The organism is Tautonia marina (assembly GCF_009177065.1).
GTDB classification, from domain to species: Bacteria; Planctomycetota; Planctomycetia; order Isosphaerales; family Isosphaeraceae; genus Tautonia; species Tautonia marina.
In genome coordinates this window covers 1-230,686 of sequence record NZ_WEZF01000009.1, presented here as the reverse complement: position 1 = coordinate 230,686, position 230,686 = coordinate 1, and the positions used below count along the sequence as shown (strand labels likewise).

Annotated in this window: 153 protein-coding genes, 1 tRNA gene and 1 pseudogene (1 of these 155 cut by a window edge); 74 read left to right on the top strand and 81 right to left on the bottom strand. The window is 63.4% G+C overall.

The genetic code is table 11. The annotated features are described in order from the left end of the window. The 10 genes from GA615_RS12950 to GA615_RS12905 all read left to right on the top strand — a co-directional run. Positions 1-748 carry the 3' portion of a stage II sporulation protein M gene (locus GA615_RS12950; protein ID WP_152051722.1) on the top strand. Its footprint begins 347 nt before the window's first position, so only the last 748 of its 1,095 coding nucleotides appear in the window; its start codon lies beyond the left edge, outside the window; it ends in the stop codon at positions 746-748. Then, positions 738-1,523 (top strand): hypothetical protein, encoded by a 786-nt coding sequence (locus GA615_RS12945; RefSeq protein WP_152051721.1) that lies wholly within the window; start codon positions 738-740, stop codon positions 1,521-1,523. The genes GA615_RS12950 and GA615_RS12945 overlap by 11 nt, the downstream gene beginning before the upstream one ends. Beyond that, entirely contained in the window at positions 1,517-2,290 is a 774-nt protein-coding gene (locus GA615_RS12940) for a DUF4129 domain-containing protein (protein WP_152051720.1), read from the top strand. The genes GA615_RS12945 and GA615_RS12940 overlap by 7 nt, the downstream gene beginning before the upstream one ends. Positions 2,291-2,331: 41 nt before the next feature. Beyond that, positions 2,332-3,456 carry a DUF4350 domain-containing protein gene (locus GA615_RS12935; protein WP_161602310.1) on the top strand — a complete coding sequence of 375 codons (1,125 nt, stop codon included), beginning with the start codon at positions 2,332-2,334 and terminating at the stop codon, positions 3,454-3,456. A 176-nt stretch (positions 3,457-3,632) separates the two neighbouring features. After that, entirely contained in the window at positions 3,633-5,096 is a 1,464-nt protein-coding gene (locus GA615_RS12930) for a bifunctional glycosyltransferase/class I SAM-dependent methyltransferase (protein WP_152051718.1), read from the top strand. Beyond that, positions 5,093-7,339: a glycosyltransferase family 39 protein gene (locus GA615_RS12925; RefSeq protein WP_152051717.1), complete on the top strand. Its 2,247-nt coding sequence runs from the start codon at positions 5,093-5,095 to the stop codon at positions 7,337-7,339. The genes GA615_RS12930 and GA615_RS12925 overlap by 4 nt, the downstream gene beginning before the upstream one ends. Positions 7,340-7,532: 193 nt before the next feature. Next, positions 7,533-9,452, top strand: coding sequence for a HEAT repeat domain-containing protein (locus tag GA615_RS12920; RefSeq protein WP_152051716.1), 1,920 nt, complete (start codon positions 7,533-7,535; stop codon positions 9,450-9,452). A 163-nt stretch (positions 9,453-9,615) separates the two neighbouring features. After that, complete coding sequence (locus GA615_RS12915; protein ID WP_152051753.1) at positions 9,616-10,416, top strand: inositol monophosphatase family protein; 801 nt, start codon at positions 9,616-9,618, stop codon at positions 10,414-10,416. A gap of 282 nt (positions 10,417-10,698) precedes the next feature. After that, on the top strand, positions 10,699-14,169 hold the full coding sequence (locus tag GA615_RS12910; protein ID WP_152051715.1) for a hypothetical protein: 3,471 nt from the start codon (positions 10,699-10,701) through the stop codon (positions 14,167-14,169). Between the two features lie 58 nt (positions 14,170-14,227). Further along, on the top strand, positions 14,228-21,136 hold the full coding sequence (locus tag GA615_RS12905) for a hypothetical protein (protein ID WP_152051714.1): 6,909 nt from the start codon (positions 14,228-14,230) through the stop codon (positions 21,134-21,136). Between the two features lie 79 nt (positions 21,137-21,215). Here the strand turns inward: GA615_RS12905 and GA615_RS12900 are convergent, their stop codons facing one another. From GA615_RS12900 to GA615_RS12875, 6 genes are all read right to left on the bottom strand, one after another. Further along, on the bottom strand, positions 21,216-22,496 hold the full coding sequence (locus tag GA615_RS12900; protein WP_152051713.1) for a DUF1501 domain-containing protein: 1,281 nt from the start codon (positions 22,494-22,496) through the stop codon (positions 21,216-21,218). A 49-nt stretch (positions 22,497-22,545) separates the two neighbouring features. Then, entirely contained in the window at positions 22,546-24,168 is a 1,623-nt protein-coding gene (locus tag GA615_RS12895) for a DUF1549 and DUF1553 domain-containing protein (protein ID WP_152051712.1), read from the bottom strand. Positions 24,169-24,465: 297 nt separating this feature from the next. Continuing rightward, positions 24,466-26,697 (bottom strand): ABC transporter ATP-binding protein, encoded by a 2,232-nt coding sequence (locus GA615_RS12890; RefSeq protein ID WP_152051711.1) that lies wholly within the window; start codon positions 26,695-26,697, stop codon positions 24,466-24,468. Between the two features lie 406 nt (positions 26,698-27,103). Continuing rightward, a complete protein-coding gene (locus GA615_RS12885) occupies positions 27,104-29,329 on the bottom strand; it encodes a site-2 protease family protein (RefSeq protein ID WP_152051710.1) in 2,226 nt (741 codons plus the stop codon). A 216-nt stretch (positions 29,330-29,545) separates the two neighbouring features. Then, on the bottom strand, positions 29,546-30,544 hold the full coding sequence (locus tag GA615_RS12880; protein ID WP_152051709.1) for an efflux RND transporter periplasmic adaptor subunit: 999 nt from the start codon (positions 30,542-30,544) through the stop codon (positions 29,546-29,548). Positions 30,545-30,617: 73 nt separating this feature from the next. After that, positions 30,618-32,735 (bottom strand): efflux RND transporter periplasmic adaptor subunit, encoded by a 2,118-nt coding sequence (locus GA615_RS12875; RefSeq protein WP_152051708.1) that lies wholly within the window; start codon positions 32,733-32,735, stop codon positions 30,618-30,620. A gap of 464 nt (positions 32,736-33,199) precedes the next feature. Here GA615_RS12875 and GA615_RS12870 point away from each other — a divergent pair, with 464 nt between their 5' ends. Both GA615_RS12870 and GA615_RS12865 read left to right on the top strand, forming a co-directional pair. Beyond that, the gene (locus GA615_RS12870; RefSeq protein WP_152051707.1) at positions 33,200-34,258 is read left to right on the top strand and encodes an NAD-dependent epimerase/dehydratase family protein; all 1,059 of its coding nucleotides are present in this window, start codon (positions 33,200-33,202) and stop codon (positions 34,256-34,258) included. A 202-nt stretch (positions 34,259-34,460) separates the two neighbouring features. Further along, positions 34,461-34,991 (top strand): hypothetical protein, encoded by a 531-nt coding sequence (locus tag GA615_RS12865; RefSeq protein WP_152051706.1) that lies wholly within the window; start codon positions 34,461-34,463, stop codon positions 34,989-34,991. Positions 34,992-35,054: 63 nt separating this feature from the next. Here GA615_RS12865 and GA615_RS12860 read toward each other — a convergent pair whose 3' ends face one another. From GA615_RS12860 to GA615_RS12830, 7 genes are all read right to left on the bottom strand, one after another. Then, entirely contained in the window at positions 35,055-36,338 is a 1,284-nt protein-coding gene (locus tag GA615_RS12860) for a hybrid sensor histidine kinase/response regulator (protein ID WP_235905389.1), read from the bottom strand. Positions 36,339-36,343: 5 nt separating this feature from the next. Next, complete coding sequence (locus tag GA615_RS12855) at positions 36,344-37,207, bottom strand: response regulator (protein ID WP_152051705.1); 864 nt, start codon at positions 37,205-37,207, stop codon at positions 36,344-36,346. A 494-nt stretch (positions 37,208-37,701) separates the two neighbouring features. Beyond that, complete coding sequence (locus GA615_RS12850; protein ID WP_152051704.1) at positions 37,702-41,073, bottom strand: hypothetical protein; 3,372 nt, start codon at positions 41,071-41,073, stop codon at positions 37,702-37,704. Positions 41,074-41,276: 203 nt separating this feature from the next. Continuing rightward, the gene (locus GA615_RS12845; protein WP_152051703.1) at positions 41,277-42,197 is read right to left on the bottom strand and encodes a M28 family peptidase; all 921 of its coding nucleotides are present in this window, start codon (positions 42,195-42,197) and stop codon (positions 41,277-41,279) included. Continuing rightward, on the bottom strand, positions 42,194-44,005 hold the full coding sequence (locus GA615_RS12840) for an arylsulfatase (protein WP_152051702.1): 1,812 nt from the start codon (positions 44,003-44,005) through the stop codon (positions 42,194-42,196). Before GA615_RS12840 ends, GA615_RS12845 begins: the two co-directional genes overlap by 4 nt. A gap of 15 nt (positions 44,006-44,020) precedes the next feature. Continuing rightward, positions 44,021-44,599 carry a Maf family protein gene (locus tag GA615_RS12835; RefSeq protein ID WP_152051701.1) on the bottom strand — a complete coding sequence of 193 codons (579 nt, stop codon included), beginning with the start codon at positions 44,597-44,599 and terminating at the stop codon, positions 44,021-44,023. A 47-nt stretch (positions 44,600-44,646) separates the two neighbouring features. Then, on the bottom strand, positions 44,647-45,939 hold the full coding sequence (locus GA615_RS12830; protein WP_152051700.1) for a Gfo/Idh/MocA family protein: 1,293 nt from the start codon (positions 45,937-45,939) through the stop codon (positions 44,647-44,649). 261 nt (positions 45,940-46,200) lie between these two features. Between GA615_RS12830 and GA615_RS12825 the strand changes: the two genes are divergently transcribed. Both GA615_RS12825 and GA615_RS12820 read left to right on the top strand, forming a co-directional pair. Continuing rightward, positions 46,201-47,304 carry an XdhC family protein gene (locus GA615_RS12825; RefSeq protein ID WP_152051699.1) on the top strand — a complete coding sequence of 368 codons (1,104 nt, stop codon included), beginning with the start codon at positions 46,201-46,203 and terminating at the stop codon, positions 47,302-47,304. Next, positions 47,301-47,915 (top strand): nucleotidyltransferase family protein, encoded by a 615-nt coding sequence (locus GA615_RS12820; protein WP_152051698.1) that lies wholly within the window; start codon positions 47,301-47,303, stop codon positions 47,913-47,915. The genes GA615_RS12825 and GA615_RS12820 overlap by 4 nt, the downstream gene beginning before the upstream one ends. 10 nt (positions 47,916-47,925) lie before the next feature. On the opposite strand, the gene GA615_RS12815 is transcribed toward GA615_RS12820, so the two are convergent. Beyond that, positions 47,926-48,471: a hypothetical protein gene (locus tag GA615_RS12815; RefSeq protein WP_152051697.1), complete on the bottom strand. Its 546-nt coding sequence runs from the start codon at positions 48,469-48,471 to the stop codon at positions 47,926-47,928. A 61-nt stretch (positions 48,472-48,532) separates the two neighbouring features. After that, positions 48,533-49,039 (bottom strand): hypothetical protein, encoded by a 507-nt coding sequence (locus tag GA615_RS12810; RefSeq protein WP_152051696.1) that lies wholly within the window; start codon positions 49,037-49,039, stop codon positions 48,533-48,535. A 316-nt stretch (positions 49,040-49,355) separates the two neighbouring features. On the opposite strand from GA615_RS12810, the gene GA615_RS12805 reads away from it, so the two are divergent. Genes GA615_RS12805 through GA615_RS12795 form a run of 3 tightly spaced genes read left to right on the top strand, consistent with a single transcriptional unit; the run spans position 49,356 to position 52,806 of the window. Then, entirely contained in the window at positions 49,356-50,141 is a 786-nt protein-coding gene (locus tag GA615_RS12805) for a hypothetical protein (RefSeq protein ID WP_152051695.1), read from the top strand. 56 nt (positions 50,142-50,197) lie between these two features. Beyond that, positions 50,198-50,995 (top strand): hypothetical protein, encoded by a 798-nt coding sequence (locus GA615_RS12800; protein ID WP_152051694.1) that lies wholly within the window; start codon positions 50,198-50,200, stop codon positions 50,993-50,995. Next, complete coding sequence (locus tag GA615_RS12795; RefSeq protein WP_152051693.1) at positions 50,992-52,806, top strand: ABC transporter permease subunit; 1,815 nt, start codon at positions 50,992-50,994, stop codon at positions 52,804-52,806. Before GA615_RS12800 ends, GA615_RS12795 begins: the two co-directional genes overlap by 4 nt. Positions 52,807-52,850: 44 nt before the next feature. Here GA615_RS12795 and GA615_RS12790 read toward each other — a convergent pair whose 3' ends face one another. The 4 genes from GA615_RS12790 to GA615_RS27840 all read right to left on the bottom strand — a co-directional run bounded on the left by GA615_RS12790 (position 52,851) and on the right by GA615_RS27840 (position 60,917). Then, a complete protein-coding gene (locus GA615_RS12790; RefSeq protein WP_152051692.1) occupies positions 52,851-53,579 on the bottom strand; it encodes a YdjY domain-containing protein in 729 nt (242 codons plus the stop codon). A 240-nt stretch (positions 53,580-53,819) separates the two neighbouring features. Continuing rightward, positions 53,820-57,770, bottom strand: a complete 3,951-nt coding sequence (locus tag GA615_RS12785; protein WP_235905387.1) for a type II and III secretion system protein — start codon at positions 57,768-57,770, stop codon at positions 53,820-53,822. 953 nt (positions 57,771-58,723) lie between these two features. Then, the gene (locus GA615_RS12780) at positions 58,724-58,978 is read right to left on the bottom strand and encodes a DUF1622 domain-containing protein (RefSeq protein WP_390622228.1); all 255 of its coding nucleotides are present in this window, start codon (positions 58,976-58,978) and stop codon (positions 58,724-58,726) included. A gap of 253 nt (positions 58,979-59,231) precedes the next feature. Beyond that, the gene (locus GA615_RS27840) at positions 59,232-60,917 is read right to left on the bottom strand and encodes an SUMF1/EgtB/PvdO family nonheme iron enzyme (protein WP_201750178.1); all 1,686 of its coding nucleotides are present in this window, start codon (positions 60,915-60,917) and stop codon (positions 59,232-59,234) included. Positions 60,918-61,204: 287 nt separating this feature from the next. On the opposite strand from GA615_RS27840, the gene GA615_RS12770 reads away from it, so the two are divergent. The 4 genes from GA615_RS12770 to GA615_RS12755 all read left to right on the top strand — a co-directional run bounded on the left by GA615_RS12770 (position 61,205) and on the right by GA615_RS12755 (position 65,504). Further along, positions 61,205-61,729 carry a GNAT family N-acetyltransferase gene (locus GA615_RS12770; RefSeq protein ID WP_235905386.1) on the top strand — a complete coding sequence of 175 codons (525 nt, stop codon included), beginning with the start codon at positions 61,205-61,207 and terminating at the stop codon, positions 61,727-61,729. Between the two features lie 187 nt (positions 61,730-61,916). Beyond that, complete coding sequence (locus GA615_RS12765) at positions 61,917-63,152, top strand: M16 family metallopeptidase (RefSeq protein ID WP_152051689.1); 1,236 nt, start codon at positions 61,917-61,919, stop codon at positions 63,150-63,152. 166 nt (positions 63,153-63,318) lie between these two features. Further along, positions 63,319-64,557, top strand: a complete 1,239-nt coding sequence (locus GA615_RS12760; protein WP_152051688.1) for a M16 family metallopeptidase — start codon at positions 63,319-63,321, stop codon at positions 64,555-64,557. 38 nt (positions 64,558-64,595) lie between these two features. Continuing rightward, positions 64,596-65,504, top strand: a complete 909-nt coding sequence (locus GA615_RS12755; RefSeq protein WP_152051687.1) for a cobalamin-binding protein — start codon at positions 64,596-64,598, stop codon at positions 65,502-65,504. A gap of 183 nt (positions 65,505-65,687) precedes the next feature. Here the strand turns inward: GA615_RS12755 and GA615_RS12750 are convergent, their stop codons facing one another. From GA615_RS12750 to GA615_RS12725, 6 genes are all read right to left on the bottom strand, one after another. Next, positions 65,688-67,709 carry a hypothetical protein gene (locus GA615_RS12750; RefSeq protein WP_152051686.1) on the bottom strand — a complete coding sequence of 674 codons (2,022 nt, stop codon included), beginning with the start codon at positions 67,707-67,709 and terminating at the stop codon, positions 65,688-65,690. 225 nt (positions 67,710-67,934) lie between these two features. Then, complete coding sequence (locus GA615_RS12745) at positions 67,935-69,800, bottom strand: hypothetical protein (RefSeq protein ID WP_152051685.1); 1,866 nt, start codon at positions 69,798-69,800, stop codon at positions 67,935-67,937. 152 nt (positions 69,801-69,952) lie between these two features. Beyond that, complete coding sequence (pilM, locus tag GA615_RS12740) at positions 69,953-72,424, bottom strand: type IV pilus assembly protein PilM (protein WP_152051684.1); 2,472 nt, start codon at positions 72,422-72,424, stop codon at positions 69,953-69,955. A 414-nt stretch (positions 72,425-72,838) separates the two neighbouring features. After that, the gene (locus GA615_RS12735) at positions 72,839-76,045 is read right to left on the bottom strand and encodes an amidohydrolase family protein (protein ID WP_152051683.1); all 3,207 of its coding nucleotides are present in this window, start codon (positions 76,043-76,045) and stop codon (positions 72,839-72,841) included. A 269-nt stretch (positions 76,046-76,314) separates the two neighbouring features. Beyond that, positions 76,315-76,530, bottom strand: coding sequence for a hypothetical protein (locus tag GA615_RS12730; protein ID WP_152051682.1), 216 nt, complete (start codon positions 76,528-76,530; stop codon positions 76,315-76,317). 461 nt (positions 76,531-76,991) lie between these two features. Beyond that, on the bottom strand, positions 76,992-78,083 hold the full coding sequence (locus GA615_RS12725) for a CPBP family intramembrane glutamic endopeptidase (RefSeq protein WP_161602309.1): 1,092 nt from the start codon (positions 78,081-78,083) through the stop codon (positions 76,992-76,994). 194 nt (positions 78,084-78,277) lie between these two features. On the opposite strand from GA615_RS12725, the gene tyrS reads away from it, so the two are divergent. From tyrS to GA615_RS12700, 5 genes are all read left to right on the top strand, one after another. Next, a complete protein-coding gene (gene tyrS / locus GA615_RS12720; RefSeq protein ID WP_152051680.1) occupies positions 78,278-79,495 on the top strand; it encodes a tyrosine--tRNA ligase in 1,218 nt (405 codons plus the stop codon). A 158-nt stretch (positions 79,496-79,653) separates the two neighbouring features. Then, positions 79,654-80,721 (top strand): Gfo/Idh/MocA family protein, encoded by a 1,068-nt coding sequence (locus tag GA615_RS12715; RefSeq protein WP_152051679.1) that lies wholly within the window; start codon positions 79,654-79,656, stop codon positions 80,719-80,721. 93 nt (positions 80,722-80,814) lie between these two features. Further along, a complete protein-coding gene (locus tag GA615_RS12710) occupies positions 80,815-81,033 on the top strand; it encodes a type II toxin-antitoxin system HicB family antitoxin (RefSeq protein WP_152051750.1) in 219 nt (72 codons plus the stop codon). 103 nt (positions 81,034-81,136) lie between these two features. Beyond that, on the top strand, positions 81,137-81,391 hold the full coding sequence (locus GA615_RS12705; RefSeq protein ID WP_152051678.1) for a hypothetical protein: 255 nt from the start codon (positions 81,137-81,139) through the stop codon (positions 81,389-81,391). A gap of 57 nt (positions 81,392-81,448) precedes the next feature. Then, complete coding sequence (locus GA615_RS12700; protein WP_152051677.1) at positions 81,449-82,396, top strand: lysophospholipid acyltransferase family protein; 948 nt, start codon at positions 81,449-81,451, stop codon at positions 82,394-82,396. Positions 82,397-82,438: 42 nt separating this feature from the next. Here the strand turns inward: GA615_RS12700 and GA615_RS12695 are convergent, their stop codons facing one another. The 4 genes from GA615_RS12695 to fae form a co-directional block, all read right to left on the bottom strand. Then, positions 82,439-83,542: a ComEC/Rec2 family competence protein gene (locus tag GA615_RS12695; RefSeq protein ID WP_235905383.1), complete on the bottom strand. Its 1,104-nt coding sequence runs from the start codon at positions 83,540-83,542 to the stop codon at positions 82,439-82,441. A 98-nt stretch (positions 83,543-83,640) separates the two neighbouring features. After that, positions 83,641-84,645, bottom strand: coding sequence for a DUF1464 family protein (locus tag GA615_RS12690; RefSeq protein WP_152051676.1), 1,005 nt, complete (start codon positions 84,643-84,645; stop codon positions 83,641-83,643). 44 nt (positions 84,646-84,689) lie between these two features. Continuing rightward, the gene (locus GA615_RS12685) at positions 84,690-85,553 is read right to left on the bottom strand and encodes an NAD(P)-dependent methylenetetrahydromethanopterin dehydrogenase (RefSeq protein ID WP_152051675.1); all 864 of its coding nucleotides are present in this window, start codon (positions 85,551-85,553) and stop codon (positions 84,690-84,692) included. A gap of 88 nt (positions 85,554-85,641) precedes the next feature. Further along, complete coding sequence (gene fae / locus GA615_RS12680) at positions 85,642-86,145, bottom strand: formaldehyde-activating enzyme (RefSeq protein WP_152051674.1); 504 nt, start codon at positions 86,143-86,145, stop codon at positions 85,642-85,644. A gap of 216 nt (positions 86,146-86,361) precedes the next feature. Here fae and GA615_RS12675 point away from each other — a divergent pair, with 216 nt between their 5' ends. Both GA615_RS12675 and GA615_RS12670 read left to right on the top strand, forming a co-directional pair. Beyond that, positions 86,362-87,543: an ATP-grasp domain-containing protein gene (locus GA615_RS12675; protein ID WP_235905399.1), complete on the top strand. Its 1,182-nt coding sequence runs from the start codon at positions 86,362-86,364 to the stop codon at positions 87,541-87,543. Positions 87,544-87,652: 109 nt separating this feature from the next. Further along, the gene (locus GA615_RS12670) at positions 87,653-88,345 is read left to right on the top strand and encodes a zinc metallopeptidase (RefSeq protein ID WP_152051672.1); all 693 of its coding nucleotides are present in this window, start codon (positions 87,653-87,655) and stop codon (positions 88,343-88,345) included. Positions 88,346-88,509: 164 nt separating this feature from the next. Here GA615_RS12670 and GA615_RS12665 read toward each other — a convergent pair whose 3' ends face one another. The 5 genes from GA615_RS12665 to GA615_RS12645 all read right to left on the bottom strand — a co-directional run bounded on the left by GA615_RS12665 (position 88,510) and on the right by GA615_RS12645 (position 92,891). After that, complete coding sequence (locus tag GA615_RS12665) at positions 88,510-89,043, bottom strand: hypothetical protein (RefSeq protein ID WP_152051671.1); 534 nt, start codon at positions 89,041-89,043, stop codon at positions 88,510-88,512. Positions 89,044-89,049: 6 nt separating this feature from the next. Then, positions 89,050-90,915, bottom strand: coding sequence for a c-type cytochrome (locus GA615_RS12660; protein ID WP_235905381.1), 1,866 nt, complete (start codon positions 90,913-90,915; stop codon positions 89,050-89,052). A 208-nt stretch (positions 90,916-91,123) separates the two neighbouring features. Next, positions 91,124-91,459 carry a hypothetical protein gene (locus GA615_RS12655; RefSeq protein WP_152051670.1) on the bottom strand — a complete coding sequence of 112 codons (336 nt, stop codon included), beginning with the start codon at positions 91,457-91,459 and terminating at the stop codon, positions 91,124-91,126. Between the two features lie 103 nt (positions 91,460-91,562). After that, positions 91,563-92,525, bottom strand: a complete 963-nt coding sequence (locus GA615_RS12650) for a GNAT family N-acetyltransferase (RefSeq protein WP_152051669.1) — start codon at positions 92,523-92,525, stop codon at positions 91,563-91,565. A gap of 57 nt (positions 92,526-92,582) precedes the next feature. Next, positions 92,583-92,891: a Rieske (2Fe-2S) protein gene (locus GA615_RS12645; protein ID WP_152051668.1), complete on the bottom strand. Its 309-nt coding sequence runs from the start codon at positions 92,889-92,891 to the stop codon at positions 92,583-92,585. 250 nt (positions 92,892-93,141) lie between these two features. On the opposite strand from GA615_RS12645, the gene GA615_RS12640 reads away from it, so the two are divergent. From GA615_RS12640 to GA615_RS27830, 10 genes are all read left to right on the top strand, one after another. Then, entirely contained in the window at positions 93,142-94,692 is a 1,551-nt protein-coding gene (locus GA615_RS12640; protein WP_152051667.1) for a phytoene desaturase family protein, read from the top strand. 84 nt (positions 94,693-94,776) lie between these two features. Then, positions 94,777-95,484, top strand: coding sequence for a bacillithiol biosynthesis deacetylase BshB1 (gene bshB1, locus GA615_RS12635; RefSeq protein WP_152051666.1), 708 nt, complete (start codon positions 94,777-94,779; stop codon positions 95,482-95,484). 33 nt (positions 95,485-95,517) lie between these two features. Continuing rightward, positions 95,518-97,602 (top strand): vWA domain-containing protein, encoded by a 2,085-nt coding sequence (locus GA615_RS12630; RefSeq protein WP_152051665.1) that lies wholly within the window; start codon positions 95,518-95,520, stop codon positions 97,600-97,602. Between the two features lie 258 nt (positions 97,603-97,860). After that, a complete protein-coding gene (locus GA615_RS12625; RefSeq protein ID WP_152051664.1) occupies positions 97,861-98,880 on the top strand; it encodes a sugar phosphate isomerase/epimerase family protein in 1,020 nt (339 codons plus the stop codon). Positions 98,881-99,148: 268 nt separating this feature from the next. Next, complete coding sequence (locus GA615_RS12620; protein ID WP_152051663.1) at positions 99,149-99,553, top strand: BlaI/MecI/CopY family transcriptional regulator; 405 nt, start codon at positions 99,149-99,151, stop codon at positions 99,551-99,553. Further along, the gene (locus tag GA615_RS12615; RefSeq protein ID WP_152051662.1) at positions 99,550-101,952 is read left to right on the top strand and encodes a M56 family metallopeptidase; all 2,403 of its coding nucleotides are present in this window, start codon (positions 99,550-99,552) and stop codon (positions 101,950-101,952) included. Before GA615_RS12620 ends, GA615_RS12615 begins: the two co-directional genes overlap by 4 nt. 257 nt (positions 101,953-102,209) lie before the next feature. Beyond that, on the top strand, positions 102,210-103,838 hold the full coding sequence (locus GA615_RS12610; RefSeq protein WP_152051661.1) for an ABC transporter substrate-binding protein/permease: 1,629 nt from the start codon (positions 102,210-102,212) through the stop codon (positions 103,836-103,838). Then, positions 103,835-104,581: an amino acid ABC transporter ATP-binding protein gene (locus tag GA615_RS12605; protein ID WP_152051660.1), complete on the top strand. Its 747-nt coding sequence runs from the start codon at positions 103,835-103,837 to the stop codon at positions 104,579-104,581. Before GA615_RS12610 ends, GA615_RS12605 begins: the two co-directional genes overlap by 4 nt. Before the next feature lie 33 nt (positions 104,582-104,614). After that, positions 104,615-104,932 (top strand): GxxExxY protein, encoded by a 318-nt coding sequence (locus GA615_RS28705; RefSeq protein ID WP_201750176.1) that lies wholly within the window; start codon positions 104,615-104,617, stop codon positions 104,930-104,932. Continuing rightward, entirely contained in the window at positions 104,874-105,032 is a 159-nt protein-coding gene (locus GA615_RS27830) for a GxxExxY protein (RefSeq protein ID WP_201750175.1), read from the top strand. The genes GA615_RS28705 and GA615_RS27830 overlap by 59 nt, the downstream gene beginning before the upstream one ends. A 175-nt stretch (positions 105,033-105,207) precedes the next feature. Here GA615_RS27830 and GA615_RS12595 read toward each other — a convergent pair whose 3' ends face one another. The 3 genes from GA615_RS12595 to GA615_RS12585 form a co-directional block, all read right to left on the bottom strand. Further along, on the bottom strand, positions 105,208-106,737 hold the full coding sequence (locus GA615_RS12595; protein ID WP_152051659.1) for a hypothetical protein: 1,530 nt from the start codon (positions 106,735-106,737) through the stop codon (positions 105,208-105,210). A 192-nt stretch (positions 106,738-106,929) separates the two neighbouring features. After that, positions 106,930-107,865 carry a DMT family transporter gene (locus GA615_RS12590; protein ID WP_152051658.1) on the bottom strand — a complete coding sequence of 312 codons (936 nt, stop codon included), beginning with the start codon at positions 107,863-107,865 and terminating at the stop codon, positions 106,930-106,932. Positions 107,866-108,063: 198 nt separating this feature from the next. Continuing rightward, positions 108,064-109,161, bottom strand: a complete 1,098-nt coding sequence (locus GA615_RS12585) for a hypothetical protein (protein WP_152051657.1) — start codon at positions 109,159-109,161, stop codon at positions 108,064-108,066. 320 nt (positions 109,162-109,481) lie between these two features. Here GA615_RS12585 and GA615_RS12580 point away from each other — a divergent pair, with 320 nt between their 5' ends. The 4 genes from GA615_RS12580 to cnbZ all read left to right on the top strand — a co-directional run bounded on the left by GA615_RS12580 (position 109,482) and on the right by cnbZ (position 113,867). Beyond that, positions 109,482-110,294, top strand: coding sequence for a PEP-CTERM sorting domain-containing protein (locus tag GA615_RS12580; protein ID WP_152051656.1), 813 nt, complete (start codon positions 109,482-109,484; stop codon positions 110,292-110,294). Positions 110,295-110,479: 185 nt separating this feature from the next. Then, on the top strand, positions 110,480-111,499 hold the full coding sequence (gene hemB, locus GA615_RS12575) for a porphobilinogen synthase (protein ID WP_152051655.1): 1,020 nt from the start codon (positions 110,480-110,482) through the stop codon (positions 111,497-111,499). Positions 111,500-111,550: 51 nt separating this feature from the next. After that, complete coding sequence (locus GA615_RS12570) at positions 111,551-112,966, top strand: DUF1501 domain-containing protein (RefSeq protein ID WP_152051654.1); 1,416 nt, start codon at positions 111,551-111,553, stop codon at positions 112,964-112,966. Between the two features lie 145 nt (positions 112,967-113,111). Next, positions 113,112-113,867, top strand: a complete 756-nt coding sequence (gene cnbZ / locus GA615_RS12565) for a 2-amino-5-chloromuconate deaminase CnbZ (RefSeq protein WP_152051653.1) — start codon at positions 113,112-113,114, stop codon at positions 113,865-113,867. 12 nt (positions 113,868-113,879) lie between these two features. On the opposite strand, the gene GA615_RS12560 is transcribed toward cnbZ, so the two are convergent. Further along, positions 113,880-114,350 carry a nucleoside deaminase gene (locus tag GA615_RS12560; RefSeq protein ID WP_152051652.1) on the bottom strand — a complete coding sequence of 157 codons (471 nt, stop codon included), beginning with the start codon at positions 114,348-114,350 and terminating at the stop codon, positions 113,880-113,882. A 295-nt stretch (positions 114,351-114,645) separates the two neighbouring features. Here GA615_RS12560 and GA615_RS12555 point away from each other — a divergent pair, with 295 nt between their 5' ends. Next, positions 114,646-115,857 (top strand): PcfJ domain-containing protein, encoded by a 1,212-nt coding sequence (locus GA615_RS12555; protein ID WP_152051651.1) that lies wholly within the window; start codon positions 114,646-114,648, stop codon positions 115,855-115,857. A gap of 34 nt (positions 115,858-115,891) precedes the next feature. Here the strand turns inward: GA615_RS12555 and GA615_RS12550 are convergent, their stop codons facing one another. The 6 genes from GA615_RS12550 to GA615_RS12525 all read right to left on the bottom strand — a co-directional run bounded on the left by GA615_RS12550 (position 115,892) and on the right by GA615_RS12525 (position 126,709). After that, the gene (locus tag GA615_RS12550; protein WP_152051650.1) at positions 115,892-116,821 is read right to left on the bottom strand and encodes an LssY C-terminal domain-containing protein; all 930 of its coding nucleotides are present in this window, start codon (positions 116,819-116,821) and stop codon (positions 115,892-115,894) included. A 60-nt stretch (positions 116,822-116,881) separates the two neighbouring features. Further along, the gene (locus GA615_RS12545) at positions 116,882-117,226 is read right to left on the bottom strand and encodes a cupin domain-containing protein (protein WP_152051649.1); all 345 of its coding nucleotides are present in this window, start codon (positions 117,224-117,226) and stop codon (positions 116,882-116,884) included. A 298-nt stretch (positions 117,227-117,524) separates the two neighbouring features. Then, positions 117,525-118,616, bottom strand: a complete 1,092-nt coding sequence (locus tag GA615_RS12540) for a calcium/sodium antiporter (RefSeq protein ID WP_152051648.1) — start codon at positions 118,614-118,616, stop codon at positions 117,525-117,527. A 267-nt stretch (positions 118,617-118,883) separates the two neighbouring features. Then, positions 118,884-120,869, bottom strand: a complete 1,986-nt coding sequence (locus GA615_RS27435) for a CehA/McbA family metallohydrolase (RefSeq protein WP_161602308.1) — start codon at positions 120,867-120,869, stop codon at positions 118,884-118,886. A gap of 190 nt (positions 120,870-121,059) precedes the next feature. Beyond that, positions 121,060-122,364, bottom strand: a complete 1,305-nt coding sequence (locus tag GA615_RS12530; RefSeq protein ID WP_152051647.1) for a DUF1552 domain-containing protein — start codon at positions 122,362-122,364, stop codon at positions 121,060-121,062. Between the two features lie 106 nt (positions 122,365-122,470). Beyond that, on the bottom strand, positions 122,471-126,709 hold the full coding sequence (locus tag GA615_RS12525; protein WP_152051646.1) for a DUF1592 domain-containing protein: 4,239 nt from the start codon (positions 126,707-126,709) through the stop codon (positions 122,471-122,473). Positions 126,710-127,025: 316 nt separating this feature from the next. Between GA615_RS12525 and GA615_RS12520 the strand changes: the two genes are divergently transcribed. Beyond that, complete coding sequence (locus GA615_RS12520) at positions 127,026-128,495, top strand: sulfatase family protein (RefSeq protein ID WP_152051645.1); 1,470 nt, start codon at positions 127,026-127,028, stop codon at positions 128,493-128,495. A 307-nt stretch (positions 128,496-128,802) separates the two neighbouring features. After that, entirely contained in the window at positions 128,803-129,486 is a 684-nt protein-coding gene (locus GA615_RS12515) for a DUF6629 family protein (RefSeq protein WP_152051644.1), read from the top strand. A gap of 91 nt (positions 129,487-129,577) precedes the next feature. Here GA615_RS12515 and GA615_RS12510 read toward each other — a convergent pair. Continuing rightward, positions 129,578-129,652, bottom strand: a tRNA-Pro gene (locus GA615_RS12510). 187 nt (positions 129,653-129,839) lie between these two features. On the opposite strand from GA615_RS12510, the gene pyrF reads away from it, so the two are divergent. Beyond that, positions 129,840-130,778, top strand: a complete 939-nt coding sequence (pyrF, locus tag GA615_RS12505; protein WP_235905378.1) for an orotidine-5'-phosphate decarboxylase — start codon at positions 129,840-129,842, stop codon at positions 130,776-130,778. 73 nt (positions 130,779-130,851) lie between these two features. Here pyrF and GA615_RS12500 read toward each other — a convergent pair whose 3' ends face one another. The 9 genes from GA615_RS12500 to GA615_RS12460 all read right to left on the bottom strand — a co-directional run bounded on the left by GA615_RS12500 (position 130,852) and on the right by GA615_RS12460 (position 140,672). Continuing rightward, positions 130,852-131,112 carry a hypothetical protein gene (locus tag GA615_RS12500; RefSeq protein WP_152051643.1) on the bottom strand — a complete coding sequence of 87 codons (261 nt, stop codon included), beginning with the start codon at positions 131,110-131,112 and terminating at the stop codon, positions 130,852-130,854. 18 nt (positions 131,113-131,130) lie between these two features. Further along, positions 131,131-132,210 (bottom strand): DUF420 domain-containing protein, encoded by a 1,080-nt coding sequence (locus tag GA615_RS12495; RefSeq protein WP_152051642.1) that lies wholly within the window; start codon positions 132,208-132,210, stop codon positions 131,131-131,133. Positions 132,211-132,379: 169 nt separating this feature from the next. Continuing rightward, entirely contained in the window at positions 132,380-132,760 is a 381-nt protein-coding gene (locus tag GA615_RS12490; protein WP_152051641.1) for a cytochrome C oxidase subunit IV family protein, read from the bottom strand. A 74-nt stretch (positions 132,761-132,834) separates the two neighbouring features. Next, positions 132,835-133,815 carry a cytochrome c oxidase subunit 3 gene (locus GA615_RS12485; RefSeq protein WP_152051640.1) on the bottom strand — a complete coding sequence of 327 codons (981 nt, stop codon included), beginning with the start codon at positions 133,813-133,815 and terminating at the stop codon, positions 132,835-132,837. Positions 133,816-133,901: 86 nt separating this feature from the next. After that, complete coding sequence (gene cyoE, locus GA615_RS12480; protein ID WP_152051639.1) at positions 133,902-134,864, bottom strand: heme o synthase; 963 nt, start codon at positions 134,862-134,864, stop codon at positions 133,902-133,904. Then, positions 134,861-136,009 (bottom strand): COX15/CtaA family protein, encoded by a 1,149-nt coding sequence (locus GA615_RS12475; protein ID WP_152051638.1) that lies wholly within the window; start codon positions 136,007-136,009, stop codon positions 134,861-134,863. Before GA615_RS12475 ends, cyoE begins: the two co-directional genes overlap by 4 nt. 121 nt (positions 136,010-136,130) lie before the next feature. Beyond that, a complete protein-coding gene (locus GA615_RS12470; RefSeq protein WP_152051637.1) occupies positions 136,131-138,035 on the bottom strand; it encodes a cytochrome c oxidase subunit I in 1,905 nt (634 codons plus the stop codon). Between the two features lie 7 nt (positions 138,036-138,042). Then, complete coding sequence (coxB, locus tag GA615_RS28160; RefSeq protein WP_235905376.1) at positions 138,043-139,248, bottom strand: cytochrome c oxidase subunit II; 1,206 nt, start codon at positions 139,246-139,248, stop codon at positions 138,043-138,045. 125 nt (positions 139,249-139,373) lie between these two features. Beyond that, positions 139,374-140,672: a c-type cytochrome gene (locus GA615_RS12460; protein WP_161602307.1), complete on the bottom strand. Its 1,299-nt coding sequence runs from the start codon at positions 140,670-140,672 to the stop codon at positions 139,374-139,376. Between the two features lie 358 nt (positions 140,673-141,030). Between GA615_RS12460 and GA615_RS12455 the strand changes: the two genes are divergently transcribed. Continuing rightward, positions 141,031-141,858, top strand: a complete 828-nt coding sequence (locus tag GA615_RS12455) for a CPBP family intramembrane glutamic endopeptidase (protein WP_152051635.1) — start codon at positions 141,031-141,033, stop codon at positions 141,856-141,858. A 72-nt stretch (positions 141,859-141,930) separates the two neighbouring features. After that, positions 141,931-142,833, top strand: coding sequence for a metallophosphoesterase family protein (locus GA615_RS12450; RefSeq protein ID WP_152051634.1), 903 nt, complete (start codon positions 141,931-141,933; stop codon positions 142,831-142,833). A 20-nt stretch (positions 142,834-142,853) separates the two neighbouring features. Here the strand turns inward: GA615_RS12450 and zwf are convergent, their stop codons facing one another. From zwf to tsaB, 3 genes are all read right to left on the bottom strand, one after another. Then, positions 142,854-144,413, bottom strand: a complete 1,560-nt coding sequence (zwf, locus tag GA615_RS12445; RefSeq protein ID WP_152051633.1) for a glucose-6-phosphate dehydrogenase — start codon at positions 144,411-144,413, stop codon at positions 142,854-142,856. Between the two features lie 109 nt (positions 144,414-144,522). After that, positions 144,523-145,362: a class I SAM-dependent methyltransferase gene (locus tag GA615_RS12440; protein ID WP_152051632.1), complete on the bottom strand. Its 840-nt coding sequence runs from the start codon at positions 145,360-145,362 to the stop codon at positions 144,523-144,525. Positions 145,363-145,395: 33 nt separating this feature from the next. Beyond that, entirely contained in the window at positions 145,396-146,082 is a 687-nt protein-coding gene (gene tsaB, locus GA615_RS12435) for a tRNA (adenosine(37)-N6)-threonylcarbamoyltransferase complex dimerization subunit type 1 TsaB (protein ID WP_161602306.1), read from the bottom strand. Positions 146,083-146,292: 210 nt separating this feature from the next. On the opposite strand from tsaB, the gene GA615_RS12430 reads away from it, so the two are divergent. The 8 genes from GA615_RS12430 (at position 146,293) to GA615_RS12395 (ending at position 157,486) form a co-directional block, all read left to right on the top strand. Continuing rightward, entirely contained in the window at positions 146,293-147,105 is an 813-nt protein-coding gene (locus tag GA615_RS12430; protein WP_152051630.1) for a metallophosphoesterase family protein, read from the top strand. Positions 147,106-147,494: 389 nt separating this feature from the next. Beyond that, positions 147,495-149,843, top strand: coding sequence for a YidC/Oxa1 family insertase periplasmic-domain containing protein (locus GA615_RS12425; protein ID WP_152051629.1), 2,349 nt, complete (start codon positions 147,495-147,497; stop codon positions 149,841-149,843). 101 nt (positions 149,844-149,944) lie between these two features. Continuing rightward, positions 149,945-151,282, top strand: a complete 1,338-nt coding sequence (locus tag GA615_RS12420) for a tRNA modification GTPase (protein ID WP_152051628.1) — start codon at positions 149,945-149,947, stop codon at positions 151,280-151,282. A gap of 7 nt (positions 151,283-151,289) precedes the next feature. Next, positions 151,290-152,219 carry a ribokinase gene (locus GA615_RS12415; RefSeq protein WP_152051627.1) on the top strand — a complete coding sequence of 310 codons (930 nt, stop codon included), beginning with the start codon at positions 151,290-151,292 and terminating at the stop codon, positions 152,217-152,219. A 34-nt stretch (positions 152,220-152,253) separates the two neighbouring features. Then, positions 152,254-153,105 carry a hypothetical protein gene (locus GA615_RS12410; protein WP_152051626.1) on the top strand — a complete coding sequence of 284 codons (852 nt, stop codon included), beginning with the start codon at positions 152,254-152,256 and terminating at the stop codon, positions 153,103-153,105. A 48-nt stretch (positions 153,106-153,153) separates the two neighbouring features. Next, complete coding sequence (locus GA615_RS12405; protein WP_152051625.1) at positions 153,154-154,047, top strand: hypothetical protein; 894 nt, start codon at positions 153,154-153,156, stop codon at positions 154,045-154,047. 62 nt (positions 154,048-154,109) lie between these two features. Then, on the top strand, positions 154,110-155,804 hold the full coding sequence (gene ggt, locus GA615_RS12400; protein WP_152051624.1) for a gamma-glutamyltransferase: 1,695 nt from the start codon (positions 154,110-154,112) through the stop codon (positions 155,802-155,804). A 32-nt stretch (positions 155,805-155,836) separates the two neighbouring features. Then, positions 155,837-157,486 (top strand): bifunctional aminoglycoside phosphotransferase/ATP-binding protein, encoded by a 1,650-nt coding sequence (locus tag GA615_RS12395; RefSeq protein ID WP_152051623.1) that lies wholly within the window; start codon positions 155,837-155,839, stop codon positions 157,484-157,486. On the opposite strand, the gene GA615_RS12390 is transcribed toward GA615_RS12395, so the two are convergent. From GA615_RS12390 to GA615_RS12375, 4 genes are all read right to left on the bottom strand, one after another. Then, positions 157,478-159,058, bottom strand: coding sequence for a serine/threonine-protein kinase (locus GA615_RS12390; protein ID WP_161602305.1), 1,581 nt, complete (start codon positions 159,056-159,058; stop codon positions 157,478-157,480). The genes GA615_RS12395 and GA615_RS12390 overlap by 9 nt on opposite strands. Positions 159,059-159,178: 120 nt before the next feature. Next, positions 159,179-159,904, bottom strand: coding sequence for a class I SAM-dependent methyltransferase (locus tag GA615_RS12385; RefSeq protein WP_152051621.1), 726 nt, complete (start codon positions 159,902-159,904; stop codon positions 159,179-159,181). After that, positions 159,901-160,902: a glycosyltransferase gene (locus GA615_RS12380; protein WP_152051620.1), complete on the bottom strand. Its 1,002-nt coding sequence runs from the start codon at positions 160,900-160,902 to the stop codon at positions 159,901-159,903. Before GA615_RS12380 ends, GA615_RS12385 begins: the two co-directional genes overlap by 4 nt. Positions 160,903-161,151: 249 nt before the next feature. Beyond that, on the bottom strand, positions 161,152-162,675 hold the full coding sequence (locus tag GA615_RS12375; RefSeq protein WP_152051619.1) for a carboxypeptidase M32: 1,524 nt from the start codon (positions 162,673-162,675) through the stop codon (positions 161,152-161,154). A 349-nt stretch (positions 162,676-163,024) separates the two neighbouring features. Between GA615_RS12375 and GA615_RS12370 the strand changes: the two genes are divergently transcribed. From GA615_RS12370 to GA615_RS12355, 4 genes are all read left to right on the top strand, one after another. Further along, the gene (locus GA615_RS12370) at positions 163,025-165,607 is read left to right on the top strand and encodes a prolyl oligopeptidase family serine peptidase (protein WP_235905373.1); all 2,583 of its coding nucleotides are present in this window, start codon (positions 163,025-163,027) and stop codon (positions 165,605-165,607) included. 212 nt (positions 165,608-165,819) lie between these two features. After that, positions 165,820-168,915: a PSD1 and planctomycete cytochrome C domain-containing protein gene (locus tag GA615_RS12365; RefSeq protein WP_152051618.1), complete on the top strand. Its 3,096-nt coding sequence runs from the start codon at positions 165,820-165,822 to the stop codon at positions 168,913-168,915. Positions 168,916-168,942: 27 nt separating this feature from the next. Then, on the top strand, positions 168,943-170,451 hold the full coding sequence (locus GA615_RS12360) for a DUF1501 domain-containing protein (RefSeq protein WP_152051617.1): 1,509 nt from the start codon (positions 168,943-168,945) through the stop codon (positions 170,449-170,451). A gap of 883 nt (positions 170,452-171,334) precedes the next feature. Further along, complete coding sequence (locus tag GA615_RS12355; RefSeq protein WP_152051616.1) at positions 171,335-178,330, top strand: right-handed parallel beta-helix repeat-containing protein; 6,996 nt, start codon at positions 171,335-171,337, stop codon at positions 178,328-178,330. Positions 178,331-178,433: 103 nt separating this feature from the next. Here the strand turns inward: GA615_RS12355 and GA615_RS12350 are convergent, their stop codons facing one another. Further along, positions 178,434-179,720: a hypothetical protein gene (locus GA615_RS12350; protein WP_161602304.1), complete on the bottom strand. Its 1,287-nt coding sequence runs from the start codon at positions 179,718-179,720 to the stop codon at positions 178,434-178,436. Between the two features lie 686 nt (positions 179,721-180,406). On the opposite strand from GA615_RS12350, the gene GA615_RS12345 reads away from it, so the two are divergent. After that, on the top strand, positions 180,407-183,895 hold the full coding sequence (locus tag GA615_RS12345) for a WD40 repeat domain-containing protein (protein WP_152051614.1): 3,489 nt from the start codon (positions 180,407-180,409) through the stop codon (positions 183,893-183,895). A 97-nt stretch (positions 183,896-183,992) separates the two neighbouring features. Here the strand turns inward: GA615_RS12345 and GA615_RS12340 are convergent, their stop codons facing one another. The 8 genes and pseudogenes from GA615_RS12340 to GA615_RS12305 form a co-directional block, all read right to left on the bottom strand. After that, entirely contained in the window at positions 183,993-188,336 is a 4,344-nt protein-coding gene (locus tag GA615_RS12340) for a WD40 repeat domain-containing protein (RefSeq protein WP_152051613.1), read from the bottom strand. A 59-nt stretch (positions 188,337-188,395) separates the two neighbouring features. Continuing rightward, positions 188,396-190,876 carry a bifunctional serine/threonine-protein kinase/formylglycine-generating enzyme family protein gene (locus GA615_RS12335; RefSeq protein WP_152051612.1) on the bottom strand — a complete coding sequence of 827 codons (2,481 nt, stop codon included), beginning with the start codon at positions 190,874-190,876 and terminating at the stop codon, positions 188,396-188,398. 115 nt (positions 190,877-190,991) lie between these two features. After that, positions 190,992-194,954: a hypothetical protein gene (locus GA615_RS12330; protein ID WP_152051611.1), complete on the bottom strand. Its 3,963-nt coding sequence runs from the start codon at positions 194,952-194,954 to the stop codon at positions 190,992-190,994. 350 nt (positions 194,955-195,304) lie between these two features. Beyond that, complete coding sequence (locus tag GA615_RS12325) at positions 195,305-195,988, bottom strand: hypothetical protein (protein WP_152051610.1); 684 nt, start codon at positions 195,986-195,988, stop codon at positions 195,305-195,307. A gap of 527 nt (positions 195,989-196,515) precedes the next feature. After that, positions 196,516-196,872, bottom strand: coding sequence for a hypothetical protein (locus GA615_RS12320; RefSeq protein WP_152051609.1), 357 nt, complete (start codon positions 196,870-196,872; stop codon positions 196,516-196,518). 79 nt (positions 196,873-196,951) lie between these two features. Further along, on the bottom strand, positions 196,952-197,914 hold the full coding sequence (locus GA615_RS12315) for a DUF4123 domain-containing protein (RefSeq protein WP_152051608.1): 963 nt from the start codon (positions 197,912-197,914) through the stop codon (positions 196,952-196,954). A 108-nt stretch (positions 197,915-198,022) separates the two neighbouring features. Continuing rightward, positions 198,023-198,316: pseudogene (locus GA615_RS12310) on the bottom strand (PAAR domain-containing protein); the annotation flags it as partial. 66 nt (positions 198,317-198,382) lie between these two features. Next, a complete protein-coding gene (locus GA615_RS12305) occupies positions 198,383-200,749 on the bottom strand; it encodes a type VI secretion system Vgr family protein (RefSeq protein WP_152051606.1) in 2,367 nt (788 codons plus the stop codon). A gap of 606 nt (positions 200,750-201,355) precedes the next feature. Here GA615_RS12305 and GA615_RS27825 point away from each other — a divergent pair. After that, the gene (locus GA615_RS27825; protein WP_201750173.1) at positions 201,356-202,747 is read left to right on the top strand and encodes an FHA domain-containing protein; all 1,392 of its coding nucleotides are present in this window, start codon (positions 201,356-201,358) and stop codon (positions 202,745-202,747) included. On the opposite strand, the gene GA615_RS12295 is transcribed toward GA615_RS27825, so the two are convergent. From GA615_RS12295 to tssB, 9 genes are all read right to left on the bottom strand, one after another. Continuing rightward, entirely contained in the window at positions 202,734-204,212 is a 1,479-nt protein-coding gene (locus GA615_RS12295; RefSeq protein ID WP_152051605.1) for a type VI secretion protein IcmF/TssM N-terminal domain-containing protein, read from the bottom strand. The two genes, GA615_RS27825 and GA615_RS12295, sit on opposite strands and share 14 nt — an antisense overlap. Before the next feature lie 42 nt (positions 204,213-204,254). Beyond that, a complete protein-coding gene (locus GA615_RS12290; RefSeq protein ID WP_152051604.1) occupies positions 204,255-204,908 on the bottom strand; it encodes a DotU family type IV/VI secretion system protein in 654 nt (217 codons plus the stop codon). A gap of 40 nt (positions 204,909-204,948) precedes the next feature. Continuing rightward, positions 204,949-206,361, bottom strand: a complete 1,413-nt coding sequence (gene tssK / locus GA615_RS12285) for a type VI secretion system baseplate subunit TssK (protein ID WP_161602303.1) — start codon at positions 206,359-206,361, stop codon at positions 204,949-204,951. A 153-nt stretch (positions 206,362-206,514) separates the two neighbouring features. Further along, entirely contained in the window at positions 206,515-207,627 is a 1,113-nt protein-coding gene (tssG, locus tag GA615_RS12280; RefSeq protein ID WP_152051602.1) for a type VI secretion system baseplate subunit TssG, read from the bottom strand. After that, positions 207,591-209,420 (bottom strand): type VI secretion system baseplate subunit TssF, encoded by a 1,830-nt coding sequence (tssF, locus tag GA615_RS12275; RefSeq protein ID WP_152051601.1) that lies wholly within the window; start codon positions 209,418-209,420, stop codon positions 207,591-207,593. The genes tssG and tssF overlap by 37 nt, the downstream gene beginning before the upstream one ends. Positions 209,421-209,651: 231 nt before the next feature. Then, the gene (gene tssE, locus GA615_RS12270; protein ID WP_152051600.1) at positions 209,652-210,149 is read right to left on the bottom strand and encodes a type VI secretion system baseplate subunit TssE; all 498 of its coding nucleotides are present in this window, start codon (positions 210,147-210,149) and stop codon (positions 209,652-209,654) included. A gap of 194 nt (positions 210,150-210,343) precedes the next feature. Continuing rightward, positions 210,344-210,829, bottom strand: a complete 486-nt coding sequence (locus GA615_RS12265) for an Hcp family type VI secretion system effector (protein WP_152051599.1) — start codon at positions 210,827-210,829, stop codon at positions 210,344-210,346. Between the two features lie 183 nt (positions 210,830-211,012). Next, positions 211,013-212,527 carry a type VI secretion system contractile sheath large subunit gene (gene tssC / locus GA615_RS12260; RefSeq protein WP_152051598.1) on the bottom strand — a complete coding sequence of 505 codons (1,515 nt, stop codon included), beginning with the start codon at positions 212,525-212,527 and terminating at the stop codon, positions 211,013-211,015. A 16-nt stretch (positions 212,528-212,543) separates the two neighbouring features. Continuing rightward, on the bottom strand, positions 212,544-213,083 hold the full coding sequence (gene tssB, locus GA615_RS12255; protein ID WP_152051597.1) for a type VI secretion system contractile sheath small subunit: 540 nt from the start codon (positions 213,081-213,083) through the stop codon (positions 212,544-212,546). 352 nt (positions 213,084-213,435) lie between these two features. On the opposite strand from tssB, the gene tssH reads away from it, so the two are divergent. After that, positions 213,436-216,129 (top strand): type VI secretion system ATPase TssH, encoded by a 2,694-nt coding sequence (gene tssH, locus GA615_RS12250; protein WP_152051596.1) that lies wholly within the window; start codon positions 213,436-213,438, stop codon positions 216,127-216,129. 116 nt (positions 216,130-216,245) lie between these two features. Further along, a complete protein-coding gene (gene tssA / locus GA615_RS12245) occupies positions 216,246-218,117 on the top strand; it encodes a type VI secretion system protein TssA (RefSeq protein ID WP_161602302.1) in 1,872 nt (623 codons plus the stop codon). A gap of 188 nt (positions 218,118-218,305) precedes the next feature. Here the strand turns inward: tssA and GA615_RS12240 are convergent, their stop codons facing one another. Next, entirely contained in the window at positions 218,306-219,085 is a 780-nt protein-coding gene (locus GA615_RS12240) for a hypothetical protein (protein ID WP_152051594.1), read from the bottom strand. Positions 219,086-219,580: 495 nt separating this feature from the next. On the opposite strand from GA615_RS12240, the gene GA615_RS12235 reads away from it, so the two are divergent. The 4 genes from GA615_RS12235 to GA615_RS12220 all read left to right on the top strand — a co-directional run bounded on the left by GA615_RS12235 (position 219,581) and on the right by GA615_RS12220 (position 227,200). Beyond that, positions 219,581-221,893 (top strand): DUF1592 domain-containing protein, encoded by a 2,313-nt coding sequence (locus tag GA615_RS12235; protein WP_152051593.1) that lies wholly within the window; start codon positions 219,581-219,583, stop codon positions 221,891-221,893. A gap of 111 nt (positions 221,894-222,004) precedes the next feature. Next, positions 222,005-223,330 carry a DUF1552 domain-containing protein gene (locus tag GA615_RS12230; protein ID WP_235905372.1) on the top strand — a complete coding sequence of 442 codons (1,326 nt, stop codon included), beginning with the start codon at positions 222,005-222,007 and terminating at the stop codon, positions 223,328-223,330. A gap of 73 nt (positions 223,331-223,403) precedes the next feature. Further along, entirely contained in the window at positions 223,404-225,572 is a 2,169-nt protein-coding gene (locus GA615_RS12225; protein WP_152051591.1) for a HEAT repeat domain-containing protein, read from the top strand. Positions 225,573-225,865: 293 nt separating this feature from the next. Next, positions 225,866-227,200 carry a dipeptidase gene (locus tag GA615_RS12220; protein ID WP_152051590.1) on the top strand — a complete coding sequence of 445 codons (1,335 nt, stop codon included), beginning with the start codon at positions 225,866-225,868 and terminating at the stop codon, positions 227,198-227,200. Between the two features lie 773 nt (positions 227,201-227,973). Here the strand turns inward: GA615_RS12220 and GA615_RS12215 are convergent. Next, on the bottom strand, positions 227,974-228,540 hold the full coding sequence (locus GA615_RS12215; RefSeq protein WP_152051589.1) for a hypothetical protein: 567 nt from the start codon (positions 228,538-228,540) through the stop codon (positions 227,974-227,976). A 35-nt stretch (positions 228,541-228,575) separates the two neighbouring features. Between GA615_RS12215 and GA615_RS12210 the strand changes: the two genes are divergently transcribed. The 6 genes from GA615_RS12210 (at position 228,576) to GA615_RS12185 (ending at position 230,643) form a co-directional block, all read left to right on the top strand. Next, a complete protein-coding gene (locus GA615_RS12210; RefSeq protein WP_152051588.1) occupies positions 228,576-228,803 on the top strand; it encodes a hypothetical protein in 228 nt (75 codons plus the stop codon). Between the two features lie 31 nt (positions 228,804-228,834). Beyond that, positions 228,835-229,020, top strand: coding sequence for a hypothetical protein (locus tag GA615_RS12205; protein WP_152051587.1), 186 nt, complete (start codon positions 228,835-228,837; stop codon positions 229,018-229,020). 37 nt (positions 229,021-229,057) lie between these two features. After that, on the top strand, positions 229,058-229,759 hold the full coding sequence (locus tag GA615_RS12200; protein ID WP_152051586.1) for a hypothetical protein: 702 nt from the start codon (positions 229,058-229,060) through the stop codon (positions 229,757-229,759). Further along, positions 229,749-229,970: a hypothetical protein gene (locus tag GA615_RS12195; RefSeq protein ID WP_152051585.1), complete on the top strand. Its 222-nt coding sequence runs from the start codon at positions 229,749-229,751 to the stop codon at positions 229,968-229,970. Before GA615_RS12200 ends, GA615_RS12195 begins: the two co-directional genes overlap by 11 nt. Continuing rightward, positions 229,960-230,214, top strand: coding sequence for a hypothetical protein (locus GA615_RS12190; protein ID WP_152051584.1), 255 nt, complete (start codon positions 229,960-229,962; stop codon positions 230,212-230,214). The genes GA615_RS12195 and GA615_RS12190 overlap by 11 nt, the downstream gene beginning before the upstream one ends. A gap of 99 nt (positions 230,215-230,313) precedes the next feature. Continuing rightward, positions 230,314-230,643, top strand: coding sequence for a BRO-N domain-containing protein (locus GA615_RS12185; protein ID WP_152051583.1), 330 nt, complete (start codon positions 230,314-230,316; stop codon positions 230,641-230,643). The last annotated feature ends 43 nt before the right edge of the window (positions 230,644-230,686 follow it).

The window sequence follows — 230,686 nt, the reverse complement described above, 5'->3', positions numbered from 1 at the left end:
GGCTTCGGAGCTGCTGGAGGTGGTCCCGCGTCGGTTGCGATCGGATCCGTTCCTGAAGCTGGCGTCGGTGGTTTTCTGGGGCCTGATGATCCTGGCCGGCTTGCTGGCCGCCGGCAGGCCCGGCTTCGCCGACAAGGTGGTCGGCCCGGAGCAAATTGCCAACCTGGAAGCGATGTACGCCCGCCCCTTGACGGAGATGCCCCGTGAAGATGCCTTCATGACCGGATTTTACATCAACCACAACGCAGCGATCGGCCTGAAATGCTATGCGTATGGCCTGACCTTCGGCATCATGACGCTCTACGAGCTGTGCTTTCAGGCAATTGTGCTGGGGACGATGTTCGGGCACATGGCGACGACTCCTTCGGCGGCGAACTTTTATGAGTTTGTGACGGCTCATGGTCCGTTCGAGCTGACGGCGATCGTCATGTCGGGAGCGGCCGGGCTCCGGCTGGGGTGGGGATTGATCGACACAAAAGGGCAGCGGCGGCTCGATTCGCTGGCTCGGGAGGCTCGGGCCTCGTTGCCGATTGTCGGAACGGCGGTCTGTCTGTTCGTGCTGGCGGCGTTCGTGGAAGGGTTTGTGTCGGCCTCGGCCTTGCCGTACTGGGGGAAGGCGGGCGTTGCGATTGGCAGTACGCTGCTTCTCGTGGTTTACCTTGTGGCGGGTGGTCGCGGCGGGGCTGGTGACGCGAGCGGTTCCGTGGAATTCGTCGGCCAGGCATCGGAGCGAGATCGTGGCCGTTGATCGAACTCTGGTTCAGATTCGAGAGCGATCATACCTGGACATCCTCGACCTGGCCCTGGTGGTGATCCGGCACCGGCCGATCACGCTAGGGCTCGCGGCGCTCCTGGGAATTGCCCCGTGGGCCTTGCTCAACGCCTGGATCCTGGCTGAGGTGGAGGACGGGCGAGCGGTCGTCCACTTGTGGGCGATCGTTCTCGAAGCACCCTTCGCCACGGCTCCGTTGACGATTGTGCTAGGGGGGATCATGTTCGGCAGCACGCCGAGGCCGCGCCAGGTGATCGGAACGCTGCTCCGACAGCTCGTGCCGATGCTCTTGTATCAGTTTCTCCTCCGAAGCCTTCTGCTGGGGTCGATGGTGCTGGCCTGGCTGATCCCGGTGCGCCAGGTGTTCATGAACGAGGTGCTCTTGCTGGAGCGTGGCAAGTGGCGTCGGGCCTGGTCGCGCTGTACCGACCTGAGCAGCGATCGCGGGGGAGAGCTGTTCGGCCAGTGGATGACGCAAATGACCTTCGGTGGCCTGTTCGTGCTGGCCTTCTGGTTTGCGACCGGTCAGGTCATGAGCGTCGTTCAGGGGGAACTGACCTGGGGCTATTCGGACGCCGATTTCGTGTTCAATGCCTGGGTGTTTGTCGGAGTCTGGATCGCGGTGGCCTTCTTCGCAATCGTCCGCTTTTTGACGTATATTGATCAACGCATCCGCCTCGAAGGCTGGGAGGTTGAGCTACGGCTCCGGGCGGTCGGACGGGCCATGAAGGAGGACTCCGACTCATGGTAAGCCGATCGTTGCTTCTGGCGATGGTGGTTGCAATGGGGGTTGCCGGACCATCTCCGCGAGGACTGGCTCAGCCGTCAGAGGCGGCCTCGGTCGATCCTGAGGCGGTCGAATCGGTGCGCCAGGCATTTGCCGGCCGCAGCTTTCCCTGGTACGACGCCCCGAACGACGGGTTCCGTCCGGTCATGCCTCCCCGGCCGCCAGCGGCGTCGAACCCTCGGCTGGGTGGCGGAGGATCGTGGTTCGATTGGCCCTCGATGAACCTGCAGGATCTGGGGCGGCTGATCATTTTTGTCCTGCTCGCAGCGGGCTTGATGGCCTTGATTCTTTATCTTGCTCGGACGTGGCAGCGCAGGATCGAGGCCGCAGGTCAGTTCCAAACGAGAGCAAAGGCGGCGCAGGTGACGGGTTCGGCCGCTCGGGTTGACTCGCTGCCGACGGGCCTGGCGATGGATGAATCGGACCCGTTGGAAGCCGCCCGCCGGTTCCGCGAGCAGGGAGAGCGAGGCCGCGCGGTCGTCTTGCTCTTTGCACATCAGTTGTTGCTGCTCGACCAGATGAGCCTGATTCGGCTTGCTCCCGGACGAACCGGTCGGCAACTGGTTCGGTCGGTTGAGGATGAGGTGGTGCAAGGGGCAGTCGGTCGGACGCTCCGGATGTTCGAAGCCGTCTACTACGGCCATCAGGAGCCCGACCCCGAGGCATTTGAAGCCCTGTGGGCGGAGGCCGAGTCGCTGGACGCGATTCTCGCCTCGGGGGTGGCGCGATGACCCGAGCACGTGGAACCGGATCGATGCCTCGCAGGTGCGGGATGTTGGTCCCCGTGCTGCTGGCCCTGGTTTCGGGATGTGCGGAAACGCAGATCGACACCACCTACGGGCGGATTGCCGGTCGAAGTGTGAACGGCACCGGAGTGTTTGCCTCGTTGCTCCGTGATGAAGGGCACGAGGTCCGCGCGGCTCGTCGGCTGAACGAGGAATTAGGTGACTGGGCCGAGACGATTGTCCGGTTCTTGCCCGAGCCGGGGATTGTGAGTCAGGAGGAAGCCGACTGGTACTTCGACTGGCAAATGGAAGGGGACGGCCGTCGGTTGATCCTGGTTTGCCGCGATGGAAGCGCCGAGGCCGAATACTGGCAAGGCGCCCTGGAGGCGCTTCCCGAGGATGCCCCGGAGCAACAACGGGATCGGATCGAGGAGAAGCTGACGAGGGCCTCGGACTGGGGATCGGAAGGCCCCCCGCCGGGGTTCCAGGCCGCCGATCCGGACTACTGGTTCCGGTTCGACGAGGAAACAGGCGGAGCCGATCCGTCGGTGAGTCTCGGTGGTCCCTGGTCTGAAGGAATTGATCCAAAGGCCGCGGCCCTTCCCTTGCATCGAGCCCTGGAGGTGAGTAGCCCCGCGGAAGCGGCCTTACTCACCGGAGACGACGACCGGGTGATCGTGATGGACTGGTCGTGGGATGATCCGATCGACGGCGGGGATCCTTCGGCCGTGCTGGTCGTGGCCAACGGCTCGTTCTTGCTCAATGCCGCAGTTGTTCCGCACGCTCGCCGACCATTGACGATGAAGGTGGCGGAGTGGGTCGGTTCGACGCCTCGAAAGGTGGCGTTCGTCGAAGGGTCGTTTTTGCTGGGGGCCGAATCGTCGATGCCGACACCCTGGCAGGTGATCCGTCAGGTGCCGGAACTGGGGATTGTGGCCGGACATTTCCTGATGCTGGCTCTGATCGCGGCTCTGGCGCATGCCGTGATTCTTGGCCGACCCCGAGCCGCCCCTTTCTCTGGAGCGGATCGACCCCGGATGCACGCCGAGGCGCTGGGAAATCTCCTCTCCCGGATTGGCAGTGATCGGGCCGCGCGATCACTGCTGACGACCTATCGGCGGTGGCGGCGTCCTCAGGCGCACGACGATCATCCCCGGATTGACGGTCCTTGACGTGCCGGCCGATCCGACCAGGCATCGAGCCGGGAACCCTCTGGACGCCGGCCCGGTGGGTCTGTCACCCTTTGGCGAGACTCCGGCCGCCCCCTTTCTCGTGAGGCGAGTTCCGGCAGGACCAACCGTACCGTATTGTCCCGACATCACGTCGCAGGCGAAGACGAAGCGAACGCATGCCCGAGCCTGAGCCCTTCAGCGATTCATCCCCCGACCCGCAGCCGATCTTGAGCCTGGTGATGCCCGTGTTCAACGAGCGGCGCACCTTGCGAACCATCGTTCGACGGGTTTTCGAGGCTCCGTTGCCGGTGCCGATCGAGTTGATCGCCGTGGATGACGGCTCGACGGACGGCTCGGCCGAGGTGCTTCGAACCCTGGCCGAGGCCGACCCGCGCCTCCGGGTCTTGCAACACCGGAGGAACCGAGGGAAAGGGGCTTCGATCCGCACCGCCCTGCCCCACATCAGGGGCGAGATCGTTGTGATCCAGGACGCTGATCTCGAATACGACCCGAACGACCTGCCCAGGCTGGTTCAGCCGATTCTCGACGGCCGGGCCGACGCCGTCTTCGGCAGCCGCTTTCTCAGCGGAGAGTATCGCCGGGTCCTGTATTACTGGCACAGCCTCGGTAATGGCCTGCTGACGTGGCTGTGTAACGTCCTGTGCGACCTGAACCTCACCGACATGGAGACCGGCTACAAGGCGATTCGCGCCGATCTGCTCCGGCAAACCCCGTTGAAAAGTCGGAAGTTCGGTTTCGAGCCCGAACTGACCGTCCGGCTGGCTCAGTGGGGGGTTCGGTTGTACGAGGTGGCAATCAGCTACGCGGGTCGAACGTATCTGGAAGGGAAGAAAGTTCGGTGGGTCGATGGGTTGCGGGCGATCGGGGTGATGATCCGCTGCCGAGTCTTCGACCGCCGCTTCACGACGCACGACGGCTACGCGATTCTGGTGGCCATGCGCAAGGCGAGGGGCCTGAATCGGTGGTTGCTCCGACAGATTGAGCCGTGGATCGGACCTCGAGTGCTGGAGGCCGGGTGCGGCATCGGGAACCTGACGGAATTGCTTCTCGACAGTGATCGTCTGGTGGCGACCGACAACGAAGCCTTCTATGTCGAGATGATCTCCCGGCGCTTCGGTCATCTGGAAAACGTCGAGACGGTCGAGATGGACCTGACCCGATCGGCCGATTACGACCGGATCGAGCCGGAGCGACTCGATACCATCGTCTGCCTGAACGTGCTGGAGCATATTGCCGCCGATGAGGAGGTGCTTCGCCAGTTCTTCCGGGTGCTTCAGCCAGGAGGTCACGCGATCATCCTCGTGCCGCAACACCCCTGGCTCTACACGCCGACCGACCGCGCCCTCGGTCACGAACGGCGCTACGAGGAGTCGGAATTGCGTCGGAAACTGGAAGCCGCGGGCTTCGAGGTTGTGCATCAGCAGGGGTTTAACCGATTTGGGACGGTCGGTTGGTACGTCAGTGGGAAGATTCTGGGACGCGACCGGCTTTCTCCGGGGCAAATGCGTCTGTTTGATCTGCTCTTGCCAGTGGCGAAGGTGATCGAGCGCATTCCCGGCTGGCCTGCCCTGTCGACGATTGCGGTGGGCCGGAAACCAGGAGAGGGACCCTCGGCATGACCGCGATCGGCGTCGGGCTGCTCTGGACGATCTTGCTGAATGCCCCGGTTTGGGCCGGAGCCTACTGGCTGGCCGGGCACTCCTTCGGGCAGGCGAAGGGCATGGTCCGATGGCTTGCCGCAGCCGTGATCGCCTGGACCTGGGTGACGCTGGGCATGGAGGTGTTCGGAGCACTCGGGTTTCTGGAGCGCGGGCCGCTGCTGGTCTGGTCGATGACCGCAGGGGTCCTTGGGTGGGCATCGCGGAAGCGAGGGCCGATCCCCGACTCGGAAAAGGGCGAGGCATTTCGGGCCGGCGACCCGACCTGGCATCCTGACGCGACGGTGGCCCTTGGATTGACGCTCTGGGCGTCGGTCTTGCTGGGCATAAGGTCACTGCTCTTGCCGGTGAAAGTGATCAGCGATGGGCCGATCTATCACCTTTGGTTCGCGGCCCGGTGGTGGGAATCGGGATCACTGGACCTGATCGCCGCGCCGTTCGGCGACAACGTCGTGACCTACTTTTCGGCGATTGGGGATCTCTGGTTCGCCTGGCTGATGATCGGCTGGGGAGGAGATTTGCTGGCGAAGGTCGGCCAGGCACCGTTTCATCTGATGACCGGAATGGCCGTCTTCGCAATGGCCCGGCAGGTCGGCGCGGGGCGATCGGCGGCGATGGTTGCCGCAGGCTGGATGCTGACTTGCTCGCCTTACATCGTGTTCGGTTTCGAGGCGAACGTCGATACGATCTTGCAGGCCGGGTATCTGGCGTCGGCCTTTTTCTTCCTTCGGTACGCGATGGGAGAAGGGGGACCCCGAACCCTCGCGCTGGGGGCATTGGCGGCCGGATGTTGCTGGGGATGCAAGCCGACGGGCCTGGTGCTGGTGCCGCCGTTGCTGGCGGCCGTGGGCATGGCGGTCCTCGTGCGACCCATCGGATGGCGATCGAAGCTCGGGCATCTGGCGATCCTCGGCTTCGCGCCGATGCTGACCGCCGGGTACTGGTACGCCCGAAACGCCTGGCTGACCGGGAATCCGCTCTATCCGGTGCAGGTCGAAGCCTTCGGCCGGACGTTGCTGACTGGCTGGTATGCGCCGGAGGTGATGAAAGGAAGTCGCTACTACATTGATCCCCGCGACTGGCGATCGGGGATCGACATGTTCTTACAGGTTTTCGACCCGAGGATGACACCGATCTGGCTGGCGGCGCTGGTCGGTTTCTGGGCGATCGGCAAGCGTCGGGAGAAAGATCGGGCCCGGTGGGTCTGGGCGGTCGCCGCCCTGGCGGTGATCAACGCGGTGATTTACTGGGGAATTATCCCGTACCGGACCCAGCAGCGGTTCCTGTTCCCGGCGGTGGGCATGGCGGCGGTGCCGGTGGCGATGCTCCTCGATCGGGCGAAGGTGTTGCGGGTGGCTGGGGTGGTGCTGCTCGCCTTGCACACGATGACGGGCCAGGCGTGGCCGTGGGCGGGATTCGGTGAGGAACAGAAGGTGCCCTGGGACTTCTCTCCGATGATTCCGAACACCACGCCCGGCCCCGTGGTGCTACCGACGCCGAGTGCCAACTGGTGGAACTCGCTCACGACAGCGGTGAATGCCGGCCAGTGGGCCGAGATGGTCCGGGTGTTCTTCCTGGTGGTCGGGCCGTGGGTGATCGGCTTGCTGGCCTTCCTGGCGGCAGCGGCGATCGGCCGAGCGGTCAACCGTCCGGGGTACCCCGGGCCGAAGCGGGTCGCCCTGGGAGCAGTGGCGGCCATGCTCCTGATCGGGGGAGTGGTCACGGCTCCCTGGGGGATGTCGGAGCCGTTACGGTTCTTTCCCGTCTTTGTCGACTATTACCGAGGCTGGCTGACGCTCGACCGCCTGGCTGGCGACGACGGGGCACGGATCGCCTATGCCGGAACGAACCTGCCGTATTTCCTGCTCGGGCCGGGCATGAAGAATCAGGTGCGTTATGTGAATATCAACGAGCACCGAGACTGGTTGATGCACGACTACCATCGTGAGGCGGTGGCCGCGGGCCGACCAAACTGGCCGGGCGACATGCCCGGCTGGGACCGCGAGGAAGAGGACTTCGACGCCTGGCTCGCCAACCTTCGAGCCGATCGGATCGAGCTGCTGGTCGTTGCCCGGCACAATGTGAGCGAGCCCTGGCCGATCGAACGCCAGTGGGCCGAGCAGCATCCCGATCAGTTTACGCCCCTCTACGGGCAAGAACCGCCTGATCCCCTGTTCCGGATTTTCCGGGTCGGACGCCGCTGATCAAGAGACGCGATTGCGGATCAAAGCGGAGGGATTGTTCCGGGCGGAACGGCCTCGGCTGGCGAATTTTTTGAAATTTTCGACGGATCGCCTTCGCTCGGGGCACAGATAGAAGGGTGAGGGGAGCGTTTCGGAGCCGGAGGCCACAGACCTCCGAGCGGCTCGCCTCATCCTCTTGACCCGAGCGATTCCGATGCGATTGACTCTCCGCACGCTGCTCGCCTGGCTCGACGATACTCTTCCGCCGGAAGAAGTTCGCGAGATTGGCACGCAGGTTTCGAGCACCCCGTTCGCCCAGACGCTCATCGAGCGCATTCGCAAGGTCACGCGCCGTCGTCGATTGACGATTCCGCCGACCAGCGGTCCCGAGGCGGTGGATCCGAACACCGTGGCCGCCTACCTTGATAACGAGCTGGAAGCCGAGAAGGTCGCCGAATACGAAAAACTCTGCCTGGAGTCTGACGTTCACCTGGCCGAGGCCGCCAGTTGTCACCAGATTCTCAGCCTGATCAAGAACAAGGCCAAGGTGCCTTCTGAGTCCCGATACCGCATGTATCGCCTCTTCAAGGGGCCGGAAGCGGTTCGCACCAACTATCGAGTGGCGGTTCCCCCCGCGGCCGGAATGGTTCCCGACGCCGTGTCTGGAGCCCCCGAGGCCCCCTGGGCGAAGACGGCTCCGGTCCCACGATCGTGGTTCGAACAGGTGGTTCCCTGGCTGGTGGCCGTGCTCCTGATCGTCGTGCTGGGAGCGGTCGGATATCTGAACCTTCGGTACGCCGGTGTTCAGATTCAGGAGGCGGATTCCCTGGCCGCTGCGCAATTCGATCCCGATGCGGCCAAAGAACCGGATGAGGAGGTCGCGGACGAGGAGGGGGACGCTCGGCCTGCTCCGCCGCCTCTCTCAGAGCCCGCTCGGGTCGAAGAAACGGATCAGCCCGAACCCGAACCTGAACCGACTCCGGAGCAACCCGCTGAGCCCGCCGAGCCCGAGGCTCCCCTGGCGGCAGGGGACGTGGCGGTCGTCGAGCAGACCGACGGCATCGTCTTGCGGGCCAATCCGACCTGGGAACGGCTCTCCGCCGACGATTCCCTTGCTCCGGGAGATCGCGTCGTCAATCTGGCCCCGTTCCGCACCACCTTGAGCATGGGCTCGGTTCGAATCACCTTGATCGCTCAGTCCGAGCTGCGCGTGGAACCGCCAGCACTGGCCGACACGCCACGGTTTGCTTTGATTGACGGGAGTGTCGTGCTCCGGTCTCCCAATGCTGAGGAGCCGATCGCCGTCGGGTTCGAAGGGCGAACCCTCTCGCTCCAGTTACCCCCGGGGCGGCCGGTCGGTCTGTCGTGGATGGGGTTGAAGGTGCCAGGACAGCCGGCGGGTCGTCCGTTGTTGACGATTCTCTGTCCCGCGGGCGCTCTGGGCGTCACGTTCGACGACGGCGATCCGCAGGAATTCGAAGGCCCGACCCTGGTGAGTGTCGATCCGGAGGACGGCATTCTCGGCGCAGAGCCGGCCGTGATGCCGCAATGGGTCGTCGATCCTGAGCCGCAACCTGCCGACATCCAGGCCGGCGAAGCCTTCGTGGAGCTGTTCGAGCAATCCACCGGGTCGATCACCTTTACGTTGCTCGAAGGCATCGAGGATCCGGACCCGACCGTCCGAAGTCTGTCGGTCGCCGCCCTGGGAGCCATGGCTGGGTCCGATCCCGAGGCACTAGAGCAGGTGATGCCGTTGCTCAATCGACCGGGCGACCCGGCCGTTCGAGGCACCGCGATCGGAATTGTCATGCGACGAATGGCGCGAGGCACCGAGCCCGCCGAGGACGTTCGGGGACTCCTGGAACGGTTCATCGCTCCTCCCGAGGCCACCGAAGCATTTGACCGCCTCTTGCTGGGTGTTCCCGAGGACCAGATCGAAGAAAAAGAGGTCTACGCAGAGCTTGTGGCCGACCTGTCATCGCCCAATGCGGGGGTCCGCCAGCTCGCGCTCGATACCTTGATGATGCTGACCGGGCGAGAGACGCTCGGCTACGATCCCGATTCCCCTGAGGGGCCTGGCCTGAAGGCCTGGCAAGACCTGCTGAAGGAAAACCGATTGACTCCGGCTCGCTGATCGGAATCGGCCCAGTTCCCCGTCGGATCGAACGCTGACGGGGATAGGCGCCGTTGCCCCGACTCTGGCAAGATCAAGCCCGTTCGAACGCCTTCCTCGGTTTTCCCTGAGGAAGGCGTTTGAGAGGTTGTGTCGTGATCGAGTCCGCAGAAAGGTCCGGTTCGTGGCCGAAGCGTATCAAGCGTATCGAGACGCCGCAGAGCAGATTGCTCGGCGCGCGGGCAGTGTGTTGCGAGAGCACTATGGCCGCGTCGAGGCCCGCGAGAAAGGGCCGAGCGATCTGGTGACCGAGGCGGATCTGGCAAGCCAGCGGACCATTGCCGCCTTGCTGGCCGAGCAGTTCCCCGATCATACCTTGCTTGCCGAGGAGGAAGGGGTTCAGCCCGATCCCGATTGCCCCTTTCGCTGGATCGTTGATCCGCTCGACGGCACGGTCAACTTCGCCCATCGCTTCCCCATCTGGACGGTGTCGATCGGCCTGGAACATCGGGGAACGTTGATCGCCGGCGTCGTGTACGCCCCCCTGACCGACACGATGTGGTCGGCCAGCCTGGGAGGCGGCACGACCGTGGACGGCCAGCCTGCCCGGGTCAGCTCGGCCGATCGCCTGGAACGCTCCTTGATCTCCGCGGCCTTTCCGACGCGATTCGGCGCCGATGCCCCCCGGCAACTCGCCTTGATGGAGCGCTTCTCGACCGGCACGCACTCGGTTCGGCGAAGCGGTTCGACCGCCTGGAACCTCGCCACGCTCGCCTCGGGAGGTGCCGACGTCTGCTTTGGGACGCACGTCCATCCCTGGGATGTCGCCGCCGGGGTTCTGCTGGTCCGTGAGGCCGGCGGCACTGTCTCGGCACTCGACGGTGGCCCTTATGAACTCTACAGTTCGGAGATCCTCGCCTCCAATGGCATCGTTCATGACGAGGCCTCCCTAGCCACCACGGAGGCGATTGGACGCCGGGCGTAGGACTTGGCCCGCACGTGACGGAGCAACGAGCGATCGAGTTGTGCGTATCCGACCAGGGGGTGTTCCTCATCCCCTCGACTCGACAAGGTGAGATGGGGACCGGAGCCGGAGTGTTCGATCCGTGACTCCGAGGTTCTCCAGGTGGTACAATTTGCCGGATGACTCGTCTTGCCGTGATCGAAAGCCCGGAACCGATCCCCTCCGGCTGGTTGATCCGGCTCACTTCGTGTCCTGTCTCGGCGAGGCCGGTCAATCTCCGCGACCTGAGCGAGGGTGCGCCGCGTGGCCCGATATTGTGACCTTCTCTGGATCGGCGTGGTCCTGACGCTGCTGATGGCTCCCGGGGCCTCGTTGGCACAGGATGACGCAGATCCGGCATCCGAGGATGGAGCTGAGCCGGCGGCTCGCTCCGAGTCGGTGAGCCCCGTGGTGATCGTTCGATCGGGGGAACAACTGGAGGACGTGGCTCGATCGGCCCTTTCAGGGGTGACCGCGGTCGAAGTGGTTGGCCATGTGCCGGAAGATGGTGGCCTGGCTCGTCTTTCCTTGACCATCACCCTTTACGCCCGCGGCCCTGGTCCGCACCGGGTGCCGATCGGTCTGGACGGGCTCTACCCCCGAGAGGCGGAGTCTGACGGAGTTCCGCTCGGCTGGGAGGCCGCACCACCGGATGGGTGGTTCGTGATCCTGCCAGGTCAAAGAGACGAGGAGCAGTTGCGGACGGTTCGGGTCGATGTGGTCGCTCCCGTCCGATCAATCGACGACCGCAAAGGGTTGACCCTGGCGATCCCCCGTGCGATCCGGACCCGACTGCAACTCGACCTCGAGGGGCCGATTGCTGAAGCCACGCTGGGAGACGGCGCTCCGCTTCCCGTCGAAATGATTGACAAGGGGCGCCGATCCCGGATCGAGGCGATGCTCGACGCTCGCAGCGAACTGGAGATCCGCTGGCTTCCTCGTCGCGATGAGGCCGCGCCGGTGCCTCCGCTTCTGACGGGGGGAGGACACATTTCGCTTGATCTCAGCGAAGGGGCCTTGACCGCTCAGTCGATCTGGGAGATTCAGGTCCGCCGGGGCGAGGTTTCCACCCTGGTCTTCTTGCCCGACCCGGACGAGGAGATTCTGGAGATTGAGACGGAAGGGCGATCCATTCCCCCGGCCTCGACCCTTGATGGACGGGGTCGGCTCCTTTCGCTCCCCCGGACGATTCGCAAAGGGGAGTCGATTCGGGTGGCGATCACGACCCGTCGGCCGGTCCCAACCTTCGACCCGGAAACCGATCTGGCCTCGGTGCGATTTGTCGGCCATCCGTTTGAAGGGGTGATCGAGCAAACCGGGACCCTCTCCATTGGCCGAACGGATGGCCTGCGCATTCTGGCCGATCCGGAGGACGGGCTGCGCCGCATTGATCCACGTGATCTCCGTGAGGAGATTGCTCGGGCAAGGCCCACGATTCTTTCGGCCTTTCGATTTGCCAATCAGCCGTTCGGGCTTCAGCTTCGTGTCGGGCCGATGCCGCCGATGGTGCGGGTGGCGCAACGATCGTTTGCACGGATCGAACCGGGTGGAGCCTCGGCGAAGGTGGAGTCGTGGCTCGACTATCGGTCGGTTCGTGGCCAATGTTTCAACCTTCGGGTCGAGGTGCCCGAGGGGTTGGAGATTGATCGTGTCGGACCTCCCGAGGCCATTTCGACTTGGGATCTTGTCCGGCCGGACGACTCCGAAGCGACCAGCGGCCCCGTCGTGCTGGAGATGACGCTGGCCTCTGCGCTTCGAGATGGGCAGCAGGCTCCGCTTCGGATTAAGCTGGAGGGAACAGTCCGATTCGACCCCGAACGGCCGGGGCAGCTATCCGTGTTTCGGCCGCTTGACGCGGGCTTTGACGGCGGTCGACTGGCGGTGGCGGTGCCTCCCGAGCTGGACGTGGCTCCGTCGAACGGCCTGGAGGCTCAGGCCTCTGCCGAGGTCATCCCGACCGATCCCTCTGCCATCCTGGAAGCCGGTCCGTGGGCAAGTACGTCCGAAGAGCTGCCGCGTCGGGTTCTCTGGCTCCGATTTGAGGCACCGGCCGCGGTGGTCCCGCTCACCCTGACCGCCCGGGCCTCGACGGTCTCCTCGACGATTGACCAACTCGTCCGGGTGGCTCGAGACGGGATCGACGTCCAGCAAGACCTGACGCTCTATGCACCCGACGGCGAGCTGAAGTGGGTTGATCTGGCGATTCCTGCCGGTCTGGAGCGTGGCTGGGAACTGGTCGATCGAGGGGTGATCGAACAGGAAGAACCGATCCCTCCTGGACCGGATGGGCTGCCGATTCGCCGCCTGACGCTGGCCCAGCCGGTCAGCGGAGCGCCCGTCAAGCTTCGGCTTCGCTACCGGCTGCAAGAGTTGGGGCGCCTGGTGCCGGGGGAGTCGGCGTTGATCGAGATCCCCCGGATCGAGGTCCTGGACCCTCGTCCGGCCTCACCTCCTCGGGTGGAAATCGCCGCCGACCCAGGCATTGAGCTTCGTCCCGAGGGAGAAGGCTGGCGGCGCCCAGCCGAGAACCAGTGGGTGACCAATCCCGACGGTGGCGCTCCGCTGCCGATCCGCCAGGTCTGGGTTCGTCCGCCGGGGGCGGCGTCGGTGGTCTGTCCTCGGTTCTCGGCCACGGCCTCCGCACCGGCGGAATTGCCGAAGTCGCTTGCCTCTCGGCTCTGGCTTCGGTCGGAACAAGGAGCGGATGGCGAGGTCAGGATTGCCGCCTGGTTTCGGTTCGATGATCATGGCCCATCGCTCGGCTTTCGGTTGCCGTACGGGGCCGAGCTTGACCGCGTCTACCTCGATGGGGAACCCGTCCCATCCGACGACCTCGACGCGCTGGAACGTCCGGGTATGTTCCTGCTTCATTTGCCGGCCGAGACGGCCCGAGGGGTCCTCGTCGGCATGAGTTACCGGCTTCCTCCGGAGGCGGCCGGGAGTCGCTGGCAGCCGCCGAGATTGCTCGACGGTGGTCGCGTGTTTGAAACGCTCTGGGAAGTTCGCGTGCCCTGGAATCAGGCGCTCGTGGGTGTTCCCCGAGGGTTTACGGATGAAAATCTCTGGTACTGGGCAGGATACGTCTGGAAGCGTCAACCGGGAATGTCGCCTTCGGAACTGGCCGTCTGGATTGGCGGGCCGGGCAGCTCGGCCGAGACGCTGGCTCCGCCCCTGACCGGAGGGCGAAATGGCGACCACGGCTATCTGTTCAGCCGGCCCGGAAATCCAGGGTCGTTGAACGCGATGATCGTCTCGCGGGCCACGTTGGTGGGTTGCTGTTCGGGGGTTGTTCTGCTGTTTGGCCTCCTGGTCTTGATTCGGCATCCGATCCGGGCTCGCGTGTTGCCAATCGTCGGCGCGGTGGCCCTGTTGGTCTTGATCCTGATGGGGCCGAGTACGTCGATCGTGGTCGTCCAATCCTCGGCGGTTGGCTGGCTCTTGATCGCGGTTGCCGTCTTGACCCGACGGGCCGTGGAACTGCGTCGTCCCGGCCCGCGATTCGGAGAGCAGAGCGCCCTGGGCTCCACTCCCGCGGCCAGCGATCAAGCCTCGGGGATGGGGGGTTCGGGAGGATCGACGCCGCTGGTCGGGTCCGACGACTCGACGGCCATCCGACCTCGGCCGCCACTCGTTGGACCGCCTTCCCTGTCGTCGCCTCGGCCCGATTCCAATCTTCGGGACGAGGTGATTGACCTGGCTCCTCCGACGCGCTCCGATCACTCTCCGGCATCATGATCGGCGTGTTGTCGTTCTTGCACGTTCTCAAGAGATTGACCGTCGGATGCGTGTCGACATGATCGCTTCGCCCCCCCGAATCTCCCTGCCGGTCGCGATTGCCTTGGCGATGCTCGCCGGGCTGATCGGGCCTCGGACACTTCAGGCGGTCAACGATGCTCCGCCCGAAGTCGTTCGGCTTCAGGTGGCCGAGGAGATGCTTGAGCAGTGGTTTCCCGGCCGGACGGGCCTGGTCTCGATGCCAGCCGATCAGTTCGAAACGCTCGTCGAGGAGGCTCGCCGCGTGTCCGCGTTGATCGAGGCGACCCGCCCGATCGAGCCGAAGCGGATCGAACATCGAATCCGTCTTGAAGGGGGAGAGCTGGTCGGACAAACCTTGCTCCAGTTCCCCGATCCGGGATCGTCGGTGCGCTGGGCAACCCTCTGGCCCTGGTCGCCCGCGGTCGAGGAGGTGTCACCGTCGTCTTGCACCCTGATTCACCGCGACGGAGACGGTCGCGCGTTTCTGCGGATTGGTCCGGAGGAAGGCCCGGGATCGACCCGGGCCGTCACGATCTCATGGCGTCTCCGGCCACGAGTTGAGGCCGAAGGGCGGATTTTCGACCTGGAGTTGATCGAGGGATCGGCCACGGCGTTGATCCTCGACCTTCCGGAGGGGATTACTCCATCCGGCCCCCCTGGCTATCGTGAAGGGCCGGTACCGACCGGTGAGCCGGGCCGACTCCGATGGCGGTTTGATGGGCCGGGGGGCTCGGTTGTCCTCCGGCTTCGATCGGCGCCCGACCCCGATCGGCCCTCCGGCCCCTGGATCGGAGGCGCGACTCTCGTCGAACTGGAGGGTGATGCCGCGGGAGTTGCCCGCTGGACCACCGCCTGGTCGATCGATCCGGGGCCGGAAGGGCATCGTCCCCTGGTCGTCTCCCTTCCTCCCGGCGTGACCTGGGAGGAGGTCATCGGTCCCGAGGGGGCGGTTTCCGGGGTCGAGCTACGCCCTGGTCCTGAGGGAACCTGGCTCACGGTCCGATGGCGAGACGGGTTAATTGGTCCGACTCGCCTGACCCTTTCCGGACTGGCACCAATCGACGACCCAAGCCGATGGCTCGTCCCCGTTCCCGAACCCCTGGATGCTCAGTGGACCGGTGGGCCCGTCATTGTCTGGCTGGATCAATCCTGGTCGCTCCTCGATTGCACGGAACGGGCCGGGCGACGGCTTGACCTTGACGAGATTTCCGTTGAGTCCTGGCAGCAACTGGAGCGAGCCCAGATCGAGGTCGGGCGTCGCCCTGAGCAAAGTGATCTCCCGGGCCTCGCATTGCAACCGGAACGAAACGGGTTACCGCTGGCCTTCTTTGCCGATCGGCCCGCACCGGTGGCTGAATTGCACCTGGCACCGGCCCGCACCATTACCTCGGTTTCCGTTCAGGGAACGGTGAGGCTCCGCGACGGGGCCGATACGCTTGAGGCTGAGATTGATGTCGAGCCGCCGCCGGAAGCGCCGACCTTGGTGAGCTTTCTCCTCTCGCCGGGATGGTTACCGGACGCGATTCGGATCTCTGACGGGCAGCTTGCCTCTCGATGGGAACAGGAGCAATTGCCCGACGGTCGCCGGATGATTCGAGTTGCTCTGCCCGGGGCACGATCCGGGGAGATCGCACTCAACGACGGACGACGCCCCGAACTGATTGTCTCGGCCTCCTTGGTCCAGGAAAACATCCGATTCCTGGAGCTTCCCCGACTTCGCCCTGTGGATCTTGCCATTGCCGAGGAGCGCTGGTCGATTGTTTCCGATCTGGGAGTCGTGTTGCGCCCGGTGGAGGCCGAGGGACTTGCCTGGCTCGATCCGGCGGCCGTTCCCTCGACCACGTCTCTGCAATCTCCCCGGCCCCTTCTTTCCTGGCGTTGGGTCGCCCCGGACGCTCTCGGACGCGTGGTCCGAGAGCCGATCCCTAAACGTCCACTCGCCATCGTGAATCAACGGGTGACGATCCTGGACGATCGCCTGACGGTCGAATGGGAGCTTCAGCTTGATGCTCAAGGGGAATCCCTCCGCACGTTGCCCTTTCGCGTTCGTCCCGTGCCACTTGACGTGAATGGGCCGAGCTGGTCGTTGGTGGCCGCCGAAGGTCAGCAATCAAGGCCCCTGCCCGTCACTCCCTCGGTGGGAGATGAATCCGAGCTTCGGCTGCCCTCGGACCTCACAGGTCCGTTGTCGATCCGAGGACGGCTGGAACTGCCCTGGGACGGCGAAGGCCCATTGCCCATGCTCGATCTGCCCCGCTGGTTCGAGACACGCGGAACCGTCTCGCTCCGCGTCGATCCGGCCCTTCGCTGCGAGACCCGCGGTGACCTCTCCTTTCGAGAGCTCGGCATCGGTGCGACGAGTTCCGAGGCCGATCGCTTCTCCAGTCCATCCATCCGACTGGCGGACCGGTTTCTTTATGAAGGTCAGCCCGGACTGCTCGGCGTGCGCACCACGAGGCTACCGGCCTCGCGCTTCGAGGGGGTGATTCTTCGAGCCAATCTGGCCTCGACCCCGTCCACCGACACTTTGACCCGACACCGACTGGCGCTGGATGTGGCAGCGGAGGAGGCCGCGACACTGGGAATCGAATTGCCGGAAGGAGCGATCCTCGCCGCGGTCTCCTCGAACGGGCGGCGTGTTGAGCCGTTCGAGCAGGAGGGGATGATCTGGATTCCCTTGACGCAGCTTCCCGAGGTCGAGCGGATGAGTTCGGGAAGACCACGCCGACTGGTGGTCGAGTTTGTTCAGACCGTCGGATCGGGAGCAGTCGAACCGGATCGTCCTCGGTTCTCGATGCCGTGCCTGTCATTCTCGTGGAATCTTGCCTGGCCGACGGCCCGGTCGCTGGCGGGGGTTGGTCAGGCCCTGATCTCCGCCGATCCTGGGCCGGATCGTCCAGGGTGGTTGCCAGGCGTCTCGTTGCGACGCCTGCCCCGGTTGACGGCGCTGGAACGCACGATGCTGGAACAACTCGACGAGTTGGCGGCGACCCAACCGGTGGGAGGGCTTCGGCTGGGCGATGCGCTGGCCTCGTGGGACGTGGGACGATGGCCGCTTGTGGTCGATCGATCCGCCCTTGAAGCGCTTGGCCTCGGCCCGAGCACGATTGTTCCGACCCCTTCCCCATCTGGTCAGGAGGAATCCGCCGGGTCTGCTCGACGCGCCTTGTCGTCGCTGGGCTTGCTCGCGGTGCCGATCGATACCGTCTTTCTGATCACCTCTCCGGCCGAAGCTCCGCGAATCTCACCGACCTCGCTGGCATCGGGACCGACCCGAGAAACCTGGGTCCGATCACTTCGGGAGGCTGTTGCCTGGGGGGCCGACCAGTCAGATCGCTTCCGGACGGTGGAGCGCTGGCGGGCAACCGCCGGGGGATTCTCGGATGAGGCAATCCTGCCCCTCAGCGGTTCGAAGACCGAATCCCGGATTCTTCGGCGCTTCGTGGCGAGCGGATGGCCTCGTCACGATGCCGGAGTCCGATCGGTCGATCGGTGGCCGTGGCTGATGCTCGGCCTTGGAGTGGGGGCCTTGCTGATTGTGGCAGCCTCGATTCGGTTCCAGGGTCGAGGTTGGAATGCGGTTCGGCTCTGCCTCTTGCTGCTCGTCGTCCTCGGGGCGGTCGTGGTGGGAGAACGGGGGGAGCCTCGGCGATCCGCCTTTGTGATCGGTCCGTTCTATGCAGGATTGATCGGCCTTGTCATTGCCTTGATCCAGAGTCGTCCTCGACCCGATCGGGATGAATCGGGGGCCTCAACCTTGATTCGACCACGCGGGTCGGCCGCTCGGATCAGTCTGGGGGCTTCTGGAGTCTTCCTCCTGATCGCCACGGTGGTCGGGGCGCAACCTGCTTCACAGGCCGATGCCCCTGGCGGTTCGCCCATCATCGCGTTTCTTATTGATCGGGGAACCGAAGTCGGTGATGAGTCAGAGGGGCCGGTGGTCTGGCTTCAGGAGACGGATGCTGAGCGTCTGAGGGCTGCCGCGTCGGCCCGTCCTGGTGATGAGGCGCGTCCCGATTGGCCGACCGTGGGAGTGATCCGGGCCGAGCATGAGCTCAGGCCAGACGCGGAGGAAGGCTGGCGTCTGGAATCCCGGCTCACCTTGCGATTTGAGCAGGAAGGGCCGGCCATGTGGTCCTTGCCGATCGGTCGACCGACCGAACTGGAGGCAATGGTTGATGGTCGTCCGCGTCCGGTGTTAATCGGAGAGTCGGCCGACCGTGCAACCGTTGCGCTCGACGGAGAGACGGGGTTGCATGAACTGGTCGTTCGTCAGCGGGTTCATCCTGATAACGACACCTCGGGCGTTCGTCTGGTTCTGCCGATCAATCCCGTGGCCTCGGCCTCGCTCCGGGTGGCCGATCCCCCGGGAGCCTCAGGGCTGACCCTCGCCCGATCCTTTGGCCCGATTACGATTGGAGCCGATGGTGAGCTTCGAGCCGCGATCGGTCCGAGTGATGGAATTGAGATCCGATGGGATCGGATCGATCAGGAAGGAAACAAGACCGAAGCCCCCGGACTTGAGGGCCTGCTCCTCTGGCAAGCCTTGCCGACGAGCGACCTGCTCGACGCTCGACTGACGATCCGAGGAGCCAGCCCGGTCCGAGAACTCTGGTTTGCCATCGATCCGGGGGTCGCGGTGCGATCGGTTCGCGCCGCCGGGGCAATTGTTGAGAGTTCTCGGATCGTCGCCGATGACGGCGACCGCTGGATTGCTCGCATTGACCCCCCGTTGTCTGAAGGGGCGGTCCTTCAGCTCGAACTTCGACGCGCGCTGCGTTCCGAGGCGTCGAACGCGGCAGGCGAACCAAACACGGATCCGATCCTTCGAAGTCCTCCCCGGCTGGAGCCGATCGGTCTGTCTCGCTTTGATGGTCAGATTGCCTTGATGCGTCCGAAGACCTGGGGTGGGCGACTCGAAGCCGCCTCGGGTAACCTACCGATGAGCGATCAGGAATTTGAACAGAATTGGGGACCATTTCCCCGAGGAGGCGCACTCGACGTGGCCGGGGCAACCCGGTTTTCGGGGCTTCCTCAGGTGTCCGTGCCCCTCGGACCGACCCATCCTCGACGCCTCGTCGAGCCGACGTTGCAACTGGATCTCGACGCCGGCCGGTGGGAATGGCGACTCGCCTCCCGCATCTCCGACCTTGATGGCCGGGCCGTCCGCAAGGTCACGCTCAACGTGCCGGAGGATCTGGAACTGATCGATCTTGAGGCCCCTGGCCTGACTTCCTGGGATCGGCCGTCTTCCGATCAACTTCGGCTGCGCTTTGATGGCCTTCCCAGTTCCGTGCGTCCCATCAGTCTGACCGGATGGCTTCCCGAACGCTCTCGGCCGATGGAGCCCGGGCCGCTGGTCACGGAGCGACCCCTTCCCTGGCCCGAATGGCCCGGTCTCACGGTTGAGCCGGGGACGTTGCTGTTGTCGACTCCGACGACGGCCCTGGTGGATTACCGCGGGGCCGATGGCCGTTCGCAGCCGATTGAGCGTCTGGCGACCTCGAATAACCGCCGTCGTTACCGGCCCATTCCGCTCGATCAACCTGGCTCATTGCGGGTTGAGTCCTTCCCTGCGGTCACGGTCGAACTCTGGAGTCAGCTCGTTCTGAGCAGCCAGTCGGCCCGCTGGGAGGCTCTGGTGCGCTACCGAGTTTCGGGAGGGCCTGCGGACCGGATCGAGCTGATTCTGCCGGAATCGTGGGCCGAAGGGGCCGAGTACGAGCTCGATGGCATGCCTCCGGTCGCGGTGCGCGACCTGGGTGACCGGATTGAGATCGACCCTGGCCGTCCTATCTGGGGATCGACGGACCTCCGAATCCGATCCGTGCTTCCGCTGGAGGATGACCAACCGCTGGTCTTCCCCGACCTGGTCGCCTGGGGGCTCGGCACGGCCACCGGCCATACCATCGGGCTCGTGGTCCCCTCGGATCGGCCGCCGACCCTTGATGTGTCTGGGCTTGCGCTGGCCGACGCGGTCACGGAGCAGCAGTTCGCGACCCTGTTCCCGTCGCCACTTCCCCCCGATGCCAGTCGAAAGGTTTACCGGGTGCAGCCGGGGGGCTGGTCGTTGGTGGTCCAGCCGCCGTCCACATCTCGGGGCGGTTCGAGCGACCTGGAAAAGACCCGTGTTGAGTTGGTTGACCTGACCTGTCTGATTGCTCCCGAAGGGACGGTACGGGGCCATGCCATCCTGGAACTCCAACCCCAGCCTGGGCCGTTTCTGACCCTGACGGCTCCTCCCGGCGCGGAGGCACCGGCCGCAGTGGTCGATGGCCGCCCGGTTCGACCTCGGATCGGACCTGACGGTCGCTGGATCATCCCGCTGGGTGACGGGCCGGCGCGTCGTGTCGAACTGGTCTGGATCGACCCGATGCCGCGTTCTGAATCACGCCGAGGACGCCGCCTGAGCATCCCTCAGCCCTTGCACGAGGGAGCAACCGTGCTGACCACGGTCCGATCTGCCGAGGAGGACGCGGTGAGTGCCTCCGGCGGTGCGACCTTGCCGATCCCCGCCGCCGGCCTGCTGGTCGAACGGCTGGAGCGGGCGGCCGATCGGCTCCGATCGCGGATCGACCGGCTGGGCTCCTCGAGCACCGGTACCGACCGCGACTCCCTCTCGGCCGAGCTCGCCCGCGTCCTCACGCTCCAACGCCAGGCCGAGCGTTCCGCCTACTGGGCCGCCTTGATGATGCCCGACACGAACGAAGTGGTCCGCCAGCGCGGCCCGCTCCGGCGGATCGTCACGACCCGAGAGGGCCTCGATCGCTCTCTGCTCGCCGCCGGACTTGCCGATCTGTCCGAGACGCGTTCCAGCTCCTCCGATCCCGGTCCCCCGACGGACTTCCTCTCACCGCTTCGCCCCGGATTGCCCCGTCACTTCCGCTCCGAAACCGAAGCGGGTCGGGCCATTTCGTTTGATTGGACCCCCGGAGACACACCCTGAGGATCGGAGTTGCTTCGTGGGGGATACAGGGCGCCGAGCGGGAAGCTCGGCGCTCCGCTGCTCGTGGATTGAGCGGAGCTCAGATCAGCTCCGTGATCGGCGTGCCCCCATCGACGACCCGCATGGGACGGCCGAGGGGGGTGGTGTACTCGGTATCGACATGGATGCCGAGGGCCGTGCACATGGTGGCGATGAGGTCCATGACGCCGACCTGACGATCCACGATGTCGATGCCGTCGGAGTCGGTCGCGCCGACGACCTGGCCCCCCTTGATCCCGCCGCCGCCGAGGGCGACCGACCAGCTGCGCGGCCAGTGGTCGCGGCCGCCGTTCTGGTTGATGCGAGGGGTGCGGCCGAACTCGCCCATCCAGACGATCAGGGTGTTTTGCAACAGACCAAGGCGGTTCAGGTCGGCGATGAGGGCGCCCATGCCCTTGTCGAGTTCGGGCAATCGCTGCTCGCGAAGGATGCGGAAGATGTCGTCATGATTATCCCAGCCCCCGAGGCCGACCTCGACAAAGGTCACACCGGCCTGGACCAGGCGGCGCGCCATGAGGCAGCCGGAACCGAAGCCGGATCGACCATATGCATCCCGGATGGTGTCCGGTTCGTCCGAGAGGTCGAAGGCTCGGGTATAAGCCGAGTTCATCATCTTCATCGTCTTGCCGTAGACATCCCGGTGTCCGACGGCGGCCGCGCCGCGGTTCTGGGCGATGAAGCGGTCTTCGACAAGTCCAAGCATCTGGACGCGGCGATTCAGTCGAGCCGGATCGACCTTTGGCTTCAGATTCTCGATCTGACCGTTCGGGTTGCCCACCACGAACGGCGCGTGAGACATGCCGAGGAACCCGGCCGACTCTCCCGGTCGGTTGATCGAGACGAAGTGAGGCAAGGGAAAGTCGTCTCCGAGCCGGGTGCCCAGTTCGAACGAGCAGATCGACCCGAAGCTCGGATGCACGACGGTCGGGTTCGGCTGCCAGCCGGTGTGCATCAGATAGGTGCCGCGATCGTGGTTCCCTTCGCTCGTGCTGAGGGAACGGATGAGGCTCAGATGCTGCATCTGCTGGGCGACGGTGGGCAGGTGCTCGCTGATCTGGATACCGGGGACGCTCGTGTCAATCGGCTTGAACTCGCCGCCGTTGCGAGGGCTTTCGGGCTTCAGGTCCCAGGTGTCGAGCTGGCTCGGACCACCCCCCATCCAAAGCAGGATGCAGTGCTTCTGGTTCCGGCGCACTTCCTGAGCATTGGCTCGAAGGGACCCGAGGAAACTGGCCGCCGGAAACGCCATCGAGGTGGCGGCCAGGTGCCCGAGGAAATGCCGCCGAGACATGCCTCGCGGTGTCAGCAGGCGATCGAACATCGGTCGGGTCCTCCCCTCGTCGGGTCGGTTCGGGGCCATCAGGAGATCATCAATGGTTGAGGATAAACTCGTTGGAATTGAGTAAGGCCCAGAAGATGTCTTCCATGACGGCGTTCGGGCTAGGTCCCTGGCGGAGCAAGACCTGTGCGGCCCCCGCTTCCTTCGAACTGGGAGGACGGCTCAGAGCAGCCAGATACAGCTTCTCGATCACGAAGTCTGCCGAGGCCCTGCGGCGCATGGCCTCGTCGAGCAGGTCTCGGAGGAAGCTCCCCGGTTTGCTGCTGGTGGCCTCGTCGATCAGGTCGCCGTTCATCATCATGAGCGCCTGGGGAATGGTCCCCTGAAAGCTCGTCCCCTCGTTCGTCTCGTCGTTGCCGAAAGCGAAGGTAAACTGCCGGAGCCATCGGTCGCGGCGAGCGTCGGAGTTTCCGCCGCCTCCCGCCTGGTGAGCCCGCGTCGCGGTGAGCAGTGATTCGAAGAGTTGTTCAGGCGTCAAGGGCTTGAGCGTCATGTGGCTGAAATAGGTTTCGTCGCGCTCGTTGGCTCGGGTCCGAACACTGGAGAGGTGGTAAGGCTCGGACGCAGTGATCCATCGGATCAACTGCTTGATGTCATAGCCGGACGCCTTGAAGTCGTCGGCCAGGCGTTCGAGCAATTCGGGATGGCTCGGCGGGTTGTGGTCGCCGAAGTCATCGATCGGGTGAACGATCCCCCGGCCGAGGAAGTGGCCCCACATCCGATTCACAAAAGCCTGGGCGAACTGGTCGTTGTCAGGCTCGGTGATGAAGGTGCCGAGTTCTTGACGACGATCGACGTCGGTTTCCTGGCTGATCTTGCGTCCATCGAGATAGGTCGGGAAGGCGATCCGGATGGTGCCGTCGCGGCGGTCGTAGCGGGCGAAAGCGTCGGTCGGGTCATCGTACAGTTCGTAGTAGGCGGTTTCCTCGGCACCGCCGGCGCTGGTCCGCGAGACTTCACGCGATCGGACGCCGCGGAAGAAGGCGTTGATGCCCCAGAAATCGGCCTGTTTCCAGTCATTCGACGGGTGATCGTGGCACTGTGTGCACTGGATCTGCTGGCCGAGGAACACGCGGGTCGTGATTGAGGTCAAGGGAACGGCGTCGAAATCGAGGTGAGCCAGGGCGAAGTTCGTCGCGCCGTTCTCGGGGGTGTTTGGTCCCGAGGCGGTCACCAGTTCCCGAGCAATCTCATTCCAGGGTTCGTTCGCGGCGAATCGGGTCCGGAGCCAGGCCCGCAAGGCATTCCGGTTGACCTGATTGCCGGTGTCTCCTCGTCCGATCAGGACCACTGACCAGAAGTTGCCGAAGTTCTGCGCATAGTCCGGATGATCGAGCAGATAGGAGATCAGTTTCTCCCGCTTATTGGCATCCTTGCTCTGGAGAAAGTCGGACGTTTCCTGGAGGCTTGGGATGCGTCCCAGGATGTCGAGGTAGGCCCGACGGAGGTATTCCCCGTCCGTGGCCCGAGGCGACGGTTTGACCCCGGCATCCTCCCAACCTGCGCGAATCCAGGAGTTGATGGCCTCGGTCGTGGAGCGATCGGCGCTGTCATCCGCCTGGGACGGACTCGCAAAGAGCACGAACGCCGCTGCCATTCCGGCCAGACAAAGGCCCGCGTGGACCCTCGATCGTTCCCTTCGGCTCGTCGTCATGCAAGGCACTCCTCTCGCGCTCTTAACCATCGGCATGGTCAGGAGGCGATCACGCAACATAGAGTCGGTGCAGAGAGTTCAGGGGAGAACGGCAGATGATGCGTTCAGCACGATCGGAGGCGTCGGCCTGAACTGGCCTCCTTTATCATGCGCGGGCGCAATCGAGACCTCAATTCAATTCTACGCAGCGGCCTCGCCCGCGTGACGAGATTCTTCCATCCCCTCTTGTGCGCAATCGTCAACGATGTCACCGGTTGGTGGTTCCTTTCGAGGGGGGGGAGGCCATCGAGCCGCTCGTCAGGCACTCTCTCGGTGATATTGGAGTTCGAGGAGGCGTCGGTAGAGCGAGGAGGTTCGTCGCAGTTCGTCCTCGGTCCCGACCGACTCGATCTGCCCTTCGTTCATCAGCACAATTCGATCGGCGAACTGGAGCGATCCGAGATTGTGGGTGATCAGGAAGGTCGTGCGCCCGCGGGAGAACTCCTCGATGGCCCGGCGGATGAGGGCTTCATCCTGGATATCGACGGCGCTGGTGGCCTCGTCGAGGATGAGGATTGCCGGGTCTCGGAGCATCGCCCGAGCCAGAGCGATTCGCTGCCGCTGGCCGCCGGAGAGACCGGCGCCACGCTCCCCGATAATCGTGTCGTACCCCTCGGGCATGGTGGAGATAAACTGGTGAGCGTATGCGCGGCGGGCTGCGGCTTCGATCTGTTCTCTTGTGGCGAAGGGACTGCCATAGCCGATGTTCGCGGCGATCGAGTCTTCGAACAGGATCGTTTCCTGGATGACCATGCCGATCTGTGACCGAAGGCTTTTGAGCGAGACCTCCCGCAGATCGTGGCCATCGATCCGGATCGCGCCGTCTTCCACGTCCCAGAATCTTGGTAAGAGGTTCATCAGGGTCGACTTGCCGCAACCGTTGGGGCCGACCAGGGCGATCGTCTCGCCGTGACGGACCTTCAGATTGAGCCCTCGGAGAACCTGCGTCCGGTCATCGTAGGAGAAATGGACGTTGTCGAACTCGATCTGCAACCGGTGGGGGGGGATCCGAAGCGCTCCCGGTCGTTCGATGACCGTCGGCTCACGGTCCATCAGCGCACAGATCCGATCCGAAGCCGCCGCGGCCCGTTGGATCTTGGAATGCACGTTCGAGAGCTTCCGTAGCGGGTCGGAGACGCCAGCGAGCATGACGTAAAGCGTGAGCAACTGCTCGATCGTCATCGGCTCTGAAGCCAGTTGAAGGCGAAAGAGACCCAGATCCAGGAAGCGCGATTCTCGCAAGACGAGGTAGGCCCCGGACATCAGGGCGATGGAAACGGTGGTCAATGCCAGCAGTTCCAGCACCGGGTCACTCATCGCCTCGATGGTCGCCACCCGAACGCGCTTCTTGTAAAGCGCCTTCGATTCCAGATAGAACCGCCGGCGCTCGCGGCGTTCCATCGTGTAGGCCTTGACGAGCTTGATCCCCTGGAAGGTCTCCTGCAGGATCTTGTAGATATTCGACATGCTTTCGAGCGATCGCCGGATCGCCCGCTTCATCAGCTTGCCGACCTTGACTGTGGTGATCGCCGAGACGGGCACCAGCACGAGCGCCAGAAGGGTTAATCGCCAGTTGAGCCAGAGAGCCCCTCCGAGGCAGGCGATGATGCGCAAAGGCTCTCGCACGACCTTGCTCAGGAGGACGACGAGCCCCTGGCTGACCGAGTCGAGGTCGCTTGTAAAGCGGGCCATCAGGTCGGCCGAACCCTGCTGATTGAAGCTTGCCAGATCGAGCGCCAGGGTGCGGCGGAAGAAACGCTTGCGAATGTCAAAGATCGAGAGCTGCATGATGTTCGCCACCAGGAATTCCTGGCCGAACATGAAGACCCCTTTGATTGCCACGCCGACCATCACCAGGGCGAGCAGGACGGTCAGGGTCCGGAAATTATCCTCGGGTAACCAGCGACTGACCCAGGGAGCAACTGCTTCGAACCGGGCTTGCCAGCCTTCGGCCTTGGCCATTTCTTTCTGCCAGGAGCGTTCGCGGCGATCGAGCGCCGACGGCCCCCCTTCCTCCATCAGCCGGGAGGCATGGCCGAGTTCGTCGTAACGGGCTTCGGCGATTCGATAGGCTTGGGTCAAGGCCGAGTAGCGTTCGAGTTGCTCGGCCGGCAACGACGGCTTGGGTCCGACAGAGGTTGCGTGGAACTCCTCGGGAACCTCATTGAAATAGAGATTCCAGGCGGATTGGTACCCTTGCTTGATTTGCTCGACATGATCGGCGTGCACGCCCTTCGGCCCAGCCTGGCGGACGATCTCCAACTCGTTGAGTCGAGCGCGCACTGTCTCTACGTCGGTTTCGTACCGTTCGATTTGATCGGCAACCCAGGTCTGGACATTCTCGCCGCCGAGCAGAATTTTCAGCAGCGGGAAGACCGCCCCCAGCTCTGTAAACCAGAGCAGGGCGACCATCATCGCGCAGCCGATCGACAGCACGAATCGGCCCCGGTAGGGCCAGGCAAACCGTACGAGACGGGCGAAATTCTTCATGAGTGCGCCAGACCGTCGACGTGAAACCCTCGGGCGTCCTTGCCGAACCCGACTGCTTGCGATGCGCAGTTGCCTACGCGCGGTCGGGGCTGGGGTCATGAGAGGTGTACCACTCCTCGCCGATTCTGACAAGCTGACTTCTCTCGGGAATGTCCGCACGCGACGGCCTGGGAACGGCCGTCGCTACCCTACCATGGATTGAGGAGAGTCGGCATTCCATCAAAGTCTTCTGTGTTTTTGAGCTTGAGAAAAAATCTGACAAAGGCTCGACTGGTTGATGACGGCGATCAGAAGCAGACGTGTTGAAATGTTCCGTGGCCAGAAACGCACAAGGCCGGCGGCCTCCACTGGGAAGCCGGCCAGCCTTGAGCAATCGAATGCGAAGAGCGTTCCTGCGGGAATCGTCTCAGAGGACGAACCGGAAAGTCTTGGTGATCGTCCGCCAGATCCACCAGCCGAGGGTAGCAGTGCCGCCGTCGATCTTGGCCATGCCGCGCTGGCCGGGGTGGAGGGAGAGGTTGGAGTTGTCGATCGGGATCACGACCTCATAGACGGTGGTCAGCGGCCGGGCTCCGCCGGTTTCCTCGTCTGGCTGAGTGGCGATTTCGCCGCCCGCGAGGTTCGAAAGCTCGGGAGGAATTTCCTCTTGGTTGCGGCGGGCAATCTCTTCGACGTGGCTGAGAATCGTCTCGTGGGATTTGCCGTAGATTTTGACCCAGGCCTTGGCTTTGGAGTTCTCGGAATCCTGCTTGATCAGATCGATATCCGATTGATCGATCAGCAGATGGGCCTCCAGTTGCTTCGGGTCGCCAACTTCACAGAAAAGGTCGCCGGGTCTCATGAACGAGCCGGTCACCTCTCGGTTCGGAATCCCCATGACCACACCGTCTCGGGCGGCGGTCAGGACGAGCTTCCCTTGCTGATCGATCGCCACATCGAGCTTTGGCTGGAGGTCCTGCTCGATCATGTCAACCGTTTCCAGGTGAAGTACGCGGTTCAGTGGATTGTTGCCGCTGGTCTGGTCGTAGACACGAGCCTTGACCTCGTTGACCTGGATTTCCTCGTTCAACTCGCTGACTTCGCGGAGCAGGTCGAGGTTGCTCAGGCGGGCGATGACGGTGCCGGGGCTGCCATCGTCACGGGGCCCTTCGACAGGCTGATTGTCTCGAACATCGATTGAGACCAGACGGCCGGGGACCTCGACGTAAATACGATCGGGCTTGGCGGGACGAAGCACGAGCGTCCCCTTGATCCGCAGCGGCGTCGGGATCAGCAGGATCAAGGCGATCACGGCCGCCGCCACGGCGAAGCAAGCCGCCGCTCGGACCTTCTTCACTTTGCGCATCCTCCCGGGTTGGCGGACGAACTTGACGATCTGCCACATCGGCATGAACAGGAGCGGCACCAGGGCTCCCATCGCCAGCATTGCGCTGATGACCCGGAGCTTCGGCGGCAAGAAATGGTACAGGAAGAAGATGATGCTGAAGGTGATGAACCACCGGTAGAGGTACGATGCGACGGCATACGTCACGAACAGGGCGCGACGCGATCGCGGCATGTAGCTCTGAACTGGGACCTCCAGGCCGAGCACCTTTTCCTGGAACGCGTAGGTGAAGAACTGGGTCGACTTGATCCGGAGGTTCGGAATCTCCAGGTAGTCGGAGGCGACGTAGTAACCATCGTATCGCAGCAGCGGATTTGCATTAAAGAGAATCGTGTTCACCGAGCAGATGAACATGGTTGAGAGCATCAGGCTGTTGAACAGGCCTGGCTGGGTGTTCCACCAGACGAAGGTGGCGAGGGCCGCGAGGAAGCACTCGACGTAGATGCCTGCCCCAGCAATCCAGATGCGTTTCCACTTGTTCGGCAAGAGCCAGCTGTCGGTCACGTCGCAATAGAGGGCCGGGGTGAGCACCAGGAACAGAATGCCCATCTCATGGACTTCCGAACCGTAATGCTTGGCCGTGAGGCCGTGGCCGAACTCGTGAATGATTTTCACGACGGCCAGACTTAGCCAGAGAGACGGGAGCGTTCGCCAGTTGAAGAAGCTTTCGAACGTCGGCAATTTGGTGGTGAATGTGTCCCACTGCGCGAAGACAAGAGTCAGCGCCGCCAGCATCATCCCGAGGCTAAAGATCACGAAGTATGACGTGAAAAGCCATCGGAAATAGGGATACATCCACGTCAGCAGCTTTTCCGGATCGATAATCGGGATCTTGATATAGAGAATGTTCGCGGCGGTCTGCTTGATCTTCTTCCAGCGGTTCTTCTTCTTCCGTTTGACCAGAGCCTTGGCTTGCTCAGGAGTGTCAACCAGGACGAGGCTTGCCTCGTGCAACTGGGCGACGAACCGGAGCAGGTCTTCGACGGTAATCGTCTGGGGCCGGAACTTGCGCTCAAAGGCTCGCTTGATATCCTGAAGTGTTTTCTTGCCGTCAAGTTCCTGGAGCAGGAAGTACTCCTCAGACTTGAACCGGAAGTACTTCAGGGCGATCGGGTCCTTGATGACGTAGTGGGTCACGCCCTCATAAGGGACCGGTTGCACGACGAGGTCGGGCCGCAAGCGGGCGGTGAGGTATTCGGCCGCCTGACCGGCAGGCACCGAAGCGGATTGGCTGGGGTCTCGGAGCATCGGTGAGCGGCCCTTTTCTCGGCAATCACGGTTCGAGCGGGGTCCGGTCCTATCTCCCCCCTCGCTCGATCGCAGAGGGGGGGGCCGGGTTCAGGGGGCCTGGCCATCGGTTGTGGGCCCCTCACCCGGCAATTGGCCTTCCTCGCCCCGCGGTTGCCTGAGGAGGAATTGCCATGAACATCTTCGTGGAAGACCTGATGAGCGGCTCCGAACTCGTTATTGAGCTGCGTTTGCTCCCAAATCCATCCGGCGACCAATCACCGGCGGGGTCGGCGTCGGATCGGGAATCACCGGCAGCATGTCTTCCGGAGGAGCAGGAATAAGGTTCGGGTCGTCGGTCAGGTAGACCGTCATGTTGGCCTTGTGGCCAACCCGCAATTCCTTGTCAATGTTGTTGATGATATCCGCCTTGATCTCGACCTCGGCTCGGGTCTTGGCGAAGGCCAGTTCGGGGCTGATGTAGACGATTCGGCCTCGGAACCGTTTCTGCGTGATCGGAATCTGTTCCCCTTCGATGACCGGCTGAACATCCACCACCATCCCCTTGCGGAGCTGATAGGCCATTTCCAGCGGAACGTATCCCTGGAACCGGACTCGGTCGGTCCGGGCAACGTGAACGACCGGCTCCATCGACTGCACGGCCTCGCCGGGGTACTTGATCTGCTGCAAGACCTCGCCGTCGAACGGTGCGAGAATCTGATGCTCGGCGACGGCCTCTTCGGCCATTTTTAGTTCCTGAGCGGCCTGCTCATATTTGGACTTCTCTTCCTTGAGCTTGGCGTCGGCCACCTTGAACTGGGCCTGGCGCAGTTCGTACTCTTCCTTCGAATTAATGTCGCGAAGACGGTAAGCCCGCGCGGCGTTGGTGGCGGCGACTTCCCGTTCGGCCTCAGCCATTTCAATGGCTGAGGTGTCCTTGGCGAACATCTCCGCCTTGGTTCGGGCCAGCTCGGCCATGGTGGAATCGAGATAAGCCACCAGGTCGCCTCGCTTGATCTCCTGGCCAATCGACTTTTCGATATGCCGCAAGATCCCTTCGCGCCGAGCGGCCAGGGCTGCTCGCTCGATCCATTCGATGTTGCCCGGCACGACCAGGGTTTGCACCTGGCCGTTCGACGAGATGGTCGGCTGCTGTGCCCGGACGGGAGCAATCATCGCAACAGAGAGGCTTGCGACGAGGGCAGCGGCCAGAGTGGTCTTCACGATCGTCTGCATGGCTCGTGTCTCCGCTGGAGGGGCCGAACGTTCAACGAGTGTTGAGGAGGAAACGATGCTGGGACGTTCCCGATCAATTCATGAACGGCCAGCGGAACAAGACCGTTTCGTGGAAGGCATTGATGACCTTTCGGAAGACGACGTAGGCCATCCGTTCATCGCCACATTCGATCCGGGCTCGAACCTCGGCACCGGATCGCAAACCGCGATCGGTGTTCTGACTCCGGGCGATGATCTGATCACGCACTTCGTCGCTGAACCCGACCGTAATCTTGACGACGTGTTCCCCTTCAACCGTCTGGGCCATCGATGCGATCCGGCGGACGTAACCCGGATATCGCTTCTCCGGGTCGGTTGCCAGAACGAAGTAGGCCTTGAGCGCTTCGTCGGGTGAGGCGTCTCCCCTGGCGATCTTATCCCTCAATCGCTGTTCGGCGGCAAGAATTGGAGCCATGTCGTCGTCCGTCACGTTCACTTCCAAGATCCAGTCACCGCTGGTCGAGGCGACCGAGACAAGTTCCTGGCCGATTTCCACCGGCCTGCCCAGCAAGTTCTTCCGCACCTCCCAGGTCACGATTGTGCCATCGTGGGGAGCCGTCACATTCAACTGCTCCAGTTGTTCTCGAATGATTTCCAGTTGCTCGGTCGCACTCTCGTAACGAATGCGAGCTTCTTCTTCCTGGCCTGCGAGGATGGGGCGCTCGTTGTAGTCGGTTGTCTGGTTGATCCGCCGTTCGAGCGTGGCGGCCTGGGCACCATAATAGGAACGGTCGGCCTGAACCTGTTCGAGCTGCTTGAGTAATTCCTCACTGTAGAGCGTCACCATCGGTTCCCCGGCCCGCACGAGGTCGCCGTGTTCAACGTGAACCTGGGCCACCCGAGCGGAAAGCGGGGCATAGGTGTTCCGACGTTCTTCCGGAAGGATGGATCCTTTGCCTTCGATTGTCAGTTTCCAGGGGACGAAGGCCATCACAAGCACGACGGCGGCGACGATACCCAGCACCGCGGCGATCTTCGCCAGAGTCCGTCCCCGGAACATCCGCCAGGGAGAACCGAGTGCCTTGAGTACGGGTCTCAGGAAAATGCGATGATGTTCCTGAGCGTTGTAAAGCGCCGTCGACGCATGCCGTGAGACGACCTCGCTCCGGGCGTGAACGTCGGTGACAATCAACTCGTCGCCGATCTGCTCGGCCACGATGCAGCCAAAGGGGACTTTGTCGGGAACCTTGCCGTCCTTGCTCGGCTCCTCAGGACGGTGCAGCAGGGTGATGATGACGGCCTTCGAGCCCGACTCATCAACATAGATTTCCAGGGCATCGCGGATGTCGGGCGGGAACCCTTCGGTGTCCCCCGTGTAGACGAGGTCTTCGCCCGACTTGATTACGAGCTTGCAAAGTTTCGTCAGCTCTCGGATGAGGTTCGACCGTTGTTCGACCACTTCCTGGCCGCTGACGGCTTCGACCATCGTTCGGCCGCCGATCTTCAGGGCAACGCTCAGGCGGTCGCAGCCGATCAGGCGTTTGCCGTCGTTGGCCACGGCGAAGGCGGTTTCCTGGAGGTCGAGCGAGGCGTGAATGGCGTGGGTGAAGCCTTCGAGCTGGTTCCAGAGCTTCTGCTGCGACATCATCTGCCGCATCTGGCGATTCTTCAGATACTGCGCTGCCAGGTCGCAGAGGTCGCCGACAAACCGGAGCGTGCTTTTTTGCGTGGCCGCGCGGCGGGTCGGGTCCATCAGGATCTCGACCAGGCCGACCACCTGCTTGTCGACGATCAAGGGGGAGAGGATCAGGGCAAAGGCCGTCGGGTTACCTGCGCCGGGCACCCCTTCGATGGTGGCTCCCGGCGGAATGATCTGGGCCTGTGCGGCCTGAAAGATCGTGCCGAGCAGAATATCGTGCGGTTGGGTGCGCACCCGGCCATCGAGCAAGCCGGTCAGTTGAAATTCAACATGATTCTGGAGCTTCAGCGTGCCCCGATTGTCGAGCATCCAGAGCGCACCGCCCGAGGCGGCCACCGCGGCGACGGCGCGGGTCAGGAACTCCTGAGAGAATTCCGGTGGCTGGATGTCGGAATCAGCCAGATCGGCGATCTCGGCGACGAGCGTCCGGATCTGGTTCTTGGTCTGCTCAAGCAGGCCGGGATCGATCGGCTGTTGCTGCGGCTCTTGCGTCTTGGTCGTGTCTTCGGCCATTTGGCAGCCCCGAGGAGTTAGGCGTTCGCTCTCGAAGTCCGGCCGACCCGCGCTCGTGGTCTCGGTCCCAGGCGTTTCCCGACAAGGGGGGCCGTCACGCCGGATCTGAACGCTCGCGTCGGCGAGACGTATAGACCCGGCTACTCCAACGGGACGTCTCCGCCTTCACCCTTCCCGGAACTTTTTCCAGGCCGTTCCGAATTTTCTGGACCCGACTCCAATGAACGGCCGAATCCCTCCACCCGTAGCATCGCAAGACCGCAGACACCGCGGCGCCGCCGCTTCTCCCTCCGCCTCGCTCTTGCTCCGTGACTTGTGTGAGGTCCTCGCCGATCCGCTTGCCGCCTGGAACGGTCCGGCGGTATCCTCCGATCGGCGTTTCCGGCGCACCGATGGCACGAAACGATGGCTCTGGATTCGTGTTGCGCCCCTCAACTCCTGGACCCTTGTGACCAATTGACTCGATGAACGATCCCAATGGTCCTCTCAGCCGCCCCTGCCTCGTCACCGGCGCCACGGGTTTGCTCGGCAGCCATCTCGCCGAACAGCTCGTCGCTCGCGGAGAGCCGGTTCGCGCTCTGGTCCGGGCGACCAGCGACACGAGCTTCCTCGAATCGATCGGGGTGGAACTCGTGATCGGTGATCTCACCGATCCGAACTCCTGTGCCGAGGCGCTCCGAGGAGCCCGAGTGGTGTATCACGCCGCGGCGAAGGTGGGCGACTGGGGAACCTGGGACGAGTTCCAATCCGCCTGCCTGGATGCGACCGAGTCACTCGCCCGAGCGGCGATCATTGCCGGGGTCGATCGCTTTCTGCACATCAGCTCGACCAGTGCCTATGGCCATCCGCCCAGGACGGGTCAGGCGATCACCGAGGACCACCCACTCGGCGTCGGCCTTTGGTGGCCCTGGGATTACTACACGATCAGCAAGGTCGAATCCGAACGCATCCTCTGGCGACTGGCGAAGGAGGAAGGGCTTCCCCTCACCGTCATCCGCCCAAGCTGGCTCTACGGAGAGCGTGATCGGACGACGGTGGCTCGCATGATCAATCGTATGCGAGGGGCCGGAATTCCCGTGATCGGCCCCGGAGATAACCCGTTGAGCGCGATCTATGCCGGAAATGTTGCGAATGCCTGTATCCTCGCGGCCGAGGACCCCTCTTCGGTGGGGGAGGCGTACAACATTACCGACCAGGGGCCGATGACCCAGCGCGAGTTCATTCATTACTTCGCCGAGGCCGCCGGGGCGGGACCCCCTCGGTGGTATCGTCGGCTGCCGCATTTCTATCCGCTGGTGTTCGGCGGTTCGCTGGTCATTGAAGCCTATGCCCGGCTCATGCGATGGCCGAAGGCTCCGATCATCACCCGGTATGCAACCTGGCTGATGGCTCGACGGATCTGGTACAGCACCGAGAAGGCTCGATCGCGACTGGGTTGGACTCCCACCCTCGGAAATGCGGAGAGCATTGCACAGACGGTCCGCTGGTTCCTTGATCAGGACACCGAGCGCCGCGATCCGTGAACGGTCGCCGCTCCCGACCAGGCCTGAGTCCGTCGATCAAGGTTTCCGGTGAAGCACGCTCGTTTTCCAGTCGATCTGTGAGCCTAGGAAAACGTGCCGTAGCGACGTGCTCCGTTCTCATCGTAGAATAGGATCATCCTACTGATTGTGGACGAGGCAGAGTCTCCAGGCGATGCCGATCGGAGACGGAAGGGGAACAGCGATGGGGCTCAATCCGGAGACGACCCCGGACCCGACCGATGGCATCGCCCGAGCAGACCTGGAGCGGGCCATCTCGATTTATCTGGAACGTGCCTACCCTGAGGGAACCGTTCCCGAGGCGGTGCGTCGACGCCTGGCCTGGCGAGAGGCCCCCGGCCCTGTTCCCTTGCACGACCGTCAGATTTTTGAGGCGTCGAGTTCCGGCCCTGAGGGATCGCCGATTTATGCGATCCGTCTTGGGAACGCAAGATATCCGCACATGAAGTTGCAGGTGCAGCCCTGGCCGTCGGATGCCGGGTTCTTGCTTTCGGTCAACTCGCACGATCAGGTTGCCCCGCCTGATCCGTCCTCGCCCGAGGCGGAGGCCTTTCGAGCCTTGCAGGCGGCCAATCAGAAGTACAAGGAGCAGATCGAGTCGGCGTGGGAGGCAGAGGGATTGCCTACGTTTCTCGGCTACCTCAAGCATTACATTCAGAATGAGGAAGCCAAGCTCGAGAACCCGAAACCCGCGATTCCTGAAGATCGTGCCTGACCCAGCGAGAGGGGTTTGGCATGCGACCTCAATCCCTCAGAGCAAGAGTTGATGCCGATAAGCTTACCCGGCCGTTCCCGAACGCCCCTTTTCTTGATCGGGAGGCTCCCGTTCAGGGCTCGGTTCTGATTCGTCTGGCAACGGGCGGGTAATGGGGTGTCGAGGGAGCTGGATCCGAAAGCGAGAACCCTGACCCGGCGTGCTTTCGAAGGATGCGAAGCCACCGTGCATCTCGGCGAAGGTGCGAACAAGGCTCAAGCCCAGTCCAATGCCGCGTTTGCCGAACTGGAAGTCTCCGGACGAGTGGTGCATGGTGTCGAACCCGGTGAAGAAGGGTTCGAAGACCAGGTCTTGTTCGTTCGGGTCGATGCCGACCCCCTCGTCGCAGACCTCGAAGGCCACGGCATCTTCCCCTTCCGGACCCGCCCAGACGCGGATTAGCCCCTGGTCCGGGGTAAACTTGATCGCGTTGATGACCAGATTGGAGAGGGCATCGGCCACCTTCCCCCGATCAACCTCCGCCACTCCAAGCTCGGGCTCCACCACCAGCTCGATCCGCTGCTGGCGGGCGTCGAGATACGGTTGAACATCGTCGATGACCTGGGAAACCAGCGAAGCAAGTTCGACCGGCTCGGCATCGAGCATGGGGGCCAGGCGATCGGCATGCAGGAGCTTGATCATCCGCTCGACCGTCGATGCCAGCCGACGGCCCGCGGCGAGAATGCGCTCGACCCAGCCGCTGGTCAGATCGTCCGGTTCCGCCGCGTTGCCCTGGGTCAATTTCCAGAGTTCGGCCATGCCAAGCACGATCGTGACCGGCGTGTTCAGCTCGTGGCTGGCCACTTCAATGAAGTTCGACTTCAGTCGGTTGGCCTCCTGCAATCGGAGGTTGGCCGCGCGGAGTTCTTCGATCAACCGTTGCTTCTCGACGATCAGATTGCGGTGCTCGACCGCCTGACGGATCACCGTGGCAAGTTCCTCCGGGTCCCACGGCTTGGCAATATATCGGAAGACATGCCCCTCGTTGATGGCGTCGATCACGGCTTTCAGGTCTGCGTAGCCGGTGATCAGCAGGCGGGTCGCCTCAGGACGAATCACTCGGGCCTGACTGAGAAACTCGACCCCCGTCATCTCCGGCATCCGCTGGTCGGACATGATGACGCTGACGGGTTCCCGACCAAGGATGTCCAGCGCCTCGGCTCCGCGGCTGGCGGTCAAGACCCGGTAATCGAGCCGGAACAGGTCGTAGAGCGATCGAAGCACTTCCGGCTCGTCATCGACGACCAGAAGCACGGGACGACTTCGTCCGGAGGCAGGAATCCGGCGCTGGGTGACGGCCTCGGCCACGGCTTTCACGCCTCCTGGCCGGCGCAGTGATCGGGAACCGCGTCGGGGGGGAATCGCTTGGTCAAGGTCACCTCGTTACCGGCCTCATTGTGCCGTAATTCATCGAGCATACCACGAGCAATGAGCAGGCCGAAGCCCCCCTCCCGCAATCCCATCCGCTGACGGACCTCCAGATGAGCCAGCGGATTGTCGCGGCAGGCGGCGTGCGGCAGCATGGCTTGATCGAAGCCCGAGCCCTGATCGCGGATGCAAATTTCGACCCGATCTTCAAAGACCCGATAACTGATTTCGACGGGCAGATCAACCTGCATGCGGTTACCCCACTCGATGGCGTTCTGCCCGATCTCCAGCACCGCTTGTTGCAGATGCTGAACCTGTTCGATCGTCAGGGGAGTCGCCCGGTAGAGCCCGACCAGAAAATCATTGACCTGCCGGAGAAACTTCGGAGCGCTATCAAGTTCGATCTGGATCTCTCCACGAATCCGTTCTCGGTCGGCCTTGCCTTGCCAGGAGAGGGCCTGATCGATGGCCTGATACAGGTCGCTCGGTCCGTAAGGCTTGGTCAAATACGAATTGGCACCCACCCGGAAGCCCAGGCGTCGGTGCGAGTCGCCATGCAGGGCCGTCACCATGATAATCGGCAAGCTCATGGTTTCGGGAGCCGATCGAATTTGTCGGCAGACCTCAAATCCATCGATGTCTGGCAGCATGAGGTCGAGCAACACGAAATCCGGCCGATGAATACGAACACAATCGACCCCAGATCGACCATCGAAGGCCATCCTCGGCTCGATCTGCCGAAGCCGCAGGAACGCCGCCGCCATCTCGGCCTGGTCCGGGTCATCCTCGACGATCAGGGCCGTCTCCATCGTCGATAAGACTCCGCAGGCACACCGGGTCGAGGGAACCTGCCCAGTGGACGGGTCCCCAAGGCTTGACACAGGGGCGGCTTGAGCCGAGCACCAGGGCTCCACGCCGTTTCGCCGCCGAACCGATCCGAAATCCATGGTGCATCGTTCACCGGATTTCGGCCGTAGAGGTCCGATCGGACTCGATACGATCGTAACACTTCTTGATCGATCTGCGGAACAGAACGAAGGTGCTCATCATTGCGATCTCTTGGAAATCGTATGCCGACCGGTCTGGCGAGTCTAGCCTTGAACGTTCCGCCGATGACGGTCGGCCCTTGAGGTTGCGCAGACGCCCAGGCAAGGCGATCTTCTCCTCATGTCCGGCGAGAGTCGACGGACGGTTCCGTTCCGGTCGCATCATTGAGATGCGGAACCCCTCCGTTGATGCGCAAGCTATCGGTCTTCCTCGCGTGGATCAAGAGGCCAGGCGAGCGTGTCGGACCGATCGCCGGTCAGTCTCGCCGAGAGGGACGAGGCCCACTGCTCACCGGGCCGGGAGGTTGACGATCCGGTTCGGCGGGAGGAGTGCCTTCGAAGGGATCGGGGGCTGTCTCGATCCGCTCGGTCGATTCGGGCAAGGCCCCTAGCGTCGGGCTGGTCGGTGAAACCGGGGCTCCAGGTTGCTCGGCTCGTTCAATCCGGAGATCGTCAAAGAAGACCTCGCCACTCGTCGCCGCCAGGCCGAGCGTCACAGTCAGTTCGCCATCCTCGGGGGCTCTCCGGTAGAGCACGACCCGACGCCACTCGGGCAGCGCCGAGTACTGCCGATACTGCATCAACTCTCCGCCGATCGAATCCCGGATGATCACCCCGCCACCACTGCCGGCGGCCTGGAACACAGGCATTTTCACCAGCACTGAGATCCGGAGGAACTCGTGCTGTCGAACCGCGATCGGTGGCGTCTGAATGGCCACCGTCGGTCGGTCCTGAACGGGTGAAAACGCCTCGATCGACTCCCCCTCGGCCGGCTGGACTCGCAAGTGAAGCAACCGCTCACTTCCACGAACATTGGTGGTCGGATCGGCCTCGATGTCAATCAAGCCTTCCAGGCCGGGAACTTCGTAGCCGACACTGGTCCATCCCTCTCGAACGTAGAGGGCGGGATCGGCCTCCTCGAATTCGCCGCTCGGCAAGAGATTCCGGCCGAACGGATAGGTCCGGATCGTGCTTGTCCAGAACAGTTCCAGCTGAGGCAAGGTATTAAAGCACATCAAGGGCGGGGCAGAGATGGGCGTAAGCTCGAGTTTCACCTCGGGATCATGGGCGAATACGGTGGACTCTTTCAGGTCTTTCAAGGCTCGGACATGGTGCTGCTTCATCAAGATCTGAAGCGGTCGGACCACGCGGCGAGCATTGGCGAAGGCGGTTCCGGCTTCCCCTCGCGACAGGCCCGCGCGGGCGGCCCGAAGCTGTTCCTCTGCAATCGCGAGCAGCGCCTCGCTCCCTTCCACGTCGAAACCGTCGAGCACCAGTTGCGAGTGTGTTTCGACAATGGCTTGCTGTTGCAGTTCGGCCTGTTCGATCGCAAGTTGTGCCGCGATGGGGGCCCACGAAGCGATCGTCTGTTCGAGCTGACGGACCAAATCGGTGTTGGGGGTGAGCAGGACCCAGGCCGTTGCACCGAAGTCGGTCAACCGCAGCTCGATTCCCCCCGGAACCCGCTTCCGGTCAAGGTTCCGGACACCCCCAAGCGTGATTTCCCAGGCGGAGACGTTCGTGTGCCCGGGGACCGTGAATCGCACTTCCTTCTGGGCGAGCTGACCGGGAACCCACTGAGCATCCCGATCCAGGTTGCTGACCAGAAGCAAGGTTCCTCGGCGATCGGGAGTGGTGAACCCAACCGCCTGAATGTGGCTGAGCGCCGCAACTTCATCTTTTTGCGGGGAATCGCGTCGGTTGTAGTTTTCTTCAATCGGCCTGCCTGTCTCGATGCCCAACGGGGGGTAGACGTTGTAGGAATGGATGGTTCCCACGTTCCGCGCGAGAATTTCCTGAAACAGATCGATCTCGGCGTTGAGCAGTTGAAGCTCGATCAATCGGGCTCGGCCCGAGGTTCGCGTCAGCTCGGCGTCTCCGCGGAAGCCGATTCCCCTGTATCCGGCCGAAAGCGCGGCTGCCGTGGCAATCCGGATTTGCTCGGGCAGGATCTGCGGACGCCCCCACGACGGCGGCGGGTCGGACCCGTAAATGGCCCGCTGGAACTCGGGGGGAGCCGACGCGGGAATCCAGGTCCAGAAGAGCGCCTCAACATTCGTCAAGCCGGTCAGGTCGCGCCGCTGGGTCAGGTAGTTGAAGTAATGAATCGGGTGGGTCATGGTCCCCCAGGGAGTCCCGTGAGCCCCGACCAGGTCCATGCGTCCGGGGCGGCTCGTATACAGGGCAAGCTCCCCGGCCACGTCACCGGTCGTCAGGTTCGAAACTCCCACTGCAGCGTTGGGGGCCTGCACGGAATCGACGGCCTCCCGAACCCGCTTCAAGGTCTCCTGGCGGCTGCTCCAAAGGTTCTGGCCACCCAGATTCTCACCCAGGTGCCAGAAGGCGACCGCCTCTCGTCTGGGGTAGGAGTCAATGGCTGAAGCGAGCGTTGCCGCATCGGCCGCGCCAAGCAGCGAATCGCCGAGCATCGGCATCAGGAGCATTCCGGAGTCAACGGCACGATTCACGATCTCGACTGAGGTTCCCGGTCGTACGGCGAAGACGTCGAACCCAAACCGTCGGAGTTCCTCGGGAGAGGCTCCCGGAGCGTCGATGATCGTTGGCAGCCAGGGGAAATAGGCCCGCAACGGTTCGTCGAGTAACTCCAGGCGATTTCGGTTGAACCGGATTCGGCCGTCGGCAAGGGCCGGATTGTCGCTGGGAGATGAGAGGTCGGGACCAAGCTCCTCCGCACCGTCCGGACTGTCCGAGGCAAATCCGATCGGAGGATCGATCCGATCCGCCAACAGTTCGGGATCCACCGGGGCGATGCGAAGGGCATCAACCATCACCTCCGACTCTCCCGCACCGCCGTAGAGATTGAGGACGATCCGATCGAGGTAGGCTCCCTCCATCTCGACCTTTTGATTGGTCTTGAGCCGGAGAATCCGGGCCTGACGTTCGACGTTCGAGGGCAGTTCGCGGAGTTCGAGGCGTCGCCAACGCCCCGATTCCTCATAGAGCGTGCCGCCGACGTTGACGTAGAACGGCTGACCGGTTTCCGGGTCGAGGTCGTTCGGCAGGACCACTCGCCCAATGATCTGGACGCCGGGCCGGTTCGACCTCACATAGATCGAGGCCCGTAGGTCCTCGGTGATCGGGAGCTTCGGCAGGGGATAACTCGCATAAACACCACTGCCAGGACCTGCCACGAATTGAAATCGCTCGCTCGATCCCTCGAACGCCCCTTCGCTCGTCCGGTCGTGGACCCGAATCTGTAACGGGGCGTCGGCCGCTTCCTGTCGGAAGGCAACCCCATCCTCCTCGAAGTCCTCGGCCAGGGCGCTGATGGTCTGGCTGGGCGACTCCTCCATCGGTTCGGGAGGATCGACGCGAGAGGATTCCGGGGCGACCGGAGCGCGACGCTGGGTTGGCACCGGGGCCTCGGCGGGGCGATCGCGTGCTTCCCCTTCGATCGTTGGAGCGGGGACCGGCAGATCGGGCAATTCCAGGCTGGGAGGCTCGGGCACTTCGAACGTCTGAGCAACCGAAACGGAGGCTCCCGTCATCACCAGAGTCATCAGGAACGCCAGGCGGACCCCACTTCGCACGGTCCACTCAACGTTCCTTGGCCGATTGCCAACGACCGGGAGTGCCTGCCGCGAATCGCTCCCGAGGGAATCGCTCATGACTCCGGGCCTCCCTGCCAGGAAATCGTCCATCTTCGGCCTGCTCCCCGATCCTCCGGAGGCGGCATGACGACCCAGGAACGCCCTCGTCGAGGCCATGAACGCTGCCGATCCGTCCATCACCGAGGAGAGACTTTGCGCCGCGAGCGTTCGAACATTCCCCGCGGGTTCCTGGATCGTCACACAATGTCGCGAGACGCAAGTTACTCTCGGTTCTCGTTGTCGAGAAGGCCAGTTTTTCCCGGTTGCTGGTCGTGCGAGATTCTCCGACGGAGCCACTCCAGAACAACCCGGCCGACATCCTCAAGCGCTCGGGCATCGCATGCGTCGGGGAGGTCGTCGAGCGTGTGCCACTGGGGATAATCGAGATCAACCAGGGCGATTGCGGGAACCCCGACACTGAGCAACGGCAGGTGGTCGTCCTCAACGTAATGGCCCCAATCGTCGGAGAAGTGCGGTGTTCCGCGATTTCGGGCAATCTCCCAGAGGTCTTCCGTTAACCAGGTTGCGTAATCCCTTCCAAATCCTTCCCGACACAAACGCATCGCCCGACCCGCGATCATGTCGAGGATCACGGCCGCCGCGTAGCTAGGACCCCCTGCCCGCTCCTGATGCCTGGCTCGGAGGGCGAATTCTCGGGAGCCGAGGCAGTAGTCGCCCACTTCGTCGAAAACAAGCTCTTCCGCATCGAACATCACCAGATCGACTCCCGCCGATCCGGGCAGTTCGGTCAGATGCCTCGCCAGTTCCATCAACGCCGCCACGCCCGAGGCACCGTCGTTCGCCCCCAGGAATGGGCCAAGTCGCCGGGCAGGATCACGTTCCCGGTCTGCCCTGGGTCGGGTATCGCCGTGCGCGCCGATGAGGACGCGCTCCTGCCGTTCCGGCCTCCAGGAACCGACCAGATTCGCCAGTCGGACCGTCTCCCTTGAGAGCGGGTGAACCCCTTGAAACTCCTGAATGCCCACCTCGGCTCCACATGCTCGAAACGCGTTGCCCACGATCTGCCGCTGCTGCTCCATGGCGTCCGATCCTGCCGGCCGTGGACCAAGGTCGCAAAGCCGGATCAGATCGGTCATGGCTCGATCACCATCGAAGCGGTCGGCATAAGTCGAAGGATTCATGGTTCAACGAATTCCAGCTCGACCCCTTTGAGATCCATCACTCCGCCCCCCGGAACCTCGACCGCGCGGAGTGAGAGAAGTTGCCGACCGGCCTTGAGCGGGAGCAAACCCATCGGTAGATCGTTCCAGACCTTCTCATAGGCTTCTCCTCGCCAGTGCCCTTGCTCGTTGAGCGAGCCGCGCGGGACGCGGTCGGGGCTGGGAATGGGATCGGGATCGTGTTCGCTGGCGAGAACCCCCTCGACCGACTGACCATTGGCCTCGGCCACGATGCGCGCTCCCAGGTTGGCCGACGGAGCCGTGTAGTGCAGGGTGACCTGGTATTTGCCTGGCTGGAGTACATCGAGATCAAACCGGATGCTCTGATCCGTACGGGTCCAGTCGGTGAGCCAGTCGTTGGCGTAGCCGTGCGTGGCCCACCAGCGGATTCCCCCCTCGAAGGTGGCGTCGGGGCCGAGTAAGGTCGTCCTGGGGCGGTCGGGATGGCCAACCGGCACCGGAAAGACACCGTTCCAGTCCTGGGTCACCTCGGCGAACCAGGAATCATAAGCGTTGGCCAGTGTCCGCGTTTGTTCCGGATGTTCGGCGGCGATGTTGTGCTGCTGACCGGGATCGGCCACCAGGTCGTAGAGCTGCTCGGAATCGCGCTCGCGGACGTAGCGGAATCGCTGGGTCCGGACTGAACCGGGCAATGGTGAGCCATCCTCGGGAATCGGACGGCACTGGTTGGTAAAGAGCATCCGATCGGGCCAATCGGGCTCGAATCCGTCGAGTAACGGAATGAGGCTTACTCCATCGAAGTCCACTCCCTCGGGCGGTTCGACCCCGCAGAGGTCCAGAATGGTCGGCATCACGTCGATGTGGGCGGCAATCTGCGAGACGGTTGTTCCAGGGGTCAATGTTCCTGGCCAGCGGAGAAACATCGGAACGCGCGTTCCTCCCTCGTGGATGCTTCCCTTGCGTCCTCGCATCCCGCCGTTATAGCGATCGGTGTTCGGGCCGTTGTCGGAGAGGAACACCACGATCGTCTCATCAGCCAGTTCCAGCGCGTCGAGCGTGGCCAGAAGTCTCGCGATGTTCGCGTCAACCTGCTCGGTCATGGCATAGACGGAGGCAAGTTTGGGGTCGAGCCCTTGATTGGCATACTTCTGAAAGAACGCGTCGGGAACCTGATCGGGGCTATGCGGGACGTTGTACGGGATGTAGCAGAAGAAGGGCTGATCGTGGTGTTGCCTGAGGAAATCGATCGCGGCATCGGTGAGGATGTCGCTGATATAACCCTCGGGCTGGATCGGTCGGCCATTGCGTTCCAGCAATGGATTGAAATAGTTGTTCAGGTGCCCACCGCAGAATCCGAGGAACTCGTCGAACCCCTGGCCGTTTGGGTGCATGGGGTAGTGAGCACCGTTGTGCCACTTCCCGAAACATCCGGTGGCATAACCGGCAGCTCGCAGAGCTTCGGCGAGCGTGATCTCCTCACTTCGCATGGACTCCAGGCGATGCGTGACCCAGACGGTTCCGGTGCGGAGATGATCCCGTCCTGTCAGCAGGCTTGCTCGTGTGGGAGCGCAGACGGGGCTGACGAAGAACCGATCGAAACGCACCCCTTGACCGGCCAAAGCGTCGAGTGTCGGCGTGTCGATTGCAGGGTTACCGTGGCAGCGAACGTCGCCCCAACCCTGGTCGTCGGTGAGAATCATCAGCACGTTCGGCCGTCTCGGTGAGTCGTCGGCCGCGCCTGGTCCCGCCGTCAGTGCCACGAGTGCGGTGATCATCGGCAAGGCACTGCATCGGAGGTGGTCGCGCATTGGTCGGCTCCGGGATCAGCGATCGGTCATGATCGACGGGTACTCACGAATCAACTGGTCCAGTCGCTCCAGAGGAAGGCCGACCACATTCGACCAGCTTCCTGAGGTCACGGAGACAATCGGGTCGTCATCCTGCACGCCGTAGGCACCGGCCTTGCCGACCCATCGGTCGGAGTCGAGATGGGCCAGGCGTTCGTCGTCGGTCATCTCGCGGACGTGGACGAGACTGGTCTCGACGGCTCCGACCCATTCCCGGCGATCCGCTCGATAAAGACAGAGGCCGGTCAAGATGGCCACCTCACGTCCTTCCTGAGCGCGGATCATCCGCTCGGCGTCCTGGCGATCGAGCGGCTTGTTGAGCAAGCGACCGTCGAGGGCACACGTCGTGTCGGCGGCGAGAATCAGGCCCGAACCGCGACGAGAGGCGACGGCATGAGCCTTCCGCCAGGCCAGCTCGGCGACGTAGGCTGCCGCGTCGACCGGCCCTTCGGGCTCCAGTTCCTCGACCCCGGAGGGATCGACCTCGATCGAGTATCCGGCCTCGGTCAGCAGTTGCCGGCGTCGGGGGGATGCACTGGCGAGGATCAATCGCATGGTTCGAGGTTTACTCCGGGGGTTCGAGGAGCGTGGAGAGAGACGAATCAAACCTGTTCCGGAATCCCGAACGGTTCGCGATACGATCGACGAGTTAGACTCTGAGCCTCGGAATCGTTGAGAATTTCCTCGGTCTGCGGGTCGAGTGTGAGAAACCCTCGGCCGGTTCGAGCCGTGATGTTGATCAGGTGGGCCAGCGCCGCGGAGTGGTGCCCTTCCTCAATATCGGCATGGGGACGGCGGCCGGAGGCGATCGCGTCGAGGAAGTCCTCGAAGTGGTGGCGATCGGAAAACGGTTCGGACTCAACCGGCACCTGGTCGTTCCCTTCAAACAATCGCCAACCGGATCGGCCAATCTCGATGCGTCCCTTCGTGCCGTAGAAGATCACGCCATTTTCGAATCCGCTCTGAACGTAGGGGGACCAGTCGCGCTGCTCGTAGACGAGAATGGCCGAGGTGTCCGGGAAGGTGAACGTGGCGAAGGCGGTATCGGGGGTCTCCCAGTGCGAGTTGACCGCCTTGAAGGCGGTACAGGAGACGGTGCTGGGCATTCCAACCCTGAGCCCCCAGCGGGCGATATCCAGGTCGTGAACGCCGTCGTTGCCCACATCGCCCGTCCCATAATCCCACTGCCAGTGCCAACTGTAGTGGAACCGATTCGGGTTGAAGGGCCGCTCGGGAGCCGGGCCGAGCCAGAGGTTGTAATCGACCCCCTGGGGCGGCGGGCCGTCCTCGGCCTCCGGAAGATCGGGGCGATACTGGCTGTTCCAGGCTTTCGCCTGGAGCACCGTGCCGATCCGTCCCGAGGGAAGAACCTCCTCGATCACATGGCGATAATGCGGCGTGCTGCGACTTTGGGTGCCGACCTGGACGACGCGGTCGTACTTCCGAGCCGCCTCGATCATCTTCTGGCCTTCCCAGAGGGTGTGGGAGGCGGGCTTTTCCACATAGACATGCTTGCCGGCCTGGCACGCCTTGACGGTCGCCGGAGCGTGCCAGTGGTCGGGAGCGCCGATGACGAGAGCATCAACTGACGGATCGTCGAGAATCCGACGGAAGTCGGTTTCGGTCTTCGGCTCAGAGCCCTGCCGCTCGGCAATCGCCGGAACCGCCTGACCGAACAGGTTCGTATCCACGTCAATCAGGTGGGTGACCTGCGCTCCCGGCATCGCCGCGAAGCTCTGGGCGAGCCCGCCACCGCGGCCCCGGATGCCCATCACGGCCAGGTTCACGCGATCGGAGGGGGCGGCCTTGCCCGATCGGCCTGGCAAAAGGGTCAGGCCGGCGGCGATCGCGGCCCCGGATTGTCCGAGGAAGGCGCGGCGGTTCGACTCGGTCATGGCTCGGGCTCCGTGTTCGAGAGAGGGTAACGATTCCGGCGCGATTCAACGGTTGATCATCGGGTCATTGTGCGTCTTGGATCGAGCATCGTTCATGGGTTGTGGTCGCGTCGCTGGATGTGACGCTCTCGCATCGTAACCCGTCCGGCGCGTGGGCTCCAGCGGTGGGACTGGCTTGCCGACTGGGAGTCGTCGCGACTAGCCTGGTAAGATCGGTTCGACGCTCCAGACGACCCAGCCCCTCGACCCCGCGGCGTTGCCATGCGAGACGTTCTTGCTCAACTGACCCGTCTGCTCGACCACGGCCAAGAGGCCTTGCTCTGTCAGGTGGTCGAGACAAAAGGGTCGACCCCTCAAAAAGCCGGCGCTCTGATGCTGGTCGATCCCAGCGGTGGACAGGTCGGCACGCTTGGCGGTGGTTGTGTCGAGAACGAGGTCAAGCAGAAAGCCTTGCGGCGTCTTGGCCAGTCGGGCGCGGATCGTCACACCTTCGTGCTCGATCATGATTACGCCTGGGCTGACGGCCTGATTTGTGGCGGCAAGATGGTCATCCTGGCCGAGGCCTTTCGAGGGCCGGAGGCCGCCGCCTACTTCCTCGCCTATCGAAATCTGCTTGATGCCGGGCTCGGTCTGGTCGAAGCGGTGGCGATCGATCCCGAGCGATGCGGGGCCGACGTGATCGGGGCTCGCTGGTTATTTGGGCCGGATGCGGAACTCGTCGCCAGCCTGCCGAATCGCGAACCACCCGGGGCCGTTGCCAATTTGGTTGAACCGATCGACCGCCGTCCGAGGCTCGCGTCCACCCGAGGGGTCGCGACTCTTCCGGTATTGCCCCGGATTCGCCTGGTGGTCGTCGGTGCCGGGCATGTTGGCCAGGCCGTGGCGAAGCTCGCCGCGGAAGCCGACTTCGATGTGACGATCGTTGACGACCGCGCTCAGTATGCCAACCCTGAGCGGTTCCCGATGGCCGATCAGATCCTCGTCGGTCCCATGGACGAGGTCCTCCCCGCCCTCGAAACGACACCTCATACGTATGCTCTGATTGTGACGCGAGGGCACGGCCACGACCAGGAGGCCCTGTTTCACCTCGCTCCCACGACGGCGGCTTATGTGGGACTGATCGGAAGCAAGCGGAAGATTCGCCTGATTTTCGATGGATTGCGCGAGCAAGGGGTCGCCGAGGAGCACCTTGCCCGCGTGACGGCTCCGATCGGCATGCCAATCGGTTCGCAAACGGTCCCGGAAATCGCGATCAGTGTGGTCGCGCAGCTCATCGCGCGACGGAATCTCGGACCGGAGGCGGTGACGACCAATCCCTTTGCTCGGGTCGAGTCGGAGGATGCTCCTGAGGCGGTTGGCTCGTGATTGTTGCGCTGGTTCCCTCGGCCGGTCAAAGCCGCCGGATGGGCCGACCCAAGCTCACCCTGCCCCTTCTCGAAGGTGAGGTGGTGATCGCTCGGGTTGTCTCGGCCTTGCGATCCGGTGGAGCCGATCGGGTCCTGGTGATCGCGCCTCCCCCCAATGAGCCGGGCTCGGCCGAGCTACTCGATCAGGCGAAAAAGGTGGGCGCAGAAACCCTGGAACTGCCCGGCACCACTCCCGACATGAGGGCCACGGTCGAGGCGGGTCTCGATCTCCTGGAAACCGGCCCCCTGCCCTCGTCGGTCCTCATCTGTCCGGGCGACAGCGTCGGGCTGACTCCCGCTCTGGTCGCTGCGGTGGTCGATCGGATGCGAAGCGATCCCGGGTCGATCGTCGTCCCGGTCTTCAACGCGCGACGGGGGCACCCGCTCGGCCTGCCCTGGCGGCTTGCGTGTGCGATTCGGGAGCTTCCACCCGAGGTCGGTATCAACGCGCTGCGCGAGCGGTATGCCGATCGGGTGGTCCTGCTCGATGTGACCGAACCGGGAGCGACGGAAGATCTCGACACCCCGGAGGACTACCGCAGGTGGAACCCCAACTCCGGACCTGGGTAAGCAATGGACCTCATTCGAGGGTCGGTGGCTTCTCGACGGTCTGGACGCTCCCACCACCAAATCCCAGGAGCTGGAACAGCAGCCCGATCCCCAGGGCCAGCCCCATCAACAAGCTCCCGGTGACGAGCGTGGTCACAAGCCCGCCGGACCACAGCGTCATCTCGTTGCTCCCGACATCAAAATTCGGATCGGCCAGGCCGAGGGTCGTCGAGACCATCAAGCCGATCGAGCCGGCAATGAACTGCGGAATCGCAATGACCTGGGTGATCGCGACGGCCACTCCGCCGGCCGTCAGGGCCAGGGCGATTCGGTAGGACCGCTGACAGAAGAGGCCTCCGACCAGCCCAAGCGCCACGGTCCCCACGGTCATCCCGATGCGGGCGTTCCCCTCGGTCAACGCGCTTCCGAACATCACCGGGATCGGAAGGTTCACGAGAAAGACGATCACCCAGCCGACCAGCAGACCGGGAGTTCCCTTGCGAGGTCGGGAGAGATCGGCTGGCCGATCGATCATGGGGCTTTCAGGAGCCAGGTAGGGGTTTGAGGCGTCGGACACAGGGCAGCTCCGTATCGGGAGACTGTTGAGGGTGGATTCGAATGGCCTGGAACCGTTGCCGTCATCGGATCATTTGGGTCGCCAGCCCTCGCCAGCGAGGAGGCGTAAGGACCAACAACAGCACACCGAGGCTGAACGCCAGTTTCATCAGGAGGAGCCCTGTCACCAGGCAGATGCAGAGGCCGGCAGACCAGGTCGTGACCTGGCCCGGCTGGGGAGAGATGCCCACCGCGAACGTCAGCCAGAGGGCGATAAACCCCGCGATCCCGTGCAAAATGGGCACCACCTGAAACAGAGCGATCCCGAAACCCCCGAGGATCATCGTCAGACCCACTCGTTCCGAAATCAAACAGATGAGCACGCCCAGGATGCCCAGTCCCACCAGCCCCATCAGGACACCGAGCCAGGCATCGCCGCCCGACTGATGCAAGGTGACCACAATTGCGAGCGGAAGATTCAGCAAAAAGACCGCCGCGGCTCCAAGAAGCCGACGCTCGAACCGAGCACGGCCTCGGGGGCGATCGTTCAGGTTGCTCCGAGGTGCATCGTAGGGGTTCGAGCCGTCCACCACGGAGGCAATCCTTCCTGGGGAAGTCGGCGACCGATCGGTCGGAGATGGGAGGCGGTTCGAGCGATCAGGACCCCGAACGCCCTTCGATCCATCGTACCGAACTCTCGAGCAGCGAAACCACCCGGAGCAAGTGATTGGCTGCGGAATGGTCTTGTTCAGACGGATTCCCTCTCCGCGCATCAGGTGGTCCGTCTGGTACGATCACCGAAGCCGGCACAAGGTTTCGGAATGCGACTCAAAATGTTTGGAGCCAGGCGACGAACATTCCTGCAATCCGGCCAAAGTTCCCTGGAGGAAGAAGGATGGGCACCCCATGAACGACGACTCCTTGCCCGACACCCAGGCGGAGCCGATCGCGACGAAGTCGCTCGGATACTTGAATCTCGTGTTCGGTTCGCTCTTCTTGCTTGCGGTGCTCTATGAGTCGGGCGTCGTTCTGGCAATGCCCACGTTTGGCCGCCTGATGACCTGGGCTCAGAGTCAGCAGCAACAGCAACGCGATGCCCAGTGGTCTGCCCGTCGAGAGCAGTTTCAAGCACGGCTGGCAGCCGCGGAATCGGACGAGGAACGTGAGGTCATCGCGGCCGAACAGGAGGTGTTCACCTTGAGCGACATGAGCGACCCTGCATGGTTTGGCTTCAGCATGAGCTTTCTTGACGATCCTTCGCTTCGAACCGGTGTGATGGCCAAACTCGGGGTCATGTCGGTCTTGAATGGGCTCTTGATCGCCTCGGGCATCGGGTTGATTCGCCTGAGACGATGGGGGCGATCGATCGCCAGGCTCTCGGCAGCGTTGATGCTCCCCGCCATTCTCGGTTTTGCCCTCGCTTCGGTCCAACTGGCTCCTGGAATGGCCGAGCGCTGGACGGCCGAACTGCGCGAATCGATGTTCCCTCCCATGCCGGATGACGATGAGACGGCCGCGATCGACGCCGAACTGACGCTCTATGAACAGGGAATGAGTCAGTTGTTCATGGCAGTGTTGGTTGGGACGAACGGAGTGCTTGGCGTTTACCCGATCATTGTTCTGGTGGTTGCGTCTCGACCCGGGGTCAGGCAAGCGGTTGCAGGGCGATCGGCCCGCGCCGAGGGTCAGTGAAGTTCGGATTCCCCTGTCCAATCCCCAGTGTCGACCCACACGAGGCAAGCGGAACGATGAGTGAACCACGGAGCAATGCCCCGATCCGACCGAGACCGAAACCGTTGACGGTGATCGGCTTGTTGAACCTGCTCTTCGGAGCGGTTCTGGTGGCGGTGGCCTGGAGTATGCTGGGAGGGATGGCCTTCAACAGGATGACGGTCGAGCCGTATGAGGGCTTGAAACGAGCCCTCATGCTCCAGGCGGAACGCGAGCATCGGGAGGTCATGGCTACTCTGGCGGAGCGAGAAGCCGCCGCGCAATCGGAAGATGCCCGGCAAGTCTTTCATAATGAGCGCGAACGGAGGGCCTCCCTTGGTCCGAAGCTGCCGCCAGGGTCCGAGCTGATGATGATGGGCAGCCAGATGCAGTCGTTCGGCACATGGTCGGTCGTCAGCTCGGCCAGTTCCCTGGGTATCAATGTGTTGATGATCGTTGCGGGGGCCGGCCTCCTGCAACGTGTGGAATGGGGACGACGGCTGAGCCTCTGGGTCGCCGGAATCAAACTGGCACGCCTCCTGATCTTGCAAACCGTCTTTGTGGTCTTCGTGGTCCCCTCGTTCGCAAGACAATTGGGCAAGGCGGTGGAGGAGACCATGACGATCCAGGGCAGGGGCATGCCCGCGGGAATGCCCAACATGACGCAGCTTTATGCCGGGATCTACACCGTCATGGGAATTGGCATGCTGATCCTGGGGGCGATTTATCCCATCGTGATGCTCGTTCTGCTGAACCGACCCGGAGTCAAGGCGGCCAGCCTCCCGGCCGAGGTCAGAGCCAGTCAGATCATGCTTGAGGCGGGGCGAGGCCGATGAGAGGGGCAAGCGAAGCCTGGCTCGGCCCGCTGGTTGGACCGGAGTGTCGCAGAGCGATTGCCAAGGGGTGGCTCTTTCTGGCTCGAGGCGGCGCGGCGCTCCTCTCAGCGACGATCGCCCTGGCGATCCTCTGGTGGTGGTGGATCAACTGGAACGAGGCGGCCGATCCTGACTTCTCACCCTATCGCGCCTTGCGAGCAGGCTTGACGCTGCTGATCGGGCTGGCCACGACCGTCGCGCTGGTCTTCGGGCCGGCAGTGGTTGCGGGAAGCCTCAGCGGCGAGCAAGAGCGGGGATCGATGGGCCTCTTGCTCACGACCCGCGTCTCCGCGCTGGAGATCGTAATCGGACGGCTGGCGGGTCGTCTGACCCAGGTGTGGGTCGTCTTGCTGGCCATGCTTCCGCCAATGCTCCTGCTCGGCTTCCTTTCGGCAATGCGCCCGAGCCTTCTCGGAGTCATGTTCCTCTACGGACCTGGGCTGGCCCTGGGGGCCTCGGGCCTGACCGCGGGTGTGGCGGTTCTGTCTCGAAGGGGGCGCGATGCCCTGCTCGGCTCCTACGCCATTGGCCTGGCCTTGCTTCTCACGCCCCTGCTCGCCGATCTGGTCCGGTCGGGGGGAATCACTGAGCTGGCCCCGCTCAATCCCTTCGGGGCCGTTGTCCCATTAGTCTGGCAAGAGGATGCCGGACCTGCACTCAGGTCCTTGGGGTCCTGGCTGACGATGGGGGGCCTTGGAGCGGTCGTGGCGGTGGTCTTCCTGAGGCCCAGGAGTCTGCGATGGCTTGACGGCTCGGCCGGGCGGTTCGGGGCAGGGTGGAGGGTAAAGCGGCGGCGGGTCAAGCCGATGGGTGATCGGCCCATGCTCTGGAAAGAGATCTTTATCGAACGGCGAAACAGCCTCGGGGGACTCGGCAAGTGGCTCGGAGCCCTGGCCGTGCTCTATCTCGTGCTGGCGAGTGTGACCCTGGCCGGTCTGTATCTCGACGCCCTGGTGCGGCAGACGTCGATGGAGGTGTCGTCAACGCGGCTCGTCTGGTTTCAACGAGCAATCGTCGATACGGCTCCCTGGTTCAGCCTCTTTCTCGCCTGGGCCGTCGGCCTTCGGGCGGCGGTGGCGATTGCCTCGGAGCGCGAGCGAGGGACCTGGGACGCTCTGCTCACCAGCCCGCTCGAAGGCTCGGAGATCGTGGCGGGCAAGCTGATCGGCAGTTTACACGCCTTGCGCTGGCTGATTCTGGCCATGCTCCTGGCGTGGTCGCTCGCGCTCGGAATCGGTGCGATGGAGCCGGGCGCCTATGTCATCCAGCTCACCTCGACCCTCGTCGTGATGACGTTCATGGCCGCGGTCGGGGTCCGGGTCTCGCTCGGAGCGTCTAGCGTGACGACCGCGATGGCTTTGACGATCGGCGCCTGGCTGTCCGCCTGGGCGGGGCTCGCGCTCCTGGCGCTGCTGGGCGTCGGGATTGTGGCGCTCGGCTTGTTCCTGGCGTGGTTGATTGCCGATCGCTTCGGCCTGACGACAAGCCCGACCCCCTGGTTCCCCCTGGACTTCGCCACGTCGTTTACGATCGTTCGGCTCGCACTCTATGCGGTGGTGACGGCGGTGGTGGTGATCGAGTCTCGGACGCGGTTTGATCGGCTGGCCGGTCGCATCGTGCCGGGAGAGGCATGGATCCCTGACGACTGGGTCGAGGTGGCTCGCGTTGAGCCCGGTTCGGCGGAGCGACTCGCGCCGGCGGCTCTCGACCGATCCTCGGCTCCCAGAGATCCGCACCCCGAAGACGAAGCCGTTCGTCCGCCTCGGTCCTGACGCAATCCGCGGCGCCAGGCGGGGCAACACCGGATCACCGGCAATCACCGACCTGGCGCTTCGGAGGGGGAGGACGGTTCGGCGACGGGCTCCTGAGGCTTGACCGGCGTGAAGATCAAGGTGACGAAGTCGCCCAGGGGAGGAAGCACCGGCGTATTGGCCACGTAATTCAGGGCCTGGTCGTCGGCGGTGCTGGCAATCGGTAGGTCAAGGATCGCCTCTGGAAAGTTGGCGACAGTAATCAGGTCGCCCCCATCGGCGGCGTAGAGCGGCTGCTCAAGCCCCGGCCGATCGATTTCCATGCTGCCGGCGAACACCCAGTGATGCTTCAGCGATTCCCCCGTCTGTTCGTTCTGGACGAACGTGCGAGCGTCAGCCGATCGGGGTTGGTTGTCCTCGACCCATTCGACGGTGATGGCGATTTCCGGTCCGGCCGCCGGGGCAAATTCCGGACGATACCGCACCGGGTGGCCGGGCTCGACCCCGGTGAGGATCAGGCCGGCGTGAATCAGGCGAGGAGTGGCCCGGGTGGCAAGGATCGACTCGTGCTCCTTCGAGTGCCGCAGGCAAAGCAAGTGCTCAAGGAACCCTTCTCGGCGCACGACCTGGGCCCGAAGGATCAGGCGTCTCGACTCGGGATCGAACCAGAGTGCCGGGCCGAGCGGGCGATACGATTCGGGGGCCTGGAACGAGTCGTCCTGCGGAGCATCGACGGGGAGCTGAACCGGGCTGGGAGCGATCAGGACGAGTCCGACGAGCCAGGGAGCGATCATGGGAGCAATTCCTCGATCTCGAAAGGTCGGTCGGAAAGGTGGGCCTGATCGGAGGCAGAGGAGGTCTTGAAGCGTCAAATCCAGGCTATCGACCGACTCTGCAAATGAAAAGAGCCGCCGGGGAATGATCCCCGACGGCCCTCGTCGCGTTTGGGAAGAAAGGTTGGCGGGAGGGCCGGGCCGCATCGAGGTGAGGCGGCCCGATCAGCCCGGCCCGCGGGCGGGCGACGGATCGTTCGATCAGAGGCCCGGAATCGGGACAGCCGGGATGCCCAGCCGTTCCTCTTCCTCCTCGAGGATGATGATCCGAGGCGTGACCATCAGCATGAGGCTGTCCGTGGTTCGGCCGATGCCGATGTTGCGGAACAGGCGGTTGATGGTCGGAATCTTCGAGAGGACCGGCGTGCCGAACTCCAGCCGCTGCTCGGTCAGCCGCTTGATGCCGCCGAGGAGCACCGTGCCACCGTCGGGAACCGTCACCGTCGTCATGACGAAGGTGTTGGAGACGATCGGCAGCTGGAGGGTCGATTGCAGGTCAGCCGCACCGCCGCCCAGGCCACCGCCGCCGACCGCACCCGCACCGAAGGTGAAGGTTTGCACGTCGGAGAGCACCTGGAAGAACGGCGAGAGGGTCAGTCGGACGTAGCGACGGTCCGCCGTGACGACCGGGGTCACCTGCAGGGTCACACCGTCCTGGATCGGCGAAATCTGCGGCTGGAAGGCGACGGCACCCGCGTTGACCACCGGCGTCAGGCCGGTGACGAGGAACCGCTGTGTCTGGTCACCGATGGTCGCCGACGCACCGTTGAAGGTGGTGACCTTCGGAGCCTGCACCACGTTGGCCCGCGTGTTCTGCTGGACCGCCGTGAGGAACAGGTAGACTTCCAGGTCGCTGAGGAAGGCGATACCGAAATTCGTCCCTGCGTTCAGGTTGCCGAGGTTCGAAATCAGGCTCGCCGGCGAGTAGCTATCCTGCAAGACCGGGATTTGCAGGTCTCCGGTGAACCGCTGCGACCCGATACCCGGCTGAGCGTTGCCCACGCCGAGGGTCAGGGGCTGACGGTTGCCCAGCGAGTGGTCTCGCTGCGGGTTGACCAGCCAGGGAGCGATGGCGTCACCATCGGTGCCCGTGCCGGGGCCAGGAACGATCGGCTCGGCGGCCGGGTTCGGGACGACAAAGCTGCTCTTGGGTCCGAACAGGTCAGACTGGATCGAGAAGTCGAAGTCGACACCGATGAACTCGGCGAAGCTGTCGTTGACGGTGATGAACCGCACCTCGACCGAAACCTGAAGGTCCTGGAGCCGCCGGAGCTGTCGGAGCAGGTCGATGACCTGATCGTGCACGTCCGACGTGTGGCGGATGATGAGGCTCAGGTTCAGGAAGAACGGCGTGATCGAGCCGATCGGGGGCTCTTCCTCACCGAAGCCCAGGCCGTCGTCGGCACCGAAGCCGGCACCACCCAGGCCGTAGCCGGTCCGGACCGAGCTGCCCGTGTTCGGGTCCTTGATCTCCCAGGTGCCCGGGGCGATCGAGGTGGTAATCAGCTGGATCAAGGGGGTGAAGTCGACGTCGCGGTCTTCCTTCTTCTCCACCGTCCAGTTGCCCGATTCCCCCTGCGTCTCGGGAGAGAAGTTCGCCTGGTTGACGTTGAGCTGGGCGGTCGGGTCACCCTGGTTAATCGTCTGCATCGGCGGCTTCGGGTTCCGAGGCGGGGCAACCACGAGGTCGGCCACCTGATAGACCCGAGCGAACGAGCGGCTCTTGGACTGAGGCGTGGTGATGACCAGCACGCCATCCTCGACCTTGTAGCTCAGGCCGTGCGGCTCAAGCATCAGTCGCAGGACGGTCTTGATCTTCGTGTTGGTCAGAACCAGGTTGTTGATCTGGGTCGACTCGGTCAGGGCCTCGTCTTGCAGGGCCACGTTGTCGACCACGATGTTCAGGCCGGTGTAGTTCCGCAGGAAGCCCACCGCCTCGCCGATGGTGCCGTTGGGCATGTTGATCGAGATCGGCTCATTGAGCTTTTTCTCGACCTCAAGCGTCTCCGGCTCCTTGTACGGCATCGGGTCGGCGAACCGATCGCGGTTCTTGGTCATTTCGAGGAAGTTGCGCGGGTAGGTGATGCCGTCCCGCAGCAAGTCGCCGTCGATGACCGACGCCCGGTCCACATCGTGCAGAGCGTTCAGCACGCCTTCTTCCTTGGCGGCCCGAATGCGCTGGTCTTCTTCGTAGTGGCGGCGGACCCGCATGACCGTGGCCATCGCAGTCGCCGAGACGTTGTTCGGGTCGAGGGCAATGACCCGTTCGGCCCAGGCTTCGGCGGCGGCGTAGTCGCCATCGTTCTGGGCGGCCATGGCCTTGTCCATCATCTCCGTGACCTGACGCTGCTTGGCAGAGTCGGCCTCGAGGATGCGGAGCTTCGTCCGCTGGGCTTCCGCGTAAGCTTCCTTGTCGTTCATCTTGGCGTCGAAGGCGAGCTTGTCCTTCTTGGCCAGTTCGATGGCGACCTCAAGCCGGCGGATCATCGTGCGAGCGACCGGAGTGGACAGGTCCGCGGCCATGACCGAGGCCTTGGTCTCTTCGAGCAAGGCGATAGCCTTGTCCGGCTCGACCTCCATCAGGCGGCGCGATTCGGCGACCTTGGTCCCCACCTCGGCGTTGAGCCGCTGGGCATTGATCGTCTCGGCGTCGAGCTGGGCGTCGAGGTTGTCGACCCGGCCCGTGCCATCCTGAGGGAGCTTCATCAGCAGGTCTTCGACCCGCTGGCTGATCGAGTTGTCGAGGGCCGAAGGCATCGAGGCGATCTCGTTGAGCATCGCTCGGGCCCGATCGAACTCCTGGCTGCGGACGGCGGCCAGGGCGGCATCGTAGAGTTGCAAGGCCGCGGCCTGCTGGGCCAGATCGATCTGGGCTCGCAGGTCTTCGGCCTCGGCACCGGCACCGGCCGCAACCGCCTGGTCCACGGCCTCGCGAGCGGCGGCGAAGTTGCCACCGGCCATCAGGGCGTTCGCCCGGTCCATCGCGGCCGAGGCGGCGTCAACCGCCGGAGCCGGAGCGTCTCCCACAACCACCGCCGCACCGGCCGGCTCGTCGAAGGTCGGCAGCGCGTCGATCGGAGCCGGAGCGGCCTCGGCGAAGGGATCGAATCCGATCGCATCCTCGCCTTCGACGTTCTGAACCATCCGAACGTTCGGGTCCATCGCAGCCGGAGCGGCCCCGCCGCGGACCAGTTCGATGTCGTGAAGGACCGCTTCGGCGCGGTCTGCGTCGAGCGTCGGAACGACGTTCAGCTGCAGGGCATTCCGGGCCTTCTTGGCGGCCTGGTCGTATTCCCCTTGCTGCAGCAGGGCCCGAGCCTCGGAGACGAGCAGATCGTAGGTCGATTGATCATTCTGATCGCCTGAGTCCTGACGAGATCGCAGGGCTCGGGCGGCAGAAGTGACCTTCTCCGGGCTGTCTTCGAAGATGCCGAAGCTCAGGTCCCAGGTCTCGACCTCCATGGCAATCGCCTGGGCTCGGTCGTAGTCGCCCCGGCTGAGGGCCTCTCGGGCTTCCTCAAGCTTGAGCTTCGCCGCGGCCTTGGCTGCCTTGGGGTCGTCGACCGGACGATTCGCATCGGCAACGGTGGCGGCACCGTCGGCCGGGCGGGCTTTGTCCAGCTCCTTCTGAAGCTTGTTCGGGCTGAGGTCGTCGAACAGACCCCACTTGACGTCCATGTTCCTCGCCTTGTCGAGCTTCGCCTGGGCGGCGTCGTAGTCGCCCTTGGCGAGGTCCTCGCGGGCCGACACGAGCAGCCAGCGGGCCGTCGACTTGGAATCGGTCGCGTAGTCGCGCCCGATCGGCTCGGAACCCGGCTCGGCCGCCTGGCTCACGCCAGGAGTCGGTGCCGGAGCCGGCGTCGCCACCGGTCCCGGAGCCGGGGCCGGCTTGGTCACGAGCGAGTCCATGGCCTCAAGGTACTCGTCGAGCCGACTGCGTTCGGACTCCGAGAGCCCGTCGCGATAATCGTGAGCGGCCTTCAAGTACTGGGCCGCGAGATCGTAGTCACCCTGATTGAACAGGTTCGCACCGGCCCGCAGGTACTGGACCGGCGGCACCGGAGACGGTGGACGATTGACCGGGGCGGACGATGGCGCGCCCCCCTGATAGGCCCCTTCCGTGGCGGCCGACCAGGCCCCGATGCTCATCATCAGGATCGTGAGAGTTCTGAGCCTTCCCAACGCGACCTCCTTTCGCCGCGGGCGGAGACGACCGCCGACTTCCCTGGCGGCGGTCCTTAGCGTGGCCTCCGACGCGGGGCTTTGAAGACCGCCGAAGTCCCATGACCGAACCGCCTCGCTGTTAAGGACGGCCCGACCGGGAAGGACCCGGCGGCTGCACCCTGCTCCGATCCGGCTGCGATGGGTCTTGCCGAGGTGTGGTACGACCGGCGATGGCCGAGACAGGGACTGACGAGCCGGTGTGCTACCGAAAAGCACCCGCTTGGTCAACCCCGACGGCGCGGCAACCGTGCCGCATCTCGCCAAGCCTCGCCCTCGCCTCAACCTCGACCTCCTCCCCGGACCGATCACCCACCGACACCGGCTCCGGCTCCGCGAGGCCCATGCCCCTCGGCGACGTTACCTCTGACTGCGTACCCCGCATCAACGCGAAGAATGCGAACCGGGCACGCAGGATTCGGCGGTGTTCTGACTGTAGGGATCGTGACAATCGCCCGGAATCTTCAGTTCATTCCGGAAAAATGGTGGGCCGGCTTCAAAAATGGTTGCCCCTCATCCTCACGAACCTCGGCTCACCTCCCCCCGATGACCCCTTCAGTGGGCTCAATCTGGCTCAAAATTCGGGGGTTGATCGCGTCGAATGACATCAAAAAGCCGATCACTCGCTGTTCCTCACTTCCGATCACCGAGCGGCCCTGCAACCACGCTCCGACCCTCGCTCCCGGAACGACCAGGCCGCAACCCGGGGACGCCACCCCTGCCATGCCCGTTCCGCCAGGAGCGAAACCCCCGGACCGTCCAGGTCAACGCCTTGGCGCGACGGCCCAGGCGTGCAAGCATGATGTCTTCGGTCGCCGTCCTCCAGACGACTCCTCCGCCTCGACCCTGCGAGGTTCGAAGACCCCGGGGAGAACCGCGACCGTCTAGCGAGCCTCACGAGGTTGCTGCCAGGGCCATCGCCCGTGCAGCTCCGCTTCCAACGTGAAGCTCAGGAAGGTTCGAATCAGCACGACCACCGCCAGCACGGTGATCGACTCGAACGTCAAATCAACCGCGACTGTGTGGATGATGTCTGCGGCGATGAGGAACTCGAGCCCCAGGAGAATTCCCTTGCCGAGTTGCTGACGCACCTCCGTGATCACACTCTCATACGGATGTTTCTTCAAAAAGCAGACCATCCCTCGGATGACCACCTGGATGGTCATTCCGGTGATGATTGCTATTCCGATCATCTCAACAATGGCCGCACACCACTTCGCTACTGGTTGAACCATTTCTATCATGATGAAATCCTGTTTTGCGAGAATCAGCGTCTGTAGAATCAGCTTTTAGGGTTGCAACTCCCGCGTTCCCTCGCCGTTTTTTCTGTCGGACAGCCTTGAGAGAACCAGGCCGGAAGGCTGTTCTCGCACTTATCGTAAGGCCCTGGTGTCAGGGGCGGACCGTCAGCGTTGCAAGATCACTGACGATCCCTCGACCGTCGGGAGAGGACTCGGGACGGCCCAGGCTCAGCGCGATTCGCACCGATCGGTCGGCATCGAGGAGTGCCACGGGAACCGAGACGCGAACGGGGGATCGGCCGGGGGCGTTCCGGTCAAGCTGGTGGGCAAAATGCGATCCACCACGGCCGAAGACGTTCACCCACCAGTCGGAACCGACGACCGGCTGGGGTCCATCCCACCGAACCGCCACCGGTACCTCCAGGAACGCTCGTCCCAGCACTGAGGTCCTCCGGGGAGGTCCCGACGGTGCCCCGAGCCGGGCAAGCTGTCCTTCGGGAATCGAAGGGGTGACCATTGCGTCCTCGACGGCGGCCAGCCACCAGAACCGATCCAGCAACTCGACGGCTCGGCGGCGGTCGTCCGGCTCGGGTACCAATCCCGAGAGGGTCGCTTGCGATCGGTCGGGATCGAAGGAGACCACCACGTCGTTCAGCGTGGGATCATCCGCCAGAGCGGCTCGAATCAAGGCCGCGCCGCGTTCCGCGTCGAGGTCGAAGGCCGGACGAAGCCCCACGAAGGGGTCAGGCCCCAGGGCATCGGGATCGTTAGTCACCCACGGTTCGAACGCCTCGTCAGGTTCGGATCGAAAATGGCCTCCCACTCGGGCGAAGGCCGAGCCGTCGCGAATCGGTTTGACCCACTCCTCGACATTCCCGAAGCCGTGCGACAGGCCCCACGGGTTCGTTTCGTATCCCGGAGCGGAGGCGGCAACGGTCGTATCGCTCGCCTCGCCGGGCTCGGGTCCGAAGAAGTTGGCACCCTCGGGAAACTCGGGGCTGTCTCCCCACCAGAATCTCGTTGATCGGCCGGCTCGGGCGGCGTGGTGCCATTCGTCGAGCGTGGGCAAGCGGTAGGAGACGCCGGAGGAATCGGCCGCGCTCAGGGCCTTGAGGTACGCCTCGGCTCGACGAGGCGTGAGGTTCACCGCCGGTTGGTCGGGAGCGTCGAGGATGAACTCGTCGGATCGGCCTGCGTTCGGGTCGTGATCGGGCAAACGCTCGGAGATCTGGCGGTTGGTGGCCTCGGTCGTGGCGAGAAACAGGCCGGGGGATTCCGCGCTTGAGGCGATTCGGAGAAACCTCCAGCCGTCCGGTCCCGGCCTGGGCAAAAGCTGCCCGCCCTGGTCTCCGGGATCGAGCGCTCGGCCCCGGCTGAACGGACCAACCGGCCTGCGACTCTCAGGAGATGTGGTCGTGGGAAACTGGTCGATCGTGCCGGAAAGTGAACGGCCAAATGGGGTTCCGCTTGCCGCGTCGACGAGCCTTGCCTCGATGCGGACCTCGTTCGGCAACCGATTCCGGACCGCCCGGGCGGGAATCTGGACCGTGATGACCGACGAGCCCGGCCCCTCGGAAGGTCGCAACGGCCGCCGTTCGACCTGCCCATCGGGTCTCCGGAGCTCGACCGCATACCGGGACCGTTGGTTCGGGGCCGAGTCGGACCATCGAACCGACGCCCGAAGCAGGTAGAGCGTCTCCCCTGGACCCGCGTTCGAGACGAGTGAGGCCGGGCCGAGCCACTGTGTCAGCGAGGCTGGTTCCTGCGGGCCTCCCTGGCGGGCTCCGCAGACGCAGAAGATCATCAGGACGAGCAATGCGGGGAGCGGTCTCCTCATCGGCTGCATCACAACTTGGCTCCTCAATCGGTTGGCGATCCCGTCGCAAGAGGGTGGTCGTCGAGGCGGACGATCGGTTCTCCTGATCGCGTGAGGGCCTCGCGTTGACCCGTTTCCGGCATCGGGACTAGAATACCTCGCAAGCGCTCGTTGGTCTCCGATGTCGGATCGGCCCTCGCAATGGCCATCACCTGCCCGAAACACCAGAGCATCGAGCATCACCTTGGCTCACAGTACGTCGTGCGGTTTGCGAGCATGCGTGCGATTGAAGTCGAGGGCGATGCCGAGTGATTACTTACTACAAACGGTATCGCATGGAGATCGATCTGGCAGGGATCAACCCGCCCTCGTTGCCGGCTCCTTACGAATGGAAACCCTGGGATGAGTCGCTGCTGGAAGCTCACGCTCAGGTCAAGTATCTTTGCTTTCGGGACGAGATCGACGCTCATGTCTTTCCCTGCCTGAGCAACCTTCCCGGATGCCGTCGCCTGATGAGGGAGATTCGACGCAAGCCGGGGTTTCTGCCCGCAGCGACCTGGCTCATTGCCGCGCCGGCCGGCTACGTGGCCACCATTCAGGGAGTGATTGACCGAGAAGGCTTCGGCGCGATCCAGAACGTCGGCGTCTTGCCCGCCTGGAGAGGCCGAGGGCTTGGTGGCCGGCTCGTCTGCCGGGCCTTGATGGGCTTTCGAGAGCAAGGCGTCCCTCGCGCGTTTCTCGAAGTGACGGCCGAGAACGCTCACGCCGTTCGGCTGTATCGATCGCTTGGCTTTCGCCGCGTGAAAACGCTGTACAAGGCCGTCGATGGCTGATCCCCTAGGTCCTGGTCCGTGGCGCCTCGCCAGGCGTACGCCCGATCCTCGATTCACCGTGGTCTGCCCTCGCCCCAGCCTCTCCGAGCGTGAAGGGGAATCGTGTGTCCTGCCGCCCGTTGATGGTCGGCCTTCCCCTGTTGCCTCCCGCCTCTTGCTTCCCTTGCCTCCTGCCCGAGGAATCGCGATGACCCCCGAGTTGCGTCAGCACCAGTTTCCCAACGGACTCATCCTGCTCGCCGAGCCGATGCCGCATGTTCAGTCGGCGGCGTTCAGCATGTTGATTCCGGCGGGGGCGGCCTTCGAGCCGGCCGACAGGCCCGGCGTGGCGGCGATGCTCGGCGAGTGGGTCACCCGGGGGGCCGGCGAGCGCGATAGCCGGGAACTGCTCGGGGCGCTCGACGAACTGGGGGTGTCTCACGCCGTTGGTGCCCAAACCCTGCACGCCAGCGTCTCCGCCGCGGCCCTCGGTCGAAACCTCCTGCCCGCGCTCGAAATCTTCGCCGATGTCCTCCGACGACCTCGATTCGAAGACGAGGAGGTCGAATCGATCCGAGCCCTCTGCTACCAGTCGCTCCGCAGCCTGGAAGACGATCCGGGCTCGAAAACCATCACCGAGCTGCGTCGGAGACACTTTGCCGACCCCTGGGGCCGCTCGGCCATCGGCACCGTCGAGGGGATCACGGCCGCCACTCCCGAGGACCTGCGCGCTCACTATCAGCGGACCTACCGGCCCGACCGCGCCATCCTCGGCGTGGCGGGGGCATTTGACTGGGACAGGCTTCGTGACGAGGTCGCCCGCCTCTTTGCCGACTGGGAACCAGGGGCCGAGATCGCGATTCAGGAACGCCCGGCCGGTCCCCATCGCGATCACATTTCCCAGGAAACGCAGCAAACCCAGATTGCCCTCGCCTTCCCGACCGTCGCGGTAGCCCACCCCGACTACTATCGGGCCCGAGCGACTGCGGCGATCCTTGGCGGCTACACCTCGGCCCGTCTGTTCACCGAGGTTCGCGAGAAACGCGGACTCTGCTACTCGGTCTTCGCCTCGTACGAGGCCCACAAGGACCGCGCCGCGGTGATCTGCTATGCCGGAACCGCTCCCGAACGCGCCCAGCAGACGCTCGACGTCACCCTCGACGAGCTGCGACGCCTGGCGGCCGAGGGGGTCGAGGCCGAGGAGCTGGACATGATGCGGGCGGGCTTGAAGAGCGCCTTGATCATGCAGCAGGAATCGAGCATGAGCCGGTCGGCTTCCCTTGCGGCCGACTGGTTCCACCTGGGACGGGTCCGCCCGCTCGATGAAGTCTCCGCCGCGCTGGATGCCTTGACCCCGGCCGATGTGAGTGCCTTCGCCGCCGGGATGGAACTGGACGCCATGACCGTCCTCACCCTCGGCCCCGATCCGCTGACCCTGCCCTGATCCGACCGTGTTCGAGACTCAGCGCAACGACGTTTGACCCATCACAGTGCGAGCCGAGCCGGCTCGCGAGATTCCCGATCGGCCGGGAAAGGTTCCTGGCCCCTGGACAATTGAGTCGGCAGTGGTCCCGGATCGGTGGCTTCCTGTCAATCTCTCGGAGTTGACCGTGACGTTTTACCACGAGACGCTTCCCAACGGCCTGCAAGTGATCCTCGAACAGAACGAACGGGCGCGATCCGCGGCGGCCGGGTTCTTCGTCCGAGCCGGAAGCCGAGACGAAACGCCCGAGCTGGCCGGCGTTTCGCACTTCCTGGAACACATGGTGTTCAAGGGGACCGCCCGCCGCGATGCCCTGGCCGTAAATCGCGACTTCGACCGGATCGGTGCCCGGCACAACGCGCAGACCTCCGAGGAGGACACGATCTATCACGTCTCCTGCCTCCCCGAGTACCTTCCCCAGGCGCTCGACGTCCTGGCCGACATCATGCGACCCAGGCTCGATGCCGAGGATTTCGACACCGAGAAGCAGGTCATCATCGAAGAAATCAAGATGTACGATGACAACCCGATGATGGTCGCCTACGAGGCCGCCAAGGCGGCTCACTTCGACCATCACCCACTCGGGAAAAGTGTGCTGGGAACGGTGGACACCATCGGGGCGTTGACGGTCGATCAGATGCGAGCCTACTTCGCCCAGCGCTACGGCCCACCGAATGTGGTGCTGGCCGTCGCCGGAAATGTCGAGTGGTCGAATGTTCTCGATCTGGCGGGCTCGCTTTGCAGTTCCTGGACCGGACCCTCCGCCGATCGAGAGCTGCTGCCGCACCGCGGAGTCGGCCAGCCCCAAGGATTGCTCCGCAAGGACGACCATCAGGAAACCGTCATCGCCGTCGCCGATGCTCCCGCCCTGGAGAGCCCCGATCGGTATGTCGCCTCCCTGATCGCGACGATCCTCGGAGATCACTCCGGATCGCGGCTCTACTGGGAACTGATCGACCCCGGCCATGCCGACGGCGCCGATCTGAGTTTCCAGGATTACCAGGGAGCCGGAGCCTACTATTCCCTCCTGAGTTGCGATCCCCCCTCGGCCCAGGAAAATCTGGAACGCATGGTTTCGGTCTATCGCACGTTCGCCGCCGAAGGGGCGACCCCGGAGGAGCTGGATCGGGCGAAGAACAAGATCCTCTCGCGGCTCGTCCTTCGCTCGGAGCGTCCTATGGGACGCTTGATGCCGCTCGGCTACGATTGGACCTACCGCCAAACCTATCAGCCGATCGAGCAGGAAATCCTCTCCTATTCCGCAGTCAGCCTGGAGGAGATTCGCCGCGTCCTGGAGCAGTACCCCCTCTTGCCCATGACCCTCGTGGCCGTTGGGCCGAAGACCGACATCCAACCGCCGGCCTGAGTTGATTGCGGCCGTCTCGACCGGTGAAAGGAGCGCTCATGCGAATTGCCAGCCTCTTGCCCTCGCTCTCCGAACTCGTCTGCGACCTTGGCCGCGGGGAATGGCTGGTCGGCGTGACGCACGAGTGCGACTTCCCTTCCCACCTTGCCCGATTGCCTCACCTGACGCGCAGCAAGATCGATCCGGGCGGCACCAGCGCCGAGATTGATGCGGTGGTCGCCGAGCAAGGCGGCAGCTTGTATGAACTCGATCGCGATTTGCTTGAAGCGCTCAAGCCCGACCTGATCCTGACCCAGACCCAGTGCGACGTCTGCGCGGTCAATGAGGCGACCGTTCGCAAGGTGGCCGAAATCCTGCCCAGCCGGCCTCGGGTCGAGAGTGTCAATCCAACCGATCTGGCCGGCGTGTTCGAGGTCTTTCGGCGGGTCGGGCGTCTCCTCGATGCGGAGGTCGAGGCCGAAACGCTGATCGGCCGCTTCGAGTCCACGGCCCGAGAGATCGCCCAGCGTCGGGCCGGTCGGCCCCAGCCAGGGACGATCATGGTCGAGTGGACCGATCCCCCCTTTACCTCGGGCCACTGGAACCCGGAGTTGGTCGCCCTGGCCGGAGGTCGGGAGCTGCTGGCCCAGAACGGCGAAGCCTCGCGCCGGACGAACTGGGAAACCATCATGGCCGCTCAACCCGAGGTGCTTCTCATCGCTCCCTGCGGGTTCGAGCTGGATCGGGTTCGGCAGGAGGTGGCCCCCCTCACTCGGCTCGACGGCTGGCAGACGTTGCCCGCCGTCCGTCACGGAATGGTGACGATCGCCGATGGCTCCGCCTATTTTGCCAGGCCAGGCCCCCGCCTCGAAGCGAGCCTGCGCATTGCCGCCGCCGCCATCGATCCGGAAACGTGCTCGGACCTGGCGCCGACCTCCGGATGGGAACGCCTGGTCGTTGAGGTTTGAGTCGTCTTCGGACCTGGAAACGGTCTCAAGACGGACGCTCCTGGAATCAGAAACGGCTCGCCCCAGTGCCTTCTCCCCTGATGGGTGATTCGGCACGAGGGCGAGCCGTTCGATCGCGCGGTCAAGGAGGCAATCGTTGCCTCCTTGACCAGCAAGAGGAGCATGCAGTGAGCGATCCTCGGGTCAGAAGCTCCCACCCATCATGCCGCCGTACATCATGCCGATATCGTTGCCGCGGTTCTTCTTGTTCAGCTCGTTCGAGATCGAGAGCCGGTACGACTCCCTCATGAACAGGAGCTGTTCGTCCGTGGCATCGGACGACTGGTTGTGCAAGGCGATCGTTCCGTCGGGCCGAAGCACGGCCACGACCGCCGGCAGCTCAAACGTGCTGGGGAGCCCGAGGTTCTGGACCGGCGTTTGCCCACCCATCGTGTCGAGCACGAGCTGGCGGCTTTGCAGATTGATCACCTTGCTTTGGGGTCTGTCCTCCCCTTCGACAGCCACTTCTCGCTGAGCAGGGCGGCCGACGAACTCGCCGGGAGCCGTCGGGAAGGTTGAAACGACGAGAGAGCCGGTGTTCCCGTCCCAGGCGGCCACGTCGAAGACGACTGTGTCCTCGCTATATCCGCCCCGAGCCGGATTGAGGGCGAAGATCGAGACATCCGCCGGAACGCGAACGATGTCGGTCGGATCACTCCAGGGACCGCTGATCTCACGAGCCGCAGTATCGACCCCGGGAGCCACATCCTCTCGGTTGAAATTGGGGTTCGACACGACAACCCGAACACGATATCGATAGGTCGTTCCAGGCTCGACCGTATAGTCAAGGCCCCGCACCATGACGATGTCTTCCTCGGTCATGTGCTCTGGACCGGCACCGGCAGGGCGACCCATGCCCATACCCATGCCCATCATGCCCATGCCACCCATCATGCCCATTTCGCCCATCATGCCCATTTCGGATCGGCCCCCCATCATACCTCCCATGCCGGGACCCATCATCGATTCCATCATACCTGCTTCGGACATTCCACCTCGGCCGCCTCCCATCATCCCCATCATCCCCATCATGCCGCCCATCGGGAGGTTCTCCTCCTGCTCCTCCTTTTCGGCGAGCAGTTCGCGGAGCTTATCGGGTGGGATGAGTTGGGCATGATGGACACCGGCCCAGTAGCCGGCAGACAGGTAGGGGAGGAAGGCGACGATCGGGTCGAGTCGCACGGGGTCCGGGGTGAGTTCAACCGTCGGATCTTCCTCGAAAGCGACGTCGGCGACCATGTCGTTCAAGGTGTTGGGGTCAACCGTGGTCCAGGAGGACCACTCACTGGTCACCGGGTCAAACGACTGGCGGCTCAGTTCGATCCGCTTGTAGTCGGGGTGGGATTCGGGGCTTTCGACCGGAACCTTCAACGCGGTGGCGTAGCGCTCGCGGAACTGCTTGTTGTTGAGCAACCCGACGACGGCCACCCAGCGCTGACCCCGGACCTCGGTCTTGAAGTCGACCGGAGCGGTTGAGGCCGATGTGTCCTCCTCTTCCTCCGGAATCGGCAGACCGGCGGCACCGGCAATCGCGGCCTGAGACTTCTTGGTGCTCACATTTTCCTGGCGCTCGGCCAGTTGTTCCTGGCGAACATTCTTCTTGCTTGTGCCTCCCATGCCGCCGCTACCCATACCGGGCATCATGCTCTCGCCCATGCCGTACATGGCGGCCATGCCGGACATCGACGATTTCTTTTCGTCGGGATCGGGCGGGACGAGGTTCCCGGCCTCATCGCGAACCGCGAAGGGCATTCCCCCCCGTCCGGCGGTGGCAATCAACTCGTAAGGGGCAAGCAGCGCATCGTTGACCGAGTCTCGGATCAGGCCCGCGCCCGGCTCTGCCTTGACGAAGGCTCGGGCTAGTGCGAACTGGCGGACGTCGACCTTGGTCGACTCCCGAGCCGCGACCTGCGGGCCGAAGTCCTGAAGGACCATGCCGTCTTCTTCGATCTTCGAGACGATGGCCGATTCTTCTTGCTGGCGATTGATGTTTTGCTGCGCCTGATTGGCGATCTCGCTGACCCGGTCAGGAGTCGTGTCGATCGTTTCCTTGCTTACGGCAAGGAAGACGAACACCAAACAGAGCACGGCGGTGATGGCCACGGCCACCTTGTCGGCGAACCGCAGCGCGAGCGTCTTGAGTTTGTCCACCGTCGGGTTGGCCATTGGGCATGCTCCTTCGGATTCCGATCGGACTGGGTTCGGTTGATAAGAGTCAGGTGTTCGAGAAAGAAGCTGTCGGATTGCTTCGGTTGTCCCATACCCGTTCCGAGCGTCGGGGAGGAGGACAAGTCCTGCCCTCCCCTCTGACGCAATCGGTCGAGAGGGGAACCGCGTGACTCGGAAGCCGAGTGGCACCACGATCCCATCCGCAAGCAATCGGTTGATGGATCAGAAGCGTGAAGGCTCAGGATCAGCCGGCGGGATGGCCGACTCGTCGGCCGGAGGCGCCGGGGTGTCGTCGGTTGTTCCTGGCTCGGGTGCTTCGCTGGCTGCCGGATCAGCCGGGGCGTCAAGAACCGGCGTCTCGACCGCCGCCGGCACATCCTCCGACCCTTCGGCGGGAAGGGCATCGCCAGGGGGAACCGCCGTTTCGGACAACGGTTGATCGGCCGACTCGTCGGTCGTCAGCCCGGCGGCCGGTTCCTCCGTCGTCAGGTCCTCGGCCCCTTGTTCGCCAGGACTGAGCGATTCGGTGGGAGCCTCCGGAGCGGGAGGGTAATAGAAGCGGGCCTGCACGTAGACTTGAAGTTCGACGACGTTGTAATACGGGTCGAAGATGGTCACCTTCTCAGGATCGACCTCCTCCTCACTATCCTTCTTATTCTTTCCGGCCAGGTCGCGTTTGACGCGAGCACGAGGTTGGTTGGCGGGGGCGCCCATTCCTCGGCCGCCCATCATGCCGGGCATCATGCCCATTTCGCCGGGCATGCCGCCCATCATCCCAGGCATCATGCCGCTCATCTGTCCGCCATAGCCTTCCATACCTTCCATCATGCCGGGCATTCCGCCCATCATGCCGGGCATCATGCCTTCCATGCCGTAGAGACCGCCGCCCATGCCCATGCCGAAGCCACCCATGCCGGCGTATCCGGAGAAGCCCTGGCCCTTAACGGGGGGCTGAACGCGGGTCTTCGGGCGGGTCCAGTTGGCCTCAAGAACACGCATGGTCATCGGAGAGTTCTCGAACTCGACCAGCAAGTTCTGGATGGAGTTCTGGTCGATCAGAACCGAAACGTACGCCGGATAGTCGCGGAACAGCTCAACACCTTCCTCCTGGAGGAAGCGAACCGGGCCGCCACCCTTTGAAACACCCATGCCGCCCATGCCCATGCCACCCATCATGCCGGGCATGCCAGACATCCCTTCCATCCCTTCCATGCCGGGCATCATGCCGGCCGCGCCGCCGCCGGCCATCCCTCGCATGGAATCGGCCTGAGAGCCACCCATCATGCCAGGCATGCCGCCGGTCGCGGCGGGGGTTTCGGGCTCGATCGCCTGCCCTCCCTTCGTGACCTCGGGCGGATCTTTCAGCTCGAAGCCCAGGGCGCTGGTCCGGTGATCGACGGCCGCGGGGTTACCCACTTCGAGGCGGTTCAGTCGTTTGATCGCGGCGGTTTCCCAGTCCTTCGCGCCGGCCTTGCGGTTGACCTCGGCAATGACTTCGAGGATCGAGCGGCGAACCCAGAGATTTTCCTGGTACTGCCAGATCTTGCCGATCGAAGGCAGGTTGTTGATGTCGAACGAGACGGTCTGAAGCAACGACTCCATCGGGGGAACCTCGACGATCCCTTCCCCCTCGATCGGATCCCAGGGGTCGACGACTTCGTAGACGTTCTTCGCGTAGTCGTCGTACACCTGGCTGTAGAAGTAGGCGACTCGCTGCGTTTCGTTCTCGGAGATGTCTTCGGGAATGTCACGGCCCCACTCGGTCAGTTGCGGAGCGACTTCCTCGGGCCAGTCGAGCAAGGGGGCCTGCCGTTCGTAAAGACGACGGTGCGCCTCGTTCACATCCTTCTCGATCAGCGCGATCTTCTTCTGCGTGTAGTCCGCGTACTGGCCGTTGGGCATCGTTCCCGACGTGTACGACTGGGCCCCTTGCTGCGCCGACTTGATCTCGTTGGCCTTGGTTTCGGCTTGTTCCTTGACCGCGCCGGCCGTGACGAAATAGCCGACGACGGGGAGGATGGCGGCGATGAAGAGCACGATCCAGAAGCGATTCTGGATCAAGAGTCGAAGAATATCCTTGGCGTCCATGGCGGTCGGTTCCGGTAGGCTCGGGGAATCAAGAATCGGTCCGTTGGGAACAGGCAGGCAGGGCGAGCAGAGGCCGGAGGATTTGATCGCCGGCCGCTCGGGTCCGGCGGGCGATCACGCGAGGATCGTCCGCCGAACCGAAGGGACGGAACTCAAGGGGTGGCGGCGTCCGTCGGCGCTTCGGCGGCCGGAGGGGCCGCGTTCGGATCGCCGGGCGGAAGCTGCTGGAGGGTTTCCTGAATGACCTGCTCGGACTCGGCCGCCGATTCTGCCTCGAACTCTTCGAGATTCGGTGCCTGGACCTTGCCCCGATACTTCGCTTCGGCCTCTCGCATTCCCTTGGCCAGTTCCGCGGCCTCGGGAGCCGGTTTTTCCTCGGTGGGCGGTTGCCAGATCACATAGATCACGAAGTCGGTACGGGTCAGGTACTCGATGTCCTGTTCCTGGCCTCCCATGCCGTTAAAGGCAGAGGTTCGACCGCCCATCATGCCGGGCATCATGCCCATCATTCCCATTTCGCCAGGCATGCCGCCCATCCGGCCGCCTGCTCCCATCATCTGCTCGTAGCCCCCCATGCCTTCCATGCCGGGCATCATGCCTTCCATCCCCGCCATGCCTTCCATGCCGGGCATCATGCCGCCGCCCTGAGAGCCCATCATGCCTTCCATGCCGGGCATCATGCCTGCGGCACCACCAGCTCCCCCTCCCGTCGGAGCGGGGGTCGAGTGTCGGAGAGTGGGAGCGCTCGTCGGAAGACTGTTCGAGGCAAGGGCTTTCTCGCTCGTCCAGGTGGCGTCGGTCAGGAGCCATGCCAGGGCGGCATGCGAGAAGCCGAGGCGCCGGAAGGGAATTTCCCAGAACCGGGGCAGGACGCGCTCGGTGAGGAACAGATAGGGGCCACCCTCCTGATCACGGAGTGACAGGGGATTGTAGTGGTGCCCAATCAATTCAATGACCCAGCCGGAGCCCTCGGGAGGGTTCTCCTGGTCGTAGGGGTGCATGGTGTTCTTGGCGCGACTCTTCAACTCCGGAGAACTCTCGAACCACTGGGCAAGATCGTCCTTGTAGACGGGCCGAATGGCGTCGATATGCACCCGTTGCAGTTCGAGCTGACGACGGTTCTCAGGATTCTCGAAATCGACGTTCTGGAACCGGGGATCGTCCCGAGGGTCGTAGGTCGCCGCGCTGAGAATCTGGAAGAGGCTCTTGAAGTCGGCGCCGTCGGGGCTGGTTTCGACGAGCGTTTCCCCCTTCGTCTTCAGCGTGTTGAACTGGCCCAGGTCAGCGTCGTACTTGCTCTTGAAGCTGTCGCCGGTGGATTTCACCGACTTGGCCCGGTCCACGGCTTCTTTGAAGTCGGCGTTGTCAACCTTGGCCAGGGCGCGGTAGTCGCCCAGGAACAAGGCGGAGAAGCCCAGCAGCAAGAGCGAAGCGGCCAGCAGGGTCAACGGCTTCTTGGCCCGGATCATCCGCGCCTGGGCAATCTCGTTCGGCAGCAGGTTGGTCTTCAAGCCGCCGAGGTTAAGCCCTTGCACACCGAGCCCGTACGACACGGCGAATGAGGCGATATTCTCCTGGAACTGCGGAGCCGTGAGGACTTCCTCGCCGACGACCCGATCGAAGTGCTCGAGCTTCTCGACCTCCATGTTCAGATTTTGCTGGAGGAACTTCTGCAAGCCCGGCAATTTGAAGCCGTTGCCCAGGCCGACGACCTTCACCACCTTCGCCTGGCGGTTCACGCTGCCGTAGAAGCCGATCGAGCGCTGAACCTCGCTGGAGAAGTCGTTGAAGACGTTCCGCATGGCCGTAAACACGGCGCGGGGGTCGGGGGCCTTCGTGGCGTTCCGCTTCAGGTGCTCGGCCTTGGCGAAGGTGAGCTTTAACTCCTTCGTCAACGCCCGGGTGAAGTGGTTGCCGCCGATTGGCACGTTCCGCTGCCAGATCCGCTGACCATCGGTGATGATCAGGTCGGTATGGTCGGCACCGATGTCGAGCAAGACGATGGAACCGCCCGGCTCGATCGCCGGCGCCGGGGCCTCGGCCTCCCCTTCCTCTCCCTCGGCCGCCACGCCCAACTGGGGGCGAAGCCGGTCGTAGGCGATGAAGTTGTAGAGGGCGATCGGGCTCATCTGAACGATTTCGACCTCGATCCCCGCCACGGTAAATGGCAGGAGCGAGCGCTGAATCTGTTCGCGCTTCATCGCGAACAGACCGACCTCGGTCTGCGAGAACTCCTCGTCCCCTTCGGTGGCAATTTCCTGCCAGTCCCAGATCACCTCCTCAAGAGCGAAGGGGATCTGCTGGCGGGCCTCGAACTTCACGATGTCCGGGACCCGTTTCTTGTCCACCGGGGGCAGCTTGATGAACTTCACCAGGCCCGATTGGCCTGGCACACCGATGGCAACCGGAATTCCCTTGACCTCGTTGCGTTCGAGGAACGTCGTCAACGCCTCCCGAACGAGTTCTTCGGGGTCGGCGTCGGGCTGGCTGAGGATCTTCGGATACTCGATGTAATCGAAGGCCTCGGCCACGACGTGGTCGGGGGAAACGCCCGGCGCCAGCTTCAGGGCCTTCAGCGCGGACAGGCCGATATCGATGGCCCAGACGGGCTGGATCTTCGGCATGCGGTCATTCTCCTGCGGGCCGGATGTCCGGGCCGGTCGGAAGCTCCGAACTGGCTTTGAGTTGCGTCGAATGAACTGGAGAGGGGAGGCGGAGGTCCCTCGCCCCTACGAGACGAGTCAAGGGCCGCCAAGGGCCCCACGCTAGCAGAGCGATCGGCGCGTCGTCAATCATGAGAGACTCGTGGACCTTCGTCGCTGTTTCTTTCGACGCCGAGGGATCACCATGAGTTCCCGACTGCTGCCGAACCGGATCGCAAGCACCAGAGCCCACCGCCACGCGGCGGGTTGTTGAACCTTCCTCGTTTAACATACGTGAGAACGATCGTCCAAGAGGCTTACCGAATCGACTGTCGTAATCTTGTCTCGTGCTAACCCGTACGATGCGATTGAATTCTCGGGACACCGGCCGAAATCTCATCGTGATCCGTCCACCTCGGACCTTGAGAAGACGACTTCCCCGTCCACAATCGTCTCGGTGACCTCCGAGGCTCGCACGTCTTCCGGAGTGCCGGCGAACGGGTCGCGGTCGATCACCGTCAGGTCGGCACGGAACCCGGGGCGAAGCACCCCAAGCCGCTCCTCTTCGAACGCCGCGAAGGCCGATCCCCCGGTAAACGCCCGTAGCGCCTCGTGCAGCGAAAGCAGGTGCTCACTGTGCCACCCCCCGACCGGAAGCCCCTGCGCATCTCGTCGAGCGAGTGATGCGTAAAGCCCCCAGAACGGACTGACGATCTCGACCGGAAAATCCGAACCGAACGCCAGCCGCACGTTCGCGTCCCGGAACCATCGCCAGGCATAGGCCCCCAACACCCGATCAGGACCGAGCCGAGCGTCGGCCCATCGCATGTCGGTGCTTGCATGTGATGGTTGCATTGAGGCAATGATTCCCAGTTCGGCAAAGCGGGTGACATCCTGCGGACGCACCACCTGAGCGTGTTCGATCCTCAAGCGAGGGTCGGTCGCCTCCGGAACGGCGGCGAGGGCTTCGGCGTACGAGTCGAGTACCAGGGCGTTCCCCTTGTCGCCGATCGCATGGGTGCAGACCTGCCAGCCGTTGCGCAGGGCGGCGATGGTGGTGTCGCGGTGGCGGTCGAGGTCGATCAGGTACAGCCCGGTGTTCTCGGGGTCATCGTGGTACGGCTCGAACATCAAGGCCCCTCGCGAGCCCATCGCGCCGTCGATGAACAGCTTGATGGCCTGGTAGCGAAATCGGGCGTCGGGGGAGGCGGCTTCGGGAGGCGTCGAGGCGAATTCCACCTCTCGACCGTCCGGAGGATTGGCCATCCCGTAGACCCGGAGCTTGAGCAACCCTTCCTCGTCGAGCTGTCGGTAGATGCTGGCGATGCTGGGAGGAATGCCCGCGTCGTGCACGCCGGTCAGGCCGGCGGCAAGGGTCGCCTCCTGGGCCAGCAGGATCCGACGGCGGATGTCCTCCGTCGAAACCTCCGGGGCGACCCGACCGATCAGCCCCATCGCGCCGTCGATGAAGATCCCCGTGGGGTTGCCGTCGGCGTCTCGGAGAATCTGGCCGTCGCTCGGGGGTTCCGATGCGGCGGTTACGCCGGCAAGTTGCATCGCCTTCGAACTGGCCCAGCCGGCGTGTCCATCGACGCGGCGGAGCCAGACGGGGCGATCGGGGCTGGCCTCGTCGAGAATGCTCGCGTCGGGGAATTCGCCGCCGGGCCAGAGGCTCTGATCCCAGTTCCGGCCGAAGACCCAACCGCCTTCGGGGATCTGCTCGGCCCGTTCTCGGATCAGACGCTTCACCTCGTCGAGCGAGGCCACATCGCGCAGGTCCACTTCTTCCAGGGACGAGCCGAGCATGAGCAAATGGACATGAGCGTCGATCAGTCCCGGCATCGCGAAGCCGTCGGGACGCTCGACCACCACGGTCTTCGGGCCTCGAAAGGCGTCGATCTCCTCCCGAGAACCAACCGCGAGAATCTCCCCGTTCCGTGAGGCAAGGGCCTCGGCCCATGGGGATTCCGGGTTTCCCGTCCAGATGCGAGCGGCCGAGACAACCAGGTCGGCCGGGCCGTCCTCCTTGAGCCGGAGAGCCCGGCCGGGCAGGGTGTCCATGAACGCTCCCTCGGAAATGGCCGGTTCTCCGGCAAGGAACAGGTGAACGACTCCTGGCGCGTACTGGGTCGGGGCGTCAAAGCTGGCGGTGTCGCGGAAGTTCTCGGGATCGAAGACCACCAGATCGGCCACCGCCCCTTTCCGGATCACGCCGCGATCGGCCAGACCGAGGATCTCGGCCGGCAGGCCGCTCGACGACCGGATCGCCTGTTCGAGGCTGATAACTCCATCCTCCAGGGCATAGCGAATCTTGCGGGGGAAGGTGCCGTACGACCGAGGGTGCGGCTGGTCGTCGCCGCCCGGCTGGTGAGCCGAGCCGTCCGAGGCGGTGGCGACGAACGCTCGCTGCATGATGTGGCGGACGTCCTCCTCGGTCATGCCGAAGCTCACGCCCGAGGCCCCGCCGTTACGCTCGATCTCGATGACGACTTCCTCGGCCGGTTTCCCCTCCGCCTGGGCGATCGCCGCAATCGACTTGCCCACCCACTCGGGACGCTCCGAGTACCGGGCAATCCGGATCGACTCTCCCCCGTTCCGCGATTCCAGGCCGTCCCGAATCCCTTCGCGCAGTTCAAGCCCGCGCTCGGGATCATCGGCGATCTTCGCAAAGGCCTCGGTGCCGTCCCGAACGGCCCAGTCGGGGATGACCATTGCGCTGACGGAGGTGCTCGACGCGATGTATGGGTACTGATCGGCCGAGACGGCCTGACCGGCGGCTCGGGCCTCGGCAATCCGATCGCAGGCCGGAACCACCAGCCCCCAGGCCCGTTTCCCGCTGGCCTTCAGATGTGAGATATGCACCGCCGCGCCCGATTCCGAGCCGATCTGGATGGCCTCGTCGATCGACGTCAACAACCCCGTGCCTTCGCCCCGGATATGGCTCGCGTACAGCCCGCCGTGCTCAGCCACGACCTTCGCCAGCGCGATCAGCTCGTCGGTGTCGCCGTACTGGCTGGGAATGTAGATCAGGCCCGTCGACATGCCCCAGGCCCCCCCTTGCATTCCTTCGGCGACGAGCCGTTTCATCCGATCCAGCTCCTCGGGGGTTGCGTTGCGGTCCTCGGTCCCCATGACCTCGCGGCGGATCGTGCCGTGAGGGATCAGGTGAATGACATTGGTGCCGGCCCCCTTCGCATCGACCTCGGCCAGATAGCCTGCCACGTCGATCGGTCCCGACCCGCAATTGCCGGTCACGATCGTCGTGACTCCTTGCGCCTGGAAATTGCGATTCGAGCGGGTGGCATCGCGCAGGATCGAGCGATCCGAATGGCTATGCAGGTCGATGAACCCCGGCGCGACGATCAGGCCCGACACGTCGATCACCCGGGCGTCAGGTTCCACCTCGAAGCGGCCGACCGCGACGATCTTCCCATCGCGCAAGGCGACATCGGCCACCGTTCGATCCGCCCCGGTGCCATCGACGACCGTCCCCCCCTTCAGAACGAGATCGGCGGGAACCTCCTCCCGGGCCGCTGCCACCAGCCCCGAACCAAGCCAGGCCGCCAGTGTCAGAATCGTGACGCGTCGAGCAGGCGAAGTCATGGATGCTCCCTCTCCGGGGGCCTTGTCGCCCCTGGTCGTGGTTCCCATCGGCCATCGAATTGCCCGATTATGGGAAGACGGAGAACGAGGTGCCAGCGTCTTCCGTCCGCCCCGTCCTGCTCAGGCAACTCCCCTGCGGACTCCGAAGACCCTCAGTGATGATCGGGAGCCAATGCAAACGGCCTCCGACCCGCGAGCACGCGAATCGGAGGCCGTCGATGTGTTCTCGGGGATCGTCCGGGAGACGATCGGCAAGGCAAGCCAAGTGGTTAGCTTCGGTCAGCGGAACTTGCGGTTCGGGGTTCGGCCGATCGCCTTCCGGTGCGGCCGGTGTTGGCGTAAGAGGCAGTCAAGGCGCCCAGCAGCAGCGAGCGGCGACCGCTCCGGGCCGAGACCCCGCCGCGTCGGATCCGGGCCATGGCTCCAGCCCATTCGAACCCGTTGTGCGTCGGTGCGGTCTTCTTCTTGGAATTCACCACGCTCATCGTTTCCCATCACTCCAGAACTAGGAGGCCAGGACGCCAACTCAGCGACCTTGACCGTATCCATCCAATCCGTTGCACCGAGATCGCCCCGCATCCCGGAAGCTCTGGCGCGCGATCCTTGGCGGCCATGCCACCGGTCGCGGTGTTCCACCACCGCGGGGGCCGGGTGTTCGGATTCAGAAACATGGGGTCCACGCTGCGCACGACCGGTAGGGGGGGTGAGCGCGAACCACCATCCTGCGACCATTGGGTCGGAGGAGGACCCCGAAGTTATCGTCCCAACCGACGCCGGACTTCACGAGATTCAAGGATCGGGAGGTTCGGATGACCTCAAACGATCGAAGCTGGTGAGGTCCTGACCGCCGCGGTAACGAGATGGAGTCTTCGCTCGGAATTCCCGTGATCGAGGTACTCGCATCCTAATCCCGTATGCGGGACTGGGCAAGTGAAAACCCGAATCTTCACACCGATTCAACATTTGGATGCGATTGACGGGTGGGGCGAGCGGCCGACTCAGCCGATTCTCCGGTTTGGATCGACTCGGCCTCCGGCTCAACCGCCTCTCCTTCCGGAGCCGACACCCCTGGTTCACCGGGCATCGGCACGACGTCCGGGTCGACCTTCGGAAGCATCGACACGACGACAATCATCGCCACCGTACTCAGGCCGTTGAAGGTCGCATGCGCGGCAATCGGAGCGACGATGCTCTTGGTTCTTCGGTACAGCAAGCCCAGTCCGATCGCCAGCACGAACAGCGGCAACGGCGCGGGCCATTGCCCAAAATGAACGAGCGCGAAGATCGCGGCTGGAACCACCAGGGCCGTCAGATTGGCCACGCGCGGATCGAGTCCCGGCTGCAACTCGATCATGGTCGGGTCCGTAATCTCGGCCTGGGCGATCGCCGTTCGTGTCACGCCGAACCGCTTTTCGAGCCATCCCTGCAAGATCCCGCGGAACAGCAACTCCTCCGCCGCCGGAGCGAAGATCACGGCCGAGAAAAAGGCCAGGACCATCACCCACGGAGAGCGTTCTTCGAACAGCATTTCCTGAAGCGGATGAGCGGTCGGCGGCCAGACGAGAATCGCCATGAACTGCACGGAATAGACCAGCGGCAAACAGAAGATCGCCGTGAGCACCCCCAGCATCACATCCCGGCCGACCCGATTCCGGGCGAGCCCGAAGTCGATGGCTCGGGCCTTGTTCCAGCGCGAGAGTAACGCCGGAAGGACGATCAGGACAGCCAGGTTGATCAGCGCGACCGCGCCCATGGCGTCGATCAGGTTCGGCTCGGCGTCTGCTCCCCGACGGGCCCGCAGGACGCTGGCCGCGGCCAGCGTGGCAACCTGCCAAAGGAAAAAGCACGCGAACACCTGGGGACCTCCCCAGGGAACCGGGTCTCCCGATCGGGTCGGAATCACGGGCCGGCCGCTCCAGATCCGCTCGATCGCAATGGCCCAGGCCACCATGATGGCCAGGAACACCAGTCCGGCCATCCCGAGCAAGATCCAGGCCGAGCGCATCGGGAGGTCGAGATCCATCGCGTCGATCGGCATGAGGGGCATCGCTCCAGAATCGGTTCCGGCGGGGGTCCAGTAAGGTCGTCACCCATTATCGTAGGTCTGCCACGCGTCACGGGCCACCTTGTCCGATTTCCCGCGATGGCCTAGAATCGCAACCCGCTTCCCCCGGGAGCCTTGATCCCGGGACCGATTCGCCACGATTCTGACTCCAAGGCCGGTTTCCCCCGATGCTTCCTGCCGCCGAGCAACTCGAACTCCTCCGCCGGGGGATCGACGCGATCACCCCCGAGCCCGACTTCGTGAAGATGCTGGACCACTCGGTCCGCACCGGAACCCCCTTGCGCGTCAAGTACGGCATCGACCCGACCGGCATCGACGTTCACCTCGGCCACACGGTCCCATTGCGCAAGCTCCGGCAATTTCAGGACCTCGGCCACACCGCCGTCATCATCATCGGCAACTATACCGCGCTCGTGGGCGACCCCTCCGGCCGCGACGAGACCCGAGCCACCCTGACCGAGGCCCAGGTCGAAGCCAACGCCAAGGACTACCTCGAACAGGTCGGTAAGATCATCGATCTTGACCGCGCCGAGGTCCACCGCAACGGCGACTGGTTCTCGAAGTGGTCGTTTCTTGACGTCCTCGACCTCTGCCGCCGCATGACCCTCGGCCAGATCTCTGCCCGAGACGATTTCTCCAAGCGCATCGCCGCCGAGAAACCCGTCTATCTCCACGAATGCCTCTACCCCTTGATGCAGGGGTGGGACTCGGTCGAGATCCGGGCCGATGTCGAGCTGGGCGGCACCGAGCAGCTTTTTAGCCTGCTCGTCGCCCGAGACCTCCAACAGGCTCGCGGCCAGCGCCCGCAGGTGGCCATCACCCTGCCGATCCTCGTCGGCACCGACGGCCACCGTCGCATGGGCAAGAGCCTCGGCAATTACATCGGCGTGGCCGAGCCCCCCGAGACGCAGTTCGGCAAGGTCATGAGCATCCCCGACGAGCCGATGCGCCAGTTCTTCACCCTCCTGACCAACCTGCCGATGACCGAGGTCGATCGCCTCCTCGCTCCCGAGGTCAACCCCCGCGACGCCAAGGAGGCCCTCGGCAGGGCGATCGTCACCCAGTACTACGGCCCTGAGGCCGCCGAGGCCGCTGCCACCGCCTTCCGTCGCCGCGCTGCCGGAGAAGACCCGGAAGAGATCCCTGAAGTGACGCTCCCCCGCGATCAGCTCGATGCCGAGGGGAAGATTCCGCTTCCCCGTCTCATCGTCGCGCTGAAACTCGAATCGAGCACCTCGAACGCTCGCCGGGTCATCGAAGGTGGCGGCGTGACCCTTGGCCCCGACCGCTCCGTTGCCAACGATCCGAAGCAAGCCATCGCCGTCGAGGACGGGTTGATCGTCCGCGTCGGCAAGCGGAAGATTGCCCGGGTGAAGCTCTCTTAACGGATTGCCGATCTCGCGATTGCGAGGCGTGCCATGTCCACCACGGCATCCGACCGAACCGGCGAACCCGGCGACAGGCATATCGACGCATCCGGCCTCGACCCCCTTCGAAACGACGTCAGAGACGCACTTCCTTCCTGAACAGAGGACGCCCCCTCATGGCCGAACACGGAATAGGATTCGTCGGCTGCGGCATGATCGCCGAGTTCCACACCAAGGCGATCAACGAGATCCCGAACGCCCGCGTCGTGGCCGCCTTCGACCCGGTCCGCGAGCGGGCCGAGAAGATCGTCGGCATGGCCGAGGGGGGAGACGTGGCCGTCTTCGACAACCTCGACGCCATGCTCGCCCACCCCGGCGTCACCGTCGTCAGCGTCTGCACGCCGAGCGGCGCCCACATGGACCCCGCCGTCGCCGCGGCGAAGGCCGGCAAGCACGTCGTCGTGGAAAAGCCCCTGGAAATCACGCTGCCCCGTTGCGACGCGATCATCGAGGCCTGCGACGCCAGCGGCGTCCGCCTCTGCACGATTTTCCCCTCGCGCTATTCGTCCGCCAACGGACGCCTGAAGGAAGCGATCGAGCTGGGCCGCTTCGGCCGGTTGACCCTTGGCGACACCTACATCAAGTGGTGGCGAACCCAGGAATACTACGACTCCGGCGGCTGGCGCGGCACCTGGGCCCTCGACGGCGGCGGGGCGCTCATGAATCAGTCGATCCACAACATCGACCTGCTCATCTGGATGATGGGCGAGATCGAGACCGTCACCGCCCTGGCCGCCACCCTCGCCCACGAGCGGATCGAGGTCGAGGACACCGTCGTCGCCGCCATCCGCTTCAAAAACGGCGCCCTCGGCGTCATCGAGGCCGCCACCAGCGCCTACCCCGGCCTCTCCAAGCGCATCGAGATCCACGGCGACCGCGGTTCGGCCCGGATCGAGCAGGACGACATCACTCTCTGGGAGTTCCAGGAAAAGGTCCCCAGCGACAACGACATCCTCGCCGCCATGGCCAGGGCCGGCGCCACCGGCGGCGGGGCCGACCCCCGCGCCATCTCCCACGCCGGCCACCGCGACCAGCTCGCCGACTTCCTCGCCGCCATCGACGAAAACCGCCCCCCCTTCGTCGACGGCCGCGAAGGCCGCAAGTCCGTCGAGGTCATCCGCGCCATCTACAAATCCGCCGCCGAAGGGGGCAAGCCGGTGACCTTGCCTCTCCACGACGCGTGAGTCCTCATCACCTCGTCGGGCAGACCGGACATGCTGCCCGACGAGGCTTCCGACCACTCCGCATCGTTCAAGATCAATTGGCGGGGAACGACGATGAGCACGAATCCACGCTATGAAATCATTCTCTCTTGGAGCGATGCAGACCAGGCGTTCATCGCCGAGGTCCCCAAACTCCCTGGATGTGCCGCGGACGGCCTTTCCTATCGAGAAGCGCTCGACGCAGTTGAGGTGGTGATCGCTCAATGGATCGAGACGGCGAAGGAACTCGGCAGGCTGATTCCAAAACCTTGGGGTCGTTTAATATTCGCTTGAATGATTCATTTTGCATTGTGTGAATTCTTGAAAATCAAAAATTTCTCATTCTGGCTTTCCTTTGATATTCCAGCAGAAAGTCACTCGGCAAAGGAGTGAGCGCATGTGGGACGAACATGAGCGGTTCGTCGGGCGATTCGTTCGGGGGTGCGGGTGGTCCATCGTCATGATTGGGGCAGCGATCGCTCTTGTGAGTCTCGTGTTCAAAACCCCCGCCGTGTTCCTGGTGTACGTGAATTTTCTCGCCCTGCTGGGATTGATTGGCCTGACCTATGTGCTCATGATGCTCGGGGTCACGGCGATCGCGAACGGTTTATGCCAAGGGGTACGATCGATCTGGACTCGGCACTCGCGGTAAGCTCGGCACACCTCGTATCTCTCTCCTCAACATCGTGGCTCAACGGAGTGACCGCCGATGTTCCCCAAGCCCGCCCGCGTCAAGCGTCGCAACCGATTCGTCGACTACGCCGCATATCTCGGCGTCCGGTTGGTTGTCTTTATTGCGCAATCGTTGTCGATGCGTCAATCGTATGCGTTGGCCGATGCCATCGCGGCCCTGGTCTACAAAATCGACAAGCGTCATCGACAGGTGGCGATGGAAAATCTTGAGCACGCGTTCGGAGATACCTACACCGACGAACAACGCGATCAGATCGTCCGAGGGGTCTATCGGCACTTCCTCCGCATGGTCATGGAAATGCTGCATATCCCCAAGCGCTTGCACCTGACCACCTGGCGCAAGTTCATCACCCTCAAGGGGCACGAGCCGGTCATCGAACGCTTGCTCAAGGGGGGGCCGATGATCATGCTCACCGGCCATTATGGGAACTGGGAGATGGCCGGCTACATGTTCGGCGCCTTCGGCTTCCCGCCGCATTCGGTGGCCCGGGTGCTCGATAACCCGTACCTGGAGCGCTACTTGAAGGAGTTCCGCGAGCAGACCGGGCAGAAGATGATCGCCAAGCGCGGCGGCTCTGACGAGATGCTCGACGTCCTCCAATCCGGCGGCCTCCTCTCCATGCTCGGCGACCAGGACGCCGGGCCGAAGGGCCTCTTCGTCGACTTCTTCGGCCGGCCCGCCTCCACCTTCAAGGCCATCGCCCTGCTCGCCATCGAGTTCAACGCCCCCATCGTCGTCGGCGGCGCGCGGCGGATCGGAGACGACTTCCAGTACCTCGTCGAGGTCGAGGAGATCATCGACGTCAACGCCGAAAATTCCTCCCCCGACCTCATCCCCGAACTCACCCAGCGCTACACCGCCGCCCTCGAACGCATGGTCCGACGCGACCCGACCCAGTACCTCTGGCTCCACCGCCGCTGGAAGAACCAGCCTCGGGCGAAACGATCGAAGGCAGCCGCGTAATTCATCCCGCGTTCCGGCAGGGCGTTCGATTCGCGCAAGCGTTTACCTGGATTCGAACGTTCTCACCTCTCCGTCTGTCCCGATCCGGATGGAATAGGCCGAGCCGTCCGGCTCCACATGGATGTGAAGGAACTGGCCTCCCTCGGGGTCAACGTTGGCAATCAGGGCCGGATCGGTGTTGTCGTCGGGGCCGGTGGTCACGTTCCGGTGCATCTGGTAGTTGGCCTGGATGCTCGGGATCGACCGTAACAAGTGCACGACCGACGCCGACCCCCCTTTGCGCGGACCGTTGTTCATGACGGTCACTGTGGGCTGAATCGTTCGAATCAAGGTCGGATGATTTGACGATTCCAGCCCGTGATGCGTGACCTGGTACACGTCGACCCCCTGATCGTCGTTCTCACGATCGTCGGTCGCTTGAATCTGATCGACCGGGCAGACCAGTTGCCGCTCAATATTCCACGTCAGATCGCCGCAATCGAGGAAGTCAAACGCCCCGAGGCGAACGACCAACGCGATGCTTCGGGCATTGTCCGAGTTGTCCTCGGCCTTGTCGGCGGGCAGGTCGTCGCACTGAGGACTCCCGGCCCCTTCGCCTCCCTCGCAGCAGCCCAGCACCTTCCCGCCCGACGCCAGCACGACGGCCGACACCTCGCCGGCCAGCGGCAACGAATCGCCCGGCTTCAAGACCGTACGGTTCCCCTGAGCGGCCTTCAGATACGCCACAAGCAACGGATTGTCATCCTTCGGCCCGTCCGGGAAATCGAGCCCGTCCAGCTCGTCCGACGGCAAGCCGCGATCCCAGTAGCGGCCAATCGGTATCAGCCTTGCCAGCCCCTCGACCCCGCCGTAATGGTCGGTGTGCCAGTGCGTCGTCACCAGATGATCGAGCCGATCGAGCCCGGCAACGTCCTTCAAGACATGCACAATCCGCTTCGGGTCACGATCGTCGAACCCCGGCCAACCCGAGTCAATCAAGATCGACTCGCGTTCCGGCGTGACGATCAAGGTGGCCGCACCGCCGAGCACGTCCACGAAGTAAATGTCGAGCCCCTGGGCCTGCCCCCCCTGCCCCATCGCTCCAACAGGGAGAAGCATCGAGAACGAGACGACCAGACACGCAATCCGCAAGCAAGTGGCGATCATGAGGAGACGACTCCGAGCAACATGGCGAAGGCCAGAGCAATACGTCTTCCGATTGTCAGGTCCCATCCGAATCCGGATCAAGCGGGCGGTGCCGGGTCTCAAGGGATCTCAGCATCAAAGCATGCGAGACCATCCAACGCCGTCCCCGACGCCTCCCGGAGACGGAGCGAGTCCACCAGGTCGGCATGGCGGCCCCCGGCCAGACCGTCGGCCAGCAGCGCCGCCCCCTGCGCCGCATGTTTCACCCAGGCACCGGGCAGGGTGTCCAGCGCCACAACCCGACCGAAACGTGCCAGCGTTTCCTGTACTCCCGAGGCAAGATCAGGTCGGGTCGCGGCGGAACCGGACAGGTAAATCCGGTCAAACGCCGTCAGATCACGTAACCCAGAAAGATGCTTGCGCAACGATTCCAGGAATGCCCCAAGACCGATCGGCCCCAGGTCGTCGAGCCCTCCTCGAAAAAGGTCCTGCTTCGACAGCGGGCCAAGCCAGTAGGCCGCCTCACCATCCCAAAGGCCCGAAGATCGCACCCCGATCGGCCCAGCCGAACCGGCCGAGGCATCGACGAGTGCGCCGTTCTCAATGACAAGAATTGCCGAAAACGCCGAGCCGATCTCGACCACGGCGAAGGTCGATTCCGAAGGCGGACGGCCCCTGCCCTCGGCGTCCCTGCGCAACGCCAGCGCGGCGACCGCCACCTTGTCGGCCGTACCGCGATCGACGGTCAAGAGCTTCCGGTGCGCGGGGATCGTCGGCAGATGAATCCCCCCCGGCAGAAAGACGACCGGCAGGTCCGACGTCACCAGCGCATCGAGCCAGCCCGAAAAGCCTCCCACGCCGAGCGATCGGCCGCGCTCGTCCGGTCGCACCAGGGTCATCAATCGCAGGTCTCTTGCGGTCACCTCCGCCGCTCGGACCAGTGGCAAGCCGTAGCCCGAAGGCCCCGCGATCAGGTCGAGCGGTTGCCAGCGGTCAAGCTGCTCGATCAACAACGCCGGTGTGGCTCTGGGAGGGAGGCGGACCTGATCGGCCACCTCTCCATCGACCAGCAAGAGCAGGTCAAGACTCCCGGTCCCCGGGTCGGTCCCGACGACGCGAGGCATGGCAATCGCCTCTCATCCCTACGCGAAGGCCGAGGCCGGCTCGATCAGTCGAGGGCCTCGCCAATCGCGAAGACCTCCTCGGCGTCGAGAATCCGGTCGTTGGCCAGGAACAGCTCTCGAATCGCCTTCGCGTGAATTTTCATCTTCAGGCCGCCCACGCCGATTGCGCCCCACGTCCGAACACCGTCGCGGTTGGTGTCGCGGTCGTGAACCTCGATCCCTTCGATCCCCAGCGGAGGGACGGCGTTCAGGTCGATCATGGCCCGCAGGTCGGACAGGGTCGATCGAACCGACTTCGGCAAGAGCGTCACCCCCGTGGAACCGGCGGAGACGATCAACTGACAGCCATCGAGCCCCTCGGCCATCGCGTCAGCATCGACTCCGGCCAGGGGAGTCAGCGCCGCTCCGGTTGCCTCTCCGATCGCCTGGGCCACCGCTTCGGCCCGATCCATTCGCCGAGACGAGACGATGACCTCAGCCCCTTGCCGGGCGAGTAACCGGGCCACCCGCTGGCCGACCGGCCCCGTTGCCGCCAGCACTGCCGCCTTCACTCCGTCGAGCGATCCCCCCAGCCCCGCCTTGGCCGAGAGCACCGCTGCCGCGGCGGTCGTGTTGGCTCCGTTCGGGTCGAGCAAAACCGAGACGCGGAAGGGACCGAAAAAGGCGTCCTTGGCCGCGTTCAGCAGCGCCTCGGCCCGTGCCACGTCTGTTCCACCGATGAAGAGGGCCGTCTGTTTCAGGTCTTGCGGACCTCTCGTGAACAGCCCGCCATAGACGAGGTCGCGGACCTGCACCGGCGTCACGTTGCCGTGCCGAAACAGGTGATCGACCCCGGCATCCACGGCCACGACCGCGTCGAAGACACTCGGCTGCGGGTCGGTATCGAGCTGCAAGAGGATGGTCTTCATGGCAATCACGCCGGGAGTGCGGATTGGTTGATCGGGCAGGCGAGGGTTCTGCCTCGCCCGCCCAACCGAGAATCGCGTTGGGAAGCAATCAGGCGAACGGGTGCTTCGCGGCGTCCTTCTTCGCAACCACTTCCGAGGCAGCCGGTTCGCCCTTCATGGCGCGCTGAATCGACAGCTTGGTGGCCTCGTAGTTGTACTGGTTGATCTTGTCCTTGTCCTTGGCTTCCGGGTGAATGAAGACGCCACAGACAATGCACAGGTCCTCAGCCTTGTCGGCCGGGATGGTGCCGTCGGCCACGCAGTCGGCCACGGCCTTGGCCACGGCGTACTGGGCGGGGCCGAACATCAGGACGGCCTGATCGAGCCCCTTGATCGTGACCTTGGTAATCAGCACCGTGGCCGGCTTGACGGCCAGGTTCGGCTCCAGCACCGCCAGCAGGTTCGTGTGACCATGCGACTGGTTGGACAGGGCATTGGCGAAGGCAGCGCCGACCGGACCGGTCTTGGTGCCGATCATCAGGTCGATGTGGGCGACCTCGTTTCCGTCACCGACAAGGGCTTCACCAACGAGCAGGGTATGATCGCTTGCCATCAGTCATCGTCTCCGAGGCAGGTTGCAGAAAAAGAAAAGGAGGCGGAGCGTTGCTGCCGACGTTCGAGCGCCGGCCGATCCAGGCGCAATGGTCCGGCAGGTGGTTGCGTGGCATGATAACAGGACGGCACCGCCTCGCAAGGGTCGGGCGGCGGCTTTGGCGGGGATGTCCGCCCGAGGTGGTGCCGGCATTCGGAGCCTCCTCTCGTGTCCCGGATGGTCCTGATCGTCGGCGCCAGTGTCCGAGCGGCTGCCTTCTCGGCGCTCCGGGCCGGTTTCGACCCCGTCGCCATCGATCTGTTCGCCGACTGGGATCTGCAACACGTCTGCCAGGCCCATCGCCTTGAGCCTGCGAACTACCCCGAAGGATTGGCGACGCAAACGGCCCTCCTGCCCCGATCCCCCTGGTGCTACACCGGCGCGATCGAGAACCACCCGGACCTGATCGACCGAATCACCCGCGATCGGCCCCTCTGGGGCAATTCCGGCGAGGTCGTGCGGCGGGTCCGCGATCCCTTTGCCCTGACCGACCTCTTGCGCCGCTTCGGCCTGCCTGCGGTTGACACCCGACGCCACTCCCGAGGCCTCCCGACCGACGGCTCGTGGCTGGTTAAGCGTCTCCGATCAGCCGGCGGAGCCCACATTCGGCCCTTCATCGCCAACGAGCCCGGGCCGAGCGAGGGGATCGAGTGCCTCCAGCGCCGCCTGATCGGCCCGAGCGGCTCCGCCGTGTTCGTGGGGACTCGCGGGGGATCGGCCCGGTTGGTCGGGGTGACTCGGCAGTGGATCGGGCACGAGGGTGCGGCGTTCGGCTACCTCGGGAGCCTGGGGCCTGTCCGGGTCGCTCGGAACGTTCAGACCCAACTCCAGCAACTCGGCGCCGTTCTGGCCGGCGAATTCGAGCTTCGCGGCCTCTTTGGCGTCGATTTCGTCCTCAGCCACGGCAAGGCCTGGCCGGTCGAGGTGAACCCAAGGCCCACCGCGTCGGTCGAGGTCCTGGAATGGGCCACCGGCCGTTCACTGTTCCGGGAACATGCCGAGGCCTTCAATGCGGAGGATGCGGAGAACGTGTATGACGGGCACGAGACTTGCCCTGACCATCGTCCCATGAAGGTGGGCAAGCTGGTGGTCTTCGCTCCGGTCGAGGGCCGGGTGCCCGACGCGATGACCTGGAAGGTGGTCGATCCCCGCTCCGGTCCCTGGCCGAAGCTCGCGGATCTTCCCCCCCCGGGCACCGTCTTCCAGCCGGGACAGCCGGTGCTGACCCTCCTGGATGCCGCCGCGACGGCCTCGGCCTGTCGCTCCCGATTGATTCGGCGTCTGGCCCGATGGCGGACGCGGTTGCGATCCTGGGGCGAGGCCACCGAACCGCCCCCGAACGCTGGGCAACACGGTTGACTGGCGAGAACCGATGGCCGATTGGTGACGTAGAAGACAAGACCGGATCGTTTGGAACGAACAAACGTCCTGGCAGTTGCCAGAATTGGATCAAAGGAGACCTGGAGCCGTGATTTTCGATCCTGTCTACTTCCTGTTTCTCGCCCCGGCGATGCTGCTGGCCGCCTGGGCTCAAATGCGCGTGAAGTCCGCCTATGCGGAAGGTTCGGAGATCCTCTCTTCCTCCGGCGTGACCGGCGCTCAGGCCGCCGCCGAGGTGATGCGCTCGGAAGGCTTGAATCGGATCGAGATCGAGCCGGTCGAGGGCTACCTGAGCGACCACTACGACCCGAGGCACAAGGTCTTGCGGCTCTCTCCTGGGGTGTACGGCGAGCGTTCCCTGGCCGCGCTCGGCATCGCCGCGCACGAGGCCGGGCATGCCCTGCAAGATGCCCACAGCTACGGTCCCCTGGCAATCCGAAACCTGCTGGTTCCGGTGGCCGGGTTCGGCTCAAACTTCGCCTGGATCGTGATGATCGTCGGCTTTTTCATGGGCTCGATGAACATCATCCTCGGCGGCATCGCCCTGTTCTCGGCCGTCGTCGTCTTCCAGCTCGTGAACCTGCCGGTCGAGTTCGACGCCAGCCGACGGGCTCGCGAACACCTGATGACCACCGGCCTGATCTCTACTCAGGAAGAACCGGTCGTCGCCAAGGTCCTCAACGCCGCCGCCTGGACCTACGTGGCGGCCACCCTGTCGAGCATCCTCACCCTGCTCTACTTCCTCTTCCGCTCCGGCCTGCTCGGCGGCCGAAGCGAATAACCGACCGGCTTCGACGGACCTCAGATTCCACACGGCCCAGTCATCCCTTCGGATGGCTGGGCCGTGTTCGTGATTGAGAGCGATTGCCGTCTGGGTGGTAAACCCGTATGCGAAGAGTTGTCCGGACCATTCCTGAACCCGATGGTTCTGAACAGTCCCCTCGTTCATGCATCCAGCTCTCGATCCCACATCATGGAGGAGTTCGGAACGTCCTCGCCCAAGACCCCATCTCGCTTCGGCTTGGGGCCTTTGACCTCACCCCGCGACGCGATGACCCATGAGGAATAGAGCATCGCCAGCGCCGCCGAGTAGAAGGCCATCCAGTGGCCCGAGAACATCCGGAATACCGCCGGGGGCATGTCCCCTCCCGCCGGTTGCTTCCCGGCCGGGGCCATTACCCAGAAGTTCAGCATGAAGTTCACGAACGCGTAGACAAAGAACGCCGAGGTCATCCACCGCATCCAGCGTGGACAGCCCCGCAGGGCGAGTCGCCAGGCATCCTCTCGCCTGGCTCCCCGGACCATCTGCCTCGAGGCGAGCAAGGCGGGAAGCCAGACGACGAAGACGCCGACGTGCAGTCCCCAGGTTGCCATGCCGAGCGGCTGGGGCTCGCCCAGCCAGGCGCAGCCGTGGGCAACGAGACTCAGCACGAGCCCAACGGCGGCCAGGGCAAGAAACGGCACGATGAGCACGGCCATGAGCGATCAGAGCGTCTTCAGATACTCGATCAGGTCCAACGTCTCCTGCTCGGTCAGCTCGCCGAGGCCGGTGACGAAGTCCGGCGCGTGGTCGCCGGTCAGGGCGTCGCGGAGGGTCCGGGCGCGGCCGTCGTGCAGGTAGGGATCGTTGTCGTAGGTGCCGCGGAGCGACGGCGGATTATACCCCTTGTACACGTCTCGCTCTTCTTCCAGCCCGACGATATGGATCTCACCGTCGGTGAAGTTCGGCCCGGAATGACAGGTGTTGCAGGCGGCCTTGGCCGATCGGAAGACCTCTCGACCCCGCTCGGCCGCTTCCGAGATTTCTCCGTTCGAGCCGACGTACGGGTTCCGAGGGTGTTCGAGCGTCTTGAGGTAGCTGATGAGGGCCTCGACATCCTCATTGCTGGGCGCCTCGCCCTGCATGCTCTTGGTGAACGACTCGATCATCGCCTCCTCAAAGCTCGTTTGCCAGCCGTGCCAGGTCCAGGGGCCGGTCTGGTAGGCTCCTCGAAGGGTGGGCACGTCTTTTTGGCTGCGGTCGGAGCGCAGATTCGAGAAGTCGTGCCAGCCGTCGTTCATCGTGTCGAAACGCTGGCCGTTGTGGTGGCCGTCGCTGTGGCAGGTGTTGCAGCTATACCACTGGTTATGCGAGCGAACGGCGTCGTGAAAGATGATCTCCCCGCGCCGGACGATCGACAGCTCCTCGGGGCCTCCCAGGTCGATTGTCCGGATCAGCTCGGCCGAATCGGCGTCGATCACCTGAACCGAGTCACCCAGATAGTTGGCCACGTACAGCGTCTTGCCGTCGGGGGCAAAGGCCAGCTCGGTCGGCCGGCCTCCGGTGGCGATGCGGCGGAAGCGGCCGTCCCCTCCCAGCAAGGAGAAGTGAATCAGGTCTCGTGAGCCCCCCGTGCGCCAGGGAAGCCGTTGCAGGTCGGTTCGGAGCAGAAGGACCTCATGCGATCCTCCGGCCGAGATGGCGATGTACTTGCCGTCGCCACTGACGGCCAGTCCGTGCACGTCGCCGACGGCATCCCCCTGCGGGTCGAGCGACTGCGTGGCGTAATCCTCGGGAGAGCCGTTGAGCGGCACCCGCGTCAGGCGCTGGCCGAGCACCCAGCCAAGGTCGATGTTCCGGTCGGTCGTCGCCATGCCTCGGTTTTCCATGTTGGCGACGTAGCCAGTCTCCCCCGAGGGGTCGATCGCCACTTGCCGGAGGTTCGACCCCCGGATCGGATAGGTGCGTTCGACGTTCAGATCGGCCGTGCGAATCAAGGTCAGGTCACCCGATCGGGTGTTGCCGACGAGCAATCGCTCGCCGTCGGGGCTCAGGGCCAGCCCTCTCGGCTCTCGACCCACATCGACCCGACCGGTGATCTCCAGGCGGTCGAGATCCACCCGAACGACCTCATTGGCCACGCCGACGGCCACGTAGGCCGTCGTCCCGTCCTCGGCAATCACCACGCCTCGGGGCTCGGGGCCGACCTCGATCCGGCCGGTCACTTCCAGCGAATCGTCACCCACCTGGAGCACGGCCAGATCATAGCCGTACCAGTGCGTGACGGCTGCCCGGCGGCCGTCCGGCGCGAAGGCCACGCCGGCCGGCTTCTGTCCGGTCGGGATTTCGGTCAGAACGTCGCCCGATTCGGTATCCACGAGCGAAACCGTGTCGGCCGTCTGATTGGCCGTGAGCAGGCGGGAGCCGTCGGCCGAGAGGGCCAGGGCGATCGGTGAGCGGTGGGGCTCGGCCGGGGCGGTGTCCGTCTCATCGCCGATCGTCGATCGGGACGAGGTCGCCATCAGGGTCGCGAGACCCAGCACCAGGGCGATCGGCGCCAGGGCCATTCGGGCAATCGGGTGATGCGTCACAGCTTTACGCTCCTCCGGAAGACAAAGGCGGGCAGCGATCGGCGAGAACGCCGGCGGGAAGGCCGGGCGCGGGCGGAGTCGGTGCGCACGGTGGCACATTCTCCCAAGCATACGCACCGACCCCAGACGCCGACAAGCACGACCACCCCGGTTCGACGCGGCGGGGTCGCGCTCTCGACACGGCTCTTCTTCCTCGGAGAAGCGTCGATCAGTCGTCGGTCGGGTCCATCGGTTCCTTGATCGAGCGGAGAAAGAACTCCGCCTTCTTCTTCACCTTGAGCTGCGCGGCGTGGGCCTCGGCGGCGGCTTTCTCGGCATATGGGAAGGTGGCGACCGGTCGGCCGCCGATGTCGCAGACCGCCCAGACCACGCGCATCCGGGGCTGAGCCAGGGGTTTGCGTCGGCTGGTTTCCTCGGGCTTCGGCCGCATCGGGGTGGGGGTCGCGGGGGCTCGGGCGGCGGCCTCTCGATCGCGGGCTTCGACCGCCTCGACCTCGGCGCGGAGGTCGCGGAGCGATCGACCTCGGGCTGGGCGTCGTGCCATGATCCTCGGTTCCTTTTCAGTATTCGCAGAGCGATGGATGGGGGAGTGCGGCAGAGCAGAGCAGAGCGGGGGCACGCAGCGCGGGGCGGCCGGGCGTTCGCGTTCAGGAACCGCCGAGCCGATACAGCATCGCCTCATCGACCGCCTCGAACCCGAGCGACTGATACAGCGCCAGGGCGGCCTCGTTCGGGGCTCGGGTCTGGACGGCAAGGGCGTGAATGCCTCTCTGCATATGGTAACGAATCACCTCCCGAATCAAGTATTTCCCGAGCCCCTGCCGTCGCGATTCGTTCGCCACCTCGACATCAATCAGCCCCGCGCGGAGCCGACCGTCGAGCCGTTCGAACCCGGCCATGTCCCACGTCGTCGCCGTCGCCACGGCTCGGCCCGCCGAGTCCTCCAACTGAAACCGGATCGCATACGTCGCCCCCAGCGCCAGTGCGTCCCACCACGAAGCAAACGCCGCGTCCTCCTCGACCGTCAGCTGGAAGCGACGCCGCAGGAGGACCGACTTCGGATCGAAACCCGGCTCGGCACTGCCGGAGAGATCCCGTTCCAGCAAGATCGATCGGGCGACCTCGTTGAACCCCGAGGCCCGCGCTGCCCGGTGAAACGCGTCGTGCTCCCGGAGAATCCCGGCGAACTCGCTCCCGCCGTAAATGCCCCAGTAGAACGGGTTCAGCGGATACTGCCCCCCCGCGTAGATCACCTGCGCCCCTTCGGCCCGGAGCCTCGCCACCGACTGCTCGATCAGGAGCGGGCCGACCCCCTCGTCGGCTTCCGGGCCGATTGCGAGCATGGCGATCGTTCCCATCGACCGATCCAGGCGGTGCGATGCTCCGGCCGCCTCAACCGGCCCGAAGCCCGAATGCACAAACCCGATGGGCCGGCCATTCTCCTCGGCAACAATCAGGTCCTGAAGCGAAAAGCCCAGGTGGTTGTAGCAGGCTTCGGTCAGTTCTCGGGGCTTCAAGGGCCGGGCCACGCCGTACGAGGGCGTTCCCTCGTTCCAGAGCCGAACCAGGGCCGGGATGTCATCATTGCGAGCAGTGCGAAAGGTGGTCACGAGACGGTCCCGGCGGCTTCGAACACGAGAACCCTACGAACATGGATTACGAAAGCGTCAGGTCACCGCAACCTGGATGGCTTCCCCTTCAACCCGAACCTCGAACACCTCAATCCGAATCGATTTGAACGTTGTGCTCTGCCCGTCTCTCACGTTGAACTGCCAGCCGTGCCAGGGACAGGTCACAACCCCTCCTCGGCAAACCCCTTCGGCCAGCGGGCCTCCCTGGTGCGGACAGATGCCATCGACGGCCACAATCTCTCCGTCGAGGTTGAAGAGCGCGACGATCCGTCCCTCGTACTCGACTTCCTTCGACGATCCCGGCGGCAGATCCTCAAGACGGGCCAGAGTGACAAACTCGGACATCAGACTCTCGACTCCCTCTCACCTGGCTTGGCCGGCGACCGTCTTGGCGGAGTGATTGACGAACCGATCCACTCCCCCGCTCGGGACGGGCCCGCGATCCTCCGAATAGACCGCCCGTGGTCCGATCCTGTCAATCTCCTCGGTCCATCATCTCCGAAGGATCGCCGCGTGCCTACACTCAACCTGGGTCAAGATTGCTCGAAATGGGCAGGCGATCAACTTCGAGCTTGATCTCCTGATCGGAGGGTGAATGGACGATCTCATCGTCATCGGCGGGGGTTGGGGAGGTCTGGCAACCGCCGCGTTGGCCCGAGCCCAGGGCTTGCGGGTCAGCCTGCTCGAAGCCCATACGAAACTCGGCGGCTGCGCCGGCTGGTTCGATCGCGGTCCTTACACCTTCGACGCCGGAGCCACCGCCCTGATGGGCCTCGGCCCCGACGAACCGGTCGGCGGACTCCTTCGCGCCATCGGCCTGAAGGTCGAAGGGGCTCGCACCCCGAGCTACCGCGTCTGCCTGCCCGATCGAACGCTCGACATCGTCCCCGACCCCTCCCGATTCGAGCAGAACATCCGGGCCGCCTTCCCTGGCCTCGACCGCTCCCGGACCCGCTTCTGGAGGCTCCAGGAAGCCGTCGGCTCGACCCTCTTTGCCTGCGCCGGCCGCGTGCCGAGGCTCCCGGCCCGGTCGGTCGGCGATCTCGTGCACGACCTTCGCATCCTCGGTCCCCGCGGCCTCCTGGCGGCGAGCACCTGGCCCCTGACCGTTCTCGACGTGATGCGGCTGCTTGGCCTGGCCCACGATCGCCCCTTTCGGGCTCTCGTGGCGATGCTGTTACAGGACACCGCTCAGGCAGGGCCGGAAACCGTTCCTTTCGCCAACGCCTCGGCCTGTTTACAGGCGTATCGGATGGGCATGAGCCGCCCCGTCGGCGGCATGAGAGCCCTGGCCGAAGGAATCGGCGAGCGCTTCGAGGCAATGGGCGGCACGCTGCGACGGGCCACCCTCGTCGATCGCGTTCGGGCCGACGGTCTCGGCGGCTTCGAGGTCATCACCCGACGCCGACAGACCCTCAAGGCCCGGCAGGTCGCCTTCAACCTGCCGATCGACCTCGCCGCCCGGTTGCTCGGCCGCGATCTGGAGGGGATGCTCGCTCGCCGCGAAGTCCAGAGCCGGGCCTCCTGGAGCGCCTTCACCGCCTACCTGGCGATTCGACGCGACGCCGTTCCCGACGACGGCCCCCTGTTCTATCAGGTCCTCCGCGACCACCACGCACCGATCCACGACGGTAACAACGTCCTCGTCTCCCTCTCTCCTCCCGGTGACCCCGGCTACGGTCCTCCCGATGTTCGGGTCGCCACCCTCTCGACCCACACCCGGCCGAGCGACTGGCAAGGGCTTTCGGCCGACGACCACGCCGCCAGGAAAGCCGACTACGCCGCTCGCATGATCGCCGCGCTCGGTCAGGCCCTCCCGAACGCTCCCGATGCCCTCCTCCATGCCGAGTTCGGCACCCCTCGCAGCTTCTCCCGCTACACCAGGAGAACCGCCGGGGCCGTCGGCGGCCCTCCCGTCTCCCGACGCAACAGCACCTTCCTCGCGGTCGGGTCCGACGTCCTCGGCCCCGGCCTCTGGGTCGTGGGAGACTCGGTCTTCCCCGGACAGGGGACGATAGCCGTCGTCCTCTCAGGTATTCGGGTCGTCGAACGCATCACCGGCCGAAGCTGGGAAACGATGCGAACCTCCCCTCCTGCCCCCCCGACCGCCGAACTCCAGGAAGTTTTGCTTGCAAATTCCCGTTAATCGGGTACGTATGCGAAATTCAGTCACTTCTTTTCGTGCGAGCTTGCATCCACTTCTCTTTCTGGTGAGGCGTTCAGAACTCTCGTGGACGATCCCCAATCGCTCGATGCGCTGATTATTGCCCCCCACCCCGACGATGCTGAACTGGGCATGGGCGGCACCATCCTCCGCTTGATCCAGCAAGGCTGGTCCGTCGGCATCCTCGACCTGACCAGTGGCGAGCCGACCCCGCTCGGCTCGGTCGAGATTCGCCAGAACGAAACACTTGAGGCCAACCGCCACCTCGGCAACCCCTGGCGATCGAACCTCGGTCTGCCCAACCGGAGCCTTGAACCGACCCTGGAGCATCGCCGGGCCCTTGCCGCCGTCTTCCGTCGCGTTCGGCCCCGCCTGATCTTCGCCCCGTTCTGGGAAGACGCCCATCCCGATCACCTGGCCGCGACCCGATTGGTCGAGGATGCCCGCTTCTGGAGCAAGCTTTCGAAGTCGGACATTCCGGGAACCCCCTTCCATCCGGCCCGAATCCTCTATTATTTCAGTGTCCACCTGAAGATCGTCGAGCGCCCGAGCTTTGTCCTCGATATCAGCGACCAGCAGGGGGACAAGCTCGCCGCCCTCCGCTGCTACCGATCGCAACTGGTCGACAACCAGCCGGAAGGCCGACCGGGAGTGATCGACAGTGTCGCCGATCGCTCTCGATTCTGGGGGCACGTCGTCGGGGTCCAGCACGCCGAGCCGTTTGCCAGTCGGGAGCCGATCGGCCTGACCGGCCTCCGCGACGTCCTGCTCTGATCCGATCCATCCGGGACATCAAGGACCGCGCCGATGCCGCCGCTCTACCGGATGCCCGTCTTCTACCTGCTCGTCCTGCTGCTCGGCGGCGCGGTCGGCCTGGCCTCCTGGATCGGCGGAGAGCCCCTCGGATCGGCCGATCGCTCGGGGCTCGATGATCGCCCAAACGCGCGAGCCGACCGGCAAGACGCAATCCCGGCCGAACCCAACACGCCGAGCGACGACGGCATCCTTCGCACCTCCGACGGCCTGCGTCGCAAGGTCCTGGTCCGGGAACTCGGCCTCCGTCCCCGCTTTCGTCCCGATCCGGCCAGCCCCTCCTCGGGCGACGATCTCGACTACTACGCCATTCACTTCGTCTTCGATGAGGCCGACCCGACCGGGCCCGATGCCCCGCGCTTCCTCCAGATCGGCCCGGCCGAGGGGCCGCCGCTCGGCTGGGTTCCCGAGTCCGGCCTGCTTTCCTGGAACACCAGGCTTATGGCCCGGCCCACCCCAAACCGTTCTCGGCCACCCCTGGTCATCTACCGAAATCGCTCGTGCCTGCTCGATGCCCTCGCCGGCCGCCGCTGCCTCGACCACGGCGAGAGTTGCCCCATCGAAGGCGAGGAACCGGAACCGGCCACCGACCCGTCCGACTCCGATCCGACGCTCGGCCTCCCCATTCTCTCCAGCGCCTCGATTCCTCAGCCGGATGGTTCCACCCGGACGATCTTCGAGGTCGCCAGCCTCGTGGCCGATCGCGCTCCCCCGCCGCCCCCCCCGAGCGAGCCTCCTGAGTTTCTCAAGCGATCGCTCCGACAGATGTACCTCGCCGTGGTCATCGACACGACCGCATCCATGCAGGCCTCAATCGAGAGTGCCCGCGACCTGGCCTCGGAGCTGGTCGAGGAAGCGACGCGCCAGGACGTGACCCTGCGCCTCGCCCTCGTCGCCTACCGCGACGACCACCCGACGTTCGGCTACTCGGTCCGCATCGTCTCCCCCTTCGCGTCCCCTCGGGTCTTCCGCGGGGCACTCGATCGGATCGAAGCGGCCTCCCGAGGCGATGGCACCGTGGCCGAGGCGGTCCTCGACGGCGTGGCCGCGGCCCTTCCTGCGCCTCCCGAGGCCCCGATCGGCTCCCGCGATTACCTCGTCTGGCCAACCGGCCGTGAAGGGGATCTGGCCACGAAGTTGCTCGTTCTGATCGGCGACGCCCCGGACCACGACCGCGACACCGTCCGAGCCGAGGCCCTGGCCGACTGGGCCAGGCAACACCGCATCACCATCGCTGCCGTCTCGATCGAGCGTGACGACCTCCGCGGCGACGAGCCCGAGCGCTACCGGAGCCAGTGGGACGCCCTCGCCTCCGGGTCGTTCCTCCCCCGCGATCGCTCGGCGAACTTCGAGCAACCGATTTCCCCCGTCCGGCCGTCCCTGCGCGACCCCTCGGCCCTCAGGCCGACCCTCCGAGCGATCATCGACGACCGTGTCCTCGCCGCCCGAGAGCTGGCCGCCCTGCTCGACGCCGAGGCCGAGGGGCGCTTGCAAGACTACGTCGATCGGCGCGGCCTGAAGCTCAACCAAATCGCCCCGGTCCTCGTCGATTTGCACGGCGGCCAGCCCCGTCCCGAACCCAGCCCCGACCCCCGCCGAAACGGTCAGCGCGCTCCCTCGGTCCGCCGAGGCTGGATTGCCGAGGCCGTCGAGAACCAGCCGCTCGTGACCGTCGAAATGCTCATGACCCGCCCGGAGCTGGACGCCCTGATCGCCGAGTTGAGCCAGTTCCAACAGGCTCTCGAAGCCGGGGCCGACGACCTGACCGACCTGCTCCGGATCGGCACGGCCGCGGCCAGTGGAGAGGCTGCCTTTCTCTCCTCCGATCGCGGCGACCGCACCTTTGCCGAGCATCTGGCCCGGCGCCAGGGGCTCCCCCCTGCCCCTCCCGAGAGCCTGCTCAACCGCTCTCAGGCCGATCTCCTCCAGGCTGATGCCCCCTACCGGGCGGCGGTTTCTCAACGGATTGCCTCGGCAATCGCCCAACTGCTCGATCGCCGCCAGGCCCCCGACTGGGACGACCCGAACCGGACCGTCTCCGGCATGGCCCTGGTGCCTTACGGTCCGATCGACTTCTGAGGTCCGAGCCCCACCAGCACCGTGTCAAACCGCCGTCGTCCTTAACGTTCAACACCATGAGCGGCGCAGAACCTAGGGTGACCGCCGATCGTCAAACGATTCCCCCACGGCAGGTGCTCATTGACTTCCCCTTCCGCAATTTCTAGGTTTATCGGTTGACCTGCCACGGATCGCGTCTGCTGGGTCGGTTCGATGCTCGGTCCAGGCCGGACGCACCCCTTTTTGTCCAAGTCGATGACTCTCTGGGAGGAAGCCTCGATGGCCCGTCCGATCACGCTGTTCACCGGCCAGTGGGCCGATCAACCGCTGGAGCATTGGGCCCCGAAGGTTGCCCAGTGGGGTTACGACGGTATCGAGCTGCCCTGCTGGGGAGGGCACTTCGATGTCTCTCTGGCCTTGAAGGACAGCGGCTACTGCCAGCAACGCAAGGACCTGCTCGAACGGCACAACCTGCGCTGCTGGGCCATCTCGGCCCACCTGGTCGGTCAGGCCGTGCTCGACCCGATCGACGAGCGGCACAAGGCGATCCTCCCGCCTCACGTCTGGGGAGACGGCGACCCGAAGGGGGTCAACGAGCGGGCCGCCGAGGAGATGAAGAACACCGCCCGAGCCGCCGCGAAGCTCGGCGTGCCAGTCGTCAACGGCTTCACCGGCTCCTCCATCTGGCACATGCTCTACGCCTTCCCGCCGACGCCAAGTTCGATGATCGACGCCGGCTACCAGAAGTTCGCCGACGTCTGGAACCCGATTCTTGATGTGTTCAAGCAAGAGGGGATCCTGTTCGGCCTGGAAGTCCACCCGACCGAGATCGCCTTCGACATGTACTCGGCCCACAAGGCGATTGACGCCGTCGACGGCCGTCCCGAGTTCGGCTTCAACTACGACCCGAGCCACCTGCTCTGGCAGGGGATGGACCCGGTCCAGTACCTCCGCTGCCCGAAGATCCGCAAGCGGGTCTACCACGTCCACGTCAAGGACGTCGCCACCACCCTCGACGGCCGCACCGGCCTGCTCAGCTCTCACCTCGACTTCGGCGACCCCCGACGCGGCTGGGACTTCCGCTCCCCCGGCCGCGGCCAGGTCAACTTTGCCGAGATTACCCGCGAGCTGAACCACATCGGCTACGAAGGCCCCCTCTCCGTCGAGTGGGAAGACCCCGGCATGGACCGCGAGTACGGCGCCGAGGAGGCCGCCGCTTTCATCCGCCGCACCATGATGTTCCCCGCCGCCGGCCGCGCCTTCGACTCCGCCTTCGCCGAAGGCCAGGCCAAGGCCTGACACCCTCTCACAATCCGGCCACCCTCCCGGGGGCGCGATCCTGCTCAGGGGCGTGCCCCCGCTCGCATTTCTGGGCGGAGGACCGGCGGCAATTCGCCAACACTCTGGCATGTGTCGATTCCTCCTGCCCTCCCTCCCTCTCGGGGGAGCTGCGGCCATCCCGGCCCCAGATCTCAGGCCCTCGGGAAATATCGCTTGGCGCTGACTACAATTGTGGTCATGATGTCGCAGGTCGGTCTCGGTCAACCCGAATGCGGAGGGCAACACCATGGGCGCAGAGTCGCCTCGAATCTCGGATGCGGAATGGGAGGTGATGGAGGCCATCTGGGCCCTCGGGCCCGCGACGCCGGCCCAGGTCATCGAACGGGTCGCGGCGTCTCGGGGGTGGAACCACCGGACGGTCCGGACCCTGCTGGCTCGACTCGTCGAGAAGGGGGCCCTCCAGCGCGACGAGGACGGTGCGCGGTCGGTCTACCTGGCGGCGGTTGACCGCGACGCGTGTGTTCGCGACGAAGGGCAAAACTTCCTCGCCAGGGTCTTCGCCGGGGATGCGAAGGCCCTGCTCGTCCACTTCGCCCGTGAGGCGAAGCTCGACGCCGACGAACTCCAGCGGCTCAAGGCCCTGCTCGACGAGAAGACCCGCGGGGAGAAGCCCAAGGAGGAGGGATCATGACCATTCTGATCGACGTCATCGACCGGGCCTTGCCGATCCTCTGGCGGGCGACCTGGCAAGCCTCGCTCCTGGTCGTCCTGGTCCTCGTCGTCCGGGCGATCCTCGGCGAAAGGCTGTCCCCCGCCTGGCGGCACGCCCTCTGGTGTCTCGTGCTCGCCCGGCTCCTCGTCCCGGTGCTCCCGAGCAGCCCGGCGAGCCTCTACCGGCTCGCTCCGACCCTCGGTGCCGACGCGAACGACAAGCCCGCCCGCGTCGCGTCGATGCCTTCGCAAAACCTCCCGATGATCACCGATCCGGCCCCGACGCCGACCGATCCCGCACGATCCGTCGAGCGGCCCTCCCTGGTCGCCGAGTTGAGGGACGAGCGGGGAATCGACCGGGCAACGGCCCCTCTCACACGTCCCCCCGCTCGATGGTCGTTGCCTCGGCTCGCCGGCCTGGCCTGGCTCCTTGGAGTGTTCCTGCTTTCGTCGAGGACGCTCGTCGCCTCGGTCCGACTGGCGAGGACGAGCCGGACCTGGGCGGATGCCGATGACCCCGAAATCCTGGCCCTGCTCAACGCTTGCCGGCATCAGATGGGCCTTCGCCGATCGGTCCGAGTCCGGATCGCCCCGGACGACCTCGGCCCGGCAGCCACAGGCTTCGTGCGCCCGAGCATCGTGATCCCCCGGTCGGTGCTGGCGTCAATCTCCCGGAACGACCTCGAACATATCCTGATGCACGAGTGTGCCCACATCCGGCGCGGGGACGTGGCCGTGCACTGGCTGACGACCGCCGCCGTGATCGTCCACTGGTTCAACCCGGTCTCCTGGTTTGTCGCCTCTCGGATTCGGGCCGACCGGGAACTCGCCTGTGATGCGGAGGTCCTCTCGCGCCTCGACGGCGACCGCCGCTCCTCCTACGGCGGGACGATCCTCTCCCTGGCGGGCCGGCTCGTCCCCCCCCGGCCATTGCCCGGCCTCGTTGGCGCCTTCGGAGCCCGCTCCCTCTTGCAGGAAAGGATCACCATGATCGCCTCCTCTTCGCCCCATCCAAGGGCCTGGAACCGCCTCGCCGCCCTCTTGCTCATCCTGCTCGCCCTCGTCGGCCTGACCGACGCCGCCCCTCCCCCGATCGAGGCCGAGGAGCCCGCCCTCCGGGCGGTCCCGCAGCCCATCGCCCCCCGCATCGTCAAGGACGACCCCCTGCTCGACGACGCGACCCAGAAACGGATCGACGAACTCATCCGCGACCTGAGAGAGATCAACTCCGTCTTCCCTCCGAGCTGGGCCTCGTCCATCCGCGATCTCGCCGAGCTTGGCGAGATCGCCGTACCGAGCTTGATCGAGGAACTCGACCGCACGACCGAGGATCGACCGCTCCGGGCACTCGGCTTCACGCTCCGGGCCATTGGCGATCCTCGGGCCGTGCCTGCCCTGATCCGGGCGATCCCCCGCACGCTGGTCGAGTCGGGGAGCGACTCCGGATTGCGGATGGAAGACCCGGAACTGCGTGCCTTCCTGCAGGAGCACGACCTCGACGGCGTTCCGAGGGACCGTTCCTTTAACTTCGGCAGGTCGTTTCGCGAGATCACAGGGGCCTTGAAAGCGATCACCGGCCAGCAGTTCAATGAGGGTGAGCTGAACTTCGTCGCTCTCGCAGGAGGTCCGGCCCAGCAGCGGCTCCAGCGGCGCTACATGCACGATCTCGCCGAGCGATGGGCCACCTGGTGGGAGGATCACTGGCGGCAGTTCACCGACGACCCGGCCCATGCCGAGGTCAACCTTCCCCCCCTCCCTGCTGCCCCCCAGCCTGCCAAGCGTACCGACCCTTCCTTTCCGACAGGGCCGAAGGCCCGCCAGACGGGAATCTGGGCGAACGTGATCGCCGGCCCTCCACAGTCGCTCGACTACTACCGGACGTTCATCGACCTCGATACGCGCCGAGAGCTTCCCTGGCCTGACGCACTGGGGACTCCGGACGAGGCCGCCCCCGAAAACGTCGCCTTCTGGGCCGCCGACGCGGGGTACGACCTGCAAGGGATTGCGTACCAGCCCCCCGGCTCGCAGACCTCTGCTTACGGAATCCGAGGGATTGGCCTCCGCGCCTGGCAGGTCGAGGATGAGGTCTTCGGGACCATCGAACAGGACCTCCGGGGCAATCGGATTCCCGACCTGGACCGCCCGGCCGGTGAGATCCTCGTCGACATCGACCCGGCAACCGGCTCCTACCGTCCTGAGCACACGGCCACCTTTCTTTTTCAGACCCGAGAAGGGGCGACCGGCATTCTCCAGGTGACCGGCCAGATCACCGAGCTGTTCACGGACGACGACATCGGCCAGCCAGGTTTGAGCACGACTCGGGGGTTCTACCGAGGGGTCCAGTTCCAGTACAAGCTCCTTTACGAGGAGGAGGAATGATCCGATCGTGATTCCTCTCCGAATGGACGGGCGTCGGTGCTCGATTGTTCGCCTTGCTGGGCCTCTCTTGGACAGCCCTGAGTTTGTCATCGCCGTCGTCCTCCGACCTGGAGGGCGACGGCGTCGTTGCTTTTCTCGATTCCCACTTGTCGACGCGTCGGAAAATGGGAACGATGAATCCTTGCGGATCGAGACCGGTTCGATCGCCATCCGCTGGATGAGGCCCGCCCTCGGACACGAGCCCAGGAGGTCGCTTGATGGAAGAACCCCCGTCCGGTCCCCCTTCCCCCTCGCCGTTGAGGATCGAACGCGACCTCTCTGCCTCTGCCGCCTCTCCGCGGCCCACCCGACGGCCCCGCCCCGCCTGGCTCGCCTTGCTGATACCCCTCGTCTTGACCCCCGGCTCGGTCAAGGGCCAGACGACCCTGGAACGGATCGAGCAATCCGGCCGATTGACCTACGGGTCCGACATGGAAGGGGGCGGCCCCTTCGCCTACATCGACCCGAACGACCCGAACCGGCTCATCGGTTTCGAGGTCGAGCTGATGGACGCCCTGGCCGATCGGCTCGGGGCCGAGGCCGAGCTGGCTCAGGGCCAGTGGGACCAGTTGCTCAACGTCCTGTCGGCCGGCAACGTGGATGCGGTGGTCAACGGCTACGAGCTGACCCCGGCCCGCGTGCGGACTTATCGGGCGACCCGGCCGTACTACCTCTTTCAGCTCCAGTTAATGGTACGCAAGGGGTCGTCGATCCGATCGTGGAGCGACCTGAAGCAGGAGAAGCCAGGAGGGAGGCGATGGCGGGTCGGGGTGCTGGGTGGGTCGTCGGCCGAGACGTTTGCCGAGGAGCAGCACGACGGAACGGTCGAGGTTCGGGCCTACACCGGCGCGACCGACGCGATGATTCAGGTCCTGAGCGGGCAACTCGACGCCACCCTGCAGGACCTTCCGGCCGCTCGGTTCTATCAGCCGCAGTTTCCTGAGCTGGAAAACGTCGGCCCTCCGGAAGGGCTGGGATACTACGTCATTTACTTGAGAAAGAACGATGAGCCCCTTGCCGAGGCGATCAATCAGGGAATCGCCGATCTGATCGAGGATGGGACACTTGAGCGAATCTATCGGAAGTATGATATCTGGACAGATGCTCAAACACGGTTGGCCAAGCTCGACGCCGAGCAACTGGCTTCAGAAACCGAGGCGCTAAGTCGGGAGTCGGAACGTGGCTGGGCGCTCGTCTGGAAGTACAGGGACCACCTGCTCAGGGCGGCCGGGACGACGATCTTCCTGTCGGTCGTGTCGATGCCGATGGCGATTCTCGTGGGGTTGATCGTGGCTCTGGGGCGGCTGTATGGCCCGGCGATGGTACGTGTTCCATTCACACTTTATGTGGAGTTGATTCGTGGCACGCCGTTGATGCTGCAATTGTTCGTCCTGTTCTACCTGGCGAACTTGCCGCCGTATGTGGCGGGAATTCTAGGGCTGGCGATCAATTATTCGGCCTACGAGGCGGAAATCTACCGGGCGGGTCTTCAGGCGATACCGCCTGGCCAGATGGAAGCGGCCCTGGCGCTGGGCATGCCTCGCTGGCTGGCCTTGCGGCGAGTGGTGGTGCCGCAGGCGGTTCGCATTGTGATCCCACCGGTCACGAACGATTTCATCGCCCTGTTCAAGGACAGTTCGGTTTGCTCGGTCATCACGATTGTGGAATTGAGCAAGCAGTACCAGATCCTTGCCAACAGTACGGGAGGAGTGCTTGAGTTTGCACTCGTCTGCGCGGTCTTGTACCTGGCGATGAGCCTGCCGTTGTCGTGGTTGTCCCGATGGTCCGAGCAGCGTCTCCGAGGAGGCGTCAAGGTGCGAGCAACAAAGAGGGGGGCCCCTGAATGATCGAGGTGTCTGGATTGGTCAAGCGGCACGGAGCACTTGAGGTGCTTCGAGGAATCAACCTGACCGTCGGCCGCGGCGAGGTCGCGGTGGTGGTCGGACCGTCGGGCAGTGGCAAGAGTACGTTCCTGCGCTGCCTGAACGGACTGGAGCGGTTCCAGGGGGGAGCGGTGGTCGTGGATGGCCTGCCGCTCGATGCCTCCCTGGCCGATCGCCGCCGAGAGGTGGTCCTGCGCCAGATCCGGACACGGGTGGGGATGGTCTTTCAGAGCTTCAATCTGTTTCCTCACCGAACCGTCTTGCAGAACGTGACCGAGGGTCCGATTCACGTCTTGCGCCTCAACCGAGACGAGGCCGAGCAGCGGGCGATCGCGCTGCTGGACCGCGTGGGACTGGCCGATCGGATTCACGCCCGGCCGCAGCAGCTTTCCGGCGGTCAGCAGCAGCGGGTGGCGATTGCCCGAGCGTTGGCGATGGAACCGCGCGCGATTCTCTTTGATGAGCCGACCAGCGCGCTTGATCCGAGAATGACCGGCGAGGTGCTGGCCGTCATGACCGACCTGGCCAGGGATGGTCAGACGATGATCGTTGTCACCCACGCGATGAGCTTCGCGCGCCGGGTGGCGGATGTCGTCCACGTGTTCGACCACGGCGTCGTGGTGGAGTCTGGCCCGCCGGGTGAGGTGCTGGAAAACCCGAGCCAGGAGGCGACGAGGCGGTTCCTGACGGAGACGGTGGCGGCCTGAATAGGGGAGTTTTGAGCCACGGATGAAACACGGATGGAACACGGATTGAGAGAAGTATGGTGTATTTTTCATGAGAAGCACAAGATGTTGGACCAAGAAGAGAGTACAAAAAAGATTATTGGTTCAGCGTTTGAAGTGTACCGAGTGTTGGGATATGGGTTTTTAGAAAAGGTTTATCAGAAGGCGATGCAGGTGGAGTTGATCAAGAGGAAGATCAAGGCGGAACTCGAAGCGAAGATCAAGGTGAGTTACAAAGGAGTTCTCGTTGGTGATTATCAGGCGGATCTCTATTGTGGAAGACCGAGTCATTGTCGAACTCAAAGTCGCCAAAAACTACAACCCCGAAGATGAACCGCAACTGCTCAACGAACTGAAAGCCACCGGGATCAAGGTCGGTCTATTGATCAACTTCGGTCGAGCCAAGGTCGAGTTCCGTCGCCTTGTGTATTGAACTCTATGACATCTTGGTCCCTCCTGGAAACCGATCTCGATCGATCTTTTCTCTGAACTTCTCCATTTTCCCCCTCTCTCTTTCCCTTCCCTCATCCGTGTTCCATCCGTGTTTCATCCGTGGCTCAAGAGCCCCTCTCCCCGATCCAGCCGGGGAGAGGGAGATTCTCTGCGCATTATCCCAGCCGGGCGACGGCTTCCTGGGCGCGGCGCATCAAGGGGCTGTCGGTCGTGCCGGAGCCGGGGATCTTGCCGACGATCGCGGCGGCGATGGCGGGCTGCCAGCGGGGATCGGAAGCGAGATGGTGTTCTTCCCAGGCGGCGGCGCCGTACTTGTAGTCGTGGCTGTCGCGGCCTTTGCGGAAGATGGAGTGGCGGGTGGCGGCAAACAGGGCGTCGGACGAGCCGCCCTGCTCGAAATAGCCGAGGATCAAGGCGGCGGCGCGGCGGTGGTCATCGCTGATGGCCTCGAAGATCTGGGCGATCGCCTCGTCGCCGGAGCCGTCGGGGGCGATCGGTTCCATCGAGGTGAGAACCGGAGAGGCGTCGAGGTTCATCCGCCTGCGGAACAAGGGGACCCAACCGGCACCCTGGAGCAAGGCCAGTACGCGAGTGGTCGGATCGGCGGCCGCACCGGAGATGTAGTGCAGAGCATTGGCCGCGGTGACGGCGTGCAGGGGAATGATGCCCGGCTCTCGGACGAGCAGCTCGCTGCCGGCGAGGATGACAGCATCCCAGAGGGATTCGGGGGCGATCCCTTCGTTGAGCAATCGGGCGGCCTCGGCGCTGGCCTGTTCGGGAGCGCTGGAGCGGATGGCGTCGAGCAGGGTTTCGGTCGCGCCGGGATCGCGGCGGCCGAGGGCCCAGTCGGAGCGGATTGACCGGGCCAGTTCGAGGTTCGCCTCATAAGGCCCTTCGGCCGAGGCGGAGCCGTCCTGGGTGTCGAGAATGCCGTAGGAAAGGGAGCGGAGGACCGGCTCGGCATGTTCCCAGCCGATCGCCTGGAGGGTCCGCCAGCACTGCATGGCGAAGATCGGCTTGTGGCCGATGTTCCGCCAGTCTCGGACGGCGCAGTGCCAGAAGGGCTCCATCGCCTCGGCGGCCCCGGAGTAGCGGGCGACGGCAGCGGTGGCGGTGTCGGCGGCGTCGGCGTCCCAGGCGTCAAAGGCGGTTCGCAACTCGGCGACGGCTCGGGAAGGGCTGGGGAGGTGGGCCTCATCGACCTTCGAGAGGGTCCAGTCCCCTTCCTGAACGTCCTGGGCCTGCGACGACTTGAAGTTGTCGAGCGCCCAGAACATCGGGAGCAGGCGGTCCTCGACCGGGGCCGTCTGGCCGAGCAGGTGAGCCGAGTTCATCACCATGACCGCGTGGAACTTGAAGCCGACGGGCCGGGGCTTGATGTTCCGGATGCCGGCCAGGAAGAGCCCGGCGAACAGGTCGCGGTAGGAGAGGCCGGCGTTCAGCTGCGCGACGGCCACGTTGAGGGCCTCGTCGCGAGGGGTTTCCTCGATCCATCGGACGACCGGCTCGATCTCGGGGCGGTAGCGGACGGCCTCGGGTTCGAGGCTCATCTCGGCGGCTCGGGCCGGGGTGATCGCGCCGAGCGTCGCCCAGGGGCCGAGGCCGGCCCCCAGGCCGACGGCCGAGGCCGACTGGAGGAACGTTCGGCGAGAGCGGTTCGGTGGCGTCGGATTCGGAAGCGTCATGGCGGGCCTCGTCTCGATCAGGTGCCGCGGGAGTGGTCCGGCGGGTCGCGGTCGTTCGTGCCGGGCCGTCTTGGGGAATCCCTCGGGCCGCGTCGGCGGCTCGGGAGAGAACGCGGGGTTCCCCTCTGCTATCAGAAGGCGCCAGGAGGCCTGGGGCTAGTCCCTTGTTTCTCCAAGAATCGCCGGGAAGGGTTAAGGGGCGTCTTCTCCCGGAAGGGCGAGCGCGGGGGACTGGCGGTGCTCGAACCGCTCTCGGGAGACCAGGTAGATGCCGCAGCCGACCAGAACGCCGGCGACCACCAGTTCCCAGCGGAAGGGCTCGCCCCGGACGAGGGTGCCGGCGGCGATGCCGAACAGCGGGGTCATAAAGGCAAGGGTGGCGATCCGGTTGGCCGGGTATCGGGAGAGCAGCAACATCCAGACCGTGAAAACCACCCCCGAGACGGCCAGCCCTTGATAGAGCAGGCCCCAGAGGGCGCCGGGGGTGAACTGGTAGGTGTCGAACCCCTCGAAGACCGCGCTGATGGCGAAGAACATGGGGATGGCCAGGACGTACTGCGTGAACAGCAAGGTGGCCGGTCGGATGATGGGAAAGGTCCACTTCTGGGCGACCGTCTGGGCGCCAAAGATCATGCCGGAGAGCAGGACGATGGCGTCTCCGGTCAGGTTGCCGCCTGCCTGAACGGCCGTGGAAAGCAGGACGGTGACCCCGAGGGCCGCCGCGATCAGGCCCATGACGCCTTGCCTTCCGAGCCGCTCGCCGAGCAAGAGCCACGACAGAGGGGCGACGATCAAGGGGTGTACGTTGATGAAGACTGACGACCGGCCGGCCAGGCTCAGACCGGTGCCCAGGTTGAAGGTGCCGATTTGCAGGACGGTGATCAGGGAATGCGCGATCAGGAGCCTGGTGTGCCGCCGCTCGACCCACATCGGCTGGCCCATGATCCGGCAGACCGAGGCGACCACCGGTAAGCCGATCAGGAACCGGAAGGCTGCACAGCCGAAGGGAGGAATGTCGGGGACCGAGTACTTGACGGCGACGGCGTTGCCTCCCCAGAGGGCACAGCAGAGCGTGACCCCGAGCACTCCCTTGAGGTCGAGGCGGCGGGAGGTCGGCACGGGGGGCATCGGCGGGCCTTCGTTGAGGTTGGAGACGGGAGCGATCGGGGATGCCGAAGAGCGGGACGGTCGGGCAAGCGGCCATATTGTTCTCGGTCGAGGTTCCAAGCGTCAAGCCGATGGCCAGTGACAGCCCCGGCGCGGACGGCGAACGCTGGGGAACCCGAAGTGAGGCCCCGCGGTTCGAATCATGAAGAGGAAGCGGGCTCAGGACCGCCGGGCCGCGGCGGCGAGGGCTCGTCGGGCACGGCGATTGAGCGTCGCGGAACGGTTCGGCAGGACGTTTCGGAGCGCGCCGCCTCGGGACTCGGGGGCCGAGGAGGCCACGGCAACGGGTTCGTTTCGCGCCGGTGAGGGCGGGGCGATCGGGGGGCCGGAGGGCGCGTCGATCGACGCTGAGCGGGGAGCCGGATCGGCGGTTGGCTCGGGATGCTGCGGGCGAGAGGCACGCTCGGGTCGGGGGCCGGGAGGATGCTGGGGCGTGGCCGAAGCACGGGCGTCGAGGGCCTGAAGGCGGCGTAACTCATTGGAGGCGTGAAGGATGCGGCGTCGGGCGTCGGCGGCGTAGCGTTCGAGGAGGCGGAGGGCGGGGGGATCGTCGGCATCGAGGCCGAGCGCGGCGTTGCTCTGGGCACGCTCGTCTCGGGCGTTGAGAGAGTCGTCGAGGCGCTCGCGGAGGGCGGCGGTCGATCGGGCCACGAGGTCGAGGCCGGGGGCCTCGGTCTTGTCTTCGGGGTCGAGGTCCCAGGGGCCGGAACCGTCTCGCGCCGGAATCGAGACGCCGAGCAGGTCGAGGGCGAGGTTCCAGGTGTCTCGGGTCCAGCCTTCGTGACGGTTGAGGGAGTCGAGCACCTCGTCCCAGCGCTCCAGAAGCCAGAGGACGCCGTGGCGCGACTGGAGCAGGCGAGGCTGGATGACCTCGGGGCGATGGGACAGCGCGGCGGCCTCCCTGGCGATGGCGGCGGCCTGGTCGTCGTCCCAGGATTCGGAGGCGCGCTGGGCCCGCTCGGCGCGGGCGGCGGAGATGCGGGCCTCGCAGAATTCGAGGCGGACCGACTCGGCGCAGAGGCGATCGAAGTGCCATTGCTGGGCGAGGCCGAGGGGTCGGTAGTCCTCGCGCCAGAGCTTGGTTCGCTCGTCGATGGCGGCGGCCAGATCGGCGGGGGGGCGGGTGCCGAGGCGAGACAGGCCGTGGGTCCGGGCGTTCTGGCTCGATCGGTCCTTGCCTTCGTTCGATTTCGGGCCGGTGGACAGGAGCGCGTTCAGGCGGTTGGCGATCTGTTGCTTCACGGTGGCGGCGGCCATGAGGGAAACTCCAGCTCAAGGGGGTGATTCAATGGGTGATTGCTTGGGTATTGGTTCGGAGGCGGGAGAGACTGGTTCCTCCGTTAAGATCATCGGGAATGGGAAGAGGCTTAATTGTGGAAAAATCGAACGATCGGGAAGGTTGGGTGGTTTTCGGGCGAGGATCGAGGGGATTTCTGTGATCAGGGCGGGAGAACGAAGCGAGCGAGCACGGAGGCGTGTTCATTGCGATCGTTAGAACGAATGAGGGAGGTTCGTTCTCCTCTCGCTGCGTGGTTCCCCCCCCTTCCTGATTCTTTTGTTCGAGGCGAACAGACATCATGGATTCCAAAAGGTTCGGCACGCTGCTCGGTGTGGTGATGGTGCTGGGGTTGGCGTGCTCGGCAGAATCGGCGGAAATTTTGTATGTGCAGGATTTTGAGAACCCCACCAACTTCCGGAACGATGGGGCGGATGTGAATATTTTCCGGCAGGTGAATCAGCTTTATGGCGATCAGCCGCCCGGCTTTCAGTTTGCCCAGCGAAACACGGTCGAAACGTTGCTGATTACCGGCAACCAGGCGTTTGGGACCGGCTACTCCGACCCGTCGGGGATCGGAGGCAACTACACGCTGGGGATGTTGTCGAGCTATGAGAACGATTTGCTGGGCCTTTCGTTCGACACGGGGGGCCGCCAGTACCTGAATTTCCAGCTCACGGTATCGAGTATCGACCTGAGCGCCTGGGGTGGTCCCTTTGTGTCGCCGGGGGCGGTGCCGGTCTTCCGGTTCACGCTCTATGACAACCCCTCGGGAGCGAACGGCTTGTTCGGCAACGGGACGATTTTGGATCAGATTGAGGCGTCGGGGACGGCCTCGGCGCGGTCGGTCTTTGACTGGACGACAATCTTGCTGCCGCTGAATGCCTCGCAATCCACGAATGGCAAGGTGACGATTCAAATTGACCTGCTGGATGGGGGTTACGCGGCGATGGATAACTTCCGGATCGTCGCCTCGGACATTCGAGGGGACCTGGGGACGATTCCGGAACCGAGCAGCGTGATCATTCTTGGTCTGGGCCTGACCGGCCTGGCGGGCGTGATGGCCCGGAAGCGGGTTAAGCGGTCGCGAGCGGATGATCTTGTGGCGGTCTAATCGGTTTGTATGATTGTGTCTAATGTGGTGACGTGTGATGATGTGGACCTCAAGCGCCGGCAGGGAGGCCGCGCTTCGAGGGACGCTTTCGATGGCGAATGAGCGGAGCGGTGGATGAGGAGGCAGAGGGGGGGCTAGAATGGAGCGCGACGGATCATGCGGCTTCCTGCTCACGAGACAATCCCATGCCCGGACCCCGACTGCCCAGCAACCCCGGTCAGTACCCGACCACCCGCCCTCGCCGTGTGAGACGGGAGGACTGGTCGAGGCGGCTGGTGGCGGAACATCACCTGAGCGTGAATGACCTGATCTGGCCCCTGTTCGTCTTCGATGGGCCGGGAGCGCGGCAAGAGGTGCCGTCGATGCCGGGGGTGGAACGGTTGGCGATTCCCCAACTGGTGGAGGCCGCGGCGCTGGCTGCCGAATTGAAGATTCCGGCCATTGCGATCTTCCCCGCGACCGATCCGAGCTTGAAAACACCGGAAGCCGAGGAAGCCGTCAACCCCGAGAACCTGGTTTGCCGGGCCGTGCGAGCGGTCAAGGAGCAGGTGAGCGGCGTGGGAATCATCTGCGACGTAGCGCTCGATCCGTACTCGAGCCACGGGCAGGACGGCCTGGTGCGCGAGGGGTATGTGGTGAACGATGAGACGGTCGAGGTGCTGTGCCGCCAGGCGGTGGTGCAGGCCGAGGCCGGTTGCGACGTGATCGCGCCGAGCGACATGATGGACGGTCGGGTGGGGGCGATTCGCCGGGCTTTGGATGCGTCGGGGTTTGAGCAGGTGCAGATTCTTGCCTATGCGGCCAAGTACGCGTCGAGCTTTTACGGCCCGTTTCGAGACGCGGTCGGCTCGGCGGGGAACCTGGGGTCGGGGGACAAGAAGACCTATCAGATGGACCCGGCCAACAGCGATGAAGCCCTGCGCGAGGTGGCGCTCGACGTGGCCGAGGGGGCGGATCTGGTGATGGTCAAGCCGGGCATGCCGTATCTCGACATTGTGCATCGGGTGAAGGAAACATTTGGGCTGCCGACCTACGCCTATCAGGTGAGCGGCGAGTATGCGATGATCCGAGCGGCGGGGGATCGGGGCTGGCTCGACGGCGACCGGGCAATGATGGAAAGCCTGCTTGCGTTTAAACGTGCGGGTGCCGATGGGGTGTTGACCTATTTTGCCCGAGCGGCGGCGGAGCGGTTGAGGTCGGGGTGAGCGATTCAAGGCGGTTGTGCGGGGCGTGTTGTCTCGGTAAGGTGCGTGGATATGTTTCGCATCCTCGGCAACTCACATCGGGCGTGTGATGGTCCCCGACGTCGTGACGTCCTCCGGATTGGGGGGCTGACGGCCCTGGGGTTGGGCCTGCCCCAACTGCTGGGTCGGGGGGAGTGTTCGGCGGCTGCGCCGGGGAGCTTTGGCCGGGCGAAGTCGTGTGTGCTGATTTATCTGTTCGGCGGGCCGAGTCAGATCGACATGTATGATCTCAAGCCCGAGGCTCCCGAGCAGATTCGGGGGGAGTTTCGGCCGATTGCGACGGCGACGCCGGGGATGGATCTGTGCGAGCATCTTCCTCGCTTGGCGAAGCGGTCGGAGGACTTCTGCTTGATCCGGTCGATGCGGCATGAACACCCTCGTCATGGTTGGGGGGTGTATTACATGCTGACGGGGAAGAAGCACTCACGTCCCGATCTGGATGCGCCGCCGACACCAGAGGATTTTCCCGGACCGGGGGCCCTGATCAGTCATCTTGCGCCTCGGGCCGACGGGGCACCGGCCGCGGTGACGCTGCCGCGCTGGAACCGATTTAACGATCTGCCCGATGCGTATGCGGGGGAGCGAGGCGGATTTCTGGGATCGGCGTTTGATCCGTGGCTGGTCCGGTCGTCGTCGGCGGAGGGGCTCGACTTTGAGCCGGATGTGATGACGATGCCGGCCGAGGTTGGGCCGGGTCGGATCGAGGGGCGTAAGCGGTTGCTGGCGCGGCTCGATGCGCGGCTCGATCATCTGGCGGCACAGGGAGAGGTGCGCGATCAACTGGTGAAGCGAGCGTTTGCCCTGATCGGCTCGACGGGGGTTCGGCGGGCCTTTCGGCTGAACGAGGAGCCCGAGCCGATCCGGGAGCGGTATGGTCGTCACCCGTTTGGTCAGGGGTTGCTGCTGGCTCGGCGACTGGTCGAGGCCGGGACGCGGTTGGTGCAGGTGAACTGGCACGATGACGGCAGCGATGTGAAATCGCCGTTCTGGGACACGCATCAAGACAACTTCGGTTCGCTGCGCGATCGGCTGCTCCCGCCCCTGGATCAGGCTCTTTCGTCGTTGCTGGAAGACCTCTCGGCGCGGGGGTTGCTGGAGGAAACGCTGGTGGTGGTGATGGGGGAGTTTGGCCGGACGCCCCGGGTGGGTCAGGTGGTGATGAACGCGGCGACCGACGGCAACGGCCGAGACCACTGGCCGCACGCCTATACCGTGTTGGCCGCCGGTGGCGGGGTTCGGGGTGGTTCCGTGTTTGGTGCCACCGATGCGCACGCGGGAGAGGTGGTCGATTCGCCCGTGTCGCCGCCGGATCTTCAGGCGACGGTACTGCACCTGCTCGGGATCGAGCCGGCGACACTGATTACGGATCGGCTGGGTCGGCAGCATCGAGCGAGCGATGGGGAGCCGGTGCTGGGAATGCTCGGGTAGCGCGGTGGTTGCCTGGCGGGGGCCTGCGTGTTGAGGGTGGGGCGTCTGCTGACGGGGAGACGGGATCGGGGTAGACTTGGCGAGCACGAGGAGCCGAGCGGGTTCCTCGACTGGCCCGTGTCGTCTCAGCCTGGAACCGTTGCTCATGTCATTGCTGAACCATCCAACCGGCGGGTATCGCGTATTGCCGGGAATTGCACCGTACTCGCGAGGGGTTGTCTCGGCTGAAGGATTCGAGATTGTGCATGTGACGCTGGAGCGTCCGTTGCCCGAGACGGAGGGATTCGCACGGATTCGGGAACATCTGGCGCAGGAAGGTCGGCCGGTGACGGCGGTGTGCGGGATCGAGCTGCGATCGCCCCGGCCGTTCAGCTTCGACGGGTTTGCGGCGTTCAATGCGTCGTATGCAGCGGTTTTGAATGAGTGGGGCGTGTTCGTGGGCGACGTGAATCCGGTGGCGAGGACCAACGTGGCTCCGGAGGTCGAAGCGCCCGAGTCGCCGTCGTTCTACGGATTCTCGTATACCAGGGCGTGCGAGCGATCGCTGCCGCCGACCTTTGTGGTGGCCGGGGCGGGAGAACTGCCCGAGGGGATCTTGGAAGAGTCGGCGATTGTTCGGCGGGGCGAAACCGATGCCGATGCGATTGCCGAGAAGGCGAGGTTCGTGATGGACCTGATGGAGGAGCGCCTCCGAGGGCTGGGGGTGGGTTGGGACGGGGTGACCGCCGCGGATGTGTACACGGTTCATCCGGCGGTGGAGCTGCTGCCGGACGTAATTCTGAAGCGGATGGGAGCGGCGGCGATTCACGGGGTCCGCTGGTTTTATAGCCGCCCACCGATCGTGGGCATTGAGTATGAGATGGATGTGAGGGGTGTTCGGTCGGAGATCCGGCTGGGTTGAGCGGTCAGGAGGTCAGGCGCCGGAGTCCTCGCCGATGTCCTCGTTCCAGAGGTCGGGGTGGGCCTGGATGAAGTCTTCCATCAGGCGAACGCATTCGGGGTCGTCGAGGATGTCGAGGGTGACCCCCTGATCGCGGAGGAGGTCCTCCGGCCCCTGGAAAGTGCGGTTTTCACCGATGACGATGCGGGGAATCCGATAGAGCAAGGCGGTTCCCGAGCACATGGGGCAAGGGCTGAGGGTGGTGTAAAGCACGGCCCGACGGTAGTCGCTTGCCTTGAGCCGGCCGGCGTGTTCGATGGCGTCCATCTCGGCGTGGAGAATGGCGCTGTTTTGCTGAACGCGGCGGTTATGGCCTCGGCCGACAATGCGATCGTCGAGGACCAGGACGGAGCCGATGGGGATGCCCCCCTCGGCGAGTCCGAGCCGGGCCTCGTCGATCGCGGCTTGCATGAACGGATCGCGGGATAATGATGACGCGGTCATGGCGAGTCTCTGGGTGCGGGGTATGCGGGCGAGATGCCGAACTCTCGCATGCGCAGGGCGAACCTGGAACCGGGTCGGGGTGTCTTTGGGCAGCGAGGCGAGACCGATTGGTCCCTTGAACAGGAGATTGCGATGAAGACGTTCCTCATCACGTTGATTGCGACATCGTACCCGATTGCACAATTCGCCACCTGAATCCGCCGCGCTCGCTCCGGGGAATTGTTCCGGCCGTGACGGCGACGTGGCGTCGTTCGTCGTCCGGACTGATCCTGGGGAATTCACCGAGCGCATTGCCATGTCTGCATCACGGTCGTATCGAGAATTTGCAAAATCACGAATTGACGAGGCGATTCGTCTGGCCCGTTCCGAGGCGGGAGGGGTAAAGGCGAGGAGGGCATTGGCCCAGTTTGTCTGGACAATTCAAGGGCGATCGGACCTGCTGCGTCCGGCTTGCTTTGCGGGGCAAGTCGATGCCGAGGCGTTGCAACGGCTGATGCGAGGATTGCTCGCGCTGCTGGGGTTTCGCCGGTCGTGGCTCAGGCCGGTGGAGGATTGGGAGCCGAAGGAGGGCGGAACGCGATCGGTCTTCGGGTCGCTCGCGCACCATCTGCTTGCAAAGTACCCGGTGCCGCCGGTCCTGAATTCGGCTTGGTTTGCGGAGCCGGGATGGTGGGGGTATCGGCAGCAGCACTGGTTTTGTCATGTGGGGATGGGGGGAAGTTTGCGCACGGCCGGATTTCCGATCCGGTTGACGAAGCGGATGGCCCATGAGTTTTCGCAGGCGCCGGCGCACCTTGAGCCTGGGTTCGCGCTGCGATGGGCGGAGGTGAGAGGGCTGGGAGGATCGGAGGCACTGGCGACGGGGATTGCCTCGACCCGGCTGAGTCGTGAGTTTTTCGCCGAGGCGTTCTGGAGGTCGGTGATCCACCTGTTTCTCAATACGAGGGGGCTCGATGTGGCGTCGATCGATCCGATTGTTGAGTATTTGCACGATCAGAAGTATCGGCAACGAACGGTGATTATCGGAGAGGATACGGAAATCTCGATCGATCCGCCCCGGCCGGACCTGTCGATCAAGGGGTGTACGGTGGCGTCGTTGTTGCGGCGAGCGACGGAGTGGAAGGCCGAGCAGCGTTCGGAGGCTCCGGTGCGCAAACGGTTTGCGTGGAACCGCTCGGAGATTGGGGAATACCGGCGACCGGAGGATGAGGCGCAGGCGTGGACGATCCGAGAGTTGCTCGACAGCGACGACCTGGCCGCCGAGGGAAAGGCGATGAAGCATTGCGTGGCTACGTACACCGAGTTTTGCGTCCAGCGGCGCTCGACCATCTGGTCGCTGGGCCTGGAAGGGCCGGAGGGCCGGCGCAGGCTGGCGACCATTGAGGTTGATCCGAGTACCAAAACGGTGGTTCAAGCCAGCATGAAATGCAATGAAGACCCCGATGAGTCGTGCGTGTCGATCATGAAGGAATGGGCCAGCCGGGAAGGATTGACCGTCGATTGCTGAGGAGAGCCGAGGGGGTCGTCGGTGGCTCGGCAGGTCAACGGCTGGGGATCGAAGGGGCATCCTGACCCGGAGGGCCAGGGAGGGACTGCAAGAGGGGGCGGATGACCGACCAGAGTTGATCCTTGATGCGAATGGCGGTGGGGTTTTCCAGGGTGGTGGGTGATCGGTCGGGGCGAGGGGTCGAGGCAAGGAGGCCGATGGTCAACTCGCCATCGGTGAAGTATCGGTCGCCGCCACCGTTGTGACCGGAGAGGGTCGGCCCGACCCCCGTGACCTGGAATTCCTCGGTCAGCCAGCCGTGCGATTGAAGGTCGGCGATGAGACCGTTGCGCTCGGCGTCGATGTCAGGGCCGATGTGGTGGGTCACCTGGCCGGTGCGGCGGCTCAGACCGACACTCTGGTCGTAGGTGACCGCTCCGATCCAGAGGGGGATTCCGTCGCGGCCGTAGTCGGAGGACTCCCAGAACCGGACGTGGTGGCGATGCCGGGCACTTTGGCCCACGGGCTTTTCGAAGGCAAGGTCCTGCTTGCGGCCGAACAGGTAGAGGTTGCTGACAGGAGCATCGGGATCGGGACGGTTGCGCAGGACGCTCTGGGCGATGCCGAGACTGGATCGGAGGGTGATCGGATCGGCGGCAAACCATCCGGAATTGAGCATGGATCGGATTAGTTCCTCCCGGGAACCAATCAGGCCGACGTTGAGCGGGTCGCCGGGAATCCCCTGGGCGGTCCGGGTGACCTTGGGGGCGTCTTCCATGATGGGGTGGTGCTCGTAATGCCGCCAGAGAACCGGGAGAATCACATAAGCGAGGACCAGCCAGATGACAACCAGGAGGAGGACGAGCCCCAGGACGCGGATCAAGAACACCTGCCATCGGGGGCGGCGCGACGGGGAGGCGGGGTCGGGGCGAAGGGTCGGTTCGGGGAGGGAGGTCCTCGGGTCGCGTGGTGGTTCGTCGGACATGGGGTACGCTCGGCTGGCGATTGCGGGAGACACATCGAGGGGCCGGGAGGGGTGACGAGTTTACGAACCGGCGGGAGGGGCCGATGCTCCCTTGAGCAGCAGGAGGAGCATGACCGTGGGGGTATTGGCCCGGATGGCGTGAGTGAGGCCGGCGGGCATGTGGGCGAACGTGCCGGCGCGGGCGTCGAGCGTTTCGGAACCGAGGGTCAGGGCCGCCTCTCCGGAGATGAACTGGAGGATGGCGGGCGTCGAGGCGGTGTGCTCGGAAAGTTCCTGCCCCGCGGCGAACGTAAAGAGAACGGCCTTGCTCCGATCATCCTGATGGATGGTGCGGCTCAGAATGCCGTCTTCGAGCGGCATGGATTCCTGGTTCAGATCGGCGAAGAAGGTGTATGGGGGGCTCATCGGGATCATCCTTTTTGCGTGCGCGAGTTCGGGGCGGATGGCAATCGCAACGGGATGATGCCATTGTGACCGGCCGGGTGGTTGCCGTCAAAAGGTTCCCATGTTTTGGCCGGAATCCAGGAGTCGAGATCGGCGACGGCGTTCCTATGATGCGTGGGGGGATGGTTTGATTGGGTATTACGTTGGGAGCGAGGGAAGGATTTCCCATGTGCATGTTGCGGTTGGTTTTGGCGGCGTCTGAATCACCCGGCCATCGGCCGCGGACTCCCCATCTGACGCAGGAGAGGGGGAGGGTTGGTTACGTGGCGGGGGCGGCGCGGCCTCGCCACTCGCGGACGGCGACGACGGCAAGGGTGATGACCGTCAGGGGGATGATGAAGCCTCCCATTACGAGCCGGAACGGCGTGAGCCAGTCGGGTTCGGTCGCGGCGAAGATGAGGTGTGCCGTATAGGCGACGTAGTATGCGAGGAAGAGCCCCCCTTCCCAGCGAGCGATTCGGTGACCGCTGACGAAGATGGGAAGGCAGGCGACCGCTACGGCCACCATGACGGGCAAGTCGAACCAAAGCGCAGCGGAGGGAACGGTGACGCCTTCGGGGGAGATGGCCGCTGAGAGTCCCAGGACACAGAGGATGTTGAACAGGCTGCTGCCGATGACGTTGCCGACGGCGATGTCGCGCTCGCCCCGGATGCTGGCGATGACCGAGGTGGCGACCTCGGGCAATGAGGTGCCGGCGGCGACGATCGTGAGGCCGATGATCAACTCGCCGACCCCCAGCACGCGGGCGAAGGTGACGGCCGACTCGACCAGCCACCGCGACCCGATGACCAGCAGGGCCAGGCCGACGACCATCAGCACCACCTGAAGCACGAGCTGACCGGCCTTCGACCGGCCTTCGCTCGACCCGAATTCCCTGGCGAACTCCTGCTCGACCTGGAGTCCTTCCTTGCGGCTTTGGCGGACGAGCCAGGCGGTATAGATGAGAATCAGGGCGAACAGACCCATGCCGTCGATGCGGCCGATGAGCCCGTCGAGCCCCAGGCCGAACAACAGGAAGGACGCGCCGATGAGCAAGGGGACGTCGAGCCGGATCAGTTGCACGGCGACGACCAGCGGGGTGATGAGGGCGGAAAGGCCGAGGATGAACAGGACGTTGAAGATGTTGCTGCCCACCACATTGCCGAGCGCCAGGTCGGCCTGGCCCGCGTAACCGGCCTGGAGCGAGACGGCCAGCTCGGGAGCGCTGGTGCCGAAGGCGACGACCGTCAGGCCGATGACGAGAGGGGAGATCCGCAAGGCCGCCGCCAGGGACGAGGCCCCCCGGACGAACACCTCGGCCCCGGCGACCAGGGCGACGAGGCCGGCGACGAACCACAGAGCGGTTTGCATGGAGAACGTCCTTGGCGGGGGATGTCGGGGGGCGCGTGCGGGGAATCCTCATCCCTGCGGACGAGCATGGGGGAGCGTGCAGGAGCGAATCGAATACGCGTATTCGCATGCATCAGCATGCCATTCCGAAACGAGGTTCCGGAACGATCGTACGGAGTGTGCCCCGGAAGCGGAAGAGGTTCCCCGGAACCGATCGAGGAGGCCGGAATCGAGCGGGGCACGGGGACTCGTGGTCGTCGCGATTTGTCGCGAGGGAGGAACGGAAGGTCAGGGAGCGGTGGATCGAAAGAGGGCGTCGGCGCCCGGATTCGAGCCGCCGACGAGGGTGCGGGAATGCTCGTCGAAGGTCGCGGTCATGCGCCAGAAGGTTCGCTCGGGGAACCACCAGTGATCCCCCTCGAAGGGGAGGTGAATGGCGTCGAGCGGCATCTCCTCGCCGTGGCCGTGGTGAACCAGGCGGGTGCCGGGGCCATCGAGGTGGGCGACGGAGGTGGCCCGGCTGGCGCCGGTCGGGCCGTCGAAGCGAAGCTCGTCGGAGTGGAGGGTTCGACCGCTGGCGGTGGTGGCTCGCAGGGCGTACCAGCCGGGCTCGTCGATGGGCCAGTCGGCCTGGAGATGGAGCGGGGTGTCGGGGGAGGGAGCCCAGACGGCGCCGGGGCCATATTCGCCTCGGAGGCCGGTGACGGGGACTGCTCCTTCGTGGCGAAGGTTGCCCATCGCGGGGGTGACGCGGTGGACGACCTCGCCATCGCGGAGCAGTTCGACGGCGCGGAGCGGATCGCCGAGCGAGGAGGTGACGATCAGGTGAGCGAAGAACTGCCGGCGAAGCTCGATGAATCGGGTGGCGTTGCTGATCTGGAGGATCATGGCCGAGGCGGGAACGGTGGCCGGGTCGGGCCTCGGGCCGACGAAAACGGGGCTGGTTATGGCCCAGTGACCTCGCTCGTCCTCGGCTCGGAGGGCGAACCAGTCGGGAGCGTCGGAGGAGCCCTCAACGGTGGTGGTCAGGACGACGCGGTCGCGGGGACCGGCAGTGTCGAGCAATTCGACCGGAACCCCGCGGCGGAGCAACTGGACCGATCGGAGGGGATGGAGGCTGTGGATCTCGGCCCGGACCTGGCGAGCGGCCGCGCCGTGGGGCAAAGGGTCGCCAGGGCTTCGACCGTCGATCGTCAGGTAGGGGAAGACCGGGCCGCCGTTGGTGGCAAAGGTGCGGCCGTTGCGGATGGCCGAGACGAGCGCCGGAGAGGAGGGCTCGGCCGCCTGAACGTAGACGCGGCGATCACCGGGGGAAGGGGTTCGGACCCGCCCGAGGGCCGCGTCGGTCGAGGCGCTGGCGGCGACGCGATTGCCGAGGTTCAGCCCGGTAGCCCAGAGCAGCTCGGTGGCCTGGCCGTCGAGGTCGAGGGCGTCGGCGGTTCGACCGAGGACGGCGTCGGAGAGGAATTCGGCGGCACCCATCCAGTGCAATTGATGAGGAGGAGTCAACGGGTGGGTGTGGATGACCGCCCCGCCCCGGTGGTGGGCGGCATCAACGATGGCCTGAACCGGCAAGGGTTGATTGCCGAATTGTGTGAGCAGGTCGGCGGGCAACGGCTCGTGGATGCCGAGCGTGTTCAGGTGGCCGACGAAGGGGCCGGGGCGAAGCTCAGGGGCGAAACTGAGGCGGAAGTCCGGGGTGGAGAGCTGATCGAGGTTGGAGTAATCGACATTCGAACCGGCTTCGGTGACGAAGCTCAGGCCGTTGGCGCGGGCCTGGAGGGCGGTGTAGGCCAGGTTGGTGCGGACGGCAGCCGAGGCATCGTGCTGGGCGTGGACATGATGATCGCCGCCGTACCAGCCGAGCGATTCGGGGGAGAACCAGCGATGCAATCGGGCGCGAAAGACCGTCCGAGTGCCCGGTCGGGGGTCGAGTTGTGTTTCCAGCGGTTGAAAATTCGGTCCGCTGCGGAGGGTGATGGCGAGCGGGCCGGGAGGAACCTCGATGGTGAAAGAACCCTCGGCGAACGATCGGCCATCGGCATAGGTGCCTCGGCCCGATGCGTCGGGATGGCTGCCGTCGGCGGCGGTCAGGATGACCCGAACGGGCAACGGAAGAGGCTGGTCAGGCGTGGCGCGGTCGTCTTCGACAACGACCGTGAGGACGGGCGCGGCGTTGGGATCGTCGAGGGGTTGAATCTCGACCTGGAAGGTGGATTCGGTCCCGAGGCCGGTCAGGGTGATCAGGGTCAGTGCGAAGACGTGTGAGAACATGATGGGGCTCGGATCGTCTGAGCGAGGAGGGCCAGGCGGATTGCGGGCGTCGAGCGGTTGCCGGAACAGGATTGCCGAACGGTGGAGCAACGGCCCCCCTCAGCCGGACGACGGCCCCCCCTCTCTGCCCCCCTGCGCGACCGCAAGGGGGGGGCAGAGGGATGTCGAGGAGAGGGGGAGGATGGGACGATCAGACCTCGGCGAGGGGCTCGTTGGAGTCGCCGAAGGCGTCGAGGGGAACGCCGGCCTTGTCGAGGAGGCTGAGGAAAAGGCTGCACATCTTGCGGTTCGGAGAGTCGAGGTAGTCGAGCACGCGACCGCCCTGGAGCCGACCGCCGGCGCCGCCGAGGGTGATGACGGGGAGCTGGTTCGCCTCGTGGTTGCCGGTGAGCATGCTGGAGCAGAAGACGAGCATCGAATTGTCGAGCGCGGTGCGTTCGCCTTCCTGAATGGCGTCGAGGCGTCGGGCGAGGTAGGCGATCTGCTCGACGAAGAAGCGGTTGACCTTCAGCCAGTCGGCGCTGTCGGTGTGGGAGAGGAGATGGTGGATCATGTAATCGACACCAAGGTTCGGGAACCGGAGCGAGCTGTGGTCGTTGTTGAGCTTCAACGAGCAGACGCGGGTGGTGTCGGTCTGGAAGGCGAGGACGAGGATGTCGGTCATCAGGCGCATGTGTTCGCCGATGTCCTGGGGGATGCCGTCGGGGGGGCGGGGAATGTCGGGGGCATCGAGCGAGGGACGCCAGCCTTGCAGCTCGCCGCGTTGGCCGGCGTGGGCGATCCGGGTTTCGACCTCGCGGACCGAGTCGAGGTATTCGTCGAACTTCCGGCGATCGGAAAGGCTGATGGAGCGGCGGAGGTCGCCAGCGTCGGCCAGAACGGAATCAAGCACGCTCTTGTCGCCGGCGCGGGGCTCGTCCTTGAACAGGCGGTCGAAGGCGAGGGCGGGGTAGAGTTCGAGCGGGGTCGGGGTGGTGGGAGAGCTCCACGAGATGTGGGAGCTGTAGAGCATCGAATAGTTCTTGTGAACCGATGGGTTTGACTTCTCGCAGCCGAGGACGAGGCTGGGAACCTTCGTCCGGGAGCCGACATGCTGGGCAAGGACCTGATCGAAGCTGGTGCCCGATCGGATCTCGCCGCCCGAGGCGAGCGGAGCGCCCGACAGTAGGTTGCCGGTCTGCGAGCTATGGATGTTCCCCTTCAGGGCCTCGGCATTGTAGAGCCCCCGAATGAACAGAAGGGACTCGCGGAAGTCGGTGAGGGGTTCGAGGACGGCCCCTAGCTCCATATCGCGCCCCTGCCCCCGGGCCCACCACTCCTTGCTGTGGAAACCGTTGCCGGCGAACAGGACCGCCAGGCGAACGGGAGGCCCTTCGGTGGCAACGGCCTGGGGCACGTCGTCGGCCCAGGCCGGGACCGACTCCAGCCAGGGCAAGGCCATGCTGACGCCGACGCCTCGGAGGAAGTTGCGTCGGGAGTGCAAGGGAAGGCTCATCGGTCGTCTCCTGGGGCGGAAGAATAGGGGACGTCGTCGGATGGTGGAATTGAATGGGAGAAGGTCGCCCGATTCGGACGATCCCGATTCGGACAATCGCGTGAATTTATTCTTGAGAAGCGGTGGATGCGAGCCCTCGTCCACGGATCTGGCGGAACTGGGGGCTGCGGACGATGGTTTCGAGGGCGGCCGAGAGGCGATCGTCGTGGTCCTGAAGCTGGCGCTGCATCTCGTCGAGCAGGGGTTCGTCGGAGAGCAGAACGCCGCGGCCGAGGGCGTAGCCGAGCAGTTTGCGGCAAAACTGGCGGGTGAAGTCGTCGCGGCGAGCGGTCAAAAGGTACTGGCGCAAGCCGTCGAGGCCGTCGATGGCGGTCTGATCGGGCAGGACGGTGCGGGTGTCGACGGGACGATCGGCCAGGTCGAACTGGCGGGCCCGGCCGATGGCGTCGAAGCCTTCGAGGGCGAAGCCGAAGGGGTCGATGCGAGCATGACAGCCGGAGCATCGGGGGTCCTGGGTGTGCCGCTCGACCAGTTCCCGGACGGTCAGGCCGTCGGTGTCGGCCTCGTCGTCGGGGAGGTCGGGAACATCGCTCGGGGGATTGGGTAAGGGCTCGCCGAGGAGGACCTCGGAGACCCAGATCCCCCGGAGGATGGGGCTGGTGCGCGACGCGCCCGACTGCTTGGCCAGGGTGGAGCCAAGGCCGAGGATGCCGCCGCGATCGAAGCGCCGGATGCCGTCAACCCGTCGCCAATCGGGGCCATCGATGCCGTCGATGCCGTAGTGCTGGGCCAGCTCGTCGTTGAGGAAGGTGTAATCGGCGTCGAGGATCGTCGAGACGGGGCGGTCGTTGCGGAACAGGTCGGTGAAGAAGCGGATCGTTTCCTCGTACAGGGCTGGCCGAAGCGCGGCGAAGGTGGGGAAGTGCCGCTCGCTTTTCTCGTCGAGGGAGGGGAGGTCGTAGACCTGGAGCCACTGGCAGGCGAACTCCTCGGCCAGGCGGCGAACGCGGTCGTCGTCGAGCATTCGACGGGTCTCGGCGGCGAGAACGTCGGGATCGGTCAGTTCTCCGGCGGCGGCTCGGGAGCGCAGCGTCTCGTCGGGGACCGAGGACCAGAGGAAGTAGCTCAGGCGGCTCGCCAGTTCCCAGTCGGACAGCGGAGCCGGACCCTCGACCGGCGGGGCCGTCTCGATCCGGTAGAGGAAGCTCGGCGCAACGAGGACGCGGGCGAGGGTGAGGCGGAAGGCGTCGTCGTGCGAGAGCGATTCCTCGCGGAGCGATTCGTAGAGGCGGATCAATTCCTGGCGATCAGCGTCGTCGAGCGGGCGACGGTAGGCCAGGGCGGCGAAGTCGAGCAGCGCATCGAGATGGCGAGGCTCGGCCGTAATGAGGGCCGCGCGGAAGGCCTCGGCCTGGGCTTCGATGGGCTTGCGGAGCGGTTCAAAGAGGCTCGGATCGCCGTCCTGAGAGGCGTATTCGAGGAGCTGCTGGAAGGCATCGACGGTGACGAAGGCGTCGTGGCTGATGAAGCGCAGCTCGTCCCAGAGCCGATCCAGCTCGGCGGCCTGTGCGTCGTCGAGCAGGAGCCGACGGAGATGGTGATCTTCCCGGTAGTGGAGCATCAGTGTGATGACTTCATCGACCGGGACGATCTGCGAGTAGCACAGGGCCGGGGGGAACAGGTTGCGGAAGGCGTCGAGATCGCTTGCAAGCCGATCGCGGGCCGGGCTGCCTTCGGCGGTGACGATGGGTCGGTCGGGCTTCGGCCCGGCGGGGAGATCAAGCGGCCCGAGGGTGGCGAGGAACTGGACGCTGGCCTCTGTGCCGGCGGCGGAGAGAAGACGCCCCTCGGCGACGAATTCGGAGCCGGCGACCAGTTCGGCGGGGAGTCGGAGGGTGATCGAGGACGGGGCTCGAACGCCGAGGCTCAGGGGGTCGATCGGCTGGCCGTCGGGATCGAGGCCGAAGCGGTCGGGATCGAGGCCAACCTCGGGGGCGTCGGCCGCGTCGGCGACGGCGGGAAGGTGGGTCGGACCATCTTCCTGGAGACCGAGCCGGGACAGGAGCGGGCCTCGGAGCGAGGTGAGCTGGCGATAGAGGGCGGTGTCGGGCGCATCGGCGGCCTCGGGAGGGCCGTCGTCGAGCAAGGTCTGGATCTGATGGGCGATCTGGCGGGCCGTGTCGAGGTCGGGGGCGTCTTGCCACTGGGCGAGCAAGGAACCGACGGGGATCGTCGCATCGGACGAGGCGCCCGAATCGGGTTCGGTGAAGAAGTGCCAGACCGCGGCGTGGCCGAGGCGGTCGGCGTGGGGGTTGCCGGCGTCGAGATCGGGAGAGACGTCGGCGGCCAGATCCCAGGAGGATGCGCCGGAGGTGATGGTCAGATCAACGGCGGTGAGGTCGCAGGAATGGTTGCCGTCTCGTGCGCCGATGCTGAGGATGACGAGGTCGCCGGGCTGGACCGGAAGTTGGTCGAAGGTGCCGATGGGGACGGAAGCGGTTCCCTGGGCGGTGCCGTTGGCGAGTCGTCGGCGCGTGCCGGGGCGTCGGAGTTCGAGTTGCCAGGAGACGCCGTTGCCGCATTCGGGGTGGGCGTGCTGAACGGCTCCGGAAATCGAGATCGACCCGGCGATCGGACTGCGCCATCCGGCGGCGACCCGGAGTTCCGGAGACGGATGGACCGCGACACTGTGGGGGCGAAGATTTCCCGGAATGCGGACGTGTTGATCGGAGGAGTTGGCCACCGCGTTGGGCAGGTCGGGGGCTCCCCAGCCGCGGACGAAGTCGTAGCCGCCGCCGTTTCGGATCGGAGTGGCGAGCAGCGCTTCGGCCGGAATCTCCGGCGGGCCGACGCCGATGCCGAGGTACGCGAACCAGGGGTCGAGGACGTGCCGGGGGAGGCCTCGGTCGGCGGCGAGGGTGTCGAGGTCGGCGGGATGGGGGGCGCGCGTCGCTTCGAAGGCGGCGTCGAGACAGGCGAAGGCGTGGGAGAGGGCTTCGTCTCGACCGACCTGGAGTCGCCGGGCGACGGCGCGGAGGTCGCGGAGCGGCAGATCGGGGCGGCCGGGGGTGACGATCCGGGGGCGTTCCCAGACGGCGAGGTCGTCGGTCGAGCCGTCGCCCGCGTCGGTAAGGGCAAGCGTGAGGAGAATCTCATCCCCCTCGATGGCGGAGGCTTCGGGCAGCGCAAGGCGGATCTCGTGGCGATCGACGAGAGGAGATACCGGCTCCATCCAGGCGGTCGGGCCGCCGACCTTGCCGAGATGCCCGACGCTGTTGAACCGCCAGAGGCTGTTTTGCCAGGGAGCGATCAGAACGGTCAGGCGCTCGGCATCGCCGGGACGGGCCGATCGCCAGGCATCGCGGAGCGGATCGAACAGGGGTGAGGGGGAGTCGGGTGCGTGGTCGAGGGTGTCGAGCAGCAGGCGGAGGTAGCGGGGGCTGAGGCCGCGATCGGCCGCGACGGACTCGATCGAGCGGTCGCCGTTGCGGAGGGCGTCGCGGTGTTCAAGCAGGGCCTCGAAATAGCGTTCGAGCGGCAGCCGCCCCCCTTCGTTCGTGGCAAAGACAATGCCTTGAAGATTGACGGGAGTGCCGCCACTGTCGGCGGTGAATCGGGAGTAGAAGGTTTTGATCCGGGCAACGGCCTCGTCGGTCCAGTCGCGCCGGGAGGTGCCGGAGGAGAAGCGGAAGCCATCGGGCAGCAGAACGGCATGCTCGGTGATCTGCTTGGCGGCCTCCAGGTACTTTTCCAGGAGCGAGGGGGACATGACCATCGCGGCCCCGGCGTTGGTGAAGCCTTCGCCGGCGGCGCTGTCGGTGGGGAATTCTCGGGTGGGGTCGAGGTGGTCGAGGCCGGTCAGGTCGCGGATGGTGTGGGTGTACTGGGCGTTTGAGAGGCGACGGAGGACGACCGGGCCGGGGTCGCCGGCACTGGCCTGGGCCTCGGCGCGGAGCAGGCGGTCGATCCAGTCGCGGAGGCGGTCGCGGTCGGCCGGGGGAATCGGTTCGGCACCGGGGGGAGGCATCTCACCGAGGTCGAGCATTCGGGCGACCTTTTGCCAGACCGGGACGGCGGCGCGGAGGTCGTCGATTCCGTCGAAGCGTTCGAGGGCGATGTCGGCCTCGGCGATGGCCGAGTCGTGGCAATCGAGGCAGAACGACTGGATGACAGGGGCGGCGACCCGGTCGAAGTCGGCGGCGAGGGTGTCGAAGACGGGAGGATCGTCCTCGGCGGCAGACTCGGCGTCTGCGTCAGCCTGAAGCCGATTGGCGGTCATCCCGGCGAGTGCAAGGACCAGACCCAGCATTGCCCATCCGACCCAGCCTACGTTCCGTCCAGGCACAGCGGCGCCTCCTGTTCGACCGAGGCCCCTGCCGAATCGGCTCGATCAATCAGCCGGCAGGGAGGTTCGTTTCGGTCGTGGGCTTGTTTGACAATCGCTTGAGACTCGGTGAACCTTGAATCGTAACGGGCGGGGCGCCCAGGGTCCAGGCGTGTCTTGATGCGTGTCGGGTCGAGGTCGGCGAGGGGAGGAGGAGCGAATCGGGGCAGAACGGTTGTGCGGACGATCGGGGACGCGATACCTTCGGGCGGTGGTTTGCGCTCCATCAACCAGATGCAACGACCCGGTTGGGGAATGGCCGGTTCGAGAATCGGGGATGAGAATGATGAGCTTCGGGGGCTGGACGCGGTCGTGTGCCGGATTCGTGCTGGGGCTGGTCGTGAGTGTCGCGGGGAGCGAGGGCTTACGGGCAACCGAGGTTCGGCCGCCGAACGTGGTGGTCGTTTCGGTCGATAATCTCGGATATGGAGATATTGGGCCGTTCGGATCGAAGGTGCATCGGACCCCTCATCTCGACCGGATGGCCGCCGAGGGGATGAAATTGACCCACTTTTATGTGACCTCGGGGGTTTGCACTCCTAGCCGGGCGAGCTTGATGACCGGATGCTACCCGAGGCGGGTGTCGATGCACGAGGATCACGAGGGAGGGCGGGTGCTGAGGCCGCGATCCGTGACCGGCCTGCATCCGGATGAGGTGACGATGGCCGAGGTCTTGCGCGAGGCGGGTTACGCGACCGGAATCTTCGGCAAGTGGCATCTGGGGGACCAGCCCGAGTTCTTACCGACCCGGCAAGGGTTCGACACGTTTTTCGGCATCCCCTACAGCGATGACATGGTGCATACGCTTCCGGTTGCGAAGGAACGTGGATGGCCCCCCCTGCCCTTGCTCAGGGATGAGGAGGTGATCGAGGCCCCGGTCGATCGCAACACGCTGGTGAAACGCTGCACCGAGGAGGCGATTGCGTTCATGACGCAGCACCGCGACCGGCCGTTTTTCGTGTACATGCCGCACACGATGCCCGGTTCGACCTCGGCCCCGTTTGCGAGCGAAGCATTTCGAGGCCGATCGGCCAACGGGCCGTACGGCGACGCGGTCGAGGAGCTGGACTGGTCGCTCGGCCAGGTGATCGAGACGCTGCAGGACCTTGGGTTGAATGAGCAAACGCTGGTGATCTGGACCTCGGACAACGGAGCGCCGCGACGCAATCCGCCGCAAGGACGCAACGCCCCGATGGCCGGCTGGGGCTACTCGACGGCCGAGGGAGGGATGCGGGTCCCCTGCCTCGCCCGGTGGCCGGGAACGATTCCGGCGGGATCGACGTGCGAGGAACTCGCCTCGACGCTCGATCTGCTGCCCACCTTCGCGGCCCTGGCCGGGGTCGAGCCTCCCCGGGATCGCCACCTCGATGGGTTCGACATTCGCCCCTTGCTCGTCGGAACGCCCGGGGCTCGATCGCCGACGGTTGCCTTCTTCTACTACGATGGTCCGCAGTTGCAGGCGGTTCGATCGGGGCCGTGGAAGCTGTATCTGCCGCTCGACGAAGGGGCGAGGCGTCCCCATCCCGCCCTGGAGCCGGGCCGCCCTGCTCTGTTTGATGTGGCGATCGACCCGGGTGAAACCCTCGACCGCGCCGACGATCATCCCCAGGTGGTTCGCCAACTCTCGGCGCTGGCCGAAACGGCCCATCAGGATCTCGGTGACACCGACCGGCCGGGAGCGAATCAGCGTCCGGCCGGACAGGTCGATACACCGGTCCCGCTGATCCGAGATCCGGACGTTGACTGACCCGTAAGGGTGATGCTGAGGCGAGCGGTTCGTCGACTGGTCGAATCTTCTGGGAGCGGATTTCCGAATGAGCCTCTTCAACTCGATCGAAGGGCTCGCTATCCTTCAACGGTTGCTTACAATTTGGTTGGGGCGTTCGGTTGCAGCGCGCGAGACGTTTCGTTTCCCGAAACCCAGGGATCGCGCCGACGCTTCTGGGGAAGCCTCCTTTGCAAGGATGACCCGAAGGGCGAAGACCTCCTGACGGAGGGCGTAGCTATTCGCAACGATGCGGCAACATGGCCGCGAGAAGGGATTGTCTGTGTGCATGAGCGCAGAAGCGAGCTTCGGGGCCGCGGCCGTTCTGATGCCGGTCGGGCTTTCTTGCGTGCGAGAAGCGGTTCGCAAGGAACCGGCGAAGCTGGCCCTCGCGGCGATCCCCCTGATCTTCGGGGTTCAGCAAGCGTGTGAGGGGTTTGTGTGGCTCGAACTGAATCGCGGGGCAAGTCGACCGGATTCACCCGCCGCGCTGGCGTATCTGTTCTTCGCGTTCTGGCTCTGGCCCGCATGGATCCCGTTCAGTGTTGCGCTCTTCGAACGGAGAGGGCGGCCGTTCGTCCTGCTCCTGCTGTTGCTGGGGATCGGGGTCGGAGCGGGCCTCTGGCTTCCCCTCATCTTCGAGCCCGAACGGTTGCTCGTCATTGAAGTGATCCGGCATTCGATCCACTACCAGCTCGGGGACCTTCCAATTTTTCGGGTGGTTCCCGAGATGGTGCTTCGTGGAATATACCTGGCAATCATCATCCTCCCGTTCGCCTTCTCCGACCGCCGTCTTCAGGGGTTTGGCGCGGCCGTACTCGCCTCGTCGCTGGTCAGTCAGATCGCCTTCGGCTACGCCTTCTTCTCCATCTGGTGCCTGTTCGCCGCCCTGCTCTCGCTTTACCTGGGCGTCTACTTCGCCCGCCTTCCTCGAAGGACCGTACGGCCTGAGGTCGGACCAACCGCAGGCTGACGGTTTGAGAGATCAGGAGCCCGAACGGAACGGATCGAGGCCCGCATCCCACGGGGGGAAGCGGGCCTCGATGGGTTCGGCTGGTGTTGAGTCGGGGCGAGCCGATTTGAACGGCCGACCTCCTGCACCCCAAGCAGGCGCGCTAACCAGGCTGCGCTACGCCCCGATCCCGAGGGGCCCCACGATGGAGATCGAGGGGAACTCGGCAGAATCGGCATCCGCAAGGCGGGGGCGTGAGAATGACCGGGCTGGTCAAGTGGGGTCACGAACCCTAGGATGCAAGCGATTCGGTGCTCGTATTCTAAAGAGTTCCGGGGCCCTGTCAATGCGGCCTCGGCCGGGGATGAGAGATCGTGACGAACGCTGCGGATCGGTTGATCGCCAAGATGCGCGAGGTGGGCAACGGGGTGGTGGTGGGGATCGACCCGCGACCGAAGCAATTTCCGAGGGAAATCGCTGAGCGGTTCCCGAAGTCGGCCGAGGGGATCGCGCGGAGTTTGCTGGCGTTTGGGGAGGAGATTCTGGGGGTCGTGGCCGGGAAAGTGCCGGCGGTGAAGTTTCAGTCGGCGTTTTATGAGGAGTTCGGGCCGGCGGGGGTGTCGGCCTTGCACGCGAGCGCGGCCGACGCAAAACGGCGGGGGCTGTTCGTGATCATCGACGGCAAGCGGAACGATATCGGCTCGACGGCCGAGGCGTATGCGAGAGGATATCTCGGGCATCCGCCGATTGATGAGCAAAAGGGGCCGGCCTGGCAAGGGGATGCCCTGACGATCAATCCGTATCTGGGGAGCGATGGGGTTACGCCCTTTGCAAAGGTGGCGGGGGAACGAGGGCGCGGCCTGTTCGTGCTGGTGAGGACGAGCAACCCGTCGGCCGGGGAGTTTCAGGACCTGATCGCCGACGGGAAGCCGATTTACCGGCATGTGGCCGATCGGCTGGTCGGTTGGGCTGAGCCGTTGAAGGGGGAGTCGGGGTACAGCGCGATCGGCGCGGTGGTGGGGGCGACCTATCCGGAGCAACTGGCGGAGCTTCGGGAGGCGATGCCGGGCATTTTGTTCCTGATTCCCGGCTACGGGGCTCAGGGCGGGACGGCCGCCGACGTGGCCGCCGGGTGCGATGCGGACGGCCTGGGGGCGATCGTGAATTGCTCGCGGGGGATTATCTTTGCGTATGAGCGTCCCGAGCTGCGCGAGCGGTTCGGAGAGGACTGGCGAGCGGCGATCGGCTTCGCGGTGGAGGAGATGGTCGAGGACCTGGCGGCGAACACGCCGATGGGCAAGCTGAGAGGGTGATCGAAGGCCCTGGGGCCGAGGGAAATCACGCTCGGCTCCAGGGTTCGGTCGATCAAAGGAGTCAGGCAGACCATCAGAGCTGGGGAATACTCCCCTTGCGGGCCAAACGGACGACGGCGACGGTGCCGACGCCGAGCATGGCGAAGGGCATGGCCAGCATGAGGACAATGCTGCGCGAGAAGCCGGTGGCAAAGTCGCCGCGGCTGCCCTCGGATTCCTCGACGGCAAGGCCCGACTTGCAGTTCGGGCAGGCGGAGGCGGAGGAACTGGCCGCGAGCGGGAGGATCAAGGCTGAGGCGAGGAGGCCGAGGCGGAGGATGGACCGAAGGGTCATGGTCGGCTCCCGATCGGTTCAGAGGCCCGCGACCGCCGGGGCGGCCGAGGAGAAGTCCATCTGGTAGAGCATGAGGTAAATGACGACGCCGGTAATCGAGACGTAGACCCAGATCGGGAAGGTGACCTGGGCGATGACGCGGTGGCGGTCGAACCGCTTGCGGAGGGCTCGAACGACTGTGATCAGGATCATCGGCACCATGACGACGGCGAGAATCGTGTGCGAGAGCAGGATGGAGAAATAGGTCGGCCGGGCCGGGCCGACGCCGGCGAACTTCACACTGCCGACCTGGGCATGATACACGAGATAGAAGGCCAGGAAGACTGCCGAGAGGGTCAGGGCGGCCACCTGAGCGATGGTGTGGCCCCGGACGTTGCCCGAGCGGATCAAGATCCAGCCGAGGATGAGCAAGACCGCGCAGGTTCCGTTGAGCGAGGCGTTGACGGCCGGGAGGCCGCGAGCCCATTCGGGAGCCGAGAGGTAAGCGAGGCGTTCACGGAGGCGCTCCATGCCCACTTCGTCGCCAATGTCGAAGACGCCGACGACCCGGTTGCCACGATCGACCAGGGCGAGCTTTGTGCTGTGCAGGATGTCCTCGGCACCGGAGGCGAGGTCGTCCTCGGTGGCCTCGGCGACGCTCTGGAGGAAGCCGCGTTCGACGAATTCGTAGGTGTAATCCTGCGGAGCGGTGAGGAACCACCAGCGGTCGGGATCGGCCCCGTAACGGCGGGCGAAGTCGGTGAGGACTTCCGGGGTATCGTATTCCGGGTCCACCGTGATGCTGACGAGGCGAACGGGGGAATCGCCGGGGAGTTCGGCCTGAAGTTTGGCCATTTCGCCCGAGATCCGGGGGCAGCTCGACGGACATCGGCTGAAGACGAAGGCGGCCACCCAGACGTGGTCGGCCAGGTCGGCGTCGGTGACTTCGCGTCCGGAGCGTTCGGTGAAGGCGAAGGAGCCGAGGGGATTGGACGCCTCGCCGAGATCGTAGCCGGACCGAATCGGCGGGTACGGGTCGGTCAGGACGAAACAGACGAGGGCGGAGGCGGCGACCGTCGCCAGCACAATGCCAATGCCGATGCGGTAGGAGCTGCTCACGTCAGGATGCTCGCGGAGGCGAGCCCAGTGGGTGTTGAGGGCGGTCGTGGGGCGAAACCAAGGAGCAACGCGAGGCCGGCACATGGGGGGGAGGGACGTCCCTTCGCCGCTCCGGGAGTATTGTACGAGGCGCGGCGAGGGCGGGAGGGAGGATCGGTCGGCAGGGCGGTCAGGGTTGCTCGGGACTGGCGGCGATCGGCGCGGCGGGGTTGGGGTCGGGCTCGCCGGGGGGCAAGGCCATGTCGGGGACCAGGCCCAGAACGGTAACGGTGGCCAGGAAGGTCGTCGGGAGGAGGACGAGGTACTTCCAACGTCCTTCGAATAAAAGGTGCATGAAGAACAGGCCGACCAGCCCGGCCTTGACGATGGCAATGACCATGAGGCCGCCGATCAGGAGCCAGGCCGATGCGCCGGCAAGTGCCTTGGCGTAGAAGTACTCGGCCATCGTCAGCACGAGCAAGGCGAGAAAGACGCGCAGGTAGACCTTGACGTGAGAGGTCTGCTCGGTCTGGCTGACGACGATCGTCGAGGGGGTTCCGGTCGGGTCCATGCGGGCCTTTCCTCCGAAATCAAGAATCAAGCACGGTGCGCGGGATCGGCCCGATTGGCCTCGGCGGAATTCCGTCAGATCAGGTAAACGACCGTGAACAGGATGATCCAGACGAGGTCGACGAAGTGCCAGTACAGCCCGGCCAGCTCGACCGGCGCGTGGTTTTGCTGAGTGTAGCCGCCAAAGAGGGAGCGGAGCCAGATGATCGTCAGGGCGATCACGCCTCCGGTGACGTGGGCTCCGTGGAAGCCGGTCATGGTGAAGAAGGCAGATGCAAAAAGGCTGACCGAGGGGCGGAAATGCCCGGTCTCGCTGACGCCGACCGAATACTGGTGGCCGACCATCAACTGGTAATATTCGTAAATCTGAATGCTCAGGAAGGTTGAGCCGATCAGGATGGTCGCCAACAGCCAGAGGGAGAGGCGAACTTTATCGCCACGCTGGATGGCGGCGAGGGCCAGGACCATCGTGACCGAGGAGCAGATGAGGATGAACGTATTGATTGCCGTGAGGTCGATGCTGAGCGGGTTGACCAGAACCTGATACGGCTCGGGCCAGGAGTAGGATTCGAGGTTGTCGATGCGGACCTCGGCCCCGAGGGCCTGGAGGCGTCGGTAAAGGTCGCCGACATCGGCCGGGGAGTAGGGAGAATCGACCAGGACGACGGCGGCCCCGAGGTCGTGGGCGGATTCGACAAGGTGCTCGACCTCCTCGATCGGCGAGCCGGTGGCGTTCTGGATGGTCTCGACGACGGCGGCTTCGTCGGGGCCGGCCTGGACGAGGACGACTCCCTGGGCGTCTTGCCGGTTGGTCAGGTCGGTTTCGGGGGCAAACAGGTTGCTGTACGAGGCGGGAGGGCTGCCCGCGCGGAGGACCACGTACGAGCCGATCAGGCCGGTGAAGAACATGACCTCGGTGGCGAGAAAGAGCCACAGGGCCACCTTGCCGGGGGTAGCGGGCGGCGGGCTGGGGTGCCCCGAATGACCGGCGGAGGGGTGCTCGTGGTCGTGAGGAGCGCCGGTCGGTTCCTCGCCAAAGGGGGGTGTCTCGGCCATCGGTCGTTCCGTTGCGTGAGGAGACCCGGATCGGGCCGGGCACGTCGCGTCTCAAATCGGCCCGGAGCAAGCCAAGTCGGCTCGGCTCAGGCCGGCAGCGGGTTGAGCAGGAGCAGGAGCAGGATTGCGGGCAGGTAGAGGAACGAGGCACCGAGCAGGCGTCGGGCCGTCGCGTCGGACACATGCTGCCAGAACCGCACCGCCCCGGCCAGGTAGTAGAGGCCCAGGAGCAAGGCCCCGACGAAGTAAAACGGCCCGGCCAGGCCGATCGCCACCGGCAGGAGGCCGACCGGCACGAGGACCAGGGCATGCCCGACGGCCTGACGAGCGGTCAGAACGCCGAAGGGATCGACACAGGGGAGCATGCGGTGGCCGCCCCGAGCGTAGTCGTCTCGGTAGATCCAGGCAATGGCCAGGAAGTGCGGGAACTGCCAGAGGAAGACGATAAGGAACAGGGCCCAGGCCTCGATGCTGAGCTGCCCGGTGGCCGCGGCCCAGCCGATGACAGGTGGCAGGGCTCCCGGCACGGCGCCGATGGCCGTATTCAGGGTCGTGACCGGCTTGAGCAGGGTATAGACGAAGGCATAGAGAACGAAGGTCACGCCGGCCACGGCCGCGGCAATTGGGTGCGGCCCGAGGGCGAGGATGACCAGGCCCAGCAGAGTCAGGACCGAACCGAAGAGCGCAGCAGGGTTCAAGCCGATTCGCCCGCTTGGCAACGGGCGGCGAGCGGTGCGGCGCATCCGGGCGTCTCGGGAACGTTCGATGACCTGGTTCCAGACACTGCCGCCGGCGGCGACGAGGGCGGTTCCGAGCAGGGTGGCGGCCAGCCAGAGGGGGGACGAGCCGCCTCGGGCCCCGAGCAGATAGCCGACGGTGACGGTCACAAGGACGAGGAAGACGATTTTCGGCTTTGTCAGGGCGATGTAATCGTCGATTGCTCGGGGGGTGGCCGCGGCCGATACGCCGCGGTCACGCGTCACCTCGACGGGGACGGGACGCGGTCGGGCATCGGAGGCCGGGGGAGCGATCGGCGTGGCCGTGTTCATCGGATCGCGGCCTCCAGGTCGCGCGAAGCGGGAGCGGTCGGGGTCAAGGACGATTCAGAGGTCCGGGCGGATCGAAACTGTCGGGACGCTCGAAGCGCGAGGACAGTCGAGGCGGCGAGCAACAAGGCGCCGTTGGCCTGATGGGCGGTGCGAACAACGGCCTGGCCTCGGGTGACCGGGCGGGGGATGCCGTCGAACGGCCGAAGGACCCACCAGGAGGCGATGCCGAGCGTCACTTGCACAACGACCAGGGCGATCATGGCCCGGGCAGATGGGGCAAGACCAGGATACACGGCCCGACGCTTCAGGACCATCCACGAAATCGCCACCACGGCCAGCAACACGACCACCGCCAGGGTGCTGTGGACTTCCAGGCCAAGACTTCGGTGTCGGAGCAGCGCGCCGGCGACGATTTGAGTATACACGAGGACGGCCACGCCGAAGGTCAGGCCGCGCAGGTGAAGGGTGTCGGGCAACTTCGGTTCGGCCGATCGCCAGCGGCGTCCGGTGATGACGCAGAGGGCAACCATGAGGGCGAAAAAGGCCTGACCGGTGCAACCGTGGACGGCGGCCAGGTCGGTCGAGTTGAGGCGGACCCGATAGCCGCCGAGGGCTCCCTGAAGGATGACGGCCGTTAAGGCGAGCCAGCCGAGGGCGGGCAGCCCCTTGCGCTCGACGGCGGCGTACCAGAGGGACAGCAGCGATCCGGCGATTCCCAGGGCAATGATCACCGCCAGGAACGATTCGGTGCCGGCCAGGCCGATCAGGGCCGCGGCCAGGGCGACCGCCCCAGCGACGGCAACCCCCGCTGCCCGCCAGGTCCGCCAACCGGCGGCGCCGGTGAACCAGAAGGCCAGGATGATGCAGCCGATCCCCGCGAAGGAGCCGAGCAAGCGGTGGGCATGCTCGATGTAGACGCCCCAGGAGGAGGTCCAGAAGTTATACAGGAACATGTTGATGCCGAACGTCGTGGGCCAGTCGGGCACGGCCATGCCGACGCGGTAGGTCGTCACCAAGCCGCCGACGAAGAGCAAGGGCCAGGTCACGGCGGTCGCCAGCAGCGCAACCCAGTAGGGACCGGCCTGGTAAGGGGTCGGCCCGGTGGGGGAAGCCGGAGATCGGGAAGCGTCGTTCGATGGGTCCATGGAAGGAACCTGGTTCGGCTCGGGACGATCCGGGCGGAGAGGATTGGGAGAGGACTCGGACACGGGCCCGGCCTTTGAGGTTTCAAAGGGCCGGGCATGGGCTTGCGAAAGGGAAGCGTTGTCAGGCCATGACCGAGTCGAGCGGCTCGGACTCCGAGGGTCTCGGCTCGGTTTGCGGCAGGTAATCGGCTTCAAACTCGGGCAAGCTGTACTCGTAGGCCGGGTGGTAGACCGTCGGGATACGGGCGAAATTGTAGTGCGGCGGCGGCGAAGCGGTTTGCCATTCCAGGGAGTTGGCGTACCAGGGGTTGGCGGTGGCCTTGCGCCCGGCGATCAGGCTGGCAAAGAAATTGTAGACAAGGATGAGCTGTGCCAAGCCAAGACCGATCGCGCAGATGGTCATGAACTGGTTCATGCCGATGATCGCGTCGTTGTTGAACAGTTCGTAGCCGGTGTAGTCGGCGTAGCGGCGCGGTTGGGCGTGCATGCCGACAATGTGCATTGGGAAGAAGGTGCCGTTGAAGAAGAGGAACGAGAGGACGAAGTGAATCTTACCGAGCGTCTCGTTCATCATGCGGCCGAACATCTTCGGAAACCAGTAAAAGAGTGCCGCAAAGATGCCGAAGGTGCTGCCGCCGAACAGGACGTAGTGGATGTGGGCGACGATGAAATAGGTGTCGTGGATGTGGATGTCGGTCGGGGTGGCGGCCATGAAGATGCCGGACAGGCCGCCGATGACGAACATGGCCACGAAGGCGATGGCGTTGAGCATGGCCGAGGTAAAGTGGATGCTCCCGCCCCACATCGTGCCCAGCCAGTTGAACGTTTTGATGGCCGAGGGCAAGGCGATGAGCATGGTCGAGAGCATGAAGGTGGCCCCGAGGGCCGGATTCATTCCCGACTGGAACATGTGGTGTCCCCAGACGATGAAGCCGAGCAAGGCAATGCCGCCGACGGCGAAGACCATAGGCTTGTAGCCGAACAGCGGCTTACGGCTGAAGGTCGAGATGATGTCGGAGACGATCCCCATGGCCGGGAGGATCATCACGTAAACCGCCGGGTGGCTGTAGAACCAGAACAGGTGTTGCCAGAGCAAGGGGTGGCCACCGCCGACCCGCTCGGGACCGCCGGCGACCGACCAGTCGGGCGGGGTGAAGAAGTTCGTGCCGACCGTACGGTCGAGTAGTTGCATGATGAGGGCCGAGGTCAGGACCGGCAACGCGAACGCCTGGAGCAAGGCGGTGACGAACATGGCCCAGACGGTCATCGGCATGCGAAAGAGGGTCATGCCCGGGGCGCGAAGCATGAGGATCGTCGTGATGTAGTTGATCGATCCCATCAACGACGAAACCCCCGCGAAGAGCAAGGCCATCAGCCAGATGGTTTGCCCATTGAGCGAGCCGGGGGTTGACCAGAAAAAGCTGGCCAGGGGGGGATAGCCGGTCCAGCCGGCCTCGGAGGCCCCGCCGGGCACGGCGAAGGAGTAGAGGATGAGGACGAAGGCCGGCCACATGAACCAGTAGGAAAGCATGTTCAGGGTCGGGAAGGCCATGTCCCGAGCCCCGATCATGAGCGGGATGAGGAAGTTTCCGAAGGCCCCGGTGAGGATGGGGATGATCACGAAGAAGATCATGATCGTCCCGTGCATGGTCACGAGCTTGTTGTAGAACTCCGGGGGCATCATGCCGCCCTGGGAGCTCCAGAGCGCGTCGCTGAGGTGGGGCATGTCGGCCCAGGGCCAGGCCAGTTGCCAGCGAATCGCCAGCGCGAGCAGACCGCCGATGACGAAGAAGATCAGCCCTGAGAAGAGGAACTGGATGCCGATGATCTTGTGGTCGGTCGAGAAGACGTACCGAAAGAGCGGGTTGCGGGGGGCCGGGTGGATGTGCTCGTCGTGCCCCGGCGCGTGGCCGCTGGAGGGGATCAGCCCGGGGGCATGACCGGAGTCGGGGCCGGGCGAGACGGCATCGGCCGACGAGGGAGCCGGCTGGTCGGTCGGTCCGAGATCCTGCGGGTCGGTGCTCATGGGGGGCTCACTCCACTCGGAGGCCGGAGGCGGTGGCGACATCGGCCGAAGCCGGGGAGGCGGTTGGGTCGCTGCTGTCTTGTTCGCGGAGCGACTGGGCCATCCACTCGTCGAATTCGTCCTGGGATTCGTGAACGATGACCTGGGCACGCATCTTGTAGTGTCCCCAGCCGCACAGCTCGGCACAGAGCAGCTCGTAGCGGCCGGCCTTGCGAGCGTCGAAGAGGACGGGAATCGTCATGCCCGGAACGGCGTCTTGCTTGATGCGCAACTGCGGGAGGAAGAAGGAGTGAATCACGTCTTCCGCCTTCAGGTGGATGATCGTCGGTTCGTCCTTGACGAAGTGCAGGTCGTTGATGGTGTGCAGGTCGTCGCTCGTGCCGAAGCGGCCGTCGGGGCCGGGGTAGCGGATCTTCCACTGGAACTGGCGGGCCGTGACTTCGGCCAGGGGGCGAACGTCGGGCCAGGTGCTCTGGAACTTGATGTCGGCCCAGGCTCGAAGTTGATAGAGCGCGATGAAGACGAGGATGGCGGCGGGGATGACCGTCCAGATGATCTCCAGGCGGAGGCTGCCGTGCGAATAATGGGCGCGTCGGCCCGGCTGGGCGCGGAACCGCCAGAGGACGACCACCAGCGCGATGGCGACGCCGATGAAGGTGAGGCCCGTGATCACGAGCAAAAGGATGTACAGGTGATCGATCTGACCGGCCGCGGTGGAGACGGTGGCCCGTAGCGATCCTCCCGGCTCGACGACGGTGGCGAGCGCGTCGCCGGCCATCGCTTCGAAGCGGCCCAGCTCGGAGACGGCCTGATCGATCGCCTCGGCTCCTTCGGGAGCGCCGAGGAGGTTGCGGGCCTCGATGACGGCGGCCCGGGTCTGGGCGGCCTGGCTTTCCAGGGCCCGAGACCGGGTGGTCAGGAAGTTCGCATGGATGGCTTGGTTCAAGCGGGCCGACTGGAGGCTGAGCCAGGCCCGGGTCTGCTCGACCGTTTCGAGCTGTTCGGGAGTGGCCGGGCCGTCGAGATCGCGGAGAGGGACCAGGGAGGCCGCGGCCCTGGGGGCCTGGCTCTGGATCTCCTCCAGGGTCGCGATCGACTGGGCGTTGGTGGCTCGGTAACTGGGGAGCCACCAGTCGTCGTCGAACGGGGCGTAGACGAACGTCGCAACGGCGAGGACCGAGACCAGGGCGAACAGAACGCTCCAGTATCTCACAGGCAAACTCCCGAGGTCGGGGACCGCGAGGGGACCGGGTTCCAGGAGAACAAGGCGGGAGGTCCGGCGACCTCGGCGACTCGGACATGGGGGCGAAGCGAAGGCATGGCAGCGAGGCTCAAGGGTCAGCGGGCCGCGGTCGAGGCGGCTTCAGGGATGGTGTCAGCCCCGAGTTTCTGGACCTGATCGGGTCGGAGCAAGTCGGGTTGCTGGGGCAAGGCGAGGACGAAGTTGACCAGATTCCAGAGGTCGTCCGGATCACTCAACGCCTGAACGTGGCCGGGCATGGCGGTGCCGGTAATGCCGGTGGCGATCCGCCAGTAGAGGTCGATCGGCCGACGCCCCCCCTTGTAAACGCCTCGGTTCAGGTCAGCGGGGCGGAGCGGGTCGCCCCATTCGTCGCTCCAGCGGCGCTGTTGTTCGTCGGCAATTTGCTGAAGGGTTTCAAGAGTCGTTTTGCTGGTGGGGTCGTAATTTTCGATGAAGACGTAGCGATTGAACGTTTCCGGGTCGATCCAGCTTGGGCCGTCTCCGGTTCCCTGGGCCCCGTGGCAGCCGGCACATTCGAGCTTCACATCGCGGGAGACGCCGAGGAAAAGATCACGACCCCGTTCGATGCTCTCCTGCGTGGGAGGGACGCGGGGGGTGATCGGCTCGACCAGATTCAGCCCTTCGAGGGCATCGGTCCAGCGGGCGAAGATTTCGAACTCGGCGATTTCCGCGACGTCTTCTCGGAAGAATTCCAGGCTCTCCTCGTCTTCGAAGTCGCTCTCTTCGTAGAAGGAGGCTTCTTCGAGGACCATCCGTTCGACCTCGCCGCGATAGGTGAGAAAGAGGACATAGTCGATGACCTGCTCCATTTCGGCGTCGGTCATCTGGGCCTTGAAGGCGGGCATGGAGGTGCCGTCGATGCCGTGATGAAGGACGCGGCGCAGATCGTCTCGGGAGGGCTTGTCGCCGTAGTCGGTCGAGGTGAACTTGAACAGGCCGCGGCGGTAGTCACGGGGCCTGGGGTAGAGGAACGCGGCGGTCGGTCCCTGACCGTCTCCGGAGATGCCGTGGCAGTGCAAGCAGTGGCGATGGTAAAGAGCCTGGCCCCCGGCGATCGGCACCGGCGTGTCGGAACCGGCCGGATAGTAGACGACCGGTCGGATGTCCTCGGGATCGTCGCCTTCCTGGACAAGACCCGCGAGGTAGCGTCCGCCTTCGGGAAGGCCGGAACCCCGAGGGACTCGGAGCAAGGCGGGAGACTCGCCGAACATCTCATCAACGATGGACTCGACGGCGTGTCGGGCCTTGGGTTTCTCGGCGAACTCCTCGCCGGAGAGGCGGGGGTCGTGAGTAAACTCGACGGGTTCCGACGCACTACAGCCGGCCAGGGCAATCAGGCCGATGATCCAGAACTTTCGCCACGCGATGGTCACGCGCGATTCCTCCCCGGTGATCCGGCCGGCCATCGTGCAATCCGGTTCCGGGAGGAACCGGGCCCACGGGAGCCGGACCTGTCGTCGCTCTACGCGGTGTTCCGAGCCGTTCATGGAACGGAGAAAGACTTCACTGTCTCGGGCGGAATGGGGGATTGCCGACCGCCTCAGGCGGGAAAGGCGAGCAAGGCTCGACTCTTGAGGTCAATCCTAGCGGGCGAAGGAACGTGTCTCAAGGCCCGTTCGAATTTCGAAGCGTTCGGTTCGTTCAACATTTTCGGCACGTTCAGACCAATTGGCAATGGTGGCGGGGGATCCGGCTCAGTCGGACTCGTGATTTCGACGATGAGCAACTTCTATGAGAGCCTACCACGAACCTGGCCCTGGCTCGGTTGCGAAGGCCCCTCCGTCGCGGGTGTTTGCTCGGCCTGAGGGGGGGGGAGAGGGGCGTCGTGTGGGGCGATCGGGAGGGTACTGGTCGCAATGCCGAGGGGCGTCGGCGGCGATCATGATGGTCTTGCCGTTGCTGGCGATCTATGAGGGAGGGATCGCGGCGCTCGGCGGGGACGAAGCGTTGCGGGCCGGGGTGGATGCCTGGATCGGCCGCTTGACGCCCGATCGGTTCCGGGTGCCTGACTGGGCACCTTCGGTTGTTCTGGCCCTGGGTCTGATCGCCTGGCGGATTGCCGAGCCGGGACGGTTCCGCATGAGGTGGCTGGTGGTGGCGATTGTCGAATGTGCGGTGCTGGGGGCCGGGTTGCTTGCCCTGTTCCGATGGTTCGATCACTGGTTCGAAGCCGCCGGCGGAAGCTTGCCCCTGGAAGTTGCCTCGCCGGTTGAATTGGACCTGAACGCGGGCGAATTGATCGGCCTGGTGGGTGCCGGAATTTTCGAAGAGGCCGTGTTCCGGCTGGGTCTGCTCGGGCTTTGCTATGCGGTCTTGAGGGTCTTGCTCATCCCCAATGTACTGGCGACGGCAATGGCGGTGAGTGGCTCGGCGCTGCTGTTCTCGATGGCGCATCATGTCGGCGAGGTGCCGGGGGCGTTTTCCTGGTCAACGTTCGTTTTTCGATGGCTGGCAGGGGTTTACTTCGCCTGGGTGATGATCTTGAGGGGGTTCGGGATCGCCGTTGGCACGCATCTCGCGTACGATCTGCTGGTGGTGGCAGACCCGTGGGCGGGCTGACGGTGAAGGGACGGCGGGGTGTGGGTCGTGCCGACCGGATTCACTGGGATGGTCGCGTTTTGAGGAAGAGCGTTGAAGATTGTCCACCTGTCTGACATTCACATCTGGCGCTACTCGATTAATCCGGTGAAGCTCTGGGGCAAACGGGCCGTGGGCATGGCGGAATTGTTCACGGGTCGGGCGAAGAAGTTTCGGCTGGAGCGGATGGAGGACGTGGTTGAGCGTGTCAAGTCGATCAACGCCGATCACTTGCTGATTACGGGTGATCTGACGACCACGGCCATGCGTCGCGAATTTGAGCAGGCAAGAGAGGCGTTAGGGCCGCTGCTCGGTGACCCGGATCGGGTGTCGATCTTGCCGGGCAATCACGACCGGTACACGTCGCGATCGGTTCGGACGCGGGCGTTTGAGCGAGTTTTCGGGGCGTTCTCGCCGGGGGATAGCTTCCCCTGGTTGCGCCATCTCGATGAACGCACGGCGATTCTGGCGTTGGATGCAACGCGGGCGCACCTTTCGGCCACCGGACGGTTGCCGGACGATCAGTTTCACCAGGCGAGGGAACTGCTCCTGACGACCGATCCGAGGCCGAAGCGGCTGATTGTGGCGTGCCATTATCCGGTGGCCGCGCCGGAGGCGTATCAGTCGGAACTGCGAAAGAAGCGGATGGTCAACGCGGCGGACGTGGCGCGTTGGCTGCGGAGGGTCGGGCCTCACCTGTATTGCAGCGGACATGTGCATGCGGCCTGGGCGCACCGGCCGCACGAAGTGCCGGAGCAACTTAGCCTGAACGCGGGAGCCCCCCTGCTCCGTGACCCGACCGGACGACGGCCGCCGGGGTTTCTGGAGATCGACCTGACGGAGCAATCGGTGACGGTCAAGCATCACGCCTGGACCGGGATGGACTGGTCGATCATGCCGATGGTAACGGACCTCCGCCTGTTCGGCAGTGAGGCCGGCTCGCTCGTCCGGGACTGAATCGAGGGATGCAGGGCCGATCAGAGGCGTCGCCAGCGGATGCCATGATCGGCGGCGAGGGTGTCGGCGGCCTCGGGCCCCCAGGAACCAGCTTCGTAGGAGTGAGGAGGAGGGGCGTCGGGGCGGTTCCAGGCGTCGAGAATTGGGGTGATGAATTGCCAGGCGGCCTCGACCTCGTCGGTTCGGGTAAAGAGGGTCGGGTCGCCAAGCATCACGTCGAGCAAGAGGCGCTGATAGGCTTCGGGAGCGGGGCGGGCGAAGGCGGTCCCGTAGCGGAAATCCATGCGAACCGAGCGGAGCCGGCGGCGAGAGCCGGGGATCTTGGCCTGGAAGCCAAGGCTGGTTCCTTCTTTCGGCTGGATGTTGAGGATGAGCTGGTTGACGGCCGAACTGCCTTCCGTGTCGGCTTCGAAAAAGGTGGTGGGAGGGTTGCGGAACTCGATGGCGATCTCGGTCGCTCGCTTCGGGAGGCGCTTGCCGGTCCGGAGCACGAACGGGACACCGGCCCATCGCCAGGTGTTGAGCATGACGCGGAGGGCGACAAAGGTTTCGGTCGTCGAGTCGGGGGCGACCCCCTTCTCCTGAAGAAAGCCGACAACGTCTTCCCCCTGGAGCGATCCGGCGGAATACTGGGCGCGGACGACGTGCTGATCGACCTGTTCGGGGGTCCAGCGGGGGAGGGTCTGGAGGATCTTGACCTTCTCGGTTCGGACCGAGTCGGCCGAGAGATCGACGGGAGGCTCCATCGCCACAAGGCAGAGGAGCTGCATCATGTGGTTCTGGACCATGTCTCGGATCGCGCCCGCGCCGTCGTAGAAGGCGCCTCGGCCGCCGGCCATGCCTTCGCGCTCGGCAACGGTGATCTGGACCGAGGCGATGTGGCGGCGGTTCCAGATCGGCTCGAAGATGGCGTTGCCGAAGCGAAGGGCGAGGATGTTCTGGACGGTTTCCTTGCCGAGATAGTGGTCGATCCGGTAGATCTGCCGCTCGTCGAGGACGGATTGCAGCTCGCGGTTGAGCTGTCGGGCGCTTTGCAGGTCGTGGCCGAACGGTTTTTCGACGACGACGCGGCTCCAGGGAGCCTCCTGATAGCCGGGGTAGATCAGGCCGGCATCGCCGAGCTGAGTGACGATCGGCGCGAAGAACTCGGGGGCGACGGCCAGATAGAACAGGCGATTGCCGCGGGTTTCGTGAGAACGATCGACCTCCTCAAGCCGTTCGCGGAGCTTGACGAAAGAGGCGGGATCGTCGAGGTTCCCTTCGACGAAGACGAGGTGAGGCGCGAAGCGTTGCCAGGCCGTGTCGAAGTCTCGGCCGTCGTTTTCCTTGGCGAGGGTTTCCCGGAGATTCTCGCGGAACTGGTCGTCACTCCAGGGCCTTCGGCCGAACCCGACCACGGCGAAGCCCGCAGGCAGTTCGCCGGAGAGGGCCAGCTCGAACAGGGCGGGCGCGAGCTTGCGGTGGGTCAGGTCGCCCGTCGAGCCGAACAGGACGATGGCGCAGGGGTCGACGGCCGAGGCTTGCGGCAGGTGCTCGCGCAGAGGGTTCGCGTTGCCGTCGATTGGGCTCGATGCCGCCATCCGTACCGCCTCCGGGCCTCGTTGGGAGTCTCGCGTGTGGAGCGTGGTTCGAAGTGTACGTCAGAACGCCCGAGGGCTTCAAGCGGATGCATCGTCGTGCGCAATCAGGTCACGCTACCGGGCGACGACCGGCGAGGTTGATGCCGTTGCCCTGCCCCTTGTGGTAGTGGGTCTGGCGGGCAGAGAGGTCTTCGATCTCCACAAGACCAGCCTCGTGGAACCAGGAGGACACCTCCTCGAAGGTGTGCCGCGAAGCGTACTTCGGCGCGTACCAGTCGAGCGTGTCGCAGACGCGGACCTCGGGATCGGGGTGCATCGAGACGCCGATCGTCAGCACGTTGAGCGCGACACCGCACCGAGCGACCAGGCGGTTCGGGCTGTTCATCAGGCGACGCTTCAGGCTGCCGATCGGCGCGGACCATCGGCTGAGGGTTTCGAGGACAGGGACGGGAAGGCGGGTTGAGATGGCGCGGTGGGCCTCGATGATCGCCTCGAGCGCGGGACGCTCCTTCTGGTAAACCCAGATGGCGATGCGGCCTCCCGGTTTGAGTCGTCGGGCGAGCGAGAGGAAGGCGCGGCGGGGGTCGGGTGTGTGGTCGAGGACGCCGAGGGAGTAGATGTGATCGAACGACCCTTCGAGCAGGGGGAGGCGGAAGAGATCGGCTCGGAGCAGGCCGACGATCGGCAGGTCGGCGTTCAGGTCTCGGGCGGCCTGGACGGCTTCGCTCAGGTCGATGCCGACGACGCGGGCCCCGGCCTCGGCGGCGACCCGGACGTAGCGGCCCATGCCGCACCCTCCGTCGAGGACGAGGGAGCCGGAGAGGTCGGCGTCGGTCAAGCCGGTTCGGTTGCGGAAGGTCGCGCGGTCTTCCTCGGGGCGGAGGATCCGGTAGCGATTCCACTGGAGCGAGTAGGTCGAGATGGTCCGCGACTGGGTGAGATCGGGCATAGGGCGGCGGTTCCGGGGCCGGCGCGGCCGGGATCAAGGGTGCAGGGCGTCGCGTTTTTCCTCGGCGGCGCTGCGGCGGAGGTATCGCGGTTCGAGGGTCCAGAGGTCGGCCTGATCTCCGTTCGCAATCGCCCGGGTGGCGAGGTCGAGCAGGACGCCACCAAGGGGGCGAGCCCGTTCGGGGGGGGCGATCGTGGCGTGGTCGGGAATCTCCGCGGCGATCCGGTCGGGCGTCGGGCAGAGGACGAAGGCCCCGGTCGGGAGGTCGGAGGTCCAGGCGTCGGCCGGGATGATCTGATCCGGAGACGCTCGGAGCAAGGGGCCACCGGGCGTCTCGCGTCGAAACGAGGCCGAAAAGAGATCACCGCGCTGGGCATCAAGCGCCGAGACGACCCAAAGGGCGTCGCTCGGGGCGTTGTGGGCGAGGATTTCGAGGGTCGAGAGGGGGACGATGGGGCAACCGATGGCGAAGGCGAGCGTCTTGGCCGCAGTGACCCCTACGCGGAGGCCGGTAAACGATCCTGGACCGATGGCCACGGCCACGGCGTCAAGGTCGCGTGGTTGAAGACCGGCGCGGTCAAGCAGGTCTCGGATCGCCGGGACGAGCAGGCGGCCATGCTTGGGGCCAGGCTCGGGATGAACGATCAGCGATTGACCATCGTCGAGCCCGAGGGCGACAGCGGAGTGGAGGGTCGAGGTGTCGAGGATCAGCAGGTTCACCGGGCGAGTTCCTTGAAGCGCAGAACGAGCCGCCGAGGGGGGACCGACGCATCCTGGCGTGCTGTCCCGGCTTGGGCTTGACCCTCCCGCGTCCCTGGTTCTACGATACCCTATTCTGACCATCAGCAAAATTCAAACGGAACCGGTTTCTGTCTGTGCGACGTTAGCCTCCCGTCGCGTGTCGTACCGGTTCGGTCCGGAGAGCCTCCCGTGCGTCGAGCCCTGATCAGTGATATTCACGGGAATCTCGAAGCGTTGGAGGCCGTACTCGACGACATCCAGCAGCAGCGGATCGACGAGATTTTCTGCCTGGGTGACATCATCGGGTATGGCCCGAACCCGCGGGAGTGTATCGACCTTGTGATGCAGAATTGCGAGGTCTCACTCCTCGGCAATCACGACGAAGGGGCCTTGTTCGATCCGAATGGATTCAATATCGGAGCGGAACGGGCTATCTTCTGGACGCGTGATCAACTGGAGACGGGTGGCGACTCGGCACAGCGGGAACGGCGCTGGGATTTCCTTTCGGAACTGCACCGGACCTACCGGACGGGACCGTACCTGTTTGTTCACGGTTCGCCCCGGAACCCCCTGAGCGAGTACATCTTTCCGGAAGACATCTACAACCAGCGAAAGATGGAGCGTCTGTTCCAACTGGTGGAGCAGTACTGCTTCCAGGGGCACACGCATGTGCCGGGGGTCTTCACCGAGGGATACCAGTTTTACGCTCCCGAGGAAATTGACCACGAGTACACGTTGGGCGAAGGCAAGGTGATGGTCAACGTCGGCTCGGTCGGACAGCCGAGAGATGGTGACAATCGAGCCTGCTACCTGATCGTGGAAGACAGTGCGAACGTCGGAGCCGATCGCGAAGCGGAGGGAGAGTCGACCTCGGCACCGTTGGGTCAGACCCGGCTGTTCTACCGCCGTATTCCCTATGACTTCGAGACGACGATTGAGAAGATCTACGCCATCTCTGAGCTGGAGCCGTTTCTGGGCGATCGGCTTCGCCAGGGGCGTTGATGCCGTGATCGTCGCTGGGTTTTCGCTGCAATCGCCTTCGGAGGCGGTCGAGAAGCCATTGCCGTGACCAATCATGAATCGGAAGCGAGCGGCAGGAGTTGCCTCGGCACCGGTGATTACGAGCCCCCCCGCCCTGCCCGAGAGTGCGTTTCGCCTTGAGATTCGCGCTCGATCTGGATCGAAGTTCGGACTAAGACGTTGCGATCGCGAGCGTTCGAGCCCTTGACGTTCTTTCCGTTCGGGGACGAAGCTCGCACGGGGGCGAAGTGAGGGACGCGCCGATCCCGATCGAATCGTCCGCGAGCTTGGTTGGAACGACGTTTCCTCCTCCCGTTTTCCTTGCCTGGCCCTTCATCCGTTGATTCCCTGATCCCAAGGTTCCCGAGCCGATGAGCACCGAGCCGAATCCCAGCCAGGATCCGAAGCGACTGTTTTTGTTCATGATCTTGTCGCTGATCCTGATCACCGGGACGAACTATACGCTCAGCCGCCTCGGCCTGATTCCTGAGCCTGAGCCCAAGCCCGAGGCGCCGCAGGTTGCCCAGGCTGATCCGGCCGATGCGAGTGATGAGCCTGACGCCGCCGAAGGCGCCGACGGCGCGGCACCGGTCGAGGATCGTCCGGAGGTGGGGGACGATCAAGACGCTCCCGCTCCGGAATCGGTGGTGGAAGCGGATGAGGCCGAGCCCGAGCAAGATCGACCGGCCGCGACGGTGGATCCAGAGTTGCTCGTGCTTGGATCGGTCGAGGAATCGGCGACGGACGGCTACCATCTTCAGGTCGTTGCCGACCAGCGAGGGGCGAGCGTTCGTCGCGTGTTGTCGGCATTGCACAATGCCGAGTACGAGGAGGGTGAGCCCCGAGAACGGCCCATGACCCTGGTCCGTTCGGTCATCCCTGAGCATCGCCCGCTGGCGTTGCAGATGCTGAACGTCACGGAGGACGGGGTCCTTCGGCCGATTTCCGACCTGGATTGGCGATCGTGGCAGGTGCTCGTGGACGGTGTTCCGTTTGATGAACTGGACGAGGCGACCCAGGCTGAGGCCAATCCGGTTGCGATCATCCGGGACGAACAGGGGAACGAGATCGGTCAGGAGTTGAGTTTCCGTACGGTGCTGCGAGAACCGGCGGAACTTCCCCCGGTCGTTATCACCAAGACCTACCGATTGCGGAAGGGGACGGATGCCGTTGCGCTGGACCTGGCCTTCGATCTGCTGGAGGGTGTAGACGAGCCCCGGGAACTGCTCTATCGCCTGGATGGGCCGTCGGGCATCCCGATCGAGGGGGAGTGGTATACGCATACCTTCCGGAATGCCTACTTCGGCAAGGGGACGGAAGGGGATACGGTCGAGGTCTGGACGTATTCGTCCTACGATGTGGCCAAGAATCCTGATTACTACATTAATAACGTCTATCCGACCGTTTTTGCAGGGATCGAGAATCAGTACTTTGCCACCTTCCTGAAGCCTGAAAAACCGGCCGAACAGGTGGCCGAAGCGGTCATGACGGTGGTCGATGCCGATCCGAACGAGCTGAAAAAGGCCGACGTGGCGGTTGACCTCATCTCCAAGCCGGTCGAGGTGGAGCCGGGATCGACGATCACGCACTCGTACGAGGTCTTCGCAGGTCCGAAGACCGAAACGGCCCTGCTGCCGTTCGGCGCAGGGGAACTGGGGATCTATCGGCAGGTGGGCCGAATTCCCGTCATCGGCTGGCTGCTGGACTTCATCTGGGCGATTGTCGATCCGATCGTTGCGCTTCTGTCGGTCTATATCATCATTCCCTTGCTGGCGGGGATTTACTCGCTGACGGAATCGATTGCCGGCTGGTTCGGCGGGACGCGGGGAAGCTACGGCATTGCCATCATCTTGCTGACGGTCGTCGTCCGACTGGCCCTGTTCCCCCTGAGCCGGAAGCAGGCGGCCTCGGCCAAGAAGATGCAGGACCTTCAGCCGCACATGGTGGCCCTGCGAGACAAGTACAAGGACGACCGAGAGAAGATCGCCCAGGAAACCTTTGCCCTGTACCGCAAGCACGGCATCAACCCGCTGGGCGGCTGCTTGCCGGTGTTCATCCAGATTCCGATCTTCATGACCCTCTGGCGGGTCTTGAACGTCAGCGTGTCGCTGAGGCAGGCTCAGTTCCTCTGGATCGACAATCTGGCCGCGCCGGACATGCTGTACAAGCTGCCGTTCACGCTGCCGTTGCTGGGGCCGTACTTCAACCTCCTGCCGCTGGGGGTGATTGGCCTGTTCTTACTGCAGATGAAGCTGTTCACACCGCCGGCAACCACGCCGGAACAGGAAGCTCAGCAGCGGATCATGAAGTTCATGATGGTCTTCATGATGCTCATGTTCTATCGCGTCCCGGCCGGGCTGGCCCTCTACTTCATCACCAGCAGCGTCTGGTCGATCAGCGAACGATTGCTCCTACCCAAGGTGACCAAGACCCCTGCGATCGACGCCGATGGCGACGAAGGCCCCGACCGAGATGGCAAGGGCCGAGGTCCCGGAGGCAACGGGAAGGGGCCTGATCCCAACGGCGGCTCTGGTGGGTGGCTCTCCCGGAAGCTCAACGACCTGGTCCAGGAGGCCTCGAAGGAAACGACTTACCGCCGGGAGGAGCTGGAACGGAAGCGTCGTGAGCTGGAACGCTCCGGAGCGGCTCCCGCTCCTGGGGCCGATCCGGGCCGATCGCGGCCGAACAAGAAGAAGACCAAGCCAGGTAAGCGACGCTGATCGCCGATTCGGGAGGCGGGGCCGAAGCATTGCGGTTCACTTCCCCTTGGCTTGTGATTGCGTCAGGACTTCCCGACTGGCCTCGGTGAGCCGAACCCCCGATGGCCTCGTTTGACACGTTTGACACCATCGCCGCGATTGCCAGCCCCCCCGGACCCGCCCTCCGGGGGCTGGTCAGACTTTCGGGACCGGAATCTCTGACGATCGCCCGGTCGGTCGTCAGGCTCGATGAGGGCCAGGAACCGGATCCCACTCGCCCCTCGTGGCGATCGGGGACGATTGATCTGGAGGGGCTGCCGCTCGACGCCTCGGTCACGTTCTGGCCCGGCTCAAGGACCTACACCGGGCAGCCGATGGCCGAGATTCATACGACGGGATCGCCCCCCCTGCTCCGTCGGGTTCTCGGGTTTTGTCTGGATCGGGGGGCAAGGCTGGCCGAGCCGGGTGAGTTCACCTTGAGAGCGTTTCTCTCGGGGCGGATTGATCTGACGCAGGCCGAGGCGGTGCTGGCGGTCATCGACTCGCAGTCCCCGGCGCAGGTCGAGGCGGCCTTGCAGCAGCTTGCGGGCGGCCTGGCCGGGCCGATCGAGGCGGTTCGGGATCGCCTGCTCGACACGCTCGCGCATCTCGAAGCGGGGCTCGATTTCGTCGACGAGGCCGACGTGGACCCGATCGGTCGCCAACGGCTGGCAGGCGACCTGGCCCGTGATGCGAGGGAACTGGCCGCCCTGGCCGATCGGCTCCGGGGGCGCGATCGGCCCTCGGGGCTGCCGCGCGTGGTGCTGGTCGGGCCGCCGAACGCGGGTAAGAGTCGTCTCTTTAACGCCCTGACAGGCGGGGATCACGCCCTCGTGTCTCCAATCGCCGGAACAACACGCGATTATCTCTCGGCGACCATTCGATGTCAGGAGTTGCTGGTCGATTTGATCGACACGGCAGGAATCGACGAGACGGGTGACCCGATCGAGGCCGAGGCCCAGGCGCTTCGGGCCGCTCAGGCGGCGGGGGCCGACCTCTTGCTCGACTGCCGATCGGGTGATGCCCCGCATGTGGCCGATCTGCCCGACGATCGTCCTCGGCTGGTTGTCTGGACCAAGGCGGATCGCGCCGAGGGAGAACCTCCTGACGGGACGATCGCCACCAGCGCCGCCTCCGGCCAAGGGCTTGATGCACTGAGGCTCGCGATTGCTCGGACGATCCGGGAGCGGGCGACCGAGCACGACCCGACCGGATTGACCTCGGCCCGATGCCGCGATGGCCTGGTCCGGGCGTCGAAGGCGCTGGCGAACGCTTCGGAGGCGATTCGCCTCGAAGCGGGAGACGAACTGGTGGCGGTCGATCTGCGCGACGCGGTCGAGGAACTCGGGCGGGTCATTGGCGCCGAGATCGACGACGCTATCCTGGATCGTATCTTCCGACGTTTTTGCATCGGCAAGTGAGCCACCCATGCCCCGCGTCGTTGTGCTCGGATCGAGTGGTTATGATTTGACGATCCGCCTGCCAAGACTTCCCCGACCGGGGGAAACCTTGCTGGGTGGGGAATTGCTCCGAGGGCCGGGGGGAAAGGGAGCGAACGCGGCCGTCGCGGCGCGTCGAGCCGGTGCCGAGGTAACGTTTCTCACCGCCCTGGGTGACGACGACTTCGGCCGATGGCTGGTCGAGCACGATCGGAACGAAGGGCTTGACCTAAGCTTTGCAAAGACGGTGTCGGACGAGGCGAATCAGGTCGCCCTGATCTTCGTTGGTGAGGACGGCGCGAACCTGATCGGGGTTGCTCCTGGAGCGAGTGCGCATCTGACGCCGAGCGACATCGACGCCCTGCCCGATGCCGCGTTTCCGAGGAAAGGTGTATTGCTCGCCTGCCTGGAGGTCCCGGTGCCGACGGTCGCGCGGGGCCTGGCCCGCGCGAAGGCGAACGGCATGACGACGATCCTCAACCCTGCACCGGCGGATCGAGCGATTCTGGAAACGGAGATGCTTTCGCATGTTGATTTCCTGACGCCGAATCAAGAGGAAGCGGCCGAGCTGACCACGATGCCGACGGAAACTATCGAGCAGGCGATCGAGGCGGCCAAGGCACTTCGAGATCGGGGCGGGTGCGGGGTGATCGTCACGCTCGGGGATCGGGGATGCCTGGTGCTCGGTCGTGATTGGGGACAGAACCTCGTGCCGGCTCCCAAGGTCAAGGCGGTTGATACGGTCGGCGCGGGCGATGCCTTTAACGGGGCATTGGCAGTGGCACTGGCCGAGGGACGGGGGCCGGTCGATGCCGCGGTCTTTGCCTGTGCGGCCGGGTCGCTTGCGGTCACGAGGCCCGGCGCTCAGGGTGGCCTGGCTCACCGAGAGGAGATCGAACGGTTCCTTTCCGACCCATGACATTTTTGCGCAATCAATTGATGGGAGGTGTCCGATGATCACCACGTTGGCTCGAGTCTTGGTTGGTTTCTGCGTGATGGTGCCGATCGCCCACGGTCAGGACGATCCGTCCCAAACTGGCGAGGAGCAGGAGAAGACAGAAGCGAATCAAGGGTACTCGCGGGAACTTGCCGAAGACCTGGCCATGCTGGAGGCGATGCTTCGCGTCCGGGAGACCCGCATCAGCGAGGCGGATCGCCAGCTCGAATTCGAGCGAGACATTCTTCAGGCGCTCCGCGATCGGCGCGAGGCGGGCGGAATTCCCGCTCGGATGGTTGAGGAGGCCGAAGCCCGGTTGACTGGTGCCGAGGCATTGCTCGAAGCGCGACAGGCCGACCGCGATGAACTGGCAATCCGACTGGAGCAGGTTCGCCGCGTAGCTGCCTCGCCCAGTCCGGAGCCGGACCTGGACGAACAGCGCGCCCGCCTCGACGACGAAGTGCGCATCCGGGAAGCCCAACTCCGCGCCCGGCAGGCCCGCGTGAAGGCCGCTCAGGCCCAGCTGACGGCCGAGGAGCAGAAGCGCGAACACTTCCGCGAATCGGTCCGGCGTGGGACCGAAGGGCCGGGCCGAATCCGACAGGCCACGCATCGCGTTTCTGAGGCAACCGCTTGGCGAGATACCATGGTCGCTGAGCAGGAGGTTGCCCGCCTGGTTCTTGATCGGGCGAAGCGGCGGCTTGAGCAGTTTGACAACCCGGAGGCGAGCGATCCCCTCGCCGGTCAGCGGGGAACGGAAGACCTGGCGGCTCGCGTCAACGTCTTGGAATCGCTTGTCGAGACCCTTCGAGACGAACTCTATCAGGTTCACTGGGAATTGCAGGGAATTCGCAATCGGATGCCCTGATCCGCAAGCACTTGCTCGCTTGAATCTTCGATCATAGGGAGACGCTCGATGACGTTACTCTGGTCGGTTGTTCTGGGTGTGTTGATGGTGGTCGAAGGTTCGGTGGGCGTGCAGGCACCATCGGGTCGTCCGGACGCGGACGCGACGGACGACCCCAATGTCACGGTCCAGGACGAGTTGCCTGCGGATCTCTCGGACACGACCCGCGAGCGATTGGAATTGCTGGAAAATCGGCTTCGCGTCCGGGATGTCCGCGTGCGTGAAGCGGAGCGGTTTCTGGAACTGGAGCGAATGATTCTGGAGGAAAACCGCAGGCAGCAGCGGATCGGAGGGGTTGCGCCCCGACAGGTTCAGATCCTTGAGGTCCGGGTGGCCGATGCCGAGTCGCAACTCGAAGCTCGCCAGGCCGAGCGGGAGCAGGTTGCTCAGATGCTCGACGCCATGCGACGGCGCATTCTCGGCCGGAGTCCTGAGCCGGATGTCGAGGAACTGCGCGCGGGCATCGAAGGGGATCTGCTCGCCTCTCAAATTCGACTGCAAGCGCAGGAGGCGAGGCTCAGGGCTGCTGAACTGCAAGTCGAGGCGGAACTTGCCAGCCAGGAAAATTTTCTCCGGGCGGTGCGGGATGGTTTGAGTTCGCCGATGGCGTTGCAACAGGCGTTCTATCGGGTGGCTGATACGCGGATCTGGCGTGATCTGATGGAGGCCGAACGGGATGCCGCCCGCCTGGCGGTCGAGCGCGATCAGCGGCGTCTCAGCGACTTCGACCAGGGAAATCGAGACGTGGAAACCGCCGTGCAGGAACTGGCCAATCGCCTCCGTTGGCTCGAAAACGAGGTCCAAATTCTTCGCGACGAAAACTATTTCCTTGAGGAAAGTCGGCGGCGGAGTCGGTACGGCCGTCACGATCGATTTGGTCGAACGGGGGCGACGGAGCCTTGATATAGCTGGGTTTCGGGGCGACGATCGAGGGTCTACCCGTCGTCCTCGGAGCAAAAAGAATCATGAGTCGTTCGACCTTGTCGGCCCTGTTGCTCGTTGCCACCATGACCAGCCTCGCCAGTGCCCACGACCGCCCGACCGGGCCGATCCACAAGACTCGGTCGGCCGTGCTTGCCCGGCAGGGGATGGCCGCGACGAGCCAACCCCTGGCAGTTCAGGCGGCCATCCGGGTCTTGCAGGATGGCGGAAACGCGATTGACGCGGCGATCGCCGCGAACGCGGTGATCGGGGTGGTGGAGCCGATGTCTTGCGGAATCGGCGGCGACCTGTTCGCAATCGTCTGGGATGCGAAGTCGGGCAAGCTGCAAGGTCTCAACGCATCGGGGCGGGCTCCGAAACGAGCGACGATGGATTATTACCGTGAGCAAGGGCATGAGTATGTCCCGATTTATGGGCCGTTGAGCTGGTCGGTTCCTGGCTGCGTGGACGGCTGGGCCACGTTGCACGAGCGGTTCGGATCGATGCCGATGGCGGATTTGCTTGCTCCGGCGATCCAATACGCCGAGGAGGGATTCCCGGTCAGCGAGGTGATCGCGGCGAACTGGAAGGATGACGAGGAGCGACTTGCGGCGGTTCCGTCCTCGGCTGAGTGTCTGCTGCCGGGAGGCAAGGCGCCCGGGTTCGGCGACGTCTTCCGAAATCCTGACCTGGCACGAACCCTGCGGTTCATCGCGGAGGAAGGTCCGGCGGCCTTTTATCGTGGTGCGCCGGCGAGGGCGATGGTGGCGTACTCGAACGAGGTCGGCGGGCTGTTTGCTCGGGAAGACTTTGAATCGCATGAAAGTACGTGGGTCGATCCCGTTTCAACGAACTACCGAGGGTACGACGTCTGGGAACTGCCACCGAACGGCCAGGGGATCGCTGCGCTGCAAATGCTGAACATCCTCGAAGGCTTCGATCTGGCAAGTCTTGGTCATAACTCGGCCGAGGCGTTGCATCTGATGATCGAGGCCAAGAAACTGGCGTTCGAGGATCGGGCGACGTACTACGCCGATCCGGCGTTTGCCGAAGTGCCGGTTGATCGCCTGATTTCGAAGGAGTATGCCGAAACGCGAGCGGCCCTGGTCGATCCGGACCGAGCGCTGACGGAGGTTGAGCCGGGACCGATGCAGCAGGGAGATACGATTTATCTGACGGTCGTGGACAAGGACTTCAACTGCGTGAGCCTGATCCAAAGTAATTTCCACAGTTTTGGATCGCAGCATGTGCCCCGAGGCCTGGGGTTCGCGTTGCAGAATCGCGGTTCGTGGTTCGCACTGGATCCGTCACACGCGAATCGTCTGGAACCGGGCAAGCGACCGTTTCATACGATCATTCCGGCGTTTGTGACGAAGGATGGTCGTCCCTGGCTGAGCTTCGGCGTGATGGGCGGTGATATGCAGCCGCAAGGTCATGTGCAGGTGCTTTGCAACATGATCGATTTCGGGATGGATGTTCAGGAGGCTGGAGAGGCGGCGCGGTTCCGTCATTTCGGATCGTCGGAGCCGACGGGGCAGCCGGGAGACGGCGGGGGAGCCGTCTCGCTCGAATCGGGGATTGGGCCGGACGTTCGCAACGCGCTGAAGGCGAAGGGGCACCGGATTGACGATCGGCCAGGGAGTTACGGAGGTTACCAGGCGATTCGGATTGATCTGGAGCGTGGGGTGCTGATGGGGGGCTCCGATCCTCGGAAAGACGGCGCGGCGATCGGCTACTGAGCCCAGGATCGGGCATCGGTCGAGGGATTGACATGGAGATTGAGGTCTTGATCGACGCACTTGCGCGACCCGATGCCTATGAGCATCGGGTCGATGCGGTTGAGGTCCATCAAACGCACATCTCGGTCGTCTTTCTGGCGGGTCCGTATGCCTACAAGGTGAAGAAGTCGGTGAATTTTGGATTCGTGGATTTTTCGACCCTTGAACGGCGTCGTCATTTTTGTGAGGAGGAGATTCGACTGAACCGTCGATTGGCCCCAAACGTCTACCTCGGCGTGGTGCCGGTGACGCGATCGGGCGATCGTCTCCGGATGGAGGGGCTAGGTGATGTGGTTGAGTGGGCCGTGAAGATGGAGCGGCTCGACGAGACGATGACGCTGAAGCATCAGGTTAAGGAATGCGGGTTGGGCGGTCAGGAACTGGAGCACGCGATCGGGACGATTGTCGCTCGACTGGTCGCGTTTTATGGACTGGCTGATCGGAACGCGGCGATCGCCGATGCGGCTGGGTTCGAGGCGGTGGCCCGCAACGCGGAGGACAATTTTGTCAGCTCCGAGCCGTTGGTGGGACGATCGGTCAGTCGATCGGTCATTGATCGGCTCCGAGCCTTGACGCACTGGGAACTCGAGCGGCTTCGGCCCCTGGTGATGGCGAGAGCGGATCGGGGCGTCCCGTGCGATGGGCATGGAGACTTGCGTCTCGATCACATTTATCTCAGACCCGATCGTTGTCCGCCGGACGATCTGGTGATCGTCGATTGCATCGAGTTCAGCGATTGGTTGCGGTCGGTCGATCCTGTCGCAGATCTGGCATTCCTGGCGATGGATTTGCTTGCTGCGCGAGGGGATCGATCCGGTGTGAGGGCGGTGATCCAGGCCTATGAAGCCCTTTCCGGAGATGAGGAAGGCCGGCCCCTCTGGCCCTTCTTCATCGCTTACCGGGCGGTGGTTCGAGCGAAGGTCGATGGATTGGCTGCCTTACAGCCCGAGCGGAGCGACGAGGACCGGGCCGAGGCGATCCAGAAAGCGCGAGGGCACTGGTTGCGGGCACTTGGAGAGCTGGAGGACGCGAGCCGACGGCCCTGTCTTGTGCTGGTGGCTGGGGCTCCGGGTGCCGGAAAATCGACCCTGGCACGGGGGCTGGCCGATCGATCCGGGTTCGAGGTGATCCGATCGGACGTGGTGCGGAAGGAGCTGGCGGGCCTGAGTCCCACGCATTCCGCCGCCGCCGATTTTGGTGAGGGGATTTATACATCGGAATGGACCGAGCGGACGTATGCCGAGTGTCTGCGACGGGCCGAGGCGATGCTGTTTGAAGGGCGTCGGGTCGTGGTGGACGCCAGCTTTGCGCGAGAGGAGCAGCGCTTGCGGTTCCTCAAGGCCGCCCGATCCCTGGGAGTTCCGGCGGTCTTCTTGAACATGGTCGCGCCGTTGGAGGTTCTCCGGGATCGGCTGGCCAGGCGGACGGGAGATGCCTCGGACGCGGGTCCGGAGATGGCGGAACAGGCATTCCGGGCCTGGGAACAACCGGAGGATCAGGAGGTCATCGCTCGGCAATTGGCGATCATGGTGCGAGACGACCCGAACGGCACGCTGGGTGAGGCGCTTGTTCGGCTTGACACCGAGCATGGCCTGCATACCGTGACCGAGGAGGAGCGAGTGTGGAACGAGCAGCTACGGTAAGGGACGGTGGGTGTAATAGCTGCTCAAGGCTCGGACCCGGCGGACCTGATACGAAACGACGAACCCCGATGCCGCCAGGGCCGAGGCAAAGACGAAGTGCCGGTAAGGAGCGTCGTAGCCGAGCTCGGGAAGACCCTGAGTGATGGCCAGGGCCGCATAGCCGGTCACGGAGAGGAAGGTTGTGAGCCAGACTGTTCGTTCGTGAAACCAGAGTCCCGAGGCTGAAACCAACAGGAAGTAGCCGGAGACGAGCGCGGTGTTGAGGCCCTGGATCTCGAACACGAGCAGGCTGAACAGCAGGACATCGAGGGCCGACCACGCATAGCGCGCCAGGTTCGCCCAGCGGTGCCGATGCAATAGACGCTGGCAGAGGAATGAGGCAAGCGCCCAGATGACGACCACGGCGATCGACCGAGACGACGCCGATCGGGTCCAGGTAATCAAGGTGTGATTGAGGTAGACGATCAGGCCACAGGCGGCCATCGTGCCGAGACGAGAGGCAAGCGCCGGCTCGCGTCGAGCCCAGCGGCGAAGGCGGTGCCAGGGGCCTCCTCGGGTCGCCTCGACGGGTTCTCCCCGGAGGAAGTGGTCAAGGTCTTCGGCAAGGTCGCCGGCCGAGGCGTAGCGGTCGGACGGGTCTTTCTCCAGGCACTTGAGGCAGATTTTTTCGAGCGGACGGGGAATGGCCGGATTGAGTTCGCGAGGATGGGGAGGTTCTCCCTCGATGACCTGGACGAGCGTTTCGAGCGCGGCCTGGCCGTTGTGCGGAGGGCGACCCGTTAGACACTCATAGAGAATGGCACCGAGGCTATAGATGTCGCTGCTCGGGCCGACATCGCGCCCTTTGCCGGCCGCTTGCTCGGGAGCCATGTAGCCAGGGGTGCCCACGATGGCATTCGAGGCGGTCATGACATCTTCGGTTTCGAGGAGCTTGGCCAGCCCGAAGTCGGAGACATTGGGGTTGCCCGCCTCATCGATCAGGATGTTCGACGGTTTGAGATCGCGATGGATCATCCCCTGGCGGTGGAGGTAATGGACGGCGCGGGCAACGATCATGACCAGGCGAGAGGTTTCCTCGATTCCCGGACGGTTTTCGCGGATCACCTGGGCGAGGCTCTTGCCGGCGACATACTCCATGGTGAAGAAATGCTGACCACGGTATTCGCCGACCTCATAGATGCCGACGATGCTCGGGTCTCGGAGACGGGCCGCCGATCGGGCCTCGGCATAGAAGCGCGCGATTTGATCGTTTGAGGCAAGGTGGCTCGACAGGATCATCTTCAAGGCGACGATCCGGTCGAGATCCGTTTGCCGAGCCTTGTACACCACCCCCATTCCACCCCGACCAAGCTCGCAGATGAGATGATATTTGCCGAAGTTGCGGGCCACGGCGATGAGTGAGCGGGGAGGTTCGTCTCGGAGGGTAAAGCCGTCGTCCTGGGCAAGGATGGCATCAGGAGAAATGGTGGCGGTGTCGCGGAGATCGGGAGTCTCCTCGAATTCCGGCGCGGAGTCACCGACCGGCGCAGCATGGACCGAACCCAGAGATGAGGGAGTCGGATCGTGATTCATTCCGAAAGACTGCGCACGCGGGACGATGTCAACGATCACGGAGAAGGGCAACGTTTGCCGATTATCCCCCATTGAGGCGTCAAGAACCAGGGGCGATCGGGTCTTCGGGGCGATCCGGAATCATACGGACCGGGGGGCTGACATCGGTCGTTTCCAGATGCCAAGCACCGATTTGCCAAGTTGATAATTCAAGCAGGGGTCGAGAACACGCGAAGCCCGGACCAGATAGCGATCCCAGAAGACGATCTGTCGGGGGCTGGGCATGGCGCTCTTCAGGACCAGACGATTGCCGAGCGACGCAAGGAGCCCGGCCGTGTCGAGATACCGCAATCGGACTCGATCCAGGCCCGGGGGAGAGAGGGCCGCGAGCGATCGCTTGCTGTAGCGTCGGAAGTGACCGATGGACTGGTCAAACGGGGTGTAGAGCCACTGATGAGCGGGAGAGAGGACCGCAAGATGGCCCCCAGGCTTGAGAAGCGTCGCGGCGCGGGCAAGTTCCTCGGCGTCGTGTTCGATGTGTTCGACCACGTCGATGTAGAGAATCGTGTCGAAGGAGTCGTCGGAGAGATCCGCCGTCGTTCCGACCGAAACCTGGCAGCAGGGCGGCAAGGAACCGTCGGCAATGGACGCGGCGAGTCGGGAGGCCAGGGTGTCGTCGGGTTCGAGGCAGACCCAACGTTGATGGTTGCCCTTGCAGAGAAATCGGGTCGTTCCGCCAAATCCGGCCCCGACTTCCAGCACCTCGGCACCGAGGAAGGGGGCAAGCTGACGCTGAAGGTTCGACTTCCAGACCCTGGCATCGGCGAAAAGGTCAAGCTCCGAACCCTCGTAGGTGTACTGGCTCATGATTCACCCGGATAGAGATTACGCAGCGGACCTGCGAAATAGCCATAATCGCGGATGGGCAAGAACGTGAGCCCTTGCCGGCCGCTGAGGGTCACGAAGCAAAACAGGAGCGCGAGCATGACCGCCTGCGCAAGCAAAACAAGCGAGATGCCGACCGCCGTGGTCGCCCAGCCGGGGATTGCCAGCGGGGTCACCAGCCGAACGATGACGGCGGCGACGGTGCTGAGCAGGACCAGGAGGATCAGAACGAAGGCGACCATCAACATTCGCACGCCGATCAATTCGCTATGGACCGAGATCGCGCTGAGTCCGTGGACGACAAGTCGGACGAAGTTCATGGTCGGCTTACCGTGCAAACGTCGGGCTCGGACCGTTGACACGCTGCAATGCGGTTGCCTGGAATTGAAGGCGGCGGCGGCGTAGTGATTCCAAAGTTCGGAGACGACAACCAGTCGTTCCAGGACCGATCGGGGGATGACGCTGAAGTTGCCGACCCGCACGTCAAATCCGGTCAAGACCCGATGGGCCATTCGATAGAGCTGATAAAAGAAGCGGAATTTGAGGGACTCTGAGCGCCGGGTGCGATCGGCAAAAACGATTTTCCGGCATCCCTCGGCGCGGTAACGATCGAGCATCCGGGGAATGTCGCGGGGGTCGTCTTCGCCGTCGCCATCCATGACGACCAGCGTTTGACAGCCTGGCAGCCGATCGGCCACGACGGCGAGTCCGATCGCAATGGCGCGTTGATGCCCGAGGTTTCGCTTGAGTGGCAAGATATCGACACGTCCGAGTGCGTTGTACGACCGATCGGCCGACTGAGGCTCGGTGGATGAGCCGTCGTCGATTACGAGGACGTCGGCCGACATCCGGTGCGTTTGCAAGACGCGGTCGAGCTCTGGGAGGAGCAAGTCCAGGGCGACCCAGTCGTTGAAGACCGGGATCATGATGACGAGCGAGTTACCCGTCGGACGGTCGCCGAGGTCGTCGAAAGCACTCATCGGGGGAATCGGCCTCCCGGGGCCGACGGTCCTCCGGGGATGTCGGGGGCCGGCCGATGAAGGTCGGAGTACGTCACACCTGGACCGATCGGGGAATGGAGGCGTGGTCCCTGACGCCTCCCGGCCGGTTCCCTCCGGGCCGCCCCCTGCTCATCGGTATGGAGATCGTCGTACCACAAGGTCCAGGACCTCGCAAGCGAGATTCGAGACGAGGTTCCGAAGATGGCGGCCTTGGGAAACGGGTCTGGGTCACTGCGTCGAGAGGCCATAGGCCATTCCGTAGCGGGATCGGAGCGATTGGATCAAAGGTTTCGACTCGGGAGCGGAGCCGGTTGCATGGGTGATCAGGTCGGCGGGACGATAGCGACGGGCGTGATGATGAATCTGGCCGCGGAGCCAGTCGAGCAAGGGCTGGGAATCGCCCCGGGCCAGGGTCGCGTCGAGATCGCCAAGCTCGCGGGAGGCTGCATCAAAAAGCTGGGCGGCATAGACGTTGCCGAGGGTGTAGGTTGGGAAATAGCCGATCAGACCCGCCGACCAGTGGACATCTTGGAGGCAGCCGTCCGCGACATCGGGAGCGACGACGCCAAGATCGCGGCGGTAAGCCTCGTCCCAGGCTCCCGGCAGGTCGGCCGGGGGCAAATCGCCCGAAAGCAAGGCCCGTTCCAGATCAAAGCGAATGAGGATGTGAAGATTGTACGTGACTTCATCGGCCTGAGTTCGGATCAGGGATGGTTCAACCCTGTTGACGGCGCGGTGGAACGTGTCGAGGTTCGCAGAGCCGAGTGAGCCTCGAAAGAGGCGTTTGATGATCGGGAACCAGAAGGTCCAAAAGGCCCGACCGCGGCCAACGAGGTTTTCCCAGAGGCGCGATTGCGATTCATGAATGCCGAGCGAGACGGACTCGCCCATCGGCGTGCCAAAGCGGTCAGCGGGCAGTCCCTGTTCATAGAGACCGTGGCCGACCTCGTGGAGAACGCCGAAGAAGGACTCTTCAAAATCGTCGCTCCGGTAGCGGGTGGTGATCCGGCAATCACCCGGCGCGATGCCTGAACAGAACGGGTGAGCGGAGGTGTCGAGGCGTCCACGCTCGAAATCGAAACCGATTGACGCGGCAACCAGTTCTCCGAGCATCCGCTGCGTTTCAATCGGGAAGGTTCCGCGAAGAACCGACGGATCGGGACGGTTCGATGAACCGGCAATGGCCTCGACCAGCGGCACCAGCTCGGCTCGCAAGGTGGCAAACAGCGCAGAAAGTGTCGCGGCCGAGGCCCCGGGTTCGTACTCATCGAGGAGTGCGTCATACAGGTCCCCTGAAGCGTGACCGACACACTCGGCCTCGCGCCGCTTCAAGGTGACGATTCGATCGAGCCAGGGGAGGAAGCGTTGATAATCGTGAGCCCGACGGCAGGCGACCCATTCGTGCTGCGCGGTCGAGGTGACCCGTGCAAGTTCCTCAACAAGTTCCCGGGGTAATTTGGTCTTGCGGTTGAACGATCGCCGAATCTCACGGACGTTGACGGCCTCGGGACTCTCAGGATCGGCGATGAGGTCGGAACCTTCCACCGTTGCGAGCAAGTCGCCCAGGGTTGGGTCGGTGGCGCGTTCGTGTTCCAGGCCGGCGAGCAAGCCAAGCTGGTTGCCGCGGAAGGCGGAACCTCCAGACGGCATAAAGGTCTGCTCATCCCAGGAGAGCAAGGCCGCGCACGAGGCGAGGGTGGACCACTCGCGGCACCGTTGAACCAACTCGTCGTATGCGGCCTTCGCGTCCACGTCTGGCACTCCCTGGAAACCAGGACCTGATGAACTCGCCACCAACAGAACGAAGATGAGGATTCTGAGCGATCATGAGGTCTGCGATCAAGGCGTCCTGGTACACGATTGCCGGGTGAGTCTTGGAGAGGATGGTGATGGGGCGGGTCCGCTGGGTTGAGCGAACGTTTCTTGTGATGGACGCAACAGGAGAGACGCGGGGCGGCGATCGTCGTAGGGACCGACTCGAGGAATGCGGAAACGCCGATGAACGCTCGATGTTTGTCGGGTTGGAGCGCACAATGACGTGATGGGTGTGGGCGTTTGTTCCGTCAACGCCTCCCGGCAATTCTCCGGAGTCCGCAAGCTGATGAACAGGTCGAAGTCGGTCCTCATGCTCGTGGGATTGGTGCTCGCAATCGGGTGGTCCACGCAACCGGTGATGGCTCAGGGGACCCTGGCCGATTATCGCCGGGCCGACAAGTTACGGAGTAGAACGCGAGGCACAGTCTACAAGACCAGCGTTCGACCCCACTGGTCGGCGGATCAGACGCGGTTCTGGTATCGAAACGATCTTCCCGGCGATGCCCGGGAATTCGTCGTGGTTGAGCCTGAGCAGGCGGTACGGCGACCGGCCTTCGACCACCAGCAACTGGCCGAAGCTTTGGCGGAAACCCTGGGAGAAGCGGTCGAAGCGGATCGGTTACCGATCGATCGGCTCGAATGGGCGGACGATGATCGATCGTTCGTGCTCCAGGTCGATGACGTGTGGTGGAAGCTTGATGCCGAGACTGCGGAACTGAGCACCGCCGAACCGAAGGATCGGCCGACGTCTCGCCAGCGGAACGCAGTCCCCCAGGCCAGTCGACGAACCGGAAAGGAAACCGAGATCCTTGTGGTGAACCGCACTTCGGGACCAATTTCGTTGATCTGGCTCGATCCGTCGGGACACCCTCGGAGCTATGGCACGATTCCGAAGGGAGAGGAGCGGCGGCAGCATACCTTCGGTGGGCATGTCTGGTCGGTTGAGGATGGCGAGGGGCGTGAAATTGACCGCTTCGAGGCGGAAGATCAGCCGGCTCGCTTCGAGATCGAGGAGGATCAGGAGGTGCCTCCTCCGCCTCCCCGAGAACGATCGAACCGGAGGCGGACGGAGCGGGGGGAGATGGGGCAGTCACCGAATGGTCGCTGGGTGGCATCGATTCAGGATCATAATGTCATTGTGCGCGATCGCGAGTCCGGCGAGGAGTTCCGACTTTCCGAGGAAGGCAGCGAGGCCGACAGCTACGAGGCTCGGGTCTTCTGGTCTCCTGACTCGACGAAACTCGTCGCCATGCGGAGAGCGAAGGGAGACAGTCGGAAGGTCTATCTGATTGAGTCGTCTCCACAGGATCAGCTTCAGCCAAAGCTCGACTCGTATGATTATCTCAAGCCAGGGGATCAGGTCGACGTTTCCAGGCCCCATCTGTTCGATATAGACGCACGCGAGGAAATCTCGATTCGGGACGAGTTGTATGCCAACCCCTGGCGTATCAGTGACGTGCGGTGGTCGTCGGATTCATCACGATTTACGTTTTTGTTCAACGAGCGGGGTCATCAGTGCCTGAGAATCATCGCTGTGGATGCAAAGACGGGCGAAGCCCGCGTCCTTGTCGAGGAGGCAAGCGAGACGTTTATTGATTACAGCCAAAAGTTCTTCTGTCGATACCTGGACGACTCGAACGAGATTCTCTGGGCTTCGGAGCGGGATGGGTGGAATCATCTCTTTCTTTTTGATGCCGGTACAGGGGAGCTGAAGCAGCAGGTCACGCAAGGAGAATGGGTGGTTCGAGGGGTGGATCGAGTGGATGAGGAGGCCCGGCAGATCTGGTTTCGAGCCGGAGGAATCGTGCCGAACCAGGACCCGTATTTCATTCACCATGCACGAGTCAACTTTGACGGTACTGGTTTGGTCCTCTTGACGGAAGGGGATGGGACGCATTCGATCGAGTATTCGCCGGACGGACGATTTCTGATCGATACCTATTCTCGCGTGGATCTGCCACCAGTGATTGCATTGCGATCGGCTGAGGATGGCCGTTTGGTCTGTGAGCTGGAACGAGCGGATGCGTCGGAGTTAATGGCGAGCGGATGGCAGGTTCCTGAGCGAGTTGTGGCCAAGGGACGCGACGGCGAAACCGAGATTTATGGGGTTATCTTTCGGCCGACGACCTTTGATCCGTCGCGGAACTATCCGGTGATCGAACAGATTTACGCCGGCCCACAGGGGGCGTTTGTGCCCAAGGAATTCTCGGCGTTGCATGGTCCGCAACGGCTCGCGGAGCTGGGGTTTCTTCTGGTTCAGATCGACGGAATGGGCACGAACTGGCGGTCCAAGGCGTTCCACGACGTTTGCTGGCGAAATCTGGCCGATGCGGGGTTGCCGGATCGAATTGCCTGGATGAAGGCAGCAGCGGTCGATCGGCCATACATGGATTTGTCTCGGGTCGGGATCTATGGCGGATCGGCGGGAGGTCAGAATGCGCTGGGGGCCCTCCTCTTCCACCCCGAGTTTTACAAGGTGGCCGTGGCCGATTGTGGGTGTCACGATAATCGGATGGACAAAATCTGGTGGAACGAGCAATGGATGGGATGGCCGGTGGGACCGCACTATGAAGAATCGTCGAATGTCGTGAACGCTCACAGGCTCCGGGGCAAACTGCTCCTCACGGTCGGTGAACTGGATCGAAATGTCGATCCGGCCTCGACGATGCAGGTGGTTGATGCGTTGATTCGGTCGGGCAAGGATTTTGATCTTCTGGTCATTCCGGGCGCTGGGCACGGAGCCGGAGGCAGTCGATATGGCGATCGTCGCCGTCGGGATTTCTTCGTGCGGCACCTGCTTGGGGTTGAGCCGCCGGATTGGAATGGGTTGCCGCCGGAGGAGGCTGATCTGGCCGAAGGAGAGGATTGATCGGTGAACGATCCGAGGGGTTGCTTCAAGGATTGAACCAGTTGGAAGGCCCCTTGCGACGTGGGAGGGGGCTGGGTCATCATGGAGCCATCGTCCGGAACGCGCAGGGGATGAGGTCCTGCAGGTGACTCCGGATTTTGCCCAATCCCTCCTGAACCCGCCCGTCCGCGGTTCCCCTTCGCGGATCGGGGTTGAAGCGAGCGGTGCCTCTGATGAGTGTGCAACAACGCGATGGTTGGCGGTCTGTTTGTGGTCGCTGGGCCGCGATGGTACTGGCAGTGGCCCTGACCTGGTGGTCGCCCCTGGCTTCGACGGGCAAGGCTCAGGAGGCTCCGGACTTCAATCGAGAGGTCCGACCAATTCTCACGAGCCAGTGTTTGCCCTGCCATGGTCCAGACGAGGCTGAGCGCAAGGGGAATCTCCGGCTTGATCTTCGGGAGGATGTCGTCAGAGATCGGGATGGTTATGCCGTTGTCGTTCCGGGTGATCCCGAGGCGAGTGAGCTCATCTTCCGAATCGAATCCGACGACCCGATCGACCAGATGCCACCACCGGAGAGCGGGCATGAGCTATCGGCTGAGGATCAAGAACTTCTCAGGCGCTGGATCATGACCGGAGCAGAGTTTGATACGCACTGGTCGTTCCGTCCGTTGATTCGGCCGGAACTGCCGAAGTTGCCCGAAGCCCTTGAAGAAGGTGTCCTCAATCCTGTCGATGTGTTCGTGCGGTCTCGCCTTGCCCAGGTTGGTCTGGAACCTGAGCCCGAGGCCGACCGGTACACCCTGGCACGTCGTCTGGCGCTTGACCTGACCGGCGTTCCGCTCAGTCCTGAAGAGGTCGAGCGCTTCGTGAACGACGACCGCCCCGATGCTTACGAGCGGCTGGTGGAACGCTTACTCGATTCGCCTCGCTTCGGTGAGCACTGGGCACGCACCTGGCTCGACCTGGCCCGCTACGCCGACACCAAGGGATATGAGAAAGATCAGCCCCGCACCATGTGGCGCTACCGCGACTGGGTCATCGAGGCAATCAACGATGACATGCCGTTCGATCGCTTCACGATTGAGCAGCTTGCGGGCGATCTCTTGCCCGATCCGACCGATGACCAGATCCTCGCGACCGCGTTTCATCGCAATACGATGACCAACGACGAGGGAGGGACCGACGACGAGGAATTCCGCGTCGCGGCCGTGAAGGATCGCGTGGACACGACCATGCAGGTCTGGATGGGGTTGACAATGGGTTGCGCCAAGTGCCATAGCCATAAGTTCGACCCGATCTCTCAACGGGATTACTACGCCTTTTACGCCATCTTCAATCAGACCGAAGACGCCGACCGCTTCGATGATGCCCCGACCCGGCCAATGCCGACTCCCTGGCAGTCGGAGCAATCGGCCGCGCTGGAAGCGCGTCTGGCCGAGCTTCGTGAGGCCTTCTGGCGCGATTCTCCCGAACAGACTGAGCGACAACGAGCCTGGGAGTCCGCGATTGCGAAGGCCGATCTGTGGCGACGGGCGACGATCACGAAGGCTGAGGCCGCGAGTCGTGCATCACTTGAAGTCCGTGAGGATGCGTCGGTGCTTGTCTCCGGGCCTCATGAGGATCGTGAAACCCTTACGCTGGAACTGGTGGTTCCTGAGCGAGTGACGGCGGTTCGGCTCGAAGTCCTCAAGGACCCGAGTTTGCCTCAGGGTGGGCCCGGCCGTGCGGCGCATGATCGAAATGCTGTGATTTCTGAATTTCGGCTCGCTATGCACTCGGTCGGGGACGAGGCCGACCCGGTGGTGTTGGAGGTGTCGGAGGCTCGGGCCGACTTCGAGCAAAAGGGGTATTCGGCCGCCTTCGCGGTCGATGGTAACCCTGAAACCGGATGGGCCTGGGCACCGAAGAACGATGAACCGCATGTGATTCTTTTGACCTTGGCCGAACCCCTGGAGATGGAAGGGGCACGGCTGGTCGTGACGATCGAGCAGAATTACCCAAGGCTGCAACTCGGGTGTTTTCGAATCTCAACCACCGATACCGAGGATCCCAAATCACTTGAACCTCAGTTGCGATCGCTGGAGGAACTGGCCGCACAACCGATTGAGGAACGGACCTCGGAGGATCAACAACGGCTCAACGAGGCCTATCGTCGCAATCATGAGCCGACCGCGTCGATCCATGCGCAGATTGAGGACACCGAGGCGGAGCTGAAGACGTTGCAGGAGACGGTTGCAAGGACTCCGATCCTTCAAGAGCTTCCCGATGACCGTCGACGGACGACAAGGATTCACCAGCGAGGCAACTTTCTGGAGCCAGGAGAGGAAGTGTCCCCGTCGGTTCCCGACGCCTTCGGCTCGCTGCCGCGGGGGAGGAATCCCGACCGCCTCGCGGTGGCTCGATGGCTGGTTTCCGAGGAGAATCCCCTAACCGCTCGGGTTGCTGTGAATCGCGTCTGGGCGCGGATTATGGGGGTGGGGCTGGTCGAGACGGAGGAGGACTTCGGGCTTCAAGGGGCACCGCCGACGCATCCAGAGTTGCTCGACTGGCTGGCGATCGCGTATCGCGACGAACTGGGCTGGTCACTCAAAAACCTCTGCCGACTTCTCGTGAATTCCTCGACGTACCGACAATCGTCGCGTCAGGACCCGTCGAAGGTCGAGGCAGATCCACGAAACGAGCTGCTGAGTCGGTCCCCTCGGTTCCGCCTTCCCGCCGAGACGATCCGCGACCAGGCGCTCGCTGTGGCCGGGTTGCTCTCAACGAAGGTCGGTGGGCCATCGGTCATGCCGCCGCAACCACCGGGGCTGTGGCGGGCGGCCTACAGCACCTTGAAGTGGGAAACGAGCACTGGGGAGGATCGACATCGGCGGGCCCTGTACACGTTTTTGAGACGGACGAGTCCTTACCCGTCGATGACAACCTTCGATGCCGGATCAGGGGAGGTGTGCACCATCCGAAGAGTCCGCACGAACACACCGCTGCAAGCCCTGGTCACCTTGAATGATCCGGCATTTGTCGAGGCCGCCGCCGCGCTTGGTCGTCGCATGGCCACAGAAGCTGGGCCCAACCCACGCACCATCGCGGCTCAGGGTGTTCAACTCGCACTGGGTCGACCGGCGACCGAAACGGAGGTCGAACGACTCGACGGCCTCTTTCATGAGGCGATCGAGGAGTTCCGTGCCGAGCCAGGAGCCGCCGATGCCTTCCTGGAGTCGGCCAACGCTCCCGCATGTGACGAGGGAGTCGACCCGATGGAACTGGCTGCGTGGGCCGTTGTCGGGAACGTGCTCTTGAACCTGGATGAGACGCTGACCCGGCCCTGACCCGCACCGCATCGAGGATCGCACGCGATGAACATGCAGCATGAGCGGGCGCTGGCCCAGACGCGACGGCACTTCTTCGGCGGCATTGGGCTGGGGCTCGGGGCGATTGCCCTGGGCGCGTTGCAAGGTCGCGCGGCTACGGGCATCGACGATCCGATGGCGCCGAAGCCGCCCATGCATGTGCCCAGGGCGAAGTCTGTCATTTATTTGCATATGGCAGGATCGCCGTCACAGATTGATCTGTTCGAGCACAAGCCCGAATTGACGAAGTTCAGCGGGAAGGACTGCCCGGCGGAGTATCTGGAGGGCAAGCGGTTCGCGTTCATCAAGGGAACTCCCAAGATGCTCGGGCCGCAGTTCACGTATTCGAGGCATGGGCAGTCGGGTCAGTGGATCAGTGAACTCTTGCCCCATTTCTCAAGGGTGGTGGACAAGACCTGCGTGATTCGGTCGATGTCCACGACCGAATTTAATCATGCCCCTGCGCAGTTGTTTGTGCATACAGGTCAGGCAAGGCCAGGGAACCCGAGCATGGGCTCCTGGGCGACTTATGGTCTGGGAAGCGAGGCGGAAGATCTGCCGGGCTTCGTTGTGCTCTGCTCCGGAGGCAAGGTTCCCGACGCGGGCAAGAGCGTGTGGGGCTCGGGCTTTCTGCCGTCGGTCTATCAAGGGGTGCAGTGCCGAACTGATGGGGATCCCGTGCTGTTCCTCTCCGACCCAGACGGAATGAGCCGGTCGCTGCGGCGTAAGACGCTTGATGCCCTGCGCGAGTTGAATGAGCTGCAACTCGCGCAGGTGGGAGATGCCGAGACGTTGACCCGCATTGCGCAGTTCGAATTGGCGTACAGGATGCAGATGTCGGTTCCTGAGGCGATGGACCTTGCTCGGGAGCCGGTCGAAGTGCTGGACCTTTACGGTGCGTCGCCGGGCTATGTTTCCGAGGCCGAGTCTGCGGATGACCCGCGGGTGCTCTACAAAGGAGATGACCCGACCTTCGCCAACAATTGCCTGCTCGCCCGGCGGCTCGTTGAGCGAGGTGTTCGATTTGTTCAACTGTATGACTGGGGATGGGACCATCACGGCTCATCGCCAGGCGAGTCGATCGACGAGACATTGCCGATCAAATGCCGTCAGATCGATCGGGCGGTTTCCGGCTTGCTGATTGACCTCGAACGGCGAGGGTTGCTCGACGAGACCCTCGTGGTCTGGGGAGGCGAGTTCGGCCGCACTCCGATGATGCAGAACAACGTCAATACCGAGCTGAAGCCTGGGTTCGTCGGTCGCGACCACCACCCGGATGCCTTCACCATGTGGTTGGCCGGCGGCGGGATCAAGCCAGGAATGGCCTACGGATCGACGGATGAGATCGGCTATCATGTGGCTGAGCATCAGGTCACGATTCGGGATCTTCAAGCGACCATCCTCCACCTCCTTGGCCTTGATCCGTATCGCTTCAGTGTGCCGTATCAGGGGCTTGAGAATCGCCTGATCGGACCAACCGACGAGGGGAGGATCATCACGGACATCCTGGCGTAATAAGGTTCTCGCTTGATGGAATCGAACGGTTGAAACCGGGGTTTGTGTGTGTGGCGGAGGACCTTCGTTTTGGGATTGTAACAATTTGATTTGTTTCCGAGTCTGAGTTTGTCTGAAGGATGTGGGACTTTTCTTGAGCGGTCTTCAATGGTGGAGGAAGGAGTGTTCCTCCTGGAGTGTTTTTTCGGAAAGGTCCGGGGCCGGACCGAAGATATGTGAGTTCGTCGGTTCACTCGACGAACTCGCAAGGATGACCTCTCTTTGACAGGAGTCACTCGATCCGTCGGTGATTGAAGAGGTTCTGACCGCTGGGGGATCGTCGCCATGCAATTGCTCCGCACAGCTCAGTCCAGTTCGAGGAGCTTTTTGTGACGTGTGGGCCGTCATTGCCGAGTCTGAAACGGCGCGGGCAAGTCATCAAGACGATTTGACATCGCGTACACTGCTGCTAGACTAAAGCGAAAATTTCTCCCAAACGCTCCTGTTTCCCGGTCTTTCCAGGATCCCGTCTTTTTCTCGACGGTTTGATCTCTCGGTGATCTCCTGCGCTCGTCGCGACACGATTCGGAACGAGTGTGTCGACAGGTGCCGAGTGTCATCCCAGACCTCTCTCATCGAAGGATCACTCACAGAGGGAGACAGGTGCTTCTTTGGGGTATCGAAGACTCGTGAGGTTGGTGTGGCAATGCCCGTCGCCGCCTTCGGGTGTCCTGGATCTTCTTGGTTGTGGTATTCGCGGTTGGTGGTTGTAGGATTGTGGTGATCGAGAATGATCGATCAATTGTGTTCGTTTTGGTTGATGCGTAGTTGAATCATGGTGCTCGGGGCTGATGTCGCGAGTGGTTGACGTTTATTCTTGCAATGCAACCGGAGACGTGAACCGATGTCTCGATCTACCCGAACCTCGTTCCGAGCAATCAGACATCGTGAATCACGCCGATCGCTGATTGGACGACGACAACTCGTCGTGGAGGTGATGGAACCGAGGCAGTTGCTGGCCACATTCACAGTCCTCAATACGGCCGATGATGGTCCGGGATCGTTCCGTCAGGCAATTCTTGACGCAAATACAAGTCTTGATCCGATCGATGAGATCGAGTTTGACGTCTCAGGAACGATTGAACTGGCCTCGGCGCTTCCTTCGATCGATGGAGAGTTGATTGTCGATGCGACAACAGCTCCAGGGTATGTGGACGCTCCGGTGGTGGTGATTGACGGAATCAACGCCGGCCCCGGAGTCAACGGTCTGCACCTGGCCGCCGGTTCCAACGCGAGCGTGATTCGGGGGCTGGACCTCCGCCGGTTCTCGGGGGCTGGGATCCTGGTCGAATCCTCGGATAACGTGATCGTGAACAATCGTTTGGGAACCGATTCCACAGGCGAACAGGATCTGGGGAACCAGGGTGGCGGGGTGGTGTTCGAGGGAGTGGCGGCCTCGAACAATACACTGGGCGGGACGGTCGCGGCCGATGCGAACGTCATTGCCTGGAATGGAGTGGGGGTTCGAGTTTCCGAAGCAACCGGGGTGGCGATTCTGGCCAATTCGATTTTTCAGAACGCAGGTCTGGGAATCGAACTGGTCAACGGTGGAAATAACGATCAACCGGCGCCGAGTTTGACCTCGGTTGATTCCATCGATCAGACCACGATCCGTGTGAATGGGACCCTCAGCGGGGCAGCCTCAAATACGGTGTTTCTTGTTCAGGTCTTCGCAAGTGATGGTGATGCGGTTGATGCGGAAGGAAGACAATTTCTCGGCGAATTCAACGTGACCACGAATGGGGTGGGAGAAGTCACGTTTGGGACGCTCGTGAATGCGGATCTCTCGACTCTCGTTGGGACTGCCATCACGGCGACCGCGTCTCGAGTGGACGGGCCGGGACGGGAAACCTCGGAATTTTCCAACGCGGTTCAGCTTCAGGGGTTCGTTGTCACCACCACGAATGACTCTGGATTTGGGTCATTGCGACAGGTGATCTTGAATGCAAACGCAACTCCGGGACCTGACGAAATTACATTCGCGGTCAATGGCACGATTTCGCTTCTGACCCCCCTGCCAATCATTACTGACACTGTGACGATCGACGGATGGTCAGCCCCAGGGTGGGATGGGCGGCCGGTTGTCGAACTTGATGGTGGGAACGAGGTCGAGGTGGGACTCGAAGTGGCTTCGACGGCTGCTGCCTCGTCGATCCTTGGGCTGTCCGTGATTCGATTCACGGACGTGGGAATCCTCGTCAACGGCGCAAGTGATGTATCAATCGCGGGGAATTATCTGGGGCTTGACGTGGAGGGGATTTCCGCAGGCAACGGGGTCGGACTCCGTCTCCTCGATGCGACCACGGCGCTGGTGGGCGGTCTTGGTCCAATCCTGGGGAATCTGATTTCGGGAAACCTCGCCGTTGGGGTGGAAATTCGGGGGACAGGGGCTACGGAAAATCTCTTGATCGGTAACGGGATCGGCACCGATCTCAGCGGGGAGGTTGATCCTGGTAACGGAGCGGCCGGAGTCTTGATTGCGGCCGGCGCATCGAACAATCGCGTGGACCTCGACAACACGATTGCGGCGAGCGATTTGGGCATCTGGATCAGTGGCATTGGCACGATCGGCAATCTTGTGACCGAGACATTGATCTACGGGGCACTCGGAGCTGGGGTCCGAATCGATGAGGGAGCGACGGAGAATACGGTTGGTGCGAATACGGAGATCCTCGGAAATGGGATTGGTGTCCTGATCAGCGGTGTCGGGACGAATTCCAATTTGGTGTCCGAGACATTCATCGCAGGTAATTTCGGTGATGGTGTTCGGATTCACGACGGGGCGTCATTCAACACGATCGGAAGCGGGAATACCATTCAGGAAAATTGGGATCGCGGGGTGGCGATTTCCGATTTTGGAACAATCGGGAATGCTGTTCTGAATAACCTGATCACCGAGAATTTTGATGGTGTGGTGATTACTGACGGAGCCTCCGCGAATCGAGTTGAGGGGGGGAACGTCATCTCTGACAATGTTGGGATCGGCGTATGGGTGTCCGGGACCGACACCTCCGGGAACTTCGTGCGCGGAAATACGATCGACCGGAGCGGCGGAGCCGGCATCCGAGTGGCGGAGGGAGCCACGGGGAATGAGATCGGTGGCTCTCCGACCTCAGGGAACCTGGTGCGTTCCGGAGCGGGTGACGGGATCGTGATCGAAGGTCCCGGCGCGATCGACAATCCGGTCATCGGGAACGAGGTGGCTGGCAATTCGGGGGCGGGAATCGCGATCCGCTCGAATGCAGAGGGGGTGATCGAGGACAATTTTGTCTTCGACAATGGCGTGGGGGTTGCGATTTTCGAGGCATCCAACGCGTATGTGTCTCGAAATACGATTGTGGACCAGCGCCTCCATGATGGGTCCTCGTATCTAGGCGATGGCGTTTGGTTGCAGAATGCCCAAGCAATTGAACTGGTCGAGAACACGATCTCTGGGAATGAGGGTGTTGGAGTTCGAATCGAAACCTCTTCGAACAATTCCCTTCGCGACAACCGGATCGGCACGAGTGCCTCGGGAACCTCCGTGCGAGGGAACGAAGGATCGGGGGTGGTGATCGACTCCGGGCAAGGGAACCGTCTGGAGTCGAACGTGATCTCCGGGAATCGAGCGCAAGGCGTCGAGATTCTGGGAGCACTGTCCTCGGGCAATCTGCTCGTGGGGAACTGGATCGGGACCGATGGGAACGGAGTGCTGATCCTCCCGAATCTCAGGTCGGGAGTGCTGATCCAAAATGCGCCGTCCAACACGGTTGGCGGTTCGGCCAACACAGTGGCTTACAATTTTGGTGACGGGATCAGAGTTGAAGGGCCGGGTGCAACGGGGAGTTTGATTCAGAACAACATTCTCTTCCGCAATATTGGCTCGGGCGTGGCCGTCGTCGATGTCGACGCTGAGGAACCTGTCGAGTCGGTCGTGGTGAGGAATAACCAGGCGATTGGCAATCTCCGGGACGGGGTGCAACTAAGCCAATCGTCTGGCCATGAGATCCGCGACAATCTCATTCGAGCCAATCGTCGAGACGGAATCCATGCGGAAGGATCGTCGAGACTGCGCATTGCCGACAATCGCGTTGTTGGTTTCGAGGAGTTCGCGCCGGGACAACCGGGGTTCGATAGCCCCGTGCAGCGGTTCGGGATTGCGATTTCCGGCGAGGCGACGGAATCCAACGACGGGGAGGCAAGTAATGTCCTCGTGGTGGGGAATACCGTTGAGGGATCACTGAGCCACGGGATTCTGTTCGTGCATGTTTCTCAGTCCATCGTGGGAGGGACCGACGATTCCACCCGCAACGTGGTGCATGAGAACCTGGGAAGCGGAATCGTCGTGCAGTACGGCGAGGAGGTTCAGATCCTCGGTAACCGGATCGGGCTGGTTCCTTCGCAAACGGGTGAGGGACAAGGGAACGGCGGATTCGGCATCCTGCTGGAAGGGACGAGGAACGCCATCGTCGGAGGAATTGCGTCGGGATCGGCGAACATCGTTGTGGGTCATGGCCGGGATGGGATCGCCATTCGTTCCCAGAGCGTTGATGTCCAGGTATTGTTTAATGAAGTTGGGCAGGTGGTCGAGGACACTGAGGGCTTGCTGCTGAATCTGGGGAACAGGGGCCACGGAATCAGTGTGGCCGGGCAGTCGGAGGGCAGTCTGATCCGGGGCAACCGGATTGTTGCCAACCGGGGCAGTGGCGTGCTGATCGACCAGGCGAGCAGGACAAGCGTCTTCGGGAATCTGATCGGCCGAACCGCACTGGACGAGTTGCCCGAACTCGGCAACCAGGGAGATGGTGTGGCGCTCCGTGGGGCGTCTCAAAACGCGATCGGCGGTGCCTCCGATGCGTTCTTCAACAATCGAAATCTGATCTCCGGGAACTTCGGAGCGGGAGTCTCGTTACGGAGTGGATCAAGCAATAATCTGGTGTTGAATAACGCAATTGGTACCGATGTCAGCGGATCGAGGGGGATCGGCAATGCAGGGGCAGGAGTCCTGGTCGAAGGCTCACCGGGAAACCAGATCGGCACTCCTGGTCTGGGCAATGTGATTTCGGCCAATGGAGGGGCCGGGGTGCAGGTCCTCAACGTTCAGCCGAATCGGGGGACCCAGGGCGTGGTCATCCAGGCGAACCTGATCGGAACCGACGGAGCCGGGAATGCTCCTCTGGGGAATGTCGGCACTGGCATCTTTGTGCTGGATTCAAGCGGGACACAGATTGGCGGCGCCTCAAGGAGCGCGGGGAACGTCATCGGAGCCAACGGAGGCTCGGGAATCGAAGTGTTCGACCGCCCGGAGAACGAGTTGCCGGCCTGGGAGAACGTGATCCTCTCGAACCGGATTGGCATTGGGAACGATGGCACGACCATTCTGGGAAATCGGAGTAACGGCATCGCGCTGAACCGGGCGTCGGGAAGTGTCGTCGGTCAGGCAGAAGCCGGGAACCTGATTGCCGGCAGTGGGGATTTTGGGGTGCTGGTCGGCGGCGGGACCGAGAACACCATTCAGGGCAACCTTGTTGGGACGCTCGACGAACTTCAAGGACAGGCAGCAAACACGCTCGGCGGAATTACCCTGTTTCAATCTTCAGGAAGCCTGGTGGGCGGCCTGGACGATGGAGAGCGCAACCTGGTCGTTGGGAACGGCAGCCACGGGATTTTCGTCATTGGTTCGGGACCGAGAGCAGACGATTCGGTGAGGGTTTATGGGAATCTCGTTGCCCGCAATGCCGATGACGGGATTCGTTACGTCGAAGCGGCGATCCCCGGCGGTTCGCGGGTCGGGCTGGCCTCGAATGAGGTGTTGAACAATCGGGGATCAGGAATCGTCCTGTCAAACCTGACCTCTCCCGAGGGAGATCCTGAGGCTGGGCTTCGCATCCTCCACAACCGATCGATCGGAAATGATGGGAACGGTGTCGAGGTGACGAATTCCCCCCGAATTCGCCTGGTCGACAACGAGGTCGAGCAGAATGGCGACAGTGGAATCCTGGTCGTTGGGTCGGCCGACGTGGAGCTTCGATGGAATCGGATCCAGCGGAGTCGGGCGTTCGGTGTGTTGACGCTGAATGCTCCTGGGATTCAGGTGATCGACAGCCGGGTGTCTGAGAACGCTGAGAGCGGTATCCTGCTCAATCGATCAAGCAATGCGGTGGTTCAGGGCAATTTGATTGTGCGGAACGGTTTGCCGACGCGTGCCGACGGGATCCGAGTGGTCGAGTCGAGCGGTGGAAGGCTCGGAGGATCGTCTCCTGGTCAAGGGAATACCATTATCGGCCAGTCGGCCGGAGCCGGGATCCGCGTGGTCAATGCCGATCAGGAAGTGGGTTCCTCGGAAACCCTGATCCAGGGGAATCGGATCGGCTATCTCGGGCTTATGCCCAACGAGGCGAATCGGACTGGCATTGTCCTCGAGAACGCTTCAAGGGTGGTCGTTGGGGGGACGGTCGGAGCCGGCGGCAATACCATTTCCGGGAATACCACATCAGGGATCGAGGTGCTGCAAACCCTCGGAAACCTTTCTCCCTCTGGTGTGAGGATCACCGGGAATTACCTCGGAACGAACCTGACCGGCACGGCCCTGCCCTCGTTCAACGGAGTGAATCTGGTGCAGCAAGATGGGGTTGTGCTGACGAACGCTGTCGGAGTGACGGTTGGCGGTGCCGACTATGCTGAGCGGAACGTGATTTCCGGGAACACACGGACGGGGGTTCGGATCAACGGGGCCCAGACTCGGGAACTCCTGGTGGTCGGCAACGTGATTGGAGGGGCCGATAACCCGACCCTGACCGCAATCAGCCAGATTCAGACGGAGATCGATGCACCTCCCGCGACCCAGATCCGGCCGCTGGTCGGTGTGGATGGGCAGCCGATCGACCCGGTGGCCTTCACCTCGATCACGCTGATCAATGGGCGATTCATCTTCGCGCCCGATCAACCGGAGGTGCAGGATGTCGGAGTTTTGATTGATCGAACCACCGGCAATCGGGTGTTCGGCAACGCCGTCGCCTACAACGGTGTCGGAGTGCAACTGGAGGAGACTCCTTCGGCTGAGTCTCTGCTTTCCCCCTCGCCTTATGTGCCCAACCGTCTCCAGGGAAACGTCGTGTTCCGCAATATCAACGGCGTCTACCTTGCAAACGCCGCCGGCAACGAGATTGGAGCATCGCCGGCTCCGGTGGGACAGCGAGGACCGGGGAACCGGATCGAGCGGAACATCTCCACGGGAGTGACTGTGTTCGGGGGGCGGTCGATCGGCAATTTTGTGACCGGAAATCAGATTCGAGCGATCCCTCCGGAAGATTTTCGACCGGAAAATCCGAACCTGCCGCGAGATATCGGATCGGGCATTTTCATTGACAGCGTGGTGATCACGGTGTCTCCCACCGAGTTGGTCCAAGAACAGGAGGCGTTGACAAACCTCCTTCAAGGAGGGCCGGGCACGCCGGGGCGGCAGTTTATCCAGCGCAATTACATCGGCCTTGGCCCGACGGCGACCTCGGGCCTGGGGAACCTCATTGTGGGGACGGTCTTTGCCCCCGTTCCAGGCCAGGGACAGCCACGCACCACCGTTGCAGGGGTTTATCTGTTCGGGGGGTCGGTTGGAAACGTCATCGAGGCGAATCGGATCACCGACCCTCGTTACGGTGTCCTGCTCCTCGACTCGCCGAGGAATCTTGATCAAGTCGCCCGACAAGGTCCCAATGCCAACATCATTCAGGCGAGAGAAGGGGATGTTGTTGTGCTTCAGCAGCGAACCGTGACCAATCCCGGTCGAAGGAACCGGCCTGGACAGCCGATTCCTCAACCGGTTCCGGGTGGTCCCCTGGCACTTGCCAGTGATCGCCGCTGAGGAATGAGAACGCAGGGGCGGGCGAGCCTTCCCTCGGAACAATCGAGAATCGAGAGACTCGGCCCGGTGATTCGGCCAGGGTTGATTCGCTGGCCCCCGGCGATCAATTGCCGATGATCGGCGGAGCCGTGGCGTAACGCAGCCCGGGAGCCCGATTATAGGGTGGGACATTATCCAAGCGGTTCGAACCACCGAAGTAGATGTTCAAGAGGACCGCGACCTCGAAGTCGAAGGGGCGGGGACCTGTGACGGGAGTGATGATCGCCGAACTGAGCAAGGCGCGATCGGCCAATCCGACGTTCACGCCGTAGGTTAGGTTGACCATGTCGGGGGTTCCAAACGGATCCTCGACGTTGAACGGGTCGCGATGGGTCAACGGCGTGTTGACATGAACTTCGAAGGTCGGAGCAATGAGGGTCAGGAACTGATCAGGAGTTTCGGCCTGGTAGAGCAGGTAACCGAAGCCGAGGTCGTTGTAGAGGAAGGTGGGCAACTCATCGGAAGCTGGTACGTCGATTGAGCTGAAACCGTGGGCGTAAAAGCGCCCCTGGTTAAAAAAGTACCCGACAAACGGTTGGATCCAGGTCGGGTTGAGCCTGGCCAGGAAGTCCGCGTTGGCAAAGCTGGCCGGACCAGTCGGGGCTGAGACCTGAAGCCCTGCTGAGATGAGGCCAAAGTCATTGAGATAAACGATGTGTTTCAGAAACAGTTGCATGTTTCCGACCGCCGTCGACGTGCCGTCAAGGGCCGCCGCGCCTGGGGTGATACCCACCGCAGACACCGTTTCAATCGGAACACGAAGACCAAACGAGCCCAACCCGCCAAGATAGGTTTTCTCAAAGCCCATGACGTGACGGTAAACATTGATGTCTCGGAAGGGGATGTTGAGCGATTCGTTGATGGACTCGTTCACGTCTTTGTAGTAATTGAACGAATAGAAGACGCGATCCTGGGGAATTGGTGATTGATTCTCTGAGAGTTTGATGCCGCGAATCGAGACTGGCAGGTCTCGAACATTGAAATCACCGACCTCGGGGGGTTGCAGAGGAGGAACTCCCTCCTGAGCTGCCCGTTGCTGTCGGACAAAGATGGGACCCATGTCGCCGATCAGGCCAGGAACTCCAAATCCGCCTCGGCCAACAGCACCGCCGAGACCCGTTGCCGGAGCGCCGGCCGAAGCTTCGAACGCAAGGTCTCCGAGCGAAGTGGGAGGAGCGGTTTGTGCCCCAAAATCAAACCCGTCGTCCGGCGCTGGCAGGTCTGGAGCCATGGTCGGATCGGTTGAAGGGGGTTCGGCAGAGGGGAGCCCGGCGCCGGGTGCGAATCCGGGGGGCACGCCGCCGAATTGCGGAGAGGGAATGTCGGTCCCGTCGCGGGGGGGAGCCGCCATTGGCGATGTCGGCGCGTATCCGGATTGAGCGCTTCCGAAGGTCTGACCTGATGGAACAACGCGCGGCCCGGTTGGTCTGAGGGTTTGCGATCGGTACCCGCTTTGCCCTTCAATCAAGTCGGAATTGAGGGGTATGACCGGGACGGTGGTGTAAGGTGAGTCGGCATTGAGAAGTGATCCTGGATGTTGATAACCCTGTGGGTAGGCGGTGGCACCTGGCGGTGGATTGAATTTGGATGGAGAGACCGGGGGATGGGGGGACTGACCGTGGGCGAGGCTCGAGGCGACGAGTCCACTTGCCGCGAGCCCAGTGATTCGGAGACGTCGGGACATCCACTTCATCTCAGTCTCACTCCTCACGTTCGGTCAATGAGGGGTGCTGGATCGGAGAGCCCAAGACGGCCCAGGTTCCAGCATGTCCGTTCGTCAGATTCCCCACGTCCGCCGTCCAACACCAGGGAGGACAACGAGAGGTTATAGGTTTATCGACTGAACCGGCTTGTCGACTTGTCGGTTTTCTGACGGTTATGCTGAAACGGGCGGTTGGTCGGCGGGTTCCTCGATCGGAATCGTGGCACATGGGTCCGGCGCGGCGCCGGGGGCCGGGGCCCGGGGGCCGGACCTGGTTCGAGGTGTTTCGCAGGAACTTCAGGTTTTGAAAGAACTTAGAGCGGAAGGACTGTCGCATGCAGTGGCTCATTGCACCAGATGGTCGGCTGCGAAGCCCCGTGCGGAAGGGAATGGCAGGATGGAGAATTCCAGCTCGATTTTCCTGGATTGTGCTGGTCATTGCACTGGGAGCGTCGGCCGGAAGGGTGGCCGGTCAATCCTCGATCCGCGACTTTGGCAAGCCGATTCTGGTTCACAACGGAGGCGGGCACTCGGCCGAGTTGCGAGTCCTTGCATTCGCGGATGATCGAACGCTTCTTTCCGCAGGGATGGACAAAATTGTCAATGTCTGGGATTTTTCCGATGGGCGGGAGCGTCTCTCCGCCACGCTCCGGCCTCCCATCTTCCGCGGACTCGCCGGATCGATCTATGCGATGGCCTTATCCTCCTCTCCTGACGCCGAGGGTCAGCGAGTGCTCGCAGTCGCCGGGTATGGCGTGGAATCGAGCGGCGGGGAGATCACGCTTTATGCGTACCCGAAGCTGCTGGAACCGGAGGGGAACGCGCCGCTCGCTCGGATCACTGACCTTGACCCGAACGTCGCCCCTGAGGAGCGAATTGGCCACCGTGACGTGGTGCGGGGGCTAAGCGTTTCACCCGATGGCCGCATGCTCGCCTCGTGCAGTCTGGATGGCACGGTGCGCATCTGGGACATCCAGGACCGCCCGCCGACTCCGGTCGCTGTTCTCAACGATCATGTGGGTGGAGTTCAAGCGGTGGTCTTCCTTCCCGATGGTCAGCGGGTCGCCAGCGCCGGGGATGACGGGATTGTTCGGATCTGGAACTGGAGAAATCATCTGATCTCGCGGTCGCCACGGCCGGAGAATCTGAGTGACGACCAACTTCGGATCAACACCTTGGTCGTTGATCCCTCAGGACGGTTTGTAGTTGCCGGTCGTGAGAACGGACTGATCATCCGTTATGAAACTGCAAATTTGAATGGTTTCGAATTTTTGAATCGAGACGATCTGGATGCGAACGGACGGCTCACCCGTGGTTCAATCGAGGCGCTGGCTATCAGTCCCGATGGAGCAATGCTCGCGGTGAGCGTGTTAAAGTTCCGATCGGAGAATGAAGCTGAGTTGCCTCGGAGCGAATGTGACATCGTCCTTCGGCGCTTTCCCGACGGTCGTCGGCTGAGAAATCTGGTGTACACGAGAGGGCGGGCATTGGGGCTTGCGTTCAGTCCCGATGGTTCGAGGCTGGCGATTGGTGGAGGAGACCGCCAGGCCGTCTATGTTGCCGATCCACGACAGGCACTGGCGGATCAGCAGATGATGACTCTTGCTGGCGATGGCACGACCCTCTGGGATGTCGGGTTTTTGAATCAGGGGGGCACCTCGATCGCCTATTCGCGGCGACGGCCCCTTGAACCCGATGAGCCCCGGTCGTACGAGGGGTTCGACCTCGCGGCTCGGTCAGCCGTATCGGTCGAGGATGCCGACGAGATCCGAGGTGCTCTGGACTCGTTCGAGGGGTGGGTGGTCCGCCCGACGGGTATCTATACGCTTGAATTGATTGGGCCGGACGGTCAGGTTCGTACGACGATTGAGTTGGATCGAGTCAGAGAGCGACGCTGGTGGTGCTACAGTTTTCTGCCGCCCTCGGCAGGTCGCGAGGAGTTGCTGCTGGCTGTTGGCTGCGAAGGCGGAGTGGTCGTCTATCGCGCTCGTGATGGCCGAAAAACCCGGGTCTTCGCTGGACACGAAGGGCCGGTCTTGGCGCTGGCACCGTCAGCCGACGGTCGATGGCTTGCCACCGCCTCGGATGATCAGACGATTCGGCTCTGGTCGCTGGTCGGGGTAGATCAACGCCCGCCTCTTGGTGCGACGTTCCGGAGGGATGATCAGGGGCGCTGGGAGGTTTCAGAGGTTGTCGACGGGAGCATGGCCGATCTGATGGGGCTTGACGAGGGAGATCAGGTCGACGAGGCCGGGATCGAAGGAGTCAACGGAAACGCCCCGGTTCCAATCGATCAGTTTGTGGATCTGGTTGATGAGTCGGTTCCCAATCGCTTGATTTATCTTCAGGTGATTCGGGAAGGCGAACCCGACCGGTTTCCGGTGGGCACGACCAAGAGAGACTCTCCGCTCCTGAGCTACTATCCGGGGATCGACCGGGAATGGGTGCTCTGGATGCCGGAAGGGTATTACGATACGTCGATCGCTGGGGACCATCGACTGATCGGATGGCATGTCAATCCTCCGATTGGCGCGTTGATGGAGCCGACACGGTTCCACCCTCTGAGTCGATACGAGGAACAACTGCTGAGGCCCGAGGCAATCGATACTTTGCTCCGAACCGCAGATCGCGATGCGGCCTTGGTCCTCGCTCAGGGAGGGGCTGACGAGGCTCCCGTTCGTGTCCTTGCTCCGCCGACAATCACCTTCGAGGCGGTGCCGGAACAGATCCAGGCTCCGGAACTTACCATTGCGGCGATTGTGACCGCTGCCGAGTCTCGGGTGATCCGTTCGTTATCGTTCCGAATCGGCACGAGGGAATTGGGCCGTCTGGAACCGGAGGAGCCGTCACCATCGCTCCGCGCTGAGCGTGAGTTGACGCTCCAGCCAGGCACCAACAGGATTGTGGTCGAGGCGGTGGATAACCAGGGGGTGAGCAACACAGAGATGGTTCGCGTGGTCTTCGAGCCGCCGGCCCCGCCCGAACCGCCAAGAAGCCCGTTGCTGGTGATCCGGTCAATCGGGGTCGAAGGATTCGGGGAAAAGGTGCCGTCGATTGCGTCGGCCGCCCAAGACGCAGAACAGATCGCTGCCTTCCTGGCTGCACCGACCGATCGGCCGCGCTTTCCGGAGACGCGGATCGATCGGCAGGTGCTGGGAACCGAGAGAGACGCGGAATCAGGTCCCTCGCCCACGAGTGACCAGATCGCCGAGGTCTTCGAGGATCTGCGTGAACGGGCTGATTCGGGATCGCTCAAAGCTGGTGACTCGGTGTTCGTTGCGTTGGAGTCGCATCTGGTCGTTCCTCCCGATGGAAAAGGTCCGCCAGTGCTGCTTGGGAGCGATGCGACTGGGGAAGTCATGCCGGCTCCTACACTTGATTCCGGGCTTGTTGCCGAAGCGTTGGAGCGGCTTTCGAGTGAAGGGTGTCTGGTTGTCTTCCTGCTCGACGGGTTGCATCACCCCGATTGGATTGGTCGGGGCTACGACCTCTGGGTGCGAGATCTGGCGTACCGGCGGGGAGTGATCGTCATGGTTGCTTCGAAGCAGCAGCCGAGCGAGCGACTGGCCACGCTCGGAGCCTTCGCCCAGTCGGTGATCGAATCGGCGCAGGTCAGGGCTCGCATTCGACCGATGGTCGATCCCGACGAGCCGATTACCCTCGATGACTTCCGAGCCGCTGTCATTCGGAGAGTGGCTGAGATGACCTCGAACCGACAGGTCGCGGACCTTTATTTCGACCCCGATTCCTTCGCCCTGCCGGGCGAGATCGCCATTTTCGATCCCCAGTTGCCCGAGCCGAAGGGCTTCGCATCGAACGAGTGATGACAAGGGAGAGGGTTGCGATCCATTGGGGGGGGGCGAGGCTGCCCCCCCTCCCCGTCGAGTCTTCGAGCTTGTTGGAATCCTCGATCGGGAACGCTCACGGGAGCACCACAAGCGGGAAGCTCGCCGAGGAAGAATCGGCAGACCCTTGCGCGACTCCGTGAGTGTTCGGAGCGTCCCCTTCGCCGCGGGCACCTCTCATGGCGAGGGGGATCCCGAGAAAGTGTTCGGCCAGAGCGGGGAGGGTGAGGTCGGCGTATTGCCTCAATTCGTTGGAACCGATGAGCGAATCTCCGTTGAGATCGGCCCTCGGATGGTCCTCGAAGATCGTGAGTCCTGGAACCTCACGCAATCCCGTTGCTCCCATGCCCCGAAGCAGGCTGTAACTGAGCAAGCCGTGTTCAAGCTCCGACGCTTCCAGTGCCCGTTCTCCGCGACGCGCCGCAAGGATGTACGACGTGCGAGCCTGGTAGGCGTCGCGATCAGCCAGGCGTCGCATCAGGAGGCCGACACCTCGATCATCAAAAATCGCATCAGCCTGGCAAGCGTCAATGATCACGAGCCGGTTGAGGGCTTCGAGCGTGAGCATCTGGCGGTAGAGTTCGGCATAAGGCAGAACCGCTGGATCGAGAATCGGATCGCGGCCGGGTCGAGGGGCTCGACTCTCGCTCGAATCCTGGGCTCCTCGCATGGCGACTAGCTCGGGCATCGGGAGATCGATTCCACCCGGGGGAAGCTCGGGCAGTTCAGCGTTGGGCAAGAGCAAGCAGAAGAACTCGCGACGGACATCGGTGTGGCCGGCCAGAAAGACGACCACGGTATCTTCGGGATGGTCGCGAACCTCTTGCCTGAGCGATCGAAAGACGTCTTCAACAGCTTCCCTGCTCACCGCGTCGTCGGTCAGAACCACCGTTTTGCCAACGCTTCCCGGGGCGTGCTTGCCGAAATGGCTGGCCAGGGCCTGGGCATCGAGATGGGCAAACTGCAACGCCTGCTCCGGATTGTTTCGATACGCGCTGACACCGAGTGAGAGCACGTGCAGGCGACCAGGGGTGGGAACATCACAACGGAGCCGGAGGATCTCGGATCGGCCATCGATCGCTCCGGGCCGGCTGGCCAGGGCATAGATCTGGTTCTCTCCCTCGACAAGCGTCAGCGGCAGGCGGAGGTGTCGGCCCTCGGGCTCGGGGGCTACGATGCTTGATCCGTTATGATAGAGGCGAAGTCCCTCGATGTCCTCGCCGCCAAGGCCGACGACCAGTTCGACCGTGCGGCGGTTCGGATCGTGCGATGACGCCGGTTCCAGCGTCACGAGTGGGGGTCTCGTGGTCGGCAAGGGTGGGGGCTCGGGACGCTCGCCTCGTCGGAGCGCGTTGGTCAGACCATAGATATGCCGTTGCGTCACGAGTTGATCGAGGTACGCCAGCCGATCGTCTTCGTTTCCCGGCTCCAGTCGATCGTTGATCCGCCAGGCGACCCGACGCTCACCATCGGGAGAGGCGTCAAAGAGCCCTTCGGGGGTATAGGCAACCCAGCTCACGCCGTCTTCCGACGCGGTGAGGGTGCCAAGGAGGTTTGGTTCGTCAGTGAGCCAGAGTCGAATGGTGGCATCGTGGCTAGCGCTGGCGAGGATCGGGCGGTTGGTCCAGAAGGCCAGAGAGTTGACCCGCTCCAGGTGGTTCGGGCCTCTCGGTTCGAGTGCGAGGGGTCGGCCAGGTTCGGAAACCTGACGGAGGATGATCCGGCGATCATCGCCGGCGGCGGCCAGAAGTCGACCATCGGGCGAGAACGCGACGGTGGTCACGGCACCATCGAGCCGAGTGACTGGGATCGTGATCCCGGTGTTGAGATTCCAGAGTTCCAGCCGGCCGTCTCGGCGGCCAAGCAGCACAAGGCTCGCGTCGAGGGGAGCAATGGCCCCGGCCGTGATCTCGACGGCCGAGCCGTCCGCGGCATCGTTGGCGGGATCGAATACCCGGGGAGGCAAGGTCGGCTCGGCTTGTTCGTCGAGATCCCAGACCTTCGCAAGACCGAGGTCGTCGGCCGCAAACAGGCGTCGGCCGTCGGTCGAGAGTTCCAGGGCGGCCACGCTGCCGTCGAGATCGCGGATCGGCTCTGTCAGGAGTTCGCCGGTTCCAGTGTCCCAAAGGCAGATCAGGGCGGGGCCAGTCTCGTTCGCCGCGGCAAGCCGGGTGCCGTCGCTGGAGCTGGTGAGTACGGTGAAGCGTGTCCGGGTCGGCCGGTTTCGAACCGAGGGGCGATCAAAGCGCACGGGAAGTCGAGCCAGGGTGGGAACGTCGAAAAGGGCTGGGCCACCAAGGGTTCCTGCGATCGGAGCGTGCAGGAGGGCAAGGCGGTTGTCGTCGAGAAATCGGCCGGCGAATTCGAAACGGCCGGGGATGATGCGCACACCCCGGCCATCGGCCTCGTCGAGGTCCCAGATCAAGGCGGTCCCCGTCGATTCGTCGTCCTGGACGAGGTGAAGCAGGTGTCGGCCGTCGGGAGAGACGGCAACGTGTCGAACTGCTCCGGTCCCTCGCTCGACCGTGGGCCGAGCGGTTCCCTCGGGCAGAACCCAGGAGCGGAGACTGCCCTGACCGTCACCCGAGACCAGGAGTTCGCCACCGGGATCGACGGCGAGGGAAAGCGCTGCACCGTTCCCCACGTCTTCCAGGGGGATTGGTTGGGCCGAGCGACCGTCGGCGGCGAGGTCCCAGGCAAGGATCTTGCCTGAGAAGGCGGAGCAGGCCGCCAATCGTCGTCCGTCGGTCGAGATGGCCACCTGGTCCACCGTCTCGCCAAGGTTCAAGGGGGGAGCGGGGTTGTGATCTTCCTCGGGAATCACGATCAGGGACGATCCCGCCGCAGCGACGAGCCATCGGGGCGCGACGTGAAGCGAGGAGATCGGCGCGCCGATCTGGTGCTCGCTCAGGATGCGGCCTTCGACTCCGACGGTCACGATCCGGCCGTCGGTGGTCCCAATCACCACACGATCTCCCGAGGGTCCGAGAGTGAGCGCCCCCGAGGCGGTTTCCGGGGCACGCAAGGCGCGGAGAAACTGTCCGGAGAGGGTGTAAAGATTGATCTGACGGGTGCCGTCCTCCTCGATCATCAAGGCGAAGCCGACGCCTTCGGGATCGGTGGCCGTGGCGATCGCGAAGGCCCCGGCGTCGGCGACGATTGCGGAAAGGACGACTTCGGGCTGTGTCAGGTTCCAGACGGCACAGCGTCCCGCCTCGTCGAGCGTGACGGCATGGGTCGCGCCGGGTAAGAACTGAGCTGACTGAACGGGAGATTCATGGACCGCGGCTCGGGGGGATCGCCAGCGTTCCTGGATCATGTCGTAGACGGCGACCTCGCCTTTGCCACCGCCCACAATGAGGGTCGAGGCGTCGGGGCTGATCGCGAGCGAGCGGGCACCGATCAGAACACCGGGCAGGACGCGGAGCAGTTCCTCCCCTGCCCCTCGCCAGATGCGGACGGTTGAGTCCATGCTGGCGGTGATCATCTGGCCGCCGTCCGGCGTGAAGGTGACGGCGGTCACGCGATCGCCGTGGCCTCGCTGAACGATCGGCTCGGTGATGAGGTCGCGAGCCGGGCGGGTGGCGGTTCGAGTGAGGGAGAGATTGGGATCGAATCCTCCAGACGTCTGAATCCGTTGCTCGGCGAGTTCTGGATCGCGGCGGAGCCGGTCGAGTGTGGCCGAAAGGTTGCGAGAGCCCTGGCGATCGCCGAGGGCCTCGATCAATCGGGAGGTAAAGAGGCCGCGGCCATCGCGGGTTTCCCGGGCGGGGCCCTCCGAGGCGGCGAGCCAGGCGGTCGTCCCGGGCCATCGCTGCACACTGCGAAGCATGCGAGAGGCCGGGGCAGGTTCGTAGGGCTGTCCCTCGGGGGCCGCGGGGCGTACTCGGCCGGCCGGGCCGGTGTCGAGCAGGCAGAGGATCGGGTGTTCGCCCCGGGACGCAATGGGGTCGAGGGCATCGCCAAGGGACCAACCGGTGCCATCGAGGTCGGAGAGGCGGGCGTCGAGGGGGAGGAGGTAATCGCGGGGCGGGTCACCCGGCTTTGCGTTCGGACCGGGGGGGAGTCCGACGGCCTGACCGGCGAAGTAGATGACGATGCGGTCTCCCGGTCGGACGCGATTGGTAAGCCACTGGCCGATCGCCTGGTCGAGATTGTCCCGAAGGGGGCGCAGCGGTTCCGGAGCATTCGGAGTCATCAGCCGGACGTGGTCATCTGGCCAGCCAGCCTCGGAGGTGAGCCAGGCGGCGAATGCTTCGGCATCGCGGGCCGCGCCCCGAGAGCCTGGCAAGGCGCGGCCCTCGGTATACTCGTCGATCCCAATGACAACGGCCCAGAGATCGGAAGCCGGGTGGACTTGGTCCTCCTGACACACGGCAAGCCCGGTAAGCGTGAGCACCGCGATCGGAAGGAGTCCCATGATGTTGATCCTTTCGGCTCGATCGGCCGAGCGCGGGCAATCGAGAAGCTGATCTCAGGTCATTCTGCCCTGGAGAGGGCAGACGGATCGGAGGGAAGGGGAAGGAATTCGACGACGACGCGGAAGCCGAGATCGTGATCGCTGTGATCGAGGGGGCCTTTGTAGTCGACCGTGGAGGCGTCGGCCCGCCAGGTCGTTCGGGCGGTCTCCGGGAATTCCGTGAGGTAAGAGCCTCCTCGGATCACGTAATTGGCCTGTTCCCGATCGACGGGTTGCTCGATTGGGTCGGTGTCAGAAGCGTGGCGACCGTAGGGCCTCCAGACGTCTCGGCACCACTCGCGGAGGTTGCCGGTCAGGTCGAGAATTTCCTGATCGGTGATGTCTCCCGAGGCAATCCGGTTCTCAAGGCGTTCCTGGGGGGAGAGGGTCGCCTCGTGGGTTGGGGCCAAGGAGAAGACGAGGCCAGAGTCGATGTTTGCCAGCTTCTTATCATGCTCGAAGCCCCAGACGAAGGGGCGGTCCTGACCGCGGGAGCGGGCGGCGTACTCCCACTGGGCCTCGCTGGGAAGCTGTCCGGAGACATGGTGAGCGTAGGCTTCGGCAAGTTCCCGGGTCACTCCTGGGGCCGGGTGGGCAAGAAACTTCACGCCGGCTCGCTGGAGATCATCGATCGCTTGTCGGTAGATTTCCAGGTCCGGGGAGGTTCGGTCCCAGCGTTCGACCTCGTTCAGGAACGTCTCCATTTCGCCAACGGTCACCTCGGCCTGCTGCAAGTAGAAGCTGGAGAGGACGACCCGGTGGCGTGGTTGTTCCTCCGACAGCGTTTTCATTCCGCCAAACTCGTCCGGTGCTCCCATCTCAAAACCGTACTCGTCGGTTCCGAGAACGAGCATGAAGCGGGTTCCATCCTCACGGACGATGGCATTGGGCAGAAGATCCGTCTCACCGGCGGCGGTGTCGGGGGTGTACCCAGCGGGAAAATAAGCGCCACTCTGCCGGAACAGGCGGAGACCGTCTGAGTTTCGAATGATGACCGACGGGCTGCCGCTGGGGTCGGGAAGGGCATCGTCGGCCGGGCTGTATCCTCGGGCCTCAAAATAAGATAGAAGCGATTGAGGAAACGTGCTCGGAACCTCATCCGGGTGGATCAGGGTTTGGGTGGAATTACTCCCGCTCCCTCCGTCGAAGTATCGGAGTCCGATCAGGGTTCCGCCTCCAAGGACGACCAACGCGAGTGCTCCCGTGGCAGCCCATCGTGGAATCCACCTTCGTCGGTTTCGAAGTCCGGTTTCGGACTCGAACTCGGTGGGAAGCTCCGATCGCACGGGGGGGACAAACCGTCGAGGCTCGGTCGGAGGAGGGGTCTGAAACTCCGTGAAGACCTCTGCGGGGCTAAGCACGGTGAAGATGGCTTCAAGGAATTCCTGACGCAGTTTTTCGGCGGAGGAAGGCCGATCGTTGCGGTCCTTGGAAAGACAGCGAAGAATGACTTGCTCGACGGGCGGCGGAACATCAACCCCCTGGTGCGATGAGAAGGGCGGGGGAGGCTCGAAGCAGTGGGCGTAGAGCAACTGCTCGGGTTTCTTTTGCGGAAACGGTCGGTGACCGGTGAGCATCTCGTAGAGGATGACGCCGAGCGAGTAGAGGTCGCTCCGATGATCGGGTGAGTCGTCCTTGATTTGTTCCGGGCTGGCGTAGGCGGCGGTGCCGATAAAGCCCTCGGTACCGAGCGTCTGGGTGGCGATGCCGCTCTCGGACCCATCTTCCTGTTCGATGAGCTTGGCGATCCCGAAATCGAGAACCTTGAGGAACTCCTTGCCGGGTTCGCGGTCGGCAAGCAGCATGATATTTTCCGGCTTCAGGTCGCGGTGGACGATGCCGTGGCGATGGGCTTCGCCGAGCACGTCGCAAAGCTGCGAGGCGAGCCGGGCGACACAGTCCAACGGGATCGGATGACGCTCGCTGAGTTCGCGGCGAAGCGAGCGTCCCCGGATATACTCCATCTCAATGTACGGCACCCCGTTAGCCACCCCCGTGGCGTGCACGACAGTGGCGTGAGGGTGCGAGGAAATCTTGGCCATCAACTTCGCTTCGCGAGTGAAGCGCTGACGCAGCGACTTGCTGCCGACCAGGCTCGGGTTGATGACCTTCAGGACCCGTTTCGCATCGAGGCCGGTATTCCGAACGAGCCAGACGGCTCCCATGCCGCCCTCGCCGAGGTGTTCGAGGACCTCGTACTGGTCGAGTAACACCATACCGGGATGGATCAGCCCAATCTGTCTGGGAAGGTCGGCAAAGGAGTAATTCTCGGTCTCGGGGCCGCTGCCAGAAGCAGGGTGGGTGCCTCCCTCGGTCGAGGGCAGTTTGCTGGTGGGCTCCTTTTCCGTTTGCGGATCGGGTGTCGAGGAGGATTCCGAAGTCGGAGGGGTACCTCCGACCTGAGAGCCAGCGGGTGAGAGCAGATTGAGGGTCTTGCCGACGTCTTCGTCCGGCAGAGCGTTCGGGTTCCCGTTGGGGTTTGGATTCGGCTTCGGATCCATGATCTCTCCCTTGGGTCGGCCTTGGGACCGGCTGCGATGACGAGCAACGGTCGGTGGCACGGACGATCCGCTCCCCGGGCCTCGGGGGTGACCGGGGCCATTGGGTAGGCTTCTCTCAGGGATTCTCGTCGGTTGGGGGGCCGTTGAGGAGGTCGGACGTGATGGTCACGTTGCCGACCCGGAGCCGCCAGGGGTACTGCTCGTCTGCTTCGAGGGTGTGATCAAAATACATGGATTTTCCAGGAATTAACCATTTGTCCGGACTCGCGGGAGGTTTCGTGACGGTTTGCTTCAGCGTGCAACTGATTTCGTCGTGAGTGATCGGCTCACGGACCGGGTCGCCTTCGAGTCTCGAAAGCGTGACCACAAAGGCCCCGAACGGGGTGTCGGTGGCTCGGACACGCGTGACCTTGGGGTCGATGGCGGCCTGGACCGTCAGGTACGTCTTCCAGGACATCTGATGGAACCGAACCGTTTTCTCTCGGATCGGTTCAGCGTCGGGGGCCGCTCCTTCTTCGAAGACCTGGATCCGCAAGTAGCGGTCTTCGTCCCGAGGCCGGACATCGATCGCTTTCATCGTACTTCGGATTTCCCAGGGGGTTCCGGGTTGAAGCTCGACGCCTTTGGTTTCTCCCAGAAGGATAGGTTCATCTTGCTTGCCGTCGGCGGGAAGCAAGGTCCGAACAATTCGCACCCGAAGCGGTCGTTGACGGGTGTTGCTGATCGTCAGGATATAGGGCAGATCCGTATCCTGATGCATGAATCCGGTCCCGTTGTTCAGAGCGAAGACATCGTAACGTTCCGGAGTTACGCTAATGTTGAACGGAGCCAGCTTCCGTCTCAGGGGTTCGAGGTTCTGGGCAATGGAAATTTCGACCGGATGACCGAAGTCTCGAGCGACGATGGGCATGACCAGCGGTCGATTCCCATCTCCCTGAATGACCTTTCCGCGATAGAAACCGCGGGCCTGGATGTTCGCTTCGGGAGAGCCGGTCACGTCCAGGTCTTCCTGCGTTGCCACGAAGGAGACCGTCGGCGGATCGGATTGCACCACAGGGCCGACCGAGACCAGACCGCCGGGAATTCGATCCGGGCGGCTTCTTTCGGGGGACTGCTCGGCTCTGAGGGTCAGCCAGGCACCTGATTCTCCGGTGGGCATCAGTGCCGCAACGAAGGCGAGGCCCTCGGGAACCTCCGCGTTGCGGTTTACGGCGGCGATCTGAAAGGAAACGCTCACGCCTGCGGGGTCGATGTTCAGCCGGTCGGTGGCGGGTTGCCATTGGAGGGCCAGCACGCCGGACCTGGGACGGATTTCGGGTCCTCCCTGGATCTCCTCAACACCGATCCACGACTGGGCTTCACTCGCGGCACGTCGCAACAGTTCAGCTCCGTCACGATCGTTGTCTTCGACAAGCCTTTGGGCGTGCAGCAGCGCTGCTAGACGCTGACCGAAGGCGTCGAGCCGGCGAGTCGGTTGATCTTCTCGGGCATCCTGGCCCATCAACTCGATCTCAGTGGCGCAGCGGAGTCGGTACCGGGATTCGTCATTCCAGAGTATGGGGAATAGTGCGTCGGCGGCAGTCGGAAGCCGTCGGGTGACGCTCCCGGTGAACGATCGCCTAACCTCGCCGACGGCGTCAGAGAACGAGGAATAACGATCGAGCAGGTCGTCAGGGCTCCCGGTGTCCTCGGTTCGAACGAGGCGATCGCGGAGGTCGTCGGCCGCGCGGTCCATTCGAAGGAGGCTTTCCGAGGCTCCGTCGGGGCTAGTGGTCTCGGCCAGCAGGCGGAGCCGAGCATCGAGCTTTGCCAGGGCGGCGGCCTCGGCCATCCAGGCCCGGTCGAATCGTACCTCGGGAGCGGCTGCGTTCCGGGGTTGGCGAGAGGGAGGCGGTTGTTCCGAGGATCGCCAGTCTTTCGTGTCGTGCTTCAACAGGGTTTCGCGTGTTTGCCAGGGAAGCAGCGGCGTGTCGAGCAACTGGTGGAGGGCCTGCCATTGACCGCGAGAGAGCTTTGTGGCGCGATCGTTGAACTGGTCCAGAAGTGCGTTGAAGGTCCGGCTGGCGGTATCGATCGCCCGGTCAAGCTCCTCGGAGGCGGTGGAGTTGGCGCTCGGATCGATTGCGACCGTCGCAAGCCGCTTGGCCAGGGCATCGGCCGCGTCGAGTGCCTGGACGACCGAATCGGGCAGCGAGGCTTCATCGGCGGGAGCAATCCAGGAGGTGTCTCGGACCTTCCACTCTGCCAGGGCGGGAAGCTGGGCGAAGATTCGTTCGAGCAGGGCTCGCCCTCGGGCAAAGCGATCAATTGCGACCTTTGCGGACTGGTAGTGGCCCTGCGCTTCCTTCAACCGTTCTTCAATCGTTCTGGGGATTACCTCGTCGAGAGCGAAGAGATGGTCCTGGACGTCTCGGCGGGCACGATCACCTTGCTCGATGGTCTTGGCGATGCCGAGGAGCCCGCGATGATCGCGAGCGAGGGATGTTTCGGCGATGCGACGTGAGAGGGTGGTTCGGAGCAGCAAATCGCCTCGGGTCGCGTTCCGAAAGTAGTCGGGACGATGGAACGCATCGCGCTCAGTAAACCGAAACGCCCAGGCCGGAAGCTGAAGTTCGAGGTAGGGCATCTCGTGGACACCCCGGGTTGCTGCGATCAACTCAGGAGGAGGAGTCGGCTGACGTTCGTCGGCAAACGACGATTCGGCCTCAGGCTGCTCGACAGCTTCGGCGGACGGTGAGGGAGCAGCGGGAACCTCGCGACGAGCAAGCTGCTCGACGCTCCGGCCGGTCAAGTATTCCAGGGCTTCACGCAGAATTCCCTGCGCGTCTCGATTGGACTCAAGGTTTCGAATGGGGAAGCGTTGCTGATCGGATTGTCGTCGGGACAAGGTGCTGGTCAGATTGCTTCGAACGCTGCTCGCTTGCATGAGACGCTGAGAGGCGGATTGCCGCATCTGTGGATCACGAAAAGCTTCTCGGACGAGACGATCGGCAAGTAAGAGATCGCGCTCGTAGAGCTTCCAGTGCGCGGGCAAGAGACGGTACGCAGGGGGATCGTCGAGCAACAGCGCATCATGGGCCTTCCACTCATCGACGAGGGTCTTGAGCAGAGTGTCGATCGGGTTGGGAGTCGGCGGCGGAGGGGAATCCTCAGATTTTTCGTCACCCGGAGGCGTTGCGTCGTTGGACTTGGCGACAGTCTCAGAAGTGTTTAAGGCTTCGGTATTGGTCAACGAGGCATCCGTCGATGACGTGTCTGGAGGGCGGATCGGTGAGAAGGTGATGCGATCGGAACCGCTTCCGAGCGTCATCAGTTCCGGAGTTTGAACGGCGTTTCGATTCTCTCGGACCCAAGAGGTGACATGATGCTGGATGTATCGGCCGAGACCATCGAGCGACATCTGTCCGCCCCGGCCCCGATCGGTCCAGGCAATGGCTTCGCCTTCAAGCCCCCGTTGCAGGTAGTAGGAGAAGACCGATCGACCGAGATCGTCGATCATCCAGCTCGTCTGTCCCGGTGCGCACGAAAAGAGGATCCCGATGCCTGGCGACTCGGCCGGTACGTCGATCGCCTGGAGCGCCTCGGAGAGTCCTTGGGTGGGGGCGTTGCCGAACACTCCTCGCTCACGATCGCTCCGGAGTTGCGAGAGATCAACGGCGAGTAGGACTGGACTTCTGGCTTTCTGAGCCACCTGGGTCACGAGCGAGACAATTCGCTCCTGATCGAGTCCGTCGGCTTGGGGACCGGAGGCGATCGTTGGTGCCGAGACCGAGACGACGATCGGGTCGCCTCGGCCGGAGACGGCATCGCTCAGCGCGCTCTCCAGTTGATTGAGCGGCAGCGCTCGGCCGTCGCTGTCGATCGCGGCAGCCAGCAAGGCCCGTTGATCCGCCCCCTGATACGGGACCCCCAGTTCCGGAATGATGAACGCCCGGATGGCGGTGGCGCGGGGTGCCTGCCAGATGAACCAGAGCAAAAGCCAGGCAATCAAGATCAGGGAAACCGCGGCGGCGGCGGCCTCGAGGATCAGGCGAGCCCGAACCGGCTTGGCCAGTGGGGGGTGCGTCACAGTGGCCATGGGGACTCCCTCGAGACTCGGGGGGAACTCGGCTCGACGCGAGGGGCAATCTCCTTCTTCCCTCCTCGATGACCGACGAAACACGACGCATCACCTTGCATCCAATAAATCAATTCGAGTGGCCGAGCACAATGGTCTGTCTTGACCGAACCGATTCCGAGAGCTTCGGATTCGGGAAATCCGTGAAGGCAGTGATGAAGCTCAACCGGGCAACTCATCCGCGTAATCAAATCGGAGGACGACCCACTGTCACACCTCCCCTCTCCACGGTTCGATCGAGGGCCCAAAATACCTGGGTCCAATGGTCGATGACGGATCGTGTTTGCTCAACGATGGTGCAAGGGAAGGGCTCAGGAGATCGGGATGGTGCTCCAGATGAGGTGAAGTTCGAAGACGAAGAAGGGGCCGTCTCCCTCGATCCGCTGATTGGCGTCGGCACAGTAACGATTGGCATCCGCCACGGATTCAAACAGGCCGAATGAGTTGAGGCGGTCACTCCAGAGCTTGCGAAGGGGAACCCGCTCGTCGTCGGACATCCCACAATTCGAGATCGCGCTGGTAAAACCGCTGTTGGCAACATCGTAGCCGATGCATTTCCAGGTCGGCTCAGGATCGGGGGGACGGATGGGCGAACCGAGGATCGCAAGGCACCATTCATCGTTCAGGGTGGCGGTTCGGCTGGGGTCCTGCTCGGGGATTACCAGGCCGACGCTCAGGCCGGTATCACCCTCGGGGTTCGCCCGGTGAGGGGCGAGCATCCGAGTGAGGTCGTCCCAAAGATCAAAGAGTTGGTAGTGGGGGGGCACCGTCGCCGGATCAAGGTCAATCATCTCGCCTTTCTGAAGGCCTGGAGGTGGTTCCGTTCCTCCAAGCCGAAACCGAGAGGGCCAGACGGCGCGGTCGACCGAATAGGGGAAGTCGACCTCGGGACGGAGAAGATAATGCTCACGTCGCTTGCTGTTCCAGAGCGCCCGAAGCGCAGGGGAGGGAGCGAAACGAATATCGTAACCAATCAGCCGGCCGAGAGGACGCACGGTGGACCTCCTTGAAAAATCCCGAATCGGGCCGTGGAGCACGAGGGGCCCAGACGATCACATCGGGACGGCTCCAGGAGGAGGCTGAAACACCTCGCCCGGATTGAGACAGGTTGGAGGTTTGAAATTGCGCTTCCAGAAACACTGGCAATTGTTCGGGTTCTGCATCCGCATGAACCAGTGGACATGGTCCCCCGTACATGGAAAATGAGGTTTGGACGGAGGGACGCGATGGATCTCGTAAGCGACGGTACCCACGGGGGGAACACAGGGTGGGCAAGGTTTCTTCGGGCAATCGGTCGTGTCTGAGACAACGTCGGTCGGGGCGCTTTCGGTCGCTTTTTGGATTGCCTGATAAGCAAGTATCCCTCCTGCGACGATCAGGACAGCGACATCCCAGGCGATGGTCGGAGGGCTGATCGGAGGGGCCAGTGGTAGAGCGGTCGCAAAGATCATGGAACGTTTGGGGCCTGAGTCGATGAACCCGAGGGGTCGAGGGAAGCCAGGAACCTCGATCGGATCGCGGATCAGGGAGTGCGTTGGGCTTGCTCAAGCGCCGCACACCGATCCGTGAGCATTTGCATTTTTTCGTCGGGAGTCGATCCAGGAGCTTGGAAGTAGGCTTTAATTTGAGGATGTTCGTCGAAGTCTGGACCATTGACCAGCGCGAAGCCCACGTATTGCGAAATTCCTCGTTCGGTCTGAATGCCCAGGCTGATGGCTTTGCGATCCGCCTGCTCAACGCGACGGAGCAACTCAGAGTCGTCCCAGGGGGTGGTGATCTCTGGCAAGTGTCGACGGTACAACTCGGCGATTCGGCGATGCAGTGCGGCCCGCCGGGCGCTGCTCATCTGGTCAAGTTGCGAGCGGCGGAATGTGAACATGGTGAGCCTCTGATGAATCGCTGGATTTATGGACTCCGTCACTGCACGGGTTTGGCTGGCGATGGGGCTGTTGCATCGTTCAACGATAGGGCCATTCCATTTCTGATGGGACCACGCGACGTTCCGCGGGATTCGAGGGAGTGGACAGGGTAATGAACTCCCGACGAAGTCCGCTTGAATCCGCCCCAAAACGACGAAGTTCGTCGACACGATCCCCTTCGACCAGGAACCACTGGATGGGGCCGAAGAACTCTCGAAGCTCGCTTGGTGTGCATGTTGGCAAGAAGATGTTGAGCACTCTGGGATCATAGAAGCGGAACAGGACCTGTCCCTTTCCCTCGTGCTTGACGGTCAGAAAGCGCCTGAGATGCTTGCGTAGCTCATCGAACGGGGAGGATGACGAGAGGACAATCCCCCAGCTTTTCCCCCATCCTTCCGTCACCAAGGTTTCCAGGAAGCTCGAACCGGAAGGAAGGGACACCAGATAGGGGGCCGACTCCACAAGCTGATCAGCGAGCGGACCCTCGTACAACGACTGATGTCGCTCGGGGCAAGAGGTCAGCAGGGCGAGGATCAAGGGATCCCGGGCCGCATCGAGAATGATGGAGAGCGGGGACGGTTGCGATCGGAGGATCTCCAGAGCACTTGCAGGCGGGCCCGGAGTCTGGGGCTGGGAACCTGGTCCAGCGTGTCGCGGCTTTGGAGGAGCGGGGACGGGCCGGGGAGCCGGCGGGCGTTGGGCAAGCATTCGGACGGTGAAGCGGCTCACCCCGGCTTCGATGATGTCTCCCGCGCGGAGGCTTGCTCTGGTCACGCGAGCACCGTTGACGAATGTCCCAAAGCGGCTTACTTCGTCGAGGAGCTGTACGACGGCATCCTGGAGGGAGAGGGTGAAATGAAGGCGGGAGAGGGAACGGTCGGTCAGGACGAAATCGGCAGTGTCGGCGCGGCCGATTCGAACGGTGGCTCCCGGTTCGATCCGGAAGGATCGGGGAGCATCGGGGCCTGCAAGGACATCGAGGATGACAGTGACTTCAGCCACGGATTCACCTGGTCATCGACCACGATCCGGTTCTCATTTCGAGCAGACCTCACAAAACGGAGCGCCAGTCGTGGCGGCCGAGCTGAGAGCCGCGCCCTGGCCGGTCATCCCGATTAGAACCGTAGGCATCCCGACACTAATGAGGCCGCCATGAACCGTCGAATCGCCGAGCCGAGCGGCCATCATGTTTCCAATCAGGACCGTTGGTGACCCCATCGCAATCGCGTCGGGGGGGCCGACGCAGGTGGCCATGTCACCAACGCGGGCCGCAGGTTGACCACCGATGAGAACGGTTGGGCATCCCGGTGGTAAGATTGGCCCACCGACGTGAGGAACGGGCGGGGTTCCGGGAGTCACCATCGGACAGGTGTGCAAGTCTCCAACTCGTGCGGCCGGTGGCATGGTGGGGTCCTCGACATCATTGAGATGAGTGCTCGGATCGAATCAGAGCTGGAAAGGGTGCGGCCATTATGAGGAGGATTTCTGGCCGGTTTTTGCGTCGTCGGCCTTTTCGGGGGCTGTGGGCTGGGCTTCCTCAGCGTCAGTTGGGGCTTCGGGAGATTTGGGGGACTTGGGATTGCTTCCGCTGCCCGCGCTGGCTGCTCCTCCCGAGTTGATCAGGACCATCGTGCCCTGGATCGCCACGCCGGCCGGCCCGATATCGACGAAGCCTCCGGGACCTTTGAGCGTCAGTTGTGCACCCGCCTCGATCACGACCCGCATTCCTGCCTTCAGGTGGATTTCCATGCCGGAATCGATCGCGTGATTCATCCCGGTTTTCTCGAAGAGATTCCCACCGATGGTGAGTGATTTGTCGCCACCGATTTGTTCGCTGTGGTCGGCGCCAACCTGGGTCGATTGCTGACCTCCGACCTGTTCGACCAAATCTCCCTTGATGGTGAGCGACTGGTTGCCGTCGACCTGCTCTCGGCGGGTCCCTTCGATGTGCTGATGACTGTCGCGCCGAATCAATTCTTTGCGATCCGCGTCGATCACAATGTCGACATTGCCGCCGCCGTCCTCGGGCCCCTTGCCGACGAGTAATTGAAGGTTCCCACCGATCTGCTCGACTTGATGACGACGGACGTATCGGTGTTCGTCCTGAGTGATTTCTTCGTGGTGGTTGCCTCCCGAGTCGCCGTCCTTTTCCCAGCCGATGATCCGGTGGGTATTGCCGTAAATTCGGTACTTTGCGTCGTTCTTGACCCGGACGTCAAGGTTTCGTTCGGCGTGGAGGAAGACCTGTTCCTTGTCTTTGTTGTCGTCGAAGCGCAACTCATTGAACCCGGTACCGCCGGTCGAGGTGTTGGATTTAAATCCACTCACCTTGTTGTCGTCTTTGTGGGCCTCGTCGGGGCCGTCACCGAGATATGGGGGCATCTGATCGGCGTTGTAGACGCTGCCGACGATGATCGGCTGATCGGGGTCGCCTTCGAGGTAATCGACGATGACTTCCTGGCCGATCCGGGGCCAGAATGAGGTCCCCCATCGTTTGCCGGCGATCGGTTGGGAGACGCGAACCCAGCACGAACTTTTCTCGTCGTTTTTCCCGTCGCGATCCCAGTGGAACTGGACCTTCACGCGTCCATATTTGTCGGTATAAAGTTCCTCGCCCTTGGGGCCGACAACCACGGCGGTCTGGGTGCCCTGGACCACGGGCTTCGGTGTTTGCCGGGTGGGGCGATAGGGGAGTGCGGCGGGAATGCAGGTAAAGGTATTGCTGTAAACAAATTCGTCGAGACTCCCCGTCCGGTAGTTACTGTTGAGCTTTGCCGCGTGGTGTACGGAGGTGAGGACATAGGAGCCATCGGCGTCGTAGTGACGGGTCAGACTGAACCGGTGGCCGGCCGTGAGCTGACGGAGCTTTCCGGCCCCGGCGATCTCCAGAGCCCCTGCAGCTTCTTCTTGAATGCGGATTTCGGCAGTCCGGCGATTGTCTTGAAAGATTTTCTGAATGTCGGAGGAACGATCGTCGCCACCTGGACCGATTCCGTCGAAACGCTGGGCGTATTCTCCGGGCCAGTCGTAGAGTTCGAGCTTGTCTGCCTTGCCGAGCTTTAACGTGTGCGACTTGGTACCGACCTGAACCGAGTCCATGATCTGGGTCTCGGCTTCGAGATGCTTGTGTGGCAGCTCGAAGCAATGATCCCAGAGCGTGACCTTCATGGATCGAAGTTCCTGGGCCTTGGCCCAGTCGTGGATCCGTTCTTCGTCGACATTGTCGTCGAGTTGTGCGGCGAACGTGGCTTGTGTACCGAACGGAACGTCGGGATGACTCTCAGGAGAGTCGCCGAGGATCATGGTGTGTTCGCCGTCGGAATGGGTAAAGAAGTAGAAGATCCCTTCTTCTTCCATCAATCGGCTGGCGAAGTTGAAATCGGTTTCTCGGTACTGCACGCAGTAGTCGCGGGGCTCGTACTGGCCCTTGAGCTTCAGCGTGATCGAGAGTCCTTCGAAGATTTCCTGGAGGATTTGCGGAACGGTCTTACTTTGAAAGATCCGGCTCTGAGCCTTCCGAGTCAGGAACCATGCCTCAGGAACGATGTCGGCCTGATACGTCGTGAAATTCGGATCGCGCCCCCCCTGGGCCATTCGGCAGCAAATTCCGTTGAAGTGACGGACCTTTCCTCCAGGCGATTTCACATGGGCGGTCAACTTCTTTCCGAGCACCTGATCGAAGGCAACATCCGTCTGATTCGATGCGATCAGGTCCAGGCGGAACCGGAACAGTTGTGAGAGTGCTTCGGTTCCGTTAATTCCCACCAGCAGGAGTGCATCCGGTCCAAGGGGGGTGGTGACCGTTAATGGACGATTCGCTTGCTGGTAGGATGCCATCGACCCCTCCGACGAATCACGCTTTGCGAGCCCGCAAGTGACAATCCCGGTCGGCCGCTGAGCCGGAATGAATTGCTGCCACCCAGATCAGTCTACAACCGAGGTCGGTGAAACGGGATCTTTGAAATTCCCCGGACCTTCGCTCAGGAACTGGCTTCCGAGTGATTCTGGTGTCCTGGCGATCAAGTCTGACTTGGCCACTTCCGGACATAACCGACGACGCCCCAGGAAAACCTTCAGCAAGAGAAACCGAGGGCGAACTCATGAGTGAGCCAATCAGTTCACCTGAACATCCAGTGGGATTTTCTCACTCTGCTCAGTACCATTTGGACGAGTATAGTAGGAGGTGCGTACCCGACACAATTGCGTCCTGAATCGTTGGGCCACACGCTGCGACCTTGTCCTGTGATGGGGACGCAACCTAGGATAGTATGATTCTGATTCGTCGGTTCTGGGGATTTCTCAACTCGTTTTCCTCTGAATAATGTTGACGCTCGCTCGAATCAGGATGGATCGATTCGAATCGTTGGAATGGATTTGGGATGGATCGAAACCGAGCGGGACAATGGTCCCGAAGCGGATCTCAACGATTGAGAGGGGCGACCGATGCCGAACGACGACGACCTGTCGGGCGACAAGAAGACCATCGGCCTGCCGCGCAAGGATGTCAAACGCATGATTGCCGAGGCTCAGGCGGCCAAACTCGCCGAGCAACCAGCCGAATCTCCGGAGCCAGATGTCCGGAAGCCTCCTCCCAGCGGCCAGGCGAACCCGCCGAGCGTGAGCCGATCCAGGGAGATGCCTGCTGCCTCGGGCGAGGAAACCATGTTGCCTCCCAGACGAGACGGGGGGCAGGTTCCCAGAACCCCTCCGGTGCGATCGATCCGGCCGGAGCCGAACGATACGCCGGAGCATTTCTGGGAAACGCGCCCTGCGGCGGAGCGTTCACCCTCGGCGGAGCGAGTGAAATTTGAGAATCCGTGGGAAACGTCGGTCCCGTCCCAGTTACCTCCCGCCGAATCCTCCTCGAAGGCCCCGGAGGTTATCCCTGGCCAGGAATTCGACACCGCTGTGGGGCCGAAGCGACCGCAACGCCCCACCTCTCGCGAACCTGGGTTTCCGGCTCCGGCGTCTCCTGGATCGACAGGGTTCTCGGACATCCCGTCTTCGAAGACACCCGTTGAGGAGGTCCGCAAGCCGACGCCTCCTCCGGTGACTCCGGTTTCTCGGGACGCAAACTCCTGGAATGCAACCTATGTCCCGGGCATGACCGCGGATTCTGGCACCAATCGCGAGTCGGCACTCCTACGGTTGGAAATTCTCGCAGGAGATGGCGAGCGCATTTTCGAGCGGCTTGCAACACTTTCCACAGGTGAGTTCACGCTGGGACGATCGACGGTCGAACAGTTCGTCGGTCGGGGCTCAGCCACTCGCCATCTTGCCGAAGACCATGTTCGTTTTGTAGTCGATACGGACGATCACCTCGTCGCCGAAGATCTCGGGACGATTAATGGCGTTTACCTGAAGATTCCTGAACACACCTCGGTCCCCCTGACGGATGGAGCACGATTCCGGGTTGGCCGGCACGTCATCGTCTTTCGGGAGGCTCCTCCGAGGTCGTCCCCCCCTGCTCTGGTCAGCCCCTCGGGTGAGGTGTTTTATTGCCGGGAATTCGTCCCGCTGGCGTTCCTGGAGTTCATCGGACCGGATGGGCTACCGGCTGCGACCGTGCCGATCACGAAGAAGGACCTGACGGTCATCGGTCGAGAAGGCGAGGGGTGCGACATCGCATTGACTGGAGATAACTGGGTCAGTCGCCGTCACGCGTGCCTCAGAGAACGTGACGGCCATTTCGTCCTGGAAGATCTCGGGAGCAAAAACGGGACGTTCCTCAAGATGGGAGAGCGGACAACAATTCGGATTGGTGATCGAGCGTTTCCCGACGCGGCCGACATCGTACTGATTGGCGATCTGCACTTTCGGGTTACGCGGCGCTAGGATTTCCGGCTTTCACCGAGGCTGTTCCGCTGGAGGTTGCTCTGGGGCGACGCAACCGTTGGACGCTCAACACGATGATCCAGATGAGCACCAATCCTGCCAGTCCGGTCCAGCCGATCCATGACTGATCGGTCGCTGCCAGGCGAATGATGATGCCGAAATACCAGAATGGAAGGGCCACCACGGCGGCTCCCACTGCCAGGCCCAAGGCGATCGCTCGATACCGCGCATTGAGCCGTTCGGCCTCCCTCGACCATGTGGTCAGTGCATGGTCAACCAGTAGGCGACCATTCCGACCCGCAACCAGCCCCATCGCAAACGCTCGTTGATGGTCCTCAACTCCGTTGGAAACAAAATAACACCCACGGAACAAGACCGGTTCGGACTGCTCGTGCGTGGAGAGACAGGCGTCCAGGAGGTGAATCAACTGGTCGCGGTTGCGTCGCGCGACATTGTTGAGAAGCATCAAACGGTTGTTACTATTCTTGTTACGAATCTCTTGCACCATTAAATCCAGGGACCAGGAATTGAACCATTGCCGCATCCATCCGATTCCGATGGAAATCAGTTCAGAGCGGTAGAGCTGAGCGCCGGGAATCGAAAACCCGCAACGGCTTTGTCTCAAATTTGCCGGGATCCGCGCGACAAAATCATCAAAGCCTGCGACTGTTTCCATCTCTGTGAACACCGTATAGGTGGGGCAGCGGAGTCTCAGGCCCGAACGGATCGCATTGAGATCGTTTCGAATGGCTGAGGCAACCTGGAGTTCATTCCCGCTGCCTGCAACGCTAATTGGCAGCAAGGCGGCCACTCCGCGGAGCACCGGCTCCTCGGGGTTGAGTTGACGGATCAAGCGGCAAAGGTGGGCGAGTCGATCGGGACCCTCGCCGTCTGATCGGCCGAAGCTTGACGCCCCGGCGCAACTGAGCAAGATGCCGTCGGCCACGGCATAAGCGTGGATTGGCGCCTCTGGCGACGACGGTGCTCGTCCAAAGAGTTGCACATTGGCAGAATCGATCAGGGCCGCAGCCTGCCTCTCGTCGGGACCGAGGAGAAGATAAAGCCGTTGCCGACTCGGATCGATGCCAGCCTGCCCCAGTCGGATCACGATCTCTTGCCAGGCGGCATCGAGATCGGGGAATCGACCTTCACCCTTCTCATAATTCGTCCCCCGAGCGTGGCGAACGAGCGTGGCGATCAGATGCGTCGTCGTCAGCAGGGCAATCACACCCAGTCCGAACAGCCAGGTCCGAAGCGCCCATCCCGAGAAAATGGCCGGCAACTGCGGGTCGATTTCCGGAACCTGCCAGGGACCGAACGCCCCGATGGCGAGCAAGATGATGGCAAGAACCAGAATCCATCGAACCGGGTGCTTCGACCACAGCATCGCCGCCCCTGCACTGGCGAAGGCCACGACCCCGTACATGAGGATTGCAACTTTATTCCACAACAACGAAGACAACATGATTACGCCTCGGTTGCCCAATTGCAGAACTCGGACGTTTCGTCATCGAGCGTAGTCGAGATGCACTGACAGAATGTAAAAGGCCAGGGTGATCAGGGCTGAGATGGCGACGAGGGAACTGATCGTTACCAGCAATCCGGCACCGCGAAGCGTTCCGATGGATCGAGGATTGGCATCTGGAGGCATCTCTGGGAAGACCGGTTTCGACGAGACGGGACTGGCCTGGAGAACCCGTTCATAGAGTTGGCTGACCCAGTGAAGCAACTGATCCTCGTCAAGCAAGGCCATCCGGCCTCGAAAACCGAGGGCGACGCAGAGCAAGTAGACCTCAATCGTGTCGGGAGTCCCTCGGCGTTCGGCTTGCGCGGCCATGTCGTAGAATTTTTCTGCTCGAAGGTTACTCCGGTAAAGGTCCCACTCAAGAATCTGCTCCTGGGCACCCCAGTCGACCGATTGGCCCCACTCAGAGTCGGTCAAGACCTCGTCGGTCCAGGCCACGAGTCCGTACTTGACCATGGCGAAGTCCTGAGAGAGCTGAGGGCTAGTGGCTGCTCGATTCTCGATCTTGTCGAGATAGCCGAGCAATTCGGTCTTCACCACGTCGATCGAAGGAGACTCTCCCCAAGCCAGACGGTCCTGGAGGGCGATAACGTGCTCGAAGTATGGGTGGATCAGATCAGCGAACGCATCGGTCATCGCGGCGATGGTCTCCGTGAGGACGATCTCGGCAAATCAACTAGGCGTGGGGAATGACATAGACAGCGAACTGCAACTCCACGAGCGATCCGACCCGAGGGCGGGGGAGGGCGACCAGTTGTTTGGCTTCGGTATCGCCCAGGAATGAACCACCTTCAAGGTTGAAGCGAAGCCCGAGTGTTCGGGTTCGCAAGACATCGCGCCAGTAGGGTTCCTTTTTCTGGACTTCAAAGTAAACGACATTGCGAGGCAATGCCGGTGGGATCCGGTTCAGTGGCTGGAGGCCAAGACCGGATTGCCCCTGGCGGAAAATCTCGCCGACCTGCTCCCCTGCCCCGAGCTTCCAGTTGGTTCCTCGCATCAGCTCGTCGCATTCGGCGTCGTTCAGTTCAACGGTCTCGACTCCGATGTAAAGTTTGGTCGTTTCTCGCAACCAGTCGGTGTCAAGATGCACCTGAAACCGTCTGCCTTCGAGCTGGAAGTAACGCTTGGTCCATTCTGGCCCTCGGCCACCACCGATCAGACGGCGAATTTCGGCGATCACTCGCGCATAGATTGGACCAATTTCATCATGGTCGTACGTGGGTACGTCGATTGGACGTCTCGCGTCGTCAAAGATCGAGAGCTGGCCGAGGAGCCGACAGAGTTCGCTGTAGACGTGGATCGGATGCAGACCTCTGGTGAACAGGACCGACTGCAATGCCGAGAACGCGCCGTTGACGGTGGTCAGCTTGAGAATCCGATCCGATTCGCCGATGACCTGGCTTTCAAAGGAGATTTTCCGCCCGACAAGATAGCCAGCCTCCTGGTCAATCCAGGCCCGCAACATCTGGAAGACCGATTGAACCTCGTCATGAAGGGGGGCCCAACCGTCGATTCCGAGAATGGGAGGGGTGTACGATCGGACGATCTGAGGTGGGGCATCGGCCGAAGCCGATCGGGCAACCCGAGCCAGCGGCAGGGTTTCATAGCCGGTTGCGTCAACATGTGATGCCAGCAGGCGAGCCTGGACCCTGCGGAACTCAATCCCCTCCTCGTCTCCGCCGGTGTTCTCGTCTGGCTGCTCGACGGTATCAATGAGATAACGGGGACCATCGGTCGAGGCCGAAAGAGCGACATTTGCACGACCGGGTTGCCAGGTAGGGACCGCCAGAGAAATTGTCGCCTCGGGATGGGTGGAGAGGACGGGCCGAAGGTCGAGCGGATCGACGGTGGCTTCCCCCGGAACATTCAAGGTTGTCCCGTCCTTGAACCGAGCCTGGCAGGATCGGAGGATGAAGGTGAAATTCGCGATCGCGTCAGGGTCGATTTCGACTGCGCGAAGGCCCCAGTTGTGCGGGTGAAGCCAGTCCTCCGACTCCCGGAGCCGATCTCGCTGGAAGCGATCGGCGGCCTGGAAGTGGTGGGGCTTGAGGAACATCCCCTCATACCAGTGGACAGCTCGCTTCGACATGATTTGACTTCTCGCTCTCGGAGCGGGTTGGCACATCCCGCGATCCGGCCGACTCAAGTGTGGTTGAACGTTGAAGACAGGGCGACGGGGCCCGATCCTGCTCGGAGTCGGCGTTCTCAGGCTACTACGCTTCAAGAGGTTCCGCAACGATTCCTATGCTTTCGGAGGTGGTCGGAGGACCGCGTCATCAGCGTCGGGGCGGTCAGGACGGCGGCTCAGCCAGCTTGTGCGTCCAAGTTGGGCGGCCTGGCTTCGATCGAGGGAGAGCCGGCAGGGAGGGACTTCCTCCGCGATCAGAATCAAACGTACATCGAAGTCGAGTTCCGGTCCAACGAACAGCCGGATCAATTCCATGAGCGCAAGCGAGGCACGACCACCGGGCAAAAACTCCCCGAATCTGAGGATTCCCATCGGCCCGAGAAGCACCCGAAACTTACTCTGATCGTCCCAGATCTTGCGCCCGGCGATCGCTTCGGTTCCGAGCCCGTTCTGCGCCCCTCGGCGGCCGAGCCGGGTCCGCTGGTCCGGATCGAGACGAAGCCATTGACCACTGAAACTCTGGATGCGAGCAGGAACTCCAAAGTAGTCTTTGAGGAGCCGTTCCAGCATGACAGCTGGACGATGCTGTTGAGCGAAGATGCCGCTGTAGAACAGCAGGGCTTCGTCCTCGACTGCGAGTCGATTTTGCAGCGATGGAGAGCCCAGCCCGATAAGGTCGAACAGGTGACGGGCAAACCGATCGGCTCGCGCTCCGCCGGCGTTCCGTGATGCCTCCCAGAGCACCGGGATCTGGTACTTTTGCCGGATCCGGTAGAAGAGCGAGACAATCCGGTGATGAAAGAGGTCGAAGAACATGGCGGCCGCCGCTCGTCGCCGCCGGTCGGGGCCGACGAGGGCTTCCGTGTAGACTGTCGGTAGTGCTCCCAGCGGGCCGACGAGCCCGAGAAACGCGGTCGTCATCTTCGGAGGAGCACCGATCTCGGGCGGCTCTGGGGACTCGTCAGTTGACTCCGGTGAGGTCCCCAACGGGAGGGATGGCCTGCCGTCGATCCCAGTGATTGCGCTGGGAGGAAACGAGAGGGACAGATGGGCCAGGAAGCGAACCGCTTCGCGGCTGGGCGGACCGTCGTGGCCAACCGGGAGACGCCCCGACGCTGCTCCGAGTTGCTCAAGGAGGCGGGCGGCTTGGAAGAAGTCGAAGGGGGTGGGATCGGCGAACAGCCGATCGCTTACAGAAGAGTTCGATCGCCGCTGCGCGGTGCCCATCGCTTCCAGACTCCCTCGTGCTGTTTGCGCCGCGCGACCAGTCGGCTGAATGAATTGACCGTGACGTATGAACCGAGGAACCGTTCCAGGACGGTGGCCATCAGGAAGGCCGTGGCTCCAGAGTACGCCGACTCATCGAAAGTCAATTCAATCTCGATCCCAAGACTGACTGCTTTTCCGAGACGATTCCCCGTTCGGCCCGCAATTCGTCGGCTGGCAACCCCGGTGATCCCACCAATTTGCTTGCGGGTCACGGCCGAATCCGCGAAGTCGTAGGCAGCCAGGACCTCGCGAAGGGCCTCGATTCCAGGTCCGGACTCGGCCAGGGAGAGGTGATTCAACGCCAAGGCCGAGATCGCTCTCCATTGGGTATCGCGTCCCAAGGGAGGGCGGAGGGTTTTGGTCGGACGGGTCAGCAAGCGAACGCGACCGACCGGAGCTTCGGCCTCCAGCGAGACAACATCCTGGTCTCCTCCAAACGGTAATCGGGCGGGAATATCTCGGTTGCAGCACGTCAAGGAGGCGGTCACCTTTTCAGTGGAGGGGGTTGTCGGGGAGAACGAGGGGTTCACAAAGGTGAGTTCAACATCGGTGCCTGAGTCTCCCGCTCGGAGTGAAGGCTGTCGCCGGGCGAACCAGTATGCCTGGTGACCTCGATCGCGGTCGGCGTGTCGGAGCGCGTAGAACGGCTGGTAGGTCACCGATCCATTGAGATAGGAACCTACGCTCTCGACCCAGTCAACCGAGTAGACCTCGAAACTCAAGGGGTGTTCGACGTCGGGGACCAGGCGATACTCACTCCGCAGTCGATCCAGTCGGACTGGCTCTGCAACCTTCTTGAATAGGTTGACCGCGGGGGAACATCCCAGACGAAAGTTCTCGGGACGGAGCGTGACGTCGGTATGGGGTGGTTGATCGAGGAAGAACATCACCTCGACCGGTCCAACGAATCCGGAGTCGGTGATCCGGTCCAGTCCCGTGAGGTCAAAGAACTGGAATTTCAGAGGAAACGCAAAAAACTCTTGAAGTAACCGATAGCCGGGGAACGATCGCTCCGGGTAGGGAACCATGCCGTCATCAGGCTCGAAACCGACGGGCTTGACTGCATCGGGGCCGAGCGAAATCGTCTGTTCCTCACCCGAAGCCGTTCGACCTCGGAGCCAGATCGCAACCAGTCGATTAAAGAGCGCTTCATAGACGGTCGAGGGGACCGGTTCACCGCCATCGAGGAAGAATCGGAGCCGATCAAATCCTTCGAGACTCCCCCAGTCTCCGGCCGCGGCGCACCGAATCCGAAGGCTGATCATCGCCGCCGAGCCCGACGGCTTCCCCTCGATGGTGACTCGGTCTGGCATGACCGTGGCGGATTCGATTGCAACCGGCCAGAGCCAGACCGGATAAACGGTGCGGAACTGGCACCGTACGCCATCGAGGGGGCGAGAGACGATCTGGGACCCGCGCTCGATCTCATAGCCCGCAACGATTTTCGAAGGATCCGTCGTGGGAGAGAACTGAACGATGGTCATGGAGGGAATCGGTCGCTGGTAATGTGGGTAAAGCACCTCCAGAAGAGCGTCGGTCAGTTCCGGGTAGGTGTCATCAATTTTCTTTCGTAAGCGAGCCGCGAGGAACGCAAAGGCTTCAAGCAGGCGCTCCACATGGGGGTCCGCGCAGCGACCCGCCTCGAGCATCAAGAGTTCGGCGACTTGAGGATGGGCCTGGGCGAACTCGGCTCCCATTTCACGAATAAAAGCAAGTTCACGGTTGTAATAATTGAGGAAGGTGTCGTTCATGGCAGCCCATGGTCATCCCTTCGCCAGGAGCAGAAGGGGAGAAAGGTCGCCTTCGGTCGTGAGTAAAGCGCTGGGGCTTGTCTTTGGCGGGACGGTTCGGTGGACATGGCCGGACAGCCGAGGATTGAGGAGTTCGGCCAGATTGCCTCGACGTTTGCCTCCGTGTGCGGGGGGCGGAGATCCTCGGTGTTTGATACGGGTCCTCTCGGAGACGGTGGGGCTGGAATGAACTTACAGGTTCTCGCCTTGGACAACGAACGCTTTGTTGCCGAGTTCAAGGACGGTGTCGAACACGACCGGTTCAGGAGCCGGATCGACCCGGAGGATTGCTTCGATGCGATAGTGTAACGAGCCGATTTTGTCGTCGTTTTTGTGGGGTTCGAAGATGACCCGAACGTTGGAGAGCCTTGGCTCGAAATCGCGGATCACGGATTCAAGCAGATGAGTCAGCCGGTCGCGAGAGTCCGAGTCACCCAGGCTCATGGAGGTGATGTCGGGCAGTCCATACGTCATCAATGATCGAGAGAGATGGCTCATGGTGCCTGGGGGATCACCAGGGGTTCGTCTTGAATTGAGCAACCATTCCAGGTCGCGGCGAACCTCGTTCTTGATCCGTTCGATTTCACTCGAAACGGAGAGTTCAACGTCTGCTCCACGGATCAGGTCCGGGTTGGTCAGACGATCCCAGAGGGAATGCTGAAATCGAGGAACAGGATCGCGCCGAGGCATCAGTCGTCCTTCAACACAGCTAGACGGCTCCGAAAGCGGTCCGAACCTGCTTGATCTTCGGAGCGATTGCGCACAACAGGATTGCAAACGTTGAAGGAGAGGGATTCGCAACCACGACGATCGGCCTCCCTGAAGGCAAGGGGAGGCCGATCAGCGCTCGAAAGGGCTTAGTCCAACCGGACAGGTCAACCAAGTCAGACTTTCTTGTTCGCCTTCAGATCGTACCCAGCCTTGACGGCACCGCCGAGCGAGCCGTCGGGCTTCTGTTCCTTGTATTCGTACTCGATCTTCGAGAAGTTAAGGCTGATTTGATCCACAGGGATGACATCCCCACTGCTCCCACCAGTCTGATAGCTGGAGACGAGAAGGTCGGAGAATTTAATCTTCAGGTATTCCTGAGCGGTCTCCCCCGCCTTTCGGCAGGTCAAGGTGGCTTCCTTGATGTGTTTACCAGTCGCGCATGCTTCCATGAGCTTCGGTGACGATTTATTGACTTGCATGACGAAGTGGAAGTCTTGCATGGAGACCTTCCCAGCCCCCATCCCTGCGCCGTGGGAGGCATCGCCGCTATTGGTCTCGCCCCAACTCCAGGACTGGACCTCGATTTCGTTCTTATGCTTGTCGTCCTGGCTTTCGCCGTCGATCCCGTCGAGCTTCAAGAAATAGTCTACGGAGGCCATCGGGATTCTCCCCAGGGCTACGGCCCATTCATGGGGCCTTGTAACGAACTGGACGTACCGAGCCGCCCAACCGTTGAGGCGGCTCCGAGGATCTTCAAGTCGCGACCCAAGAAGTCGGATCGATCAGACACAGACGAGGGATCGATTCCGTCTTGATGCAGTCGGTGTGAAACCACCGGACAATCAGGACTTCGCTCGCGCGGGCAGCTCGGAAACGAGCCGCAACGAGGCAGTCAGTTCGTCGAGTTGATAGTGTGGCCTCATGTAGGCAATGGCCCGATAGCAGCCGGGACGGCGAGGGTCGTCCTCAACATCGATGCGGGCCGAGCGAAGCGGGTAGAGTCGCTTTGTGTCGTCCGAGGCAAAATCGTCCTCGGTCACATAATTCATAATCCAATCGTTGAGCCAGCGCTCGCATCCGGCCCGTTCCATGTACGAGCCGATCTTGTCTCTTGCAATCGACTTGAGGTAATGAGCGAACCGGCTCGTCATCAAGATGTACGGCAACTGGGTTGAGAGTCTCGCATTGGCTGTTGCCGTGTCACCGTCGGTCCCCTGGTACTCGGTCGCCTTCTGACAGGATTGGGCTGAGAAGAAAGCAGCGAAATCGGTGTTCTTACAGTGGGTCAACGCAATGAACCCGAGGTCGGCCAGTTCCTTCTCACGGCGTTCGGAGATGAGCACCTCGGCCGGACATTTGGCGGCGATTTCGCCGTCGTCCGTCAGGAACGTATGCACCGGGAGGTCCCGAACGAGTCCACCGTTCTCAACGCCTCGAATGGAGGCACACCAACCGTACCGTGCGAAGGCATCGGTCAATCGGGCTCCCATGGCGTACGCGGCGTTACCCCAAAGGTACTTGTCGTGTTCTTTCCCATCGACATCCTCTCGGAACTGGAAGGCATCGACCGGCTTCGTTTCGGGGCCGTAAGGAAGCCGGAGGAGGATGTGAGGAAGGCAGAGACCGACATAGCGAGCATCTTCCGACTGGCGGAAGGCGTTCCACTTGTCGTAATCCCTTGTTCGAAAAATCTCGGAAAGATCTCGAAATTCGGGAAGTTCGGTAAACGATTCGAGACCGAACATGTCGGGACCTGCCGCCGCAATAAACGGAGCATGGGCCGAGGCCGCGATGTTCGAGATGCGTTTCAGTAACGCCAGATCCTGAGGATGCTTCCCAAACTGATAGTCGCCGATCAAGGCTCCGTACGGGGTACCGCCGAATTGATCGTATTCGGCGGTGTAGACTGCCTTGAACAACGCGCTTTGATCAAACTCACTGGCGCGTTCCATGTCGCGCAACAGATCCTTTTTGCTCGCGTTGAGCACCCGGATCTGAAGCATTGTTCCGGTTTCGGATTCCTGAACCAGATAGTTCAGTCCGCGCCACGAAGCCTCCAGCTTCTGGAAGTCTTCATGATGCATGATGGCGTTGAGCTGATCGCTTAATAGTTCGTCGAGTTCGGCGATGCGGGCATTGATCATCGCCTCTGTGTTGGCCGAGACTTTCATCTGGCCACTCACGATGTCTTCGACGAACTGGCCAATCAGATCGCTCTGATAGGTACGGTCCTCGTCGCTCTTGGCCCGGCTGACCTGGAGGATCTGGTCAAGAAGGCTCGGTTCGGCCGAGGACTGGGTCGTCGTCTCGGGTTCGGCGACGGGTTGGCCCTGGGTGTCGTTGGCATCAGTACTCACGATGGGGCCTCCCAAATTATTCGCTCGTGTCCGACGATCCGGGGTCGTCCTGATCGTGTTGCCCCGTTTCTTCTCCGAGCCGTTTCAGGCGATCGGTATCCTTGATGATATCTTGAAGCAGGCTGTCCAGCCGATCGTTCGATGTGATCTTCGTTTTCAGATCCGCCAACCGCTGGCGAGCTTCGAGCAGTTTGCGTAACGGCTCAACTTGACGTACCACTTGCTCCGGCTCAAAGTCATCAATCGACCTGAATTTCAACTCCACCCCGAGGCGGGAGCCATCCTTCTGCAACTGGTTGTCCACCTTCATCGCCAGTCGCGGCTTCATTCCCGCCATGATGCGATTGAAATTGTCGCGATTAATTTCGACAAACTTGCGTTCCTTCATCGAAGGAAGCGGTTCTTCCGGATGGCCCGACAGGTCTGCAAGCACGCCGAGCAAAAAAGGCAGTTCAACCTTTTTCTGCGCATCGCCGACCTGGACGTCGTACGTAATCTGAACGCGAGGGGGACGAACGCGGTCGAGCTTGTGCTGGAGGCTCTCATCGCCAGGCATGAACGTGTTCCTCTGTATCGAGGTTGGCAAGATGGGGGTGATGTCCCCTGGAAAAGGCCAGCCAGCCGACATGTCAAAATGACCTTTTCAGGCCTCGCAGGACATGCAGCTTGAATCTAATCCTCTGTCCGAGCGTCTTGCAACATGTCTCCAGAGATTTTCTCCGTGTCATGTCGGAGATCTTCGACGATCATTCCAAACTATTTACTCGAATTTTTTTCGTCAGAGCGACAAAGTATTCAGGGATTGTTGATGAAGATCAGGCGAACTACTTGCGGTTCCAAGCAGTCGACGGTCTTGATGGTGTCTGATGTCACCGAGCTGTCACTCAATTGACGAGGGAGAGGGGACGATGGCGATTCAGGCCGGGACCTTGGTGAAAAAACTCAATCCAACATGCCTGGACGCGCTTCAGGCCGCCGCGGGGCTCTGCCTGTCTCGCACGAACTATAGTGTTGAAATCGAGCACTGGTTACTCAAACTTTCCGAGTCGGTCGATTCGGATCTTCAACGAATCTTTCGAAACTTTGACCTTGATGTAACCCAGCTTCAAGGCGACCTGGTGACCGCGATCGACCGCTTCAAGACCGGAAATTCGAGAACTCCGACACTCGCTCCGCAGATTGAAGATGTTCTCAAAGAAGCGTGGTTGCTTGCGTCTGTTCAGTATGGCCTGGGTCAGATTCGATCGGGTGTCGTCTTGCTGGCCTTGCTCAGCAACGATTCGTTACGACGGCTCGCGCGAGAGATGTCGTCGACCCTGACCGAACTTTCGACCGAGCGACTTGAGTCCGAATTGCTCGACGCCGCAGCTGGATCGGTCGAGGACGTAGGACCGGCCGCCGCGTCGTCGGCCTCGTCGCCTGGGGCTCGTGGTGAGACGGGGATGCCGGCGGGCGGAGGGGCTGGACGCGCGCTCGATCAGTACACCATTGACCTGACTGGCCGCGTTGAAGCGGGTGAGATCGATCCGGTTATCGGTCGGGACGAAGAAATCCGCCAGATGGTGGATATTTTGATTCGTCGCCGGCAAAACAACCCGATACTTACCGGCGAGGCCGGAGTCGGAAAAACCGCTGTGGTAGAGGGTTTCGCACAGCGGGTCGTGGCGGGTGATGTTCCGGAGGTCCTTCGGAACATTCGGATTCACGTCCTTGATCTGGGCTTACTTCAGGCAGGAGCGGGTGTTCGAGGCGAGTTCGAAAACCGACTGAAACAGGTGATTTCCGAGGTCAAAGGGTCACCGGTCCCGATTGTCCTGTTCATTGATGAAGCACATACGATCATTGGTGCGGGAGGACAGGCCGGGCAAGGAGATGCCGCGAACCTCCTCAAGCCGGCCCTGGCACGGGGAGAGCTACGAACAATCGCCGCAACGACCTGGGCCGAGTACAAAAAATATTTTGAGAAGGATGCGGCACTCGCTCGGCGGTTCCAGGTGGTCAAGGTTGAGGAACCTGACGAACCCCGAGCCGTCACGATGATGCGAGGCATCAGTGAAATGCTGGAGCGGCACCATCGGGTCCGGATACTCGATGAGGCGATCCATGCGTCGGTGACCTTGTCGGCGAGATATCTCAGTGGTCGACAGCTCCCGGACAAATCGGTGAGCCTGCTCGATACGGCGTGTGCTCGGGTGGCCATTGGCCAGGCGTCGACTCCGGCTGCGGTCGAGGATGCCCGCCGTCGGATTGAAGCGCTCAACATCGAACTTGGCATCCTCCGTCGAGACGAAGCGGCTGGTTCTCCACATGCCGAGGCCATCGCGGCTCGATTGGCAGAACGGGTTGAGGCCGAGTCTCGCCTGGCTGAACTTGAAGCCCGTTGGGCCGTTGAACGAGAGCGAGTCGCCGAAATCCGGGAATTGCTTGAGTCGATCGAACACTCCAGGCTCGCTGCCGAAGCTCAGCAGAATGGGGAACCTCGGCCCGATCCTGGGCACCCTCAACATGATTTCGACGTACTGAGAGCGGAACTCAGTGCCAAGACCTCTGATCTCCGGACACTGCAGGGTGAGTCTCCGTTGATGCAGGTTTGCGTCGACTCTGAGACAATCGCTCAGGTGATTGCCGGCTGGACTGGAATTCCGGCCGGCCGGATGATGGCCGATGAGATCCAAACGGTCCTCGACCTTCACGAAATGCTTGGCCGCCGCGTGGTCGGTCAGGCCCATGCCCTTGAGGCAATCAGCCAGCGGATTCGAACGGCCCGCGCCAATCTAACCGATCCTCGCCGACCGATCGGCGTTTTTCTTCTGGTTGGTCCCAGCGGGGTTGGCAAGACGGAGACGGCCCTTGCCCTTGCCGAGGCGCTCTATGGAGGGGAGCGCAACCTGATTTCGATTAACATGTCAGAGTATCAGGAAGCCCACACCGTTTCAGGGCTAAAGGGATCACCGCCCGGATACGTCGGCTACGGAGAGGGGGGGGTGTTGACCGAGGCGGTGCGACGACGGCCTTACAGTGTCCTCCTGCTCGACGAGGTGGAAAAAGCACACCCGGATGTCATGGAACTGTTTTTCCAGGTTTTTGACAAGGGAGTGCTCGAAGACGCGGAAGGCCGCGAAATCGACTTTAAGAACACGGTCATCCTGCTGACTTCGAACGTTGGCACCGACACCATCATGCAGATTGCCCCAGCCGGCCATGCCAATCCCAGCCCCGAAGTCTTGAACGAATCGCTTCGCCCCGACCTTCTCAGGGCCTTTCCAGCGGCATTCCTTGGTCGGCTGATCGTCGTCCCGTACTATCCGGTTCGCGATGATGTCCTTCGCCAGATCACCCGCATGCAACTCGATCGAGTCGCGCGGCGAATGACTGAGAACCACGGAGCAATTCTGAATTATGACGATGCGCTGGTTGAAACAATCGTCGCTCGATGCACCGAGGTCGAGAGTGGTGCTCGGAATGTCGATCACATCCTGACGCGTAGCTTGCTCCCCGAACTTTCTCGGGCGTTACTGGCTCGCATGGTCGATGGCGACGTTATCCGAGAAGCTCGCGTCAGCGTGGACGACTCCGGCGCGTTCACTTATGAGATTGAGTGACTGTTGACCTGATGGTTGATCGTTGCCCGACACGTAGGAGAATTCCCCGATCGGGGCCAGGGGCCCCGATCGGCTCACCGATCTCTCGAAGTGAACCGTTCTGGTCAGGATTACTCATGGCAGCGGCACACGTCTTGGATATCGACTCCCTGCTGAACCCCATTTCCGACGACCGACCTGCAGGAGACGATCTGCGTTGGGAAGACGAGTTTGCTCGGCTCGAGTCTGCTCGGGAGAGCGACGAAGATGCGGCAAGTCGAGACATCTATGAGCGCGAACGAAAGTTGGCCGACTTCGACGCCGTGATTGCAATGGGGACCGAACTGCTCCGGGAACGAACGAAGGATCTTCGCATCGCCGCCTTCATCGTCGATGCACTCGCTCGTCGGCATGGTTTACCAGGGATGCGAGATGGACTGCTTCTGATTCAGCAGTTGCAAGAGCAGTTCTGGGAGACAATGCATCCCGAACCCGAGGATGGCGATCTGGAACTCCGAGAGGGGGTGATTGAATGGCTCGACGGCGATCGCTCGCTGCCGTTGATTATTCGATCGGTGCCGTTGACGCATGCGTTTGGTGATCTCTGCTATTCGTACTTTCGGTACAAGGAATCTCGGGATGTCGAGCAGGCCATCGCCAAGAATCCGGAGCGAGCCGACGAATTGATCGCCGAGGGGAAGATCCGTTCCGAGGACTTTGACAACGCTGTCAAGGCAACCGACGAGTCGTTCTATCGAAACCTTCTCGTTCAGGTTCGGGATTGTCGGGCCGCGATCGACCAACTCAACGAAAGTCTCTCGGCCGAGAAACACTTCGGGAGGAAAGGCCCCAGGCTCTCTGCCTGCATCTCGGCGATCGAAGACGTCAGCAAACTTGTTGAGAAACTGGTGAAATCCCGAGGGATTACCGAGGAACCACCTGAGCTTCCTGTCAGCGAGGAAGACGACGTCGAGACTGAAGCGATCCCCGAAGACGTCGAACCGAGCGAGACGATTTCGGCCGATGAGCCAGAACCTCCTGCTCGTTCTCCTCGACCCCGGTCAAGCTCGGGTCCCATTCACGACCCGTCCGATGCGCGACAACGCATCGCCGAGGCGGCTAGGTTTCTTCAAGCAGCCGACCCCTCTGATCCAGTTCCCTATCTGGTGGTCCGGGCCTTGTCCATGGGGAGCTTTTATCGGATTTCGGGTCGTCCCAGTCCGTCGGAACTCCCCGCAATACCAACCGAGATCCGCCGAGAAGCCCGCAGGCTCGCCGATGACCAGGACTGGGAGGGGCTCCTCCAGGTTTGCGAACGGGCGATGGCTGAATCCGCAGGACTTGGCTGGCTCGACAATCATCGTTATTCCTTGATTGCGCTCGATCAACTTGGCCACGACGATGCCCGGCGCGCTGTTCGTGCTGTGCTGCTCGCCTGGCTGTCCGATTACCCGGATTGGCCCGAGTGCGAGATGGACGACGAAACGCCCTGCGCGAGTCGGGAAACCCGGGCCTGGCTCTCAGAACTTCAACCCATTCAGGAACCCGAGCCCGAGCCGGCGCCTGAGCCCGAACCTCAGTCTCCACAATGGCTTTCGGTCGAGCCTGATTCCCAAAATCCCGAGCCGGCACCGCACGAGCCGGACCCCTGGGATCGTGCTCGGGAGTTACTCGGATCGGGTAACAGTGGCGAGGCCCTCGCCATGATGGCCAGGGCGGTCCGGGAGGCCCGCACGGGCCGGGAACGATTTCTCCGGACACTCCAACAGGCTGAACTGTGCTTGGCGATGAACCGTCCGGCGATCTCTCGCTCACTGCTGGACGATCTCGCTCGACAGATCGACGAATTCCGACTCGAGCACTGGGAGGAGGCTGAGCTTTGCGCTCGGGTCTTCGCCGGACTCTATCGATGCGTTCGAGACGATGATCCGGATCGAGCCAGGGAAGTCTATCGTCGGCTTTGTCAGTTTGATATTAGCCTGGCTGTTCAACTCGGAGAGACGCATTAACTCGGATGCCAACACTGATTCCTTCGTTGATCCACGGACGATAGGAGGGCCGGGCACAATGCCCGACCCTGCATGATAAGTACCCGAGTCAGATCACGTCCCAGTGACAAGGTGCCTGGTCCAAGCGTTTCGAGTTGCTACAAATTTCTGGTTTGAGCAACACTCTTGACGAGGGGCGTTGGGTGGGATCATTGGGGAAAGTAGGTCGGGATGACCGGAGGCGGGATGTCGCTCCGGGGAACCTCATAGCTGGATTGGGGTGTGTTGGGGATGCTGGGCTCTGGAACCTCGGGGCTGACGCGGACATCGGTGGCCGGGTCCGTGGGTTCGGAATCGGTTCGGACATCCGAGTCCCGGTCAACAGGAATCTCTTGCGAGACTGGTGGTTCCGGCTTGGGTACCGTCACATAGGACGGACAAACCTGATTCATGGCGATCTCGTCGATCATGCGGAACGTCATGACACCATTGATCATGACCAGTCCGAAGAGTGGTGGTTCAACCTCATACATGCCGAGGCCATTGTCCATGCAGGCGGGAACCCCGTACTCGTTGGGCTGGCAGGGGATATTGCCATTCCGGCCGTGTGGGCACGAGACGCCCTGACCGTTGCCACCATTGCCTGAGACCATGGAGGGTACGGGAGGTGACGCACCACCCATCACCGAGAAGCCGACATATTGCCAGCCTTTCAAGAATTTCCGACCTTCCACCTCCCCGAAGACGGATTCGTAGTAGCCGATAGGCACGTTCGTCCCCGCCACGACCATATCGGGGACTTCAGCACCGGCGACATTCTCGGGGGCTGCTGGCGGTTCGGGTGGGGCAGGCGGAGGCGGATTTTTTCCTCCAGCACTGACCTCGACGAGATTCCAACCGTCTTTCAGCTTTGCCGCGCCATTGCCCCGAATGCGGAGTGCATACTCTTCGGAAAAGTCGGGGAGGTACTTCGTTTCGATTTTCACCATCCGGCCGGTTGGATCCGCCGGGGTCACAAGGAGATAAGGCTTGGGTCGGTAGTATCTAATTCCCGCTTGCCCAGGACCCGGGTCCTTGATCACATTGACGCTTCCGCATCCTGGTGCAAAGGCCACAACCAGTACGATTCCGATGCACTTCCTGAGCATTGGCGTCGTCCTTAACAGTGAAGATCACCTATCTGGACGTCAGCAACGCGGGTCAAGATGTCATCGGCGACGTCCTGTCGACGATGGTCCTACTGACCTTGACCTTGACGCCTTGGACACAGGTTGTATCGGTTGCTCCGGTTGAAGGGATCGCACTTTTTTGGAGGGGGCTCGGTTTGCTCTTACCCCCGGACCCTGTCGCGGCACGTTTCCCAGGTGGTCCATCGTCCCAGCCAGGCGAAGCCCCTCGACACGTGCTCCTCAATCTGACAAACTCAAGAAAGAAAAATCTTCTCGATTCCAGATGCTCACGGCCGTCATTGCGAGTCACCCGGAATGATGCTGAACGACTGGAGATGCGTGTTCGCCGCAACCGCCGCGATCACGTTGGTCATGTGCCAGCTATCCTTCGCTCAACCCGATGGGATGGCGGACGATCGATTCCGTCAACACGTCGTCCCGCTCCTTGAGATTTACTGCATCGATTGCCATGCAGAGGTCTATTCAGAGGCGGGAATCGTTCTCGATCGATTCGAGAATGGTGCGGCGGCGGTGGAAGACGGAGAGACCTGGCTTCGGGTGCTTGATGCAATCGAGGGACGCATCATGCCTCCGATCGACCTGCCCCAGCCGTCCCTCGAAGAACTGGAAACGATCGTCGATTGGATCGAGCAGGACGTGTTGGCTGCTCGTCCTGAAATTGCAAGCCCGCCCCCGGTCGTGATTCGAAGATTAAACCGACAAGAGTACGACAATTCGATTCGAGACCTGCTTGGGGTCAACCTCCGCCTCTCCGATGCGTTTCCGCCCGATGAGATCGGCTTCGGATTCGACAACGTCGGCTCGGCGCTGAACGTCTCACCGATTCATGTCGAAAAGTATCTGGATGCTGCCGAGCGTGCCCTCGACGAGGCCATCATTCTCCCCGATGTCGAAGGATTTGCCCCCGCCGAGCTGATCGGCCTGCGCACTTATCCGCTTCCAATGGATCAGCCGGTGGAATTCGAGCATCCTCTGAAGCCGGGGCGCTACCTGGTTGACTTCAGCCTCGTGAGGGTTCGGGTCGCCGACGAGGTCCCTCCTCCTGAGCTTCTCATCGGTCTCGGAGCGGCCGAGCGGCGTGTCGAGGCGGTTCAGGTGCAGGATGAGACGGTCATTTACCGGCTCTGGTTGACCGTTGCCGAAGGAGATTCGATGGCCCGCGTCGCACTGGCTCCAGGCCAGACCGAGGCGTCGGTTCTCGGGCCTGACATTGTCACCGCCATCGCGGGAGGAGACCAGCGCTATGGCGATGCCCGTGGTTTGCACGTCGATTCGATGGTCGTTCGTGGACCCCTCCCGGTCGAGCCCGAGGGGCTCCCCGAATCGCATCGGCGGCTTCTTCCTTGTTCTTCGGGGTGCGAACATGACGATCCGCTCGATTGCGCCCGAATAGCCATCTCCCGATTTGCCGAACGGGCCTTCCGGCGACCGGTTCGACCCGACGTGGAAGAACGGCTTCTTGAGATGTACCGTCTGGCCTACCACCGGGGTGAAAGCCAGGAGCGCGCTGTCCAGGTTGCCATGACAACGGCCCTCGTGTCCCCCCGGTTTCTCTACCTCGTCGAGCCTGATGAGTCTCCTGGCGATCGGCCGCTCGATGACTTTGAACTGGCCAGCCGGCTTTCCTATTTTCTCTGGAGCAGCATGCCGGACGACGCGCTCTTCCTTGCTGCTCGTCAGGGGACACTTCGTGAGCATCTGCCCGAGCACGTTGATCGGCTGCTTGATGACCCCCGATCGGATGCCTTCGTCGCGAACTTTGTCGGCCAGTGGTTGCAACTTCGGACGCTTGAGGGAGTCTCGCGTGACGAGGCCCTCTTCCCCGAGTTTGACGACGCCTTGCGCAATGCGATGCGAGAGGAGACGGAGCGGTATTTTGCCTCGATTCTGCAAGAGAATCGTAGCATTTTCGAATTGCTCGACTCAGACTTCACCTATGTGAACGAAGGCCTGGCGCGGCATTACGGTCTGGAGGGGATAACGGGCGAGGAGTTCCGGCGGGTCACCCTAACGGACCGGAATCGCGGCGGGCTCTTGACGCAGGCGAGTGTCCTGACCCTGACATCGAACCCGAACCGGACCTCGCCCGTCAAACGGGGGCAATGGATTCTGCAACAGATCCTTGGGACGCCACCCCCTACCCCGCCTCCTGGGGTTCCCGAACTGGACGAAGACCCGAAAGCCGCTCAAGATGCCTCGCTCCGGGAACGCCTGGAGCTTCACCGGACAAATCCGGAATGCGCCTCCTGCCATCGGCAAATGGATCCACTGGGCTTTGCCCTGGAAAACTATGACGCGATCGGACGATGGAGGACCGTGGACGGAGACGTCGTGATCGATCCTTCCGGAGAGCTTCCTGGAGGAATCGCCTTTGCAGACGCTCGCGAATTGAAGCGTGTTCTGACCTCCACCGCGACCAAGAAAGTTGCCAGAACCCTGGTCGAAAACCTGATGACTTACGGACTCGGCCGCGGTCTCATTCCTGACGATTATCCTGAAGTCGAAGCGATTCGGGAGCGACTCGCTGCCGACGACTACCGAATCCGCACGATCATCACCGGAATCGTCGAAAGCCGGGCCTTCCAACACCGAGGCGTTGCCGAGTGATGGAACCACCCTGCTCGATCGTTGCCATTGCTTCGGGCGGTTTCGATGCTCGAATCCTTAACGCCGGACCACCCAAGTCCTTGTTCGGGGGAAATTGAGATGGGCATTCGGATGGACCGACGAACCATGCTTCGGGGGATGGGGGCGGCGCTCGCCCTGCCCTGGATGGAGAGCCTCCCTGCCATCGCTGGCTCGGTGGGCGTTGCCAAGGAACGGCCCCCGATCCGGATGTGCTATTGGTACGTCCCCAACGGCGTGCATCTTCCGGCTTGGTTTCCGGAACGACCTGGGATGCTGGTTGACCTTCCCGAGACGCTTCAGCCGCTCTCGTTTGCTCGGCAGTATCTCAACTGCTTTCATGGACTGACCCACAATACCGCTCTGACCAATGGCGACGACGAAGGGTGTGGTCACGGCCAGGGGGCCGCGAGCTTTCTGACCGGAGCCCAAGCCTACAAATCGCAGGACGCCGTGCGCGTGGATGTCTCGGCCGATCAGCTTTACGCGAAGCACATCGGCCACCAGACACGCCTTCCCAGCCTCGAACTCGGATGCGAGGCCGCCCGATCGGGGAACGCCTTCGGCTACAGCGGAACTTACAAGACTCACATTTCCTGGCGCACCCCGACCTCGCCCGCTCCCTACGAACTAAACCCGAAGCTGGTCTTCGACCGCCTGTTCACCGATGGGAGCGAGAGTCTGACCCGCTCGACCGTGGCCGACCGCGACTTCTATCGCCGGAGCATTCTCGATTACGCGCTTGACGACGCCCGGCGGGTCCGCAACCGGGTTTCCTCCGCCGATCGTCTCAAACTCGACCAGTATCTCACTGGGGTCCGTGAGGTCGAGCGGCGCATCCAGAACGCTTCGTCAGCCGACCTTTCCGGAACCGACTTCGAGCGGCCCATGGGGATTCCGAGCGACTTCGACGAACACCTCCGCCTGATGTGCGACCTGATGGTTCTGGCGTTCCAGACCGACAGCACCCGCGCTTCGAGCTTTATGGTGACCAAGGAGGCGACCGACCGGAACTACCCCTGGCTCGGCTTCACCGACGGTCATCACGAACTCTCTCATCACGGCAACGATGAGGAGAAACACCGCAAACTCCGCGAGATCGACCGCTATCACATCTCGATCCTCGCCTATATGGTCGAGAAGATGATGGACATCGAGGAGGCTGACGGTTCGAACCTGCTCGACAACTCGATGGTGCTCTTTGGCAGCGGGATCAGCGACGGCGATCGGCACGACCACGTCAACCTACCCGTCGTCGTTCTGGGCAAAGGTGGAGGGGCGCTTCGCACCGGCCAGTACCTTAAGTGTCGGCCGGAGACTCCCATGTCGAACCTCCTGCTCTCGATGCTCCAGGGGGCAGGTGTACCGGTCGATCGGTTCGGTGACAGCACCGAGCCGCTCCCGGGACTCTTGATCTGATCGGCCAGTCGATTCTGCGGGATGGCCGGAGGAGGCCATCTCGCCCGGGAATCCGTCGCGTCGGAGGGCGGTTGTGCGTGCTCGACTCGTGATGAGGCTCGTCGCTGTCCTCGCATTGGGGATGGGCGGCTCGGCCGCTTCGGCTTCAGTCCAGGACCACCCGGTCCCCGATTTCGTTCATTCCTGGATCGCAGGTCTAAAGGATCCCGATGTCGAGGTCCGTCGCGCCTCGGCGATCGCGATCCGAGAGGCCGACACCGAAACCCGTTTGGCCGCGTTGCCGGCCATGATCGACGTCTTGATGGAGGAGAAGGACGGTCAGGTCCGGCTGCACATCTTCGATGCCGTGACCGACCTGGGGCCCGACGCCGCACCGGCCGTTCCCGCCTTACTCCATGCGCTGCGCACCCCGTTCGGTGATCGCCGGATGGAGCAAACGCACCAGGATTTCCGGGCCGCTCTGGCCCTCGCGAGTGTCGGTCAGCCTGCGGTCGAGGGACTCCGAGAAACCCTGAGTGATCGCAGGGAGAACGTTCGGGCTGAGGCCGTGATGGCGCTCGGTCGGATCGGCTCCGATGCCTCAGACGCCGTCTCCGATCTGATCGAACTGCTCGGCGACCCCAGCGACCGTATTGGCCACGAGACCTCAGTTGCACTCGGAAGCATCGGTCCCGACGCCGTTGGACCCTTGATGACCGCCACCGGGCATGCGGACGCTCGTGTTCGCGCCCGAGCCATCGAGGCCCTCGGGTACTCGACCGCGATTTCTTCCGATGTTCGAGTGCTCGACATCCTGTTCGATCGGGTCGATGATGCGGCTCCCGAAGTCCGTGCCGCAGCCGTGGAGGCTCTCGGCCGATCCTCCACAACGGATGAAGCCCTCGCCGAGGTTCTCGACCGCAGCCTTCGAGACGAGCAGGATTCGGTTCGGAGTGCGGCGGTCCATCTGCTTTCCGGGCGTCCCGAGCTGCTTCGACAGATGGTTCCGGTTCTGGACTCGCTTCTCTCGGCGACCGACGAAGCAATCGCCTGGCATGCTGCGTTCCTGTTGCATCTCCTCGGGCCGGAAGCGGTCCCAACCCTGATCGAAGCCCTGGGACGCGAGGGGAGTCAGGTCAATCAGATCGCCGAAGCTCTGGCCCTGATCGGCCGCTCCATTTCCGGGCAGCTTGCGGAGGGAACCGAGCATCCAAACCCTCGCATTCGTCGCGGTGCGGCCCTGGCCCTGGGACGGCTCCGTCCTCCGGCCCCTGACGCTGTGCCAAGGTTGATGGCTGGCCTTGGCGACCCCGATCCCGAGGTTCGTGCCGCCTTTCTCGCCGCCATCGGAGAACTCGGCCCAAGGGGACGTGACGCCCTTCCGATCGTTCGTGAGTTGCTTCAGGACGAATCGACGGCCATCCGCCTTGAGGCGATCTCGGTCCTCCATCGCCTTGCGCCAAAAGACGATCGACTTCCAGACGACCTGGCATCCATGCTTGACGATGGCGACCCACAGGTTCAACACCTGGCCATCGAAACCCTCCGTTCGCTTGGCCCTGCGGGCCGGCCTGCCTTGCCTGCGGTCATCGAGGCGCTTCAGGGGCCTCATCCCGAAGTTCGCATCGTGGCTGCTGACTTCATCGCCGCTCATGGCCCTGCTGCTTCCGAGGCGGTGCCGGCCCTGGGCACGATGCTCGACGACTCTGACCCGAAATTTCGAGTCATCGCAGCGCGCACCCTGGCTGAACTGGGCTCGGCGGCACGACCGTTGTTTGATCGTTTTGTCGCCCTTCTGGATGACGAGGATGCCACAACCCGAGAGGCCGCCGCCCTGGCCCTGGGAAGCCTGGAACTGGACGCCACCGTGCTCCGGCCGCATCTCGTGAGAACTCTGCACGATGACGTCCCCGAGGTCCGCGACGCGGCTCGTCGAGCCATTCAGCGACTCGGAGGCGAGGGCGCTCTCTTCCTCCCCGACCTCATCGCCTTGGCGGCGCTGGAAGCGGATCGCCGATCGGTCGAGCGATCGCTCCGCCGGTTCGAGCGAACCGGACCGCAGGAGCGGTCGATCCCCGAGCTTGTTGATCTCCTGGATCATGCCAACGAAACCGTCCGCCTCCTGGCAGCCAAATTCCTTGGCCTTGCCGGTCCCGCCGCCCGAGACGCGGTTCCGAGCCTGGAACGATTACGCGATGACGCGAGTCCCGAAGTTCGCGAGCAGGCCGAAGGGGCTCTGAAACAGATCCTTCTGGAATCGTGATCTCGGCAAGATTGGAGTCGCTCAAGTTCTCTGCGGCAAACTGGTTCCGATCAAGCCTCTTGCGACGGGGTGATGAGCGTCGCAAACTGAGGCAATTTGAGGAAGCCCTTGGAACGATGGAACGCGACATCAAGTCGTGCTGATCGTCTGGGGCGTTGGGGAAGACGTGGCAAGGAAGTTCCTCGTGAGGAACCTCGGATCGTCTCACCCCAACCACCCTGCATGAGGGGCAGGTCAGAGGGTTGAGCAATTGCTCAACTGCTGCTCTGCAGCCCTGATCATTGGAGATTGCGATGCACCGACGAGGATTCCTTGGCACCTCGGCCGCCCTGGCAATGGCAGGAACGGCGTGGCATGCCCATGCCGGAATGGAGAACGAAGCACCTTCCAGACTGGTTGCCCGTAGGGAGCCTGACCCGAAGATCGCCAGAGCGCGGGATGTCGCCCTGGGGCTCATGAAACCCACCGGCAAGGAACTGGAGCACGGGTTGCGGCTCCACGCGGAATCGCTGGTCTTCGATGCCTATGGCTTCGCTCCCCGCGCGGCGATCGACGGCGACGCCGTCCGAGCCGCGGTCGAGGCCGGTGCGTCTGCCATCGAGGTGCAGGACCTGACCGAAGACATGAGCATGACCCGCCCGGCGATCGACCCAGCCGAGCAGGCCGACTTTGAAGCCGCCTGGGAGGCCTCGGGGGTCACCTGCATCTTTCAGAACGCGGGAGAAGAAGGGCAGGATCCGCTTCGTCTGATGAAGCGGTTGGCGCGCTTCACCTACCTGACCGACATGCTGCCCGAAACCCTCCGACGCGCAGCCTCCCCCGACGACATCCTCGCCGCCAAGGAGCAAGGGAAGCACTGCCTCTACCTGACAGGCAACGGTGTTCCGCTCACGCAGCAATGGGTCTCGGTCCAGGATGAACTGCGGTATGTTCGCGTCTTTTTTCAGCTTGGCATTCGGATGATGCATCTGACGTACAACCGCCGCAACCTGATTGGCGACGGTTGCGCCGAGCCGGCCAACGCCGGCCTGAGTGACTTCGGGAGGGCCGTGGTCGCGGAGATGCATCGCTTGGGGGTCATCCCCGACGTGGCCCATAGCGGTTGGCAAACCAGTCTGGAGGCGGCCCAGCTCTCGGATCATCCGGTCGTCGCGAGCCACACCACATGCGAGGCCTTGCACCGACACATTCGGTCGAAGCCCGATCAGGTCATTCGGGCAATCGTCGACACCGGCGGCTACGTCGGAATCTGCTGCATTCCCCGATTTCTCGGAGGCAAGGGAGACATCAACGCCTTCCTCGACCACATCGATTACGCCATACGTCGCTTTGGTGCGGACCATGTGGCCATCGGCACCGACGTCGCCTACTCCTCACGAGCCTCAGCGACCGAGAACCGCAAGGTCCCCTCGCGCGGTCCTCGCCGCGATCGCTGGGAAGCCCTCTGGCCCGACGACCCGTACGTGACCACTCCCGAAGCCACCGAGAGTCTCTCCTGGACCAACTGGCCGTTGTTCACGGTCGGCATGGTTCAGCGAGGCCACTCCGACGACACCATTCGGAACGTCCTTGGCGGCAACGTACTCCGTGTGGCTCGCCAGGCTTTCCAACGATCTCTAGGCAAGTAAGCCGTCGACAGCGAACCAACCCCTCGGCGGTTCCAGGAGCTTCGGTCAGCGGAGAACCGAAATGAGAGGTTCTCTCTGATCGTCGCCTGCAAAAGTCTAAAAGAACCCCAGGGAGTCTTCTTCAACGTGCCGTCGACATCAACCACCACACAAGAGCCACCGAAGAGAGTCGAACTCTTAACCCCCGCTTTACGAAAGCCGGGAATCGGCAGCCTAGTGGTGACGCAGATGGTGGCCAGAGCAAGGGATTACGTCAAGATCACACCCAGCAGACCGGGCAGCGAAAGGTCTTGGAATCCCCCAATTTCATTCGCGTGCCGACGCATTCACTGCCCGATTCACTGCCCGATGGCCGACCTCTCTGGTGGTCGGCCCCGGAGCGGTTTTGCATCGAACGACTCAGCGAACCTCGGACGACACACGCCAGTCACGGGACTTTGGAGTGGCAACATCCGCCTCAACTGGTCAACTGGTCGAACTCCTCGGAGGGTGCGAGACGTATGCGGGGCTGCATGGACCGGTTGTCCCCGGGAGTTGACTCAGCCGCGGGGATCGTACCAAGTTCTGCAGGATTGAGGGGAGCCCTCTCCCGTCCCGACGCCGGAACCCAGCGATAATACCTGCGAGCCAGTTGTGCTGAGTCGAAACCCTCGATCCCGATGAATCTGGCGAGGAGGGCTCCACCATTGGGTCGCGTAGTGAGGCCCGTGCCCGAAAGCCCAGGGGAGCTGATTTCTCCCTTGAGACCGCCGCACGTGAAGCCTCGGGCATCCTCAAGCACCCGGCCGACGCCCCACCTCGTGACGGCCTCGACCGGCGCCACCGCCTGGGCGGAACGGGTCAATCGGGCGATCCACGACCGGGACCGCCTCGCCCGGTCGCGCGACGGGGTCGGGCCCGACCCGCTGGCGTTCCAGATCGCCGCGGCCGCCGCGGCCCGCAACGATGACGCGAGGAGGATCCGGCCCTGGCTCGCGCAGGGCCGCGATCTCGTCTGAGACCGGATCCACGCGGTCAGCGCCGTCGTCTACGGGGCCGCCGCAAGGTGCTTCCCGGACGATCTGGTCGCGACTGTCCGGCTTACCGAGCCGCCGCTGCGGCCGGTCCGCTGGTTCCTGCTCCGAGCCCCCTGGAAGACGCTCCGGCTGCGGAAACAGTTCGGCGGCGACGTCTGGGAGGGGCGTGGCGAGGAGTTCCTGGAGCATATCGTCACGCTCTACGGCGCGACGGGCTGGATCCGCAACGCCGTCGGGGCCGGCACCAACTACCAGTGGTCCGACCCCGTCGTCATCGACGCGGACCGGCCGCCTGAGGACGTTGCGGCGGTGATCCTCGCTCATTTGCAGGAAGGCGAACCCCTTCGAGACCCCGACCGATGCCCTACATCATGACGCTTGAGTTGGACGAGGACGACTACCGGATCATCCAGGCGGAGATCGCCTGCCGCCAGCGTCGCTCCCGGGAGGCCTTCCCGGGAGAGCCGACGCTCCTGCCCGAGGGGGAGAGCAGCCTGGCCGGGGCGATCCTCGCGGAGGTGATCCGCGACCTGGACGAGTACCGTGACCGGCACGACGCGAATCGCAAACCGCCGACGCAGGGATGAACCGACACCCGAACACGAGGACCAGGCACCGATGAAACACCGGAAATCGCTGAACCGCCGGATCAAGGACGCGACGCGACGGGTCGCCCGGGTCGAGCACCACCAGGAGGTCGTGCGCACGGCCGCCTTCCTCCTGTCGAGCCTGGTCGTGGCCTGCCTGCTCGTCTACGGCTGGGTCGACGTGCTGGGCTGGTGGTCGAACGCTCGGATCGACTGACGGGCGCCGCCCAACTCCCCGACAACGAGGACAGCCCATGGCCATCACCGGGACGCTGACCGTCGCGGCCGCCTACAACGGCCGCGGCTACGACGCGAAGATCGAATACCGCGACGACGAGAACCAGGACCACCGGATCACCCGGCGCAACGCCGGGCGCAGCCCGGACGAGTCGATCGGCTACGCCCTGCGGACCGGCCTGATCGCAGGCCCGATGGACGAGGACACCCCGATCTTCGTGCGGCTGGGGCCGACCGAGGACCATGAGCCGCCGATGCCGTACGAGGGCCCAGCCCCGGGACAGGAGCCCTGGCCCCCGTTGCCGCCCTTACCCCAGCTCTCGCCCCAAAATGCCTCGGCCCTCGCAACCTTCCAGTCGGCCTTCCGCATCGCGAAGGACGCGCTGGCGATCCTCCGCTACGGGCCCTACGGGCCGCCCGGGATCAAGGGGATCACCTACGACTTGGAATCGGTCTGCGAGGACGTCTTGGAACTGGCCGCCCGCTGGGACGCCCGCCGCTGGGACGAGGCGACGGGGCAGTTCGCCAACCCGCCGCTGTCGGAAGATCCGTCGAACCCGAAACCGGGCGACTACGCGCAGTGCGAGGACTGCGGACAGCTCATCCGGTTCTGGGGCGGTCGCTGGGACCACCTGACAGGGCTCCACTCCTCTCACACCGTCCGCCCGAGCATCCGCACGGACAAACCACAGGACGACGGAGGACCGCATGGCTGCTGAACGCACCGCGAAGAAACGACGATGCAAACGGGCAAAACATGCCCTGAAGCCGTACCGCGACGGCGACGACCGCCAGTCCCCGGTCATCGACCTGCTGGCCGACCTGCAGCACGATTGCACCGCCAAAGGCGTCGACTTTGAAATGGCCCTGCGGGTGGCGACGAACCACTTCTGCGACGAGCAGGCCGAGGAGGCGCGTCGTGGACGATAACGAGCTCCCGGACATCGCCAGGGAGGAGTGGTCGCTCGCCACTGAGCCGGATATGTATTTGATCAACGGCGTCATCTCGGTCCCCCGCTGCTATGAGGACGCCGAGCGGGACGCGCACGCCATCAATGCGCTGCCGAAACTCATCGCCGCCTGCGTGGCGATCACCGAGGCGGGCGACGACTTGAGGCTTCGCGAGGCGTTCGAGGCCGCCACGGAAGCCCTGAAGGCCGCCCGGCTGCGATGATCAATCAGGGCTGCGGCACCATACCGCAGCCGCGCGTCTTACCGCGGGCCCCCGGTCTTGCGGCGGATCACTCACGCTGTCACGGAAGGGCATTCTTGCATGCTCCCTCAGAGTTTTCCCCATGAGTCGTTCGGAGAGGTCCGGATTGTCACCGGACCTGACGGCGAGCCGCGATGGGTCGCGGCCGATGTGTGTCGCGTGCTTGAACTTGTTAACGTCACACGGTCACTCGACCGGCTCGACGACGACGAAAAGGGTGTTCACACTGTGAACACCCTTGGCGGACCCCAGGAAATTCTCGTCGTAACCGAGGCCGGGCTCTGGAGTTTGGTCCTCACCAGCCGCAAGGCCGAGGCGAAGGCCTTCAAGCGTTGGCTCACGCAAGAGGTCATCCCGTCGATCTGCCGGACTGGCGCGTATGCACTCTAAAATCGTTCTCTGGCCGAGCAATGCCTGGTCCACGCCCAGGCTC

Bases quoted from the DNA above. Each gene is read 5' to 3' on its own strand.
- GA615_RS12470 (WP_152051637.1), bottom strand. From the start codon at position 138,035: ATGAGCACCGACCCGCAGGATCTCGGACCGACCGACCAGCCGGCTCCC.
- ggt (WP_152051624.1), top strand. From the start codon at position 154,110: ATGAGTCGTTCGACCTTGTCGGCCCTGTTGCTCGTTGCCACCATGACC.
- GA615_RS12520 (WP_152051645.1), top strand. From the start codon at position 127,026: ATGAGAATGATGAGCTTCGGGGGCTGGACGCGGTCGTGTGCCGGATTC.
- GA615_RS27840 (WP_201750178.1), bottom strand. From the start codon at position 60,917: ATGAGGAGACCGCTCCCCGCATTGCTCGTCCTGATGATCTTCTGCGTC.
- GA615_RS12765 (WP_152051689.1), top strand. From the start codon at position 61,917: ATGACCCCCGAGTTGCGTCAGCACCAGTTTCCCAACGGACTCATCCTG.
- GA615_RS12690 (WP_152051676.1), bottom strand. From the start codon at position 84,645: ATGCCTCGCGTCGTCGGGACCGACCCGGGGACCGGGAGTCTTGACCTG.
- GA615_RS27825 (WP_201750173.1), top strand. From the start codon at position 201,356: ATGCCGAACGACGACGACCTGTCGGGCGACAAGAAGACCATCGGCCTG.
- GA615_RS12875 (WP_152051708.1), bottom strand. From the start codon at position 32,735: ATGGCCGAAGACACGACCAAGACGCAAGAGCCGCAGCAACAGCCGATC.
- GA615_RS12790 (WP_152051692.1), bottom strand. From the start codon at position 53,579: ATGATCGCTCCCTGGCTCGTCGGACTCGTCCTGATCGCTCCCAGCCCG.
- GA615_RS12780 (WP_390622228.1), bottom strand. From the start codon at position 58,978: ATGGTCTGCTTTTTGAAGAAACATCCGTATGAGAGTGTGATCACGGAG.
- GA615_RS12920 (WP_152051716.1), top strand. From the start codon at position 7,533: ATGCGATTGACTCTCCGCACGCTGCTCGCCTGGCTCGACGATACTCTT.
- GA615_RS12545 (WP_152051649.1), bottom strand. From the start codon at position 117,226: ATGAGCCCCCCATACACCTTCTTCGCCGATCTGAACCAGGAATCCATG.
- GA615_RS12360 (WP_152051617.1), top strand. From the start codon at position 168,943: ATGAACATGCAGCATGAGCGGGCGCTGGCCCAGACGCGACGGCACTTC.
- GA615_RS12555 (WP_152051651.1), top strand. From the start codon at position 114,646: ATGTCTGCATCACGGTCGTATCGAGAATTTGCAAAATCACGAATTGAC.
- GA615_RS12800 (WP_152051694.1), top strand. From the start codon at position 50,198: ATGAGTGAACCACGGAGCAATGCCCCGATCCGACCGAGACCGAAACCG.
- GA615_RS12745 (WP_152051685.1), bottom strand. From the start codon at position 69,800: ATGGACGCCAAGGATATTCTTCGACTCTTGATCCAGAATCGCTTCTGG.
- GA615_RS12645 (WP_152051668.1), bottom strand. From the start codon at position 92,891: ATGTCCGAGTTTGTCACTCTGGCCCGTCTTGAGGATCTGCCGCCGGGA.
- GA615_RS12855 (WP_152051705.1), bottom strand. From the start codon at position 37,207: ATGGAGACGGCCCTGATCGTCGAGGATGACCCGGACCAGGCCGAGATG.
- GA615_RS12825 (WP_152051699.1), top strand. From the start codon at position 46,201: ATGCGAGACGTTCTTGCTCAACTGACCCGTCTGCTCGACCACGGCCAA.
- GA615_RS12880 (WP_152051709.1), bottom strand. From the start codon at position 30,544: ATGCAGACGATCGTGAAGACCACTCTGGCCGCTGCCCTCGTCGCAAGC.
- tssF (WP_152051601.1), bottom strand. From the start codon at position 209,420: ATGAACGACACCTTCCTCAATTATTACAACCGTGAACTTGCTTTTATT.
- GA615_RS12370 (WP_235905373.1), top strand. From the start codon at position 163,025: ATGAACAGGTCGAAGTCGGTCCTCATGCTCGTGGGATTGGTGCTCGCA.
- GA615_RS12475 (WP_152051638.1), bottom strand. From the start codon at position 136,009: ATGGACCCATCGAACGACGCTTCCCGATCTCCGGCTTCCCCCACCGGG.
- pilM (WP_152051684.1), bottom strand. From the start codon at position 72,424: ATGCCGAAGATCCAGCCCGTCTGGGCCATCGATATCGGCCTGTCCGCG.
- GA615_RS12490 (WP_152051641.1), bottom strand. From the start codon at position 132,760: ATGGACCCGACCGGAACCCCCTCGACGATCGTCGTCAGCCAGACCGAG.
- GA615_RS12305 (WP_152051606.1), bottom strand. From the start codon at position 200,749: ATGGCATCCTACCAGCAAGCGAATCGTCCATTAACGGTCACCACCCCC.
- GA615_RS12695 (WP_235905383.1), bottom strand. From the start codon at position 83,542: ATGATCGCCACTTGCTTGCGGATTGCGTGTCTGGTCGTCTCGTTCTCG.
- GA615_RS12665 (WP_152051671.1), bottom strand. From the start codon at position 89,043: ATGGCCGTGCTCATCGTGCCGTTTCTTGCCCTGGCCGCCGTTGGGCTC.
- tssA (WP_161602302.1), top strand. From the start codon at position 216,246: ATGGCAGCGGCACACGTCTTGGATATCGACTCCCTGCTGAACCCCATT.
- GA615_RS12455 (WP_152051635.1), top strand. From the start codon at position 141,031: ATGAGAGCCTACCACGAACCTGGCCCTGGCTCGGTTGCGAAGGCCCCT.
- GA615_RS12540 (WP_152051648.1), bottom strand. From the start codon at position 118,616: ATGCAAACCGCTCTGTGGTTCGTCGCCGGCCTCGTCGCCCTGGTCGCC.
- GA615_RS12205 (WP_152051587.1), top strand. From the start codon at position 228,835: ATGAAACACCGGAAATCGCTGAACCGCCGGATCAAGGACGCGACGCGA.
- GA615_RS12320 (WP_152051609.1), bottom strand. From the start codon at position 196,872: ATGTTCACATTCCGCCGCTCGCAACTTGACCAGATGAGCAGCGCCCGG.
- hemB (WP_152051655.1), top strand. From the start codon at position 110,480: ATGCCCGGACCCCGACTGCCCAGCAACCCCGGTCAGTACCCGACCACC.
- GA615_RS12725 (WP_161602309.1), bottom strand. From the start codon at position 78,083: ATGCCGATCGACGCGATGGATCTCGACCTCCCGATGCGCTCGGCCTGG.
- GA615_RS12440 (WP_152051632.1), bottom strand. From the start codon at position 145,362: ATGCCCGATCTCACCCAGTCGCGGACCATCTCGACCTACTCGCTCCAG.
- tssB (WP_152051597.1), bottom strand. From the start codon at position 213,083: ATGCCTGGCGATGAGAGCCTCCAGCACAAGCTCGACCGCGTTCGTCCC.
- GA615_RS12570 (WP_152051654.1), top strand. From the start codon at position 111,551: ATGTTTCGCATCCTCGGCAACTCACATCGGGCGTGTGATGGTCCCCGA.
- GA615_RS12335 (WP_152051612.1), bottom strand. From the start codon at position 190,876: ATGGATCCGAAGCCGAATCCAAACCCCAACGGGAACCCGAACGCTCTG.
- GA615_RS12265 (WP_152051599.1), bottom strand. From the start codon at position 210,829: ATGGCCTCCGTAGACTATTTCTTGAAGCTCGACGGGATCGACGGCGAA.
- GA615_RS12640 (WP_152051667.1), top strand. From the start codon at position 93,142: ATGGACGATCTCATCGTCATCGGCGGGGGTTGGGGAGGTCTGGCAACC.
- GA615_RS12940 (WP_152051720.1), top strand. From the start codon at position 1,517: ATGGTAAGCCGATCGTTGCTTCTGGCGATGGTGGTTGCAATGGGGGTT.
- GA615_RS12870 (WP_152051707.1), top strand. From the start codon at position 33,200: ATGAACGATCCCAATGGTCCTCTCAGCCGCCCCTGCCTCGTCACCGGC.
- cyoE (WP_152051639.1), bottom strand. From the start codon at position 134,864: ATGAACACGGCCACGCCGATCGCTCCCCCGGCCTCCGATGCCCGACCG.
- zwf (WP_152051633.1), bottom strand. From the start codon at position 144,413: ATGGCGGCATCGAGCCCAATCGACGGCAACGCGAACCCTCTGCGCGAG.
- GA615_RS12185 (WP_152051583.1), top strand. From the start codon at position 230,314: ATGCTCCCTCAGAGTTTTCCCCATGAGTCGTTCGGAGAGGTCCGGATT.
- GA615_RS12340 (WP_152051613.1), bottom strand. From the start codon at position 188,336: ATGGGACTCCTTCCGATCGCGGTGCTCACGCTTACCGGGCTTGCCGTG.
- GA615_RS12585 (WP_152051657.1), bottom strand. From the start codon at position 109,161: ATGGCCGCCGCCACCGTGAAGCAACAGATCGCCAACCGCCTGAACGCG.
- GA615_RS12290 (WP_152051604.1), bottom strand. From the start codon at position 204,908: ATGACCGATGCGTTCGCTGATCTGATCCACCCATACTTCGAGCACGTT.
- GA615_RS27435 (WP_161602308.1), bottom strand. From the start codon at position 120,869: ATGTTCTCACACGTCTTCGCACTGACCCTGATCACCCTGACCGGCCTC.
- GA615_RS12330 (WP_152051611.1), bottom strand. From the start codon at position 194,954: ATGGCCACTGTGACGCACCCCCCACTGGCCAAGCCGGTTCGGGCTCGC.
- GA615_RS12210 (WP_152051588.1), top strand. From the start codon at position 228,576: ATGCCCTACATCATGACGCTTGAGTTGGACGAGGACGACTACCGGATC.
- cnbZ (WP_152051653.1), top strand. From the start codon at position 113,112: ATGTCATTGCTGAACCATCCAACCGGCGGGTATCGCGTATTGCCGGGA.
- GA615_RS12900 (WP_152051713.1), bottom strand. From the start codon at position 22,496: ATGTTCGATCGCCTGCTGACACCGCGAGGCATGTCTCGGCGGCATTTC.
- GA615_RS12345 (WP_152051614.1), top strand. From the start codon at position 180,407: ATGCAGTGGCTCATTGCACCAGATGGTCGGCTGCGAAGCCCCGTGCGG.
- GA615_RS12705 (WP_152051678.1), top strand. From the start codon at position 81,137: ATGTGGGACGAACATGAGCGGTTCGTCGGGCGATTCGTTCGGGGGTGC.
- GA615_RS12835 (WP_152051701.1), bottom strand. From the start codon at position 44,599: ATGCGATTGATCCTCGCCAGTGCATCCCCCCGACGCCGGCAACTGCTG.
- GA615_RS12605 (WP_152051660.1), top strand. From the start codon at position 103,835: ATGATCGAGGTGTCTGGATTGGTCAAGCGGCACGGAGCACTTGAGGTG.
- GA615_RS12195 (WP_152051585.1), top strand. From the start codon at position 229,749: ATGGCTGCTGAACGCACCGCGAAGAAACGACGATGCAAACGGGCAAAA.
- tssE (WP_152051600.1), bottom strand. From the start codon at position 210,149: ATGCCTCGGCGCGATCCTGTTCCTCGATTTCAGCATTCCCTCTGGGAT.
- GA615_RS12485 (WP_152051640.1), bottom strand. From the start codon at position 133,815: ATGGCCGAGACACCCCCCTTTGGCGAGGAACCGACCGGCGCTCCTCAC.
- GA615_RS12365 (WP_152051618.1), top strand. From the start codon at position 165,820: ATGAGTGTGCAACAACGCGATGGTTGGCGGTCTGTTTGTGGTCGCTGG.
- GA615_RS12700 (WP_152051677.1), top strand. From the start codon at position 81,449: ATGTTCCCCAAGCCCGCCCGCGTCAAGCGTCGCAACCGATTCGTCGAC.
- GA615_RS12830 (WP_152051700.1), bottom strand. From the start codon at position 45,939: ATGACCGAGTCGAACCGCCGCGCCTTCCTCGGACAATCCGGGGCCGCG.
- fae (WP_152051674.1), bottom strand. From the start codon at position 86,145: ATGGCAAGCGATCATACCCTGCTCGTTGGTGAAGCCCTTGTCGGTGAC.
- GA615_RS12610 (WP_152051661.1), top strand. From the start codon at position 102,210: ATGGAAGAACCCCCGTCCGGTCCCCCTTCCCCCTCGCCGTTGAGGATC.
- GA615_RS12805 (WP_152051695.1), top strand. From the start codon at position 49,356: ATGAACGACGACTCCTTGCCCGACACCCAGGCGGAGCCGATCGCGACG.
- GA615_RS12500 (WP_152051643.1), bottom strand. From the start codon at position 131,112: ATGACCCTTCGGTCCATCCTCCGCCTCGGCCTCCTCGCCTCAGCCTTG.
- GA615_RS12785 (WP_235905387.1), bottom strand. From the start codon at position 57,770: ATGATGAGCATCGGGGCCTGGTCGGCCGCCACGGAAGGGGCCTATCAG.
- GA615_RS12560 (WP_152051652.1), bottom strand. From the start codon at position 114,350: ATGACCGCGTCATCATTATCCCGCGATCCGTTCATGCAAGCCGCGATC.
- tssG (WP_152051602.1), bottom strand. From the start codon at position 207,627: ATGGGCACCGCGCAGCGGCGATCGAACTCTTCTGTAAGCGATCGGCTG.
- GA615_RS12350 (WP_161602304.1), bottom strand. From the start codon at position 179,720: ATGGCGGCTCCCCCCCGCGACGGGACCGACATTCCCTCTCCGCAATTC.
- GA615_RS12395 (WP_152051623.1), top strand. From the start codon at position 155,837: ATGGAGATTGAGGTCTTGATCGACGCACTTGCGCGACCCGATGCCTAT.
- GA615_RS12845 (WP_152051703.1), bottom strand. From the start codon at position 42,197: ATGAATCCTTCGACTTATGCCGACCGCTTCGATGGTGATCGAGCCATG.
- GA615_RS12590 (WP_152051658.1), bottom strand. From the start codon at position 107,865: ATGCCCCCCGTGCCGACCTCCCGCCGCCTCGACCTCAAGGGAGTGCTC.
- GA615_RS12240 (WP_152051594.1), bottom strand. From the start codon at position 219,085: ATGGTGAAAATCGAAACGAAGTACCTCCCCGACTTTTCCGAAGAGTAT.
- GA615_RS12425 (WP_152051629.1), top strand. From the start codon at position 147,495: ATGAGCACCGAGCCGAATCCCAGCCAGGATCCGAAGCGACTGTTTTTG.
- GA615_RS12530 (WP_152051647.1), bottom strand. From the start codon at position 122,364: ATGAGCCTTCCCTTGCACTCCCGACGCAACTTCCTCCGAGGCGTCGGC.
- GA615_RS12925 (WP_152051717.1), top strand. From the start codon at position 5,093: ATGACCGCGATCGGCGTCGGGCTGCTCTGGACGATCTTGCTGAATGCC.
- GA615_RS12755 (WP_152051687.1), top strand. From the start codon at position 64,596: ATGCGAATTGCCAGCCTCTTGCCCTCGCTCTCCGAACTCGTCTGCGAC.
- GA615_RS12220 (WP_152051590.1), top strand. From the start codon at position 225,866: ATGCACCGACGAGGATTCCTTGGCACCTCGGCCGCCCTGGCAATGGCA.
- GA615_RS12620 (WP_152051663.1), top strand. From the start codon at position 99,149: ATGGGCGCAGAGTCGCCTCGAATCTCGGATGCGGAATGGGAGGTGATG.
- GA615_RS12200 (WP_152051586.1), top strand. From the start codon at position 229,058: ATGGCCATCACCGGGACGCTGACCGTCGCGGCCGCCTACAACGGCCGC.
- GA615_RS12750 (WP_152051686.1), bottom strand. From the start codon at position 67,709: ATGGCCAACCCGACGGTGGACAAACTCAAGACGCTCGCGCTGCGGTTC.
- GA615_RS12390 (WP_161602305.1), bottom strand. From the start codon at position 159,058: ATGAATCACGATCCGACTCCCTCATCTCTGGGTTCGGTCCATGCTGCG.
- GA615_RS12380 (WP_152051620.1), bottom strand. From the start codon at position 160,902: ATGAGTGCTTTCGACGACCTCGGCGACCGTCCGACGGGTAACTCGCTC.
- GA615_RS12235 (WP_152051593.1), top strand. From the start codon at position 219,581: ATGATGCTGAACGACTGGAGATGCGTGTTCGCCGCAACCGCCGCGATC.
- GA615_RS12865 (WP_152051706.1), top strand. From the start codon at position 34,461: ATGGGGCTCAATCCGGAGACGACCCCGGACCCGACCGATGGCATCGCC.
- GA615_RS12595 (WP_152051659.1), bottom strand. From the start codon at position 106,737: ATGACGCTTCCGAATCCGACGCCACCGAACCGCTCTCGCCGAACGTTC.
- GA615_RS12655 (WP_152051670.1), bottom strand. From the start codon at position 91,459: ATGGCACGACGCCCAGCCCGAGGTCGATCGCTCCGCGACCTCCGCGCC.
- GA615_RS28705 (WP_201750176.1), top strand. From the start codon at position 104,615: ATGGAACACGGATTGAGAGAAGTATGGTGTATTTTTCATGAGAAGCAC.
- GA615_RS12215 (WP_152051589.1), bottom strand. From the start codon at position 228,540: ATGAGCGAGGATCACCGCCGCAACGTCCTCAGGCGGCCGGTCCGCGTC.
- GA615_RS12385 (WP_152051621.1), bottom strand. From the start codon at position 159,904: ATGAGCCAGTACACCTACGAGGGTTCGGAGCTTGACCTTTTCGCCGAT.
- GA615_RS12410 (WP_152051626.1), top strand. From the start codon at position 152,254: ATGATCACCACGTTGGCTCGAGTCTTGGTTGGTTTCTGCGTGATGGTG.
- tyrS (WP_152051680.1), top strand. From the start codon at position 78,278: ATGCTTCCTGCCGCCGAGCAACTCGAACTCCTCCGCCGGGGGATCGAC.
- tssH (WP_152051596.1), top strand. From the start codon at position 213,436: ATGGCGATTCAGGCCGGGACCTTGGTGAAAAAACTCAATCCAACATGC.
- GA615_RS12420 (WP_152051628.1), top strand. From the start codon at position 149,945: ATGGCCTCGTTTGACACGTTTGACACCATCGCCGCGATTGCCAGCCCC.
- GA615_RS12630 (WP_152051665.1), top strand. From the start codon at position 95,518: ATGCCGCCGCTCTACCGGATGCCCGTCTTCTACCTGCTCGTCCTGCTG.
- GA615_RS12885 (WP_152051710.1), bottom strand. From the start codon at position 29,329: ATGCTCCGAGACCCCAGCCAATCCGCTTCGGTGCCTGCCGGTCAGGCG.
- GA615_RS12735 (WP_152051683.1), bottom strand. From the start codon at position 76,045: ATGACTTCGCCTGCTCGACGCGTCACGATTCTGACACTGGCGGCCTGG.
- GA615_RS12580 (WP_152051656.1), top strand. From the start codon at position 109,482: ATGGATTCCAAAAGGTTCGGCACGCTGCTCGGTGTGGTGATGGTGCTG.
- GA615_RS12890 (WP_152051711.1), bottom strand. From the start codon at position 26,697: ATGAAGAATTTCGCCCGTCTCGTACGGTTTGCCTGGCCCTACCGGGGC.
- GA615_RS12730 (WP_152051682.1), bottom strand. From the start codon at position 76,530: ATGAGCGTGGTGAATTCCAAGAAGAAGACCGCACCGACGCACAACGGG.
- GA615_RS12850 (WP_152051704.1), bottom strand. From the start codon at position 41,073: ATGAGCGATTCCCTCGGGAGCGATTCGCGGCAGGCACTCCCGGTCGTT.
- GA615_RS12795 (WP_152051693.1), top strand. From the start codon at position 50,992: ATGAGAGGGGCAAGCGAAGCCTGGCTCGGCCCGCTGGTTGGACCGGAG.
- GA615_RS12615 (WP_152051662.1), top strand. From the start codon at position 99,550: ATGACCATTCTGATCGACGTCATCGACCGGGCCTTGCCGATCCTCTGG.
- GA615_RS12930 (WP_152051718.1), top strand. From the start codon at position 3,633: ATGCCCGAGCCTGAGCCCTTCAGCGATTCATCCCCCGACCCGCAGCCG.
- GA615_RS12715 (WP_152051679.1), top strand. From the start codon at position 79,654: ATGGCCGAACACGGAATAGGATTCGTCGGCTGCGGCATGATCGCCGAG.
- GA615_RS12935 (WP_161602310.1), top strand. From the start codon at position 2,332: ATGTTGGTCCCCGTGCTGCTGGCCCTGGTTTCGGGATGTGCGGAAACG.
- GA615_RS12905 (WP_152051714.1), top strand. From the start codon at position 14,228: ATGATCGCTTCGCCCCCCCGAATCTCCCTGCCGGTCGCGATTGCCTTG.
- GA615_RS12675 (WP_235905399.1), top strand. From the start codon at position 86,362: ATGGTCCTGATCGTCGGCGCCAGTGTCCGAGCGGCTGCCTTCTCGGCG.
- GA615_RS12840 (WP_152051702.1), bottom strand. From the start codon at position 44,005: ATGCGCGACCACCTCCGATGCAGTGCCTTGCCGATGATCACCGCACTC.
- GA615_RS12685 (WP_152051675.1), bottom strand. From the start codon at position 85,553: ATGAAGACCATCCTCTTGCAGCTCGATACCGACCCGCAGCCGAGTGTC.
- GA615_RS12625 (WP_152051664.1), top strand. From the start codon at position 97,861: ATGGCCCGTCCGATCACGCTGTTCACCGGCCAGTGGGCCGATCAACCG.
- GA615_RS12230 (WP_235905372.1), top strand. From the start codon at position 222,005: ATGGACCGACGAACCATGCTTCGGGGGATGGGGGCGGCGCTCGCCCTG.
- GA615_RS12415 (WP_152051627.1), top strand. From the start codon at position 151,290: ATGCCCCGCGTCGTTGTGCTCGGATCGAGTGGTTATGATTTGACGATC.
- GA615_RS12355 (WP_152051616.1), top strand. From the start codon at position 171,335: ATGTCTCGATCTACCCGAACCTCGTTCCGAGCAATCAGACATCGTGAA.
- tssK (WP_161602303.1), bottom strand. From the start codon at position 206,361: ATGTCGAAGCGAGCTGTCCACTGGTATGAGGGGATGTTCCTCAAGCCC.
- GA615_RS12710 (WP_152051750.1), top strand. From the start codon at position 80,815: ATGAGCACGAATCCACGCTATGAAATCATTCTCTCTTGGAGCGATGCA.
- GA615_RS12515 (WP_152051644.1), top strand. From the start codon at position 128,803: ATGAGCGCAGAAGCGAGCTTCGGGGCCGCGGCCGTTCTGATGCCGGTC.
- GA615_RS12550 (WP_152051650.1), bottom strand. From the start codon at position 116,821: ATGTCCGACGAACCACCACGCGACCCGAGGACCTCCCTCCCCGAACCG.
- GA615_RS12405 (WP_152051625.1), top strand. From the start codon at position 153,154: ATGACGTTACTCTGGTCGGTTGTTCTGGGTGTGTTGATGGTGGTCGAA.
- GA615_RS12895 (WP_152051712.1), bottom strand. From the start codon at position 24,168: ATGACGACGAGCCGAAGGGAACGATCGAGGGTCCACGCGGGCCTTTGT.
- GA615_RS12295 (WP_152051605.1), bottom strand. From the start codon at position 204,212: ATGTTGTCTTCGTTGTTGTGGAATAAAGTTGCAATCCTCATGTACGGG.